Source organism: Marinobacter sp. LQ44, assembly GCF_001447155.2.
Lineage (GTDB): Bacteria > Pseudomonadota > Gammaproteobacteria > Pseudomonadales > Oleiphilaceae > Marinobacter.
In genome coordinates, this window is record NZ_CP014754.1 from 1,655,642 (window position 1) to 1,886,327 (window position 230,686).

Below are 230,686 nucleotides of genomic sequence, written 5' to 3' on the forward strand. Positions count from 1 at the left end.
AGTTGGTGGTTCCCAGGTCGATACCAATAATCTTGCTCATCGAATCACTCCAAATCTTTCTGAATGCTGTCCCAGGGAGGTTTGCCCTGACTGTCGCTGTTTAATCGCTATATTGGCGCTTTAATCGGCTTTTCAAGCCTGCTCGTCGATTTTTGGTGCACCTTCCGCCTTGGCCACAACCACCATGGCGGGACGAACCACGCGACCGTTCAGCAGGTAGCCCTTCTGCACCACGGCAACTACACTGTTCGGCTCGGCATCTGGCGCGGGCACCATAGACATCGCCTCGTGCTGTTGCGGATCGAACGGTTCACCCACCGGGTTCACCTGTTCAACGTTGAATTTCTTGAGGCCGTTCATGAACAGGCCCAAAGTCATTTCCACACCTTCGCGAATGGAGCCAACCAGCTCCCCGGCGTTTTCATGACCTTCAGTACTTTCCACTGCCTTTTCAAGGCTGTCCGCCACCGGAAGGAGCTCTTTCACGAACTTTTCCAGGGCGAACTTGTGGGCCTTTTCCACATCAATTTCGGCACGACGACGCACATTCTGCATCTCAGCCTGGGCTCTCAGCGCCTGGTCCTGATATTCCTGCAACTGCGCCTTCAGCATTTCCAACTCGGAACCTTCTTCAGCTCCGGCGGTTTCTGCTTCGCCCTGCTCTTCTGTGGCGTTTACCGCCTCGTTCAGCTCGTCTACCTGTTCGTTACGCTTATCGTCAGCACTCATGACAACTCCTGATGACTTTCCCTGGGCCCGAGGGCCTGCGGCTAAATGAGCCCCGCCTTGCACAGGCAGGAAAATACGACTTTGCGAACGAATATGGGGCCCGCCCATCAGGTTTCAACCTCAAACGATGCATTCTTTCAGATTTTCACGATTCGATTGTTTGCAAACAGGAAAAACCCTGTATATATTCACAGAAACTGTATAGATCAACAGTGTTCAGACAATTTTCAGAGAGTCTCCAATCCTGAGCGGAGGTTATCGGCATGCTCACACAACTTATGGTCTCCAACTACGCCATCGCTGAACGGGTCGACCTGCATTTCAGCAAAGGCATGACGGCCCTGACCGGTGAAACCGGCGCTGGCAAATCCATTGTTCTGGATGCGCTCAGCCTGGCCATGGGCGGCCGAGCGGATGCCGGTGCCGTGCGCCACGGCGCAAAACGAGCCGATATCACCGCCAGCTTCGACATCTCACGTATTCCGATTGCCCGACAATGGCTGGAAGAACACGAACTGGATGACAAAGACGACTGCATCCTGCGCCGGACCATCAACAAAGATGGTCGTTCAAAAGCCTTTATTAATGGCCAGCCCTGCCCACTCTCCCAACTCAAGGACCTTGGCGGCCTGCTGATGGATATTCACAGCCAGCACCAACATCAGTCACTGCTGCAAAAAGACACTCATCGGAAGCTGCTGGACGAATTCTCCGGCGCCGAAGACCTGGCAGAGCAAACCCGGGATGCCTGGAAAGCCTGGCATAGAACCAGTCAGAAGCTGGAACAGCGGCGCCAGAACGCCGACGAGGCAGAGGCAAAACTGCAACTGCTCCGGTACCAGGCGGAAGAGCTGGACCGGCTTGCCCTGGGCGATGGCGAACAGGAAGCACTTGAACAGGAACAAGCGCAGCTGAGCCAGGCCGATGCGGTACTGCATAGCAGCCATCAGGCTGCCCTGCTGTGCACTGAGGACGAAACCAGTGCCGCCGACCTGGTGCGTCAGGCACTTCAGCAACTGGAGCAACTCCCAGTGGACGTTCCGGCACTGGCTGACACCATCCAGATGCTGACCGAAGCACAGATCCAGATTTCAGAAGCCGGGGACAACCTTCGGCACTTTGTTGAAGACTACGAAGCAGACCCCGCAAGGCTGGCCGAGGTCGAGGAACGCCTGAGCGCCATTTATCAGATGGCTCGAAAGCACCGCATCACACCGGAGGAATTGCCGGAACTGCACCAACGCCTGTCGAACGAACTGGAAGAACTGGACGGCGGCGAAGGCAGCCTCGAGCAGCTTGAGGCAGAGCAGCAAGCCCTGCGCAAACGGTTTGATGAACTGGCCGGGCAATTAACGGCCAAGCGGGAGCAGGCAGCGGCGGAACTGGATCAGCGAATTGCTCAGGAGCTTGCACAGCTGAGCATGCCGGCCGTCCAGTTTGTTACCAAACTGGGCCGCAACAGCAATGACGAACCGCCCCCCCACGGTATGGAAGATATCGAGTTCCTGGTCAGCGCCAACCCGGGGCAACCCGCACGCCCACTGGCCAAGGTGGCCTCCGGGGGCGAACTGTCTCGGATCAGCCTTGCCATTCAGGTAGTGGTCGCCCAGACCTCAACCACCCCTACCCTCGTATTTGATGAAGTGGACGTGGGTATTGGCGGCGGCACAGCCGAGGTGGTCGGGCGTTTACTCCGGTCTCTGGGCAGCAACGGCCAGGTGCTGTGTGTCACTCATTTGCCCCAGGTGGCAGCTCAGTGCCACCAGCACCTGTTCGTCAGCAAATTCACCGAACAGGACGCAACCTATTCACGCATTGAAACGCTGGATGACCAGGGAAGAATCAGCGAAGTGGCAAGAATGCTGGGCGGCGTAGACATGACAGAGCACACCATTGCCCACGCCCGGGAGATGTTCGTTAAGGGTCAGGCGACCCATCACTGAATCCCCCCTCTCGATTCGGAGAGCTGTTGGGGCCGGCGCTTGCTGGCCCTTTTTTTTTGACTTATTTCTTGGAAGAGCCCAAAGGCTTAACGTAGAGGATCAGGCTGTGATCAACGATCTCATAGCCGTGCTCCTTGGCGATCTTCTGCTGGCGCTCTTCGATGATATCATCCACAAACTCGATCACTTCCCCGGTTTGCGTGCATACCATGTGGTCATGGTGATCATCGCCCGCCATTTCGAAGACGGCGTGGCCACCCTCAAAGTTATGGCGCAACACCAGGCCTGCGGCCTCGAACTGAGTCAGTACCCGGTAGACGGTTGCCAGCCCCACGTCATCTCCCTGATCCAGCAGCTTCTTGTAAACATCCTCGGCACTCAGATGGTGCTCTTCGGCGTTCTCCAGAATATTGAAGATTTTGACTCTCGGGAGAGTAACCTTCAAACCGACCTTTCGTAATTCGGCGTTTTCAGATGACATGTTACTATTCACTCTTTGGTGTGCCTTACGGCTTCCGGTATGATGAAGCCGCCGTTCAACGGACTACCCGTTTCACACCTGCTTGATGCAGGCGATTTCAAGATAGAGGATTTCCCCCGGCGATGCAAAAGCTCACCGCTATCGTTCTTATTAGCATTTTATCCTTGTCCGGTTGCGCATTCCCTGGCGTTTACAAAATCAACGTGCAACAGGGGAATATCGTGACCGAAGACGACCTCAAGAGCCTCTCGCAAGGCATGGCCCGCAGTCAGGTTCATGCGGTTCTCGGGTCGCCGCTGATGCTCAATCCGGTGGACCCCTCGCGCGAGTACTATGTGTACACCTTCCAGCGCCGGGGTGGGGATATCCAGGAGCAGCGCATAATCGTCTATTACGAAGGCGACGAGTTCAGCCATTACGACGCACGACTGCTGGAAGAAACGCCCGCTTACTGATTGTTCAGGCTTTCTTTTTGGCCCGGTTCAGCCGGGCCTGCTTGGGATCTATCTTTAGCGGTCGGTATAGTTCAACCCGGTCTCCCTCGCGCAGCTCATGGCCCGCGGGGTCTTTAATGACTTTGCCAAACACGCCCATATCCGTTGCGTCCGGATCGATTTCCGGGAAAATATCCGTTATTCCAGACAGTTTCACGGCCTCGATGGCCGTGGTTCCCTCAGGCACTTCAATCGCCACAATTTGCTGCTTGTCTGGCCGGGCATACGCTACCTCTACCTGCATCAAACCGTCCCTCCCTGATAAATCTGGTCTGCCCGACGGCAAAACGCATCCACCATGGTATTGGCAGCCTGATTGAACACCGGACCAAAAGTCATTCGGGACAGTGAGCCCGAAAACTCAAACTCCAGGGTCAGGATCACCTTACAGGCCTGCTCGTTGAGCGCCTTGAAGTGCCACCGCCCCCGCAGATTTTTCAGTGGACCATCCACCAGGCTCATCTCGATCGCCTCGGGCATCAACAGCTGATTACGCGTGGTCAGGCGATGGCGCACACCGCCCTTGGCAATCTCCAGTGACGCCATGATCTCTGCATCCGTCTGTTCGTGCACCTCTGCCCCGGCGCACCAGGGCAGAAACTCGGGATACCGTGCAATATCATTGACCAGATGGAACATGCGCTCTGCGGAGTGCATGACCAATGCGGTCTTATCAATCTGATGCGCCATGAAAACCGGGATTCCTGCGTTTTTTACAACAAAAGAGCCTGACTGGCCCGCGAAGGCCAACTACACACTATGATAAAGGATATCGTCCCCGTTGGGGGCGTTTTCCGCCGGCTGGCTTTCTGCGCCCTGACCAGACGCGTTACCTTCTGGCCCCGGGCCCTCACTTTGCGGGCTTACGGGCAAACCGTCACCGTCATCGTTTGCCGTCGCAGGCATCGGTTCTTTTGGCGCGTCATCTTGTGCGCACCAAATGGCGGCGCTGCCGTTATCACACAGGTTTGACAACGAGAATACTGTGTATTGTATGCCAATCCAGGCCACCAGAACCGGCAGGACAAGGCGCATAACCCAATACCAGATCTTGCGAATAGCCACCGGGGTGTTACCAAGAATCCTTGCGGCATAGCGCCGGGTCAGGCACCAACCGGCAAAGGTGGCAATCAGCAAGGCCACCAGCGGAATCAGGATGCCGCCCGTCGTCAGCTCCAGCCATCGGAACAGGGTGGCACCGGCAAACCGGTAGTCCGCCCAGAGATTGAAGGAGAATAGCGAACCCAGGCCGGCAGCCCACACGGCAACACCGGCAATAACCGCAGACCACCCTCTGGGTGCGCCAGTCCACTCACGAAACCAGCCCACCACAGGCTCCAACAGCGATATGGCGGTCGCCCACACGATCATGAGCACCAGCAGGAACACCGCCGCAATGATCAACTGACTGTGGGGCAACTGGGCCAGCGTGACCGGCAGGGAGACAAACAACAGCCCGAAGCCTCGCTCACCATCAAGACTGGCACCATCCAGCGCCACCGAGAACATCATCAGCCCCGCCAGGATGGCCACCAGAGTGTCCATCAACACCACCGCCAGCAATGACCGCTTCAACCGGGTATGTGACGTGCTGTAAGCGCCGAAGATCGCCCACACCCCCATCCCAAGGCCGAGGGTATAGAAAGCGTGAAAAAAGGCCGCCTTGACGCTATTTAAATCAACGTTGTCTGGCCGCAGCGCCAGGATGTGTTCAATACCCGAATCCAGCCGCCCATGACTGGCCGACAAGGCAAATAACCCCAGCATCAGCAGCAACGCTGCGGGCACCAGAAATCGCAGCGATCGCTCCAACCCCTTCACAACGCCCTGGGCCGATACCCAGACCACGAGAACCATGAAGAACGCGTGCCAGGCCATAAACTCCCGATGCCCACCCGGCCTGGACACCAGATCCGTCAGGATACCGGTCGCCGCCTCGGGCGTCGCTGCCCTGAAACTGTCTGCTGCCCCAAAGAAGACATAGGCCAGCACGATGCCACCGAACACCGCCGTGAATGACAACACCAGGAACGCGGCAAGCACACTCAAGGGGCCGGCCAGGCGCCACAGCGGCGAACAGCCTGCGTCTTTCACCATGCCGTCCATCGCCAGTACAATGCCATGGCGTGAGTGCCGCCCAAGCACCGCCTCAGTCACCATCAGCGGCAGGGTTACCAGCAGCAGGCAGGCGAGATACAGAAAGATGAACAACCCGCCACCGTGAATACTGGCAAGGTATGGAAACTGCCACAGATTGGCCAGGCCCACGGTAGCGCCCACCGAGGCCCAAAAAAACGTGGATTTTCGGGTAAATGACCCGATGGACGTGTGATACTTGTTCGCCATGGCGATCCCTGACAGTCAAATGCGCCCCATTGTAGCCGAAGGCGGCATCCCGGAACGACTGGATCTACAAGCCCAGCGGTGAAATCGTGACCCGTCTGGCAGCCCTGGGCTACAATGTCCGATTTACCGGCCAACAGTCACCCGGCCGGCACACACATTCTTCCGTTCCCGGACAGGATTCATGAGCAAGAAGAAAGCAAACGGACCAACCAGCAATACCATTGCCCTGAACAAAAAGGCAAAGCACGAATATCATATTGAAGAACGCTTTGAAGCCGGCCTTGCCCTGCTGGGCTGGGAAGTGAAATCACTGCGAGCCGGCAAGGCTCAGCTGGTGGACGCCTACGTACTTCTGAAAAATGGCGAAGCCTGGTTGTTGGGCGCTCATATCACGCCGCTCAACACCGCCTCCACCCATGTGATCGCCGATCCGACCCGTACCCGCAAATTGCTGCTGCACGCAAAGGAAATTGCCAAGATCATCGGCCAGGTCAACCAGGCCGGGCATACCTGCATACCGCTCGCCCTGTACTGGAAAGGCAATAAAGTGAAATGCGAAATTGCCCTGGTGAAAGGCAAGAAGCTGTTCGACAAGCGTGCCACCGAAAAAGAGCGTGACTGGAACCGCCAGAAACAGAGAATCATGCGCGAGGCCAATACCTGAGCCTCGCTGGCACTGTCGCTTTTACCGCCTCTTTCCCGGCCTCGGAATCCCTCCTATACTCAGGTGTTCACACCTGCTCCGTCCCCACAGGCAGTACCTGGAGCCCCTGTTAGTTGGCAAACAGCAAAGGGAGGGCTTATGTCATCTGAACGGACTGCAATGACGTCAGTCGACCGATCCTGGCTGCGTATGGACACCCCGGAGAATCCCATGATGATCTCCGCGGTGCTGATGTTTGAGCAACCGATTCCGATCAAACGGCTAAAACGCACACTCGAAGAACGATTTCTGAGATTCAGGCGATTTCGCCAACGGGTGGTTGAGAAGGGCGACAAATGCTACTGGGAAGACGATCCCAACTTTGATCTCGACAACCACCTGCACCGCATTGCACTGCCAGGACAAGCCAGCAAGAAAGAGCTGCAGGAACTGGCCAGCGATTTCAACAGCACGGCACTCGACTTTCGCCGACCACTCTGGCAAATCCACTACATCGATAACTTCAACGGCGGCTGCGCCCTGCTGATCCGCATTCACCACTGTATTGCCGATGGCATTTCACTGGTTCGGGTTCTGCTATCGCTCACCGACCGGACACCAGAACCAAAACTGGAACGCATCGCCAAGAAAGTCGCCATTCCCAAACCCCAGGGCAACGCTGCCACGCGGTTTTTGCACCGTTTGGTGGACAGCAGCCAGGCCGGCTGGCAACAGGCGCAACTGTTCCTGGATTCCGTTCGGCAAGAGCCCAATTACACCCTGAAACTGGCGCGGACCGCCGGCGGCATCGCCATGGACCTGGCGAAACTCGGGCTGGCCCCGTTTGAGCCGAAAACCAGCCTGAAGAGCCAGTTGGTAGGCCGCAAGAAAGTGGCCTGGGCGGAGCCCCTGGCCCTGGATGACGTAAAACACTGCGCCAGGACCCTGGGTGGAACGGTCAACGACGTATTGCTGTGCGCCGCCACCGGGGCCCTGAGCCGGCACTTTACCGAACACAAGCAAACCATACCCGATTGCGGTATTCGCGTTGCAGTGCCGTTCAACCTTCGGCCCCTGGACCAACCCATAGAATCATTGGGCAACCAGTTTGGCCTGGTTCTGGTATGCCTGCCCGTGGAAGTCCATGACCCGTTGATGTGCTTCCGCCAGGTGCAGGAAAACATGAACAGGCTCAAACAGTCCTACCAGGCTCAGGTAACCTACAGCCTGTTGGACCTGTTTGGCCGGGGCCCGGATATTCTTGAGCGTCGGGCCCTGGACCTGCTCAGTAACAAGGCCTCTGCAGTACTGACCAACGTGCCCGGCCCACGGCATCCGGTTTACCTGGCCGGCAGCAAACTGGTGCAACCCATGTTCTGGGTGCCCCAGAGCGGCAACATCGGCATTGGCATGAGCATTTTCAGTTACGCCGACACCGTCCAGTTCGGCATCACCGTCGACAAGGGCATACAGGCCGACCCGCAAGCAGTAATGAACTACTTCCGGGACAGCTTCCAGCACCTGTACGACGCGGCCATGTCTCACGCCCATGGCCTGCACATTGCACAGGCCTCGTGAACAGGATAAGTACAAATAGTGACAAACAAGCCTTGAAGTCCGGCAAACCGGACACATATACTGATCATAAGGGGACGACATGGCTTCGACGCTGGTGGCGAACCCTTGGGTGCATGTCGAGATGGCAGCCAATCTCGTTAATCCAAAGCTGCAACGCAATAGTCGCAAACGACGAAAACTACGCACTGGCGGCCTAAGGGCCTGCCAGTCGTCCTGGCCGGGATGCCTATAACCCGGTAGCAACATCCCAGGACGTCATCGCTAATAGGCTGCTCCTTTAACCAGAGCTCACTGGCTAAAGGCTAAGATTTAAAGAGCTCGCCTCTTGCACCCTGGCCTTCGGGTCGCTTGAGGTTAAATCAATAGAAGGACACTAAGCATGTAGATCTCAAGGCCTAGTGCTGGCGGACGCGGGTTCAATTCCCGCCGTCTCCACCAACTTCCAAGAGAAAGGCCCCTGATTTCAGGGGCTTTTTTTCGTTTTCACACCCCCGCCCCTTGCCAACCCTTCACCAATCCGTCATGCAATCCTCGCTCATTCCCGTTATGGTCGTGTCATTCCAAGCCACACAACCAACGCTATGAACCAACCCAACGACCCAGACAACCTGCAGGAACTCATCGCCCGTATCCGCGACCACACACGCGAGATGGACGAGGTGTCCGTGGGTGACTTGCTGTCAGCTGCAGGCGAGCGTTCTTTTGGTCCGGTGGTGCTGGTTGCCGGGCTTATCACACTGGCGCCGTTGATTGGCGATATTCCGGGTGTTCCCACGCTGCTGGGGCTTCTGGTACTGCTAACGCTGGGGCAGTTGCTGTTTCAGCGGGAGAGCATCTGGATTCCAGCGCGGCTTTCAGAACGGCGGATATCACGGGACAAACTGTTCGAGGGGCTGGACTGGATGGATAGGCCCGCACGCAAGCTGGATGACTGGACTCGCCGGCGGCTGAGCTTCCTGGTGCGCGGCCCAGGGCAGCTGGCCATGGCAGTGGTGTGCATGTTGGTGTCGCTGGCCATGCCGCTAATGGAATTCATCCCGTTCAGTGCCAATGGCGCCGGGCTGGCGCTGATGGCGTTCGGGCTGTCGATTATTGCCCGGGACGGCCTTCTCGCTCTGCTGGCACTGGCCTTCACTGGCGGTACCGCCTGGTTTGTGCTGACCAATCTGCCCGTTTGAAACGGCGTCCGTCGGCCCTCTGTCGTGATCACCAGCTTGTCACCAATTGATACAATTACCCTCACCTGCCCGTGCTGGGAAAACTGCTACTATAAAGACAGGTTATCGTTTGGCGCTCCAACTCGGGAGCATTTTTGTCTGTAAGGATGCATGCATGTCCAGCAAAGCGAAGCAGTCCCAGAAACTCCTGCTGTTCCGCCTTTTCGGATCGCGCCTTTTTGGTCTGGGTACGCTCAAGATTCGGGAAATCCTGCCCTTTCAACGGCTGACCAAGTTGCCCCATAGTCATCACGCCGTCATTGGCACCGCTACGTTCCGGGGGTCGGCGGTTCCGGTTATTGATATGTCGGCTGCGGTTGGTTATCCGGCACTGACAAAAGAGGAGCAGGCCAAGGGCTCCATTATCGTGACCGACATTCAGCGCCAGGAGATCGGCTTTCTGGTGCGCAGCGTTCAGCAGATTATCGAGACCGACTGGAAAAGCGTGATGCCGCCACCCAAGGCTCTGGGTACCAATGCCTTCATCACGGGCCTGCTGGATGTGGAAGGCGACATCATTCAGCTTTTGGATGTGGAGCTGCTGCTGGCGAAGGTGTACCCAGAGTCCCTGGACACCGGCGATGTGGCGCTGTCAGACATTCAGAGCGAAACCCTGCGGTCCCTGAACATTCTGCTGGTGGATGATTCACAGGTCGCGCGCAAGCAGCTCAGCGATGTGTTGGACAGCAAAGACATCACCTACCATGTGACCGCTAATGGTGACGATGCCCTGCAGGTGCTGCTCAGTCAGGATGAGCGAGGTACTCCAATCGACATTCTGGTCAGCGATATCGAAATGCCGGGGCTGGATGGCTATGAACTGACGTTCAATGTTCGCGACAATAACGCCCTCAAACAGCCATACATTATTTTGCACACGTCCCTGAACAGCGAGATGAGCCTGAGCTACGCCAATCAGGTGGGTGCCAACGAAGCACTCACCAAGTTTGACGCCGAGGAGTTATTGCAGGCGATGCTCAGAGGAGCTGAGCAAGCCAGTTAAGGCCGAATGTCTTCGATGAAGGCTTCGGCATCGGCCCGCATTTCCGCGAGTTTTTCGTTCAGCTCTTCCTGATATCGGTTGAGTGTTTCCCGGCTGAGCCGGCTGAAGCGCTCAGCGGTTTCCGCAACAGTGCGGCTGGCGTTGGCCAGGGCCTCCATGGTGGGCTCGCTCAATTCGTCTGCCTGGCGCCTGAGGTCCCGCGCGGTCTGCTCCATGATGGCGCGGTCTTCGGCGGGTTCAGGTTGACCATCTTCCAGTGCCTCGTCCAGCGAATGCTCAAGGGCGCGCATGGACTCCTGCAACCGCCGGGCGAAATCCTCCATCGCGCTCTCAGCCCTTCGGCTCATCTCGTCAGAGTAGGTTTCCAGGTCTCTGGCCAACTGCTCCATCTTCTCTTCAAGCTCGCTGCTTGACGAAGAGAAGGTCGCACTGAGCCTCTGCCCCAGCCGGCTCAGCTCACCCATGATGTTACTGAATGGGGACGGGTTCAGTATGGCCTCCCCTGTGCGCTGGTAATCGACAAGCCACTGGTCCTGCTGCCGCACCAGATAGGTGGTCAGCTCAAGACGTTCTCCGCCGGAGCGCTCCTCCGCCGGCAGGCGGGTAACGATGGTTGCTTCACGCTCATCGATAACAACCCTGCCAAAGGAGGGAACGGCATTGGCCCAGCTTCGCTGGTAGCCGTCAACGTCGCGGGGGTCGTCCAGGGTGGAGAATCTCACCACGTCACCTGCGTCGTTATCAGCCATGGCCTGCCAAAAGGCCGCTGCCACTTCCTGAGGTGTTTCAGGTTTGCTGCAGCCGATTATCGCCAACGCAACGAACACCATTAATAACCCACGAACACCAAGACGAATCATTCATCAGTACCTTGTATACAATACTTTCTCGCATCATACCCACGTCAGAGTCGACAGGTCAGTTCCGCCAGCTCCTCATCAAACACTCGCCGATTTTCGCTGTAATCCACCGGCACATCCACCAGGTGGACACCGCCCTCGGCCAGCGCACTTTTCAAGGTAGAGCGTAGGTCCTCTGTCCGGGTTATGCGGTGTCCTTTGGCGCCGTACGACTGGGCATAGGTGACAAAGTCCGGATTGCGGTAATCCAGACCATAATCGGCATAGCCTTCCTGGCCCTGCTTCCACTTGATCATGCCATAGGCACTGTCATTGATAATCAGCACCACCAGGTTCAGTTTGAGGCGGACAGCAGTCTCCAGCTCCTGGCTGTTCATCATGAAGCCACCGTCCCCACAGATGGCCATCACTTTCAGGTGCGGGTACAGCATAGCGGCCATCATGCCGCTGGGCAGGCCGGCCCCCATGGATGCCAGGGCGTTGTCCAACAGCACAGTGTTGTTATCGTAGGCCGGGTAGTTGCGGGCAAACCACAGTTTGTACATGCCGTTATCGAGGGTGATGATGCCGTCGTCGGGCATCACCTGGCGCACATCGTGGACGATCCGCTGAGGAATCACCGGGAACCGGTCATCTTCCGCCCGCTCCTGCAAATGCGCATCCACGGCCTTTTTGACCTCCATCAGGCCGGAGAAGTCATGGTTCGCGCACTGGCCACAGTGCTCGGCCAGATACTCGACGCTGTTAGCGATATCACCGACCACTTCATGCTGGGGAAAGTAAACCGGATCAACATCCGCGCCACTGAAATTCACGTGGATAACTTTCTTGCCACCCGGGGTCATGAAAAATGGCGGTTTTTCCACCACATCGTGGCCCACATTGATCACCAGGTCAGCCCGGTCTATCGCGCAGTGCACAAAGTCACCGGCCGACAGCGCCGCGTTGCCCAGGTATCCGGGGTGACGTTCGTCGACCACACCCTTGCCCATTTGGGTGGTGAAAAAGGGAATACCGGTTACGTTCACCAGGTGCAGCAAGGCCTGGGACACCCGTTTCCGGTTGGCGCCAGCGCCGATCATGATCAGTGGATGCCTGGCCTCGCGCAGCATATCGCAGGCCATTTCCAGGCTCTTCCGGCTGGCTGAGGGCCGGCGGGCGTCACTGGGCTGGAAAATGTGGGTGTCGCGGGCCGGTTGCTCCGCGGCGATGTCCTCGGGCAACTCGAGATGAACCGCTCCCGGGCGCTCTTCCGAGGCCAAACGAAAGGCCTCCCGAACTTTCGCCGGAATGGTATTGGCATTGCTGATTTGCCGGGTGTATTTGGTCAGGGGACGCATCAAGTCCACCACGTCCAGAATCTGGAACAGGCCCTGTTTCGAGGATTTGATCGGCTTCTGCCCGGAGATCATCATCATCGGCATGCCACCCAGCTGGGCGTATGCAGCAGCGGTCACAAGGTTTGTGGCGCCAGGGCCAAGTGTGGACAGACAAACGCCCACCTGGCCAGTGAGTCGCCCATAGGTGGCCGCCATAAAGCCCGCAGCTTGCTCATGGCGGTTGAGCACCAGTTCGATGCTGGAGTTCCTGAGGGCATCCAGAAAGGCCAGATTTTCTTCACCGGGTACAGCAAAAATGTACTTAACGCCCTCGTTTTCCAAAGCGCGGATGAACAATTCGGCACCGTTACCACCCGTTCGTTGCTCTTCAGCCATGCTCGCCCTCGTGGTCCGTGAGTTTCTGGATCAATCGGTTATCGGTGGTTCCGCCTGCAGGGTGTCTGCCGGTACCCGGTCTGCCCCCCAGCTGCGGTACACTCCGTCAATTACGCGACCAAGCTCATCATCGTTCACTTCGGCAGGCTCGCCGCGCTCCAGCGGATCATAATGGAAGATGTACAAACGCGAAGTGAACTGTTCAAACGGCAGTGAAGATTCACCGAAACGTTCACCGAAGCCAGAGGTACTGACCTGCACACCGTCGCCCCAGTTCTGGCCGCTGTCGTTGTTTGGGTTGAAGAAATACACCCGCATCTCACCGTCCGGGTCCAGGGCGACCCGGAGAACGGTAATCGCATGCCAGCCAATGAAGCGGGCAGCACTGTCGGTAACCGCGATACCGGCCGGCTGCGGGTGTATCAGTGGCTGGTTGCCGTTGTAATACGGGTGGTAGCTGGCATAGAAGTGGCGGATAAAGCCTTCCAGGTCGGTCAGGTTGCCGGTGGCCACGTCCACATTGATGGCAAACCCTCTGCCGGCGGACCAGCCATGAAACTCGGGGTTGACCCATTTGTGTGGATCGCCCTCGCGGTCGGCACACAGCCGACCCATTTCAGCGTAGATCCGGTCCAGATGCGGCACCACAATCAGGGAGACAGGATCGAGGTCTAAGGTCACTTCTGCGGCCAGTCCGCCGGCACTGCGTGCCGAAGACACTGGGCGCCCCTCGAAATGCATGACAATTTCATCGTCTCGGGCGGCCCAGGTAACCATTTGCAGAAGGTAATCAGGATCGTTGTAGGCCCACATAGACAAGGCCCGGGCAGACTGACAGGTAGGGTTATTACCCTGTCCTACCCCCATCGGCTGGCCCAGCATGTTCAATACGCCCTGAATCAGCCAGGCTAAAGGGTTGGGCTGATAGCCGTAAGCAAACTGCAAACGCTCAATCGCTCGCGGGCACAGCGTCAGACGCACCTGGCGCCATAATGCCGGTGCCACCGGGGGCTGATAGAGTATCCCCCGCTCAAGCAACAAGGCCAGGCCATAGAGGCCCTGGGCAGTTTCTGGGAACAGGGATTCCTGGATCAGCGTGTGCACCAGATCCCGGTAACACAACAGACAGTCGCGCCCCGTACTGGACAGCCCCAACGCCTCGCTCAGCAGGGAATCCTTGCCCTCCAGAACATGGCGGATAAAAACGGCGTGGTAGGGAGAAACCAATCCCGTATCGTGCATTGAACGGGCAAACCCGGTCGCTTCGTTCTGCAAGGCAGCTCCATCCATGGAATCCAGACGCTGCTGGTAGATCGCAATGCCTGGGTCTTCGCCACAGGCCCGCGTTGGCCCGTACAAGCTGGAAATCAGTCGGTCTGCCCCTCGGCCGGCCGTACCGAGATCAACCGTCGGATCGGCCCGGCAAATGGCAATCTGGGTAATCATCCTTCGCACATCACTGACACGGATCGGCCGCTGCTCCAGTATGCGCCAGATTTCCTCAATCAGGCTGTCGATCACGTGCTCGTAACCGATGTGCCGGGCCACATACTGGACCAGTTCCTGTGCAATGATCGCCAGTTTGCCTTGCTCTCGCTCGGCTTCGCCGGTCATGCCGAACAGCAACCCCAGGTTAATGGCCAGCACCTGGGTCAGGTAATGATGCGCCTGCTCAGCTGACACGCTGGGGTGTTGGTATTCGCCGCGCGCCACAGCCAACAGGCGCAGCTCACTCAGCGCCTCGATCACCACGGTATCGGCGTTCGGACTTTGCAAGGAGTAGACGGTCAGGGAGGGCAGGAGAATGGATGGGTCGGCCCAATCGGTGCCCACAAAAACACCTGCCTCTTCCAATGATCGGGCACGAGCTCCGATTTCCTCACAACCACCGGGCTGGAGCAAGATTCGTCGGGCAAGATCAAACACTTTCGGGAGCTTGCCGGCCTTTGCAAAGGGCCGGCTCTCCGCCAGAGCTACAATGGATTCATCCAGTTTGTGCACCAGCTTGTCAATACTGACCGTTGGCGCCTGGCCGGCCGGTTGGTGATCGCTCAAACGAGTTTCCTCAGGGCCTGCATCAAACCCTTTCTGTTAATGCATACCTGGATTATACATAGAAATCGAGCTCTTCCTGATGTTTGAGAAGATCCCGAAGAACATAGGGATCCTCCCCGAAGAAATACACCAAGCCCCAATGAGTACCAAACGCTGTCCTCTTGGTTACGGTTTCCTCCACTGGCGGCGTCAGTTCATGGGATTCAAAGTAATCGTGGTTTTCGGTCTCTTCCGGGATCTCCAGACGACTGACCACACGACGGCGCGGGTACACCCCAAAACAGCCGGCATAGCCCTTGGCGTCTACCACCTCTTTCGGGAAGAAAGACTTGATTTCCTCTTCGGTGGTTTTCGGATCAAACGCCAGGATCAGGCCCTGATAGGCATTGAAGCCGTAAGCACGCTCAAGCAACTCAAACACCTTGAAGCCCGGCGGACGATACGCTACCTCACCGAAATACATGGTGCCGTCGCTGGTGACAAAATACTCGGGATGAACAAAGCCGAAATCGATATCAAAGGTTTTGATCAGCTTCTCAATTTCCGAGGTGATCTGTGCCCGGTATTTTTCCAAGTCCGGAGTGGCCGGAACGAAGACGGAATAACCGAGGGTGACGTATTCGGAAATATTGAGGAAACAGATCTTGCCATTATGGATCCAGGCCTCCACCGCAAACTCCCAGCCGTCCAGGTGGGATTCCATTAACACCGGAAATTCTTCATCAGGAATCGTGTCCACTTCATCCGGTGTGCGGATAACCCGATGGCCCAGGCAGCCGGCCTTGTCGAAGGCCTTGAGGTGGATCGGGTCGTTGGGATCGCCGTCCAGTTTCAGAAGGGTCTGGTTGACTCGTTTCAGGAAACGGACCACATCCTCCCGATCGTGGGCCTCCTCAAAGATACCAACACGAATGCCACCAAGCTGGGCCCGACGTTTCATCAGGGCCTTGTCGCGCAGCAGCATGGCCTGCCCGAAGAGCCGAGGATTCGCCATCAATACCGAGTTGATAGCACCGGCCCATTCTACCGTTTCCTCAAACAGGGGGATGGCAACATCCACCCCCATGTCTTTGAGCGTCTGGGCGATCTCAAACGAGCGATCGTTGAGGCGTTCGAAGTTCCAGGGGACATACGGAATATTGTGTTCCGTGCAATAGGCTTCTGCCCAATCCGGCGCCACCACCACGTAGCGGCGATCGAATTTGTCGGCCGCTTCCACAGCATTCAGGCTCCAGCCAAGCAAGGCAACGTACCCTTTGTCGGGATTGTAGTTCTGTTCAGTCACAGCGCTTCTCCTCGTCAGGGTTGTCCTTCTACACTGAACCGATTGACTGCAAACTGCAACTTTTTGGACCCTTGCTGCCTGAACGAAAAACGGGCACTGGCTTATCGCACAGTGCCCGCAGAGCCACGAACCAATTTAGCAGAAGTGCCGGCTCAGCCCAGTTTCAGGGTAGACAGGGTTCGCTCCCGTACCCGATTGAGCAGTTGCTCGTCGTTCACCAGAGATTGTCCGTAGGAGGGGACCAGTTCCTTCATTCGTTCCAGCCACTGCTGCGACTTCATGTTCTCCGGGAAACACCGCTCAAGTACATTCAGCATGGCGTTGGCCGCTGTTGATGCACCAGGGGAAGCACCCAGCAGTGCCGCCAGCGTGCCATCTTTGGCAGCCACAATCTCAGTACCGAACTCAAGCTTGCCTCCGCCTTCCGGGGTTTGCTTGATGATTTGCACCCGCTGGCCCGCCATCTGCAGCCGCCAGTCTTCTTCGCGGGCATCCGGGAAGAAGTTACGCAGCGACTCTACCCGGTCGGTGTGAGACTGGAACACTTCACCAATCAGATAACGGGTCAGATCCATGTTGCTCTTGCTGACCGACAGCATTGGCCGCAGGTTAGTGGCGCGCACAGAACCGAACAGGTCAAACACCGAGCCCTGCTTCAGGAAACGGGTGGTAAAGCCTGCAAAGGGCCCGAACAGCAGTGCCGGCTCGCCGTTAATGATTCGGGTGTCCAGATGTGGCACCGACATAGGCGGTGCACCGATCGGCGCCTTGCCGTATACCTTGGAGTTGTGCGCTTGCACGATATCCGGCTTCTGGCACACCAGCCACTGACCACTCACCGGGAAGCCGCCGTAACCGCGCGCTTCATCAATGCCGGATTTTTGTAACAGCGGCAGGGCACCGCCACCGGCCCCCAGGAACACGAAACCGGCCTCCAGCTTGGTCAGCTCACCGGTTTTCTGGTTCTTCACCCGCAGCTTCCAGCGGCCATTGTCCCGCTGGTCGATGTAATGCACCGGGCTGCTGAGCATCAACTCAAAGTTGGGCTGGGTTTCCAGCCACGCGACCATGCTACGGGTCAGGGAACCGAAATCCACATCAGAGCCATGCTTGATGCGGGTTGCAGCCACACGTTGCATCGGGTCGCGATGTTTGACCACCAGCGGCATCCACTCGGCCAGGTCGTTCGGGCTCTCGGTGTATTCCATCTCCCGGAACAGGTGATGGGCTTTCAGGCGCTCGAACCGGCGCTTGAGGAAAGCGACGTCTTTCTCACCCCAGACAAAGCTCTGGTGTGGCGTGCGGTTAATAAACGTAGAAGGCTCTGGCAGAATGCCCTGCTCTACCAGGTACGACCAGAACTGCAGCGACACCTCAAACTGCGCATTGATTTGCAGAGCTCTGGCAATTTCAACGTCGCCATCGTCGGTTTCGGGGGTGTAGTTGAGTTCACAGTAGCCGGCGTGGCCGGTACCTGCGTTATTCCATCCGTCTGTGCTTTCATGGGCAACGTGGTCTAAACGCTCCACCATGACGATATCCAGTGACGGGTCCAGCTGCCTGAGCATCATGCCGAGGGTTGCGCTCATGACGCCCCCACCGACCAGCACTACGTCTGCCTGTCTAACGGCCATTGGTTTTCACCCTAGCTAGTGTTGAGCCTGTTGCCACTCCACGATCAGCGAAAGCGGCCTGTCGGAAGCCAGCGGGGCGCGAGGTAGACGGCGCTGCTGTGTGCCTCCGGTCTGAAATTGGGCGCATTATCCCGATTTTTGCCGGAATAATAAATTGCGATTGTCAATCGATGTGTGTCGGACTAACTATTATGGTTTGCCACGATTTTCGCGCGTTTTGTTAACAATATCAGCGCCACTTTAGTCTGATACCCTTTTCCTGATAGTGCGGATCAGTGCCGGAATCAAAAAGTTCGTCTCCGTCGGGGCTGACTTGAAACCTTGACTTGAGGTATCTTGTGCGCCACCTACTCCGCCGGCCGCCCAGTGCGGAGTTACACCACATTCTGATTGAGGTCTGTTCTATGTTGATTGCAATCGGTGCCATTCTTGCCGGTCTTGTCTTGCTGGTCTGGAGCGCTGACAAATTTGTTGAGGGCGCGGCAGCCACCGCCAAGCATCTGGGCATGCCGTCACTGCTGATTGGCATGGTGATTATCGGCTTCGGCACCTCGGCACCGGAGCTGGCAGTATCCGCCATGGCTGCCGCAGATGGCAATCCCGGGCTGGCACTGGGCAACGGCTACGGCTCCAACATTACCAATATTGCCCTGATCGTCGGTCTGACAGCACTCATTGCCCCCATCGCCATGCACTCCCAGGTTATTCGCAAGGAGCTGCCGCTTCTGGTGGTGTTAACCCTGATCGCCGGGGCGCAATTAATTGATGGTGAATTAACAAGATTGGATGGCTGGGTGTTGCTGGGAGTCTTCGCCGCCGTGATGGGATGGTCGATTTATCAGGGCATCAAAAACAAAGACGACCCGCTGGGCAGCGCGGCCGATGCCGAACTCATCGAACACCCAATGCCCATGAAAAGTGCCGTGATCTGGCTAATTATCGGTTTAATTCTTTTGATTGTCAGCTCCCGCCTGCTGGTCTGGGGTGCGGTCACCATTGCCCAGAGCCTTGGCGTTAGTGACCTGATTATCGGCTTGACCATCGTGGCTATCGGCACGTCGCTACCGGAACTGGCCTCGGCCATTGCCGCCGTTCGCAAAAACGAGCATGACCTGATTCTGGGCAACATCCTTGGCTCGGGTATTTTCAACACCCTGGCCGTGGTTGGCCTGGCTGCTGCGATTCAGCCGTTGTCTGTGGGTCCGGAAGTGTTGTATCGGGACTGGACCCTGATGCTTGCGCTGACTGTTGGCTTGCTGCTAATGGGCTTCGGCCTGACCGGCTGGCGCAAGCTGGTCTCGAGAGTGGATGGCGCGTTGCTGGTCACAGTGTATCTCGCTTACACCGGCTACCTTTTCTACACCGTCGTTGCCGCCAGCACGGGCGGTTAATCGGCAGAGAGCCCCCTCTATTCAGGCTCTCCGTCACCCAGCAGTTGTTCAAGGCTCTGGCGCACCTCCGCCATAATCTGCGCCAGGTCTTCCTTGCTTTTACCCGCCGTATCAATCGGCGAGCCAACCCGGACATCGACCGGCTGGCCGAGATTGATCTGAACGCTCCGGGCCGGCAAAACCTGGTGAATGCCACGAATGGCCACCGGTACAATGACCGCCTCGGTATCCAGTGCCAGGTGAAAACAGCCTTTCTTGAACGGCAACAGTGTGCCATCGGAGGAGCGGGTGCCCTCTGGAGCCGCCCAGAGCACAATACCGTTTTCCATCATCTGCTTTGCCCGCTCCAGGTCCCGGACGGCGCGGATACGATTAGACCGGTCGATCGAGGGAAACTCTGCTGCCGCCATCGCCTGCCCCAGCAGGGGAATCCGGAACAGTTCCTTTTTGGCAAGCATCCGGATGGAGCCAGGCAAAGACACAAAACTCACCGGAATATCATAGTGGCTGGCATGGGTACTCATAATGATGTAGCGACGCCCGTCATTGAAGTCCGGAACCTCGCCCCGCACCGTCAGGCTTGCCCGAACCAGCTTCAGCAGCGCGGCAGACCACTCCCGGCAGTATTTGTCGACAATCGGCCGATTCAAACGACCAAACAACGCCCTCAGTAGCACCAGCAAGGAGTAGATGGCGGTAAGCCCGACCGAGCCCAATACAACAGCGGCTCGTCTTAGCAGCGTCGCAGACTCCGTCAGGGGGCTCAAGTTCAATCGTTTCATGCACACATCCTTCCGCTATGAGCCGGGCCACGATGGGACCGATGTAACTGGACCGAATTATAGCGGTTCGACCGCCCTCTGAATAACGGCCAAACGTATTGCTCAACTCTTGACCATAGACTATAAGTAATAAAGTTATAACCTGCCCATACGGGCAGTACACCGTCCAACGACAATCCCAACAAGGAGACGGAACATGAAACAGCAGCAAGCCCTTGCACGGGGGCCCAACGATCCTGGGTTGGAAAACCCGACACGCCGAAACCTTCTGGTGGGTAGTGCCGGTGCCATGGCGGCGGTCAGCCTGCTGGGTATAACGCCCCTGGCCAAAGCCAGTGAGCCGAAATCACTCCCCGACTACGCCGCCTGGAAGGATCGCACTGCGCTGATCGTTCACAGTGCCAACACCATGGAAACCGAGAGGGGTGCCATTGGCAATGGTGTGATCACCGCCAGCGACCGGTTGTTTGTGCGCAACAACCTTCCAGCGCCACCCTCATCCATCACCGACAATGCCGATGCCTGGGAGGTTCGCATTGAGGGTGTTCGTAATCCGCGCACCCTCACCGTAGGCGAACTCAAAACCATGGGCGTCACCACAGTAGCCTCCGTACTCCAGTGTTCCGGCAACGGGCGCGCCTTCTTCCCGCACGGCGCAGGCGGAACACAGTGGAAAACCGGCGCGGCGGGTTGCGTGATGTGGACCGGCGCTCCCCTGAAAAACGTGGTTGAAGAGCTTGGCGGTATGGCCGATGGTGTCCGATACATCACCGGCACAGGCGGCGAATCCCTGCCCGATGGCCTGGACCCCAAGAGCATCATGGTGGAACGTTCGGTGCCCACAAGGGCCCTGGACACTGCACTTCTGGCCTGGGAAATGAATGATACGCCGCTGACGCACACTCATGGCGGGCCATTACGGCTGGTGGTACCCGGGTATTACGGCGTGAACAATGTGAAGTATGTGAAGAACATTGCCTTCACCGAAAACCAGACCGACGCCAAGATCCAGGCCTCAGGCTACCGGGTTCGGGAGGTTGGCAAACCCGGTTCTCCGGATCAGCCCTCCATGTGGGAGATGAACGTCAAATCCTGGGTGACCGCCCCCCTGGCAACAGGCCGCAGCGGTCGCAACATGATTTACGGCGTGGCGTTCGGCGGTGTGACCGCACTGGAAAAGGTTGAAGTGTCTTTAGACGGCGGCAAAAGTTGGAAACAGGCCCGATTCCTGGGGCCTGATCTGGGCCCTTATGCCTGGAGACCATTTGTCATGGCCACTGAACTGAAACCGGGGGAGCACCGCATTGTCAGCCGAGCCACCGATGCCGAAGGCAACAGCCAGCCCGAGGGCCGAGTTGATAATGAACGTGGCTATGGCCATAACGGCTGGAGTGACCACGGAGTAACGGTCACCGTCAGTTGAACCATGACAGGGCGAGTGGTGGAGCCCCACTCGCCTTGGCTAAAACGGAAACAACAAGATGCGAAAAATTGCAGTACTCGCAGCCCTGGCCGGACTGAGCCCCTGGGCAATGGCCGACAATACAGACCTGGGCAAGGAAGTCTTCACTCAGACAGCACAACCCTCCTGCACCATCTGCCATGCTCTCGCCGATGCTGGCTCGTCCGGTGCCATCGGTCCTGACCTGGACGAACTGAGACCAAGCCGAGAACAGATCGTCAATGCGGTGGTAGGCGGAGTCGGTGTTATGCCGGCATTCGAAGATTCACTGTCTTCCGAACAGATTGAGGCTCTGGCCGACTACATCCTGTCGGTTACGTCTGACCAGTAAACTCATAGGGGCCTTAGCCCCCTTGAGTTTCAACCCTGTTCCTCAAACACCATGGCAATGGAGTTCAGACAATACCGCTGACCGGTGGGCGCCGGACCGTCCGGGAACACGTGCCCGAGATGACTGTCGCAGCGGGGGCAGCGGATCTCGGTGCGACTCATACCCAGGCTATGATCTTCAAGGTACCGGATATGCTCCGGGTCGAATGGCTGAAAGAAGCTTGGCCAGCCGGTTCCGGAATCGAATTTGGCGTCCGAGCTGAACAACGGGAGATCACACAGCCGGCACAGATAAACCCCGGCTTTCTTGTTGTCCAGCAAAGTGCCACAGAACGGATGCTCGGTACCATGATCCAGCAGTACCCGTTTCTCCTCAGCAGTCAATCCCGCTGCTTTATCGTCCACCTCTGCTTTGCTCAGGGGGGTCAGGTCATAGCCTTTTGCCGATACCGTCATTAGGGAACTCCTCAGGCCAGGTCAGGATCATCGTCACTGAATTCGGGTTTCAAATGGTCTGGCCAAGTGCTGACCAGCTTGGCCATCTTGGGTGCTGCCACCGCCAGAATGTAGGGCTGCCTGGGATTACGAGCTGCAAAATTCTGATGGTATGCCTCCGCAGGGTAGAACGCGGTGAGCGGCTCCAGTCGGGTAACAATCGGATCGGAATACACGCCGGCGGCATCAAGCTGGCGAATGTAGGCCTCGGCCACCTGCCTCTGATCATCCGTTTCGTAGAACACCGCTGAGCGATACTGGCTCCCAATGTCGTTACCCTGACGGTTCAGTTGGGTGGGGTCGTGAACCACCGAAAAGAACACTCTCAGCAACTCACCAAAGCTGACCTTCGCCGGGTCGTAGCGAACATCCACCACCTCCGCATGGCCAGTGGTCCCACTGCAGACAGCCTCATAGTTGGCCGCTTCGGCCGCACCGCCGGCGTATCCGGATTCCACACGAATGACACCGTCAATCGCCACCAAAACCGCTTCAACACACCAGAAGCAACCTCCAGCCAGAACCACCCGGGATTCACCCGCGGGCTCGTGCAGGTCTTTCTCAGGTGCCGGAAACCGGCTACGAGGCACGGTCAGTCCTGGAATGTTGCATGCATCACTCATCAGATTGCTCCAGTGGGTTCAGTTTATTCGATTGTGGCGGTTCTGGTTCGGAATTCCAAACGGGGAGTTCACGATTTTATACGTACGGGTGTTACAAAAAGACCGCTCCGATTAGCGCACTGGCAGGTGCCAGCAGCCATACCGGCACCCGAAGGATGACCAGTGCCAGCCAGAACACCAGTGCCAGGGCGAAATAGCCGGCGCCGTGAATGGCCGACGTCCAGACCGGGTCGTACAACGCTGCAAGGAGCAAGCCCACCACCCCGGCGTTGACGCCCGCCAGTGCCGCTCGTGCTTTCTCGTGCTCACGCAACCACTGCCACAACGGTAGACCGGCGAACACCAACAGGGTTCCAGGCAGAAACACCGCAACCACTGCAATCAGAACGCCCGCGATGCCGCCCTCGGCACCCCCGAGAAACGCAGAGAAACTGAACAGCGGCCCCGGAACCGCCTGCGCGACACCATAGCCAGCCAGGAAGGTATCGGCCGACATATTACCGGAGACCACAAACCCCTCCTGGAGCCATGGCAACACCACGTGACCGCCGCCAAACACCAGGGCGCCGGCGCGATAAAGCTCCGCGCCAATCCAGGCCAGGGATCCCGTTACCTGGGGAACAAAGGAGAGTGCCAGCAACACCAAAAACAGCAGGGCAAACATTCCCGGCTTTCGCGATTGCAGAGGCACCTGCAAGGATTCTTGTTTATTTGCCGAGGGCAAGCCCAATGCCGTTCCCGCAACGGCCGCCAACGCCAGAACCAGTACCTGCATCCACACGGCACCGGCCAGCAGCAGAACAGCCGCCACCAGCATGGCGATCACCATGCGTGGCCGGTCCGGGCACAGCGACTGCCCCATCTGCCAGACGGCTTGTGCCACCACCGCCACCACAAAAAGCTTCAGGCCGCTGACCCAGCCACCCTCGCCCAGGTCCGGCCAGAGCGTGAGCCCAAAGGCAAACAGCGCCATGACCAATACCGAGGGCAAAGTAAAACCCACCCAGGCCGCCAGCGCGCCACCATAATGCCCCCACAGGAAACCGATGGTCAGCCCCACCTGGCTGGACGCGGGGCCCGGTAACAGCTGGCAAAGGGCCACCACCTCACCGTAAGCGCTGTCTGACAGCCACTTACGTCGCTTGACAAACTCATCATGAAAATACGCCAGGTGAGCCGCCGGGCCACCAAAAGACGTCAGCCCCAGCCGCAGAAAGATCAGGAATACCTGCCAACTGCCTATTCGTACCGGCTTGTCGGATTCAGTCATTACTCGTTGTCTCTCCTGGATGTGGGTGGATCAGTAAAACATGAACATTGTGTCTATCCGGTTGCACTACCCCGCTGACCATCCATAATGAGTGAAGGAATCAAACATAAGATTCCGCTCGGCATCAGGACGATTCACATGACCGCAAGGGTTCGCGCACCAGAAGATCAGAACGAACTTCTCCAGTACCGACTCAGCCTTAGGCTTGGCCCGGTGCATGCCCGCCAGCGACTGGGCATCGAACAGGAAGCCGAGGCCCGCGTGTTCGGGCGCGATCGTCGCTCGTTCCACCTTGAGAACGTCGCCAACGCACCAAGGCTGATTCAGTTTTGCCTGCAAGCCGTTGGTTTGTTTGGCCGGGCCCAGGACAACAGCCGCAAGCTGACCACTGCCCGGAACACCTTTACCCTGCCCGATTTACCGGAGGCATTCGAGGGGTTTCGCATCCTGCACCTGACCGACCTTCACGTTGACATGGATGAACAAAACCTGAACGCAGTGATCGATCAGATCACGCCTCTGGACTATGACCTGTGTGTGCTCACCGGCGATTACCGGAAGCTCACCTGGGGGCCGATTGACGCAGCCCTTGAGGGCATGGCCCGCCTGCGCCAGGCTATCCGGGGCGATACCTACGCGGTACTGGGCAACCACGACAGCGTACGCATGGTACCTGCCCTTGAAGACATGGGCTATCGGCTGCTGATGAACGAAATGGCACCCATTGCCCGTGGAGCAAGCAAGCTCTACCTGTCCGGAGTGGACGATGCCCATTACTACAAGGTTCACAACCTGCACCGGGCCGGCGATGATATTCCCCCCGGCGGCATCAGCCTGCTGCTAAGCCACACGCCCGAGATCTGGCGGGAAGCTGCCCATGCCGGATACGACGTGTTTCTGTGCGGACACACCCACGGCGGGCAACTTTGCCTGCCCGGGGGCATTCCGGTCACCCTCGACTCCGACTGCCCTCGCCGGCTTGGCCGCGGTTTCTGGCAGGTTAACGGCATGCAAGGCTATACCTCGCCAGGCGCTGGTACGTCTGTTCTGAATGTCCGCCTGAACTGCCCACCGGAGGTTACCTTGCACACCTTGTCCCGGGGGCCCGAATAGCTTCCTCAATGGGGCTGTTTGCGGATACCCAGACGATAAAGCACCGGAGAGAACAGCATATTGCTCAGCGCAAACAGCAGCGCCACGGCAACCGCTTCCCACAACGGCAAGGATAACCAGAGCCACGCCATAGCCATGGGCAGCAAGGCTTCAGGCAACTGGTCCAGCCATAATGCCCGGGCACTGGACTTGAGCCCCATCCGACGTTTGACAAAACTGCTGACAAGGTCCCCCAGCAGGGCCAGCAAACCGAACAACGCGCCAAACAACCAGCCCAGCCCCACCCAGGCCGAAAACAACAGACAAGACATGGTGCCCGCGACCAATCCTCGCCAGGTCTTGCTTGGGCCTAGCACCGGGCGACCATCCCGCCAAACCCGACCGCCATCCACAGGCCGGTTGCCGGTCTGATGCAACAGCCTGGCCACGACCACCGGCGAGCCATTGGCCAGAACCAGCATGACAAACAGCTCCAGGGACAGCAGCAAGAATGACTCCTCCGGTCTTGCCCGCTCAGGTCAACCCTCCACGGGTGAGCTTGAGTGGATCCATCAGTTTTTCCAGGTGTTGACGGCTGAGGCCGCTGCGCTCCTCGGCCACATCAATCACCGGCCGACCGGTGCGGTAGGCTTCCTTGGCGATATCCGCCGCCAGGGTATAGCCAATCTCTGGATTCAAGGCCGTCACCAGTACCGGATTACGCCCGACACCGGCATTCAGATTATCAGCGTTCACCGTAAAGCCGTTCATCGCTTTGTCTGCGAGGATAGCGGAGGCCCCGGTTAACAGGCCGATCATGTCCAGCAGGTTGCCCCCCACCAGAGGCAGCATCACATTGAGCTGAAAATTTCCGGACTGGCCGGCAATGGCCACCGCATTGTCCAACCCCATCACCTGGGCGCCCACCATGGCAACCGACTCAGGAATAACCGGGTTCACCTTGCCCGGCATGATGCTACTGCCAGGCTGCAATGCCGGCAGGCTGATTTCTGCCAGCCCGTGAATCGGACCGCTGTTCATCCAGCGCAGATCGTTGGCAATTTTGGTGAGCACCACCGCCACACCCCGCAGCTGGCCTGACAGGGCGACAGGCGCATCGACAGCGCTTTGACCAACAAATTTGTGCTCCATGGAACGGAACGGGTAGCCGGTGTTGCTGCGCAGGAACTTGATAAACTGACCAGCGAATTCAGACGCCGCATTAACGCCGGTACCCACCGCGGTGCCACCCTGGGGCACATCCGCCAGTTCATCCATTGCCTGCTCAAGACGTTTCTCAGCCAGGGCCAGCTGTTCCCGCCAGGTCCGTAATTCCTGGCCCAGGGTCACCGGCATGGCGTCCATCAGGTGAGTACGACCGGTTTTGACCTGGGCATTCAGTTCCGCTTCCCGCTCGTAAATGACACCCCGAAGGTGCGACAGGGCTGGCAGCAATTGCTCTTTTACGGCCAAAAGCGAACTGACGTGGATAGCCGTTGGTATCACATCGTTGGAGCTCTGGCTCATATTAACGTGATCATTAGGGTGGACATCGACACCCTGATTCCGGGCAATGGCCGCAATCACTTCGTTTACATTCATGTTGGTGCTGGTGCCGGAGCCGGTCTGATACCGATCCACCGGAAACTGGTCTGCGTGTTCGCCCTGGATCAGTTGATCACAGGCGTCGGCAATAGCGTCTCGTAAACCGGCATCCAGCAACCCCAGCGACGCGTTGGCCTGGGCTGCCGCCCACTTGATCTGCGCCACCGCCACAATGAACCGGGCCGGCATCGGCTGACCACTGACCGGAAAGTTATCGATGGCCCTTTGGGTTTGCGCGCCCCACAGGGCATTCGCGGGTACCTTGACTTCACCCAGGCTGTCTTTTTCCGTTCTGAACTCACTCATTGCGTCCTCCTTTTTGCTTGCCAGACGGGACACTAAGCCCCTCGGTCCTGCGATCTTAGCCTGACATGGTCGCAAATGCCGGTCACTTGCTCAAAATTGAGAATCAGTGTGTGGACGGTGTTGGTGTAGGTATCATGCAGATGAAATTTGGTACGGGCATGCTCGGTGTGGCTCATGACGGTCTCCTGAATCAAGGACTGGTTCAGGAATAAGTGTAGTCGTAAAGCGCAAGCCCGTGGGGTCAGGTTGACGGGGCGGCAAGACTGGCCAGCAACGCCCGCAAACGGTTGGGCTTGACGGGTTTGTTAAGGATGGGAAGATACTGGGCCCTGAGCAGCGTGCGCACTTCATCACTGCGATCAGCAGTGATGATGGCCGCAGGAACATCATGGTCAAGTGCACGGCGAACGGCGTAGACAGCCTCACAACCGGTCGCGTTATTGTCCAGGTGGAAATCCGCCAGAATCACGTCCGGGACCAGGCCCTCACTCAGCATGTCCAGAGCACTGGATTCGCCGTCGGCCGGAAACACCTCACAACCCCAACCTTCGAGCAACGCGGCCATGCTTTCAAGCACCGCGGGCTCGTTGTCGACCACCAACACCGCCAGTCCGTCAAAGTTTCCGTGGGTGGCACCTCCGGCTGGAGATTGGCTTCGCCGGGCCTCATTTACCCGGTGTTCAAGCGGGATCGACACCTCAAATCTCGAACCTCGGCCGGGCCGTGAGTTCACCCGGATTCCGTAACCCAGAACCCGCACCATGCGCTCCACAATGGCCAGTCCCAATCCGACGCCTTGGCGACCGCCGGTGCCCTGGGGCAGTAGCTGGTGAAACTCAGTGAAAATATCCTGCAGCTTGTGGGCCTCGATCCCCACACCGGTGTCCCAGATTTCAATGGCCAGCCGATCCCGACGTTGCCTGACAGAGAGCATTACGCCGCCCTCACGGGTATAGCGGAAGGCATTACTCAACAGGTTACGGACAATCCGTGCCAGCATTCGGGGGTCGGTCCGAAGTGATACCGATGGCACCCGGAGCCGGAACTGCAATCCGGCATTGGTAGCCACCGCCTCAAATTCTTCGCCCAACCCTTTCAGCATGGCAGCCAGATTGAGACAGGTCAGATCCGGCTTCATTGCCTGCTGGTCGAGTTTGGAAATATCCAACAAATCGGCCAACAAATCCTCGGCACCTTCCAGGGCCCGGTGCACCTGATGCACCATCCGGTTTTCCGCCTCGGGTAACTGACTGTCCTGCAGGGCCGAAATCATCAGCCTGGCAGCATTCAGGGGTTGCAGCAGGTCATGACTGGCCGCCGCAAGATACTTGTCTTTACTGCGATTGGCTTCTTTGGCGGCGTTCACCGCCACTTTCAACTCCTGCTCAACCTTTTCCCGCTCCTCAATCTGATAACGCAGGTCCACGTTGACGTTTTGCAACGCCTCGGTGCGTTCCTCCACGCGTTTTTCCAGTTCGGCGTTCAGCTGCTCAAGTTTCTGCCGGGCCTGCACCCGCTCGGTAATGTCGGCAACGAAGGTTTCCACCACTTCCGGCCCAAGATCCGGCCGGCGGAGCATGGTTAGTGCCACATACACGGGGGTCTGGTCTGCTCGCCGAAGACGGGTCTCGCGAGCGCTCAGGCTGCCATGGTCGAGCAGTTCCTGGCGAAGCTGATCAAACTCTGCGGCGCTGCAGAACAGCTGCTCCCTGAGTCGAATCACTTTTTTCTGCAATTGCTCCGGGTTGTCATAGCCGCAGATTCGGGCCATGGCAGGATTGCAGGCCAGAAAACCACCACGCAGGTTGGCCTGGAAGATGCCGTGCAGAGCGTTCTCAAACAGCCATTTGTAGCGGTTGCGCTCCTGCTCCAGTTCCTCCAGGCGCTCCTGCAACGCGGGGTAATAGCTTTTTCGGGCTGACTGGCTGCTGAGCCCCAACAGATCGCCGATGTCGTAACCGGTGCTGGTTGGGTCAGAGGGCTTCTTCATAGACCACCTGAACATCCCGAAGTGACGACTTCCTTGGGTTGGTCAGTATGCAGGGGTCCTTCAATGCATAGCCGGAAAGGTAGGGAATATCAGAGGTGGTGACGCCGAGCTCCTTGAGCCGCGCCTCCAGGCCAACGGTCTTCTTGAGTTCAATAATGCGGGTCATCAACCGTGCCTTGACCTGTGCCCCGTTCATACCCCGGGTATCAATCGCCATGGCCTCAGCAACCCGGCGGAACCGGTCCTCGGCGGAAGGGAAATTATAGGCCACCACATGCTCCAGCAGCAGTGCATTACAGAGGCCATGGGGCAGATCCAGAAAACCGCCCAGGCTGTGGGACATCGCATGGACAGCCCCCAGAATGGCATTGGAGAAGGCCAGCCCCGCCTGCATGGACGCCAGCATGATCTGCTCTCGCAACACCGGGTTTGACGGGTTTGCCACCAGCGCTTCCAGGTTGCCGTTGATCAGTCGTATCGCTTCCAGTGCATGGGTATCGGTCAAAGGCCCGCTGCCGGTAGAAACAAAAGCCTCGATGGCGTGCACCAGTGCATCCACCCCGGTACAAGCGGTGAGGTAGGCGTCCATGGTTTCAGTGACTTCCGGGTCGATCAGCGAGACGTCCGGCACCACCGCTTTGCTGATGATGGAAAACTTGAAGCGCCGATTGGGGTCCAAAATGATGGCAAACTGCGAGACGTCTGCTGACGTTCCGGCGGTGGTGGGAATCAGGATCAGTGGTGGCGAAGGATTACGGATGGTATCCACACCCTCAAATTCCAGGATGCTGCGGCCATGGCTGGCCACAATGCCGATACCCTTGGCGCAATCCATGGGGCTGCCGCCGCCGATCGCCACGATGACATCGCATTCGCTGGCCCGGTAGAGCTCGGCACCGGCCATCACCTCATCTACTTTGGGATTGGGCGACACCGCTGTAAACGTGGTACAGCGCAACCCCGCCTCAATCAAAAGGGTTTCAACTTCGGCAACCCAGCCAGCGGCGACAACCCCAGGGTCAGACACCAGGAATACATGGCGGGCACCAAAATTACTGGCAAAGTTAGCAACCGACCGGCGAGAACCGGCGCCAAAGACGATCTCTGGAGAAACAAACTTGCGCAGCGCGGAAATATCGTAGCTCATGACGCTCAGGGATAACCGTTTTGTTGTTATAGGAGTAGTCGAGAGTTTAACTCAGTTTGTGCGCTGGTTCATTGTCCTTTTGGCGTATCTTGGGGTCGTCTGGGGCCAGGCTTCCATAGAACCGGTACAGCGATTCTAGCATGTGCGCCTGATTATCTGCCCTCTGAAACCCGTGGCCTTCATCCTCATACCAGTGCAGTTCCACCGGCTGGCCCCGGGCCTGAAGCGCGGCTACCATGCGCCGGGTTTGCTCAGGCACCACAACGGCATCTTTCCCGCCCTGAAAAAAAATCGCTGGGCAGCGTATCCGGTCAGCGTGCAGCGCCGGCGTACGTGCCTGCCAGCGGGCATAATGTGATTGCGGATCTCCCAGCAGCCAGTCCAGGTAACCGGATTCAAACCGGTGGGTAGCAGTACGAAGGTGCCGTGGATCGGTCACGCCAAACAGGCTGCCAACGGCTTTGAAGCGGTCAGTCTGCACCGCCGCCATCAGTGCCGTATAGCCTCCGGAGCTTCGGCCCTGAATGAATACATTGTTGGCGCAGACCAGCCCTTGTGCCGTCAGATAATCCGCGCAGCGCACCATGTCCAGTACATCCGCTTCGCCCCACCGGCCGGCCAGACGAAGACGAAAATCCCGACCCGCACCGGTGCTGCCGGTGTAATTCACCTCCGCTACGGCAAAGCCCCGCTGACACCAGAACTGAACCTGGGGGTTGTAGACCGCATAGGCGGCTGACGTGGGGCCGCCGTGGGCGATCAGGATGACCGGTGGTGCCGCGGTGGGTGCTGATACTGGAGGGTATAGAAACCCTTGAACCGAGGGCGTGTCGGGCGTTTCCGCATCCGCTACAAAAGCGACGGGCACCACCGGCACCATGATTGAACGATCCGGCACTTGCCCGCCAGCCAGAATGGTTGCCGAGCCGGAGTCCGCACACACTTTCAGAACCGCATCGTGCCGCTCTGCAGCCCGCCCTACGCACACAAGGCCGTCGGCTGACGGAGTCAGATCCCGGAAATCCGTCCAGCCCTCAGCCACTCTCTGACTCTGGCCGGCCCGTTCCAGCCAAAGCTCACCGATACCCTGACGGTATTGCACTCTGGCCCAACCACTCTCACGCAACGGGCAACTATGCCGCTCACCCAGTTGCCATGGGGCGTTGGCGTGATCGAGCATGGGCGCCGTGCTTTTCAGCCACTGGTCGCGGCCACCCTTGCGCGTTACCTGCCAGGGCTGCCACCAGCCCTCATGGTCGGATATGACCCACAGATGCTCACCGGCAAACTGCGGTTGCTGAACCGAGCCGGAAACCGGCGGGGGCTGCCCTGACGCACCTGCAATATTACCGTCAGCAGTGACCGTTGCCTGCCAGAGCGTTGACTGCAACCAGGGCATATCCGGCAGTTGCCAGCTGCACCAGGCCATGCGAATACCGTCCTGGCTGACCTCCGGCGCGCCGTAGAAGTCCAGCCCCTGGTGTAACACCCGGACTTGCCCCGTGGCCTCGAGAGCCATCAACGCCTGTTGTTGATGCCGTTCACGCACCGCCAACACCCGGTCATGTTGCGGATCTGCCACCAGGCCTCCCCAGGTATTGTCAGCGTCCGAAACCAGCAAGGTTCGTTTACCCGTTATACGGTCCAGCTGCCAGACCCGTTGGTCATCCGCCACCCAGATCACTCGCCCCGGCAGTACCGCATAGGCGCCACCCCCGTAGCCATTCAGGCGACTCCTGATACTGCCCGGGCCGGTGTTGACCTGGCAAATACCAGAGTGATCGGCTTGCCAGAGGGCAACAGAACCGGTTTCAGGATGGGAGGCAAGCCAGAAAATGGTGTCGCCGCACACTCTCAATTGGGTGTATTGGGAGAAACCAGCGCAGGCGTCCAGCGCGGAAATCGGCTCAGCCACGGTAAAGCAGTTTGGAGTTCCGGGCATTGCGGTATATCAGGTCATCCAGCCCCGCCGTGGCGTGATCAGCGGCGGTGCGGGCCGCCAGAATCCGATCATGGTGAGGTGATTTGGCGCAGACCGGGTCGGCGTTATCAGCATTACCGGTCAGCAAATAGGCCTGGCACCGGCAGCCGCCAAAATCCTTGTCTTTTTCATCGCAGGAGCGGCAGGGTTCGGGCATCCAGCTGTCACCGCGGTAATGGTTGAAGCCGGGGCTGTGATACCAGATGTCGTTCAGGGACTGGGTTTGCACGTTGGGAAAATCGATCGGCAACAGCCGGGCGCTGTGGCAAGGCAAAGCGGTGCCATCGGGTGCCACGGTCAGGAACAGGTTGCCCCAGCCATTCATGCAGGCCTTCGGGCGCTCCTCGTAGTAGTCCGGGGTGACGAAGATCACCTTCATGGGGCAGCCACGGTTACGGAGATCGTGCCGGTAGTCATTTACCTCCTGTTCTGCCTGGACCAGCTGGGCTTTGGAGGGCATCAACCCTTCCCGATTTTTGAATGCCCAGCCATAGTACTGGCAGGTGGCCAACTCCACGTAATCGGCATCCAGGTTTTCACACAGGGCCAGAATGTCGTTCATCTGGTGAATGTTATGGCGGTGGATCACAAAGTTGAGCACCATCGGGTAGCCGGCGGCCTTGACCGCCCTGGCCATAGCCAGTTTCTGGTCGAAGGCTTTGCGAGAGCCGGCCACGGCATTGTTCAGTTCAGGGTCTGAAGCCTGAAAGCTGACCTGAATGTGGTCCAGCCCCGCCTCGGCAAACGCCTGCACCTTCGCTTCAGTCAGCCCGATGCCGGAGGTAATCAGATTGGTGTAATACCCCAGCTCCCGCGCTCCGGCGATCAGCTCCGGCAGATCCTGCCGCACCAGCGGCTCGCCGCCTGAGAAGCCCAATTGGGCCGCACCCATAGCCCGCCCCTGGCGCAACACATCCAGCCACTGCTCGGTGCTGAGTTCGTGCTCCTGGCTGGCGTAATCCAGCGGATTGGAACAATAAGGGCATTGAAGCGGGCAGCGGTAGGTCAGCTCCGCCAACAACCAAAGGGGTGGCCCGACCTGCCCTGCGGCTACCGTCATGACAGTTCGATCCACTGTTGCTGAACGGCTTCTGCCAGAAATGCCTCCACATCGGCCGCCAGCGGACCTGCATCCGGGAACTGCTGTTCCAGGGACTGGATAATCTCGTTTGCCGGGCGAACGCCATCCACTTCCGCCAGGATGGCGCCGGCGCTGCCGTTGAGCTTGACCATACCTTCCGGATACAACAACACATGGCTTTCCTGAACCGGTTCCCATTGGAACCGGAAACCACGGCGGAGTTTGGGTATTTTCTCCAGGGTCATGGTAACGCTCCTTACAGGCCCCGATGCCAGACCGGCTGATCGGTGACCGTATGGTACGGCGGTGTGTGATGAACGTAAGCCATGGTCAGGGCATCCAGCAACGACCAGAGAATGTCCAGTTTGAACTGCAGAATGTCGAACGCCCGCTGCTGTTGGCCCGCGGTAACAAAATGGTCCAGGGTAATGGCCAGGCCGTGCTCCACGTCCCGTCTGGCCTCCGATAGGCGTTTGCGGAAATAACGGTAGCCATTCTCCTCAATCCACGGGTAATGCTGCGGCCAGCTGTCGAGCCGCGACTGGTGGATTTCCGGCGCAAAAAGCTCGGTCAGTGACGAGCAGGCCGCCTCTTGCCAGGTTGCCCGGCGCGCAAAGTTGAAATAAGCATCGACCGCAAAACGCACACCCGGGAGAACATGGCGTTCATCAATCACTTCTTCCCGGCTCAAGCCAACGGCCTCAGCCAGCGTCAACCAGGCCTCGATACCGCCCACATCCCCCTCATGGCCATCGTGGTCCAGAATGCGCTGCAGCCACAGGCGTCGCACCGAGGCATCCGGGCAGTTCGACATGATGGCGGCATCCTTCTGTGGAATCCGCACCTGGTAGTAGTATCGATTGGCGACCCACCCACGGATCTGTTCCGGCGTGCACTGGCCGCTGTACATGGCTCGATGATAAGGGTGGTGAATATGGTAGTAGGCGCCTTTATCTCTGAGGGCCTGTTCGAAATCCTGCCGGTTCATGGCGGTGTTGGCTTTGGCGTTCATGGTTGCCCCGTCAGTTCAAAATGCATTCCGTCCCGGGCGACTTCGATGCCATGGGCCGTGAGCTCTGCCCGTTCCGGCGAGTCTTCGTCGAGTATCGGATTGGTATTGTTGATGTGGATCAGCACCTTGCGCCGCGCCGGCATGCCGTCCAGCAACTCGATCATGCCACCGGTGCCAGACTGGGCGAGATGCCCCATGGCCTGGCCGGTTTTGGTACCCACTTCCTGACGAATCATCTCGTCGTCGTGCCAGACCGTGCCATCTACCAGAAGCAAGTCCGCCCGCTGCATCCAGCCGCGAATGCGGGCATCGGGCTGCCCCAGGCCGGGCGCATAGAGCATGGTCTGCCCGGTGCGGGTGTCTCGGATAAAGAGGCCGATATTGTCACCCGGATGAGGATTATCCCGGCGCGGGGAGTATGGCGGGGCGTTACTGAGCAACGGAATGGCCGTCAATTCAAGGGACGGCGCACAGGGCAGGCTGAAGGGCTGCTGCTCATCGGCCGGGATCTCTCGCCAGTTCAGCCCGCCGTTCCAATGGCTCAGCATGGTGAACAGCGGGAAGCCGGAACTGAGATCATCGTGCACCTGCCGCGTGCACCACACATCCATCGGCAGCCCCTCGCGAAGGGACAATAGCCCGGTAGTGTGGTCCACCTGGCTGTCCATCAGAACCACCGCAGAGATGCCAGTATCCCGCAGTGCCCGCGCCGGCTGCATGGCCGGGAAAGCCGCTAGTTGGGCACGAATATCTGGTGAAGCGTTAAACAGAATCCAGCGTTCGCCATCCTCGGAGATAGCAATGGACGACTGGGTGCGAGCGGTCGCATTCAGCGTACCGGCGCGAAAGCCGGCACAGTTGCGGCAGTTGCAGTTCCATTGGGGAAAACCGCCGCCGGCGGCCGAGCCCAGAATATGCAGGTGCATCAGCAGATCTCCCGAGCGGGAACGACCAGCCGCAGGGCTGGCCGGCCAGGGCTCACCGGTTGGCGAAGTACATGGTGACTTCAAAACCGATCCGCAGGTCTTCGTAAGCTGGCTTGGTCCACATGATGCTCACCTCTTGTCGTGATTATTAGTGCGTTGCATGTTGGTGCGAACGGGCTTTTGCCAGATGCACACCTTCATCGTAATCACAGACGCTGGCACCCCATATGGTACTTTGGAACTGTTTTCCGCCGGCTGAAAGTAGCAGTGGTTTGCCCCCGAGGTTGAATTGAGTCCAGCCCCCAACGGCCTAGCATGGGAGAAGAACAAGAATAACCTCAGGAGACCACCATGGCCGGGCGCTTTCTGCTCTCGCTACTGCTTTGTTGTCTGGCTGCAACACCCCTGCGGGCAGAACTTTCCGACGACACCCGGCAGATCATCCAGGAACTGTTTCCCTCGGCCACCATTATCGAAGAGCAACTGGCGGATTTCCCGGTGTATCCGGTTTACCAGCTCCAGGAACTGCTGGGTTACGCCTACGTTTCAACAGACTTCAGCAAATTGCCGGGCTTCGCCGGCAAGCCGATTACCATGATGATCGGCCTCGATACACGGGGTCGTTTCACCGGCGTGCGGGTACTGCACCACCACGAGCCGGTATTCCTTCATGGCCTGGGGGAGGAATCGCTCTACGAGTTTGTCGATCAATACGAGGGGCGCGCACTGACGGAGCAGATTGTGGTGAGTTCCTCGGGCCGTTCGGGCCGGACCTCCTCCGGCAATGTGGTGTACTTTGATGGCGTCAGCAAGGCCACGGTGTCGGTTCTGATCATCAACGATTCGGTGCTGTCCTCGGCCCTACAGGTGGCCCGCAACAAGCTTGAGGGCTTCGCCCAGGCTGCCCCCACCCGGGCCCGCCAGGACCTTTACGAACCGCTTACCTGGGAGCAACTATTGGAACGGGGTTACGTGACACGTCTGGAGGTCACGGCCGAGGAGGTGGAACAGCGACTGGGCCGCCCGCTGTCGGATTATCCTGGCAACCTTGAGCCCGATGACGGCGAGGCTTTCTCGGAACTCTATCTGGCCTATATGAACTCCCCTATGGTTGGACGCAACCTGCTGGGAGAGGAGCGATACCGGGCCTTCCGGGAGCGCCTCGGCGACAACGGCAAAGTAATGCTGGTGCTGTCGCGGGGCCGTTATCCCCACGTTGGCGATAACTTTGTGCCGGGCAGCACCCCCGACCGATTTGGTCTGAGCCAGAATCAGCTGTCTGTTGAGATGCGAGACCTGAACTGGCTGGAAAACGGCCAAAGCTTCGCCGCTGCCGGTATGCCGGAGATGACGGCGGTCAACCTGTTCCGGGTGGGCGGTAACGCCGGCTTTAATCCTGGGGCTGAGTCCACTCTGACGCTGAATGCCGTGTTGGCCCGCAACCATCTGGTGGTGGACACCGCCCGTTTCGAGCTGCCGGTAGCCTTCCCGGAAGAGCTGTTTGAGACCGTAGACATTGCTGCCGGACCGACGCAGCACCGGGCGCCCATGTGGATTGGGCTCTGGAAGGAACGCTGGTGGCAAATCACCTTACTGGTGCTAAGCCTCACGGTACTGACGATTTTCTTTGCCCGCCAGAAAACCCTGACCCGGCATCCGAAGCTGGTTCACCGGTTCCGCTGGGGCTTCCTGTTCTTCACCCTGTTCTTTATCGGCTTCTACGCCCAGGGCCAGTTGTCGGTGGTGAATATCTACACCTTACTGCTGGCCATCAAGGATGGTTTCAGCCTGAACATGTTCCTGCTGGACCCGGTGATCTTTATCCTCTGGACCTACACGTTCGTCACCCTTTTCATCTGGGGTCGGGGGGTGTTCTGTGGCTGGCTGTGCCCGTTTGGCGTGCTGCAGGAGATGGCCTCCTGGCTGGGCCAGAAACTCCGGTTCCGGCAGATCAAGGTACCGGAGCGCTGGCACCGGAAGCTGATTCTGATCAAGTACCCGGTGCTGCTGGCCATCGTTATTGCTTCGTTTTATTCGCTGACGCTGGCGGAACAGCTATCTGAAGTGGAACCCTTCAAAACCAGCATCACGTTGTTCTTCGTGCGCTACTGGCCGTTTGTGGTCTATGCGGTGGCACTGCTGGCGGTGGGTATGTTTATCCACAAGTTTTACTGCCGTTACCTGTGCCCCCTGGGGGCAGGCCTGGCGGTATTGGGCAAGTTCCGGATTTTCAGCTGGCTGGAGCGGGTTGACCGTTGCGGACAGCCCTGCCAGCACTGCAAGAATGCCTGTGGCATCAACGCCATTCGCAAGGATGGCCGGATCGATTATGACGAGTGTATCCAGTGCCTGGAGTGCGTGGTGATTCTCCGCGACCAGAACCAGTGCGTGGATGCCATTGTCCGCAACAAGCAGCAACAAAAGCAGGCACGGATTCTGGCCACGGACGCGGCCGGGGCCTGAATCAGCCCGCTACGGGAATAACGATACGACCGCGGATCTTGCCGTCCATGAGACGGCTGGCCGCATCGATGGCATCATCGAAGGCCACTTCGGTGATCATACTGTCGAGCAGCTCCGGGGACAGGTCCTCGGCCAGTCGTTTCCACGCGTAAAGGCGGTCTGCTTTCGGGGCCATCACACTGTCGATGCCACACAGGGTCACGCCGCGCAGGATGAACGGTGCCACGGTGGACGGGAAGTCCATGCCGGCGGCCAAGCCGCAGGCCGCGACCACACCCTGGTATTTCATACCGGCGCAGACATTCGCCAGCACCTGGCCACCAGCCACATCGATGGCCCCGGCCCAGGTCTCGCGGGCGAGGGGTTTACCCGGTTCACTCAGCTCAGCGCGATCCATAATCTGCTTGGCGCCCAGCGACTTCAGATAAGCTTCTTCTTCCTTTCGGCCGGTCACCGCGGTCACGGAATAACCCAGCTTGGCCAGAATGGCGACGGCCACACTGCCAACACCACCGGTGGCACCAGTCACCAGAATATCGCCAGACCCAGGCTTCACGCCGTGCTTCTCCAGGGCGATGACACACAGCATGGCGGTGTAACCGGCGGTACCAATGGCCATGGCCTGACGAGCCGTGAACGGAGCTTGTAAGGGGATCAGCCAGTCGCCGGACAACCGGGCTTTCTGGGCCAAGCCGCCCCAGTGTTTCTCACCCACACCCCAGCCGTTCAGCACCACTTCGTCTCCGGCCTTGAAGTCGGGATTGGACGATTCAGTAACCACACCGGCCAGATCAATACCCGGCACCATCGGATAGGTCTTGGCAATGGGCGCACGGCCGGTAATGGCCAGAGCGTCCTTGTAGTTCAGGGTGCTGTATACCACATCCACAGTCACGTCGCCTTCCGGCAACTGCGCTTCATCTATGGACTTCAGGGACACCTGCTGGTCGCCCCGGCTGCCTTCGATCAGAATACCTTTGAACATATGCCCTCCTCCAATCAGCGGCCAAAGTAAACGCCAGAGCGCCGGCGGTCAGCCTCAGCCAAAAATATAATTTACGAAGTCTCCCTCACTGTAGCGTAAACGGCTGTAAAAATAGAGGAATAAAAAAGGCCCTGGGAAGGGCCTAAGGAGAGTGTAGAAGATCCCGCGCTCCCGAAGGAGCTACCTGACAAATGCCAGGCCAACAATGTGCACCGTCCCTGTGCGGTCACACGAAACGGGACCCGTGTGGATGGGCCCCAACTGCCACTTGCAGATCAGAAGAACCCGAGTGGGTTGGTGTCATAGCTGGTCAACATGCACTTGGTCTGCTGGTAATGCTCCAGCGCCATCTTGTGGGTTTCACGGCCAACACCGGACTTCTTGTAACCACCGAACGCGGCATGGGCCGGGTACGCGTGGTAACAGTTCATCCATACCCGACCGGCCTGAATGTTGCGGCCCATCCGGTAAGCAAGATTAGTGTCGCGGGTCCAGACGCCGGCACCCAGGCCAAACTCGGTGTCGTTGGCGATGGCCAAGGCTTCTTCCTCAGTCTTGAAGGTGGTGACACCCACCACCGGGCCGAAGATTTCTTCCTGGAACACACGCATCTTGTTGTCGCCCTTGAACAGGGTCGGCTGGATGTAGAAGCCGTTGTTGAATTCACCTTCCAGATGCTCACGGTCACCACCGGTCAGCACAACCGCGCCTTCCTGACGGCCAATCTCCATGTACGACATGATCTTGTCGAACTGTTCCTTGGACGCCTGGGCACCCACCTGAACGTCGGTATCCAGCGGGTTGCCACGCTTGATGGCCTTGGTGCGCTCAACCACTTTCTGCATAAATTCTTCGAACATGTCTTCCTGAACCAGCGCCCGTGACGGGCAGGTGCAGACTTCGCCCTGGTTGAAGAACGCCAGCACCAGACCTTCCACGCACTTGTCGATGAACTCCGGCTCAGCCTTCATCACGTCAGAGAAGTAAATGTTCGGTGACTTGCCACCCAGCTCAACGGTAGACGGGATAATGTTTTCAGCCGCGCACTTGAGGATGTGGGAGCCCACCGGGGTGGAGCCAGTAAAGGCGATCTTGGCAATGCGCTTGCTGGTGGCCAGAGCCTGGCCGGCTTCAATACCGTAGCCGTTAACAATGTTGAGCACGCCCGGCGGCAGCAGGTCGCCGATGACTTCCATCAGTACCAGAATGCTGGCAGGGGTCTGCTCGGCGGGCTTCAGCACCGTGCAGTTACCGGCCGCCAGGCACGGGCCCAGCTTCCAGGCCGCCATCAGCAGCGGGAAGTTCCAGGGGATAATCTGGCCAACCACACCCAGCGGCTCGTGGAAATGATAAGCCACGGTGTTGTGGTCGATTTCGCCCATATGGCCTTCCTGGGCACGCAGGCAGCCGGCGAAGTAACGGAAGTGGTCCGCCGCCAGGGGAATATCGGCGTTCAGGGTTTCGCGAACGGCCTTGCCGTTGTCCCAGGTTTCCGCCACCGCGAGCTTCTCGAGATTGGCTTCAATGCGGTCAGCAATTTTCAGCAGGATGTTGGAACGCTCGGTGGGAGACGTCTTGCCCCAGGCCGGCGCTGCTTTGTGGGCGGCGTCCAGCGCCAGCTCGATGTCTTCAGCGGTCGAGCGCGGGATCTCACAGAAAGCCTCGCCAGTGACCGGCGTTATGTTCTCAAAATACTGGCCCTTAACCGGCGCTACCCATTCACCGCCAATGTAGTTCTCATAGCGGGATTTAAAAGAAACAACGGAGCCGTCCTTTCCTGGTTGTGCGTAGATCATGATATCGACCTCTTTGTTGTGTTTGTCGCATGGCAACGCGGCCTTTCGCGTTTACTCATTCAATGTAGACCCCATGCCGGATTCCGTGAATGCGTCGTTGGGGGCGAAAAACTCGTTCCTTGGTAGTAGACGCTTTGAGCAGCTATGCTGAAAAAGCAAAAAGGGCTGCCCGAAGGCAGCCCAAAGGTCGATCAGTCAAGACAACTTACTTGCCAGCCACCCGGTCTTTCGGCAGTTTGAAAGTCCAGACCATGCCGCCCTGGTTAAAGTCTCTGACCACCTTGGCCACTTCACCCCCCCAAAGCGGAACCGCACCACCCCAACCGGAGGCGACGGAGACGAATTGCTCGCCGTCCATCTCCCAGGTCACCGGGGTACCAACCACCCCGGAACCGGTGTTGAACTTCCAGAGCTCTTCGCCGGTTTTGGCGTCAAAGGCTTTCAGGAAACCTTCCGGTGTGCCGGTGAACACCAGGCCACCGGCGGTCGTCATTACGCCACCCCACAGTGGAGCCGGGTTGTTCTGGCGCCAGACTTCTTTACCGGTTTTCGGGTCCATGGCACGCAGCACGCCGATAAAGTCATCGTTAGCCGGCTTGATGGTGAAGCCTGCCCCCAGATAAGCAGCGCCTTTCTTGTAGGACACGGGCTCGTTCCAGATGTCCATGGACCACTCGTTGGAAGGCACATAGAACAGTTCGGTATCCGGGCTGTAAGCCATTGGCATCCAGTTCTTGCCGCCCAGGAAGGCCGGGAAGGCGACAACGGTTTCACCCTTTTCCCCATCCAGGTCCGCCGGGTTACCCGGGCGACCGCCTTCTTTCAGGATCGGGCGACCGGTTTTCGGGTCAAGGCCGGTTGCCCAACTGATGGTGTCGACAAACGGGAAACCGCGAATGAACGAGCCATCCTCACGGTTGAGCACGTAGAAAAACCCGTTACGGTCCGCGGTGGCTGCCGCTTTGATGGTTTTTCCTTTTTCTTTCAGATCAAAGGAAATCAGCTCATTAACACCATCGTAATCCCAGCCATCATTTGGGGTAGTCTGGAAATGCCACTTGATGCTGCCGTCGTTCGGATCGATCGCAACCCGAGACGCGGAGTACAGGTTATCCCCAGGGCGCAGGTGCGAGTTCCAGGGAGCCGGGTTACCGGTACCGAAGAACAGGGTATCGGTTTCCGGATCGTAGGTGCCGCCCAGCCACGTTGCCGCGCCGCCGGTCTTCCACATGTCACCAGGCCAGGTCTTGCCTGCCTCGCCACCGGAAATACCGTTCTCGACTTTCTTGCCATCCTTGTAGACGTAGCCCATGTGGCCCTCAACCGTCGGGCGGGTCCAAAGCAAATCACCGGTGTTGGCGTCATAGGCTTCAACCTTACCCACGATACCGAACTCCCCCCCAGACACGCCGGTAATCAACTTGCCGTTGACCACGATGGGCGCAGCTGTGATGGCATAGCCTTCCTGGTAATCGGCAACCTTCTTGATCCAGACCACCTTACCGGTGTCTTTATTGAGCGCGACCAGCTTGGCATCCAGAGTACCGAAGTAAACCTTGTCACCATATATGGCAGCGCCCCGGTTGATCACGTCACAGCAGGGCATAATGCCGTCGGGCAGGCGGGCATCGTACTGCCACAGTTCTTCACCGGTGCGAGCGTCTACTGCCCACATGCGGGAGTAGGAACCGGTCACGTACATTACGCCATCTTTGATCAGCGGTTGCGATTCCTGGCCACGCTGTTTCTCTCCACCGAAGGAGAACGCCCACGCTGGCTGGAGATATTTAACGTTTTTGGTGTTCAGGGTTTTCATAGGGCTGTAGCGCTGGCCCTGATAGCCCATGCCGTAGGTAACGATACTGTCGATGCTTTGATGGTCGTTCAGCAGGTCTTGGTCGGTGACCGCGTGGGCCCCGAAGGAAACGGCTAATGCAAGGGCACTGGCCGCAAAGGTCTTGCCGATCGCGATTGATCTCATGGTTGCGTTCTCCAATTCTCTTGTTTTCAGATTCGATAGCGAACCGGGAACTTTTCCCGCCTCTCTACCCATTCTTGTTGGCCCCCGCATTTACAACAATTAACCCCACGCACAGGTTTTCTCATCACTTGGTAGTAAGACTCCGCCAGAAACGAAAAAGCCCGCACTGGGGCGGGCTGGATTCGGTCCACAAAGGCTACTCGGCTTCTTCCGGCCCGAGAATCGCGTCATAGTATCCAGGGCGGCTAAAGGAGAGCCCATGCCGCTGATACAGCTGGGCCACTTCGCCATTGCGGATCATTCGGTCCACAGCGCCTTCAACGGCGTATCCCAGGGCACGATGGGTGTGCCGTATGGCGATGCCGACATCCCAAACCGGTTTACTGATACCAGGAAAGCCGTTGCTGGCCTTTTTGAAGGGACGGTCCGGATAAGACTTCAGACTGTGTTCCAGCTCCGCGCGCATGCCCATGACGGCGCTGACCTCACCGCTTGCCATCGCCTCGAACGCCTTGGCGACGGTCATGTAGTGATGCACCTGATCGCGCATGCGACCGCCAAAAGAGGAGGTCATGTAGGTGGCCGGCAGGGTATCGATCTCCACTCCGATCGGGTGGTACTGGAATTTGGCGACAGTATTGATTTCATCCAACTTGTCGGCATCGAACACAATCTGCCAACGCTCCTGCTGATAAGGCGCCACAAACACCACCTGCTCATTGATCATCTCGCCGGTTGAGTCGCGCATGTACTTGAACACACTGTCATGGGGGACCCGCATCATGATGTCGGCCACGCGTGTTTTGGACAGGTAATGACCTTTCCAGATGTGGTTGCGAAGATCGTCCCCCAGGTTTTCATCTGGAATGATCCAGTAGGGCCGGAATTCCACCCCCAGTGCCTCGGCGATCTGACGACCGAGATCCGCATCCACGCCTTTCGCTTCACCATTTTCCTCGTAGGAGTAAGGCGGAAAGTCCTTGTACATGCCGACGTTCAGAAAGCCCGAATCCTGGATAATATCCAGGGTGCGATCCGGAATGAGCAGGCGCGGCTGCTGCCCGTAGGCCATTGCCGCCAGCATCGTAAACACTACAAGTAATACACGAAACGCAGTTTTCATCACTCACCCTCCTGACGACGAATCATCACCAAACCGGATTACTCCGGCTTGGGCAGCGATTCAACGTAGGTGCGAATGGCCCAGATCGCAGTCTGATCCAGGTTGTCCTTGAAGGAGGGCATACCGCGGCCGGTGCCGTTGGTCACCCGACCAATAAAATATTCGTCGTCCCACTCTTCCAATTCACGAAGATCCGGTGTCAGGCCGCCGGACATGGCCTCAATGCCATGGCACACGGCACAGTTACCGGCATAGCCACTGCGCCCGACTTTGATCGCCTCTTCGTTGAGTGAGCCATGTTCGTTGCCCTCACGGAACGGATTTTCCGCGCGCAGCTCCTTGCCCAGGTCGGGCAAGGCACCGGTATCAACCGGTTGCGGTGTCACATCCCCGTGAGACCAGGCGGAGGAAGCGCCAACAGACAAAGTGGCAACGAGCAGGGTTCGAATGAAAACGTGTGTCAGCATGGTTAGACCACCTCTTGTTTTGAATCACGATGGCTGGCGCTGTTTTTGTGTGACGTCAACCAGCAGCTTTCCACAAGTATGGTGAGGCCGTGCTAGCGATAGAATGCCACTTTCGCTTTCAGACACTAGTTCCTTAGTAGTAAACGCTGAGAGTCAACGCCAAAGCATGAGTTTCCGCATTACCCATATAGAACGCCCGGTTTTTCATGATGATGGCCGTACCTTGGGAACTTTTCCCGAATCCTGTTGGTTTCATCCCATTGATCCGATGCTTTTTTCCGTCGCCACAGCGTCCCCCCAAGCCAATACTCGTGGCGTCGATGCCTTGAGCAAGACGATGGGTACAACAAAAAACAAGGGGAAAGACAATGAACTTCAAGACACGCAAGCGCCCGCTACTGCGGGGGATAGGACTGGCTCTGGCCCTCGGATCAGCGGTAGGTCTCGCCAGCCAGGCAAATGCTGGAAACGTAACCTGGGAAGATATCGCCAATGATGCACAAACAACCGAGAACGTGCTGGGCTACGGCATAGGCCCCAAGGCCCAACGATACAGCCCGATGACCACCATCAACCGGGACAACGTGGAACGACTGGTTCCGGCCTGGTCATTTTCGTTTGGCGATGAAAAACAACGGGGGCAGGAATCCCAGGCACTGGTTCATGACGGTGTTATCTATGTAACCGGCTCCTACTCTCGCATGTGGGCCCTGGATGCAAAAACCGGAAAACGGCTATGGGAATACAGTCACCGGCTGCCAGAAGGCATTCGCCCCTGTTGCGATGTGGTCAACCGTGGCGCTGCCATTTTTGGTGATAAAGTATTCTTCGGTACTCTGGATGCGGGCATTGTTGCCCTGAACAAGGATACCGGTAAGGTCGTCTGGCGAAAGAAATTCGGTGACCACGAAGCCGGCTACACCATGACCGGCGCACCCACGCTCGCGAAGGATCAGAAGACCGGTAAAGTTTTGCTGATTCACGGATCCTCAGGTGATGAATTTGGCGTTGTAGGCAAGCTGTTTGCCCGAGACCCGGATACCGGCGAAGAAATCTGGATGCGCCCGTTCGTCGAGGGCCATTATGGCCGTCTCAACGGTAAAAAAAGCACGCCAACCGGTGATCCTCGCGCGCCCAGTTGGCCCGACGACGCCTCCCGTGACACCGGTAAGGTTGAAGCCTGGAGTCATGGCGGTGGAGCCCCCTGGCAAAGCGCCAGCTTCGACGCGGAGACCAACACCATCATCATCGGTGCCGGCAATCCCGCACCCTGGAACACCTGGGCCCGCACATCACCGGGTGGCAATCCTCAGGATTATGACAACCTCTATACGTCAGGACAGGTTGGCGTAGACCCCACAACAGGTGAGGTGAAGTGGTTCTATCAACACACACCGAACGATGCCTGGGATTTTTCCGGTAATAACGAGCTTGTGCTGTTTGAGTACACAGATGACGGGCGTGAGGTAAAAGCCACCGCGCACGCTGACCGCAATGGCTTTTTCTACGTGGTCGACCGCACGAACGGCAAGCTCGAGAAAGCGTTCCCATTTGTTGACAATATTACCTGGGCCAGCCACATCGACCTGGAGACAGGCCGCCCCGTGGAAAGAAAAGGCCAGCGCCCACCACCCGTCCCGAAGGGTGAAACCCGTGGCGAATCCATCGAAGTCTCTCCGCCCTTCCTGGGTGGCAAAAACTGGAATCCTATGGCTTACAGTCAGGACACCGGGCTGTTCTACATACCCGCCAACCACTGGAAAGAAGATTACTGGACCGAAGAAGTTACCTACAAGAAAGGGGCTGCCTATCTGGGACAAGGCTTTCGAATCAAGCGAATGTATGACGACCACGTAGGCATCCTTCGAGCCATGAACCCACTCACCGGCGAGATCGAATGGGAACACAAAGAGCGGTTGCCACTTTGGGCCGGCGTTCTGACCACCAAAGGCGGCCTTGTGTTCACAGGCACTGGAGACGGCTACCTGAAGGCATTCGATGCCAAGACCGGTGAGGAACTTTGGAAATTCCAGACCGGCTCGGGAATCATCTCTTCGCCGATCACCTGGGAGATGGATGGCGAGCAATACATAGGCATCGCCTCCGGCTACGGCGGTGCAGTTCCGCTTTGGGGCGGCGATATGGCCGAACTGACCAAACCTGTCTCCCAGGGAGGTTCGTTCTGGGTATTCAAGATGCCCTCCTGGGCACAGGCCTCCCGCTAACGTTCCTCCGGACTGGGCCTGGCAGTTCGCCGGGCCCTTTTTTCTGCCTATGAGTCAGAGGTGAAATCATGAAACCTGTTATTACCGCCTCATTGTTACTGTTCACCGCATCGGCACTGGCCAGTGACTATATGGCCGATATGGATCAAATCCCCGTCATCAACGGCTGCAAGCTGGAACGCAAAGCTAGTTGCGCCGGCGCTGACCTGCAGGGGGCGGATCTGTCCAATATGGACCTTCACTCAGCCAACTTGCGCGGTGCCAACCTGTCTGGCGCAAATATCAGCCATACCAGCCTCCGAGGTGCCAACCTTGATGGGGCGAATCTCGACAATGTTACCGGCTATCGACTCCAGGCCTACCGGGCCAGCATGAGGGGCGCGTCACTGAAGAATGCCCAGTTACAGGGTATACAGGGCGAGTATCTGTTCGCCCAGGGAGCAGACTTCAGTGAGGCAGACCTGACCGGAGCCAACTTCGACTTCTCGCGTTTTTCCGGTGCCACTCTGGTGAACGCCACTATGCCCTTCAGCAGCTTCGAGATCTCCTGGATGCCAAAGGCAAATCTGGAGGGCGCCAACCTGAGGGGAGCAAACCTTCAGGAAGCGAAGCTGGGGCTGGCCAACCTGGCTGATGCCGACCTGACCGGAACCCGCATTCACTACGCCACGTTCGAGGGAACCCATATGGAGGGCTGCACAGCCTGCCCCTTTGACTGGTGAACCAGGGCGGGCTCAGACCCGCCTTGCTTCCTCCAGCTGACCATAGCGAACAAGGCCAGCATCCACCGCCAGATGAATCAGCTCCACTGACGAGGAAACCTGAAGCTTGCTCTTCAGGCCCGCCAAGTGGTTAGACACTGTCTTGTTGCTGACGCACAATCGACCAGCGATACCTGAAACACTCTCACCCCGGGCATACATCAGAAGAACCTCCATTTCCCTTTGGGTCATATCCCTGAGCCGATGATCTACCGGCCGCTCCTGGTTCATTGCCAGACGGGTCGCAATCGGATGCTCGATGTAGGGCTGGCCAGCAGCGACCCGTTTCACCGCTTCAGCCAACTCCTCCGGGGCGCAGCTTTTTGAGACAAACCCCAAACCGCCAATATCCAGAGCCTGCCTGACCATGGGCAGCTCATCGTGCATGGTGAAGAAAAGAATGGCCGCCCCACGCCAGCGCTGTCGCAGTCGGCGACCAACCTCCAAACCAGAGATATCGGGAAGCCCCATATCTAGTAACACCACATTTGGCCGCAACCATCCATAGCAAGCGACCGCATCCTCGCCGTTGTCGACTTCGGTGATCGCCACCGCAGGCAGCATTGAACGCAGGAGATTCGCAATCCCCTGGCGAACGACCTGGTGATCATCCACAATCATGAGCTTCACAGGATGCTCCCCGGGATTGGGCACAGTCGGGAAAGCGGGACGGCAAGCCGGATTCGGGTGCCCTCGCCCATTCGACTGAAGAACTTTACTTCACCACCCAGGCATCTGGCTCGCTCACGCATGGACCGCACACCCAGGCCGGCGTTGTCGGGCAGACAATCGTTTCCGACGCCATCATCACGTACCTCAATGCTCAGTTCCGTGGCGTTAAGGGCTACCGCCAATGTCGCGCAGGATGCATTGGCATGACGGGATACGTTGTTCAAGGCCTCCTGGAGAAACCGGTACAGGTGTGTCTGTTGCTCACCGGTAAATTCTGGCAGGCGGTCGTCCATCGCAAGGCGACACTCCAGGCCGCTAAGCTGTTGCCATTGTTCGGTCAGATGCCGGATTGCGCTGCCCAGACCCAACTGCTCCATCACCAGCGGATGCAAATCCTGGAGCAGGTGACGGAAATGCCTCTGGATGGTCTCACAGTTTTCCGCCAGGTCACTGGCCTGTTTCTTCTGCCGATCGTTCAGGCCGGAATCGTAGAGCAGGCTTCGCGCCTGGGCACGGATACCCGTCAGGTATTGCCCCAGGTCGTCATGGAGTACGCGGGCGATATGTTCACGCTCCCGGTCCTGCAACCGAAGCAGTTCGTTGAGCAGTCGACTGACGGTCTGCTGTTCCACCTGAAGCGCCTCGGCCATGGTATTGAAACGGCAAACCAGGGAGTCCAGTTCTTGTTCTTGCTGACGCGGTAGCCGGGAAGTGAGTTGACCCGCCGAGATTGCCCCCATGGCTTCAGAGAGGCTGGCGAGGGTACGCATGCCGCGCCTGACCATAACAAACAGCGCGAGGAAGCACAGGCAGGTACCAATCGCGTAGGCACCGGAAACCAGCAGGAACCCTTCCCAGATTTCCTCAACCTCATCGGCGGGATCAACCTGCCAGCCATTAATCACTGGCCGGTGGAGTTCTCTGGCAATCAGTGCTGAGAACCAGGCCGGCACATCCCTGCTTAGGCCAGAACCTGTATCACCCGCCGGCGTCAGGTGACGCATGCCGCTAACGACAGATTCCGGGAGATCGTCGGGGCTTTCCAAACTCTGTGCAAGCCCGGCAACACCGTCAAGTTCCCGCTGGACATCATGGCGGGCCTGCTGGATATAAAACAGCGCTCCGAGCAGATAGATGAGCAGAAAAACCGCCAGCATCAATAGAGATATCTTCCGATATACCGTCATTGTTTTTATCCATTGCGGGTAAACAGCCTGTCCACCCTCATGCTAAACCCGCCAGCTTTAACCGGAATAGTTCTTTAGTACTGGCACTTTCCTACTTTCTGAATATTTCACCGGCATTGCCCCTTCTCTAAGCTGGAATTACAACAATAAACCGGAGAATCCAATGTCTTTGTTATCCAGGACAGCGGCAGCCACCCTGCTCACTATGCTCAGCGCAGCTCCTCTCCACGCGGAGGCGCTCGACGTTCGCATCGGCTACCTGCAGTGGGTGCCAGACAAAGGCCCCGTGTTATCCAATATCATTCCAGAGCCCGAGGATGCGGGCCTGCGAGGAGCCGAGCTGGGACTGGCTGACAACCAGACCACCGGACGCTTTCTGGGGCAGAACTATAAGCTGGAAAGTGAAGTGGTGGATTCCCATGAGGAAGCCTTGGGAGCATTTGAGCTGATGCAAACCAGCGGCACCCAACTGTTCGTGGTTAACGCCCCCGCACAGACTGTCCAGGCGATCATGGGCATGGCCAGCGAAAATGCACTGATTTTCAACGCTGGAGCAAAAGACGACCAACTGCGCACCGACCAGTGCCATCCAAATCTTCTACACACCGTGCCCAGCTACGCCATGCTCACCGACTCGCTGGGCCAGTGGCTGAATATGCGGCGCTGGAACGACCTATTCCTGATTACTGGCCCGACCGAGGAAGACAAAGCCTGGGCCGATGCGTTTCGCCGGTCCGCCAAGCGCTTTGGCCTGAAGATTGTCCAGGACAAACCCTGGACCTTCGACGCCGACCTGCGCCGCACCGCCGCCAAGGAACTGCCCGCATTCACCCAGGCCCGCAACTATGATGCCGTGGTCGTGGCCGACGTGCGTGGCGATTTCGGCGAATACGTTCCCTTCAATACCTGGCTGCCGAGGCCGGTGGTCGGCACCCAGGGCATGGTGCCGGTTACCTGGCACCGGGTGGTTGAAGCCTGGGGCGCAGCGCAGCTTCAGAACCGGTTCCGGGCCCTGGCCGAGCGCGACATGAATGGCGACGACTACGCTGCCTGGGCCGCTGTCCGTTCAATTGGCACGGCGGTCACCGATCTGAAAGTGGCCGACGCCAACGAGATTCGCGACTTCCTGTTTACCGACAAGTTCCAACTGGCCGCCTTCAAGGGCCGCAGCTTGAGCTTTAGGGACTGGAATGGGCAGTTACGCCAGCCGATTCCGCTGGTTCACCCCAGAAGCCTGGTGGCTCAGGCCCCCTTCGAGGGCTTTCTGCATCCCAATACCGAAATGGACACCCTCGGGTTCGACAAACCCGAGAGCCAGTGTCGCATCAACGGCTGACCCTGCGCGGCGCCAACCTGAAAACAAGAAGGAGTAACACCATGAAATCAATATTCAAGAAAGCCGCACTGGCAGCCATGATCGGGCTCTCTGGGCCAGCAATGGCCAGCCTGGCCTATGTATCCAACGAGAAAGACAACACCCTTTCGGTCATCGATACCAAAACCCACGAAGTTATTGAAACCATTGATGTGGGTGCTCGCCCAAGGGGCATTCTGCTGTCCAAGGACTTCACCAAGCTCTATATCTGCGCCAGTGACGACGACACGGTGCAGGTGCTGGACCTGGCCACCCGGAAGATCATCGACACCCTGCCCTCCGGCGAGGACCCAGAGCAGTTTGCCCTGCATCCGAACAACCGGCATCTATACATCGCCAATGAGGACGATGCCATCGTGACGGTGGTAGACGTACAAACCAAGGACGTGCTGGCGCAGATTGATGTGGGCATCGAACCAGAGGGTATGGCGGTCAGCCCGGACGGTAAATGGGCGGTCAACACCAGTGAAACCACCAGCATGTTGCACTGGATCAACACCGAGACCTTTGAGATCGAGAAGAACGTGGTCGTTGGCCAGCGCCCCCGCCATGTGGAGTTCACCAAAGACAGCAAGATTGCCTGGGCCTCCGCAGAAATTGGCGGCACCGTGCACATCTTTGATGTCGACACCATCGAAGAGATCAAGCAGATTGATTTCAAGATCCGCGGCGTACCCCAGGACCGCGTTCAGCCGGTTGGCATTCAGCTGACCTCTGACGGCAAGTACGCCTTTGTGGCCTTGGGGCCGTCCAACCACGTCGCCGTGGTGGATGCCCAGACCTATGAGGTTCTGGACTATCTGCTGGTCGGTTCCCGGGTATGGCAGCTGGCACTGGATAAGGATGAGAAGTTCCTTTACACCACCAACGGTGTCTCTGGCGATGTCTCTGTGATTGATGTAGACGAGCTCAAGGTCATCAAGTCTATCAAGGTGGGCCGCTACCCCTGGGGTGTGGTGATTGATCCGACTTCATGACCATTGAAGCCCGGGACATCAGCTTCCACTACGGAGACAAAGCGGTTCTGAAGGAGGTCAGCTTCGCGCTGAGCTCTGGCCGTTTCCATGCACTTCTGGGCCCAAACGGGGCAGGTAAATCCACCCTGTTTGGCTTGCTCACCCGGCTACTGGCCTTGCAGCAGGGCGATGTCTTGCTGGGCGGCCAGTCGCTCAGAAAACAGCCCGCAGAGGCGATGCGGAAGATCGGCGTGGTGTTCCAGCAGAATGCCCTGGATCTGGACTTGTCCGTTCGCCAGAATCTGCACTACCACGCCGCGCTGCATGGCCTGTCCCGCAAAGAAGCCCGGGCCCGTGGTGACCGGGAGCTGACCCGGTTCAATCTGCTCGACCGGGCCGACGACGCGGTTCGCCAGCTCAATGGGGGGCACCGGCGGCGGGTGGAAATTGCGCGTGCACTGCTTCATCAACCCTCCCTGTTACTTCTGGATGAGCCCACCGTAGGCCTCGATGTCGCCAGCCGGCGGGCACTCAACGAACACGTTCGGACCCTGTGCGAGCAAGACGGGCTGACCGTACTCTGGGCCACGCACCTGATTGAAGAGGTTCAGGAGCAAGACAAGGTGTTGATTCTGCACCAGGGCCGCTTGCTGGCAAACGGCACGGGACAGGTGATCTGCGAGGAGCAAGGCGCACAGAATCTGGCAGACACGTTCCACAAACTGACCGGAGCCGGCTGATATGAAAGCCATCGATTATTGGCACTGTTTTATGGGCATCCAGACCCGGGAATGGCTCAGGTTCTGGCAGCAACGCACTCGCTTTGCCAGTGCGCTGGTGCGGCCCCTGCTCTGGCTGGTGGTATTCGCCGCCGGGTTCCGGGCGGTTCTGGGCATTTCCATTATCCCCCCGTACCAGACCTACATCACTTATGAAACCTACATCGTGCCCGGACTGTGCGGCATGATTATCCTGTTCAACAGTATGCAGGGGGCCCTGTCGATGGTGTATGACCGGGAACTGGGCAGCATGCGGGTGCTGTTGATGAGCCCCCTGCCCAGGCCATTTCTGCTGATTACCAAACTGCTGGCCATGGGTTTTGTGTCAGTGGCCCAGGTTTATGTTTTTCTGCTGATCGCATGGCTGGTTGGCGTAGAGCCACCCCGATGGGGGTACCTGGCGATTCTGCCCGCATTGATCCTCACCAGCCTGATGCTGGGCGCACTGGGATTGCTGATAGCCACCTGGATAAAACAACTGGAGAACTTCGCGGGGGTGATGAACTTTGTCATTTTCCCGATGTTCTTTATGTCTTCGGCCCTGTATCCGCTGTGGCGCATGAACGAAGCCAGCCCGTGGCTTTACTGGATCTGCCAGTTCAATCCGTTTACCCACGCAGTTGAAGCGATCCGGTTTTCACTCTACCTGGAATGGAACCCTCTGGCCGTCGGCATAACCGCCGGCGTGACCATCGTACTTTCGCTGTTCGCTACCGCGGGTTTTCGCCCCCAGCGGACGAAAATCCTGGGGAGCAAGCCCGCCTGATCCGGTCGAGTGTCAGGAGCCCACTCTATCCAGCCTCCTCAGCTGCTCCAACAACTCGCGAACGGCTCCCGACTCCACCACCCGGTCGTCCCATTGCAACCTTGCCGGCTTACCATCGAGGTACCAGAGCCGGTTTGCCAGTAACTCTGCATCACCGCTGTCGTGGGTCACACAGATCATGGCCATATCCGGGTTTGCGTCCAATATGCCGGCAATCAGCTGTTTCAGATCTCCCGCCATGATCGGGTCGAGCGAGGCAAAGGGCTCGTCCAGCAGCAAAAGATCCGGCTTGACTGCCAGACAGCGGGCCAAAGCAGCACGGCGCGCCATCCCCAGTGAAAGCTGATCCGGCAGGTAATGGCCATAACCGGCCAGACCAACCTGTCGCAACAGGTGCTCAGCCTCCTCATCGCTCGCGCCCACCAGCCGGAGGTTGGCTTTCAGGCTTCGCCAGGGCAACAGCCGATGCTCCTGAAACAGGTACCCGACTCGCAGTGTTTCACGACCAACCACCGCACCGGCCGGCATTGAGTTATCCAGGCCGGCGATGGCATTGATCAGCGTGGTCTTACCGATGCCAGACGGCCCCAGCAAGCAGATGCGGTCGCCACGCTTGATGGTGGCAAAAACTTCGCCCAGCACGGGCTGTGCATAGTCTCGACCGCGTATTCTCAGCTCAAGCATGGGCCTGCTCCGGCTGTCGCCAGCGATTAGCCCGCCTTTCCACAGGCTGTAACAGCCCCAGTTCAATCAACTGCACAACGGCGATAAACGCCAGGCTGTAGGCCAGAATGGCGGCAACGTCGAACACCTGGAACGCCAGGTGCAGCTGAAAACCAATACCGCTGGAACGCCCCAGCAGTTCAACCACCAGAACGATTTTCCAGATCAGTGAAAGCCCTCCCCGGGTGGCCGCCATCAGATAAGGAAAGAGCTGCGGCACCCACACCTCACGGAGCCGCTGCCAGCGGGTAAATCCGTACACGGTAGCCATCTGTTCCAGCCGGTAGTCCAGGCTGCGTGCACCTTCTCGGACTGTGACGGCAACGTTCGGGATCTTGTTGATAACAACCGCCATCACCGCGGCCGCTTCCACCAGCCCGAACCAGACATACATCAGTATGATCGTGACCAGCGCAGGCAGGTTCAGAAGCAACACCAGCATGGGATCAAACAGTGCGTTGGCGGTGCGCGACCGACCCATCACAATGCCGATACACGTACCCAGCAGCATCGCCAGGGTAAACGCCACCGCGACCCGTGCCAGCGTGGCGCCCAGATGGAACCAGAGTTGACCGCCCCGCGCTTCCTTCATCAAGGTTTCCAGCACCTGCAATGGTCCGGGTAGCAGCGGGGACTCCAGGTGCCAGGCAAACAGTCCCCAGCACACAATAAACAGCGGCAGTACCAACCAGTAGCTCCAGAATGGCGGGTGACCTGTCTGGCTGCTCACGGCGGGCTCCGGTAGAACAGGGCTTCGGGCATCAGGGCCTCGGTATCAGCGCCTGTAAGCACCAGCAGCCGCTGGAGATCGCCACGGCGCTGCTCGGTCAGCGGCGCCGGGGTGCCCGCCACAAAGCCATCCCGCAGGGCTTCGAACACGGCCTCTGTGGACTGCCCCATCAGAGGCCTTAACCGCTGCCAGTGCGATGGTTCACCGGCCAGCTCGGCTTTTGCCTGTTGCAGCGAACGGGCAAAGCGTTCAATCAACCCGGCATGCTGTTGCGCCCATTCTGAGGGAAAGACATAACCCAGTACCGGCAGGTTTGGGTCCAGGTCCAGAGCCCTGAGCAGGTCCGCCATCCCGAAAGCCGAACGCCAGCCGCCCTCGCCTCTGAGCCGGGCAGAGAAGTGCCAGTAGGTGACGATGGCATCAACCTGCTCACGCTTTAGCGCCTGGTTCAGTAGTGGCGGGGCGGCGAACTGCACCCGGGCATCTTGAGCCAGATCGATACCCTGTCGCTCTGCCACCTTGGTCAACAGCACCCAGCCCTTGCTGTCCGGCCCGCCGGCTACGCCGATGCGTTTGCCTGCCAGGTCAGCCACCGAGCGAATCGCAGACGCCTCCGGCACGACGATATCCCCGATCTGGCTTGAGAACGGCACATACAGGTAGGGGGTGCCAGCTTGGAATCGAGACTGCGCCCAGAGCAAATCGGCCACCGCGCCATGCACGGAACCACTGGTGACTGCCAGCCGTGACGCCGGCAAATTCGCCACCAGTTTCAGATCAAGCCGATAGCCGTTCTTCTGGTCCAGCTTTCTGTGTTGCAGATGATCCAGCTCCCAGTGGGCGGTACCGAACTGAAGCACGCTGATGCTGAGAACGGGCAAGCCTGCCGGTTCCTGCGAATAGCCGTTGTCCGGTGTTACCAGAAAAACCACGGCAAACACCAGGCTGAGTGCGCGAAAGCCCCGTGAGAACCACCCCTTGAGGCCCGGGTGTACGGCTTGAGTTATTCTTGTGTGATGCTTCATGCCATCACGATACGAAGCCCTCAGCCCTTCAAGAATAGTACTTTGGTGCCTGTTTTTTGGTGCGATGGTCGCATTCAACCCAAGTCCAATATGGCGTGTAATGAAAACATCACAATAATAAACAGAAGGTGATCGCACCCATGCAGACACCTTCTGCACAGGAGGCCGCCATGTTAACCGAGCTTGATGCCGCACTCTCGTCGGAAAAACGCTATGATGAATCCGACACCACTCCCGAAGACGACAATAAACAGGCAGAAACATCCATGGAGCCGGCGTATAAGATTCTGATTGCTGACGACCACCCCCTGTTCCGGGAAGCGATCAGCAGTGTGATCGCCTCAGGATTCCAGCGCAGTGAGATTATCGAAACCGATGATCTGGACAGCGCTCTGGAAATCACCCGCGAAAACGACGACCTCGACCTCATCCTGCTGGATCTGAACATGCCAGGTATGCACGGCCTGAACGGCCTGATCACCCTGCGCAACGAGGCGCCGACCATCCCGGTGGTGATCGTTTCCGCCGAGGAAGACAAACAGGTGGTTCTGCAGGCGATCACTTACGGCGCGGTGGGTTTCATCACCAAATCCTCGCCCCGGGCCCAGATGACCGAAGCCATCCAGCAGATCCTGAATGGCAACGTATACCTGCCCTCCGATATCATTCGCACCGGCAAGGAAAGTAACAGCCGCAGAGCCCGGCACGAGGACAACCCCATTTCCCCGGAACTGCTCAACTCCCTGACCCGTCGCCAGTTACTTGTGCTGGAAAGAATGTCCAAAGGCGAGTCCAACAAGCAGATCGCCTACAACCTGAACATTGCAGAAACCACCGTAAAAGCCCACGTTTCGGCCATTCTGAGGAAACTCGGTGTGCACAACCGGGTGCAGGCCATTCTGTCGGCCAGTGATGTGGATTTCAGCCAGTACCTGAAGCGTTGACCAGTCTTGAGGGGCTCAGCCCCTCAAGACATGATTGAGCACCGATCTTAATTTCAGCGGCTTGACCGGCTTGTTCATCAGCAAATACCCCAGCTCGCGGATGTGCTGTTTCAGCTCGTTGGTGTAATTGGCCGTGATCATCAATACCGGCGCCGGCTGACTGCGCCGGCCATTGATCTGGGCAACCGCATCCACACCGTTCTCATCGTTATCCAGATGGTAATCCGCCAGGATCAGGTCCACCGGTGCACTGGCGATATCCACTTTGGCGTCCAGATCAGGCACAGAGACGGCGGTCACCACCCTGCAATCCCAACCCTCCAGCAGGGTTTTCATCCCCTCACAGATGGCCAGATCGTTGTCGATAACCCACACCCTGGCGCCGGACATGCCGTGATCCACTTCGACCTTCTGGATGTCCGTGGTCGCCGCCGGCAAGGGCTGCAACTGCCCCAGCGGCACCCGCACGCTGAACACCGAGCCTTTGCCCTCAGTCGACGCCACAGATACTTCATGCCCAAGCATGCGGGATATCTTGTCGACGATCGCCAGCCCCAGGCCAAGCCCCTTGTCGGCCTGAGAGCCACTGGGGCGAATACGTTTGAATTCCTGGAAGATCTCGGTCAGCTTGTCTTCGGGAATACCCGGGCCGGTGTCCCAAACCTGCAGCAACACGTGATCATGCCGGCGGCGAACACCGAGCAGGATGCGCCCCTGACCGGTATAACGGATCGCGTTGGTCAGGAAGTTTCTCAGGATTCTGGCCAACAGCTGGGAGTCCGACTGCACCACCGCCGACGATGGCACGAAATCCAGCCGCAGCCCCTCTGCCAAAGCCATCTGACGGAATTCCCGGGCGATGTTGTTGAGCAGATCCCGCAGATCAAAGGCGGTCACGTCCGGTTTGATCACCCCGGCGTCGAGCTTGGAAATGTCCACCAGCGTGCCCAGCAGGTTCTCAACGTCATCCAGCGAGGTGCTGACCGAGCGCACCAGGCCCTCGGCTCTGGGGCCGAAGCTTTGCTCCTGCAAGGCGCTGGTGAACAGACGGGCAGCATTGAGCGGCTGCAGCAGATCGTGACTGACGGCGGCCAGAAACTTGGTTTTCGACAGATTGGCCCGCTCAGCCTCCAGTTTGGCCTCCCTGAGGCGCGCCTCAACCGCTGCACGCTCGGAGATCTCCTGACGAAGCTGGGCGTTGAGGCCGGTCAGTGCCGCTGTGCGCTCCCGTACCCGCTTCTCCAGGTTGTCATAGGCCTGCTCCAGCGCCAGCGCGGTTTTTCGGCGATCGGTAATATCACGAATCAGCACGAAGAAGCCGACCACTTCGCCATTGTCATCAACGTTGGGCACATACGATCTGAGCATGTACCGCTGCTCACCCCGAACACCGGTTTCGTCAAACTCGAAGGTCACGCTGTGGCCGTCCATGACCTCCAGAATCTGGGGTAGCAGCCGCTGGTAAAATTCAGGCTCGTGCACCTCGTCCAGGCGCATACCCAGGGGCGACTGCCCGGGCTGGCCATACCAGGCCCGGTAAACCTTGTTGCAGAACTGCACGGTCAGATCAGCGCCCACGTATGCAATCAATGCCGGCACGTGATCTGTCACCACGCGAATCCAACGCTCGCTTTCTTCCAGCGCCTTGATACGGCGCGCCATTTCGCTGTTCTTGACGTCAGTAATGTCGGAATACAGCACCACAAGCCCGCCTTCCCGCGTGGGCCTTTCGGTCATCTGCACCCAGCGACCGTTGGACAGCAGGAACACCGTGCCCTCGGCATCTTCGTGGCTGTGCTCTTCCACGACCAAGCCGGAGCTCAGCGCTTTCGATTTCACCTGGTCGATCGGGGTGCCCGCTGCCGGCACCGGCACACCGGCATGGCGCCAGTAACTCCGGAAACGGCTATTGGTCTGAATGAGACAGTGGTTATGGTCGAACAGCACGAAACCATCGGCAATGCTCTCAATGGCATCGTTCAGGCGTTGGCGCGAGGTCTCCGCCTCTTCCCGGGCACGAATCAAGGCTTTGTTACTGACCTTCAGTTCTTCCATGGTCAGATTCAGGGCTTCCGTGCGCTCACGGACCTGCTCGGCCAGTATCACCGAGTGCTCGAATGCCGCGTAGGGCTCCGGCTTGTGGGCCGAGCCAGACTCCACCCGAACAATCAGGGCGTCCCGGATGTCACGCAGGCGCCGGTTCTCGGCTTCCAGTTCCGCAATACGCTGGTCTTTGGCGGACTCACCGGAAGATTCGGGGAGATCAGGTAATGAACTCAGGCCGGCCAATGACCACCCCCGTAAAGGTCTGATTGATGTGCATACCGTTGAATTGCTCCCCGTAGGTGTTAAATCCCACCACACGGTGCGCTTTAAGAAATTCGGAAACCGCGTCACTTTGGCCGGTCAGCTCTGCTTCGAGCCGCCGTAAAAAGCAGTCGCACCCCAGTGTCACCAGCGGTGTGCCGACCACCCGCTCGGAGGCTTCAATCTGGGTTCGTACACTGTCCAGGAGCGAACCCGGCGCCATGGCGGTCATCACAATGCCAGTCTCCACTGCGCAATAGAACGTGAGACTGCGATCAGGATTGACTCTCTGGATAGAGCGAACGAAATAGTTCCCGCCCACTCGAACGCCTAGGGGCCGCAGGGCAAACACCTTGCGGTCCAGTTGCTCCGGCGACACCCCGACCATCCGCGCATAAACGTCGGCCGCAGGCTCTGCATTCAACTCATAGACGGTTCTGCTTTGCGGGCAGGCCCGGGTAACCACCAGCTTTTCATCCAGCGGCTCCATGTGGTGGGTGGAAAACACGCGAAAATCCAGCGGTGTATTCACCAGCATGACGGTGGCCGCCCCGCAGTGAAATTCACCATCGTAATAAACGTGGGTATCGGCCAGGCGTTCATCATCCCCCGCGGAACCGCCAAACTGAGGGATGGTGCCCAAAGCTGCATTGAGGGTCGCCAGCACCAACTCTTCCCGACTGGAAAGCCCGTCCAGCAAGGTAATGGCGAAAGTATTACCCTTGACCGGCGCCAGGTTGGCATCCCGGCAGGTGGCCAGCATCTGGTCAATGACACCCTGGGCGTCCTGCAAGGTGAATCGGTCCAGCTGCCGAATCAAAGCACAATCGATAGCGAAGTAGCGGGCATCAAAACCGATAGCGCTGATGCAGCCCCGGTCGTATCCCTGCTCGGTAATTTCACCGGCCGAGGTGCAACCGTGTACGCGCACACCAGAGAAAGCTCTCTGCAGAGCGGGACCCAGTGTCTGCAGGTCATACTCAACAGAGCAGAAAAACAGCACGCAACCCAGGTTGTCGTGCACAAGCTGTTCGGCAAGTTCAGCGGCGGCCAGCTCTGGCTTGCGGACGCTGGAACTGGCGACTCGCACTGCGGGTAACTGCCTGACTGGCGTCATCGGTAGCCTGCTCGGAATACGGGAATCTGATACCGATTCTACGCCTCCTGAACCACCAGCCAATGCGACTTCAGTGCACTTTGTCGGCGCGCCAAATCTTCCGTAAGTCATTGATTATATTCCCCTTGAATCAATGTCCGGTGACGCAGCCAGGTTTTGGCAAGAGCAAACCGGCACTTTAGTCTGAGACGGCCATCGCAGGCGCACCGGCTTCCTGCCGGCTACCTGCAAGGCCATAGACAGGAGCGAAGCTCCTCAGAACATCACAACGGCACCCAGTGCCAGAGTGTTGGCGTCTGCGGCTTTCACACCGGTAGACTTGGTTTCCTGCTCGAACATGTTGTATTCGGCCACCAGCTTGAAGTTGCTGTTGACGTCATGGAACACGGCCACAGAGGTGTTCTCGGTCTCGAAATTGCCCTGATCGGAATCGGTTTCACCGTAAGACAGCACAAAGCGGTTCGCCCCCAGGGTGTAGGAAGCCTGAACCAGGTAGCCATCGGCGTCTTCTTCAGAGGCCAGAGCCCCATCCGCAATCAGAAGCGGCACATCGCCTTTTGAAGTGAAGCCTGAAGCCGTCAGGGACAGACCGGCCACAGCCGCTTTCACACCATAGCCAACGCCCTGACTGTCGATCTTGGTAGTGGCGTTTTCGGAGCTCTGATGACGACCGTTCACCCAACCCGTCAAGGCCACGCCGTTCAGGTCCGCGCTGTAGGTGACTTCCGCCTCAAAACGCGGGGCAGACTGCTCAGACTGGGCGCCCGGCGTGGTGTTGGCAGGCTCAAAAATACCCGCTGCAACGTTCAGGCCACCCATGTCCGGTGTGCGATAGGTGATCTGGGCGGAAGGGTTCGGGTAAGGATAACCAGTGCGGATATTGCCGAAAGACACGCCTGTGGCTGCACCCGGAGAACCAAAACCCATCAGGATCTCATCCAGGAAGATATTTGAACGGGCGTACAGGCCAAAGTCTTTACCAATCAGGACCTGACCAAAACTGCCATCCACCGTTGCATAAAGTTGACGCACATCGATTGCGGTGTCGGTCGGCGAATCCAGGCTGTCGTTGATGGTGCTCCAGAACGATGAACGGCCACCCAGTGTCAGGTCGCCCATCTCCTTACTGAAATTGAAGCCGATGGTGTTCGGCAAAAAACCCATCTTGACGTCGGAATTGCGCACGTCAGCAACTTTGTCATCACGGTTCACGTAAAACGCATTGAAGTAGCCATCCACCGAAAAGCTGGTGCCGTCCTCGTTGTACAGTTCAATGGCTGCATTGGCTCCGGCACTGGCTCCCATGGCCGCCATCATGGCAATGGCCAACCCTGACTTTCTGAAGTTGTTGTTTTTCATACATCCCCCGGTTGTTTTTTGGAAATCTGGGATAAGAGGACCGGTTATCCGATCGCTCCAGGCGAGGTCTGACGCCTGATTTCCATGGTCGGTGATGCAACAACAGGGGGGAATGCTTCCAGCGAGCAGGTTTTCTGCTCATTTGGGAGGCATTTGAAACGAAACTTTGGAAGTACGACTACGTGGAAAGACCACCCGGGAACTGGTCCAGTTCAGACAAGCAGTCATCAAGAAACTCATGGGGGTTGGCCAGAATGGCCTCGTCCGCCACCACACCAAACTGCACCTGACCGGCGTAACTGACAATACTCACACCCAACCCGATATCGCCGGCCTGGGGCACCCAGAACATCTGTTCGGTGATGGCACAACCGGCCAGGTAACGGGTCTCCGGCGTACCAGGTACATTGGACACCACCGCAGAGGCCTTGCGGAAAAACAGGTCAGCCAGTGGTTTGCGCCCCACCTCCGGCAACAGCGCGGCGCTGGCCGTCAGCCCCCAGGCAATACCCGGCTGCCAGCTCTTCTTGAGCTTGCGGGTTTCATGCTTGATGCGGAACAGCCGTTCCAGGGCACTGGCACCATCCACCGGCATGGGCACGAACACCGTGCCAAAGCAGTTGCCGGGCTCGCCGTCCTCCGGCCGAACCCCCTCCGGCATCCGGGACCGGATATCCACGGGCACAGCCGCATGCATGACCGCATCGTCCAACTGTTCTGGTGACATCCCCAGCCGTGGGCGCACAGCAGCCGCCACACAGGCCAGTAACACATCGTTGATCGTAGTATGAGTGGCCGATGCGACTGCACGAAAACGGTCAAGCGCCAACGGTTCAGACCACCGACAGCTACGCCGGCCCAGCAATGGCCGCCGCAACTCAGAGGGCGTATCGGCCGGTTCCACCAGAAACTCGCTGAGCTCATGCACCATTCGGGCACTGGCCTCCAGTGCCCGCCCGGCGTGCCCCGCCCCTTTGGTGGGGCCATCATCCGGTATCGCGCCGGAAACCTGGCCTGCCTGGGCAGCCATATTTCCCAGCCATTGCCTGGCGTAGGTTGTCCACCGTTCCAGCTGCGGCAACTCGGCGGCGCCATAGATGGCCGGGTACTGCCGGGGCGACGGCGGGCATAGTGTTGAGAAAATGCCCAGCAGGGACAGGCCGTCGGCGTAACAATGATGCAGGCGCAGCAGCAAGGCCGCACCATCCTGGGCGTTGGGCGCCAGCCAGAACTTCCAGCCCGGGCGATACCGCGGCAGCGGCTCGTTCAGCCGCGCCGACACCCAGTCCTGCAACTGATGCTGATCAAACCGGTCTATCACCACATCAAGGTGATGGGAGACGGAAAACGTGGGGTCTTTCTGCCAGTACCAGGCCGGCGCTTTCCAGACCGGGCGGCAGAGAAAACGCTCCCAGGCGGTCCAGTACACCTCCAGAAATTCCCGGAACCGGCCGGCCGTCAAGCCGTCAACCCGGAGCATAATGGTAATGGTCATGGGGTTTTCCGGCCGTTCCAAAGCCAGCCAGGCCGAATCCGAAGGCAGCATGAGATGCGATTGCTCCTGGTTCAAACCTGATAGTCCCCGATGAATAACGTGCCCGATAAGTAAAAAGCCAATCCCGCATTGTGCCAGAGTCCTTTACGGGGCTCCATCACCGTGCGTCGCCCACAGCGTTACAAAAAATTACCTGCAAGTAACCCTCCGGTTCTATACTGGTTATATGTAATGATGCAATGGTTATAGAGAAGGACCACGATGCTGCGCGATTGGCTACAGATCTCCGGAAATCCCGGCGGTAGTGCCACTAACTCGCCCAGCCAAACGCGGTACAAATGAGAGACCGGCACAACCAAAACCAATAACAGTCCATTGCAATGCCGGGGGAGATGAATCATGAAAGCCAGTCATGTTCGCAAACTGATCAAGCCTATCGAGAGCGCCTATTCAGAAATGTTCTCAGGCCGGGTTTACCGTGTTGGTAAAGGCGCCGTATCGGTGCGGAATCATAGCGGCGCTGCGGAACATACCGTCATCGGCGTCCACGGCTTTCTGGAAAATCACTGTTACTTCACCCAGGCCTATGACGGCCCGACCACCGAACTGATTCTTCTCACCTGCAGCAACTACCATATTCCGGTAAACGGTGTCACGCCGGAGAACCCGGGCTGGGAAGTGCCCATCAAACACCTGGAAGGTACCATTGAGTATGATGCCTGTGTTCTGAATCAGGCACTGCAAAACCTGCCCAGCACCCGCAATATCCGGATCCACGGCCACTCCAGGGGTGGTGCGGTGATTCTTGAAGCCATCAAGCAGTGGCCAGAGCTGTACGAAGATGTCGAAATTGTGCTGGAAGCGCCAGTGCTGCCCCAGGGCAAACTGCACGCCCTGGTGACCACCCTGCTGGAGCCGGTCAGCCACGGCATGTGGCCCTGGCTGATCCGTCTGATCAACAGCGCGCCGCAATCCGCCTATGGCCAGACATTCTTTGGCAAGATGAACCCGAGAAAACGGCAGCTGCTGAACAAATTGTTCTATGCCACCAAGGATCATCTGACCATCGTGCGCAACATTGAAAATATCATGGAGTGGATGGTCCGCACAGACACCTCGGTGTACCAGCATGTGCGCCATGGCACGTTCCTGATACCTGCGACGGATCGCATCCTGGATCGCAATGCCATGCTGGCCAGTGCCCGTACCAGCCCGACCAACATGCGCATCATCGAAACCGAAGCCCCCAGCCACTTCATCACGCTGGACAGCAAGGAATGGGTACCCGGTCTGGAAACTCTGCCTGTTGCCGCCGAGGGCTGAACCTTAACAGGTGCAGCCCGGTTTCCGCTTCGCTAAACTGAGCGCCTTTTTCTGAGGCCATGCCTCTTGTCGCCGGTTTTATTGGAGCCCCTGCATGTATCGTGAGCGCCTGGTCACAACGGACGTGAATTCAGAAAACGCCCACCGGCTTAAACGCCTGCTACTGGAATACCACGACTTTCGCCAGCTCAAGTCAGCCCACCCCCTGCTGGAAGACACCCGCCGCATCGCCGACTGGCAAGCGGAACGGCTGAAAGCCACGCACCAGGACCTTTACCAGAACCCCGGCTATCACACTGGCCTGGAATTCTTGCTGACAGACCTTTACGCCCCTGCTGGCATGACCCAACGGGACGATAACATCGACCGGGTCTTCCCGAAGATGGTGAAGTGGCTACCAGACCACCTCTTGGGCACCTTTGCCGGGCTGGTTGAACTGAACCTGGTCACCCAGAGCCTGGATCTTGAACTGGCACAATGGTTTGACCGGCACAACCTGAGTACCAACTCAATCACCACCAGCGACTATTGCGACGCTTATCGGGCCAGCGGCCAGTTGAGCATCCGCAGCCGGCAACTGGAACTGGTGGCCGACACTGGCCAGCAGTTGGACCGCTACGTGCGCAACCGCACCCTGGGCTGGCTGCTGTCGATGAGCCGGGGGCCGGCGGAAATGGCCGAGCTGGGCGATCTGCACAGTTTCCTGCACCGGGGCTACAGCGCATTCCGGAAGATGGAGGATGTCGACGTGCTGATTGAACGGCTGATCGGCCGGGAAAGACAGGTGATGGAGAACATTCTGGCCGGCCACCCGGAACCCTTCTCGGTACCGGGCAACCTGTAAACGGGCTCAGGCTGTGAGAATCTGGTCCAGTTGCGAGTGAATTTCCTGCTCGATACGGGATTTGAACGGGCGCAGCATCAGCCCCAGTTCCAGGCGGATGTGCAAATCACTGTCAGAGAGGTTCAGGTGGCCTTTCACCCCACTGCGCTTGAACGTGAGCAGGTCGCCCTCCCACTGGTAATTGACGTCGAACTGCTTCGACAGATCTTTCGCCAGGGTTTCTGCCGCTTCACGGGCGTGGGCTTTGTCCAGGGAGTGGGCGCGATGAATATCAATGACAGACATGGATCAGTTTTCTCGGTTGTTTGGAGACAGATTTACAGTGTAAGTCGGCAATAAACTTGTAGCCAACCCCTCAAAGGTTAGAATACCAACCTGAGATTCTGACAGGACCAACACCCATGAGCGAGCAGCAAACACCGGGCACCCCCGGCAACGGCCAGGACGACGTAACCCACTTCGGGTTCCGCAATGTACCCAAGAGCCAGAAAGCCAGCCAGGTGGCCGAGGTTTTCCACAGCGTGGCCGGCAAATACGACCTCATGAACGATTTGATGTCCATGGGCATCCACCGGCTTTGGAAGCGTTTCACCATTGAGCTCAGCGGTGTTCGCCAGGGCCATCAGGTACTGGATATTGCCGGTGGCACCGGCGATCTGACCATGAAATTTTCTGACCTGGTCGGCCCCACCGGCAAGGTGGTGCTGGCCGACATCAATGCCTCCATGCTGCAGGTGGGCCGCAGCCGGCTGACAGACCGGGGCTGCGCAGGCAACATCGAGTATGTGCAGGCCGATGCCGAGCACCTGCCGTTCCCGGACAACAGCTTCCAGGCCGTGTCCATTGCCTTCGGCCTTCGTAACGTCACCGACAAGGATCAAGCCCTGCGTGACATGGCCCGGGTACTGAAGCCCGGCGGCAAGCTGATGGTGCTGGAATTCTCCAAGCCCACCAATCCGCTGCTGAGCAAAGCCTACGACACCTATTCCTTTACCGCCCTGCCCCTGATGGGCCAGCTGATTGCCGGCGACAGTGAAAGCTACAAGTACCTGGCCGAGTCCATCCGCATGCACCCGGACCAGGACACCCTGAAAGGTATGATGGAACAGGCCGGTCTGGTGAACTGCAAGTACTACAACATGACCGGTGGCATTGTCGCCCTGCACGTGGGAATCAAACCCTGATGTTCCCCGGCCCGACCCTTTTGTCCGCTGCCAGCGCCATTGTAGAGATCGCGCTGAACCGGGCATTGGAGCTGGACACAGCGGGCCGGCAGTCCCTGCTGGACGCCCTGACCGGGCCGGCACAATTCAACATCAGCGCACCGGTCCCGTTGACCTGGACCCTGGAGCGTGTGGGCGAACGGGTTCAGGTGCGCAGTCAGCCCGCCGATGCCCCCGAGTTGGTCATTACCGGCCGCCCCATGGCCTTTGTTGCCCTCGCCCTGGGCGATGATCAGGTGTTTGCGGACAATCGGCTGGGCGTGCAGGGCAATACCGCCCTGGCCCACCAACTGCAACGTGCCCTGAACCAGCTGGAACCGGACTGGGAAGCAGCCATGGCCCGACACCTTGGCGACCTTCCGGCACATTTTCTGGGCAAGCGCATCCGCAGTGCTGTGCAGTGGAGCCGGCATGCTGCGAATGCCATGAACGCCAATCTGGAAGAGTACCTGCACGAAGAGAGCCGGGCCCTGCCCGGCCGCAGAGAGCTGGAGGCCACCTTCCAGGACATTGACCAGCTCAACCTGCGTACTGAACGCCTGGAAGCCCGGCTGACGCAGCTGGAAAGTTCCGGTAGCGACAACGATACGGAGACCCTGTGACCCGCCTGCAACGCCTGTTCCGAATTGCCTGGGTATTCTGCCGCTACCGGCTGGACACGTTTCTGCCCCTGGCGGAACTGCCCACGCCGCTGAAGATCTTCTTCCTGCTGGCGCCCTGGCACCTGTTCCCCCAGCCCAAACTGAGCCGCGGCGACCGCCTGCGACTGGCGCTGGAGGAACTGGGGCCGGTGTTTGTCAAATTCGGCCAGATTCTCTCCACCCGGCGGGACCTGCTGCCCGACGACATGGCTGAATCCCTGAAACAACTGCAGGATCGGGTGCCGCCGTTCCCCAGCGACCAGGCCCGGGAGATCATCGAGAAATCCCTGGGCGCGCCGGTGTCGGAGCTGTTCGCCGAGTTCAGCCCGGACCCGATGGCCTCGGCCTCCGTGGCCCAGGTACACGCCGCCACCCTGCCCAATGGCCAGAGAGTGGTGGTCAAGGTGCTGCGCCCGGGTATCGACAAGGTGATCCGCCAGGACCTTGGCCTGATGTACCTGATGGCCGGCCTGCTGGAAAAATACTGGTCTGAAGGCAAACGCCTGCACCCGGTAGACGTAGTGGCCGATTACGACGCCACCATCCACGATGAGCTGGACCTGCAGCGCGAAGCCGCCAATGCCAGCCAGTTGCGCCGCAACTTCGACAACTCACCGCTGATCTACATTCCGTTCATCGACTGGGACTATACCCGCAAATCCGTGCTGGTGATGGAGCGCATTCACGGCATACCCATTGCCGACGTAGACAGCCTGAAAGCGGCCGGCGTCAATATGAAAGTGCTGGCCGAAAAAGGCGTGGAGATCTTCTTCACCCAGGTGTTCCGGGACAGCTTCTTTCACGCCGACATGCACCCGGGCAACATCTTTGTCGACGTCTCCAACCCGGCTGACCCGAAGTACATCGCCATCGATTTCGGCATTGTGGGCACCCTGGCGCCAGACGACCAGAGCTACCTGGCCCGTAACCTGCTGGCCTTCTTCCGCCGGGATTACCGCCAGGTGGCCCAGCTGCACATACAGTCCGGCTGGGTGCCGCCGGACACCCGGGTGAATGAATTCGAGGCGGCCATCCGTACCGTGTGCGAGCCAATCTTCGAACGACCACTGAAAGACATCTCCTTCGGCCACTTCCTTCTGCGGTTGTTCCAGACCGCCCGCCGTTTCAATATGGAAGTGCAGCCGCAGCTGGTACTGCTGCAGAAAACCCTGCTGAACGTCGAGGGCCTGGGCCGCCAGCTGTACCCGGACCTGGACCTGTGGAGCACCGCCCAGCCGTTCCTGGAGAAGTGGATGCGCCAGCGCATCGGCCCCGCCGGGCTGATCAAATCGCTGCAAACGCACCTGCCGGCGTGGCTTGAACAGTCGCCAGAGATGCCGCAACTGGTTCATGATGCGCTATTACAGCTTCGAAGCAGCGGCCCCACGGAAGAACAGAATCGGGCTACGCTTGAGTTAATGAAAGAGCAGCAACAGCGCAGCGACCGCCGGTGGCGCCGGGGTTTCATTGCCGCCGCACTCGCCGCCGCAGCCCTGGCGGGCACTCAGGAGCAGGCCACGCAGCTGGTGGCCAATGCGCCACTTTGGAGCTGGGCCTTGCTCGCCCTTGCCGGCGCGGTCATGCTCCGGGGCAGCCGTTAAACGAATGGATTTATCAGGATTCACAAAAATGCAAGATTCCCCCGCTAACGTCGTACAGCCTGACTGGCTCAACGAGATTCGCTGGACAGAAGACGGCCTGGTACCGGCCATCGCCCAGGATGCCGACAACGGCGACATCCTGATGATGGCGTGGATGAATGCCGAGTCACTGAAGCTGACCGTTGAGGAAGGCCAGGCGGTGTACTGGTCCCGATCCCGGGGCAAGCTCTGGCGTAAGGGCGAAAGCTCCGGACACCAGCAGGTACTCCGGGATATCCGGCTCGACTGCGATGCCGACGTCATTTTGCTGAAAGTGGAACAAAAAGGCGGTATTGCCTGCCATACTGGTCGGCGAAGCTGTTTTTACCGGACCCTGAAAGACGGCCAATGGGTCAGCGCCGAGCCGGTGCTGAAAGACCCGAACGCCATCTACGGCAGTGATTGAGGAGCAGAGACCGTGAGTGATGTACTGGAACGCCTGGCCCAGGTCCTGGAAGCCCGCAAGGAAGCCGACCCGGAAACCTCCTACGTGGCCAGCCTGCACGCCAAGGGGCTGAACAAGATTCTGGAGAAGGTGGGCGAAGAGTGCACCGAAACACTGCTGGCCGCCAAAGACGCCGAACACTCCGGGAACACCCGGGATGTGGTGTACGAAACGGCCGATCTGTGGTTCCACAGCATGGTGATGCTCTCCCGGCTTGGGCTCGGCCCAAAAGATGTGATTGATGAACTGGCCAGTCGTTTCGACCTGTCAGGCCTTGAAGAGAAAGCGTCGCGGAACTCGTAAAGAGGTACCCCTAACGGGGATTTCCGGGAACGGTCGCCGTTGGCGTACAATGTCATGGAACAGCAACAATTGAACGAGGAACCCTCATGGGTATCAGCATCTGGCAACTTTTAATCGTACTCGGCATCGTCATCCTGTTGTTCGGAACCAAGAAACTGCGCAACATCGGCAGTGATCTGGGCGGCGCGATTCGTGGCTTCAAGAAATCCATGAGCGACGAAGAGGAAAAATCCGCCGATCAGAGCACGCTGGAAGGCCAGCAGGCTGAGAAAACTGAGGCCCCGGCCGAAGAGAAGCCCCGGGAAAAGCAAAGCTGAGTACCGCCTGAATGTTCGACATTGGCTTCATTGAGCTGCTGATCTGCGGCATCATCGCGCTGCTTGTACTTGGGCCTGAGCGCCTGCCTACCGCTGCCCGGGCTGCGGGCCGGTGGATTGGCGGCGCGCGGCGCATGGTGGGCCAGTTCACCTCGGAACTGGATCGCCAGCTCAAGGCAGAAGAGCTGCGGGAAGAGCTCCGCAAGGCCGGTGACGTCGGCCTGGACGACATGGAGAAAACCGTCCGCGGCGCCCTCGATGAAGCCAAGAAATACGAACACATGATCCTGCCAGACAGCGAGACCCGAAAACCGCGGCCCGCACCGGCAACCCGCAGGCTTGCCGGCGAGGAAGGCACGAATCAGTCCACCGCCGAGTCTCCGCAACCCGCTCCGCAAGGCGACAACGCCGATCAGGAAGCCAGCGGTGAGGCCAGCAGCACGACACCAGAGCGGCCATCGGATAATCGTTCATGAGCGACCCAGGCAGTAACCCGATACCTCCTGAACAACAGGAGATGCCCCTGATCGAGCACCTGCTCGAATTGCGCAACCGGCTCCTGAAAATGGTGCTGGCCGTGATTGTGTGTTTTGCCTTTATCTACCCGTTCGCCAACGACCTTTACCTCTGGCTGTCGTTACCACTGCGCGAGCTGCTACCGGTGGGCCAGACCATGATCGCCACCGACATCACCTCGCCTTTCTTTGCGCCCCTGAAACTGGCCCTGGTGCTGGCGGTATTTGCCGCCATCCCGGTGATCCTGTATCAGCTATGGAGCTTCGTAGCGCCGGGCCTGTATGCCCATGAAAAACGCCTGGCGTTTCCCCTGCTGTTTACCTCAGTCATCTTGTTCTATGCCGGCGCGGCCTTTGCCTATTACGTGGTATTCCCTCTGGTCTTCGGATTCTTTACCGCCATTGGGCCCGAGGGCATTATCGAGCTGCCTGACATCAGCAGTTACCTGAACTTCGTTCTGAAAATGTTCTTTGCCTTCGGCGTGGCCTTCGAGATTCCCATTGCCACCGTACTCCTGATCCTCACAGGTGCCACTACACCCCAGGATCTGGCCGCAAAACGCCCCTACGTGGTGGTGGCCTGCTTTATCATCGGCATGCTGCTGACCCCGCCCGACATTATTTCCCAGACCCTGCTGGCGGTGCCCATGTGGATTCTGTTCGAATTCGGCATCCTGTTCGGGCGCCTGGCATACCGACGTGTCGATGACGCCTCTGAGGGCGAGTCCGACTCCGCATGAATCTGGCGCTGCTGTTCGACGAAGACTTCACCGGCACAGACCGGGTGCTGCTCCGCGGTCGCCGCCTTGAACACCTGAGGACCGTACTCAAAGCCAGTACCGGCCACCAGATTCCGGTCGGCCGGGCCAACGGCGCCATGGGCACCGGTGAGATTCTGACCCTGACAGACTCCGAAGCGGAGCTGAAAGTAACGCTCAGCCAACGCCCACCACAGCCCCTGCCACTGACCCTGATCCTGGCCATGCCACGGCCAAAGATGTTCCGCCGCGTGCTGCAGACCTGCTCGTCACTGGGGGTGAAAGATATCTGGCTGATTAACAGCTACAAGGTGGAAAAAAGCTTCTGGCAAACTCCGTGGCTGTCAGACGACAACCTGAAGGAAAACCTGACACTGGGCCTTGAGCAGGCTAAAGATACGGTGATGCCACAGGTGCATATCCGCAAGCTGTTCAAACCCTTTGTGGAAGACGAACTACCGGCCCTGCTGGCAAATAAAATCGCACTGGTGGCGCATCCCGGCACCACCGCACCCTGCCCCGTTCACCTGAACGAGCCGGCAGCCTTGTGCATCGGCCCTGAGGGTGGTTTTACCGATTATGAAGTGGGCAAACTGGAAGAGGCCGGGTGCCAGGGTGTGCATCTGGGGCCCCGCATTCTGCGGGTGGAAACGGCCGTGCCAGTGCTGATCAGCCGGCTGTTTGACGCCTGCAGCTGAGCTGGCCGCAAAGCCGTCACTTATTCAGTGATACCCATGGCTTCTGCCGCCACCCGATTCTTCAGCACGGGCAACTGGTTAAGCCAGCGCATACCGGTATTCCGTAACCAGCGAACCGGCAGCTCGTCCCGGGCAAACAGCTGCTTGAAACCTTCCATCGCCGCCATCATGGTGAGATTTTCCCCTTTCCGGCGCCGCTGATAGCGGGCCAGCACCAGGGCATCGTCCGGGGCCAGGTTGCGGGCTTTTGCCCGAGCCAACTCTTCCAGCAGGGCCCGCACATCGCCATAGCCCAGGTTGGCACCCTGGCCTGCCAGCGGGTGAATGGTGTGGGCGGCATCCCCTACCAGTGCCAGGCCGTCGGTAACATAGTCCTTGGCGTGGCGCTGGCGCAGCGGGAAGGCAAAACGCCCGGAAACCTCCAGTACCTCACCCAGTTGCTGCTCAATGGCAACGCCCAACGCCTGCCGAAACGCCTCGGTGTCCAGCGCCATCAGGCGTTTGGCTTCCAGCGTATCCTGAGACCAGACAATCGAGCAGAAATGGTCATCGCCGGCTTCGTTCAGTAGCGGCAAAAAGGCCAACGGCCCGGTTGGCGAAAAGCGCTGCCAAGCAGTATAGCGGTGCGACTGGCTGGTGCGGACCGTGCACACAATAGCCTGCTGGTCGTAATCCCATTCCCGCGTCGCCAGGCCGCTCCATTGCCGCAAGCGAGACAAGGCGCCGTCGGCTCCGACCACAAGGCGGGCATTCAGGCGCCGACCATCTTCCAGCTCGACACCGTCACGGCCATGCCAGGCCTTCACCCGGACGCCGTCAAACAGGGTAACGCCACTGTCGGCCAGCTCTTCAAACAGCGCGCGCACAATGTTCCGGTTCTCAACAATGGTGCCCAGTGAACTGGCGTGCAGCTCCGCTGCATCAAAATGGATACGCCCGGTGCCGTCACCATCCCACACCGTCATCTGGCGGTAGCCACAGTGGCGACTGTCCTGGACCCGCTGCCAGGCGCCCAGTTCAGCCAGCAGGCGCTGGCTGGCCAGGGAGATAGCGCTGACTCTGGGCTCAAAGTCGTTCACATCCGTTGCCGGGGCCGCCGGTGCGACCAGCTCTGCTACCGTGGCACCTTCAATCAACCCGACCTGCCAACCCTGGCGGGACAGCCCCAGGGCCAGTGCTGAGCCAATCATGCCTCCACCCACAATTAGGATATCCATCTGCGAATTGCCGGAATCACTGGTCATTGCGGGCAGGCTCCTTCGAACAATCGGCACGGGAAACAACGGGTTTACGGCCACCGGTGCCCATGGCTTTGCGGGCAAACCAGCGCTTGGCGCCGGGCACCAGATCCAGGCCTACCAGGCCCGCGTCCCGGGCTGCCGCCAGAGGTGGCAATGATTGCCCGAACACACGAATCAGGGAATCCGAAAACTGCACGGTTTGCTGCCAGTCCTGCCGGTGCAGGCGCTGGTACTCTCCCAGAATCGACAGATCGCCCAAAGGCGTGCCTTCGTCCACCGCCCGCAGGAACTGCTCCACCAGGGTCATCAGCCCACGCAGGGCCAGGTTAAACCCCTGCCCGGCGACCGGGTGCAGCGCGTGGGCCGCGTTACCCACCAGGGCAACGCCCGGGCGCACGGCCTCATCCACCGTGGTCAGTTTCAGCGGGTAGTGATGGCACTCGCCTATCCGGGTAAAGCGCCCCAGGCGCCAGCCAAAGCGTTCCTGCAAGGCCTGGCATCGCTGGTCATCGGACAGTGCCAGCACCTGCTCCAGCGCACTGTCGGTGAGGGTCCACACCAGGGCGGACTGGTTTTCCGCCGTCACCGGCGAGCCATGGGGCAGCAAGGCCATAGGGCCCGCCTCGGTGAAGCGTTCAAAAGCGGTAAACCCGTGTGCGTCACTGGTAGAGACGTTGGCAATCAGGGCGTTCTGACCGTAGTCTTCGGTGCGGGTCACAAACCCCAGCTGTTCCCGCAGGCCAGAGCGGCCGCCATCAGCCACCACCAGGCACTGCCCGGTCAGACTGTATTGCTCGTCACCCTTGCGAATCTCGACACGAACACCACCAGGCATCGGCGTCATACCGGTGACTTCCGCCGGCGCCTGCCAGCTCACGGGGGTGTCCAGCAGCGCCCGCATCAGGCTCAGGCCCATCCAGCGGTTATCGGCAACATAGCCCAGGGCGGCCTGACCATGATCCTGCGCATGCAAACGGGTTGCGCCAAATCGCCCCCGGTCCGACACGTGGATGTGGTGGATTGGCGTGGCATGTTCCGCCAGTACCTGCCACAGCCCAAGGTTTTCGAAGATCAGCCGCGAGCCCCAGGCCAACGCCGTGGAGCGTGCGTCGTAACTGGGCTGGTAGTCTTCGGGCAAGGCATCCGGCGACAGTGGAAAGGTTTCAACTACCGTTACCCGTAACTCCGGCACCACGCGCGCCAGCGCCAGCGCCAGAGTGGCCCCGGCCAGGCCGCCACCGGCAATGATCAGATCGGTATCGGTGCGGGTGTCTGTCACTGTGTCAGTCCGCCATCAGCGCTTCAATCTCGGCAATGGTCTTCGGAACATCGCCAGTGAGAACCCGGCAACCTTCCTTGGTGACCACCACATCGTCTTCAATGCGAATGCCAATGCCTCGCCATTTGGCGTCTACATTGGCATTGTCCGGCGCGATGTAAAGCCCGGGCTCCACCGTCAACGCCATGCCCGGTTCCAGTTCGCGCCAGGCATCACCCACCTTATAGTCGCCCACATCGTGCACATCCAGGCCCAACCAGTGACCGGTCCGGTGCATAAAGAAGGGCTTGTAGGCCTCGCTGGCGATGGCGTCATCGAGCGAACCAGAGAGCAGCCCCAGGTCAATCAACCCCTGGGTAAGCACTTTCAGTGCCGCCTCGTGAGGATGGTTCCAGTGATTGCCTGGCCGCACGGCGTCAATTGCCGCGTACTGGGCCGCCAGCACCACTTCGTACAGGGCTTTCTGCTCCGAACTGAAACGGCCGCTGACCGGGAAGGTACGGGTGATATCCGAGGCGTAGCATTCCAGCTCGCAGCCGGCATCAATCAACACCAGATCGCCCTCTTTCAGGGGCGAGCTGTTTTCGATGTAATGCAGGATGCAACCGTTGGCACCGCCACCCACGATGGAAGGATACGCCGTTGAACGGGCACCGTGTTCCATGAAGGTATGGATCAGCTCGGCTTCCAGGTTGTATTCGTAACCGCCCCGGCGTGCCCGCTTCATGGCACGGCAATGGGCTTCGGCGCTGATCTGTCCGGCCTTGGCCATCACTTTCACTTCAGCGGCGCTTTTGTACAACCGCATGTCATGCAGCAGGTGTTCCAGGGCCACGAACTCGCCGGGAGGATGGGCGCCTGCGCGCACCTTGCTGCGGATAACCTTGACCCAGTCCATCACCCGGTTATCGAAGGCGTGATCCTTGCCCAGCGGGTAATAGACCCGGCTGCGGCCTTCAATCATTCCGGGCAGGATGTCGTCGATGTCGGAAATCGGAAAGGCATCGTCCATACCGAAGCGCTCAATGGCGCCCTCCGGCCCCACCAGGAAACCGTCCCACAGTTCTTTCTCCGGGTTCCGCTCTTTGCAAAACAGCACGGTTTCACCGTGCTCACGGCCGGGAATCAGAGCCAGCACGGCTTCGGGCTCACCGAAGCCAGTCAGATACTGGAAATCGCTGTCCTGGCGGAACGGATGCAACACATCCCGGTTTCTGACCCGTTCCGGGGCCGCCGGCAGAATCGCGATGCTGTCTGGCGCCATCCGGTCCATCAACTTGCGCCGGCGCTCAGCAAACTCTTTAACGGAAATCATTGAGGTCATGATGTCTCCAGGTCAATGCAGGGTCGGGGTGTTGGCCGGTTTTTCCGGTTCGTTGAACTCGGTAAACACTGCCAGCGCACCCAGCCGGATGTATTCGGTAATCTCCAGCAACTGCTGCTCGCTTTCTTCATCCGATTCTTCATCTTCCGACAACTGGCTGATGGCCACCATGTCTTCAATCAGCTCGCGAATCTCATCCGGGGCCTGCCCCAGGGATGCTCCGGCTGCCAGTGCCATGCCTTCCAGGAAACCCCGAACCCAGGCCACCAGTGCCTCAAGGCGCTGATCAAGGGCGTAATCATCATCCGGCAGTAACGGGTGAAAACTGAGGTCTGACGACTGCAACTGCGCGAGCGCCGTCTGGTAGGCACCGTTCATAAATGGCGCCAGATCTCCTGACTCTTCCATGGCCTGGGTGCCAAGCCCCATCTGTTCACAAACCATGGCCAGCCATTCGTCTTCCTGAATACGGGAACCCGCCGCCAATCGACCACACAACGCACCATGCAGCTCAGAGGGGTGGCTGAACGCCTTGTGTGAGGTGTAAACATTGGCCCAGCGTTCAAATTCAGCGGCGCGGGCAGCACCTGTGCTATCGGTGTCAGACATGAAACCCCGTGTTCCTGTGTCAGGGGAGCCTGGCCGTTCTACCAGCCGGGTTCCGTATACATTTGAGCAAGCCTCTATCCTAGCATTCCGGCAGACAAGTGGCACTTCCGGGTACCGGCAGGCTTGCTTTTGCACTGGCAAAAATCAAAAATGTTATAACGTATCAAAGCTGCGAGAGGTACCAACCATGTTTTACCCACGCGCATCCGCACGTTTTGCAACCCTGCTGCTATCACTCAGCCTGGCCGCATGGCCGGTTCTAGCCTCCGACAACCCGGGCGCACACCAGCATGGGCACGCCGATCTGCAAATGGCGATTGATAACGAGCGCGTAGATCTGCTGCTTCTGTCACCCGCCTACAACCTGATCGGCTTCGAGCACAAGCCCCGCACTGATGAACAGCAACAACGGGTGAACGACACCGAACAATGGGCCAGTGAAACTGCCATGATCAATACCGTGGCGGGCAACTGCACCCTGGTCTCCAGCGCCATGCACGTGGGCTGGAGTGAAGCGAAAGGCGACGGCCACAAGCATGACAATGGTCACACCCATAGCCATAGCCATAGTCACAATCATGACCACGACCATGACCACGACTCCGGTCACGCAGACATCGAAGTTACCCAGACGCTCAACTGCCCGAATCTATCGGAGTCCGCTCAGTTCGAAACCGGCCTGATGGCCCGCTTCCCTGAACTCCAACACCTGAACGTGCAGTGGGTCGGCCCACTGGGACAAGGCGCCACACGTCTGTCACCGGGTAACATCCAGTTCCGGCTGACCCGGTAGTAGCCCGGTGAACTACTCGCTGTAGGGTTTGACCGACGTCGCTACCAGCGAGTAGGAGGACGTACCGAGATCATTCTCGGTACGTTCGATGACCAATTCGCCTTCTATCCACACCGGGTCATACAAAGCCCGGAGCGTGAATCCTTCTTCATATTTGACGTGAATAATCTGGTTCGGTGGTGGCGGAGGCACATGAATGCAGGCGCCGTAGTAGGGGACCAGGAAGAACTCGAGGATACGCATGTCGTTGGTGACTTTCAGGGGCACGACAAAACCCGGAACCCGGCCTTCAACGTTACCCATCTCCGGAACAACCCGGCCGGTCATGATTTCATCCGGCAACAGGGCGGGGCCGTCTCCTTCGTGTTCAATTTCCGGCATACTCTCCAGCAACGCCAGATCCTCGGCCGGCATCAGTTCCAGCCAGTCGATCTCCCGCGGCTCTGCCAGGGCAATGGATGAAACCATCAGCAGTATCATCGGTCCAAGCCGCGCAAGCAGGTTCCGGGTTTGCAAGGTATCGAACATGTACAACCACTCCCCATGGGGTCAACCGTGTAACGGACGCCATCATACAACGGCAAAGACAATACGGATATGAGCACCGAGACAGTAAGAAACCAATCCGGTTCCAGTATACCGGAACCTGCGATCGTGACACGCCAACTGGCCTTTCGATGGCCCGGCCAGACAACCGCCACGGCCTTTCCCGATATCCGGCTTGTCCAGGGAGAGCATCTGTTCCTGCATGGCCCCAGCGGCACCGGCAAGAGTACTCTGCTGGGATTACTGGCGGGTATGCTGGCCCCGGAGTCTGGCACCATCGAACTTCTGGGGCAGCCGGTGTCCAGGCTGAAGGCCGGCACTCGCGACCGGTTCCGGGCAAATCACATGGGCGTGATCTTCCAGCAGTTCAACCTGGTGCCTTACCTGAGCGCGCTGGCCAACGTGACCCTGCCCTGCCGCCTGTCTGCGGTGCGCCGCACCCGCACCAGCCCAGACCCCGAGACATCGGCAGCGGACCTGCTCAGGCAGTTGGCGATCCCGGACGACCACTGGCACAAAGGCGTGACCGAACTCTCCGTTGGCCAGCAACAGCGGGTGGCGGCTGCCCGGGCACTGATTGGCGCGCCGGAAATCATCCTGGCTGATGAGCCAACCTCGGCACTGGATGCAGACAACCGGGACCGTTTTCTGGACCTGCTACTGGCGTTGGCTGAACAGCGGCGCAGCTCGGTTATCTTTGTCAGCCATGACCGCGCGCTGGCCAGCCACTTCCATCACCAAGTGGCTTTGGGAGCGACCCCATGAGCAAAGTAAAACTTGCCCTCTCCCTCGCTACCGCCAGCCTCTGGTATCGCCGCCGAGTGCTTGCTCTGGTCTGCCTGACACTGACTCTGAGCGTATCTCTGCTGCTGGGCATCCAGTACCTGCGCACCGAAATCCGCCAGTCTTTCACCAGCACCATCAGCGGAACCGACCTGATTGTCGGTGCCCGCAGCGGACAGCTCAACCTGCTGCTGTACACGGTGTTTCATATTGGTGATGCCACCAACAACATCCGCTGGTCCAGCTTCCAGAAGCTAGAGCAGGATCGCCGAATTGATTGGGCCATCCCCATTTCACTGGGGGACAGCTATCGTGGCTATCGGGTGGTCGCCACCAACGACCAGTTTCTGGCCCGGCTCCAGTTCGGCAACAACCAGTCTCTGGAACTGGCCCAAGGCGAGTGGTTTGACGACCTGTTCGACGTGGTCCTCGGCGCCGGTGTTGCCAGGCAACTCGACCATCACCTCAACGATGAGATCGTGTTGTCTCACGGGGGCGGTCGTACCAGCTTCTCCAATCACACCGACCTGCCCTTCAGGATATCCGGCGTACTTGCCCCAACCGGCACACCAGTGGACCAGGCGGTTTTTATTAGCCTGGAGGCCATGGAAGCGATTCATGTAGGCTGGGAATCCGGTGTTGCCATCCCTGGCCGGGGGCTGTCCGCGGACCGAGCCAGGGCCCGGGACTTTACACCAGACTCCATCACGGCGGCCTTTGTCGGCCTGAGTCAGCCCATCCTCACGTTTCAGGTACAACGGGAACTGAACCAGTCCCGGGACGAGCCGTTATCCGCCATTCTCCCCGGTGTCGCGCTGAGCGAGCTCTGGCGCATGATGGGGCAATTTGAAAAAGCGCTGCTCGGCATCAGCGCCTTCGTGGTTGTTACCAGCCTGGTCGGCCTGGTGGCCGTCCTGTTGACCCTGCAGGCCCAGCGCCAACGCGAAGTGGCGGTTTTAAGGGCCACAGGCGCATCCCCGGCGCTGATCGCATCACTTTACAGTTTTGAGTGCGTAGTATTGGCCCTCACCGCCTGCCTGCTCGCCCTGATTGTCGGGGCTGGCGCAATTGCCGGTCTGAGCCCCTGGCTGCTGGAGCAGTTCGGCATTCAGATCAGCCTGCGCCCGCTGAAACAGGACGAGTGGCTATTGCTGGCAGCCGTTCCTGTGTCGGCCATGCTGGTATCACTGGTGCCGGCCACCAGCACCTGGCGAAAGAGCCGGAAACAGGGCTTTGGTGCCGCCAATACAGAATGAACTTGCGCCGAAGGTGATGGCCATCACGGGAATCCGCGCCATGACAATGCGTTAAATTGACCGGTCTGGCGTCGGCACTTATAGTTACTCACACTTACATCACCGTTGTTGGGCACGTCATGGAACAGTCCGAAGTACAGGCATTAGCGGACAAGCTGGACAAGCTGATTGAACGCTGCGAAAAGCTGGAGAAGGATAACGCCGTGTTGCGCGAGCTGCAGGACGACTGGAATCGGGAACGAGCCCAGCTAATGCACAAGAACGATCTTGCCAAAAACAAGATTGAAGCCATGATAGGCCGCCTGAGGGCGCTGGAGCACCACTGATGTCAAAGTCATCAACCACCGTTGAAGTCAGAATACTCGACAAGGAATACCTGGTGGCTTGCCCGCAGGAAGAGCAAGAGGCGTTGCTTCGTGCGGCCCGGCATCTGGACAACAAAATGCGGGAAATCCGCTCCAGTGGCAAAGTGTTCGGAACCGAGCGCATTGCCGTGATGGCCGCGCTGAACATTACCCACGAACTGCTGGAGCGCGACACCATGTCTCACGCAACCAGCAATTTGCTCAGAGCCATGGACAACCGGCTGGATGAAGCCCTCGGAGAATCGTCCGGAGATTGATTTCAGAAAGATTCCGGGAAATGGGGTTGCAATCGGCCCCGACCCTGCCCGTATAATGGGATCAACTTCCTGGGCTGTTCGCTGGTCGGGTACGTCCTCGAGCCGATGCGCACTACCCAGGTGGCCACTTCAGGGCATTGTGAGCACGTCCCCCAAGGGGGAAAGCCTAATATGTCACAGCGGCCACCGACCTTGAACTTTGGGTTCAAGGGCTACATCCGATAACGGCAGCCCGGGAAGCTTTATTTTGAGTCATTTCCACTCCCCCCAACCGTTTGAATCCCATCCGGACACCCTGTCCAGGACCGAGCTCCGCAGGCACCTCAGGCAAAAACGCCGAGCCTTATCCTTCGAGCAGCAACAGCAAGCCTCGGAACGACTGGCACTGAACCTTCTGAAGCACCCCGACCTTTACCGTGCCAAACATATTGGCATCTATCTGCCCAATGATGGCGAGATCGACCCAAGCCTTTTCATCGATCTGGGCCGGCGCAAGGGCATTCGGTTTTACCTGCCAATTCTGCACCCGGTGTATCCGGGCAAACTGGTGTTCAGCCCGTATTTTGACGGCGTTGAACTGACCGCCAATCGGTTTGGTATTCCGGAGCCGGCGTTTCCGCGCTCAAGGCGCAGACCGGCCTGGGCACTGGATGCGGTACTGTTTCCGCTGGTAGGTTTTGATGAGCAGGGGGGAAGGCTCGGCATGGGCGGTGGGTTCTATGACCGCACGTTCGCCTTCAGCCGGATAAGGCCGGCCATGGCGCCCAAGCTGATAGGGCTGGCCCACGATTTTCAGAAAGTCCGTGAATTACCGATAGAATCCTGGGATGTGCCCCTGCACGGCGTGGTTACGGAGCAGCGCTGTTACCGGTTCAGACCCTGATTGGCAGACTGGATAAACCCGACCGCTGGCGCAGCCGCTCGGTCGGCACGTTTGTCTTCTGAGGCCTGGATGGAAGTGAAGCCGGTAATGACAAGGCCGACAGCAAAGATGAGCACGATGGCGCGGATGATGTCAGGCTTGTTACCCATTACGTATTTCCCGTTTTTTCTTTGAGTTAATTAGTTGGAAAATCAGCTAGCTATTCTCGGGTCCGAGAATTAGACGAAAGACTAACACGTAACTTCAATTTTACAATTTTTGACTCGTTACAGTTATGTAAGGGTTTTTGGTGCTAGCAGGCCGAATCGATCCTGGGTCCCCGAATCAGGGGGTGGATGGGCTTTCCGAAACACGCTCCTTCGGCACATCCATGTGACGCTTGGGCTCCGCCATCCATGGCTCCGCACAGTTTCGTAAAGCCCATCCACCCCCTGATTCTGCTTGGGTGATTTGGCCCGATTTCTAACGTTCGCTTGCGCTTCCGTTTCCCGCGCCCAGGAACAGCCGGTAGGCTTCGTTATCGGTCATGTTTTCGTAACGGAAACCCACCTTCTCCAGCATCTTTTCGAAATCGGGGATTTCCGCTTCGTTGACCTGCGCTCCCAGCAGCACGCGGCTGTAGGCGGCGCCGTGGTTTCGGTAGTGGAACAGGGAGATGTTCCAGCGGGTGCCGAGGGACATCAGGAATTTCAGCAGGGCGCCCGGGCGTTCGGGGAATTCGAACTGGTACACCACTTCGTTATCCACCGATGGCGCATGGCCGCCGACCATGTGGCGGATGTGTTGTTTGGCCAGGTCGCTGTCGGTGAGGTCGATCACAGAGTAGCCGTTTTCGCGGAGTTCCTGTACCAGGTCTTCCCGGCCGTGGCCGCCGGCCTGGATCTGGATACCGACGAAGATGGTGGCGTCGTCAGAGTCCGAATAGCGGTAGTTGAATTCGGTGATGCTGCGCTTGTGCAAGGCGTTGATAAAGGTCTTGAAGGCACCCGGGCGTTCCGGGATGGTGACCGCCAGGATGGCCTCGCGCTTCTCACCGATTTCGGTGCGCTCTGAAATGTAACGCAAACGGTCGAAATTCATGTTGGCGCCACTGAGCGTGGCGATCAGGTTTTCGTTTTCGATCTGCTCACGCTCGATGTATTTCTTGATGCCGGCAACACCTAAAGCCCCAGCGGGCTCGGCGATGGAGCGGGTGTCTTCGAACACATCCTTAATGGCTGCGCAGATTTCGTCGGTGGAAACGGTGATCACTTCGTCCACGTAATCTTTGCAGATTTCCCAAGGGTATTTGCCAATCTGCTTGACCGCCACACCGTCGGCAAAGATGCCCACTTCGTCCAGGACCACCCGCTCACCGGCCGCGAGCGCTGCTTGCAAGCAGTTGGAATCTTCGGGTTCAACACCGATTACCTTGATCTCCGGGCGAAGGTATTTGATGTAGGCGGCCATACCGGCAATCAGGCCACCGCCGCCCACGCAGATAAAGATGGCGTGGATGGGCTGGCTGAACTGCCACATGATTTCCATGGCCACCGTGCCCTGCCCGGCGATGACGTCCGGGTCATCGTAGGGCGGGATGTAGGTATAGCCGTGTTTCTTGATCAGCTCCTGGGCATGGGCCGCGGCTTCATCAAAAGCATCGCCTTTGAGCACTACCCGGGCACCGTGGTCCCTCACCGAGCGCACTTTGATCTCCGGGGTGGTCTGGGGCATCACGATCACTGCCTTGATACCCAACTTCTTGGCCGCCAACGCCACGCCCTGGGCATGGTTGCCAGCGGAGGCACAAATCACCCCTTTGGCTTTCTGCTCTTCAGAGAGCTGGGCAATCCGGTTGTAGGCGCCGCGAATCTTGAAGGAAAACACCGGCTGAAGGTCTTCACGCTTGAGCAGAATATTGTTGCCAAAGCGCTTGGAGAGGCTACGGGCTTCAGTCAGGGGTGTTTCGATGGCGACGTCATAGACCCGCGCATCGAGAATCTTCTTGATGTAGCGTTGCGGCATGATGGTTCCGGTTGCTGGTGATTGGCTTGGAAAAACCTACAGTGTAGAAACTTTGCACGGCAGCCGTCTATAAGCAGAGACACTGGGCGCGTATAATGCGTGAAAAATCATCTTTTTTCTCCCGGAGCTCACCATGACGCAGGACGAACTCAAACAAGCCGTTGCCAAAGCAGCCGTGGACTACATTGCCCCGAAACTGGAACGCAGCAGCATTGTCGGCGTGGGCACTGGCAGCACCGCCAACTTTTTTATCGACTTCCTGGCCCAGTACAAAGATGAATTCGACGGCGCCGTGGCAAGCTCCGAAGCCACCGCAGAACGCCTGAAAAAGCACGGTATTGAAGTCTATGACCTGAACAGCGTCAGTGAGATGGAGTTTTATGTCGACGGTGCCGACGAAACCAACGCCAACCTGGAGCTGATCAAAGGCGGCGGCGCCGCGCTGACCCGGGAGAAAATCGTAGCGGCTGTCGCCAAAACCTTCATTTGCATCGCTGATGGCTCGAAAATGGTGGACATCCTTGGCGACTTCCCGCTGCCGGTGGAAGTCATCCCCATGGCACGCAGCCATGTCGGCCGGGAAATCGTGAAGCTCGGCGGTGATCCCGTGTACCGTGACGGTGTTACCACCGACAACGGCAACATCATCATCGACGTCCACAACCTGGATATCTCCCGCCCGATCCAGATGGAAGAAAAACTGAACAACATCGTGGGCGTGGTCACCAACGGTCTGTTCGCCCGCCGCCCGGCCGACCTGTTGCTGCTGGGCACCAGCGAGGGCGTGAAGAGCATCCGCCGTAACGGCGCCTGACAGGTTACGGACTGCCTCCAGAAAGCTGGCCAACCGGGCCAGCTTTTTTTGTACCCGGCGAAATGCAAACCAAGCGCTTGCTTGGTGACGGAGATTGCGCGACACTCGTCCCATCGAAAAAACAAGTACACCGGGAGCGAATCCGTGTCTGACTACTTCAACGAAACCCACGAGCAGGTGCGCCAGACCGCGCGCAAATTCATCGAAACCCACGTACGCCCTTACATAGACGACTGGGAAGAAGCCGGCGAATTCCCCCGGGAAATCTACCAGCTCGCAGGCGACGCAGGGCTTCTGGGCATTGGCTTCCCTGAGGCTCTGGGCGGCATCGCTGAGGGCGACATTTTTATGAAAGTGGCGGTTTCCGAAGAACTGATGCGTTCCACCTCCGGTGGCTTTGTGGCCAGCATCGGCTCCCTGGACATCGGCCTGCCGCCGGTGGCCAAGTGGGCTAAAAAAGAGATTCGGGAGCAGATCGTGCCTCCCGTTCTGCGCGGTGAAAAAATTGCCGCCCTGGCCGTCACCGAACCCGGTGGCGGCTCCGACGTGGCGAACCTGAAGACCCGGGCGGTAAAAGATGGTGATCACTACATCGTCAACGGCAGCAAAACGTTCATCACCAGCGGCACCCGCGCCGATCACTACACGGTGGCTGTGCGCACCGGGGGCGAAGGCCACGCCGGCATCAGCCTGCTGCTGATCGATCACGACATGCCTGGCTTCTCCACCGGCAAGAAACTCAAAAAAATGGGCTGGTGGGCGAGCGACACTGCCGAGCTGTTCTTTGAAGACTGCCGGGTGCCTGCAGACCGCCTGATCGGCGCCGAAAACGCCGGCTTTATCGCCATCATGAGTAACTTCCTGGCCGAACGCCTGAGTCTGTCCATCATGGCCTACATGACCGCTCAACTGGCCTACGAGGCTGCCCTGGACTACACCAAACAACGCCAGGCCTTCGGCCGCAACATCGCCGGCTTCCAGGTCATCCGCCATAAGCTGGTGGACATGGCGACGCAGATCGACATCGCCCGGGAATACACCTACCGCTGCGCTGCGTTGATGCAAGCCGGCAAGAACCCGATCAAACAGGTGGCAATGGCGAAGAATTTCTCTGTGGACGTGTGCGAAAAGGTTACCCGCGAAGCGGTACAGCTGTTCGGTGGCATGGGCTATATGAGGGAATCCGTGGTAGAGCGGCTGTATCGGGATGCCAAGCTTCTGTCTATTGGCGGCGGCACTACGGAAATCATGAAAGAGCTGATTGCCAAACAGATCAGGCTTTAACTAGTGGAGTTAGGGCGTCGGTGAGGAGGGCCTTCCCAAAACGCTTGAGTGCCGGGAGCTCCTGCAAAGGTTCGGACGACCATCAGGCAGCACTTTCCGAAAACGTGGAGCGCCATGGATGGCGCGACCGAGCCCTACAGGGATGTATTCACGGGCGTTTTTCGGAAAGTGCTGCCTGATGGTTGTATACACCACAGTCAACGACCAAGGTTTAGTTTCGAATGGCAAGAGACTTCCGTATAATTGCGCCCACTTTTTAAACGCAGTTAAACGCACCTCAACGTAGCAGGAAGGATCGCACATGCAATTCGACAACATCCCCGCTGGCAAGAACCCGCCAGAAGACATCTACGTAGCCATCGAGATTCCGGCTAACAGCTCCCCGGTCAAGTACGAGCTGGACAAAGACATGGGCGCCCTGCTGGTTGACCGGTTCATGGCCACCCCCATGTTCTACCCGGCCAACTACGGCTTCATCCCCCACACCCTGGCTGATGACGGCGATCCCATCGATGTGCTGGTTGTTACCCCGTACCCCATTCAGGCTGGCTGCGTGATTCGCTGTCGCCCGGTAGGCGTGCTGAACATGGAAGACGAAGCCGGTGGTGATGCCAAGCTGGTTGCGGTGCCGCACGACAAGCTGACCACCACCTACCACGATGTTAAAGAGATCGACGACCTGCCGGAGCTGCTGCGCAACCAGATCCGTCACTTCTTCGAAAACTACAAGACGCTGGAGCCCGGCAAGTGGGTGAAGGTACAGGGCTGGGGCAACGCCTCCGAAGCCAAAAAAGCCATTGAAGACGCGGTTAACGCCTACAAAGGCTGATCGCACTTCAGGCACAAAAAAGCCGGGCAGTCATCACAACTGCCCGGCTTTTTTGTGCGCGAGATCTGGTCTCTTAACCCCTGGACAGCAGATCCCGCATATCACTGATGGCCGCGTTCGCCCGCGACAGATAGGCCGCCATGGTGAGTGAGTGATTCGCCAGCACCCCGAAGCCGCTGCCGTTCAGAATCACCGGGCTCCACATGGGCTGTTGCGTGCCCTCAAGCTCAATAATGATCTGCTTCACGCTGGCCATGGCATTTTTGTCCTGCAATACCTTGCGGAAATCCACCTCAATGGCCTTGAAGATGTGCAGCAATGCCCAGGCGCTGCCCCGGGCCTCATAGAACACGTCATCAATTTTGGTCCAGGGCGTTTTCACGTCATCACCACCGGTGTCTTCCGCCAGCGGATCATCCGGGTTGAGGTTCGCCAGGGCTTCCGAAACCGAGGCTTTCCCGACACTCTCGCTGAGCGTTCGTGACAGGCTGCCCAACCGGGTTTCAAGGTCTGCCAGCCAGTTATTGAGGTTGTCAGCACGGGCAAAAAACTGAGCGTTGGGCTGCTCCGGATGAGACAGCCGGTCCAGGTATCGTTTCAGCGCATTAATGCCCCGACGGTACTCCCGCTCCGTGGAAGGAATGGCCCAGCTACCGCTGTCAAAATGAAACTGCGGCTCGGCGATGATCAGGTCCGCGTCTTCAGCAGACTGGCTCTGAGAACGGCTGATGTCCTTACGCATGGCTCTGGACAGATCCCGCAACTGCACCAGCACACCAAACTCCCAGTTGGGCATGTTGTCCATCCACAACCCGGGCGGGAAGATATCGTTGGAAATGTAGCCACCGGGTTTGTCCAGCAAGGTTTCGGCAATCTTGATCATCGTGGCCGTGGTGGCAAAACCGGTCACCGGCTCCCGGCCCATGTCACTGGCGAGAGCACGGGTGTGCTCTCGCACAGAAAAGGTATCTGGCTCACTGCTCCAGTACATACCGAGAATGGTGGTTACTAGCAGATATACCAACAGGATTGCCAGAACAAACTTGCCAATGACACCGTTGCCTCCGGTGTAATCCTGAATGTCGTCTTTCTTGTCCCTGAAGTACTGTGTGATTTTGCCCGGCATAAGGCTGCAAGTCTCCCGTCAGTTGTCAATCAGCGGCAAATGGCCTGCCAAGATGGTATCCCATGGCTCCATCAATACCCAGTTTACAGAGTACCGAGTATTCTGCTGCCGTTTCCACTCCTGTCGCAAAAACCTTCACGCCCCGGCTGCGCGCAATGGCCAGCACGGACTCCAGCCAGAAACGATTTTCATCATGGCTGTCCAGGTTATGGATGAAGCTGTTATCGATACGCATGGCCCGGAACGGCAGATTCTTCAGGTAGCTGAACGGCACGCCCCCCACCCCGAAACGATCCACCAGAACCGGCACCCCGAGCCGGACGAGCTCTCGAACCAGTGTGCTGACATCCTTGCGGTGATGGTGAATGGTCTGCTCGGCCACACCAACCCAAAGACGACTAACCAGAGGCCCTGCCTGCCCAAGACTCGCCAGCAAATCACTCCGGAACTCCGGGTCAGCAACAGACGCACTCCCCAGGGATACCGCCAGGCGCTCCCCTGGATGGCTCGCCAGGCGCTCCAGAACCCGCTCGATCAGCAGCCGGTCAATGTCCTTGATTAGCCCAAGGCGCTCGGCCACAGGTACAAACAAACCTGCCTTGAGAACCCCTTCAGGACTGTTGATACGGGAAAACACCTGATAGTGAACCACCGACTGTTCAACGCCCTGCACCATGGGCTGTAACCACAGCGACAAACTGCGGTCACGTATCGCCTGGCTGATGATAGCCCGCCAGGTTTCCATGTTGTGGTGATTCTCCGGGCCCGTTTCGGCCACCCAGCAGCAGGATTCATCCCGCTGTTGGGCTGCCACCAGGGCTTCGTCAGCCGCCGCCAGCAGGTCCCGGCTGCCCAGCCCTTCTGCGGTCACCGCAAGGCCAGCGTGCACGATGGTATCCATCGGTGCGGCATGATCCGCATAAAGCCCGTCAAGTTCCGCCACCAGTTCTTCCGCCCACACACGGACATCTGCCGCGGATGCGCCCGGCAGGAAAACCGCGAATTCAGCCCCCGTCCTGCGCCCGGCGAAAGATTCAGCATGCCGCTTCACAAAGCGCCGCAGACAGCCGGCAACCTGCTTCAGGAGCAGGTCACCCTCGCTGCGGCCATAGGCCCTGTTGTAGTCAACGAAAACGCCGAGCTGGATCATAATCAGCACGCCCGGGGCAGCCTTTTCCTCGGATTCAAGCTCAGCCCGCAGTCGCTGATCAAAGGCACTCCGACTGGCCAAGCCGGTCACGGGATCTTCGTTGTTCACCTTGCGCAAATGCTGGATCAGCTTGCCTTGCCCCTCAAACAACTGGCCGAGGTCATCCGCCATCTGATTCATGGCTTCGGTAACCTGGTTCAGTTCCCGGGTTGACTTGATGTCGACCCGTTTCCGAAAATCCCGCTGCCCCAAAGCCTTGGCCTGAGCTTCCAACGCTTTCAGCGGGCTCAGTATTCGCCCCAGCAACAGGTGCAGGACGACCAGACCGGCACCGCCGATGGCCAGCACGCCCACCAACAGTCCCACGGTAATGCGCCAGAGATCGTCGTAAGCCCGGCCCGGATGACTGACCACACGAACCTTGCCCAGACGGCTCCAGCCACGCACGACTTCGGCCTCAGCCATTGGCCGCGGCAGGGAGGCCAAACGGATAAACCAGCCAGGGGCGGCAGTACCCTGAAGCGGCATTCTTCTGCCCGCAATCAGGCTATCACTGTGATCAAGGTATTCCACGGACAAGTACCGGCCACTGTCGAACACGGCATCAAGCAGCGACGCAGCTGCCACCGGATCTGAGCCATCAATGGCGTTCGACAAGGATAAGCCCGTGGCCGTGGCGCCGTCCCGGGCATGGTCACCGAGCTGATCGGCTACGTAGCCCCGAAAATAGCCGAAACTGGTGATGAACGACGCCGTGAGAATGAGCACCAGCAAGCCACCGGTAAACACCAGTAATAGCCCCTGAAGCGTAATCACGCCGTGCTGCTGATCTCTCTTTCCAAGCATCCCCGCCATAGCTGCTGGGGCTCCGGTCCGATAATTGGTTTGATAAGTGTCTGTGACCTGTACCGCGGAGTTGACAAACATTTACATAGCGCAACCTACGCCGACAACATTAAACACTATAGACTCTGCAAAAGGACTAAGGTTAAAAAGTTAGTCCTGCCGGATCGGACCATCAAAAAATGAAAACAGACAGGCCGGAGCACAATGAACGACGAAAGCCAGAAAGAAAAACTCAGGCAGCATTTCGCCCGCCGTGTGACCACCCAGGCCAGGGTGGTTCTGGATACCTGGCAGAAGATTCGCGAAGACAGGGATCAAGCCGCGGTTTACCGCGATGAGCTGGTCTCGGCAACGGACAAGCTGGTCCGCTATGCCAAGCGGTTCGAAATGGAAAGCCATGCGGCCGCTGCGGAGCACATCCTGGGACTGCTTGAGCACTGGCACCAGAGCTCCCCCCTTGTGGATGACCAGGCACGGCAACTGGAAGATGCCACCGAGACTCTGCGCCATTGCACCCAACGCCGTACCGACCAGGAAACCACCGACACGCCCCAGCAGTACCGGCGCACACCGGTCTACATTGCGCTGTCCAACGGTGAAATGGCCGCTCGCCTGATCCGCCAGCTGGAATTTTTCGGGTTCCGGGCCTCCGCGTTCAGCAGTGCCTCTGACCTGATTGAGGCCTGCGCCCTGAGCAAGCCGGAAACCATCCTCATGGATGTCAACTTTGGCGGCGACACCAACAGTGGTATTGCCACTGTAGAGCAGCTACAGGAGCAGCACGACACGCCCATACCGATCATCTTCATGAGCGATGAAGACGGCAGCATTGAAACCCGCCTGCGAGCATCCCGGTGTGGTGGCGAGGAATTTTTCTACCCGGCGGTGGACCCCGGCCAGTTGATCGAAAAGATCGAAACCTACACCCATGGCAATACGGTCGAGCCCTACAAGGTGCTGGTTCTGGATGACTCCCGGGCCCAGGCCAAATACATGGAAACGGTGTTGAAGAAAGCGGGCATGACCGCCCACATCATCACCGATCCGATGCAGATTATTCACGCCCTGGAAGAGTTTTCGCCGGAAATCATCATTCTGGACATGTACATGCCCGGCTGCACCGGCATGGAGATCGCCCGGGTGATCCGTCAGCAGGATCGCTTCCACAGCGTTCCCATCATTTACCTGTCCGCGGAAGAAGACGTCAGCAAGCAGCTGCACGCTATGAGCCTGGGGGGCGACGACTTCCTGACCAAGCCCATCGACCCCAAGCACCTGATTGCCACCCTGCACAACCGTGGCCGCCGGGCCCGGTCATTGCTGGCACTGATGATTCGCGACAGCCTCACCGGCCTGTATAACCACACCCATACCCTGCATCTGCTGGAGCAGGAAATCGTGCGGGCCCGGCAGAAAGACCAACCCCTGTGTTTCGCAATGCTCGACATCGATTACTTCAAAAAGGTTAACGACACCTTTGGCCACCCCATTGGCGACCGGGTACTGCGAAGCCTGTCGATGTTTCTAAAGCAGCGACTGCGAAAAACAGATCACATCGGGCGTTATGGTGGTGAGGAGTTTGCGATCATTCTGCCCAACACACGGCACGGTGACGCCCGCAACGTGTTGAATGAAATCCGCGAGCGCTTCTCCGAGCTGGTACAGCCGGCCGGCGACCGGGAATTCAACGTCACCTTCAGTTGCGGCATCTCCGCCTGGCAGGGTGACAGCGCCCAGTCCCTGTGCGAGCGCGCAGACCGAGCGCTTTACACGTCCAAGGAACACGGGCGTAATTGCGTTTCCCTGGCAGAATCCTGATCACTTCGGGCCGGGCGCCGCGCCCGGCCCCATGAAACCAATGTCGAATACCGGCATGGCTCACCTTCATCGACAATGATTGTCATCAACGAAATGTCATCGCGCTTACAGCGATTGCTGTGTAACCTTTTTAAGACCAATGTACGACAGGCAAGATTGTCAAAAAGTGTTGATCTGAGGCTAACAAGTACGCACCATTGAGGTAACGTGCCGTTATCTTCGGCGATCCTGTAAAACACCAAGGCAGACAGAACCATGTCGACCATACTTGTGCTCCATGGCCCCAACCTGAACATGCTCGGCACCCGGGAGCCCGAGGTTTATGGTTATGAAACACTGGCCGATATTGACGACCGCTTGCACGAGAAAGCGGCCGAGCAAGGCCACCACCTGCTGCATTTGCAATCCAATGCAGAGTACGAATTGATTGAACGAGTACATGAGGCCCGGGGTGAGGGCGTGGATTTTATCATTATCAATCCTGCCGCCTTTACCCATACCAGTGTCGCCCTGCGGGACGCCATGCTGGCCTCCGGCATACCCTTTATAGAAGTGCATTTATCAAATGTGCATGCGCGGGAACCTTTCCGCCATCACTCCTATTTTTCAGATATCGCCGAAGGGGTTATCTGCGGGCTGGGCAGCCAGGGCTACGACCTTGCCCTGCAGGCTGCACTGCAACGAATTCACCGATAGACCAGAGACAACGGGACTGGAACAGTTATGGATATTCGTAAAATCAAGAAACTGATTGAACTGCTCGAGGAGTCAGACGTCGAGGAGCTGGAGATTCACGAGGGTGACGATTCAGTTCGTATATCGCGCCGTCGGGAACAGGCCTCCGGTGGCCATTACGTGAGCCACTACTCAGCACCCGCGCCCCAGGCTCCGGCACCGACCCCAGCACCCGAGGCAGCGCCGGCTGAACAAACCTCTGCACCAGCCGCCATCAATGGCCATACAGTGAAATCTCCGATGGTGGGCACCTTCTACCGCTCACCGTCCCCGAGCGCTGCAGCGTTTGTCGAAGTTGGCCAGAAGGTAAACGTTGGTGATGTCATCTGCATTGTGGAAGCCATGAAGATGATGAACCAGATCGAAGCCGACAAGGCCGGTACCGTTACCGAAATTCTGGTCGAAAATGGCCAGCCGGTTGAGTTTGACCAGCCCCTGGTCGTCATTTCCTGAATTCGGTGATTGTTAACCATGGCCATGTTAGAAAAAGTTCTGATCGCAAACCGCGGTGAAATCGCCCTGCGAATCCTCCGCGCCTGCAAAGAGCTGGGCATCAAGACGGTAGCCGTGCACTCACAGGTCGATCGCGACCTTATGCACGTTCGTCTCGCCGACGAAACCGTCTGCATCGGTCCCAACAGCGCGACGGAAAGCTACCTGAACATCCCGACCATCATCAGCGCTGCAGAAGTAACGGACTCCGTAGGCATTCACCCGGGTTACGGCTTCCTGGCTGAAAACGCCGACTTTGCTGAGCAGGTCGAGAAAAGCGGCTTTCGCTTTATCGGACCAAGAGCGGAAACCATCCGCCTGATGGGCAACAAGGTATCCGCCATTGAAGCCATGAAGAAGGCCGGCGTACCCACCGTGCCCGGCTCTGACGGTCCGCTGACGGACGACGACGAGCGCACCCTCCAGGTGGCTCGCCAGATCGGCTACCCGGTAATGATCAAGGCCGCTTCCGGTGGTGGTGGTCGTGGCATGCAGGTGGTGCATTCCGAGGCTGCATTGCTGAAGGCAGTACAAATCACCCAGAGCGAAGCCAAGAACGCTTTTGGCGACCCAACGGTCTATCTGGAAAAGTTCCTGGAAACACCGCGCCACGTGGAGATTCAGGTGCTCGCGGACATGCACGGCAACGTGATTCACCTGGGCGACCGGGACTGCTCCATGCAGCGCCGGAACCAGAAAGTCATCGAGGAAGCCCCGGCCCCGAATGTTGACCCGGTATCCCGGGAACGCACGCTCAAGGCCTGCGTCGACGCCTGTAAGGAAATCGGCTACGTGGGTGCCGGCACCTTTGAGTTCCTGTACCAGGACGGCGAGTTCTATTTCATCGAGATGAACACCCGGGTACAGGTTGAGCACCCGGTCTCCGAGATGGTGACCGGCGTGGACATTGTTCGTGAACAGCTGCGCATTGCCAGCGGACTGCCGCTGCAATACAGCCAGGACGAAATCCACATCTCCGGCCATGCCATCGAGTGCCGGATCAACGCCGAAGATCCGCAAACCTTCGTGCCAAGCCCCGGCAAGGTCAAGCACTTCCATGCGCCGGGCGGCAATGGCATTCGTGTCGACTCCCACCTGTACAGCGGCTACACCGTACCGCCGTACTACGATTCCCTGGTGGCCAAACTGATCACCTGGGGCGACGACCGGGAGATTGCCCGCCGGCGCATGAAGAATGCGCTGGACGAAATGCTGGTCGAGGGCATCAAGACTAACCAACCCCTGCATCGAAAACTGGTACGCGATGGTGGCTTTAAACAGGTAGACTTCACCATCCACTACCTTGAGAAACTGATGCGGGATTAACCATGCCCTGGATACAACTCCAGATTCCAGCTGATCCGGACACCGCGGATCAGCTGGAAGACCTGTTAATGGAAATGGGCGCAGACGCCGTTTCCATGGAAGATGCAGCCGACCAGCCCCTGTACGAACCCGATCCGGGCACCACACCCCTTTGGAGCCAGACCACGGTTACCGGCCTGTTCCAGTCTGACCGCAACACCGAGCAACTGTTGGCGGATATCCGCGACGCCTGGCATCAGCAAACCCAGCAGTCCCTGCCCGAAATCGACGTTACCCTGGTAGAAGACAAAGACTGGGAACGGGCCTGGATGGACGACTTCCATCCCCTGCGGTTCGGTGAACGCCTGTGGATTGTCCCCAGCTGGCACGAAGCGCCAGATCCGGAGGCCGCCAATCTGCTGCTGGACCCGGGCCTGGCCTTCGGCACCGGCACCCACCCGACCACTGCCCTGTGCCTGGAATGGCTCGACGGCCAGGATGTCGCGGGCAAACAAGTTACGGACTACGGCTGCGGTTCCGGCATCCTGGGCCTGGCCGCACTGCTACTCGGCGCGGACCATGTGATTGGCGTGGATACTGATCCGCAGGCGCTGGAAGCCAGCCGGGACAATGCCCGTCGGAACGGCGTGGAAGACAACCGCCTGGATCTCTACCTGCCCGGCAAGGATCCGAACACCCGAGCCGACATTATGCTGGCCAATATCCTGGCCCAACCGCTCATCGGCCTGGCTCCGAGACTGGCGGAACTGACCAGGCCCGGCGGGGATCTGGTATTGTCCGGCATCCTGTTCAATCAGGCCCGGGAGGTGATGGACGCCTACGAGCCCTGGTTCACCATGGACGAGCCGGAACAGAAAGAAGACTGGATACGCCTCACAGGACGACGCAAGGACGGATGACGAGCCCGGGCTTTACGACTAAACTGCCTCCTTTGTAGTGACCGATGTAGTGATAGATCAATGATCGAGAATCGATCTATCCGCGATCAAGCTTTCAGGAACGAAGCATGACCCAAAGCAGCCTGCAGACTCAGTGCCCTAATTGCGAAACCCGTTTCCGGGTGACTGACGAACAACTCAGTATCGCCGGGGGAAAAGTCCGTTGTGGCAGCTGCCTGAAAGTTTTCAACGCCATTGAGCACCAGGTCGTCAAATCCACCGGCAGCGCTGCGCCAGCCGCCACAGGTGGCAAAGCAGCAGGGGAAACCCCTCCTCCGCCCGCAGACACCCACGCAGGGCACGATGAAGAAGACTTTATCTTTGCCGACAACCCGGAAGAAGATGCCACAGAAGGCCGTTATGCCGGCAGCAAGCTGACGTTTTCCGATGACGAACTGAGCGACAGTTTCCGCTCGTTTGATGAACCGGAAGAGTCCGGCTACCACGATGACGACCTGACCCCGGAAAAGCAGGACGTTGACGAAAGCTGGGCGGAAGCCATGCTGGCGGACGATCAACCGGCTCGGGCGCCGAAAGCACCGGCCGAACCTGAACCACAAGCGCCAGAACCGGAAAACAAACCTGAGCCGGATCTGCAGCTGACACCCCCGGATTCGCCAGCATCCGAGGCACCTGACGCCGCCGACAGCGAAGAAACACCCGAGCCGCCAGCGCCAGGCAAAAGCAAGTCAGCCAGCCCGGCAACCGCTCCCGAAGAGCTTACGCTTGCGGCAACCGATGACGACCGGCCTGCGGCCCCGAAAGAACCGGCACGCAGGGCTGATCAAACGCCCGACACCCTGTATCGGGACCTGCGCCGCGACCCGGTATCGGTTGGCCAGGGCCGCACTCGCCTGAGAACCGCCCTGTGGACGCTCGTCGTTGTGGCCTTGCTGGGCGCGCTGGTTGCCCAGGTAACCTGGTTCCAGTTTGATCGGCTGTCTGCCATTCCCCAGCTCCGACCATTCTACGAGAAAGGCTGTGAACTGGCGGGCTGCCAGCTGAAACCGCTGATCAACGTAGAAGCCATCCAAAGCAGGAAACTGGTCGTCCGGACCGACCCGGACAACCGCACCCAGCTGATCGTCGACGCTGTCATCATTAACCGGGCCACCTTCGAACAGCCGTTCCCGGCCATCGCCCTGACCTTTTCCAACCTCAACGGCGATGTGGTTGCGCAAAGCACCTTTACACCGGCGGAATATCTTGCCGGTGAAGCGGAATCTCTCGGCGCCATGCCCTCTGAGACACCGGTACGGATTGCGATCAGCATCCGCGATCCGGGCCGCGACGCGGTCAATTACAACCTGAGCTTCCGGCCCTGGACACCCTGATGAGGGGCCGGAGCTACAGTTGACAGCGCAAAAGTCAACCAAAAAGCACGAAAAATAATCAATTTTTTCAGCACTTTTCCCCTTCAATCAGACCCCCTCCGGCGGTATCATTACCGCCCTTCGGAGACTGAAGCGGTCATAATTTAACCAGCCGCTTCTGGCCGAATCTTGCTTAACTCGCTCTGACACGGACTCAGATCATGCTGCCGACGGCAAAAATCGGGCCGTATACCCTGCCCAACCCATTGATAGTTGCACCCATGGCCGGTGTAACCGATCGACCCTTCCGGCAGCTTTGCCGGCGGATGGGAGCGGGCCTGGCAGTATCAGAAATGGTCATAGCAGACAGCAAACTCTGGCATACGCGGAAATCCCAGACTCGCCTGAACCATCAGGGCGAACCGGAACCCCGGTCTGTTCAGATTGCCGGTGGCGATCCGGACATGCTGGCCGATGCGGCGCGGCAGAATGCCGCCTTCGGGGCCCAGATTATTGATATCAACATGGGCTGCCCTGCCAAGAAGGTCTGCAACAAGGCGGCAGGCTCCGCCCTGATGAAAGACGAAAAGCTGGTCAGGGCCATTCTGGAAGCGGTGGCCAGCGCCGTGGACATTCCGGTCACGCTGAAAATGCGCACCGGTTGGGATCAGGACAACCGGAACGCGCCGGTGATTGCAAGAATGGCCGAAGACGCAGGCATCCAGGCCATCGCGGTTCACGGTCGCACCCGTGCAGACAAATACAACGGCGACGCGGAATACGACACCATCGCAGAGGTGAAGGCCAGCGTCGGCATTCCAGTCTTTGCCAACGGCGACATCACCACGCCGGAGAAAGCCCGGCAAGTGCTGACGCACACCGGCGCAGATGGATTGCTGATCGGCCGTGGAGCACAGGGGCGGCCCTGGATCTTCCGGGAGATCCTGCACTACCTGGAAACCGGTGAACACCTGCCAGAACCACCCCTGAATGAGGTGGAGAAGATCCTGTCAGAGCACCTGGCAGAGCTGCACGGCTTTTATGGCGAGAAAATGGGCGTGCGAATCGCCAGAAAACACGTGGGCTGGTACCTGCAGTCCCACGACCAGAGCAAACAGTTCCGCAAACGCTTCAACGCCATCGACGATGCGCTGGAGCAGAAAGACAGCATCGAACAGTATTTTTCAGGCTTACGAAATGGAGAGGTATTCGCAGCATGACCGCTGAGACTTTGGCAAACGACACCCTGAGCACACCGGCAAACGATGATCTGCATCAGTTGCACACGGTAAACAACAGCGGCAACACCGTCACCCTGCGTGACAGCGTGGAAGTGGCCCTGAAGAACTACTTCGCGCAGCTGGATGGCGCGCCGGTTTCCGACGTCTACCAGCTGGTGTTGTCGGAAGTAGAGGCCCCGCTGCTGGAGCAGGTGATGAAATACACCCGCAACAACCAGACCAAGGCTTCGACCATGCTCGGCCTGAATCGCGGCACCCTGCGCAAGAAACTCAAGCAGTACGGTCTGCTATAATCAGACTTGTCCCTGAAGGGCCTCCCGGATGCGTTCGCGAGGCCCTTGTTCTTTATATCCAGGCTATCCCCGGCTTATCTGAACAGCGAAGAAAGTGACCCATGGCAAACCAGGCTAACACCCCCGTCCGTCGCGCCCTGATCAGCGTGAGTGATAAAACCGGCATCGTCGATTTTGGCCGTGCCCTGACTGAACGCGGCGTTGAGCTGCTCTCCACTGGCGGCACCTTCCGCCTGCTCAAGGAAAACAACGTACCGGTCACTGAAGTGTCCGACTACACCGGTTTCCCGGAAATGATGGACGGCCGGGTAAAAACCCTGCACCCGAAGATCCACGGTGGCATTCTGGGCCGTCGCGGCACCGATGATGCCATCATGGGCGAGCACGGCATTAACCCCATCGACATGGTGGTGGTAAACCTGTATCCGTTTGAAGACACCGTAGCCAACCCCGACTGCGATCTGGCCACCGCCATTGAGAACATCGACATCGGCGGCCCCACCATGGTCCGTGCTGCGGCCAAGAACCACAACGATGTCGCCATCGTAGTCAACGCTTCCGACTACAGCCGGGTACTGAAAGAGCTCGACAACAACGATGGCCAGCTCAGTTACAACACACGCTTCGACCTGGCGGTAAAGGCCTTCGAACACACCGCCGGTTACGACGGTGCCATCGCCAACTACCTGGGTGGCCGCACCCCGGACAACGACAACGCCGATTTCCCCCGCACCTTCAACGCCCAGTTCGTGAAGGTCCAGGATATGCGCTACGGTGAAAACCCGCACCAGCGTGCTGCTTTCTATGCCGAACGCAACCCGAAGGAGGCCTGCATCGCCACCGCCAAACAGCTGCAGGGCAAGGAACTGAGCTACAACAACGTAGCCGACACCGACGCCGCCCTGGAGTGCGTCAAGCCCTTCGCCGATCCGGCCTGCGTCATCGTCAAGCACGCCAACCCCTGTGGCGTAGCCATCGGTACCGATATACTTCAGGCCTATGACCTGGCTTTCGCCACCGACCCCACTTCGGCGTTCGGCGGCATCATCGCCTTTAACCGGGAACTGGATGCGCCGACGGCTAAAGCCATCGTGGACCGTCAGTTCGTGGAAGTGATCATTGCCCCGAGCGTAGCGCCGGAAGCGGTTGAGATTGTCGCTGCCAAGAAGAACGTACGCCTGCTGGCCTGTGGTGAGTTCGACGGCGAGCGCGCCCAGACCATGGACTACAAGCGCGTGACCGGTGGCCTGCTGGTGCAGGACCGTGACCTGGGCATGGTCGCCATGGAAGACGTGAAAGTCGTCACCGAGCGCCAGCCCTCCGAGCAGGAACTGAACGACCTGCTGTTCGCCTGGGAAGTGGCCAAGTACGTGAAATCCAACGCCATCGTGTACGCCAAGGCCGGCCGCACCATCGGCGTGGGCGCAGGCCAGATGAGCCGCGTTTACAGCGCCAAGATTGCCGGCATCAAGGCCGCCGACGAAGGCCTGGAAGTGAAGGGGTCCGTCATGGCATCGGATGCTTTCTTCCCGTTCCGGGACGGCATCGACGCCGCTGCGGCGGCCGGCATTACCGCTGTCATCCAGCCGGGCGGCTCCATGCGCGACCAGGAAGTGATTGACGCTGCCAACGAACACGGCATCGCCATGGTCTTCACCGGCATGCGCCATTTCCGTCACTGATCAAAGAATTCAGGAGCAACACATGAACATTCTGGTTATTGGCAGTGGCGGGCGCGAACACGCCCTGGCCTGGAAAGCCGCGCAATCCCCCCTGGCAGACAAAGTCTTCGTAGCGCCCGGTAACGCCGGCACCGCCCGGGAACCGAACCTGGACAACGTCGACCTGGACGTGATGGACCTGGACGGCTTGGCCAACTTCGCCGAGCAGAACAATGTGGGCCTGACCATCGTCGGCCCGGAAGCCCCGCTGGTGGCCGGCGTGGTGGACAAGTTTGAAGCACGGGGCCTGCGCATTTTCGGGCCGAGCGCCGGCGCGGCCCAGTTGGAAGGCTCCAAGGCCTTCACCAAGGACTTCCTGGCCCGCCAGAAGATCCCGACCGCCGACTACGCCAACTTCACTGACGTCGATGAGGCCCTCGCCTACGTGCGGGAAAAAGGCGCACCGATTGTGGTCAAAGCCGACGGCCTGGCCGCCGGTAAAGGCGTGATTGTCGCCATGACCCTGGCCGAAGCCGAAGATGCCATCCGCGACATGCTCGCAGGCAACGCCTTTGGCGATGCCGGCAGCCGCGTAGTGGTGGAAGAATTCCTGGACGGCGAAGAAGCCTCTTTCATCGTGATGGTCGACGGCAAGAACGTGCTGGCCATGGCCACCTCCCAGGATCACAAGCGGGTGGGCGACGGCGACACCGGCCCCAACACCGGCGGCATGGGTGCCTACTCTCCGGCCCCGGTGGTTACAGCTGATGTACACCAGCGCATCATGGACGAGGTGATCTACCCCACCGTCAACGGCATGGCCGCTGAAGGTCACCCTTACAAGGGTTTCCTGTACGCCGGTCTGATGATCGACACCAATGGCGCTCCCAAGGTGATCGAGTTCAACTGCCGGTTCGGTGACCCGGAAACCCAGCCGATCATGCTGCGCATGAAGTCGGACCTGGTGGAACTGTGCCAGGCCGCCGTGGATGGCAAACTGGACCAGTGCGATTCCGAGTGGGACGACCGCGCCTCTGTAGGCATTGTGCTGGCGGCCGGCGGTTATCCTGCCGACTACAGCAAGGGAGACGTGATCTCTGGCCTGCCGGAAGGTGAAACCGAAGGCGAGAAAGTCTTCCACGCCGGTACCAAGCTGAGTGGTGACGATGTGGTGACTGCCGGTGGCCGGGTGCTGTGCGCCACCGCTTTGGGCAACACGGTGACCGAAGCCCAGCAGCGTGCTTACCAGCTGGCGAAGACCATCAGCTGGAACGGCATGTTCTACCGGAACGACATTGCCTACCGGGCCATTGCCCGGGAACAGTAGAGCTGCCTGCTAGCGAATCACAACCCGGCCCCGCGCCGGGTTTTTTTATGGTCGAAAGCCAATAGGAACCCCAAATCTACATCATAATAATTACTTGTTGTTAACGCTTATCATTTGTATAATTGCAACACTTATTCAATAACACCTGCACAGGATGCGATTATGCAACAACGTTTTAACCGCCGTTTTATCGTAGCCGCCATCATGGCCGCCTCCCTTCCTGCCGTGGCCCAGGAGCACACATTGAAGGAGCTGGTCATCATCGGGGACGAGACCTCAGCCGCCAGCCTGCCGGGCTCAGCCCATGTGGTAACAAACGAAGACCTGGAAACCATGAAGTACACGGACGTGCACCGAGTGGTAAAGGAAGTGCCTGGCGTTTATCTGCTTGAAGAGGAAGGCTACGGCCTACGCCCTAACATCGGTATTCGTGGCTCCGGTTCCGGCAAATCCGGCAAGGTTACCCTGATGGAAGACGGCGTGCTGATGGCCCCGGCTCCCTACTCTGGCCCAGCCGCCTACTACTTCCCGTCCTTCGGCCGCATGAACGGCGTTGAAGTGCTGAAAGGACCAGACCTGCTCCGTTACGGCCCGGCCACCGTTGGCGGCGCCATTAACCTGCGCTCCACGCCGATTCCGACCACGACCGGCGGTCGGGTAACGGCGGAAATTGCCGAAGATAACGGCAAACGCATCCACGCCTGGTATGGCGCCAACAGCGAACAGGCCGGATGGCTGATCGAAACTCACCAGCAAGAAAGTGACGGCTTCAAGGACATCCGCCAGTCAGACCGCGACGCCGGCTTCGACAAGCAGGATTATGTCGCCAAGCTCCGTCTGAACACACGCCCGGACGCCGACATCTACCATCAGCTCGACCTGAAAGTGGATTACAGCGAAGAGCTGAGCCTGGAAACCTACCTCGGCCTGACCGACGCGGACTTCAATGCCAACCCGGACCAGCGCTACTTCGCGTCTGAGCGGGATAACATGGATACCCAGCGCACCGGTTTCATGGCCCGGCACCTGGTGGATTTCAATAACGATGTGACCCTGACCACCACCGCCTACCGCAATGAGTTCAAACGCAACTGGTACAAAGCGGCGGGGCTGAACTCCCTGATCAATGCTGCCAATGGTGGTGACGCCCTGGCCCAGCAGCAACTTCGCGGTGAGGCCGACCTGGCCGGCATAGAGATCAAGAACAACGCACGTGAATACGAATCACAGGGCATCGATTTTGTGGCGGATTGGGGCCTTGATCTGGCAAGCATGCGCCACGACCTTACCTTTGGCCTGCGCTACCACGAAGATGAAGTAGACCGCCTGCAGCCGGTAGACACCTTCGACCAGGTGATCGTGAACGGTAGACCGGTTCTGCAATATGTTTCCACAACCTCGGGCACCGGCATCAATGGCGGCAACAACGCCATTGAAAAAGCAGAAGCCTGGAGCACCTACATTGCAGACCGCGTTACCGTCAATGATCGCCTCACCGTCACCGGCCTGCTCAGGTACGAGGATATTGAAACCAGTCGTGTACGCTATCAGCAAGAAGCCCGCACCGATGTGCAGGACCGCGCCTCAAACAGCACTGGTGAACTTCTGCCAGGTCTTGGCGCAACCTACAAACTGGATGGCGGCGTAACGCTCCTGGCCGGAATTCATCGGGGTATGGCTCCGGCTGGTGCAGGTAGCACCGACGTGGACCCTGAACTCAGCACCAACTATGAGCTTGGCGCCCGGATTCAGCGCGGCGCTGGTCGCTACGAGCTGATCGGTTTCTACAGTGACTATGAAAACACGGTCCAGAACTGCTCCGTGGCTACCCCTTGCGCTGGCGGCCAGGACTTCGGTTCGGTCAGTCAGGGTGAAGCCCGCATTCAGGGCATTGAAGCCCTGGCAGGCTACGAGTTCGCTCTGACCAACGGCCTGTCTGTTCCGGTTGAAGCCACCTGGACCTACACCGATGCCGAGGTCACCAAAGACAGCGATTCCGGTAACGTTCTGAAGGGCGACAACCTTGTTTACCTGCCAGAGAACGTCCTGAACCTGCGTACCGGACTGCGCGCCGGGAATCAGTGGGACGCCTACCTGAACGTGTCATACGTCGACGAGATGTGTATCGACAACACCTGCGATCGCAGCGGCACCGACAACACCTTCAGAAAGACCGAGTCTCTCACTGTAGTTGATCTTTCCGGCAGCTACCGCGTTGCCGAAGGCGCCCGCGTCTTTGCCAAGCTCGATAACGTGTTCGATACCCAGAAAATCATCGCTCGCTCACCGGAAGGCGCCCGGCCGAATCTGCCGCGTACGGCATCCCTGGGCATTACCGTCGATTTCTGATCGACGTCTCCACACAAATGGCTGACGGACCAGCCTGACTCAGGAAAACTTCAGCCCGGCCATTGACCGGGCTTTTTTCTGGGGTAGTGTTAGCGTTCAAAACGACCACCATGAAAAGGAGTTCTCCGTGCCGCGCTCTGCTCTTAACCTCGTCCTCTTGCTTGTAACCACACTACTGATAAGCGCCTGCTCGAAACAGAGCATCTACGACCGCGCCATTGGCTGGGAGCGTTCCAGCGCTGGCCTTGAGCCGGCCGAAGTCACGATTGGCGAGCTGGACATTACCTACCTGCGCAGCAAAGAGGCTGTAGAAGGTGACACCCTTGTCCTGATACACGGCTTCGGCGCCAACAAAGATAACTGGACGCGGCTGGCCAAGGAGTTCAAGGGCGAATTCAACGTCTACGCCATCGACCTGCCCGGCCATGGCGACAGCAGCAAGCCCCTGGACATCGGCTACCGGTTTGAAGACCAGGTGAGCTACCTGAATCAGATCCTGGCGGAACTGGGCGTACGGCAGTTCCATATGATGGGTAACTCCATGGGCGGCGCGATCACCGCGCTCTATGCAGCCACTCACCCGGAGCAGATTCAGACCGCAGTGCTGTTCGACCCCGCCGGTATCTTTGAGTATGAAAGCGAACTGGTAGATCGGGTGCTGGATGGTGACAACCCGCTGATCCCGAAGAAGAAAGGTGATTTTGACAAGCTTCTGGACTTCGCTCTCGAAAAGCGCCCCTTCGTACCCTGGCCGATTTTTGATGTGATGGAAGAAAAAGCCATCGCCAACCGGGAAGTGAACGAGGTTATCTTTGCCGCCATTCGCGACACCGGATTTGAGCCAGACTTCCGCGACGCCATTACCCGGATCGAAGCTCCGGTACTGGTGGTCTGGGGTAAGCTGGACAGGGTAATCGACTACCGCAACGCCGATGTGTTCGTTGACGCCATCCCCAATGCACGCAAAGTGCTCCTGGACGATATTGGCCATGCGCCCATGGTTGAAACGCCGGCAGAATCTGCCCGGCTATTCCGGGAATTCCTGGCCGACAACGTCAAATAGCGCAGGTCCGGAACCCGGTAAACACATCGCTGCGAAACGGCAGGTAAGCCTGCCGGTAGGTGCCTCGAATCAGGTTGGATGACGTGGCACAGCTGCCACCCTTGGTGACCTTATGGGTGGCAAACTGCAAGGTGGACATAAACGGGTACATGTCCACCTTGAAACCGTCATAGGGCAAGAAGTCGTTGGTGGTCCACTCCCACACCGCACCGATCATCTGCCGGCAACCCGACCGGCTGGCCCCGGCGGGATAGTCGAACACCGGATTCCGGGCCATGGTGCGGCCGTCCAAATCCGCCCTTGAACTGTCCGGGGCGTCATTGCCCCAGGGATAACGGCGGAACGGTTCCCCGGGCTTGTTGCCCAGCGCTGCCACTTCCCATTCATACTCCGTCGGCAACCGACGCCCCGCCCACTTGCAGTACGCCTCCGCTTCCCAATAGGTCACATGGGTAACCGGCGCATCCGGCTCCAGGGCCAGCCACTGGTCGAACACCCGCTCTTGCCACTGGCCGTCATGCCAGCGCCAGTACAACGGGTGCCGGGGTACATGCATCAGGGGTTCCGTTACACCGTACACCAGGCTGACATCCTGCTCAGACTCCAGCCATTTCCTGCCACCGAACGACCACAACTCCGGCCGCTGGTAACCGCAATCGTCCACAAACGCCTGAAACTCCCGATTGCTCACCAGCGTACGACTGATGGCGAACGTCGGTAGTTCAATCTCGAAGCGGGGTTTCTCGGCATCAAAGGCAAAGTCTTCGGTGGCGAACTGCTCTGACTCGCCAGGCATACCAATTACCCAGCGCCCGGCAGGGATTTCCGCATCCTCGGCGATCGCCTCGCCCGGGGATGGCCGGTCAGCCTTGAAGTCCACAGGCGCCGGATACCCCACCGTCTGCCGGCACCAGATCAGCGATTCGATATGCATATTCTGGTGGTAAATCGCGTAGCGGTAGAGATACAGCTCCCGCTCGGTCAACTCACGGCTCTTGATGCGCTCTGCAACCCGATCGTAAATGGCATTGAAGTACGTGAGCGTTTCCTCACGGCCGGGAAACAAATCCCGGCGCCAGCGATCTTTGTGGTCAACATGGAAGGAATCCCACAGGTCATCCATAGCTGGATCATAACTGGGCGAGCCATCCAGCAGGTTGAACACGAAGACCTCGTAGAAGAACGCAGAATGCCCCATTTCCCAGAGCGGAGGGTTCACACCAGGATGGTAGGGAACATCGAGTTGCTGCTCCGGCAGCGTGCAGATCAGTTGCTCCGTGCGTGATCTGGCCAGTTCCAACTCATCTAATAGCTGTAACTTTTTCACTTGAGCAACCATGTGCCGCAACTCCGGAGTCTAAATACGTTTGCCGTCTGGCTCGGTGGTATGAGCAGGTGGGGAAGGCCTTTCCAAAACACGCTGTGAATACATCCCTGTACGCTCTGCTCCGCCATCCATGGCTCCGCAAGGTTTTGGAAAGGCCTTCCCCACCTGCTCTTCGTATCTTCTGCCTGTCCGAAAGAATAACAAAGAAAAAACCGCCGAGGGCAAAACCCACGGCGGTTCAGTAGCTATCATTACGATAGGTGACAGAAATCAGGCCACCTCAGGCATCCTTCTTGCGGTTACGCCGCCAGTCGGCCAGATCTTCGATCAGCTTGTAGAACAAGGGAACGAAGAACAGCGCCAGGGTACTGGCCGCCAGCATACCGCCCACCACTACGGTACCGATTTCCTGACGGGAAACCGCACCCGCACCGGTACTGAAGGCCAGCGGCATGGAGCCCACGATGAACGTCAGTGCCGTCATCATAATGGCCCGGAAACGCTGGCGTGCAGCCGTGCTGGCAGCATCAAAGGAACTCATGCCACTTTTCCGGTTCTGGGCGGCAAATTCCACAATCAGAATGGCGTTCTTCGCAGCCAGGCCAATCAGCACCAACAAACCCACCTGGAAGTAGATATCGTTGGGGAAGCCCCGTAACAAAGACGCCAGCGCAGCACCGAATACACCGAACGGCACAGCGGTCGCTACCGCCACCGGCAAGCCCCAGCGTTCGTACTGGGCGGCCAGGATCAGGAATACCAGCAACAGGCCCATGCCGAAGGCAAGAGTGCCGGAGTCCGCAGAATCCTGCAGCTGGTAGGCTTCACCGGTCCAGCCCAGCAGGGTGTTACGATCAAACTGTTCCGACGCCACCGCCTGCAGGGCCGCCAGGGCGTCACCGGTGGTGAAGCCCGGCGACGGGTCTGCCAGCAGTTTGGCGGCCGGATACACGTTGAACCTGTTCAGGATATCGGGGCCGCTGACCCGCTCCAGTTCCACCAGGGAACTCAGCGGAATCATCTCGCCATAGTTGGAGCGCACAAACACCCGGCGCAGGTCGTCCGGATGGCTACGGAACTCACCTTCTGACTGAAGGTTTACCTGCCAGTTACGGCCCTGCAGGGTAAAGTCGTTCACGTACAGGCCACCGAAGGTGCTCTGCATGGTGGTGAAGATCTGGTCAATCGGAACCCCGGCAGCCTGGGCTTTTTCCCGATCCACGTTGGCCTTGTAACGGGGAATGCCGGTATCCAGGGTCACCCGCACATTCTGCAATTCCGGCCGCGCGTTGGCGGCCTGGGTGAACTGGTCTGCCATGGCCTTGATCTCAGCCGGGGTGCGGCCACCACGGGCCTGAATATAGCCTTCCACACCACCGGTGGTGGACAAGCCCTGAATCGGAGGCGGGGTAAAGGCAATCACAAACGCTTCCGGCATCCCAAAGCCAATGCCCATGATCTTGTTGGCGATGTCGGCCGCCTTCTGGCCCTCGCCTTCCCGCTCTGCCCAGTCTTCCAGTGTCACGAAGGCCACACCACTGTTGGTCCGCAGAGCGCTGGAGATGATGTCGAAACCGGCAAAGGACACCACGTCTTTCACTTCCGGCAGTTGCATCATCTGCTCAACCAGCTGGTCGCGAGTGTCCGCCGTCCGGCTCAGGGCCGAGGTGGGGGGCAGCGAGTAGGCCGCTAACACAAACCCCTGGTCTTCCTGGGGCACCAGGCCAGAGGGCATTTTGTTCAGCAGGAAGGCGGTGCCGCCAAGCATCGCGGCAAACAGAAGCACGCCAATCACCGCATGGCGCAGCAACCAGTCCACCACGGCAGAGAAGCCGTTAGTGAGTTTGTCGAAGCCGGCGTCAAACCAGCGGAATACTGCCAACTGTTTGCCTTCGTGGCCGAGCAACAAAGCACACATCGCCGGTGTCAGGGTCAGCGCCACGATGCCGGATATCACCACCGACACCGCGATGGTTATCGCAAACTGTCGGTACAGCTCACCGCTGAGCCCGCCCAGGAAGGCCACCGGGGCAAACACCGCCACCAATACCAGAGTGGAAGACACCACCGCGCCGGACACCTGCTGAATGGTCAGAACCGCCGCATTGTAGGAAGACAAGCCCTGCTCTTTCATCAGGCGCTCGGCGTTTTCCATGATGATGATGGCGTTATCCACCACTACCCCGATCGCCAGTATCAAGCCGAACAGGGTCAGCAAGTTGACCGAGAACCCCAGTGCCTGCATGCCGGCAAAGGTGCCAATCAAAGACACCGGGATGGCAATCAGCGGTATCAGGGTAGCGTTGAAATGCTGCAGGAACAGGAAGGTCACCAGCACCACCAGCAACACCGCCACAATGAAGGTGGAGATCACCTCCTGGATCGAGATATCAATGAACCGGGTGGTGTCGTAGGGCACGTTGTATTCCAGGCCCTCCGGGAAGCGGTCTGCAATTTCTTCCATGGCCGCGTTCACGGCATCAGCAGCGTCCAGGGCATTGGCACCGGGCTGCAGGTACACCCCCATGGGCACGGTGGCACCACCATTGTAGACCGCTGCGAAGTCGTAGTTCTGGGCGCCCAGCTCGATTCTGGCCACGTCTTTCAGGCGCAGGGAGGCACCCTGATCATCACTACGCAGGATCACCTCACCGAACTCTTCAGGGCTGGTCAGCCGGCCCGGGGCTGACACGCTGAAGGTGAACGCCTGCCCTTCGGGCGCTGGTTCCGCCCCGATCCGACCCGCCGCAAACTGGGCGTTCTGGGCGCGCAAGGCAATGGCTACATCGTTGGGAGTCAGCTCGTACTGGGCGAGTTTGTCCGGCCTCAGCCACACCCGCATGGAATAATCCTGGGCCCCGAACAGGGAGGCATCGCCAATACCGGGCAACCGCACTAACTCATCCAGCACGTTCAGCAAGGCATAGTTGGAGATCTCCACCACATCCATGGTGTTATCCGGAGAAGACAGGGTAATCACTTGCAGGATGGAGGTGGAACGGGCTTCCACTTTCAACCCCTGGTTACGGACGGACTGGGGCAGGCGAGCCAGCGCCTGCTGTACCCGGTTATTGACGTTGATGGTGGCCTGGTCAGGATCGGTGCCAATCTCAAACGAGACCGTCACCCGGAAGCTGCCGGAATCTGTGGCGCTGGATTCCAGGTAGATCATGTTGTCCACGCCGTTGATTTCCTGCTCCAGCGGCGCCACCACTGAATCCGAAATCACGTCCGCGCTGGCACCCGGGAACCGGCCGTCCACCACCACCTGGGGCGGAACTACGTTTGGATACTGTTCTACGGGCAGCCCAATCAGTGCCAGAAGACCACCAAGCGTGATGATGATGGAAACGACCGATGCGAAGATCGGCCGGTCGATGAAGGTCCGCAGCATCAGTCTGAGCCTCCCTCATCATCGGTATTGGTGACGTTTACCGTTGCGCCATCGCGCAGGTTAACCAGGCCGCTGACGATGTAACGATCACCTTCTTCCAGGCCGCTGAGAATGATCTGGCGACCGCTACTCACCGGGCCAAGCTCTACCCGACGTGCCTTTGCGGTGCTGTCATCGTCAACCACATAGACCACCGGCCCGTTCGGCCCCTGAGTCACCGCTCTTTCCGGAATTGCGATGGCATCTTCGAAGCTCTGCAACTCAACCCGAACCCGTACAAACTGGCCGGGCACGATCACATTCTCCGGGTTACCAAAGACCGCGCGGGCCGATACTGTACCGGTACGCGGGTCCAGCGTGGAGGCGGTAAAGTCGATCTGCCCATCCAGCTCATATTCCTGGCCGTCGGCCAGTATCAGACGGGCGGCCACTTCCTGATCGCCGGCACCGCGCATCCCCTCGCGGGCAGCCCGGCGAATGTTGGCGTCGTTCTCAGGCAGGGCAAAGCGCACATGGATCGGGTCCAGCTGGACAATCGTGGTCAGCAGGGTACCGGAGCTGATCAGACTGCCTTCGGGAAAATCTTCCAGGCTGGTGACACCGCTGACCGGCGCGGTTACCGAGGTATAACCAAGGTCCAGCTCCGCCTGGGCGACGCCGGCATTGGCCACCGCCAGATTGGCCTGGGCCAGCTCCAGTGCGGACTGGGCAGCATCCCGGTCCCGTTCACTCACCGCGTTGCGCTGGAACAGTGATGAAATCCGGTTCCACTCCCGTTCAGCCTGGCGCCGGTCGGCCTCGGCCACCTGGCGCTGAGCCTGGGCCCGTTGCAAGGCCGCTTCCGCAGGCTTGCGATCGATCCGGAACAGCGGGTCGCCTTCCTGTACCATCTGGCCTTCTTCGTACAGACGCTCTTCCAGAATACCCTGAATCCGCGCCCGCACTTCCACCTCACGGGCACCCCGAGCGCGGCCGGCATAATCTTGGCGCACACTGATGTTTTCGGCCACGGCTCGCTCAACCACCACGGCTGCTGGCGGCATACCGCCGCCCTGCTGACTGCCTGCGCCGTCGTTACTGCAACCAGACAGAATGAACAGGCATGACAAACCTGCAACCAAAAAGCCATTGCGAGCCATCGGCCGGTGAACGTTATCAATGCGCATGGCGCGGTCTCCTGAAAACCGGTTTAAAGACATAAGGCGAGCCGGGATGGAATAGCGGGCCCGGGATAATACATAACGTTAATAGGGCGCTAAAATACATCCATTCATGTATGTATGTAAACTGATTTCCTTTATACTTCGGTTTTTTCCCATCAGATGACTGCGATTAATCATGGCCCGAAAAACAAAAGCCGAAGCCGAAGCCACCCGGGAAGCCATTCTCGATGCGGCGGAATGCGTCTTTATGGACAAGGGCGTTGCCAAAACCTCGCTGGAAGAAATCGCCCGCAAGGCCGGCGTTACCCGAGGCGCGGTGTACTGGCATTTCCGCAACAAGGCGGACATCCTCGACGCTATGCTTGAGCGAGTGCGAGCGCCTCTGGGTGAGATGATGGATGAAACTGCGGAAGCGGATCAGGGGCTTGAGAGCCTGAAAAACCTGTGCATTGTCGCACTTCGCAAACTGGCCCAGGACACCCGCTACTTTCGCGTTTACATGATTCTGTTCCATCGCAATGAATCCGACCAGGCCATTGCCAAACACCGGGAGCTGGCCCGGGAAGCCACAGAATTTGTCACGGAAATCCTGGGACGCCCGGAAAACCGGATAAAGCTACACCCGGAACTAACGCCCGCCCAGGCCGCCTACTTGCTGCATACACAAATGCTGGGACTGTTTTTTGACTGGCTGGCCGATCCAGAGCAATGGCCGCTGGCTGACGTGGCGCCTACCTTTGTAGAGGCTTACTTCCGGGGCCTATTGGCCGAACGCTAGTCATCCCCAGACCCAAAGTATCATCGGCACTCCGACAACCGTCACGAGCACCGACAACGGCAAGCCAAGGCGCCAATAATCCCCGAAACGATAACCCGCAGGCTCCATAACCAGGGCATTGGACTGATGCCCGATCGGGGTAAGGAAGGCACAGGAAGCGCCTACGGCCACCGCCATCAAAACGGCATCCGATGCCAATCCAAGTTGGCTGGACACCCCGAGGGCTATCGGGGCGACCAGTATGGCCGCCGCCGCGTTGTTGACCACGTTCGACAACAACATGGTGCCCACCAGGATGATGGTCAAGGCGACCCAGGCGGCCTGCCCCTGGGCAACCGTCAGGATCTGCTCCGCTATCAACGCAGCACCACCCGTGGTTTCAAGGGCCTGCCCTACGGGAATCATTGCGGCGAGCAGCACGATCACCGGCCAGTCGATGGCTCGGTAGGCATCGCCGGCATCCATCAACTGCACAAGCACCATGGCCACCGCACAGGCCACCAGCGCCACGGGCGGTGTCAGCAGGCCAGAGAGGATGATCGCGATGGCGGCGAGGAACACCCCGCCGGCCAGCCAGAGATTTTTCTCCCGGCCGAGGGTCAAGCCCCGCTCCGCCAGCGGCAGGCAACCCAGGGTTTGCAGTGTCGATAACAAATTGTCTTCATAGCCCTGCACCAGCAGGATATCTCCGGAACGGAATCGGATGTCTGCCAGGCGCCGCTTTAATCGATGCCCCTGCCGGGCAATGGCCACCACGTTCAAACCGTAGCGTTCTCTCAGGTTCAGTCGGTTGGCGGAACGCCCGATTAAACGCGACGATGGTGAAATCACGGCTTCCGTCAGTCGAACGTCCCCGGCTGCCACCTGCTCTTCGGTGCCCTCTCGGGATGTCATTGGCTCCGACTCTTTCCCTTCTTCATCCTCGTCGTTCACCGCATTGGCAAGTGCCAGCCCGGTTTGCTCGACAAACTCCTGCAGACTCTCGGTGTCGGCTTCCACCAACAGCACATCGCCGCACTTCAGCACGTTGAAGGTTGATGGTGCTGGCGAGACCTCCTCTCCCCGAATCAATGCCAGTGCCACCAGGCTCTTCTCGGTGCCGCCCGAGGTAAGCAGGTTGTGCAGTGTGCCACCGGCAAAGGGCGACTCTTCCGGCACCTTCAGTTCAGTAACATACTCACCAACGCTGAACAGTTTGTCGCCACCAGCCGGGTCGTCGCGCTTGGGTGTCAGACGCCAGCCAATCACACCGATGAACACGATGCCGACAGCGGTAATGGCCAGCCCAACAGGCGCAAAATCAAACAGGCCGAAAGAGCCCGCTTCGCGATAACTGGCAATAATGATATTGGGGGGTGTACCAATCAGGGTAATGGTGCCTCCTAGCAAAGAGCCGAAGGCAAGTGGCATCAGCAGCAAAGACGGAGAGCGCCCGGACTGCCGCGACATCCAGATCGCCACGGGCATCAACAGCGCAAGCGCACCCACGTTATTGATAAAGCCGGAACACAAGGCCACCACCAGAGTCAGGGTGATGACCTGCAGAACGGCGTTACGTCCAACCTTACCAAGCAATCGGGCGACTGCATCCACAACACCACCGTTGACCAGCCCCTGGCTGATCACCAATACAGCGGCTACGGTAATCACCGCGGGGTGACCAAATCCCGCGAACAACTGGTCGGGGGCAACCAGGCCGGAGACAGCAACCGCCAGCAAGGCGAGCATGGCTACGATATCGAAGCGCAGGCGGTTCCAGATAAACAGGGCAAGGGTTGTGCCCAGAATCAGAAACACCGTCCATTGATCAGATAGCATGGAGCCACTCCACTCTTCGGCCAGACATGTCAGCTTTCCTTACAGAGCTCTTGTCAGTGCGCCCCACACCCATCTCCAACTCGCTGTATTGTCAACGCCCCGGAGAACTGGTGCAGAATCTGCTTGCCTGGTTGTCAGGGATTCCGCCTGCATGACAAAGCTCATCAGCAGGTCACAGGGCCGTGGTCGACTATAGCAGTTTCCGCATTCGCTCCCCCAAGATTCCCAACAGAAGCAGTCGGTTGTTCAGTCACTTTGCAGGAGCAAGGTTATGGAACAGAAACGACCGCTCGTCTGGTTGTCGGCGGATTCAGGCGAAAACACGGTACCGTCATCACTCACATCCCAGTGGGCGATTGTACCGGTTGATATCAATACCCAATCCCTGGCCATTTTGCCGCACTGGCGGGGGCTGGCGGTGGGTGTGTGTGTTGTTGCCGATCTCGAGCTTGCCGGGTTACCGTTGTTCGCGCCCTGGCTGGAGGCTTTACCGGTATCGTCCTGGCTCGCCCTGGTTCGGCGCGAGCAGCTGCAACACCCGGCGGTGCGCCAACTGATTCGGGAATTCTGCCAGGATTACCACACCCTTCCCATCGCCCCCTACCGCCTGTCCGACAGCCTTGGCCACATGTGGGGCATGTCGAAACTGACCGAAGCATTGGCCAGTTCCGACCATGCCAGTGATTATCAACAGTACGCGCTGGAGGGCCCCTCCAGCGCCATTCGCATGGCCCGCAGCCTGGTTCGCAAGTTCTCCATCACCAACGAGCCGTTGCTGATCTACGGCGCCAGCGGCACCGGCAAAGAGGCGGCGGCACGCTTCGCCCACGAGCATTCCGATCGGCGCACGCAGGCCCTGGTCAATGTAAACTGCGCCGCCCTGCCCGCTTCATTAACCCAGAGCGAGCTGTTCGGACACGAACGGGGGGCCTTTACCCACGCCTTGAACAAGCGCATGGGCCGGATCGCTGCAGCCGATGGCGGCACCCTGGTCCTCACCGGCGCCGATGAACTAAGCCTGGAACAGCAATCAGCGATCCTGCGATTCCTTCAGGACGGTATCATTGAGCCTGTCGGCGCCAGTCGCCCGATAAAGGTCAACGTCCGCATCATCGCAACCTGCAGCGTGCCCTTGGAAAAGAGGGTGGAACAGGGGCTGTTTCGATCCGATGTGTTCTACCGGCTGGGCAATCTGAGCGTGACATTGCCTACCTTGAAAGAACGCCTCGAGGACATTCCATTCCTGGCCCGCCGAGCGCTGGATGCCTGCGATGGAAGCCAATATCAGATCGGAAGCGACACCCTGGTAACTCTGGCTCGCCATAGCTGGCCGGGCAACCTCCGAGAATTGCAGAATCGAATCCGCCAGGCGGTGCTGATGACTAAGTCACTGCATATTACGCCCGAAGATCTGGGGCTGGAGCCAACCGGCGCCCCTGCCCAACCAGACCGGTTCACCCTTGAGGCGTTCCGAGCCAGGGCTGAGGAGCAGGCTATCTCCACCAGCCTGTCGCTTACCCACCAGAACGTTTCCGCCGCCGCTCGCCTACTGAAGATTTCCCGGGTGTCGTTTTACCGGCTACTCGAAAAGCACAACCTGCAGCTCCCTTCCAGCATCAACCTGAACCCCGGCAGAGGGCAAGGAGACCGAACATGAAACCACTGACCCCGATAGCGTTAGCCGCAGCCCTGGCAAGCACAGCCAATGCCGCGCCACCTGAACCAGACGCCAGGCCCAGAACAACCACGGATGCCGCCCAACAACAGGCCGTTCAGGATACCGCAACGGACATCGCCTCAATCACTGCAGATCGGGGCATAGTGACCCGGCCCGGCCGCTTCACCATCGAGCCCTCGTTCTCCCACGCCCACAGTAACGCCACTCGGGTTGCGGTGGAGGGCTACACCATCATTCCCGCGTTGCTGATTGGCCTGATCAACATCTCCGAGATTCAGCGGGACATTTTCGTCAGCGCCGTGTCCCTGAAGTATGGGTTCACCAGCCGGTTTGAGGGCAGCGTTCGGGTGCCATACCTGAGTATCCGGGAGGATCTTCGGGAAAGAGAGATTTTCCAGGGTACGCCGGTAGACACCCTGCGAGAATCGTCCGGTGAAGGACTTGGCGATGTTGAACTGGCCGTGCGTTACCAGCTCAACGACGGCCTCGATGGCTGGCCCTATCTGATCGGAGTGTTCCGAGCCAAAGCCCCGACCGGCGACGGCCCTTACGACGTCAAACAACGGGTGCTCACCGACAACAGCGGCAACCCCATCGGCATCGAACTGGCAGAACGGCCGACAGGATCCGGCTTCTGGTCGGTAGAGCCTGGCCTATCTTTCATCTACCCCACAGACCCCGCGGTGCTGTTTGGCAACCTGAGCTACGTGTGGACAATCAAGGAGGAGCAGGGCTTTGAAAACGGGGGGACCGTCGATCCGGGAGATGTGGTCCGTTTCGGATTCGGTATGGGCTTTGCGTTTAACGAACGGACGTCTTTCAGCCTCGGCTACGACCACTCGGTGATTCGTAAAACCACCTTTGAACACAACAACGATCTGTTCGCCGCCAATTTTGATCGTATTCAGGTAGGTTCACTGTCCTTCGGCCTGTCTCATCGGCTATCACCAGCAACCACCCTGAGCCTGACAGTCGCCGTTGGCGTTACCGATAACGCACCTAACAGTGAAATCACACTGAAACTGCCGATCAACCTTTAACCGGCAATCAGGGCAGGATCAGAGGCAGGCCGGAGTCTCTGGGCAGGCGATAGGCGCCACCCAGGTTGTTGAGTTCAATATTCAGCTGCCGGGTGTTCTGAATGACCGTGCTGTTGAGGCTGTTCTGGATCACAGTCATCCAGCCCCCATTACCCGCCGCGCCAGACACCAGCTCCAGCCCCTGCAAGCCGGGGACGTTCGCGGACAGCACGGTTTCCATCTGGCTACTCCAGGCATTGGACACCGGGCGATTCAGGTCGGGAATCTGCAGTCTGTTGACCACCAGGGTATCCCCATTGACCGCCACCACCTGCTCTAGGCCAATGGCAATCTCCAGATTATCCAGCACAAATCCGCCCCGTAATTCGGCCAGTTCGTTGTCGCTGAGTGGAGGTGCTGACACCCGCATGTCGGACCAGGCGAGCGGTGCCACCAGCAGAAAAACCATGGATAGACCGGTACCCTTTGTCATGATCTCACCACTCCTGTGCGCTGGGCCAATAGGGCAAGGTATGGCCAACACCCGGCCCCTTGAGACCTTTGAACAGCGGTGCCCGGGCCAGTCCAGGCCATTGGCCGTCTGCCAGGAAGCTGGACCGCCCCTGGTCCAGATGGCTACGAATCACGAACGCTGAGCCATCCCAGCTTTGCTCGAATTCAGCCCAACTGTAGGCCTTCAAACCCCGGGCGGGGTCTGCCACCAACACCTCGCGCTCACTTATGCCCCGGATAACCACAAAATGCCGGTAGCCCCCCAGGGTAACAAGGGCAATCACCGGCACACGTACCTGTTCTCGCAGTCCACTCAGGGGCAGCCGGAATCCGTCGGCCTGATACCCCTCCGCTTCCAGGTAGCGCTTCATATCGAGCATGGAGAAACCTTCCCGACGAACCTTGTCTTCATCGGCGATGGCCAGCATCCCGATGAACACCTCCTGTTCATTGACCGGGTGGTCATAGTGAAACGACAACAAGGTGGCCAGCGCTGCAGAGCCACAGCTGAAATCGTACTGTTGCCGGAAGACATCCTGGTATCGCTGGTCCAGAAAACTGCTGACACTAACCTGCACATCGCCCCCGGGGCCGGGAACCAACACAGTTCCGGCAAAAGCCGAAGGCCACAGCAGGGTCGCCAGAACACCCGTCACCAGCTGTCGTATTCCCGCCATGGCCCGCCTCCGGTTTCAATGGTTGATGAGTATGTTGATCTGGGTACTGTCCTGGATGACGACCTGATTACCACTGTTCTGAATCACCGTGGCAACGCCGTTCATATTGTCGAAGGCGTGGTCGCTGATCCGGTTGTCGCCGGTAATCACCGGGCCGGACAGTACGTTGCCACTGACCAGACCATTCTGCTGGGTTTCATTCAGCTGCCATTGCATGGAGATGCCCTGGCGACCGCTGGCGGAATCCAGCTGTTCGGCACTCAGTGGTTCTACATCGGGCCAGTCACCCGCGTTCGCCGTTATGGCAAACAGGCTGCCCAGTACCAGTAAAAGCGTGACGCACCTTGTCATGACACATCTCCCGACAACACAGGGCTGCCCGGTTCAACACCCGGAGCAGCCCTGATTGCCTCAGTTGGTGCCACCACCCGCGTTGAGGTTGGACATCACACTGACGTTGGCCTGAGTCACGCTGCCCACGCCCGCGTTCTGGGCGAAGGCTCCGACACCAGTGAAGTTAGCGGAGCCACCGGAAATCTCATTGGAGGCCCGGGTATCCACATAGGAGCTTTCACCGTTAGCACTGCCGTAGGTGACGTTGGTCCCCGATACAGAGCCATTGAGCTCGGCATCGTTCATGAACACTTCCAGGGACAGATTCAGCGTGGTGGTGCTGTTATCTGAATTGTCGCTGCTGTCGGTGTTGTAGGAATCAGTGGCGTTGGTGGAGTTATCGGAACTGTCACTGTTGCCACTGTCAGCAATTTTGAACGAATCGCTGATGTTAGTGCTGTTGTCGGAATTGTCAGAGTTATCGGAGTTATCCGAATTGTCTGAATGATCCGAGTTATCGGTGTTACCGCTGTCGGCGATCTTGAAGGAATCGCTCACGTTGGTGCTGTTGTCCGAGTTGTCGCTGTTATCCGAGTTATCGGAGTTGTCTGACATGTCGTTACCACTGTCCGCGACTTTGAACGAGTCGCTGACGTTGGTGCTGTTGTCCGAGTTATCGGAGTTATCTGACATGTCGTTGCCGCTATCCGCGATCTTGAACGAATCGCTGACATTGGTGCTGTTATCCGAATTGTCGGAGTTGTCTGAGTTATCAGACGCATCGGTATTGCCGCTATCGGCAATCTTAAACGCGTCGGCAACATTGGTGCTGTTGTCCGAATTATCCGAGTTATCGGAATTATTGGAGTTATCCGAATTGTTCGAATTATCGGAGTTGTTGGAATTATCCGACATGTTGTTGCCACTGTCGGCAATCTTGAACGAATCAGACACATCGGTGCTGTTGTCTGAATTGTTCGAGTTATCGGAGTTGTCGGTGGAGTTGTCGTTACCGGAATCCGTGTTTCCGGAATAATTGGTGTTGGCAGAGGAATTGTCATTGGCGTTGTTGTTGGGGTCGCCGTCTCCTCCCTGTTGTGCCATAGCGTAACCGGAGATACCCATGCTCATGGCGATGGCAGCTGCTAGCAGACTTTTCTTGGTATTCATGATGTCATTTCCTTTGAGTTTGTTGGCTTTGAGGAATCCGACCCAACCCGCCAGCAACCGGGTAAGCCAAGGTCCAGACCCGCTCATGTATTGGAGCGATTACCGTGCCAACCTTACCAGACAGCTTTTATCTATCTGATTTGTATAGATTTTCAGGAGTGATTCTGCTCGACACCAGAGCGAACACCAGGACGACCTGTTCCATTACTGAAACAGCAGGTTTTAACGACACTTGGACAAACAAAAAAGAAAGGCGGGGAATCAGGCAGATAGCCAAAATCAGACGTGTTAAAAAAAACAAAACCCCGCAAAGCAAAAGCCTTGCGGGGTCTCTGGTAGCTGGCAGGCACCGCGTGCCTGCCGGACAACCGGAACCGGTCGATTAACCGAACTGGTTCATGGTGTTGTCTTTACCACCGGCCTTCAGAGCCGCTTCACCAGCGAAGAACTCTTTGTGGTCATCACCGATGTTGGAACCGGCCATGTCCTGGTGCTTCACAGTGGCGATGCCCTGACGGATTTCCTTGCGCTGAACACCTTCAACGTACGCCAGCATGCCTTCGTCACCGAAGTAGCCCTTGGCCAGGTTGTCGGTAGACAGAGCCGCAGTATGGTACGTCGGCAGGGTGATCAGGTGGTGGAACACACCCGCTTCACGGGACGCATCACGCTGGAAGTTACGGCACCACTCGTCAGCCAGCTGGCCCAGCTCAGTGTTGTCGTACTCGGCGCTCATCAGCTTGGCGCGGTCGTAAGCAGATACATCCTTGCCTTCTTCCTTCATGGCATCGAATACCTGCTGACGGAAGTTCAGGGTCCAGTTGAAGGACGGGCTGTTGTTGTAAACCAGCTTGGCGTCGGGCACTACTTCCTTGATGCGGTTAACCATGGCAGCGATCTGACCAACGTGCGGCTTCTCGGTCTCAATCCACAGCATGTCTGCACCGTTCTGCAGGCTGGTGATACAGTCCAGAACAACACGATCTTCGCCGGAGCCAGGCTTGAAGCAGAACAGGCCAGAGGCCAGACGCTTCGGCTTCAGCAGCTTGCCGTTAGACTTGATCACAACGTCGCCGTTTTCGATCTGGGAAGCGTCTTCGATGTACTCGCCGTCCAGGAAGCTGTTGTACTGGTCACCCAGGTCACCCGGCTCGTTGGTTACAGCGATCTGCTTGGTCAGGCCAGCACCCAGGGAGTCAGTACGGGCAACGATCACGCCGTCGTCCACACCCAGCTCCAGGAACGCCAGACGAACTGCGTTGATCTTGGACAGGAAGTCGGCGTGGGGAACGGTTACTTTACCGTCCTGGTGGCCACACTGCTTCTCGTCGGATACCTGGTTCTCGATCTGGATACAGCAAGCACCGGCTTCGATCATCTGCTTGGCCAGCAGGTAGGTCGCTTCGGCGTTACCGAAACCAGCGTCGATGTCGGCAATGATCGGCACAACGTGAGTTTCGTGATTGTCGATCTGCTTGATCAGCTCAGCCGCCTTGGCGCTGTCGCCGGCGTTTTCAGCTTCTTCCAGGGCACGGAACAGGTGGTTCAGTTCCCATGCGTCAGCCTGGCGCAGGAAGGTGTACAGTTCTTCGATCAGACCAGAAACCGCAGTCTTCTCGTGCATGGACTGGTCAGGCAGCGGGCCGAACTCGGAACGCAGGGCAGCAACCATCCAGCCAGACAGGTACAGGTAACGACGCTTGGTGGTACCGAAGTGCTTCTTGATGGAGATCAGCTTCTGCTGGCCGATGAAACCGTGCCAGCAACCCAGAGACTGGGTGTACTGGGAAGAATCGGCGTCGTAAGCAGCCATGTCTTCGCGCATGATCTTGGCGGTGTACTTGGCGATGTCCAGACCAGTCTTGAATTTGTTCTGGGCGCGCATGCGGGCAGCGTGCTTCGGGTTGATAGCATTCCAGGTCGGGTTCTGCTTCAGGATGGAAGCAATCTGGTCGACGTCTTGTGCGTAGGGCATGGTCTCTATCCTTTCTACGTTAGTGTTCAAAAGGGTCGGAAACGCTGCTGCCAGCAGCCTCCGGAGCCAACCGCCTGCTCATACAACCCGGCAGGGGATGACGTTGGGCGTAACTTTAGTGCTTTCCGATTTATAATTGAAATTTATATGGTGTATTTTCGGCATTTTTCTGGTGAATACCAAAAATGGATAAGCCGGTAGACCAGAGCCGTTCTTGAGCCCGGTCATTTTGGCCACGCTATAACATGCTATGATTCAGCCACTTGATTAATATCACGCCCCGGCGACGACGGGTAACAGAGGTATCCGGTGTTCTACATCCGCGCTTTCGGCCACTCGCTGCTGCACGCACTGAAGAATCTGTTTCCGATTATTGCGGTGGTTGTGTTCTTCCAGTTGGTCGTACTTCAGCAGATGCCGGACAATACACTCAGCATGGCCATTGGCCTGCTGATTGTTGCTGCCGGTGTCGCCCTGTTCCTTCAGGGCCTTGAGCTGTCTATTTTCCCGGTGGGCAAAAGCCTGTCCAACCAGTTTGCCAAGCGGGGGTCGGTACCTATCCTGCTCTCGTTTGGTTTCGCCATGGGTTTCTCCGCCGTGGTGGCAGAGCCCGCCCTGATTGCCGTAGCCCAACAGGCCCAGGAGATCAGCGAAGGCAAGATTGACGCTCTCACCCTCCGGCTTCTGGTCGCCACGTCGGTTGGCGTGGTGATCGCCCTCGGCGTGTTCCGGACCATCTTCGGCTACCCGCTGCACTGGTTCATGATCATCGGTTACATCACCGTGGTCATCGTCACCTGGTTCGCTCCGGAAGAAATTGTCGGGCTGGCCTACGACTCCGGTGGAGTCACCACCAACATTGTTACCGTGCCGCTTATTGCTGCCCTGGGCATCGGCCTGGCCGCTTCCATTCGGGGCCGCAATCCGCTCACCGATGGCTTTGGCCTGGTGGCCCTGGCGGTCATGGTGCCAATGATTACCGTGCAACTTTACGGCATCGTGGTTTACAGCGGCGGCGTATCCGACGAAGCGGGCCCCATGCTCCTGCAGGACGAAGGCGAAGCCATCTCCGGCGCCCTGAAAATGCTGTTGGAGCTGGCGGAGATGTTCCGGGACGTGCTGCCCATCATCCTGACCATTCTGTTCTTCCAGTACATCGTCCTGCGCCGGGGCTTGTCCAATCCGCCGAAGATCCTGTTCGGATTTTTGTTGGTTATTCTGGGCCTGTATGCCTTTGTCGTCGGCCTCAAGATGGGCCTGTTCCCGATTGGCACCAGCATGGCGGAGCAGCTGATTGAGCTCGAGAGGTTCGGCTTCATCTATCTGTTCGCCTTTATGATCGGATTTGCCACCACCATGGCCGAGCCGGCCCTGCTCGCTGTGGGCAAGCAGGCCGAAGAGGCCGCCTCCGGGCGGATCAACGGTAATGCCATTCGCATTCTGGTTGCCCTGGGCGTGGCCGTTGGCATCAGCATCGGGGTGCACCGGATCATTGTTGGCGGCTCCATGCATTACTACATTATGGGTGGCTACACGGTAGTCATCATCCTGACCGCCCTGGCCCCGAAATATATCGTGGCCCTGGCCTACGATCTGGGCGGGGTGACCACCTCCGAGGTGACCGTGCCCCTGGTGACCGCCCTCGGCATTGGCCTGGCCACCAATATCGAGGGCCGGAGTGTGTTGATTGATGGCTTCGGCCTGATTGCTTTCGCTTCTATCTTTCCTATTGTTACGGTGATGCTCTACGCCATTGTCATGCAATGGCTGACAGACCGCAGAGAGGTGCGACCATGAAATTTTCCGTTCTCGTAGCCATTGTTCCGGAAGACCAGGAACAGGAATGCATAGATGCCGCCCGCGATCTGGGCGCCGGCGGCATTACCGTGCTTTCCGGCCGGGGCATCAGCAACACGGCCAAGAAGACCTTCTTTGGCCTGACCTACGACGGCAGCCAGAGTGTGCTGGTGATGGTTCTGGAAAAGGGCCTGTCCTTGCAGATACTCAAATCCATTCAAAAACTTTTGATGCCGGCGGAAAACGATTCCCAGGGACTGGTATTCACCCTGCCGCTGGAACACCTGGGCGGCATTGATATGTCCCAGTTCCAGAAGTTTGAACAGCATCTGAAAGAAAATATCTAAGGAGCACCGGAGATGAAACTGGTCAAAGAGGTCATGGTTACCGACGTGGTTTGTGTTTCCCCCTTCGCCAAGCTGCGGGAAGCCCTGAGCCTGATGAAGAAGCATAATGTGAAATCCCTGGTGGTCGAGAAACAGCACCCAAATGATGCCTACGGCCTGATTACCTACACCAATGTGCTCAAGACCGTTGTTGCCGAAGAAGGTGACATTGACCTGCTGAACGTTTACGACGCCTGCGCTAAGCCGGCAATCTCGGTCGGGAAAAGTCTCGCTGTTCGCCAGGTCGCCAGCCTGATGACCGAACACCGGGTAAAACGCATCCTGGTACTGGAGGACAATGACCTGCTGGGCTTTGTCACCATGGACGACATTATGGCGGTGTTGCTTGAGCAGGTTGAGTAACCGGTCCCCTTACTATGGCTGAACACGCTCTGACACAACTTCTGATGCTACTTGGAGCCACCGTTACGGTGGTTCTTCTTTTTCAGAAATTGAGGATTCCGCCAAGCCTGGCCTATCTCGCCGTTGGGGTAGCATTGGGAGCCAATACGGCTGGGCCCGTTGTATCTGAACATTACATCCGGATTATTGCCGAGTATGGCATCGTCTTTCTTTTGTTCACCATTGGCCTCAGCTATTCCGTGAGCCAGATATACGCATTGAGGCACACCATTCTCAGCCTGGGCACAGCACAGGTTGTCCTGACAACGATTATTGTTGGCCTGGCCGCATGGCTAATCGGCGTTCCGGCCGCTGCCGCCTTCGTTATCGGGGCCGTGTTCGCCCAGTCTTCGAGCACCATCATTATTCGCCAGTTAACCGATCAAAACGAAGCTCAGTCCCGACACGGCAGGCTGGGGATAACCCTATCAGTGTTTCAGGATATTACGGCTGTTCCATTTATCGTCATTATTCCTGTACTGGGAGTGGCAGCGGCCCATCAAATCACTGGCGAACTCGGGCTCGCCCTGCTCAAGGCCGGCATTGCACTTGTGCTGGTACTGATTGTTGGGCGATATCTGCTAAAGCCACTGTTTCATCTGGTAGCGGAGAGACGCTCAGCGGAACTCTTCACACTCACCGTGCTTTTCGTATCGCTACTCGCAGCCTGGACTACAGAAGCATTGGGTTTATCCATGGCCTTTGGCGCGTTTCTTGCGGGGATGATCCTGGCTGACACCGAATTCAAACATCAAGTCGATGCCACCATCCGCCCCTTCAGAGATGTTCTTGTAGGGCTGTTCTTCGTTAGCGTCGGGATGCTTTTTAACCCTGAGGTATTGCTTGAGATCTGGCCAGAGGCACTGGTAGGCGCCAGTTTTCTGATCATTACCAAGCTGCTCATCGTGACAATCATTACCCGCCTATCCGGAATCGATTTAGCAACGGCCTTCCGGACTGGGATTGTGCTCTCGGTGGGTGGTGAGTTCGGGTTTGCCTTGCTGACCATCGGAATAGAGAGCGGAACCATAGGCGGATTAATTGCACAGACAGTTCTTATGTCTGTTCTAATCTCAATGCTTATAAGTCCATTCCTGATGCACCACAGCGACTATTTAGCCAACCGTCTGTTTGTTCAGAAATCCAAAGTGGACAATCAAGAACTGATGGGAACCGGGCAACCATCCGATCTTGGCGACCACGTGATCATTTGCGGATACGGCCGAACCGGGCAAGTGGTGGGCGCCTTTCTGGAAAAGGAGGGCATCCCCTTTCTGGGCCTTGAGCTTGATCCCAGTATCGTTCAGGAAGCGCGCCTCGCCGGCCATGCCGTTTACTGCGCCGATGGTGCTAACAGGGAAGTTCTTGAGAATGCAGGGCTAGCCAGTACTTCGATTTTAATCATCACCCACAATGATCTCGCTTCCTCATTACAGACACTTCGGATAGTTCAATCTATCAGACCAGACCTCAAAACCATCGTACGAACCAATAACGATCGCTTTGAACAGGAGTTGCGAAACGCCGGTGCCACGGAAGTTATACCGGAAACGCTTGAAACCGGCCTGCTGATTGCCTCTCACCTTTTGCTCTCGCTTAAAGTACCGGGAAGGAAGGTAGCCCGCTATCTCGCGGATCAAAGGCGGAAGAGGTACCCGATGCTTAAAGAAATTTTCCGAAGCGACGTCGACACACTTCTGGATGAGAACCCGGATGCCGAGATACTGCACGCAATACGCGTTTTTGAAGGGGATCCCGGAGTCAACAAAACCATTGAGCAGCTTATCGCCCCATACAGCCGAATTGCGGTCTCCGCCCTTGTCAGAAACAACAATCGGGTAAAAGATCCAGAGTCGGATATCCGCCTGACCTCTGACGATGTTTTAGTAGTTCTCGGGCCCCAATCGGAAATTGATAGCCTTCAGCTAGAAATGACCGGTATTGAGCCAACCAGGGGAGCATAAGGCTGGCTCAGTGAAGATTTTATTTGGGCTGTTGACGGAGAAACTCAATGTGCTCCTTCAAGCCAACGGCCTGGGCAACGTCCAACTCAATTGCGATCCCCGTCTCTTTCGATTCATCAAGTTTGCCCGCGGCACAGACAGCATCAAGGACCCGCCGCGAGCGGCTGGCCTCAACCAGGATCAAAACAACACTTCGGGCTCCCATAAACTCGAAACCAAAGAACGTGTAATGAGGCTTGTGACCTCGTCCTTGCGCATTATTGATGATAGTGGCACCCGTTGCACCAGCATCTCGAGCCGCATCAAGCACAATGTCCGTCCGTTCTTGGTCAACGAAAACCATAATCAATTTGAAATCCATGCTGCCTCCTTAATTCCCTTCCAGAACACCGATACTTTACCACCAGCCACCGACTATCCCATTAAAGATGGGACCAAGACTGATCTTGCTCAATTTAAAGCCAACACAACAATCTGATCCCGCTCTGCCAATGCCAACCACTCGCTCCGGGGAGGGTTGAGCTGCAGGTGCCGCCCCAATTCATTCGCCTTTGCCCGATATACGCCAAGCGCGATCTCACCGCCGGCGGCAACAATTTTTTCAAGCAGCTGGAAATCCGCGCTCGCAGGTAACGGGTAATCGTGGGGATCGCGGAACTGAATCTCGGCGCCACCCACAGTAAATAACTCATCCAACACTACCCTGAGTTCGCGACGCAGGGCTACCTGAGCCAGAACGTGGCTCAGGATCATCGGGCTGATCAGCATCTCACTCTGGTGGCCATAGAGCAGCTGGCGGTTGTCGGGATCACTCAACTCCATAATTACCTGCGGGCGCCGGGGTGCCTCGGCCAGAATGTCTTCCAGCTGCAGGTAGCCAACCATGGCCCGGGCATCGGCCTCTTCCCCGGAACCAAGGCGGTCACTGCTCAGTAGCATGACCGTATCATAGCTGGCGGGGTTCAGCTTTCGCAGATCGTCTTCCACCATGTAGTCAGCTTCCAGCAATTGACCGTTGATGGCTTCAAGATCAACGCCATAACGGGCAATTTCCCGCTGGCGTTCTTTTAACGGGGTGGCCGACACCATATCCAGCATGAAATTGCGCCCTTTATAGCTGCTAAACTCAGCCGCCAGGCTGGGTACCCGGCGGTTCCAGCCCAACACCAGCACCCTATGAGCATCCGAACGGCCAGTTGCGTGGGGCTGCGCGGCGCTCCTTGCAATAACTGGCAACGGTTCGGCTTTCGGGTCTGCGCCCGTATGTTCGTAATCACCGGCCAACAGCACCACACGGTCTTCGCGGCGAATCATGGTTTCCGGTGACGCCAGCAAGTTGACGGTCCAACCGCTAGCAGAAGGCTGCAACAAACCAAGTACAATGGCGCGGGGGCGTTGGGCTGCCAGCTCGCCAAGGCTCAACCCTTCTGCGGTTTCACCACCCCTGACAAAAATTTCACTGCCTTCTCCGGCGGTCAGCAGTTCGTTATAAACCTCCGAAAGGTTGGGATGCAGAACGTTCTGCACCATCAACCTGCTGATGGTGACATCGCCCGCAACCACCTCAACCGCTCCCGGATAGGCGCGCTCAATCACCGACAGCTTGCGCATGTCCTGAATTTCAGCCACCACAAATGGCAAAGGCGCATTCAGATGGCGAGCCTGGGCAGCGATGGACAGCAGTGCCTTGACGGTTTCCACATCTGACGTCACCAAGCTTCCGGCATCGTGAACCTGGCTGGGCACAATCACTGCAGCGGCATCCAGGCAGGCTACCCGATGCAAGGCATCTGGCTGAATCGCTGAGCCACTGCGAAGAATCACCTCACGAGCCCTTCGCCCAACGCCGGGCTCGCTCCCCAACTGATGCACCTGTTCGGCACTGGCCTCCTCCGCCAGGACCACCAGCCGTAACTTCTGTGTGTCGTGTTTCTCCAGGAAACGCTCCATCCGCCCGGTTGATCCGAACAGCTCTGCTACCAGTGGCGGCGTTTGCGCTGTCCAGCCAAGCACCACAAAATGGTTTTTGAGCGTGACCGGTGTCAGGCCTCGCTCCAGCTCCTCCATCTTGGCAATCAACCAGCGGGTGAGGATGGCCACCAGGGTACCCATAAACACTACGTAGCCCAGCAAGGTCAGCAACGTGGAGACCACCCGTTGCCAGGTACCCACATCGTCGCCCAGATAACCCGGGTCGGTCAGCCGCAGAAACGCCCACCAGACAGCCGAGCCCGGGTCGTCGAACTCTCCCCCCTGGGGCACCACAAGCATCCCGCCGATCAGCGAAATAAGCCCAATAAAGAAGCCGACAACCAGTAACTGGAATCCTGCCCCTTTGACAAGTTGGCGTTCGACAATGAACTTCAGACGGTCAACAACCCGGAATGGCAACATGGTGGTCCTTTTTGCGAATCGTCAGTGTTGGACATAGGATAGAACAAAGCCTGTCAGGAAGGTGACCTCAATCCATGACAACAACTTCAACTCGAAGCCCTGCCTCCCGTCGGATGATCCTGGCACTGGCAATCACCCTCTCCGGCACCGCAAGCGCCAGCAATGCTCATATCCCGCAACCCTGGAGGTCCGATGCAGTGGTACTGGGCCGGGATGAAGCCTATGACACCGAGCGCTTCCTTCACGAACTGACGTTTGATCACCGTCAGGCGTTACCGACCGCCATGGACAACGGCATCCGCGGTACCGGCGGCAGTGTCAGCAGCCGCCGGCTGTATTTCGACTTCCGCTACCGCCAGGATTTCGGGTTTCGCGATGATCAGAACGGCTTTCTGCTGGACATTCAGCGGGCGGAGGATCTGGACGGTCCCTATCAGCGGCAGTTGGTAGGCTTCCGCCAGAACATTGGCGAGCGCACAGAAGTGTGGCTGCAAGGCGATGTGTTCTCAGACAAGGCGGAATCGGACATTTATCTTAGCGCGCGCCATCACCTCGACAGCCAGAGCTGGCTGCACGCCTCTGTGATACTACCGGATTACTACTTCAACGAAAAAACCGATACCGCCGACCGTTTCGACAAGCAGCCCCGTTCCTATTTCCTGCAGTGGCATCGCCAGGGATCATCTGCCGTGGAAGGCACGACGGTATCGCTCAATCTGTCCCCCGATTCCCGGTTCATCAGCCAGCAGCAGGAGCTGGCCGTCAGTAACGAAACCCAGCGCGGAGCCATCAGCCATCGCCAGCAAACCGGAGACTGGCTGATTGGGTTGCACCTGGAAGGTGAGCGCACACGGCGAGATTACACGCTACAGCGGAGCGATGAAAACAGGGCCACCGGATTCGAGCGGGATCACCTGAAGGCCCGGGGCTCCGCCACCCTGGTGCCGCACCGCCTCTCCCCCACGGTTGGAGTGGCCTGGCTGCAACTGGACGAAACCGGATATTTCGGCCGAGAGCTGAACGATGAGGGACGTATTCGGCGCCGGGAACCCACGGTCTTTGCCGAGATCACCCTGAGCGCCAGCCAGAACACCAGCATCAGCCCGGGCATTTATCTGAGTGCGCCCGAGATCCGGCAAACGTTTGAACAGGAGGAGGAACAACGCCGGCACACCGGCTTTACCGGCAAGCTGGCCGTGCCTATTGAAACCCGACTGAGCGCCAGCAACCAGGCCGTATTAACCCTGAACCCCACCTTCTACCTGCACAAATTCGGGTTTGGCGGCGGCAACCTGCAGTTGCACTGGCCGCTGTAAGCGGATCAAACCATCTGCGGGGCACTGCGGCGGGCACTGAGGGTTTCAAGAGCCGAGGCCAGCGATGGATAAAAACTGCTGACCCCCGGTTCCGGTTTGAGCCCAGCCCGGGCCAGGGCCCTAAGGGGCTGAAACTGAAGGTCAGCGATCATGATTTCGGTACCGTTTTTCCGGCACTGGTCAATCAGTTTGTTCAACGCCGCCAGACCGCCGGCATCCAGCACGGTCACGCCATCCATGTACAACACAAAGCCCCGGGTTTCCCGGGACAGATCCGCAAGCTCACCAAAAACCCGGTCAGCGGCGGCAAAGAACAGCGGGCCGTTGATCTTGAATACCCGCCAGCCTTTCGGCAGCCCGGCCTGCACTACCCGTTTGTTATCGCTGATGTCTGTCACCTTGGTCATCTGAGCCATTTCACGCATGAACAGCACCGCCGCCAACAAGACACCGGTGGTAATGGCAATGACCATATCCAGCGCCACGGTCAGGCCAAAACAGGTAAAAAACACCAGCACATCGCTGCGCGGGGCGGTTTTCAGCAGATGCACGGCCTTGGGGGCCTCGCTCATGTTCCAGGCCACCATGATCAGCAGCGCAGCCATGGCCGGCATGGGCAGGTATGCCAGAATACCGGCCAGCGACACCAGCGCCAGCAACACCACCAGGGCATGCACCATAGCAGCCACCGGTGACTGGGCCCCGGCCCGATAGTTGGCAGCTGAGCGGGCAATGGCGGCGGTGGCGGTAATACCGCCGAAAAACGGCACCACAATGTTGCCGATGCCCTGCCCCATCAGTTCGCTGTTGGCGCTGTGGCGCTTGCCGGTCATGCCATCCAGCACCACGGCACACAGCAAGGATTCAATGGCCCCGAGCATGGCAATGGCAAAGGCCGCCGGCAGCAACTCGCGCACCATATTCCAGGACAGGCCTACCGGCTCGCCCTGGGCATTCAGTTGCTGCCAGGGCCAGGCAAATTCGGGAAGGAAGGGGGGAATGCCGGCACCGGTACTGCCATCGGGCAACAGGTAACTGAACCGGGAACCGATGGTTTCTATCGCAGCCCCATTGGCATTGAACCAGATCGCCAGCAGGCTGCCGATAATCACCGCAGGCAAATGCGGCGGCACCGGCGTTTTCAGCCTGGGCCAGAGCAACATAACCGCCAGGGTAATGGCGGCGATCAGTGTGCTCATGGAATCCAGCGCCGGTAACTGCTGGGCCAGCACCGCCAGCTTGTCCCAGTAATGCTCCGGCATGGTCTCTACCGACAGGCCGAAAAAGTCTTTCACCTGCAGGGTGGCGATCACCACCGCAATACCGCCGGTGAACCCCAGGGTGACGGATTCCGGGATATACTCGATAAAACGGCCCAGGCGCATCACCGCCATAATCACCAGCAACACCCCGGACATCAGCGTGGCCAGCAGCAGGCCACCCAGGCCGTAGCTTTGGGCAATGGGGTACAGAATCACCACGAACGCCGCCGTGGGGCCGGAGATGCTGTACCGGCTGCCGCCAAACAGGGCAATCACAAAGCCGGCGATAAAAGCGGTATACAGGCCATACTGGGGGGCAACGCCACTGGCAATGGCCAGCGCCATGGCCAGGGGGATAGCAATAATGCCGACGGTCACGCCGGCCATCAGGTCTTTCAGGAAGCGGCCGCCGGTATAACGCTCATCCACACAGGCTTCACGGAAGGCGTGGGCAATCCTCAGAGAAAACAGATGAGCGCGGTGCGACATGAGGCACTTCCCGGTTGCGGCTATAGCTTAGTCATTATATGCTCATGACGATTACATTCAATGTTAACCTGATTAACATAAATGAGCACCATGACAATGCCCAAAGAAAACCGTACCGCCCGACTGACACTGCTGATCGACCCCGAGAAAAAGGCCGCCTTCGAGAAACTGTGCAAAGCAGAGGATGTCACTCCGTCACAGAAAGTCCGCCAGTTTATCCGCGAATACGTCGAGCAGAGACTGGGCGAAGACTGGCGCGAACGGCGCACCGACAAACCTGAGTGAGCATTGCCCATGGCCGCACCCAAACGCTTTCGTACCCCTGTGCTGGCGTTCAGCCTGGCGCTGACGACCGGTTGTGCCCAGCTGCCCAAACCGTCCGGCACAGAGCCCGCGCAACCACAAATTCTTTATGACAGCGTACTGTTCGACAGCCAATCAAGCCAGCCAGTCACTATCGACAGTCTGGCCCGCGCACTGGCCAGCACCGATGTGGTGGTGATTGGCGAATATCATGGCCACCAGGCCTCACACCTTCTGCAGGCCCGGTTACAGCAACGGCTTTACCAACAGCGTCCGCGCCAGGTGCTGACCCTGGAGCAGTTCAACCTGGATTATCAGCCGGCGCTGGACAGTTATCTGGCGGGCATGACCGGCGAAACCGAAATGATCGAAGACGCCAATGCCTGGGACAACTACCGGGCTTCTTACCGGCCGCTGGTGGAATTTGCCCGGCGCCATGATCTTCCCGTTGTTGCCGCCAATGCCCCTGCCGATGTGGTCCGCTGTGTGGGCCGCACCGGCCCGGGCTATCTCGAGCGCTTGCCCGCCGACCAGCGGCAAACGCTGCCTGAGCTGCCCTTCCGCGACACGCCCGCCTACCGGGAAAAGTTTGTCGAGGCCATCAGCGGCAGCCACGGCCAGGGCGATCCCTCCATGGCCGAGCGCATGGATAACACCTACAACGCCCAACTACTGCGCGACAACACCATGGCCATGCGCATCCTGCAAGCCCATCAACAACACCCGGACCACCAGATAGTGCACCTGACAGGCACCTTCCACAGTGAGCAGGGGCTGGGCACCGTGGCGTTGCTCAAACAACAGGCGCCGGAGCTTTCCGTGGCGGTGATCAGCCCGGTGTTCTGGCCAGACGAGGAACGACGGGCACCTTTGGCCGGCAACCTCGACAAAGGCGATTACCTGTATCTGATCCAACCCCTGCCACCGGAATTCCGGGACACGGATCGTCGGCAGAATGCCATGCGGGAACGTTTTAGCAGTGGACCAGAGATCCAGTGCATCACAGAATAGGCACGTTGATTCACACAAGGGACTGAACCATGAAAGTTGTTGTTGCCATTATCCTGGGCATAAGCCTTATTCTCTCTGCATCGTTGTTGAAAGAAGGGCTCACCGGCCTGAAAACGTCGGACCGATACGTCACCGTCAAAGGCGTGGCCGAGCGGGAGGTGCAGGCCGATCTGGCACTCTGGCCGATCCGTTTTGTAGCCACGGGTAACACCCTGGAACAAGCCCAGGAAAGAGCACGCAGTAGCCGCGAAGCCATCTATGCGTTTCTGGAGTTACAGGCGATCGACAAAAATGCCGTTGAGCTGCAACGGCTGGATGTCACCGACACCCGCGCCAACCCCTATCAGGGCGAGGGCGAACAGAAGTTCATCATCAACCAGACGTTAATGGTGCGCAGCACCCAGATAGACCGCATTCGCCAGGCGGCCCAGAACGTCAGTGAACTGGTGGATTCCGGCGTACTTCTGACGACGGATTACGGCCCCGGCGGCCCCACTTACCTGTTCAGTGGCCTGAACGACATCAAGCCGGCGATGATCGCCGAAGCCACCGCCTCCGCGCGGGAAGCTGCCCAGCAGTTCGCCCGGGATGCCAACGCCAGTGTTGGCGGTTTGCGCCGGGCCAATCAGGGGGTGTTCCAGATTCTGGCCCGGGACCAGGCACCGGGGATTTCTGAGCAACAGCAGCCGGTGAAAACTGTGCGGGTGGTGTCCACCGTCGACTATTACCTGGAGTAATACCCGGCTACTGGGTTTGCACCATCTCGTCCGTCACCTGATAGTCACCGGCCAGCCAGCGCAGGATCTCGTTGGCGGCCGGGTGATCAAAAGCATCGTAGGTGTGGATCAGTGCCTGCCTCTTTTCGTCACTGATCCGCTCCAGCCCGGCATCCTGCAGCACCAGCAGATCGGTTTGAAGCTGATTGGCAAGGTCTACCCCCAACAGTTCCCGGGCGGCATGATGAAGCGCCTGGCCATACTGATAGTTCGGCCCCTGCCGGTACGATTCCGCGAGGGTGAGCGCGGGTATCGCCGTCAACGCCGGCTGTAATGCCGGATTGATGGCGTGGCCGGCCAGATGTGCTGCATTGTTCGCGGGGCGGCCGGTAAAGGCCCGCAGGTGCAGGTGCCGGGACATCCGGTCGCCATCATTCACCGGGTAGTTATCCCACAGCACCGGTTTGCGGCCCAGGCGATCGCCCACCCGCTTCAGGTGACCCGGTGAAATCTCCCGGGAACAGACTTCCTCTCCGGTCCAGAACACCCGCACGTCTTTTGGCAATTCCGCGCCCAGGGTTTCCAGGTAATCCGCGGGGCGCTCACCAAATACCCGGTCGAGCACCGGATCGTCGGAATAGTAGGTGGGGCACATGCTAATGGTGGTGGCCTTGGTGTTATCCCGAATCCAGCGGACAATCTCGGCCTGGGTTCGAGCCAGCTCCGGCACTTCAGAGCGCATGTCATCAAACAGGATGGCCAGCTCCTGAATCCCCGCCCGGTCTAGCATCCGGAGCTTGGCCGTCAGCGTTTCCCGGGCGGCGTCATCAAACCGGTTGAAAATCTCGAACGGGCTCAGGCCTACCCCGAAACGTACCCCCTCACGGCGGCACAACCGGGCAAAGGATTCCAGCTCTGCCGTCTGGTCTGCCGGGTGGGGTTCCTGCCAGCGACGGCGCAGGTAGGAGTCCGCCTTCGGGGCGTACAGGTAGAAGCTGTAACCATGTGCGGCCAGCGAGGTCATCAGTCGCCCCCGCTCTGCCCAACTCCACATTGGGCCATAGAAACCTTCGATAACACCCAGTTCAACTGTCATGACCTGTTCGCCCCCTGATTACCGCATTCACTCATCGTATCCTCAAGTGTACTCCGGATCGGGCGAATAACCATGAACGAAACGTCAGTGCCCGGCAAGGCAATCGTATACTCCAACGATAGGCGCCCGACAGCCGGCAGGCTAAACTGCTGGCTCGCTCACAACGGAACCCGGCTGATCATGCCTGATGCCCGAAATCGCCTGACTGCCCTGGACGCACTGCGTGGCCTTGCAGCTCTGGGCGTTGTCCTGTTCCATTACCTGCCCTATTACGACCGGCTGTATGACCACTCTTTCAGCAGCCCCGGCTTCCTGGATTTCGGGCGCTACGGTGGGCACTGGCTGTGGCGATTGCCCTGGCCGCTGTCCTGCACTACGGCATCGAGAAGCCAGCCCTGGCTTATTACCGACAATGGCGCGCCAAACGGCCGACGCCGACAGCAGGCACGGTCATTAGGGCGGAGCGCCCTCAAGAGCAATCAGGACGGGGCTGATAGCAGGAAATAAAAAGGTTTTGAGGAACACGAGGCCATGCGCATGGCCAGCCAGATCGGCCGCATGCAGGATGTGCGAGCTTCTCAACACCCGACGACCTTAGACCTATGTCGTACAAAGCCTATTTTTTGCGGTAGAACGACTGCGGTAGTTGCTAATCTGAACTAGACTGTCTGGACGGTGGTGTCCTACCGGGAACCGGGTCCATCGAAAACGACAAATACAATAAAACCAGAGGATAGAAGAGCAATGAAGATCCGTTCTGTTCTTTCCGCGGCTGTGCTGGCTGTGGCAACTACCTTTGCCGCCACTCAGGCGCTCGCACAAGACAAATTCACCCTCAAAATGGCCGAAACCTGGGGCCCTAACTTCCCGATTTTTGGCGACACCACCAAACGCTTTGCTGAAACCGTTGAAAAAATGTCCAACGGCAGGCTGACCGTCCGTATTGATTCCGCCAACAAGCACAAAGCGCCGCTGGGCGTGTTTGACATGGTCAAGGCCGGCCAGTATGACCTGGGCCATTCGGCATCCTATTACTGGAAGGGGAAAGTACCGGAAACCCTGTTTTTCACCAGCATGCCTTTTGGCATGAATGCCATGGAGCAGTATGCCTGGTTCTATCACGGCGGTGGCATGGAACTGATGCAGGAAGTGTATGAGCCCCACAACATGCTGTCGTTCCCCGGCGGTAACACCGGCGTTCAGATGGGCGGCTGGTTCCGCAAGGAAATCAAATCCCTGGACGACCTGAAAGGCCTGAAAATGCGCATTCCGGGCTTCGCTGGTGAGGTGTTTGCGGAGGTTGGCGTTAACCCCACCAACATTGCCCCGGGCGAGCTGTATACAGCCCTTGAGCGTAACACCATCGACGCCGTTGAGTGGGTAGGCCCGGCACTGGATCTGCGTCTTGGCTTCCAGCAGATCGCCGATTACTACTATACCGGCTGGCACGAGCCCGCCACGGAACTGCAGTTCCTGGTGAACAAGCGCGTGTGGGATCGCCTGCCGGCGGATCTGCAGGAGATCATGCGAGTTGCCATGCGCACCGCGTCCTACGACATGCTGGTTCACTCCCAGCACGCCAACGCCGAAGCCTGGGCCAACATCAAAGAGCAGTATCCGAACGTTCAGATCAAGCAGTTCCCGGAAGACATCTTCCAGGCCATGTACGATGCCAACAAGAAGCTGCTGAAGGAAGCTGCCGAGCGCAACGACCTGTCTGCACGGATTGTTGAATCCCAGGAGAACTACCTGCGCCAGAGCCGGGCCTACACAGACATTTCTGAACGGGCGTACCTGAATACCATGGCCGAAGTCGAGTAAACTGAGGTTCAGAAGTAACAGAGCCGGGATCGCTCAACGCAGTGATCCCGGTTTTTTCGTTTCACAGACACGCATCCGCTTTGCGGAGGAAGAAGTTCCATGCACTGGATAATCAAACTCGACAAGAGCCTGGCATGGCTCTCGAAACTGTGCGGCGTGATTGCCTGCCTGGCCATGATCCTGATGGCCGTGAACGTGTTTTACGACGTGGTGTCCCGTTACGTCTTCAACGATGTGTCCATCGCCATGCAGGAAATGGAATGGCACCTTTACTCCGTGGTTTTCCTGCTGGGAATTCCTTACGCACTGCGCACAGACGGCCACGTTCGGGTGGACGTGTTCTATACCCGCTGGAGTAACAAGACCAAAGCCTGGGTAAACATTCTCGGCGCCCTGATTTTTGTCATTCCCTTTGCTTATCTGATCGGCACCTACGGTTACAGCTTCGCCGTCGACGCGTACCAGATGGGCGAAGGCAGTGGTGACCCGGGCGGGCTGCCCCACCGCTGGGTGATCAAAGCGGTGATACCACTGAGTGCTGTATTCATGGCCACCGCCGGCCTGAATATGGTGACCTACGCCATCCGGGTACTGTCGGGCGAGAAAGAATACGTGGGCGAGCATAGCGCGGGGGGCCTGGCATGATCGGCATGATTATGTTCGGCGTGGCCCTGATCATGCTGATGTTCGGTTTCCCCGTGGCCTTTACGTTTGGTGGTGTGGCCCTGGTGTTCGGCATCTATGCCGAGGGCATGGACCTGTTTGCCTTCATGCCGTACCGCATCATGAGTGTGATGCAGAATACGGTACTGATGGCGGTGCCCTTGTTCATATTTATGGGGGTAGTACTGCAACGCACCAAATTGGCTGAGCAACTGCTCACCTCCATGGGTCGTCTGTTTGGCGGTTTGCCGGGTGGCTTGGCTATTTCCACCATTCTTGTGGGCGCGCTGCTGGCCGCTTCGACCGGCGTGGTTGGCGCCAGCGTCGTGGCCATGGGCCTGATATCACTCCCGGTCATGCTCGCGCACAAATACGACAAACGGCTGGCAACCGGCACCATTTGCGCTTCTGGCACTCTGGGCCAGATAGTTCCCCCCTCCATCATTCTGATCATTCTGGGTGATGTACTTGGGCTGCCGGTTGGCGACCTGTTCCGGGCTGCCGTGGGACCTGGCGTGCTTCTTATCGGCCTGTACATCGTTTACATACTTATCCTTACCCGGTTAAAGCCGCAGACCGCACCTGCAATGCCCAAGGATGATGACGGCGTAAGCCGGGGTAAGGAAATCCGGGATGCCCTGCTGGCCATCATTCCGCCACTGGCATTGATCATCGTGGTGCTTGGTTCCATCTTCACCGGCATTGCCACCCCCACCGAATCCTCCGCGCTGGGCGGTATCGGCGCGGTGGTACTGGCGCTGATCTACCGTCAGTTCTCGTTCAAGATGGTCTGGGATGCGGCGAAGGACACGGTCAGCGTTACTGCGATGGTCTTCGCCATTCTGATTGGAGCCACGGCCTTCTCCATGGTGTTCAGTTACACCGGCGGCGACTATCTGCTGGAGGAATGGCTGCTAATGCTGCCGGGCGAGCAGTGGGGCTTCATCATTCTGGCCATGCTGGTCATCCTGATTCTTGGTTTCTTCATCGACTTCGTGGAGATTTCCTTCATCATCGTGCCCATCCTGGCGCCGGTAGCCGAAGCCCTGGGCATTAACATGCTCTGGTTTGCCATTCTGGTGGCCATGAACCTGCAAACCAGTTTCCTGACACCACCCTTCGGGTTCTCACTATTCTACCTTAAGGGGGTGGCACCACCGAATGTCCGAACGATCGATATCTACAAAGGCATTGTGCCATTCATACTGATCCAGATTCTGGTGCTGGCGCTGATCGTCATCTTCCCGGAATGGTTCGGCATGAGCTCCACTTACTGACCTTTTCAGGCAGGGTCGGGTAAGCAACCCGCCCCTGCCTCCTGTCCTTTTTGCACCCAAACCTGACAAACCCTGATCATTTTCTATACTAAGCAAGAAACGCGACTCTCAGTGATGCATTCGGGAAAACGCCGGAGAATTAACGCGAAGGGAGAGAAGTTTCATGGCACAGGGCACAGCTCCAAAGACGGACTATTCTGACAGCAACACCAAAGCGCATGTTCTTAGCCTGCCATTGGAAAACAGTCAGGCTGATCGGGAACCACACAGCTATGAACGCTGGCTGATCGCCAAGTTGATGCGAATGGCCGGCTCACCCGCCATACGCTTCCAGCTATGGAATGGCGAGGTCATCGAGCCAGAGCAAGGGCCGGCCGACTTCACCCTGCACCTGAAGGATCACAAGGCACTCTACTCCCTGGTTGCCAACCCCAACCTCGCCTTCGGCGATCTGTACAGCGCTGGCCGCCTGGAGATCGATGGAGACCTGCCTGATCTGATGGAAAGCCTTTACCGATCAGTCCACGCCGCCCGGCAGAAATGGCCAAAATGGCTGGACGCGCTGTGGCGGAATCATAACCCCAGGGCAACCGGCATTTCCGAGGCCAAGGAAAACATTCATCACCACTACGACCTGGGCAACGAGTTTTACCAACTCTGGCTGGACAACGCAGAAATGCAGTACACCTGTGCCTATTACGAGCACCCCGGTAACACACTGGAGCAGGCACAACTGGCCAAACTGGAGCATGTGTGCCGAAAGCTGCGCCTGACGCCCGGCATGACGGTGGTGGAAGCCGGCTGTGGCTGGGGCGGCCTGGCCCGTTATATGGCGCGCAACTACGGCGTGAAAGTTCACTCCTACAACATATCCCGTGAACAACTGGCATACGCCCAGGCCGAATCTGAACGCCAAGGGCTCGATGGTCTTATTACCTATGTGGAGGACGACTACCGCAACATCACCGGCCAGTACGACGCATTCGTCTCGGTTGGCATGCTGGAGCACGTTGGCAAGGAAAACTACCGAGCCCTGTCGGAGCTGATCAAGCGCAGCCTGAACCCCAACGGCATAGCTCTGCTCCACAGTATCGGGCGCAACCGGCCCATGCTGATGAATGCCTGGATAGAGAAGCGGATCTTTCCCGGCGCCTACCCTCCCAGTATCGGCGAGTTTATGGAAATCTGTGAGCACGGCGACTTCTCGGTGCTGGATGTGGAGAACCTGCGGCTGCACTATGCCCAGACCCTGAGCCACTGGGCGGAGCGCTTCGAGGCCAATGCCGAGCGCGTTACCGAGATGTACGACGAACACTTCACCCGGGCCTGGCGGCTTTATCTGGCGGGCTCGATTGCGGCATTCCGGGCCGGGTCGCTGCAGCTGTTCCAGGTGGTGTTCACCCATGGTGATAACAATCAGTTGCCCCAGAGCCGGCAGGACCTGTATGCCTTCCCAGCAACACCGGAGGGCAGCTGATGGAATACTACGACGCGATTATCGTAGGTGCCGGCCCCGCCGGTTCCACCCTGGCACGCAGTTTGGAGGAGGCCGGGAAGAATGTGCTGGTCATCGACAAAGCCAGCTTCCCCCGGGACAAAACCTGCGCCGGCTGGGTAACGCCTGCCGTTATGGAAAGCCTTGAAATCGACCAAACGGATTACGCCAATGGCCGAACCCTTCAGCCCATTCGTCGTTTCCGCATCGGCATGATGGGGCAGCCTGCCGTCGAGAATGACCACCATAGCATTGTTAGTTATGGCATACGCCGCTGTGAATTCGACGCTTTTCTGCTCGACCGTGTGAACGCTCCGAAACAACTGGCGACACCGGTCAAATCCATCGTCCGGAACAATGGCAACTGGGTGATCAACGAGCAGTGGCAGGCCCCGCTTCTGATCGGCGCCGGGGGGCACTTCTGCCCGGTTGCCAGACTGCTGGGCAACGGCCCGGGCAAACACGAAACGGTAGTCGCCGCCAAGGAAGTGGAGTTTGAGATGACACAGGAACAGGCCGATGCCTGTGAAGCCCGGGGGGATGCCCCGGAGCTCTGGTTCTGCAGGGATCTCAAGGGTTATGCCTGGGTATTCCGTAAAGGTAATTTCCTGAACATTGGCCTGGGGCGGGAAGACAACCACCGGCTAACGGATCACCTGGAGGCATTCGTAGACGATATGAAGCACGACGGGCGAATCCCCGCAGACCTGCCGGGGCGATTCAAAGGCCATGCCTACCTGTTGTACTCCCATGCCGATCGGCCACTGGTAGACGACGGCGTATTGCTGATCGGAGATGCAGCGGGCCTGGCTTACACCCAGAGCGGTGAGGGTATCCGCCCTGCCATTGAATCCGCCTTGATGGCGGCCGAGGTGATTCTTAACGCCACAGATTTTTCTGCCGCCGCGCTACAGCGCTACGGTGAGCGCATTGCGGAACGCTTTGGCAACCGTGCCAGTGAGCAGGCAGCTGGCTGGCAACTGCCGGAATGGCTGAAGCAGCCCGTCGCCAGCACGTTGATGCGTTCGCACTGGTTTACCCGAAAGGTAGTGACGGAGAAATGGTTCCTGCACCAGGATGTTCCAACGCTGAGAGCCACGGGCTGAGACGCAAAAAGCCGGGCCCTTGCGGGGCCCGGCAAAGTGACGCTACATGAACTGGGTACTACATGGAGAAGTTGTGCTCGAAACCGATACCGAAAGTGGTGTCGTCAGTAGCCAGGCCGGTGTTCTTGTCCGCTTCAACCTTGGCAAAGTAACCGAACATCTTGCTGCTCTTGCCAACCTTGTAATCGGCGCCGACGGCCATAAGGGTCAGATCGTCATCAGAAGCATCCATATCGGTCATGCCATACTGGGCTTTCAGCTTCCAGCGATCCAGTTTAACGGCGGCGCTCAGAATATACGTGGTGTCTTCAAAATCCCCACCGTCAAACGCTGAATCCGAGTTTTCAGACTGCTGGAACAGGGCGCCCAGCTCAAAGTTCTCAATGTTCAGCTTGGCAGCAACGTGCAGCGCGTCGACCAGAGTATCGGTGTCACCGAGATCAAACAGGTTGGTTTCGATTTCAGAGTCGTAACCCACTGATGCGTAGAGCATGCCGTTATCGAACACAACAGATGTCGAAAAGCCATCTGCAACGCCATCACGGCGATCAGCGCCAACGGTATCGCCTTCACCTGGAATCATGGCGAGGTTCAAGCTGACCAGATCAGCGATCTTGGGAGAAGAGTACTGGATGATGTTGTTGGCGCGCTCAGAACCACCCACAATCTCGTTGATGTCACCGCGCAGGTCACCAAACTGGTCAATCTTGCCCTGAGAAACCTTGAAAGGGGTATCGAATTTACCCGCTTTCAGCATACCCAGCTGGCTGTGCTTGAAACCACCGAAGATATTGCGCTGGCTGAAGGGACCGCTACCCTCATCAACACTGATCTGATATTCAGCTTGGTAAATAGCGACCACATCGTTAATGTCCAGATCCAGCTCGCCCTTCACACCAAGGCGTGATGCGTTGCTTTCCAGTTCCCACTGATCCTCAGCGCCATTGTCCTGATGCTCATAAGAAACGTTCACTTTACCGTAAACAGTCGGGCCCTTGTCAGCCATCGCCACAGACGGCGCGACAACCATGGAACCGATAGCCAGTGCCAGCAATTGCTTTTTATTTCCTCTCATCTGTTGCCAATCGAGACATCGCCTTAACCAATAAAAATGGCAGAAGGCGAAGTTTGCTTCCGATATAAGCCTACAACTATAAGTAGCCCAAAAGTAAAAAGGTGCCAATACCGATATCTAAATGTACTCATAAGTTATTCCTGAATCCGTGAGACTGGCCCCCTGAAGCGCTTCTAACCCACTGACCTGCATGGCAATATAGCGGATATCGCCATTCACCCAGACAGTGCCATGCCCAACGTCAAGTTCCGCGCCAGTCGCCGCACCCTCACCAGCCATTCCGGGTTGTCGATCATCGGGCAGTGCCTCGAGATCGCCGGCGTCGACAGCATCGACGGCCGCTTCCCCACCACGCTGGGCATGCGCACCAGCGACGTGGTCAAGAGCTACCTGGGCCTGCTGTGTCTGGGCATGAGCGACTATGACGCCATCGAAAACTTCCGCCGCGACAAGCCCTTCCAACAACTGCTGACCCTGCAGAAGGTGCCGAGCACGGCGACGCTGCGACAGCGGCTTGAGAAACTCGCCGCCAACAACCTGCAGGCGCGCACCGCCATCTGGTCCACGACCCTGCTGTCACTGGTCGAGGCACCGATCACCGCCGAGACGACGCACGTCTGCCTGGACATCGACACCTTCGTCATGGACAACAGCAACTCGAAGAAGGAAGGCGTCTCGCGGACCTACCAGAAGGTCGACGGCTACACCCCGATCGCCGCGTATCTGGGCAACGAAGGGTGGTGCTTGGGCCTGGAACTGCGTCCCGGCAAGCAGCACACCATGAAGGAGAGCAACGCCTTCCTGGAGCGGGTGCTGCCCCGCGCCCAAGGCCTGACCGAGCGACCGATCCTGCTGCGTGAGGACAGCGGCTTCGACAGCCAGGCGCACCTGGCGCTTCTCGAACAGCAGCGGCAGGCCTTTGCCGAGGAGGGCCGCCGGCTGGACTACCTCGTCAAATGGAACCCGCGTGGCTCGGCCACGGCCGATCAGGACACCTGGCTGGCCGTGGCGGCGGACTACTGGGAAGAGCTGCGCCCTGGCAAACGCCAGGCGCTGTGGACGCAGACGGTCTCGATCCACGACGACAACAAGATCGAATACGTCGTCAAGCGCGTGATGCGCCTGGTGGAGCGCACCGCCGATCACGATGGCCAGTTGCTGCTCGAACCAGAGGTTGAGTTGGAAGGCTGGTGGACCAGCCTGGACGAGGCGCCGGAGGCGGTGATCAAGCGCTATCAGGCGCATGCCACCCACGAGCAGTTCCATAGCGAGATCAAGACCGATCTTGACCTGGAGCGGCTACCGTCGGGCAAGTTCGCCACCAACGATCTGATCCTGCATCTCGCCCAACTGGCCTACAACATCCTGCGATTGATGGGGCAACTGGGCATGACCGGCGAGCTAAGCCCGGTCCGCCATCCCGCCAAGCGGCGCCGGCTGCGGACGGTGTTGCAGGAATTGGTGCATCGTGCGGCTCTCGTGATTCACAAGGCGCGGCAAATCATCCTCGACTTCGGGCAGGACATCGGGCGCATGACGGTGTTGAACACCCTGCGGAGCCGGCTGCGTTACCCACGAGGGTCGCCATGCTGACTGTCTGCCAGAGAGCATCCCCAGACAGTGCGCGACGGGCGATCGCCGGTCGCCAGGTTGGCCGTGCGCGGCAGGGGCGTAAGCGGAGAAAACCGGGTGATCAGGACCGATCGACGTGGGCATTTCCGACGACATCGGGCTCGCACCTCCACGATATTCGAGTCAAATTCTCAAAAATCTCACGCAGACGATGATAGGGGGAATGTCGGCTGCGGCATCACGGATTCAGGTTATTTTTTCCGACATTTTCAGCCCTGCTTCAGGTTGGCACGCTATAACACCTACTCATGTCTTTGAAGATTCATACGACGCCATGCGCCTTGTTCGCCAAACAGGGAAAATGAACGATGTAAGAAGGCTCAACCGAATCAGTTTTAGCGCCTCCGCGATGAAGTAACAATATCCATTCAACCCTGAAAAACATAAGGATACGGTATGCAAAAGAAGAAGAGTTCGCTCCCTATCATTCACGCTTCCTTAGCAACGCTGTTGATGTCGCTAGCAATCCCGGCACTGGCCCATGAAGGCCTCGCAAACACTTTACCGAGGGATGGCGTCACCATTCAGGATTCCCCAGCAGAGATTGGCATCGAGTTTGGTGGCTTGATGCGCATCACCCAGTTTGAAGTGAAAGGCCCGGACGGCCCCGTTCCTCTTGATGGTCTGCCAGGCAGTGAACAGGTCGATCGCTACTTCGTAAAGCCCAGTGACACTCTTTCGGCTGGGGATTACCAGGTGCGCTGGCGTGGCCTATCGGATGACGGGCACATGATGTCTGACGGTTTTAACTTCTCGGTCGAGCCCTGACCCGTGGCCTGGTGGTTCTCCGTAAATAGCCTCGATGTCTGGACCGTCGCGATGATTCTCGTGGCGGCTGGGGTTTACCTTAGTGCCCTAGTCGCGACGGGGGCCGTGTTGTTTCGTCTAGCGTTTCCCCGACTCCCTGATCACGACCGGAGGCGCGTCGCCCGCATGGGCGTCTTTGCTGCCTGGGCGGGGGTCATTCTGATTCTGTTCCAGTGGCCTTTAGAAGCTGGTTACCTTGGGGGCGGCAATATATCTGCTGCAACCAACCCAATGCTGCTCGGAATCGTGTTTGAGGGTGCGTCCGGGGGCCGGCTAATGCTGGCGGTAGCTGGCTTGCTGCTGGTTCAGGCGATTCAGCTTAATAACTTAGCGCTCTCGAAAACAGCCAACAGCGTGAGCCTAGTAGGCGTTTTATTGGTGATGCTGGCATTCGTGCAGGTGGGGCATACAGTAAACACCCCACGCCTCGTTCTGGCTGGTTTGCTGAGCGTTCACCTGATGGCGGCAGCATTTTGGGTGGCCTCGCTTTGGCCGCTGTTCCATTTAGTAGGACGGGGTCACAACCAGGACAATACCGCCCACATTCTGACCCGTTTCGGGAAAATCGCCATGGGCGGAGTTGGCGTGTTGGTACTGGCGGGTGTTACTTTGGCCACGCTGCTAACGGGCGGTCTCAAGCCACTACTCACCACGGCATACGGACAGTTCTTGATCGGCAAGGTATTGATTGTCGCGGTGCTGCTGTTATTTGCTGCCGCGAACAAGTGGCGGCTTGTGCCGGCCTTTGAGAGCGGCGACGCAACAGCCCCACGACGGTTACAGCGAAGTATTGCGCTGGAGATGGTGCTGGTCGCGGTTATCCTGCTGATCACGGCGGTGCTGACAAGGGTGACATCGCCGAATGGGTGATCGACAGGACAACTGCCTTGGGAAGTTAAGAACCCAGCTTACTAGCTTTTGCATATTCCGGCCCATCGTGAACACCCATTCCGGACGAACGTGAACACCTATTCTGGTTCAACGTGAACAGTCATTCCGGTCGAAGATGAACACTTTCTGGTGATTTTCCGGAATCGGTGTTCACCATGCCGGAATCCGTGTTCACGTTCCCGGAATCGGTGTTCACGTTCAACCAGAATCTTTCTTAACGCATTGTTTATTCAACCGTTTGCTACTCTGGTTCCTTTTTTTGGGGATCAGGGTCATGGCAGCAAAGAGAATTCCAATGCGCAAAATCAGAGAATTGCTTCGCCTGAGGCTGGACGCCGGGCTCTCGATCCGGCAGATCAGCGCCAGCACCAAGACCAGTGTCGGAGCCATCCAGAAGCTCCTGGCCCGGGCCGATACCCTGGAAATCACCTGGCCATTGCCAAAGGACTTGGACGACGGCCGCCTGGCGGCCATGTTCTATCCCGGCTCCGATCCCACCTCGTCCGTCCGCTATCAGCAGCCGGACTGGGCGACAGTCCATCAGGAACTCAAACGCAAAGGCGTGACCAAACAGTTGCTGTGGGAGGAATACACGGCCCAATATCCCAATCGATGCTATAGCTACTCACAGTACTGTGACCGCTTCCGGCACTGGCAGAAGCAGCAAAAGCGCTCCATGCGCCAGATCCACAAGGCCGGTGAAAAATGCTTTATTGACTACTGCGGCCCCACCGTACCGATCATCAACCCGAAAACCGGTGAAATCCGCACGGCTCAGGTGTTCGTCGCCGTGCTAGGTGCCTCCAATTACACCTACGCCGAAGCCACCTGGAGCCAGGGGTTGCAGGACTGGCTGCTGAGTCACGTGCGCACCTTCGAGTACTTCGGCGGTGTTCCGGAAATGGTGATTCCGGATTATGTGCCGGGACACATAATCCGGCTTATGTTCCCTATCCCATTATGTTCCGTTCACTTTGGAAGACCTTGAATCCATAGGGAGGATCCCGTGTAAAAGGACACATAACGACAGATGCCGTTTGGGCGCATGATTTCCTTTCCTACATCCAGAAAGGAGATTGTCATGTTAGAACATTACTTCGTTAAGCCCGATACCATCGATGCGATCCGCGCTTCCTGGATCGCGGAACCGATTGAGCAGTACGTTGCGTGGTTAGCCGGGCACGGATACAGGCCCAGGGTAATCTTGCGGCGAGTCCCACTCCTGAGGCAGTTTGGCGAGTTTGCTCGCGATCATGGTGCCACGCAGTGGAGCGAGCTTCCGACTCATGTCGAGCCTTATGTAAAGCACTGGGTAAAGGTTCACGCCAAGAACGCATACCAGGCAAAGCGATGGGTGGCTAATGATGCTCGTACACCGATCGAGCAATTGCTGTCCCTGATGTTGCCCGATTTCCGCGGAACAGGTCGGAGACGGACCAGTCAAGATCCCTTCCTGGTTCAGGCACCGGGGTTCTTTGTTTATCTGCGTGAAGAACGGGGCCTGCGCGAGCTGTCTCTCCGGCACTATGGCCATTATCTGCATAACCTGGAAGCCTACCTGGCGCGAATCAACCTGCTGCATTTGTCCGAGCTCACTCCAGCCATACTCAGTGCATTTGTGGTGGAGAGCGGTCGCCGATTGAGCCCGCATTCTATGACGGGGCTGTGCAGCTCCTTGCGAGTCTTCCTGCGCTACCTGTACCGCGAGCAGCTGATCAATCGCGATCTCGGCGCTACCGTAGAGTCCCCGCGTCGGTATCAGCTGGCCGATCTCCCGCGTTCGATCTCCTGGGACGACGTCCGGCGCATGCTAGATGTTGTTGATCGGCGCAGTGCTCTGGGCAAGCGCGACTATGCCATTCTACTTTTGCTCGTCACGTATGGACTGCGCGGCCATGAGGTGGCCGGATTGACACTGGAGAATATTGACTGGAAGAGAGAACGCCTGTTGGTGCCGCAGCGCAAGGCGGGACACACCACTGCGTACCCTCTCTCTTCAGTGGTAGGCGAAGCTATTCTCGACTACTTAAAAAATGCACGCCCACACGTCGAGGAGCGAAGGCTGTTTTTCCGGGTTCTGGCGCCCGTCCGACCTGTGACGGCGGTTACTGTGTCCAGCCGCGCGACGCACTACCTGCGCAAAGCGGGTATTAATGTCCGTCGCCCAGGTTCGCACACCTTGCGCCACACTTGCGTACAGCGATTGGTCGATGCCGAGTTCAACTTCAAGGTCATCGGCGATTACGTTGGTCATGCATCGCCAAGTTCCACCCGCATCTATACCAAGGTGGACGTGGAAACCCTGCGCATGGTGGCGCTGGGCCACGAGGAGGTGCTGCCATGACCGCCTCCTTCCACAGCGTACTGGGCAAGGATTTTTCGGCTTACTTGAGTTACAAGCGCGCGCTGGGCCGAAAATTTGATACTGAAGAGCTCGCCTTGCAATTATTCGATCGCTTTTTGGTCGAGGAACGGGTGAGTGATGCGGCGTTAGTGCAACCGGCGTTGATTGAGGCCTTTCTCGCTTCGCGGCCACGCACTCGCCCACGCAGCTATAACCACCTCTTGGGGGTGCTCCGCTGCTTTTTTGCCTGGCAGGTGGCCCAGGAGCGGCTAGCGCATTCTCCGGTTCGTGCTCACCCTCAGCCGGTGACTTCCCAGCTTAAACCCTTCCTGTTCGAACCGGCTCAGGTGGAAGACATCCTGACGTTGGCGTCACAGCTTCCGGACAATTCCCGGGCACCCTGTCGTGGCATGGTCTACCGAACAATCTTCTCGCTGATGTACGGTTTGGGCCTGCGTGTCGGCGAGATTGTGCATCTTCGGTATCGCGACGTCGATTGCCAGCGCAGCCTTCTGGTGATCGACAAGAGCAAGTTTGGCAAGACGCGTTTGGTCCCCTTTGGCCCGCGCATGGCGCAACAGATCGCTGTCTATCTACAGTTTGGCGTTGATCGGTATGGGCCATGGCAGCCGGATGATCCGGTATTTTCTTTCAGCTTTTTCCCAGAGCGCAAGCCAATGCGTATTGAGACGGTCAGTCAGACATTTCACCACTTGATACTGAAGATGGATCCGTACGTGCCACCTGGCGTACGCCAACCTCATCTGCACTGCCTGCGCCATTCCTTCGCGGTCGCAACTCTGCTCCGCTGGTATCGCACCGGCGTGGATCCCAATCAACGGCTCTTTCATCTATCAACCTTCATGGGCCATGCCGACCCGGCATCGACTGCCTGGTATCTGACCATCACCGAAGCACTGCTCCGGGAGGCGAGCCAACGGTTCGAGCGATTCGCCGATCCCCGCAGAGAGGAGGAGCTATCATGACGGATCAATTGGGGCGTCTCGTCTTTGCCTTCGTAGAGGATCACCTTAAATGCCAACGGGGGCTGCGCCCGGCCAGTATCCGAAGTTATAAGGAGAGCCTGCGCCTGTTCTTGCAATTCGCTGCAAAGGATAAGCATTGCCGGATCACCCGCTTGGAACTGGCTGATCTCACTGGCGAGCGAGTGCGCCATTTTTTGCAACACCTTGAACAGGAACGTGGTAATGGGGTTAGAACCCGAAACCAGCGCCTGGCGGCGCTGCATACCTTCTTCGAGTATCTTGCCGGCCGTGAGCCCTGCGTGCTCGGGGAAGCACAGCAAATTGCTTCCATTCCCGTCAAACGCTGGCAACCGGGCGAGACTCTGTATCTCGAACGCGACGAGATTAATGCTCTGTTCGCTGCCTTGCCCACCGACCACCCTCAGGCTCTGCGCGACCAAGCCTTGCTTCGCTTCCTTTATAACACCGGAGCACGCGTACAGGAGGTAGCGGATCTGCGCGCAACGCACCTGGAACTCGGTTCTGAGCCCCGAGTACGGCTGCATGGTAAAGGTGACAAATGGCGTACCTGTCCTTTGTGGACGCGAACGGCGGGTCTGATGCAGGACTTACTGGAGCAAAATCGGCAACGACGCCACTCCAATGACGCTGTCTTCCTAGCCCGCAACAGTGCGCCGCTGACCAGATTTGGTATCTACAAGATCGTGCGGCGTCATACCGTCAAGGTGGTGAAGAAAAGCGCAGATGGCACAGTGCGGCACATCTCACCCCATGTCTTACGCCACACGACGGCCGTGCATTTGCTTGAAGCAGGTGTCGAGGTCAACGTCATCCGCGCCTGGCTTGGACACGTCAGTTTGGAGACCACCAACCGATACGCCGAGATCACCCTCCGAATGAAAGTGGACGCGCTCCGCACCTGTGAGCCTATTTGGGATTCTCCGGCGGAGTCCCACCGAAAGCCAGTATGGCGATCCAATTCCGAGCTGCTGCAATGGCTGGAATCCCTGTGATCGTTATGTGCCCCAGTGCAAGGGGGCCTCCCTATGGTTTCAAGGTCTTCCAAAGTGAACGAAACATAATGGGATAGGGAACATAATCCGGATTATGTGCCGGGACACATAATCCGGAACGACCATCTCCGGAATGCCACCGAAGAACTCAAAGGTACGCACGTGACTGGATAGCCAGTCTCGCAAACTCTGGCTCCAGGTGGCTTCAGCGTAGGTGTAGTTGGAGGCCCCAAGCACCGCCACGAACACCTGAGCGGTGCGTACCTCACCGGTCTGCGGGTTGATGATCGGCACGGTCGGGCCGCAGTAATCCACGAAGCACTTCTCCCCGGCCTTATGGGTCTGGCGCATGGAGCGCTTCTGCTGCTTCAGCCATTGCCGATAACGGTCACAGTACTGGGAGTAGCTGTAACAGCGATTGGGATACTGAGCTGTGTATTCCTCCCACAACAGCTGCTTGGTCATCCCTTTACGCTTGAGTTCCTGATGAACGGTGGCCCAGTCAGGCACCTGGTAGCGAGTCGATGTGGTGGGATCGACACTGGGATAGAACAGGGCCGCAAGGCGGCCATCGTCCAAATCCTCGGGCAACGGCCAGTTGAGGTTCAGGGCATCGGCCCGGGCTAACAGCTTCTGGATGGCCCCGACACTGGTCTTGGTGCTGGCACTGATCTGCCGGATCGAGAGCCCGGCTTCCAGCCTTAGGCGAAGCACCTCTCTGATTTTACGCATTAGAATTCTCTTTGCTGGCACAACTCCGCTCCCCAGAAAAAGGAGTCAGAGTAGCAAACGGTCTAATAAACAATGCGTTAAGAAGGATTCCGGTTGAACGTGAACACCGTTTCCGGGAATGTGAACGCTGATTCCGGCATCGTGAACACCGATTCCGGAAAATCCGGAAAAGTGTTCACCTTCAATCGGAATGACTGTTCACGTTGAACCAGAATCGGTGTTCACGTTCGTCCGGAATGGGTGTTCATGATGGGCCGTAATATGCAATAGGGGGATGCGTGTCTTACGGGCACTTTATCGTTACAAATTAGTAACTTACTAACAAAATTGGCCCCACCTGTCGGTGGCCCGACAGGTCCACCCAGCTTGATGGAAACCTATCAGCCTCTTACAGACCTGACAACGACGCGCAGGAAATTAGTCGTCGATCACATCAATTGACACACAGACAAAAGCCTGACTACACTAAATCTTAATTCAGAATTCTATTCTGCACAGCAAAACAATAACCTCAAAAGAGCGCATACATGATGACAACAAAAAATATCATTTTAATTTCTCTTCTTGCCGGGAGCGCAACCACTGCGTGGGCTGCAGAAAATGTCGATCTGCCAGCCACCATCGGAATGACTGCCTATGGCACCAGCTCAGCAGGTTATAGCCAGATGGCTTCTATCGGCAATCTACTACGCAATGAGTACGGCGTATCACTGCGGATCCTGCCCGGCGAGAACGACGTTTCTCGGATGACACCACTTAAAACCGGGCGCGTACCGGTTTGTTCCTGTGGCATTGCCGCTTATTACGCCGCCGAGGGCGTACTGATGTTCTCCGAGGACAACTGGGGGCCGCAGCCGGTTCGGGTTATTACCACATCCATTGCCAGTTTTGGCCTGAGCATTGCTGTAGCCGGCGATATCGGCGTAGAAACCCCCTATGACCTCAAGGGCAAACGCATTTCCTACATTCGTGGTGACGATGCCCTGAACCTCGGCACCGAAGCCATGCTGGCCTTTGGCGACCTCACCTGGGATGACGTGGAGCGGGTAGACTTCCCGGGATACGGCCGTGCCTTTGACGGCATCGTCGCCAATCAAAGCGATACCGCATTTACCGTTTCTGTCGCCGGCGGCCCACAACAGCTTTCCGCCAGTCCGCGCGGTATATCCTGGCTGGAGCTTGATCCTGAAGACACCGAGGGCTGGGAGCGACTGCGCTCCGTGGCTCCCTATTTCCAACCGCACCTGGTTACTTCCGGCGCCGGCATCAGCAAGGATGAGCCGTGGATTGGTTCCAGCTACCCCTACCCCATCATCATCGCCAACGCCGATGCCGATAAAAAACTGGTGGACGGGCTGATTCGTGTCTTCACCGAGGATTACGACAAGTACAAGGACTCCGCACCGGGCAATGCAGGCTATGCGCTGGAGAACCAGAATCTCAACTGGGTCATCCCACTGCATGATGTGGTCGTCGACTACTACAAGGAAATCGGCCACTGGACGGAAGATATGCAACAACACCAGGACATGCTGGTACAGCGTCAGAATATCCTCCTGGACACCTGGGAGAGCTACACCAAGGCCAACCCGCCTGCCGACAAGGAAGCCTTCAAAAAGGGCTGGATGACGGCGCGGGCAGAAGCACTTCAAGCGGCGGGCATGAATCCGGTATTCCGGTAAAACCTGCTGTCCTGGTTGAAACCTGATTCCGGTGTAAAGACAAGGGGTCTGTTACACCGGAGTTCTTTCAGGAGTCTTACTGCATGTCTGAAACACACAACAGTGAACCGTCGAAAGAAAACGTCAGCGGCATCCGGCGGCTTTCCGGCGGATGGCCATGGGTCCCCAGGGTTGCAACCCTTGTCCTGACACTGCTGACGATTGACTACCTGTTCAATTTGCAGCTGATCAATATTGTTACCAAAGTGGAAAGCCAGTTTTTCTATGTGGTGGTGGCACTTATGCTACCACTGGTTTTTCTGCTTTGGCCAATGTCACGCCACGCTTCCCGGAACAAGGTTCCCTGGTACGACATCATCCTGTTCCTTGCCGCCTCGGTTATCTGCGGGTTCTTTGTCTACAACGCGGAAACTATTCTGGATTACGGCTGGGAATACGCGGCACCACAATACGCCGTAGTGTTCAGCTTCCTGTTCTGGGTTACCGTCATCGAAGCCATTCGTCGGGCCGGCGGCCTGCCGATTGCCATGATTGTCGGTGTCGCCAGCCTGTACCCGATATTTGCAGACAAGCTGCCGGGCCCCATCCAGGGGTTTCCATCCGCCCCCGACCAGACCGCGATCTACATGGCCATGAGTCGAGAAGGCATCATGGGCGTGCCCTTACAAGCCTTTGCCAACATCGTGATCGGCTTCCTTCTGTTTGGCGTCGCCCTGCAGAAAACCGGCGGCGGTCGTTTCTTTATCAACCTGGCCTTCGCATTGCTGGGCCATGTTCGGGGCGGACCGGCCAAGGTTGCGGTTTTCTCCAGCGGCCTCATGGGATCCATGAGCGGCAGCGTAATCACCAATGTGATGACTACCGGAGTGATGTCAATTCCGGCAATGCGCCGAGTCGGCTTCAGCCGTTCCTACGCAGCCGGCGTAGAAGCCTGTGCTTCTACGGGCGGTGTTCTGATGCCACCGGTTATGGGTGCCACCGCGTTCATCATGGCCGCGTTCCTGAATATTCCCTACGGCACCATTGCACTGGCGGCAGTAGTGCCCTCCGTACTGTATTTCCTCGGCCTGTTTATCCAGATTGATGCCTATGCTGCGCGCAACAAACTTCAGGGCCTGCCGGCCAGCGAATTGCCGTCACTCAGGCAGACATTAAAGGAAGGCTGGTACTTCATCTTCGTGTTTGCCCTGCTGATCTGGATGCTGTTCTTCCTGCGACGGGAGGCCACGGCACCATTCTTTGCAACGGTTCTCTTGCTGGTGATCAACCAGGTACTGCCCTACCAGCGCTGGAAGTGGCAAGACGTTAAGGACTTCTTCGCAGAGTCAGGGAAGCTGTTTGCAGAGCTGATCGCAATCCTCACCGGTGTTGGCTTGCTGGTAGGTGCACTGTCGGTTACCGGACTGTCAGGCACTATTGCCAATGACCTGATCTACCTTGCCGGTGGCAACACCCTGGTACTGCTGTTGATGGGAGCACTGACCAGCTTTGTGCTCGGCATCGGCATGACAGTTACAGCTGCCTATATTTTCCTGGCGGTTGCGCTGGCACCGGCCCTGATAAACGGCGGCGGCATGGATCCTCTGGCCGTTCACCTGTTCATCCTTTACTGGGGCATGCTCAGTTTCATCACCCCACCGGTTGCCCTGGGCGCCTTTGCCGCTGCAACGGTTGCCGGCTCCAATGCAATGAAAACCGGTGTGGAAGCCATGCGGCTGGGCAGCGTGATCTACTTTATCCCGTTCCTGTTTGTGCTTAATCCGGCGTTGATCTTCCAAGGCACCTGGAGCGAGATTCTCCTGGTGATTGTACAAGCACTGATCGGGGTAACGTTGATAGCATCGGCCATGCAAGGCTGGCTGATCGGGGTAGGCTCTCTGGCAGCAAGCAAGCTGTTGCAATGGCCAATCCGGCTGGGACTCATTGCCGGTGGCATGATCCTTGCCATCCCCGGTGGCGGACCGGTTCCGCTGACCAATCTGGAATTGTCTCTTATTAGTGCTGCGTTGATCATTCCTGCGGTCGTCGCCGCCGCACTGACGCACAAGAAATACGAAAGAAGGGAAAAGGCCCTGGCCTGAAACCATGTGCCCGGAGGGTGATGCACCCTCCGGGCTATTCATTTACAAAAAGCCGGCAAGTCTCTGGCGCACAATCCCTTCAGCCTCTTCCATGATTCTGCTGACCAGCTCATCGCATGAAGGGATATCATTAATCAACCCAACAACCATGCCACAACTCCAGGCGGCTTCATCCATCTTGCCTTCCTGCAGTACCAGCTTACCCTTTGCGCCTGTGACCAGGTGGCGGATATCGTCAATGGTTTCCTGGTCACCCTTTTCACTCTCAATCCGGATAATTTCCCGCACGGCGGCGTTATCCATCACCCGCTCGGTGTTCTTCAGGTTACGCATGATCAGCCGGGTCTGCAGTTCATTGGCGTCCACAATTGCCTGCTTCACGTTCTCATGAACCGGCGCTTCTTTGGTAGCCAGAAAACGGGTGCCCATATTCATGCCTTCGGCACCCAATGCCATAGCCGCTACCAGGCTCCGGCCATCGGCCATCCCGCCAGATGCAATGAAAGGTATCTTCAGCTCTTCGGCTGCACGAGGCAGCAGGATGAAGTTTGGCACATCATCCTCACCGGGATGTCCGCCGCATTCAAAGCCGTCCACACTGACGGCATCACAACCGATTCGCTCGGCCTTCAAAGCGTGGCGAACAGATGTGCACTTGTGGATAACCTTGATACCCGCAGCCTTCAACTGCGCCATGTACTGTTCAGGACTGCGGCCAGCGGTTTCAACCGCCTTGACACCGCTGCGGATGATGACGTCAATGTACTCGGGATAAGGCGGCGCGTTGAAGGACGGCAGGAAGGTCAGGTTGACGCCGAAGGGTTTATCCGTCATCTGCTGGCAGCGGGCGATTTCACTGGCGAGATGTTCAGGCGTAGGCTGGGTCAGGGCGGTAATCATGCCCAGACCACCGGCATTGGAGACTGCCGATGCCAGTTCGGCAAAGCCTACGTTGTGCATGCCACCCTGTACGATCGGGTGCTCGATTCCAAATAATTCCGTAATTCGTGTTTTCACGGCATCACTCTTTTGTTGTTGATAAACATTTCCGGCCCTTAAACGTGAAGGAGCCGCTGCTGCGGCTCCTTCGTTGTCTTGCGATTACAGCTGCAGCGAACGCACTTCCAGAAACTCCTCAAGCCCCCACTTGCCGAACTCTCGCCCGATACCGGAATGGCCAAAACCACCAAAGGGAGCCAGCGGGTTGAAGCCGCCACCGTTCACCGTCACCTGTCCGGTCCGGAGTTTTGCGGCAAAAGCCTTTGCCTTTTCCCGATCCGCCGACCAAACCGCTCCAGACAGCCCGTAGGCAGTGCCATTGGCGATACGCAAGGCTTCTGCCTCATCGTTGTAGGGAATCACGCACAGCACCGGGCCGAAAATCTCTTCCTGGGCGATTGTGCTGTTCGGGTCTACATTGCCAAACACGGTTGCCTGTACAAAGTAACCCTTGTCCAGGCCTTCCGGCGCGTCCGGGCCGCCGGCTACCAGGGTGGCGCCTTCCGCAACACCGAGCCGGATGTAATCCACTACCCGGTCCCGCTGCTGCGCGGAGGCCAAGGGGCCCAAACGGGTGGCTTCGTCCAGCGGGTTGCCCGGGGTCATTCTGGCCGCGGCTGCAGCCGCCAGCTTGCACGCCTCGTCATGGCGATCGGCGGGCACCAGCAGCCGGGTCAGGGCGGTGCAGGTTTGTCCGGAGTTGAGCAGGCAGTTGCTCACTGTGCCTTTTACTGCGGCTTCCAGGTCAGCGTCCGATAAAACAACCGATGCCGATTTGCCGCCCATTTCCAGCGCAATCCTCTTGAAGTCATCCGCAGCGGCATGGGCAATGGCATGACCGGTGCGGGTGGAGCCGGTGAATGACAGCATGCGCACATCCGGATGCCGGATCAGGGTTTCACCAACGGTTTGCCCGGCCCCGCATACCATGTTGAACACACCCGCCGGCAGGTCGGTTTCATCCAGAATGTCAGCGAGGATAAAGGCTGCCTGCGGCGCAATCTCAGAGGGCTTCAGCACGACGGTGCAGCCGGCAGCAATCGCGGGTACTACCTTCAGAATGATCTGATGCAGCGGGTAGTTCCAGGGAGTAACACAGCCCACCACCCCGACCGGCGCATATTGCACTTCCGAGTTACCAGACTGCTCAACGAACGGAAACTCCGGCAACATATCGGTATAGGTCTTGGTTACAGTTGCTGGCAGGCCAGCCTGGATTGCCGTGGCAAGCTTCAGTGGCATGCCCACTTCCCGGCTGACCGCTTCCGCAATTTCCGGTGCCCTTTGCTTGAGTCCAGCATGCAGCTGGCCAAGCACGTTCACCCTTTGCTCTACAGAACTTTCAGACCAGACCTCAAATGCTGCATGCGCAGCGGCAATTGCCAGCTCCATCTGTCCCGGATCGGACATGGGCACCCGGGCAATCACGTCGCCGGTGGCCGCTTCATGCACATCCGCCATGTCGCCGTTCCAGTCGACCCAGCTACCATTGATGTAGTTCTTGTTCAGAATCTTCATGTTTTTCCCTCAGTCGAAGACAATCACGCCACGCGCGTTCTTGCCGGAGATCATGTCGTCAAAGGCCTGAACAGCTTCATCTATGGAGTAAGTCTGGGTGATCAGCTCATCGAGTTTAAGCTTACCCGCACGGTACAAACCTAGAAGCCGCGGGAAATCGTGTTGCGGCCGGGCTGAACCCAGCCAGCTGCCCTTCAGGGTGCGCTCGTCGGCCGGCAGGGTGAGCGTAGTAATCGAGGTTTTGTCTTTCGGGTCAGCAACGCCCACCACGACGGCGGTACCACCGCGCCCGAGAGACTTATAGGCTTGCTCAACCACGGCACCGGCACCAACACACTCAAAGGCGTAATCCACGCCGCCGGTCAGTTTTCTGATGGCCTTGGCGGCATCGTCCACTTCATTGAGGTCAATCGTGTGGGTGGTACCGAATTCCCGCGCCATGGCGAGCTTTTTCGGGTTGTTGTCCACCGCCACAATCATTTCGGCACCGGCGGTTGCGCAGCCCTGAACGGCGTTCAGGCCAACACCGCCAATACCGAACACCGCAGCCCTGGAACCCGGCTCCAGCCCGGCAGTATTAAATACAGCACCCACACCGGTCATCACGGCACAGCCCACCAATGCGGCGTTCTGTAGTGGCACATCCTCTGCAACCTTCACGCAGTTATCCACATGCAGGGTTGCATACTCCGCCATCACGCCACAGGCGCCGAACACATTCAAGGGCTCGCCCTGGCTGTCGCGGGTTCGAACGGTTCCATCGGGCAGTGTAAACATCGCCTTGCGGGCGTTTTCGCAAAGAACCGGATGGCCACGCACACACTGGCGGCACTTGCCGCACATTGAGATAAACGAACTAACAACGTGGTCGCCTTCACTGAAGCCTTCCACACCCTCGCCAACTTCAACCACCACACCGGCCGCCTCGTGGCCCAGCACCAATGGCGGTGGATACTGAATCTTTCCAGTGGTGGCTGAAAGGTCGCTGTGGCATACGCCGCAGGCGGCAACCTTGATGGTTATCTCGCCCCGTTTTGGTCCGTCCACCGTAATCTGTTCGACCTGTACCGGCTTGCCCCACTCCCGGCAGACCACCGCCTTTGCTTGTCTGTCCATTACCCTGACTCCTGTTGTTTTTGTGTTGATTCAGAGTTGGCGAGGCCGGTCAGAATGCCTCGTCAAACATATCCAGTGCCGTTGAGTCCACCGATTGCAGCAACTCAGCCGTTGCTAGCACGCCCGGCAATTCATACCGGCAAAAATAATCACAGGCGCGTAACTTGCCCTGATAGAAGGACTCAGGCTGATCACCGGCCCCACTGACTCCAGCAAGGGCTTTCAGGGCCTGTCGCAGCCAGAGCCAGCCGACAATTACCTGCCCGAAGGCATCCAGGTAAAGAGTGGCATTGGCCAGTGCTTTTTCCTTATCACCAGAGGCCTTTACTTCATTAATCACCCGGGTAGCTTCAACCATTGCGGCCAGGGACCGTTCAAGCAACCCGGCATTAGAAGCCAGCCGTTCCTGCTTGCGGGCCTCGGCAATAGTGGCTTCGATCCTGCTCACCAGTTCGCAGTAGTAACGGCCATCGGCCATGGAAACCTTGCGACCAAGCAGGTCGATGCCCTGAATACCATGGGTGCCCTCGTGGATCGGGTTAAGCCGGTTATCCCGGTAGAACTGTTCCACCGGATATTCCCGGGTGTAGCCGTAGCCACCATGCACCTGAATTGCCAGACTGTTAGCTTCGAGACAATAACGGGAAGGCCAGGACTTGATCACCGGCGTGAGCAAGTCGAGCAGCCCGGCGGCAAGCTCGCGCTGCTCGCCAGTTTCCGCAAACTTCTTCTCGTCCACCAATACTGCACCCTGCAGACAGAGCGCCAGCCCACCTTCCACATAGGCCTTCTGGGCCAGCAGCATGCGCCGGATATCAGCATGGCGGATCAGAGGCACCTGGGGGCTTTCCGGATCCTTCTCTCCAACCGGACGCCCTTGCTGCCGCTCGCGGGCATACTCAAGCGCATGAAGATAGCCGGTGTAACCCAGCATCACCGAACCCAGACCAACACCAATCCGGGCTTCGTTCATCATGTGGAACATGGCAGCCAGGCCCTGGTGGGGCGAGCCAACCAGATACCCGACCGCCCCCGCTGCCTCACCAAAGTTCAACATGGTAGACGTCGTGCCACGGTATCCCATTTTGTGAATCAGACCAGCCAGGGCGACATCGTTGCGCCCACCCAAAGAGCCATCTTCGTTAACGAGGACCTTCGGCACCAGAAACAGGGAAATTCCTTTTACGCCGGCCGGGGCCCCAGGTAAACGCGCGAGTACCATATGAATGATGTTCTCGCTCAGCTCGTGATCACCACCGGAGATGTAGATCTTGTTACCAAATAACCTATAACTGCCATCTGCCTGTGGCTCTGCTCGAGTGCGCAGATCTCCCAGAGAGGAACCTGCATGGGGCTCGGTCAGGCACATGGTGCCGAAAAAACGCCCCGCCAACATCGGCTCGGCGTAGCGGCTTTTCTGCTCGTCGGAGCCATGGGCGAGAATCAGGTTAGCTGCCGCAATAGTTAGCCCGGCGTAGCCCTGAGTCCCTACGTTGGCTCCTTTGAGCATCCCCACACACATCTGGGCAACCGCACTGGGCAGCTGCATGCCACCGCGCTCGTAGTCCTGACTGGCCGCCATCAGACCAGTACTTTTCAGTACGTCCAGCGCCTTGTGAACTTCCGGCCGCATGTGCACACGGCCATTCTCGAAGGTCGGCTCTTCTTCATCCACCAAGCGAGCATGGGGTGCGAACTCCTCTGCGGCAACTTTCAGCGCCAGGTCCAGCGCCGCCTGCAGCGTTTCACGACTATGGTCCTGATAGCGCTCAAATCTGAGCACCTTCTCTACTTCATGAAGTTCATAAAGCTGGAAAGCCAGGTCCCGGGTACTGACGATTTTCTGCTGCATGACGGCGCTCTCCGTTTATACCACTTCGAACAGGCCGGCTGCGCCCTGACCGCCGCCAATGCACATGGTGACCACCACATATTTGGCACCCCGGCGCTTGCCTTCAATCAGGGCATGGCCGGTAAGGCGGGAACCGCTCACACCATAGGGGTGACCCACAGAAATAGAGCCGCCATTCACGTTGAGTTTTTCCATCGGAATACCCAGACGGTCGCGGCAGTAGACCACCTGGGATGCAAAGGCTTCGTTCAGCTCCCACAGGTCAATGTCGTCCATGGTCAGGCCGTTACGGGCAAGCAGGCGTGGAACAGCAAACACCGGGCCGATGCCCATCTCGTCCGGCTCACAGCCTGCAACAGCAAAGCCACGGAAAATGCCCATGGGCTCGATGTTATGCTTTTCGGCATAGGTGCTGTCCATGACCGTACACACAGAGGCGCCATCAGAAAGCTGGCTGGCGTTTCCCGCGGTAACAAACTGACCCGGGCCACGTACCGCGTCCAGTGAGGCCAACCCTTCCAATGTAGTATTCGGGCGATTGCATTCGTCCCGGTCCAGAGTTACCTGTTTTTCGCTCACTTCACCGGTTTCTTTGTCTTTAACCAGCATAGTGGCGTCAAAAGGCACAATTTCGTCGTCAAACTTGCCGGACTGCTGGGCCGCGGCGGTGCGCTGCTGGGAAATCAGTGCGTACTCATCCTGCGCTTCACGGCTTACGTTGTAACGCTGGGCGACAATATCGGCCGTTTCGATCATCGACAGGTACAGTTCCGGCTTGTTCTTCATCAGCCATTCGTTAGTAGCACGGAAGCCATTAAGTTTGTCGTTCTGAACCAGGGAGATGGACTCTACGCCACCAGCCACGATGGCAGGTACCTTCTCCGACATCACGCGCTGCGCAGCAATAGCAATGGATTGCAGGCCGGAGCTGCAGAACCGGTTAATTGACAGCCCGGCCGTGGTTACCGGGAGCCCGGCACGAATAGCCGCCAGGCGTGCCATGTTCTTGCCCTGACAACCTTCGTGAAAGGTTGCGCCCAGAATGACATCTTCAACGATGGCAGGGTCGATTCCTGCACGCTCAACGGCGTGCTGGATAACGTGCCCGGCCAGATCAACACTGTGCGTGTTGTTCAGGGCACCACGATAGGACTTGCCAAGGCCGGTACGCGCGGTCGAAACGATGACAGCATCAGACATAAGATGAACTCCTTATAATTATAGATCGCTGAACTTGCGGCCTTCCGCCACCAGCTTCTCGAGCAACGGCGCAGGCTTCCACTGCTCGCCACCCACTGTGTTGTTGTAGTTCTTCACTGCCGCCAGAATATTGTCCAGCCCAACCTGATCTGCCCAGAACATGGGGCCGCCACGATACGCGGGGAAACCATATCCGTAGATCCAGACCACATCGATGTCCAGTGACCGGTCGGCAATGCCTTCTTCCAGGATCTTGGCACCTTCGTTGACCATTACATACATGCAACGCTCAAGGATTTCCTGGTCGGTAACCTCCCGGGCTACGATCCCCTGTTCCGCGCGGAAGCTTTCAATCAGCTGTTCCACTTCCGGGTCGACAACCGGCGCGCGGCTACCTTCCTCATATTTGTATACCCCAGCCTGGGTTTTCTGTCCCAGACGACCCTGCTCAACCAGCTTGTCCATCCAACTGGCCGGCACATCTTCACCGGCGTTACGACGCTCTTCACGAATACGATAACCGACATCAATGCCGGCCAGGTCAGACATCGCAAACTGCCCCATCGGGAAGCCGAGGTCGGTCAGTACCTTGTCCACCTGCTGCGGCGAAGCACCCTCGTTTACAAGCGCCATGGCCTCGGCACCGCGTTTATGCAGCATCCGGTTGCCAACAAAGCCGTGACAGTTACCGACCATGACTCCGACTTTGTTAATTTTCTTCGCTACGGCCATCACAGTGGCCTTCACCTCGTCAGACGTCTTGCTGCCACGAACATTTTCCAGCAGCTTCATTACGTTAGCCGGGCTGAAGAAGTGCATACCCACAACGTCTTCCGGGCGTTTGGTAGCAGAGGCAATTTCATCAATGTCGAGGGTGGAGGTGTTGGACGCCAGAATAGCGCCCGGCTTGCACACTTCATCCAGCTTGGCGAAGATCTCTTTCTTGACGGCCATGTTCTCAAAGACGGCTTCAATCACCAGGTCGACGTCGCGGAAGTCATCGTAGCTCAGGCTGGTTTTGATCAGCCCCATGCGCTCTTCCACCTGCTCGGCGGTGAGCTTGCCTTTTCTGGCAGAGTTCTCGTAATTGCGGCGAATGACTGCCATTCCGCGATCCAGGGCTTCCTGCTGAACTTCAACGATGGTGGCCGGAATGCCCACATTGGCAAAGTTCATGGCGATTCCACCACCCATGGTGCCGGCACCGATAATGCCCACACTCTTCACCTCACGCACCGGCGTGTCCTTGGCCAGACCTTTGACCTTGGAAACCTCACGCTCGGCAAAGAACGAATGGACCAGGCCTGCACGCTGCGGTGATTCCATGCACTCTTTAAACAGTTCACGCTCTCGCTTCAGGCCCTCGGCAAACGGCAGGGTGAAAGCGGCTTCTACAGCGTCGACACACTTGAATGGCGAGAACAGGCCGCGGGCCTTTTTGGCCAGGCCAGCACGGAACTGGTCAAAGACATCGCTGCCTTTGTCAGCTTCAACCTTGTCGGCAATATCACGCACCCGGCGTACCGGAGCACCTTCACCTGCCAGTTTCTGCGCATAGGCCAGGCCAACCTGGCGGATATCGTCGCCGGCTTCAACGGCATCAACAATGCCCAGAGCCAGCGCGTCTCTGGCGCCTACGAAGTTGCCAGACGTAATCATTTCCAGTGCCTTCTGGGCACCCACAAGGCGAGGCAGGCGCTGGGTACCGCCAGCACCGGGCAACAGACCAAGCTTTACTTCAGGCAAGCCCACCTTGGCAGACGGCAGGGCAACCCTGTAATGACAACCCAGGGCCGTTTCCAGGCCACCGCCCAGTGCGGTGCCATGAATAGCGGCAACAATGGGCTTGTCGCTTGATTCATAGGCATTGATCACATCGGGGAGGCCCGGCTCCTGCAAAGGTTTGCCAAATTCGCGGATGTCCGCGCCAGCAATGAACGTACGGCCTTCACATACCAGCAGGAGGATATCTGCTTCTGCATCCTTCTGGCCCTGCTCCAGGGCGGAAACCAGACCGGCACGCACAGCATGGCTCAAGGCATTGACCGGCGGGTAGTTTACGGAAATGACACCAACATTCCCTTCACGGGTATAAGCAACAACCTCTGACATAATCTCCCCTCGCCTTTTATGAAATATGGTTTTATCTAGCGAAATCAATTAACGATTTAATACAAGTTTAGCCCTTATTTCAACCACCGTTTCGGTTCAGGCATAAAAAAACCGCAGACTTTCGTCTGCGGTTTTTTTATGCCTTTCTGTCTGATCCGGCCGGCTACCGGCAGCCTGGCCTAGACACCGAGCGATTCAATATCCCGGGCTAACATAGCCAGCTGGTGAGCATAGGAGTCGCGCAACTTGTCGCCAGGCACCAGGTACGACGGCGCCGCACAGGTCAGAACCATCGTAGTGCCATCCTGCAGGTGGATAGGTACACCGGCGGAGTTAATGTTCCGATCCCAGTCTCCCAGCGACAGGCAGAAACCGTGCTCCCGGTAATCTTCCATGGCCTGGTCCAGGCCTTCTTTAATTACCGGCCATTTTTCACCGTACTTCTTCGCCATGGCATCGTCGATCAGCTTGCGGGCCGGGTCGCTGATCGCGCAGTAATAGGCGCGCCCTGCAGAGGTTGTCGACATAGGCAGCTTCAGGCCAATATCCATCCGCAGGAGGGTTGCTTCAGGCGGCAGCCGGTTTTCTACATAAATCATGTGCAAGCGGTCGCGACAAGTCAGACCAACCGACATGTTGGTTTGCCGGGCGAACTCGTCCATGTAGGGCTTGGCCAGCTGACGCACCTTCAGGTTTGATACATAGGCGTAACCCAGAGCCAGCACGCCGGAACTAAGCTGATACTTTTCCAACTGCTGGTTGTAGCCCAGATAACCCAGCTTGGTCAGCGTATAGGTCATGCGCGAAACGGTGGGCTTGGGAAGGCCGGTAATTCTGGCAATGTCCTGGTTGCCGAGTATGACAGACCCCTGACTGAACGCGCGCAGAACATCCAGCCCCCGGGACAATGCCTCCACAAACTTGCGATCCTTACCCGGCTGAACCGGCTCACCATCACCGGATGCCACTTGCAACTCCGGTGAGTTGTCCTGCTGTTTTTTTGCCATAACTTGCCTATTTCCTGAACTGCGTTGCCTGTCACGGATAGCCTGGCGAACCGTGGGCGTGAAAAGTGGACATATTCTAGTCTATGAGAAACTCAAGAACCACAATCTGCCATCAAATTTCATGCCAGATTCGAAACACTGGCATTACCCGATGCCACGAAATAGCCATGACGGAAACCCGGGCAACCTTTACCATAGTATAGCGATACTTTATTCTGCAATGCGGAACCAAGTCATATGCACGACAACAAACCATACTCAGGAGCATGTATGAAGGTACTTTTTGTAGCGGGCGATCCCAAACCAGAGCGCTGGACCGTACCTATCAAACAACTGCTACCAGAAGCAGACATTTATGTCTGGGATCCGGACGGACCGGCGATTAATGCAGACTACGCCATCGTATGGCAGCCCCCGGCGAAGCTGTTCGAGCGTGAAACCCGCCTGAAGGCCGTGTTCAACCTGGGCGCCGGTATCGACGGATTGCTGAAAGTCCCCAACCTGCCGGCAGACCTTACCGTGGTAAGACTGGAAGATGCCGGCATGTCGGTACAGATGGCCGAGCATGTACTGCACCAGATACTGGAAGTCAGCCGGCAGATGGAGCTGTACCGGGATCAGCAACGCCAGCGGCTGTGGAAGATACACCGCCCCATCAGCCGGAAAGAGTGGCCCATCGGCATTATGGGGCTTGGGCACATCGGCAAGCGTGTGGCCAGCACACTGGCAAGCCTCGACTATACGGTAAACGGCTGGGCCAGGAGTGAGCACACAGTAGATGGCGTGCGCACCTTCGCAGGCAACGGGCAACTCGGAGAATTCCTGGGGGCAACCAGGGTGCTGGTTAACACTCTGCCTCTGACCAGCGAAACCGAAAATATCCTTAACTACGACCTCTTCAGCCAACTCCAGCCAGACGCGGTACTGATCAACGTTGGCCGGGGTGAACACCTTGTCGAAGACGATCTGCTTCGTGCCCTGAACGAGGAAAAACTTCAGCGCGCCTCACTGGATGTATTCCGCAAAGAGCCCCTGCCCGTGGGACACCCTTTCTGGGAGCGAACCGACATCACAATCACACCTCACATTTCAGCGCGCACCCTTCGGGATGCGACCCTGGAGCAGATCACCGGTAAAATCCGCGATCACGCCAAGGGTCTGCCTGTCACAGGCATTGTCGACGTCACCCGCGGCTACTGATTCGCCTGCGAATTCTGCCGGTCAACCCAGGACCGGCAGAAGTACCGCAAACACCGCCAGCAATAACAGCAACAGCGGCACCACCAGCAAGACAAAAACACCGTTCCACTGAAAGGCCACTACGTTACGGGAAACCTGACCAAACCGTGACAGCAACATCACCGACGGCCCGAACGGCGACACCATCATTGCCAGTGAGAAACCAATAACCAGGCCAATTGCCACCAGCATCGGGTCAGCCCCGCTAGCCACAAGTTGCGCAAGCATGCCCGACTGCACGCTGAGCACGGTAATCGGAATCACCCCAGCCATGGAGAACAGCGGCATGATCAGCAGCCCTGCGGCTGCAATCAGGTAACTACCCCAGCCGCTCACCACAAGTCCGCTCAACAGATCTGCCGGCACCACAGTGGCAATCGATACCCCAAGCATGGCTGAGCCGGCAAAGATCGCCATTTCGTTGGACATCACCGCCAACTGCCCTACCCCTTCTGCCAATGCCGCCACCGGAGAGCGTTCCTGCAACAACATATAAGACAAAGTGACAGCCGGAACAGCCAACATGGCAGCCACCGACACCTTCACGCCCGCCAAGGCAACCAGCAAAGCCATACAGGCAAACACCACCAGAACCAGAAGCGTCAGTTTGCCCGTTCCTTCTGGCCAGCCGTCGAGCGCAACCCGTTCACTACTGATTTCCCGGAAGCGCTGCCTTTCCAGCACCCAGCCAACCACGATCATCAGTAACGCTGCGACAAAACCAAAAGGCAAAATCGAGGACCAGCTCAGCTGCGGCAGCTCCCGGGTCAGAATGGCCACCGCCACACTGGTGGGTGCCACCAATGGCACCAGGGCAAACCCCCGCAAGGCGCTGATCAGCACGCTCCTGAGCCACTGCAGCCGCGCCGCGCCCTCAATGCCCCGCTCTTTGAGACTGTCCGCCAGGGTGCCGCATAAAAGGCTCATCATCCCGAAGCTGAGTACCGAGGCAATACCGCAGCTCACCGCCGCATACTTTGGGTATAAAAGGGATACCCGACCCCCGAGCAGCACATCGTGGATACGCCTGAGGACTTCAAAGCGGCGCACCAGGCACTGCATCATCCCCAGGCTGCCCAAAAACGCCGAATAGAACGCTGCATCCGACAACGCATCAAGGGCACCGTCCATTCCGAGACGGCCGGTCACAAACAAACCAGCACTAAACGTGAGGGAAAGCAGGAACAACGTCCTTGCATAGACCTGAAGGCGCATCGCGCCCAGAACAAACACCAGGATGAATACCAGCCCGGCAGAGGCGCTAAGGGCTTTGCTCTGCAGACAAATCGCGACAAGCTCCATGACCACGGCACAAGCCAGCAGCCAGCGAAGAGTTCCATTCATAAACCAGTCAGCCACCAATGATGAACAATTCTTGCAATTGAGATAGACCCAGATTAGTCTTTTCCAATATCATTTACAAAACTATATTCCGCAGTTCGGAATTACCTAACCATAATCGATACGGCAATTCTTATGAACGCATACATCTATGATGGCTTGAGAACACCATTTGGGCGGCATGCAGGCGCCCTGGCCAAGGTTCGCCCCGACGACCTGCTGGCCGAGGTCATTCGCGCACTCATTGAGCGCAACGCCTTTGCTCCGGAGAATTATGAAGACGTGATTGCCGGCTGCACCAACCAGGCCGGTGAAGATGCCCGCAACCTGGCGCGGCACGCCGGACTGCTGGCAGGCTTGCCGGTTGAAACCGGTGGCCAGACCGTTAACAGGCTGTGCGGCTCAGGCCTTGCCGCCATCATCGATGCTGCCCGCGCTATCCGTTGTGGCGAAGGCGACCTGTTCGTAGCCGGCGGTGCCGAGAGCATGAGCCGCGCGCCGTTTGTGCTGGCCAAGTCCGAATCACCTTACAGTCGTGAATTCCGCGCCTTTGACAGCACCATTGGTGCCCGCTTCCCGAACCCGCTGATCGAACGCCAGTTCGGCTCGGACACCATGCCGGAAACCGCAGACAACATCGCACGCGAGCTGAATCTGTGCCGACTGGAAGTGGATCGCTTTGCCGCACAAAGCCAGGCCCGCTATGAAGCCGCCCGCCAGGACGGTTTTTTCAAAGACGAGATCCTGCCCATTTCTGTACCTCAGGGCCGCAAACAACCGCCACTGACCGTACAGGACGACGAGCATCCAAGGCCTACATCCAACCTCGAGGCGCTTTCCAATCTTCGCTCGCTGGCTGAAGATGGCGTGGTTACTGCCGGCAACGCCTCCGGCGTGAACGATGGCGCTGCCGCCCTGATTATCGGCTCCGAAGAAGCCGGCAAGCGGGCTGGCATCCAGCCCCGCGCACGTATCGTATCGGCTGCCATCGCCGGCGTTGCGCCCAATGTAATGGGCTACGGCCCGGTTCCGGCAAGCCAGAAAGCCCTGGCCCGGGCAGGCCTGACACTAAAAGACATGGATGTAATCGAGATCAACGAGGCGTTCGCCGCCCAGGTTCTCGGTTGCACCACCAAACTGGGAATCGATCCTTCCGATTCCAGACTCAACCCGAACGGCGGCGCCATCGCCGTGGGGCACCCTCTTGGCGCTTCCGGCGCCCGGATTGCCCTGACGGCGGTACGCCAACTCGAACGTACCGGTGGCCGTTACGCTCTGATCAGCATGTGCATTGGTGTAGGCCAGGGCATTGCTGCTGTAATTGAACGGGTTTCCAACTAACTTTTCAGGAGAACAACAATGGCTTCCGCACCTTGGGACGACCTGCTGAACTTTGAATCACAACTGGACGAAACCGAGCGTCAGGTACGCGACAGCATTCGCAGCTTCTGCGATAACCGTCTGATGCCCGGCATCGTCGAGGCAAACCGCCACGAAAAATTCGACCGCAGCATCTTCACCGAAATGGGTGAACTGGGCATGCTGGGTGCCACCCTGCCGGAAGAGTACGGCGGCCCCGGCCTGAACCACGTGTGCTACGGCCTGATCGCACGGGAAGTTGAGCGGGTCGACTCCGCCTACCGCTCGGCCCTGAGCGTACAGTCTTCACTGGTGATGTACCCGATCTTCTCTTACGGCAAAGAAGAGCTGAAAAAGCGCATTCTGCCGAAACTGGCCTCTGGCGAGTTTGTTGGCTGCTTCGGCCTGACCGAACCCAACCACGGGTCTGACCCCGGCGGCATGGAAACCCGCGCCAAGAAAGTTGACGGCGGCTACCTGCTGAGCGGCTCCAAGACCTGGATCACCAACTCCCCGATTGCCGACGTTTGTGTGGTCTGGGCCAAGCTGGACGGCGTGGTAAACGGCTTTGTGATCGAGCGCGAAGGCGCCAAGGGCCTGGAAACTCCGAAAATTCAGGGCAAATTCTCTCTGCGCGCATCCGACACCGGCTCTATCTTTATGGACGAAGTCTTCGTTCCTGAAGAAAACCGCCTGGAAGTTGAAGGCCTGAAAGGCCCGCTGAGCTGCCTTACCAAGGCTCGCTACGGCATCAGCTGGGGCGCACTGGGTGCTGCGGAATTCTGCTGGCATGCAGCCCGCAACTACACCCTGGAGCGCAAGCAGTTTGGCAAGCCCCTGGCCGCCAACCAGCTGATCCAGAAGAAGCTGGTAGACATGCAGACTGAAATCACCCTCGGCCTGCAGTCTGTGCTGCAGCTGGGCCGCATGATGGATGCCGGCATTGCCACCCCGGATTCCGTTTCCCTTCTGAAGCGTAACAACTGTGGCAAGGCCCTGGACATCGCCCGCGTAGCCCGCGATATGCACGGTGGCAACGGTATCGCTGATGAATACCACGTTATCCGCCACGTTATGAACCTGGAAGCGGTTAACACCTACGAAGGCACCCACGACGTCCACGCCCTGATTCTGGGCCGTGGTCAGACCGGTATTCAGGCCTTCAGCTGATTCCTCCGGAAACAGCACTCCTGAACCCCTCTACGGAGGGGTTTTTTGTGCCCGGCGCCTCGAGTCCTACACTTCTCGCGCGGGCATAAAAAAGCCCCGGTGTGCAGCGCACCCGGGGCAAGCGATGAAATACCTGATATTCGTTTTAACTCAACGGAAATCGCTGATCAAAATGACAGCTTCGCGGAAGCCATAACCTGCTCATACTGCTGACTGCCGCTGCCGGCGATCTCGCCAAAGTCCCAGTAGGCATACTCAAGACCCAGAGTCAGGTTCTTATGAGCGGACCACAGCAGGTTAGCGTGGACTGAGGTGGAGGAGTCGAAATAGCTGAGAGTCCCTGCAGGAGAGAATTCCAGATCGTCCACAATCTCGGTATGGGAAACCGTCAGGTTACTTCTCCAGGTTGAACTCCAGAAGTGACGGTAGGCCGCAGTCACCCCGTAGGTATTCAGCGGCTCAACCTTTCCAGCCGCCTGCTCGGCCCGGTCCACATCCGGGTAGGTGAACAGTCCCATGTAACGGCCAAGCGCTCCATAGCTGTACTGCAGACGCAGGTCATCACGGCCAAACGTAGGAATACGGGCACTCAGAGATACAGCACCGGCTGCCTTGGTGTCCTCCGCAGCATCATCTTCCAGATGGCGCAGCAGGGCCGCAACAGAGTAGATACCGTAGTTGCCGCGAGTCTGATAGCGCGCTACGAGATCCGGATAGGACTGATCGCCATAGGATTCAGAGCCAAAACCATCTTCCGGGTTTTCGAGGGCGACCATCAACTTGCCACCCGGAGCGGACATGTTATAGCGGAGCATCGGCTGTCGGGTATAGATAAAGGCAGCCTGTTTACCTTGGTCCAGAATCTCTGGCAATGCAGCCAGATCGGTAAAGGTTGTGAAGGTCTGGCCAAAATCCCAACCATTCCAGGAGCCATACGCCTGCCGCATGCGCGGATTATAGCTGTTTGAGACAACTTCATTGCCGGGAGCATCAGCCGCGGTGTTGAAATCCATTTCGATGTACGTGGTCAAATCATGGCCGGCAACATCCTCGGTCTTGGTACCAATGCTGATACGAGATTCACGGGCAGAGAAGCCTGTTTTCCAGTCGCTTTCACCTTCATTGGCCGCCTTGGCAAGCGTCCGGGGCAAACCAATGGAGTAACCGTTGCTGATTCCATTACCGTTGGATCCGAAAATCACATCGGCCTTGATGAACCCGCCAAATGAAATCGTGGTGTCACCAATCTTGATGCCTTTGCCATCACGCAACAGATAACGGCTATCGTCCCGCGTTTCAGGGGCAGTCGACACAGCACCTTCCAGCTTTCCTTCCAGAACCTGGATGCGCTCACGCAGCTCTTCCAGCTCTGTGTTGCTCTGCGCCTGGGCAGTTACCGAGCCAAGCATCAGCAGAGGTGCACCCGCCAGGGCTACGGCGCGGACCAGCGGATGGGTGGCAAAACGGGTTGTTGTTGTCATCTTGAAAAACCTCGCATCGGAGTTGGTTAGCGTCTTTATTGTTAAATCTCCGGGACTGGTACAGACCCTACCGCAAAAATTCCGCACAGCGGAATGGTGGGTTATTTGCATTTCATTATGCAGTACCATCTTCCACGACAACGAATATAGATGAAGAATTTTAGATCAACAAGTCCATTTATCTTTTTGCATGTCTACAACGATGCATTTTTTTGACAGTTGATTCCGTTAGCATTGACATCCACCGTTTGGTTGATGGATCATGGAACAATTCTGCTATGCGGTATACATTTTCGCTAAGAGCACGGTGAGGGTTACCTATGAACATGAATTACACAGCCGAGGAATTGGCTTTCCGCGATGAAGTTCGCGCATTTCTGGATGCCAAGCTGCCTGAAGACATCGCAGCCAAGGTGAAAGGCTTTCGCAAGCTGAGCAAGGAAGACCACCAGCGGTGGCAAAAAATTCTCAGCGAGCAAGGCTGGTACGCCACGCACTGGCCGGAACAGTACGGGGGTGTCAGCTGGACACCGGTCCAGAAGCACATCTGGGATGAAGAGTCCTGCCGTTACGGTGTGCCCCGCTCCATTCCCTTCGGCGTAAATATGGTGGCTCCGGTCATCATCAAGTTCGGCTCCGAAGAACAGAAGCAGCAATACCTGCCCCGGATTCTGAGCGGCGAAGACTGGTGGTGTCAGGGTTATTCCGAGCCAGGCGCGGGTTCTGACCTGGCTTCCCTGAAAACACGGGCTGTGCGCGAAGGCGACCATTACATCGTTAATGGCCAGAAGACCTGGACCACGCTGGGCCAGCACGCCAACATGATCTTCTGCCTGGTACGCACCAACACAGAAGTGAAGGCGCAGGAAGGCATCTCATTCCTGCTGATCGACATGAACACCCCGGGTATTACCGTTCGTCCGATCATCACGCTGGACGGTGAGCATGAAGTTAACGAAGTCTTCTTCGAAGACGTGAAGGTTCCCGTCGAGAACCTGGTGGGTGAAGAAGATAAAGGCTGGACCTACGCCAAGTACCTGCTCACCTACGAGCGTACCGGCCTGGCGGGCATCGGCCTGTCCAAGGCAGCACTGACACACCTCAAGCAGCTGGCCAGCCGTCGGGTGAAGAACGGCAAACCCCTGATTCAGGATCCGACCTTCAGCCAACGTATCGCGCAGGTCGAAATCGACCTGATGGCAGCAGCGATCAGCAACCTGAGAATTGTTGCCTCGGTAGAAGGCGGCGGCGTTCCGGGAGCGGAAAGCTCTATGCTGAAAGTGCGCGGCACCGAGATTCGCCAGGCTATCAACGACCTGGCACGCCGGGCGATCGGACCTTACGCCATTCCGTTTGTTGAAGAAGAGATGGACCAGGCCTATGACGGCGAATTCTTGTCTGACCCGGATGCTGCGCCCCTGGCTGCCCATTACTTCAACAACCGCAAGCTGTCTATTTTCGGTGGATCAAACGAGATCCAGAAGAACATCGTTTCGAAAATGATTCTGGGACTTTAAGGAGGCGACCATGGATTTCCGACTCAACGAAGAGCAGCAAATGCTGCAGGACACCGTGGCTCGTCTGGTTCGCGGTGAGTACAGCTTCGAAAAACGGCTGGAATACAGCGAATCAGAGCTTGGCTTCAGTGAAAGTTTCTGGAAGCAACTGGGCGAACTGGGCCTGATGGCGGTGCCATTCCCCGAGGAACTCGGCGGCTTTGGCGGCACCGGTGTTGAAGTTCAAAGCGTGATGACCGAGCTGGGCCGCGGCCTGTGCATCGAGCCGTACCTTCAATCTGTGGTTCTTGGTGGCGGGCTGATTAGTCAGGCCGGCAATGAACAGCAGAAAGAACAGTGGCTGGCGGGCATTGCAACAGGCGAAACCCAGCTTGCCGTTGGCCTGCAGGAGCCCCAGAGCTTCTACAACACCAATGACGTAGAAACCACCGCCGAGAAAACCGACAGCGGCTATGTTCTTAACGGCCGCAAAGCGGTCGTAATCGGTGGTCATAGTGCCAACCTGCTGGTGGTTTCTGCTCGCACCTCTGGCAGCAGCCGTGATGCCTCTGGCATCAGCTTGTTTGTCATCGACGCCAACGCTGATGGCCTGGAACGTCGCAGCTACCCGACTATTGACGGCGCCAAGGGCTGCGACCTGCTCCTGAACAATGTCAAGGTGGGTGCAGACGCTCTGCTGGGAAGCGAAGGCGAAGCGGCCGATGCTATTGAATACCAGGTTGGCCGTGCCATTTCCGCTCTGTGTGGTGAGGCGGTCGGCGTTATGGAAGTCGCCTGTGACCTGACCCTGGACTACCTCAAGCAGCGCAAGCAGTTTGGCGTGCCCATCGGTAAGTTCCAGGTACTTCAGCACCGGATGGCTGACATGATGTCCGAACTGGAGCAGGCTCGTTCAATGGCCATCCTTGCCGCCAGTGTGGCTGATGAGCCTCAGAGCGACGAGCGCCGTCGGGTAATTGCGGCCGCTAAAAACGTAATTAGTCGCAGCGCCCAGTTTATTTCCGAAAAGGGCGTTCAGTCCCACGGAGGTATCGGCATGACCTGGGAATACAACTTTGCCCACTACGCCAAGCGCCTGGTGATGATCAACCACCAGCTGGGCGATGATGACTTCCATCTTGAGCGCTATGCCGCTCTGCTGGAAGCCAACTGATACCAAATCAGTGAACCTTGGGTCTGTCTCCACATCAGTCAGGACCCTCTTTCGGGGTGGCCTATGCCACCCTTTTTTTATGCCCCGAATAACCCTGAGCAACCATTCTCTGCGGAGGAACAATCATGATAAAAAACCATCCGGACGAAATGCAGGCTGATCTGAGAAAGGCCGAGTGGAAAGTAAGGACCGAACTGGCTGCCGCCTATCGGCTGGTGGCCCTTTTTGGCTGGGACGACCTGGTGTTTACCCACCTGTCGGCCCGGGTGCCCGGCCCGGAGCACCACTTTCTGATCAATCCCTATGGATTGCTGTTCCATGAAATGACCGCCTCATCCCTGGTGAAAGTCGACCAGGATGGCGAAGTCGTGGAAGCCGGCGGGCTGCGCAGGGTTAACCCGGCGGGGTTTACCATCCACAGCGCCGTACATATGGGGCGCGAAGATGCCGGAGCCGTCATGCACCTGCATGCAGCAGATGGTGTTGCAGTATCAGCCCACCGTGATGGCCTCCAGCCCCTGAGCCAGACCGCCATGCTGTGCCTTGAGCACCTGAGTTACCACGAATATGAAGGCGTAGCGCTCAACCTTGATGAGAGGGAGCGCCTGATCCGGGATCTGGGTAACAAATCCATGATGATCTTGCGCAACCACGGCATTCTGACCGTGGGCCGCGATGTGCCGGAAACCTTCACTTACCTCTACTTCCTGATGAAGGCCTGCGAGATACAGGTAAAAGCGCAGAGCTGTGGCCCGGTATATATGCCCGCCCAACAGGCTATCGACACCACGGCGGATCAATCAGGCTCACTCGGCAAGGCAGCAAAGCTTACCTGGCCCGCCCTTCTGAGACTGCTTGATGCCAGGTCTCCTGGCTACAACGTTTGAGCCCGTCATCAATCCACTTTCAGGAAGGTTCTATGATTACTGTTGATATTAATGATCTTGAAGCCTATCAGGGCATGCTCATTGGCCACAGCCCCTGGGTAACCGTGAGCCAGGCCATGATAAACGCCTTTGCCGAAGCCACCGGCGACCATCAGTGGATCCATGTGGATGTCGACCGGGCCAGCCGGGAGTCACCCTGGAAGAGCCCGGTAGCCCATGGCTACCTGACGGCGTCACTGATCCCCAAGCTCAACAGCGAAGTCATCAAGGTGACGGGAACTTCAGCCACCATCAACTACGGCTTGAACAAACTCCGCTTTCCCGCAGCCGTCAAGGCTGGGTCAGATATCCGGTCCCGGGTTGAGCTGGTATCAGTGAAGCGGGTGGATGATCACCGCCTGCTGGCTACTTACCAGACAGTGGTGGAAATCAGACATGAAGATAAGCCGGCCTGTGTCCTGGAAAATCTGGCCATGTACGTGGTCTGAGTTTTCCGGTCAGTGCAAAAAGGCGGCAAGCCCTGAGGGTGGGGGGGGAGCCGCCTTCCTAACTTCCAGTGTTGTACAAGCTACTTCTGCCACTCCTGCTCCTGAAGTGCCCGCCACATCAGCTTTCCGGTCGGTGATTTTGGCAACTCATCAACAAATTCAATGATGGTTGGCACCTTGTAGGCCGCCATTTGCTCCTTACACCAACTGATGATGTCATCCTTGGTTGTTGTGCTTTCAGCCTCAGGCGTTAGTACAATACAAGCCTTGACCGTTTCACCACGCTTGGGGTCCGGGGCAGAGATAATGCAGACTTCGTGGATGGATGGGTGACGGTACATCAACCCTTCTACCTCAGACGGCCAGACCTTGAAGCCAGACGCGTTGATCATGCGTTTGACCCGATCCACCATGAAGAAGTAACCATCTTCATCGTAGTAACCCAGATCGCCGGTGCGGAAGAAACGCTTACCATCGATTTCGACGAACGAGGCCTCGGTATCCACGGGTCGATTCCAGTAGCCCAGAGTGACCTGAGGCCCGCAGGAAACGATCTCGCCGGTTTCTCCCACGCCTTTTTCTTCAAGTGTGTCGACATCGATAATCCGGCTGTCAACATCAAATACCGGAATCCCCAGGCATTGCGGTTTAGGGTTGTTACCGGGGTTGATGTGGGTAGCTGCCATGGTTTCAGACAAACCGTATCCTTCGATGTAATCAAGGCCTGTCAGCTTTTTGAGCTTTTCCGCCACCGCAACAGGCATCGCGGCACCACCACCCCCGATCATGTTCAGGCTGCTGATGTCGTAGCTACCCAGCTCCGGGTTTGACAGAAAATCCACCGCCATAGTGACGATATTGGTCCAGCCGGTGACCTTGTAACGCTCAATCAAACGTGCCGCTGTGGTTCTGTCCCAACGGGTCATGATGACAGAAGTGGCACCGCAGAATATGGGACCGTTCATGGAGCCAGTCATGCCGGTTACGTGGAAGAACGGCAGCGTGGATAGCTGAACACTATCCGGAGTGGACAGATTCCAGAATACCCGGTGCACGGCTGTCGCCATCACCGACCGGTGAGTGTGCATGCAGCCCTTGGGTGCCCCGGTGGTACCGGAGCTGTACGGAATAACGGCAAGGTCATCCGGGCCGGCAGTATGTTCACCGGGCTTGTGTCCGGCTTCCAGGGCCGCCTCCCAGGTAACCACTCCCGGTATATCCCTGGACCACGCGGGCGCAGCAACTTCAGCCGGCAACGTCAGGTCGGTTTCCGGATTAATGTAGGTGTTGTAAGACGCAACAATCACTTGTTCCAGGTTGGTCTCACCAATCAACGGCGCGATGAAGCCCGCCAGTTCCTGGCCCGCCATGCACACCGTGGAGCCAGTATCCGAAATATAGTGCTCAAGCTCCGCCGCGCGGTTCATGGGATTCACAGGAATAACCACGGCGTCGGCCCGCAGGATGGCATAGTAGGAGATCACATACTGCGGGGAGTTCTGCATATAAAGCAGGACCCGATCACCCTTCTTGACCCCCTGGGCCTGCAGGTAACCTGCCATAGTATCGACTTCTCGCTTAAGCCGGGCATAGGTCATGGGCGCATCGTAGAAAACGATGGCATTGTGGTCCGGATAACGCAGTGCCGAGACATCCAGGTTGGTGTACAGACTGGTTTTCGGCAGGGTCATGGTTTTGGGCAGATCTTTCGGCCAAACCTTGTAGTGGCGTGTAAACATATTCTTGTTCTCCCCCTGGGTTAATTCAGTCAACCGCTTGAGCGGACAAATCAAAATAATCAACAGCCCCGGGCAAGGGCTCGTCATGGCGTAACGGTGAAATGGCAACGGCTTTTTCACGAAGTACGGTCACATCCGCATCCGGCGCCACAATGTGGCGTGAGCTCCGGTCAAAACCAAGCCACCAGTAAGGCAGGCTGCGCGCATCACGGCCAGCGACCAGTGTTGGCTTCTGGATAGAGCCGTTGGACTGCCGACACCATCGGGCTGCGGTAATATCGGCCGCTTCACAGGCTGGAAAGTTCACATTCCACGCCAGAACCTGGCCGGGGTGGTAAAGCCTGCGAATGACCGCTTCAGCAAAGGTTTCCACCGGCGACCAGCGGACGTCGTCCCGGTTCAGGTAAGCCTGGCTCAGCGCAATGGCCGGAATGTTCATGTGGTGGGCACTCAGTACCGCTCCAACGGTACCCGAGTACTGGACCGAATCACTGATGTTCGCTCCGCAATTCACACCGGAGAGCACCAGGTCTGGCGGTGTTTCCCCGAACCACTCGGCCAGGGAATACAACACACAATCGGCCGGTGTGCCTGACACCGAATAACGATTAGCCCCAACCTGATAAACCCGTAACGGACTGTGAATGGATATGCTCTGGCCAGCTCCGCTGCGATCATGTTCCGGAGCCACAACCCAAACCTCATCGGCCAACCGCCGGGCAATGGCTTCAAGGATAGCGATACCCGGCGCATTGATGCCGTCATCGTTGGTAATCAGAATTCGATTGGCAATCTTTCCCTGCATCATCGCTTCTCCGCTCATGGCTTCCGGCCTTCACAAGCAATCTGCCAGCCGATATCCGCCAGCAGGCTGGCACGCTTGCCAACTTCCAGCGCATTGGCGTTGGCAGCATTGCCATCCAGGGCCCGCTTGTAAACGCCCTGAAGAATGGCCGCCAGCCGGAATAACGAGAACGACAGGAACACGTGCCAGTCATCGATGCCGTCCCGGCCGGTTTTCACGCAGTACCGGGCAATGGTTTCCTGCTCGCTTGGTATACCAAGCTCCTGCAGATCTTCACCATTCAGGCCTCGCATACCGGGCATGTCAGCAGGCAGGTGGTATGGCAGGCAGTAATAGGCGAGGTCTGCCAAAGGATGCCCGAGAGTCGACAGTTCCCAATCCAGAATCGCGATTACGTCCGGGCGGTCCGGTGCCAGCATCAGGTTGCCAAACCGGTAGTCACCGTGGGCAATCGAAGTCTCATCCCTGGCCGGGAGGTTCTCCGGCAACCAGGCCATCAGCTTGTCCATAGCCGGCAGGTCATCCGTCCGGGATGCGAGATATTGCTTGCTCCAGCGAGCCACCTGGCGGGACACATAGCCCTCCGGACGGCCGTAATCTGCCAGTCCAATAGCGTTGACATCCACAGAGTGCAAAGCTGCCAGCGTGTCGATAGCTGAGTGATGAGCCCTCATTCGCTCTTCACGCTCCAGCTCTTTGAGTGCTGAATGGGAGTGAATCCTGCCTTCCAGAAAATCCATCACGTAGAAGGGAGTGCCAATGACCTCACTGTCTTCACACAGTACGCGAGCATTGGGTACCGGAACGGACGTGTGTTCAGCGAGCGCGCGCATAACGCGGTATTCCCGCTCCACCATGTGAGCCGAAGGCAGCGTCTTTCCCGGGGGCTTCTTCCGCAGTACATAACGCCTGTTGCCGGTATCCAGCAGAAAGGTAGGGTTGGATTGCCCGCCCTGAAACTGCTTCACGTCCATCTGGTTACCGAAGTCCGGCAATGCCTGCTGAAGCCAGTTGAGCAGGCGGGCTTCATCGAATTTGTGGGCTGGCAGAACCGCTACCAGCTCTGGAGTCATGCTCATGATTATCTCTTGTCGTTATGTTCTGACTACCCCTGGCGCCAGACAGGTGCCCGGCGGCAGGGGTGTTCCGGTTTCCCGGTATCAGCAGATGGTTTCACCACCGTCGGCAACAATCACCTGCCCGGTAATGTAGGCACTGGCCGGGGTCGCCAGGAAAACAGCCAGGCCGGCAATATCGATCGGATCACCGATGCGCCGAAGCGGGGTTTTGTCTTCTGCCCGCTTTACGCGAACCGGGTCTTCCCAAAGCGCTTTGGCAAAATCGGTCTTGATCAGGCCCGGCGCAATGCTGTTTACACGGATACCCTTCGGCCCCCACTCAACGGCCAGGTTGCGCGCCAGGGCAGCTTCTGCCGCCTTGGACACACCGTAAGTGCCGATAGTGGTGTTGCCGCGAATACCGGCAATACTGGACAGCAGCACCACAGAACCTGAGCCTTTTTCGGCCATCTGTGGCAGCACCATATTGGTGAGCCAGAAGGTTCCCTTGACGTTGGTGTCCATGATCTTGTCCCAGGCATCGTCGGTCATTTCCGCGGTCGGACCATACACCGGGTTGGTCGCGGCGTTGCAAACCAGAACGTCGATGGTGCCCCAGGCTTCGTTAGTTTTGTCGACCAGGTTTTGCAGGTCCTCCTTCTTGCCGACGTGGCAAGCGATGGCCATGGCATCAAAGCCCTGGGCCCGCATTTCACTGGCTACCTGTTCACAGGCTTCCGCCTTACGGCTGGAGATCACAACCCGGGCACCACAACGGGCCATTTCTTCGGCAATGGCCCGGCCAATGCCCTTGGTGGAGCCTGTGATAACAGCCACTTTCCCGGTCATATCAAATAATGGATTAGTCATTTCCGAATCCTTATTACTCTGGGTAACAGCTGTTTCAGCGGTATTGACGCAGTTCAAGCTTGGCTACGGAATCCAGGTGAACCTCATCCGGGCCATCGGCCAGGCGCAGGGTACGGACCTTGGCCCAGGCAGATGCCAGGAAGGTGTCCTGGCTAACACCGGCACCACCGTGCACCTGAATTGCACGATCGATAACTTTCAGGGCCATGCTCGGGGCAATCACCTTGATCATGGCGATTTCCTGGCGGGCCACTTTGTTGCCAACGGTGTCCATCATATGGGCCGCCTTGAGGGTCATCAGGCGAGCCTGCTCGATGTCGATGCGACTGCGGGCAATGTCTTTCCGGATGGAATCAAATTCGGACAGCGGGCGACCAAAGGCCTCACGGGCATTCGCGCGCTTGCACATAAGTTCAAGGGCACGCTCGGCGACACCGATGGTGCGCATGCAATGGTGGATACGGCCCGGCCCGAGGCGACCCTGAGCAATTTCAAAGCCGCGACCTTCACCCAGCAGGATATTGCTGACCGGCACCCGCACGTTGTCGTAGTGAATCTCGGCGTGGCCGTGCGGCGCATGGTCATAACCGAATACCGTCAGCGGGCGAATCATTTTCACCCCGGGTGCATCCAGTGGCACCAGAATCATCGACTGCTGCTGGTGCTTGGGAGCGCTGGGATCGGTTTTGCCCATAACGATGGCAATCTTGCTGGTGGTGGTCATGGCACCTGAAGACCACCACTTACGACCGCTGATAACGTACTCGTCACCTTCACGACGGATCTCGCAAGCAATGTTGGTTGCGTCAGAGGAAGCGACGTCCGGCTCGGTCATGGAAAAGCAGGAACGGATTTTTCCATCCAGAAGCGGCTTCAGCCACTGTTCCTGCTGCTCCTCGTTTCCGTAACGTGCAATGGTTTCCATGTTGCCGGTGTCCGGCGCGGAGCAGTTGAATACTTCAGGAGCCATCTCGGATCGGCCCATAATCTCGCACAGATGCGCGTACTCGAAGTTTGTCAGCCCGGCACCCAGGTCACTCTCTGGCAGGAACAGGTTCCACAGCCCGGCAGCCTTGGCCTTATCTTTCAGCTCTTCAATGATCGGAACCGGTGCCCAGCGGTTTTCTGCGGTTGCCACCTGATGGTGATGCTTCTCTTCATTCGGGTAGATGTAGGCATTCATGAACTCGGTTAATTCGGCCTGCAGTTTCTTGGCCTTGTCAGACAGCTCGAACATATCCGCTTCCTCTTTGTTCAGTTATTTGCGACCGCCACTAACGCCGGCAATCGCGTTAGCAGGCATTCAGACGGGAACGCCTTCAGGTTTCTCACTACCAGAACGTATCCGGAAAGTACCCTCACCGATTGCAAGCAAATTGCCCTGCTCGTCGTGAACTTCACCGGTACTGTTAAAGATCCGGCTTCCACCCGCGCGCTTACGACCGGTCACCCGGATTACGCCCCCGGTGCACTGCCCGGTAAACGTGGTGGTCAGCGAAAGCGTAATAGCCTTGCGCATGCGCCCGGGATAGGGGCAGTAAGTGCCGGCCTCGGCCATGGCAATATCCAGCAAGGAGGTAAGTACTCCGCCATGGATCACACCACCCAGATTCAGGTGATCGGCCTGGATTTCCAGCTCGATCACGGCCTCGCCCTCTTCCCACGACACCTGCCGGTAGCCCAACATGTTGTGAAAACCCGGCAAGTCTTTGCCACCGGTAATGTGCAGACTACTGTTGCTCATCAGACTTTCATTCCAGGCAGGTTGAGGGACGCGGTGTTCCCGCCATCAACGGCCAGGGCCTGGCCGGTAATGTAACTTGCGTCGTCACTGGCGAGAAAAAGGATGGCGGCAGCAATTTCTGCAGGGTCGCCATAACGGCGGAGTTCACAACGGGAGCCAAGTTTGTGGGCTTTTTCGTGTGCCCGGGCATAGTCAAAGACTTTCTGGGTCATACCGGTTTCAACCAGCCCCGGACAAACAGCGTTTACCCGCACGTTGTCCATCCCCAGGTCACAGGCTGCGGTCATGGTCAGATTGATCACGCCGGCCTTTGATGCGCTGTAGGCATTGCCTCCAGCCCCCGAACGAATACCAGCAACCGATGCAGTATTGACAATGCTGCCCTTCTTGCGGGCCTGCATGTGAGGTGCAACGTGCTTTATCGTCAGCATGGTTCCCAGCAGGTTTACAGCGAGCACTTTCTCCCACTCGTCACGACTGTTCTCGGTGACCGGCGGATGGGCTCCGGAAATACTGGCGATACCGGCGATATTGCACAGCACATCAATCTGGCCAAAGGTCTTCATGGTTTCGGCTACCAGGGCAGTTACCGCAGCCTCATCAGCAACATCTGCCACCCGACGCAGCACAGATACACCATCAGCCATCTGATTCTCGGTTTCGAGCAAGCCGCCCTCGGCGACATCAACAAGCACAACGGATGCCCCTTCGCGACCCAGCCTGAGTGCGGTTGCCCGCCCGATACCACTTCCGGCCCCGGTGACGATTACCACTCGCTGATCAAATCGCCCCATGAAATTCTCCCCGCTAACATGATTTATTTTTGTGTGTTCTATTTTGCTTTCCAGATAATTTGTCACGCGCAACGGTTATGAGTCAATATAATTGGAAGTTAATTTCATCTAGCAAAACTACAACATCAAAGGATGACAAAATGAAAACGCAATTTGACGAAATGCCCGTATACGCTCCCACTGACTCCGGCGAAGCCATGGAGGCCATCGGTTTTCGTATTCAGGCCTTTGCCAGCGGACAAGGCGACAAGACCGCGATCATCGACGAAAAGGGAGCGCTCAGCTGGGCCGGTCTGCTGCATGAGGTCAACCGCATTGCCAACAGGCTGCGACAAACCGGCCTTAAAAAAGGCGACTGCGTTGCGGCCTTGTCGGAAAACAGCAGGGAAATGGTGGCCCTCTATCTGGGAACCCTGGTGGCGGGTGGCTGCATGGTGCCGCTTTCCGGTATGGCCAGCGGCGAATCCCTGGCTCTGATGATTCGTGACTGCGGCTCCAGGTTCCTGTTCGTTTCCCGTAAAAACCTCGATATCTGGGCCGAAGCCAGCCCCAGGGCCGGCCTGAATCACGATGAGGTGATCGGGCTGGACAACGATGCTGCCGGACAGCATTTAAAGGACTGGCTGGGCTCGATTCCCGCCGAGCCAGACCCGGCGCCGGTAACACTGAACGATCCGTTCAACATCATTTACAGTTCAGGCACGACCGGAACTCCCAAGGGCATACTCCACGACTACCGGTTCCGCCAGCGGCAAATGGTCAGGATGAGCCGGTTCGGGCTCAACGGTGAAGCCGTTAACCTTGTATCGACACCAATGTACTCCAACACCACCCTGGTATCGGTGCTACCGACCATTTTCTATGGCGGCACCCTCGTGCTGATGGCCAAGTTTGATGCCCGTCGCTTCCTTGAACTGGCAGAACAGCACAAAGTCACCCACGCCATGCTGGTGCCCGTGCAGTTTGAGCGCATATTGGCGGTTCCGGACTTCGACCAGTTTGACCTTTCAAGCTTCAAGCTCAAGCTCTGTACCAGTGCGCCGCTCCGGGCCCATGTGATCGCCGAAACCATGAAACGCTGGCCAGGCAATATCCGGGAGGTCTATGGCCTCACAGAAGGCGGGATTTCCACCAGCCTCGACTGCGCTGCCTACCCGGACAAATGGGATACCGTCGGAGTGCCCACCGAAGGGGCTGAAGTAAGGGTGGTCAGCGAAGATGGCAAGGAGCTGCCTCAGGGTGAGATCGGCGAGATTGTCGGGCGCGCGATTTCCATGATGCGGGGTTACGTAAACCGCCCGGAGCAGACCAGGGAGATGCTGTGGCAAAGCCCCGATGGACTTGCCTTTTATCGCAGCGGCGATATGGGCCGCATTGACGAAGACGGCTTTGTTCATATTCTCGACCGCAGGAAAGACATGATTATTTCCGGCGGTTTCAACATCTACGCCGTAGACCTGGAAAAAGTCGTCCTCAGCCATCCTGCGGTATCCGATGCTGCGGTTATCGGCATACCCAGCAGCCAATGGGGCGAAACTCCCCTCGCTCTGGTGGTAAAGAAATCCGGATGCCAGGAAACAGAAGAGGAAATCCGGGACTGGGCCAACCAGCATCTGGGCAAGACCCAGCGCCTCAGTGCCGTAGAGTTCCGGCAGGAACTGCCTCGCTCTACCATTGGCAAGGTCTTGAAGCGGGAGCTAAGAACGCCTTACTGGGATAACAGCGCCGGTTAACGGCGCTGCATGCGACTCAAAGCATTACGGCAGTCGTCGGAACGCAAGCGCTCACTGAACACACCGCGCTCCCGCTCCAATGCCTGCTGCACCTGGTCGCGCCATGGCGCCTTCATTAAACGCTTGCTGGCCCGCAATGCGTCTCGGGGCTTTTCTCCCAGCCTGCCCGCCAGGGCCAGGGCCGAATCCACAGCCCGTCCATCATCTACCACGCGGCTTACCAGGCCACACTCACCGGCCTGGGTGCCATCCAGGGTTTCACCAAGCAACAGCAATTCAGCAGCCATCCGGGAGCCAAGGTGCAATGGCATGGTCACAGTTGAAGCAGCCTCCGGCACCAACCCCAAATCGACAAAGGCAGTTTTGAACCTGGCCGAGCGCCCCGCAAATACGCTGTCGCAATGGAGCAACATAGTGGTGCCAATACCAATCGCCAACCCTTCCACCGCCGCTATCACCGGAGTATCACACGCCATCAATTCTTCAATGAATGCAAGGCCGGCAGAGGGTTTCGGGTTTTCGTCCGTAGCCCGCGCCCGGAAATCATCAAGATCGTTGCCGGCGGTAAACACACCTTCAGCACCCGAGATGACGATGGCATGCACATGCTGGTCAGAACTTGCCTCCCGCACATAACCTGCCAGCTGCTCATACATGTTTCGGTTCAGGGCGTTCTTTTTGTCCGGACGATCTATGACAAGATGGATCGTTTTTTCTTGGCTATATTTCTTGATCATGTACATCTCCTGGGTGTCGCCCTCCCCCTCTGAAACAGGAGAAAAACGTCCTATTGCAAATGGCAAATCTTGTGATAAAGTCGAACAACAAAAGTTCACGGTGCAGTCTTATATTCTGCACTGCGAAACACGAGCAATGCAACTATAACAAATACTGGAGCAAACTTATGAGCTTCCTTGCCACATTCAGAAAAAACCTTACTACCTATGCATCCGCGTTAACACTGGGTGTATCTGCTGTTATCGCCAGCGCACCTGTATACGCTGAAAAAACCTACACCTGGAAGGTTCAGTCCCACTGGCCAGGCTCCAGCAGCTCCTACCAGGACAGCCTTGGTCGACTGAAGGATGTGATCGAAGAACGCTCTGAAGGCCGGATCAAGCTCCAGCTGTTTGAAGCAGGCGCTATGTTCAAGGCCACAGAAACCTTCAATGCCGTGAGTCGTGGCATTCTGGAAATGGGTACGATTTCTCCCGGTTATGCCCAGGACAAGATGACTCTGGCCGGAATTGCTTCTGGCCTGCCCTTCGCATTCCGAAACGTTTGGGAAGCCGCCTACTTCCACCAGAACATGGGCTTCGAACAAATGCTGCGGGATGAAGCCGCCAAGTCTGGCGTTTACTGGGCAACCGACAAGGTTTACCCGACCGAAATGGTTACCAGCAAACCCATCAACAGCTGGGAAGACTTCACGGGGCTGAAAATCCGTTCCTCCGGTGCGCTTCAGAAGTTCCTGACCGAGGCCGGTGCTTCCGCTTCCTATATCCCGGGCAGTGAACTGTACACCGCACTGGATTCCGGCATTGTAGACGGCGCCCACTGGGGTGCTGCCCAGGGTGCTGCGAGCATGGGCCTGTATGATGTTGCCAAATACCACGTTCAGCCTGCGCTGAACATCGCCGGCACTGATGTCATCATCGTCAGCCAGAAGGCCTTGGACAAACTTCCGGAAGACCTGCAGCAGGTGGTGAAACAGGCTCTGGATGAGCAATTCTGGATCCGCACCAACCAGTATCTGTACAAAGAGCGTATCGCCCTTGCCAAAGCCGTTGCTGATCAAGGTGTTGAAGTAAACGTGATGCCTGAAGATGTTCAGCAGAAGCTTGCCCAGACAGCCCAGGGCATGTGGGATGAAGAAGCCAAGCGCAGCGATGAGGCCAAGAAGGCTCTGAGCCTGCTCAAGCAGTTCCTTGGCGAACTTGGCTACCTCTGATCTTAAACGCAACACCACAGGCCCCGATTAACCCCCGGGGCCTGTTTTCTCAGTTCACACCCAAGTCCCCCGGAGAGTGCCATGAGCGTAGTCAGCGCATTCATGAAAGGCGTCACCAGGCTCAACGAGTACGTTGGCCGATGTATAGCCCTGATCGTCTTTCCCATGTTTGTCTTTCTGATACTTGAAGTAGCTCTGCGCTATTTTTTCAATTCACCTTCGGTGTGGACAAATGAACTGACACAGCTGCTGTTCGGTGTATACGCAGTAATGTCTGGCGGATACATCATGGCCCACCGCGGGCACGTGAATGTCGATCTGCTGCACTCGACGCTGAAGCTGAGAGCCCAGGGCTTTGTCGACATTTTCACCTCCATTCTGTTTTTCATTTTCATGCTGGCACTGGTCTGGTTCAGCTTTGACATGGCATCTGAGTCATTCGAAAGCCGGGAAACCTCCTTTTCTGCCTGGAACCCGCCTATCTGGCCAGCCAAGGGAGCCATCTTTGTTGCCTCTGTTTTGATGCTGCTGCAAGGCATTGTGAGGTTGCTGGAGGATATCGCCATCGCATTTAACCTGAGCTATTACGACCCCGCCGAGCGGAAAAGCCATTCTGAAGAAGGAGAAGCATAATGAGCATTGAAGTCATGACGCTTCTTTTCTTTGGTTCGCTGCTGTTTTTCCTGTTACTTGGCCTGCCACTGGCATTCGTGCTGGGTGGTGTGTCTGTTGTTTTTCTTTATTTCACCTGGGGCTTTGACTCCTTCTACATGGTGGTTTCCCAGATCTGGGGCACCATGGAAAGCTTTACATTGGTGGCCATACCTCTGTTTGTATTTATGGCGATGATTCTCGAACGCACAGGCGTTGCGCGAGACTTGTACCGCATGATGTATCTCTGGTTCGGTGGCCTCCGGGGCGGCCTGGCCATCGGTACTCTGGGCATTTGTGCGGTATTTGCAGCCATGGTGGGCATCAGCGGTGCAGCCGTGGTCGCTATGGGTGCGATCGCACTCCCATCCATGCTGTCCCGGGGTTACGACAAGCAGATGGCACTCGGGGTTATAAATACCGGTGGCGGCTGGGGCGTTCTGATCCCGCCAAGCATCCTGATGATTCTGTACGCCCTGATAACGGGAGTATCCGTAGGCAAGATGTTTGCCGCAGGTGTTATGCCCGGCATCATGCTGATGATTCTTACCACGCTCTACATCATTATCCGCTGCACCCTGCAACCGGACCTGGCACCGGCGCTTCCTAAAGACGACCGGGCATCCTGGCCTGAAAAGTTCCGCGCCCTGCGCTCTGTTCTCCTGCCGATCAGTGTGGTGGGAATGGTACTGGGCTCCATCATGGGCGGACTCACTACACCCACAGAAGCCGCAGCCATGGGTGTCCTCGGTGCGCTGATTTCAGCAGCGGTCTACGGCGAGTTCAAATGGTCAGTACTGAATGAAGCCGCGATCCGCACCCTCAAGCTGACTGGCTTGACCATGTGGATCCTGTTTTCGGCCCACGCATTCAGCTCTGCCTATCAAAGCATGGGAGCCCAGGCCCTGATTGAAAGCATTATGGCCATGATCCCGGGTGGAGCCTGGGGAACTATTATTGCCATGATGGTCATCATCTTCTTCCTGGGGATGGTTCTGGACCCTGTCGGCATTATGATGATCACTCTGCCGGTATTTATTCCGATTATCACGGCATTAGGGTTTGACCCAATCTGGTTCGGCATTCTGTTCGTGATCAACATGGAGATCGGTTACAAGACACCACCCTTTGGTTTCAACCTGTTCTACCTGAAAGGTGTAGTGCCTCCGTCGGTCACAATGAACGATATCTACAAGTCGATCATTCCGTTTGTACTGGTAGAAATCGTTGGGATCATACTGATTATGATCTTCCCGGAGATCGCAACCTGGTTGCCGGAATTACTCTTCTGAGATATCAAGAAGGCCTGAACGACCTCAGGCCTTCTTGCTTTTATTAATTGCAAATCGACCTGTCAGAGTCGCTCACAAGCAAAGGAACTTATTTGCCCGCTCCAATCCAGGGGTCTTCAAGTTGCCCTGCTCGCTGCAGCCAGTTCATAGACCGATGAACCCGCAGGCTGAGATTGGCGGGGCAGCCGCCTCGCTCATCGCGGTGGCACTGCTTGAGAGTGTCATAATTCATGGTTCGGTCTATCCGTTCATACAGTCCTGGTTTTCGGTTTCAATCCTTCACATATTCCCAAATCAGCTTCAACGCTTCTTCCATATGCTCAACCCGGTGGCTGCCACCCTCAAAGCTATAAACCGGAAAATAATCCCCAAGCGCCCCGACGGTGTCATTCCACGGAAGCAGTTCATCCCCTGATCCAGCAGCAACAGCCCGCTGCCCCAGCGGGTGAAAGAATAGTAGCCAGAAACCACTTCGTCTGTCAGTTGATAGGCCTACCCTGATGATCGACATCCGGGCCTATCCAGGACGTGAAAGTGTGGGCAGAATCCGTCACAGGATTGATGGCGACAACCGGAATACCGGCTTCGGCTCACAGAATGCCCGCCAGCCATCTTCCCATCGACGTCCCAACCAGAAGATCCGGATTCACTTGCATCAGCTTAGCCAAGCTCTCTTCGATAACGTCTTCCGATCCTTGGGCTAATCAATGTCGTTATGAGGACACGACATACGCATTAGCTTGATGACGATATCTTGCTGTGTTCTTGAGCTCATAGTTTAGCCGGCCGTTGGTGCTGAAGAGTGCCCACCTTTTTGCTAGGTAGTACTGACACCATCGGGAATTACGGCTGGCTTCCGGGCTAAAAGAACGTGTCGAACTCAAGCAGCATAACTATGGAGTGGGCGCCCCAGCGATTGGCAGAGGTACAAACACAAGCTACGGTCGCAAAGCGGACATTCGAGTAAGACGAATAGCGCTTGCAGTATGCGCGCCCATGGAATGGAACCGAAGGCGCAATGAAATGGGCTTCGTCGCGCCTGCGCTTAATGGGTTCTACCCCGTTACTGTGGACATTCCTAAAAAGAGGCCTGACACGCTGCTCACAGGCTCGGCGTGCCTCCGAACAACAGGTAATAAGCGATGCCCAGTAGCGAACTGACTAAGATCACCGGCAACATGCCCACCTTGAAGCGTAACATGGCAATAAAGGCGGCCAGTGCAAGCACCACACTGGCGATCTGAATACTGCCCCATGTCGGCACCATTAACTGCATGCCAAAGGTCCGAACCGTATCTACTTCGGCGAAAGCGACATGCACCGCGAACCAGATAGCCAGGTTCAGCATCACGCCCACAACGGCGGCGGTGACCGCCGATAACGCAGCACTCACCGCCTGGTTCCCGCGCAGCCTTTCTACATAGGGTGCGCCCAGGAATATCCACAGAAAACAGGGAACAAAGGTCACCCAGGTAGCCAGAATCGATGCAAGAATGCCCGCTGTAAAAGGATCGAGGGGGCCTGCGTCACGGAAAGCGCCCATGAAGCCCACGAACTGTACTACCTGAATCAAGGGGCCGGGCGTGGTCTCTGCCATGCCCAAACCATCCAGCATTTCCCCTGGCGCAAGCCAGCCATAGTTCTGTACGGCCTCCTGTGCCATATAAGCCAATACTGAATAAGCACCACCGAAGGTGACGACGGCCAGCTTGCTGAAGAAAAGCCCTATCTGGGTGAAGACATCGTCAAAGCCCAGCGATACAGCCAATACAACTAGCGGTGTGAACCACAGCGGTAGCCAGACCGCGAGTACCTTGAGCGCCCGCTTGCGCGTTGCCTTGGTATGATGTGCGGCACCGCCATCCATCATGGTGTCGATCGCCCGTTCACCATCCTCGGGCGTGTCATGTCCCTTGATGACCACGAATCGTTCCGGGTCCATGTACCGCCCCAGCAGGCCAATAACGGCAGCAGTCAGGATCACTACCGGGAACGGGACAGCGAACAAAAAGATGGCAATGAAAGCAAGGGCCGCCAAGATGTACATATAGGCATTCTTGAGCGCGCGCTTACCGATCCGGATGACGGCCTGAATCACGATCGCCAACACCGCCGCTTTAATCCCGAAGAAAAGCGCCTGCACCAGGGTTGCATCCTGAAAGCCCGCATAAAGCACGCTCAACACCAGGATGCTCAAAAAACCCGGCAACACAAACAGTCCGCCGGCCACGAGCCCACCCTTGACGCCATGCAGCAGCCAGCCGATATAAGTAGCCAGTTGTTGGGCTTCCGGCCCGGGCAGTACCATGCAGTAGTTCAGGGCGTGCAGAAACCGGCTTTCGCTGACCCATCGCTTTTCATCCACCAGAATACGATGCATGACGGCGATTTGGCCGGCAGGACCGCCGAAACTCAGCATTGCAATCCGTAGCCAGACGCGCACCGCTTCCCCAAACGTAATCTCATGACCAAACTCGTTGCGATCGCCACCCGATGGCACGGTGTCTTGTTGGGTTCTGTGGGCTGTATCGGTGGAGTGGGACGACTCCGGCATGCTTACTTCCCCTTCGTATAGGTTGTGTACAAACTGTCGAACACCTGATTGGCAGCCAGTAACAGCTGATCATCGTTATGATGAGACTCGCGAAAGCCCATCAATACGCATTCAACTCCAGTGGCCGCCGGTGGCTGATGGCCGCCAACATCGAGGTAATGCACCAGTTCCGCGATCCGCTGCAGTGCCACCTGGCGCAGGCCAAAGCTCGCCAGTAACGTTTCAAAGGTGACCTTGTCAGCTACATGGGTGAAGGCCGCTCCATCGAAATCAAAACCCAGCGCGTGATCAGGGCAATCAGCTGGAGAGCTTAACCATAGAAAATTCGCTTCCGGATCGATGAATCGCTTAATCAACCAGGCGCTGGCCAGGCGGTCCACCCACGGTCGGCGACGAGTTGCCCATACCCTTCCCAGGTAGTCGGCACGGTTGAGGAGAGCGACCGTGCCTGAAACAGGTAGCGGCTCATCAGGCGACAGCACCCGATTTGCGTCGGTTTCCAGTTCCTGCAACGCCCGATCGACCCGTTCACGGGCAGCACCTGGAAAAAAATCAATCTGTGACACGCGCGTGAAGCGCTTACGCAGTTTCCGGGTCTCCCTAATAACCTCCATGGCCGATTCTGGCAGCAGCGTTGCCCGTAGTTCTGCGATGTCCGAGTGCAAGGCCTCATAGTCGTCCGCACGATCGAATAAAGCGGGGAATTCATGAGCATCCGGGCCGTCAGTGGGTACAACATGGGCGACACCGCCGGCTTCACGCACGTCATGGGCCACAGCCTCCAACTTCTCGACGTGATCGGGGTGAGCTGGCAGTAAATAGACGCCGTCGCGAAGTGAAGCCGCGCCCCATGCCTTAATAGAGCGCCAGGCCCGCATACGCACCGTCGCATTTTCTGTAGGAAGTGACAGAATCAGTAGAAGCCATGACATTCTGTAGAATCTACTACGTGTTTGTAGCAATCACAACACTTTTATGGCTGAACGGTTGTGATGGCCACCTGACTACAGTAGCATTCTCATATATCCCCCCACGGGGGATAGGTTAAAAGCTGGTTTTGACCCCAGACTTACCAAATCATCAGCCACGCTAGGAACACTGTGATGCACCACGAACGACTCGATCATTGGCAACATAAGCATGTCTTTGGCCAGGATCGGAAGCGCCCCGGAGAAATCCGAACGCTCATCGTGGTGGCCTAACGCTGGCGATGATGGTCTGGGAAATCCTGGCCGGGATCGTTTATGGCTCGATGGCCTTGCTGGCCGATGGGCTGCACATGGGGTCGCACGCGGTGGCCCTTGGTATTGCCGCCTTCGCCTATGCATACGCCAGGAAAAACGCAGGCAACGCCCGATTCTCTTTCGGGACGGGGAAGGTCAATGCGCTGGGCGGCTTTACCGGAGCCATTCTGCTGGCTGTCTTTGCGCTCTACATGGTCATCGAGAGTGTTGGGCGTTTTATCCAGCCCGTCCCCATTTCTTTCGATGGGGCCATATTTGTGGCCATCATAGGCCTGGTGGTCAACGGGGTGTCAGCGTGGATACTGGGGGATGCAGGTCATGACCATGGTCACAGTCACGGGCATAATCACGGTCACCACCATCATCACCATGACCACAACCGACGGGCCGCTTACCTGCATGTGCTTGCAGATGCGTTGACGTCAGTCCTTGCCATTGTTGCCCTTCTGGCGGGTAAATATGCCGGGTGGAACTGGATGGACCCGATGATGGGGATTATCGGTGCGATTCTGGTAACCCGTTGGTCCTGGCAACTTTTAAGAGACACCTCAAAAATCCTTCTCGACGAGCAACATCAGGACATGGAGGACGCTGTTAAAGAGGCCGTCGAAGACGACGATGCCAAAGTCAGTGATCTGCATGTGTGGGCAATAGGCCCAAACATTCATGCCGCTATTGTCTCAGTCGTCTCGCATCAGCCCGAGTCGCCCGCAGTTTATAAGGAGCGCATTCAGGCACACTGCCAGTCCCTGGTCCACGTGACGGTGGAACCTCTTCGCTGTGATTAACGGAGAGAACGCAAATTAGAGAGTAACGAGATCAAAGATAACGGGCGATTGCTTTGAACTCGTCGACGCGCCGCTGCTGCTCCGGCTCCAGCGGTCCGATGGCATCGTCCAGGCAGTGTTCAATGTGGTCCTGTACCAAGACGCGCTTGGCCTGCTGGATGGCCTTTTCCACAGCGTGAAGCTGCTGTGCCAGCTCCAGGCAGGGCTTCCCCTGATCCATCATGCCAATCACGCTTTCAAGATGGCCGTTGGCCCGCTTCAGGCGTTTGATGATATTCGGATGCGATTGATGCGTGTGATCATTTATCATGTTTAATTCCTATCCCCCGTGGGGGGATGGTATCCTCTTGCTTCGTTGAAATCCAACCACCGACTCGACCATTGAGACTGATGATTTCGGCCCTCCATCAAAGAAAACTGCTTCCGACGCTCGTCATGCTGTTCGCATTGGCGGGCCTGTCGCTGTCGGTGATTGGCGAGTCATTCTCTCACGGTGTGGCCAACTTGGCAGGCGATTGGGAATCGCAGCCTGACGGCCACCCAGGCAGTTATGGTGCGCATGGACACACCCACGATTTTGACGAAGAGCCAGAGACATCCTCAGTGCATCATGATGCTGGCAATCATACTCACGAGACCGTGGACCAGCTCAGGGTTCCGTTTGTTTCCCAAAGCCTGACCGTTCTCCGGCAGCCCGTGCCCTTTGCCGGAGGTTCTCCCCGCAGTTTGCGCTATCGGCTTGAACGCCCTCCAAAAGCCTCTATTCCCGCTTGATTCTTGCCGCTTACGTGGCCCGAGAAAACAAATTCAATTGGAGTCTTTATGTTGTCAAGCTTGCTTGGCGGTTGCCGTGGTGTGCCCTCAACGGGCACAGGCAGTCGTCTGTTCTGGACATTTCTGACCCTGGGCTTTCTGGGTATGAGTACCGATGTGCTTGCCCACGCAGTCGCTCAGGGCGACAGGGGCTACATCCAGGAAATTACCGGGATAAACCTTATTGCGTTCATCTATCTGGGGGCCAAACACATGGTCACCGGCTATGACCACCTGCTGTTCCTGCTGGGTGTCATTTTCTTTCTTTACCAAATGAAGCACATCGCGATCTACGTGAGCCTGTTTGCCCTGGGGCATTCCACCACAATGCTGCTGGGGGTGTACTTCAATGTGGGCATCAACAGCTACATCATTGATGCGATTATCGGCCTGTCCATCGTCTATAAGGCACTGGACAACATCGGTGCCTACCAGCGGTGGTTTGGCTTCCAGCCCAACACCAAGGCCGCCACGTTGATTTTCGGGTTCTTCCATGGTTTCGGCCTGTCCACCAAGATCATCGAATACGACATCTCGCCGGACGGCCTGATTCCGAACCTCCTCGCCTTCAACGTGGGCGTGGAAATCGGACAGTTGATCGCCCTGGCCATGATCCTGATTGCCATCAGCTTCTGGCGTAAAACCGACGGCTTTTTCCGCCACGCCTATACAGCCAACGTTGCCATGATGAGTGCAGGTTTCCTGCTCTTTGGCTATCAGCTCACGGGTTACTTTGTCGCCTGATTCTGGAGATTTGCTATGTACAACACCGATATACCCAACCGTGAAGAACTGCCCAGCACTGCCAAACTTATTCGATCAACCATCATCGCAGCTATTGTGGCGCTGATTCTGCTGGTGACCGTGGTCATGCCCGCCGAGTACGCCCTGGACCCGACCGGTGCCGGCAGATTGCTGGGGTTGACCGAAATGGGCGAAATCAAGGAACAACTGGCTGATGAAGCTGCCGCTGACGAGGAGGCACAGATGGTTGCCGTGCAATCCTCAAGCGATCAGCAGGAAACCGAAGCAGTACAGCCTGAAGCCGAAGAACCCGCTCAGGAAGCTGCCCCAGAGCCAGAACCAGAACCAGAACCTGCGGCCGTGCAAGAACAACAAGCATCAGAACCAGCACCTGCAGAAACACAATGGCAGGACGAAGTGCGAGTGGTTCTTACGCCTGGCGAAGGTACTGAGTTTAAGCTCACCATGGAAGAAGGTGCTGTGGCTCGCTTCTCTTGGGTATCCGAGGGTGGCCCAATCAACTTTGATACCCATGGCGATGGAGGCGGCCAGTCAATTTCATACGAGAAAGGCCGGGGCGTACCGGAAGACGAAGGCCAACTGGAAGCCGCTTTTACCGGCAACCATGGCTGGTTCTTCAGAAACCGGAATGACAATGACATTACTCTCGTCCTTCGTACCGGTGGAGACTACGGACAACTGAAGAAAATGCTTTGATCACGCAGGCATAAATTGCAATTTTTTTTGGAGCCGGTCAGACAATGGCCGGCTGCGAGAAGAAGCGAAGGTTCATGAAATGGAGCAAAACCAGAGGTTATGAATCAGCTCATGAATGTCATGCATACAGCAATTAATTAGGCTACTGAAATACCGCGTTATTCATAATTTTCCATATCATCGGTGATCGCCGGGTCGGAATAGTTATTCCACTTTATCGTTAGTGCATCCGATTAAGCGGTACCAGCCTTCAAAATTGAATCGAAAGCCGATTCGAAGCTGAGAGCTGCAAATGTCCGCTTTTGTTTAGGTGCTTCGGTCGCAAAGCGAACATTCGGATTTGGGGATAACTCCCGGCTCACTCGCTGCCTCCACGCCTATTCCAGACAGATTCGCGCCGTGCATTTCGTCGTTGACGTATGGCTACACAATAAAAATATGGCGAAAGCGCCTCATTTTTCGTAACACTTCCACGAATTCGGTAATAATTTAATCCGCGTCGTTACCACCGAAACAAAAATGTCACACCGCTGACACATTTCAGGACGACTCTATTACTGTATGGAATTTAGTCAGCCTCGCATCGAAAACATTCCGCGCATGAAGCTTCATGCAGCAGGGGAGGCCAGAAATGGACGAAATAACTCCGAGAGCCCTCACTGCATCAGAGATTGAGTACATGGGTGAGCTACTGGAAGATCTCACCAATCTTCGAGATAGCCTTTGCTCTATAGCTGCCCACCCCCCATTTAGCCTCAACGAACTCGACTCTGGCTATCGTATAAGCGCCGAAAACCTTCTGCATTACCTCGCGTTGCGCCGACAGGATATCCGACTGCTCCAGCAGCGCCTTGTTACGCTTGGATTTTCCTCATTGGGTCGTTCGGAATCCTGCGTACTGCCGACACTAGACATCATCATCCGCACACTTTCCTTACTACTCGGACAGCCACCAAAAGCAGATTGCGGCGAAACCTCCACGATCACGATTCAGGATGGCCCCCTGTTACTGCTGCAGCATTCGAAAGAACTACTTGGGGCCACGCCCGAAGCTAGAAATGTACGGATCATGGTCACCATGCCAACGGAATCGGCACAAGATCCCTCAATCATTCGCGATTTGCTGAAAGCCGGGATGAATTGCATGCGCATAAATTGCGCCCATGATGACCCAGAAACCTGGCTGGAGATGATCAATAATCTGCAAACTGCAAAAGAGGAGTTCGGACAGAGTTGTCAGGTTTTTATGGATTTGGGTGGGCCGAAGATACGCACGGGTGAGATCGAACCCGGACCGCACGTTGTGCATGTACACCCCAAACGTAATGAATACGGAATCACCGTTTTCCCTGCGCGCATACTGCTGGTGCCGGAGGGAAGTTCAGCACCGGAAATTAGCGATAACCAGACTGTTTTCGGTGTTCCAAAGAGTTTTCTACAAAAGCTCAAGAGATTTGATGAGATCCGGCTCCTTGATGCACGCCACAAGCCCCGGAAATGGACCGTTGTTGAAGTTAGCGACTTTGGATGCCGGGTTGAGAGCATCAAAACCTGTTACGTAGTGCCCGGAACGCCCCTTCAGCTGAAAGAAAAACAACGCCCGAAAATCACAGCCAAGATTACCAGTGTCCCCAAGCAACCCGGGTTTATAGTCCTCCGCCAAGGCGATTGTCTTGTAGTTACGGCCGACTCGAATGCCGGACATTCCAAGCATTTAGACACCCAGGGAAATCTTGTTACTCCCGCTACGATAAGCTGCACGATGCCCGAGGTCGTTTCTCAAGTTCATCCGGGCGAGAGCGTCTGGTTTGATGACGGGAAAATTGGTGGTGTCATTGAAAAAGTAGAGACAGACCGATTCTGGGTAAAAATCCAACACGCTCGTCCAGAAGGCAGCAAACTTAGAGCCGGTAAAGGCATGAACCTTCCGGATAGCCAGCTTAACGTCAGCTCTCTGACGCCGACCGACATCAGCCACCTGACATTCATCGCTAAGCATGCAGATGCCGTCCAGATGTCATTTGTAAACTCCGCACATGACGTCACATTGCTTGACGAAGCACTGTCCCGGGTAAAGGGGGATCACTTAGGCATCGTCCTCAAGATCGAAACCCGAAGAGGATTTGAGAATTTGCCCTCTATGCTGCTGACCGCTATGCGCCGACCCAAGGTGGGCGTCATGATTGCAAGGGGCGATCTTGCTGTTGAGTGTGGATATGAGCGACTGGCAGAAGTCCAGGAAGAGATATTGTCAGTGTGTGAAGCCGCCCATGTACCCGTTATCTGGGCGACTCAAGTACTAGAAAACCTGGCTCAGAAAGGCATGCCCTCTCGCGCAGAGATTTCAGATGCAGTCATGGCGCACCGTGCAGAGTGCGTCATGCTGAACAAAGGGCCGCACGTTATCGAAGCGCTTGGTGTGCTCGACAGCATTCTCAAGCGCATGGAACAGCATCAAACCAAAAAACGGGCACTACTCAGGGCACTGAGATTGGCCCAGAACGGACGGTAACAAGTGGATACCGATGAAGGATTGCTAGCCAGCTATCTAAAACGGAAGTTGTCTGCCCATGAAGCGGTCGAGACCATTTCAGGCTGCAGAAACCTGATTCTCGGAATGAGCGCCGCGCAACCGCCGGCATTGATGGCAGCCACTGCAGATGCCCTCAGAGATCGATTGATTGGTCCGTTAAACGTCTATTATCTGCATGGTACGGAACATCTTCAGCAAACTCTTTTAGCTCCAGATCTCATTGATCTCGTAACACCCCGTCCACTCTTTCTAAGCCATTCAGACAGGGCTGCCATTGCACAATCTCACTCTACAAACTGGATTGAATTCGTACCCGCAATGCTTCACCAGGCCGGCCGCCTGCTGACAGAGCACATAGATCCGGAATGTTTTTTTGTGACCGTATCGCCGATGGATCGCCATGGATATTTCAGCCTCGGCACCAACGCTGATTACGGTGCGTCGGTGATCCGAAAAGCAAGGAAAGTCATTGTCGAGGTCAACCGGTATATGCCTCGAACCTTTGGTGAATGTTCCGTCCATATTTCAGAAATAGACCACATCGTTGAGCACGATCAACCGCTGGTAGAGGCAATCCCCAAGGCGCCCACAGAGGTCGATAGAAAGATTGCGCAGCAGATCATCGAACGGATTAACGATGGGGACACCTTACAGATCGGAGTGGGCGGGGTGCCAAATGCCGTGCTTTCAGGCTTGAATCAGCATAAAGACCTGGGGCTACACAGCGAACTGTTTTCCCCGGCAATGGTTCCCCTGATTCAGACTGGGGTCTTGAATGGTCGACGCAAGACATGGATGCAACACAAGCACGTTTTCACCTTCGCTCTCGGAGACCGTGCGCTCTACGAGTTCCTTGACGATAACCCTGCTATCGTTGGATACCCTGCGTCCTGGGTAAACAATCCAGACATCATTCGGCTTAACGACAACATGGTGTCTGTAAATTCAGCACTCGAAATAGATCTGACTGGCCAGATCAATTCTGAACAAATTGGCGATCGCCCCTTTTCAGGCACCGGTGGCCAACTCGATTTTGTTCGTGGTGCTTACGCTGCAAGAAACGGCCGCTCTTTCATTGCATTAAGGTCAACCGCTCAATCGGGCTCTGTCAGCCGTATCGTCCCGCGTCTACTCAGCGGTGCCGTCACAGACCCCCGGAATGATGTGCAATTCGTAGTGACGGAATATGGCTGTGTTAACCTCAAAGGCCTTTCTATTCCTCAAAGAGCCAAGGCTCTCATACAACTTGCATGCCCCGAATTTCGCGAGCAACTTGAGCGAGAGGCAACATCACTTGGATGGATATAGGCACTATAGATCGGACCACTGAAATCAGAGCGCTGGATAATACCAAGCTAGTTGTTTAGAACGGCCTCAATCGCCCGGTAATCATCATATGTCACGAGGTTTATTCCCACCGCTCGCTGAGTATTCAGGTATTCCGAGAGCATTGGCGAAGGCGTTGTCAGTAGATTAATTACCCGGCTCCGAACGTCCTCGCAAATTCCACTGCGGAATACAAAAGGGTCATAGTGTAACGGTACCGAACGCCAGAGAACCGTTAGGGTGTCCTCTGCAATCATGCCGCGCCTGAGCGCTTCATCTGCTCTTGAGCTGGAGACAAAGGCAGCCTCCGCCTTGTTGTCCAGCAACGCCATCAATGCCTTGTCATGGCTACCCGCGTATATGTTGGCTCCAAAGAAATCGGAGAATGGCTCGCCGATCGTGGTTGCAAACTCGTTTTTGGGAATGAGAGCCCCTGATGTACTGGAAGGATCAGTCAGCAGTATCCTGGCATTTCTCAGGCCCTCAATGCTGTTTATCCCCGCTGCCGTTGGAACTACCAGTAACGAATAATAGAAACTCCCCTCGGGTGTAAAGAGCCCGGCCTCGGTGGTTAAAGAAGCGAAGGCATCCAGCCCCGGGTCTGTTCGATGAGCGATAACATAGGATGCCGGCCCCATAACGGCCAGGTCGACACCGCCCGAAAGTACGCCATCCATCACACTCTCGTAAGACGTAGCTCTGACCAGCTCTACCGGCATTCCAAGCCCCTGTTCCAGAAGAGCTATCAATGATTGATATTCAGAGGCCTGCTGGTCGATATCTTTTTTTGGGATCATCGTGAAGGTCAATCTGTTCATGTTGCAGTTTTTGACCTCTCGGACGGCTCCCGAACTATAAAACGATGCAAAGGCGAGCGATGCGAACGCGAGAATTAACGTCAGCAACCTCATGCTCTTGCTTCCTCTTCTGCGAAGGTTCTCAGGAACTCAGGAATCTTCTCCGCTGGCATCGGGCGCCCCAGGTGATAGCCCTGTGCAATGTCACAGCCGGCGACTTTCAGGTGAACCAGCTGCTCACGGGTTTCCACGCCCTCGGCCACCACTTTGAGCGCCATGCGCTTGGCCAGAATAATGGTAGAGGACACGATCGGACTGTCATCATGGCTGTTTGAGATGCGGTTAATCAGGCTTCGGTCAATCTTGAGCTTGTCTACCGGTACCGCCTCCAGGTGGGCGAACCCCGCGTAACCGGTGCCGAAATCGTCAAGACTGAGGCGGATACCTGCCGCCTTGAGGCAATGCAGGCTCTCAACTGCCCGGCCTTCCAGCATAGCAGTTTCCGTGATTTCCAGTTCCAGCAAGTCGGTGGTCAAACCGTAGTCCGCCAACGTCGCCAGAACGTCTTTGCAGAAACCCGGCTGAGCAAGCTGTATCGGAGAAACATTGACTGCGACTGGCTTCGAAATCCCATGTTTCTGTTGCCAGTCGGATATCTGGGCACAGGCCAGTCGAACCACTTCCATGCCCAGGGCCACGACAAAGCCGGTTTTCTCGGCCACCGGAATAAATCGGTCTGGATACAGCAGGCCGAAGCCCGGATGTTGCCATCGCACCAGAGCCTCGTAGCCAATAATTTCCATAGTCTCCAGGCAAACCTGGGGTTGGTAATGCAGAACAAACTCCCGGTTTCTGAGGGCCTCCACAAAGGCTTGTTCCAGGTGAAATTCTTCCACATCACTCACATTCAGTGACTGGTCGAAAAAGCGATACTGGCCACGACCGGCTTTCTTGGCCGAATACATAGCGGCATCAGCACATTTGGTCAGTTCATCAATACTCTGGCCGTCCCGAGGGCTGATAGCGATACCAATGCTGGGACTGGTATTCAGCTCTGTTCCTTCCAACATGTAGGGGGCGGACAAATGCGCGGTTAAAGCTGCGGCCCACTGCTCGATGTCGGCCTCACTGCGATCACCCGCCAACAGCACCACAAATTCATCACCGCCGAAACGAGCGGCAATGTCACCTTTGCCCAGCATGCGTTGAATGCGACCGGCGACGGCCTGCAGCAGCAGGTCACCGATGTGGTGGCCCAGGGAATCATTAATGGATTTAAAGCGATCCAGATCGATAAACAGCATGGTTGACAGCTTTCGCTGTCGACGCTGTTCCAGTACCAGCGAATCTGCCACATCCAAAAACTGGCGCCGGTTGAACAGACCACTGAGATGATCAATCGAAGCGGCACGGCTACTGCGGGCATGCTCGGTTTCAAGGCGCTCAATCAGTTGCTGGTTGTTCCGCTCGGACAACCGCAATGCCTCCAACACTCTTTGCTGTCCGGTCAAACTCCGGATCAGCCAGAACACAATACCGAAAACCAGTAAGGTCATTACGCTGTTGGCAATCAGTTGCTTATTCTGGGCAGGCGTCAGCGGCGCAAAGATCTCGTAGTAAGGCTGGGCCACACTGACTGTAAAACCATTCGCTGGACGGGTCACGAAAACATATTGGTATTGCTCGCCCGCCAACTCCACCGTGGCTTCACCGGTCACAACACGGCCTTCAGCCGCAATCTGCACTTTCGGCACCTGAGGCCCTCCAACCACAATGCCGCTTTCATTGGCCCGCATCCACTCATCCCCCCTGGAATCCAAAATCTGAATAAAGCCCGAGCCCAGCTCAACATTCTGTAGAAGCCCAGCCAGGTAGGCGATGTCCAGCTCAATCAAGATCAATCTTGAGGAACGGGACAAATCTGCCAGTCTGAGCGGAACCAGGAATGGCAATCGCCAGGCAGGCTCTTGTGGCACGTAAGCCGGATCCGCAACTCGTTCGGGAAGCACAGGCACAAATCCAGCTCCGGCAAAGTGGTCTTCAGTTCCAGACAACCAACTACCAAGGTTTGAGCGTGCCGAACCCAGATGGCTGGTGTAAATCAGTTCTCCCGACAGATTGTAAACACTGAGCCGGTTGAACACGGGATCTTCTGCCAGAAGCGTCAAGAGCCTGGTCTCTGCTTCTTGATGCGCGATGACATCGTCATTCACCAGGCTACCCATGGCCTTGGCTCGATCAGTCATCTGCTTGAGGCTCTCCGACACAATCAATGCCAGATTGCGGTTCTCGGAGAGTCTTGCATTGAGGGTTTCCGCCCTCGTTGCAGATGCCTGCCAAAGGAATAACACCCATAGGAACAAAACGATAACAACCCCGAGTGCCAGCATGGTTAGCTGAACGCTATTCAGGGGAGTATCAGATTTCGCTGTCATCAAGCTAGAACCTGGAGAAAAGGGATAGGTAAACGTCAGCCTCTCCAGTGGCCGGATAAATCCTGTGAGTCGGGTGAGGCATTTCGCCACCAAAACCCATACCCCTCAAAGGCTAGCGGTCAAGTATGGCAGCTACATGACAGGCCAGATTCGTTAACGGGTTCACACATATGACACAGGAACTTCATTTCTCAATGTTAAGTGTATGGCTCCCATCCATAACGGAGCAGCAGTAATGTCCGGTCAATCATCCCTTCTGGTAGAAAAGCTCTGGCGCCTTAAACGCCGCATCGACAAAGGCCAATGCCCCGGTGTCGACTTTATTCATCTGAACGTCCTGCTTAGAGAGCCTGCTTATCGGGCCGATGTTCTCAGGCGGGTAGAAACAAACGGCTCACCCGAGCTCCAGGCGCTTGCCCGGGAAATTATGGCAAACGATCCTGGTGAGCCGCTAATGGCGAAGTCTCCAACAGAAACATTGACGAAAAAGCAGACTAAAAAGGAGAAACAACGTGGTTGGCTGACTCGCAATGGTATCGTCGTGATTCCGATATCTGCGGCCTTCGTCGCAGCAATTGCCGGTTTCACTGCGTTTGAGAACCGTGCGGTCCGGGTCACTGACGATATTGTCTATGATACCGTTTGGCAGAGTGGCCGCCGTTACATTCTGGATGATGTTATCTACGTGGATAGCGCCAGGCTCACCATTGAACCGGGCGTAACCATCGAAGGTGAACGCGGTTCTGCTCTGATCGTCACCAAAGACAGCCGACTCTTCGCCCGGGGAACCCGGGAACAGCCCGTCGTGTTCACCAGCCACCAACCCGAGGGCCAGAGAACCCGAGGCGACTGGGGCGGCCTGGTTCTGCTCGGCAAAGCGCCGGTTAATCAGCCCGCCGCAGCCATAGAAGGTGTACCGGAGGCGGATCTACGTGGCCAGTTTGGTGGTACCGACCACAGCCACAGTTGTGGCGTACTGCAATTTACCCGCATCGAATTCGCCGGCTTTGAGGTGTACAAAGACAACGAGCTGAATGGTCTTACGCTGGGTGGTTGCGGCTCAGACACCATTGTCGAAAACGTGCAGGTACATCGCGCGCTGGACGATGGCATTGAGATGTTCGGTGGTACCGTAGACCTGAAAAACATTCTGATAACCGGCGCCGCTGATGACAGCATCGATTGGGACTGGGGTTGGACAGGTAACGTCCAGTTCGCGGTCATCCAGCAATACGGGGATGTGGGCGACAATGGCTTTGAGGGTGACAGCAATGGGTCTGATCACAACGCCACGCCCCGGTCAGAGCCCACCTTCTACAATGTCACGATGTACGGCGCCGGCCGCTCGGCCAAACAGCACCGTGCCATGGTTCTGCGAGAAGGTTCCGGTGGCCATTTCCACAACATGATCATCGACAGCTTTGCCATCGAGGCACTTGATACCAGGGATGAGGTCCGGTCTTTGGTGGCCATGGACAAGCTGACATTCAGCCACAACCTTATCTCCAACAATGGCCGCCTCGGCAATCTGGCAACCGAACCAGAGGCTGACGATGATGATTTTGGCTTCCAGGAGGACGTGTGGATTCAGGACCCGACCAACCGCAATCATCAGCTGGCGGAAAGTGGCTTGCAGCCAACCGTGACAAGCACGACTTCACCAAATTTCCGCTCCAGAGGCCTCATTCGGAATATGGAAGCAACACGGCCACCCAAGTCGGAGTTTTTCGACGAATCTGCGGACTACCTGGGCGCTATTAATCCTCGCTCCAGTGACACCTGGCTGGATGGCTGGACCGCGTTTCCGGAGTCATAAAGCAAAGTCGTCCGTGCGTCTATGGTTAGCCAAGGTATAGCCTGCCCTAAAATCGTCAGAAATGTGGACGAGATAGTAGCAGGGCGAGCGTGGGCTGAGCGGTACAAGGACTCCCGGTTCTGCCTCTGCAATGGTTGTCACAAAAATATCATCAAATAAGCTTACCGTGGCAACCGGCGAGTCTGTTCAAGTCTGGAGCCGCAAAACGCGCAGCGAACTCGGCGGACGGGCACATCCAGCCAGACACGATATTGGAATAGGTCTAGTTCGCAAACCAGCGATGAACCATAAAAAAGCCCTACACGGAGGCAGGGCTTCTTTACGTATAGCTAGCAACAAAGTATCCGGACTCTTACCGGATACGGCGCGCTATATGGCAGTTTATGCCGCTTTCTTGAGCTTCTTTTTCAAGCTCTTCAGCTTGCCTTCCTGCTTGGCGATCTTCGCCTTACGGGCTTTGATTTCTTTTTTCAGGCTGGTTACTTTCTTCGTAGTTTTCTTGGCCATGATTCACTCCTGGTGTGTGATTGCTCGATTACCGCCCTCAGTCGTCCTTATGGGTTCGCACGAAGTTGCGTATGAACTTTCGTACCTCTCTGGCGGCACTGGTATCCAGCTCTTCACACAATGAAATGAATTCATCGCGCTCTGCACTGTTGATCCGAATCAGTAGCTGAGAGTCTTTTTTCCCTGCCTTTTTCTTGCGTGGCTTCAACTGCTTTTCGGAAATACTATCGGCTGCCATGGGTCATCCACTCACTGAGAACACTTTTAGTATATACACTGTATATAGAAAAGATAGACTCAGGCGCCCAAGTTGTCGCAGTCAGATGTCGTGTTGCTTTCGAAAGCTGTTGATCTCTTCCACGACTTTGCGGGCGACTGTGTAGTGATCCAGGCGATCAAAAAGCCTTCTAAGAATTTCCTTTTCTTTGTCGTCGACTACGCCGTCTTCCAAAGCTAATCGCTCGATCATGGCGAGCTCTTTCTCGTCTATGGTGTCGTCGTTGGCGAAGACCACCAGGAAGGAATACCCCACCAGTTCTTTTGCCCGTGATTTCTCTGTCATAACGTCACCCTATCTGATGCATCATAAATGCCCAGCAGGCAACGCCAAGAGCATTTCCAGGTATCGCCTGGCTGCATATTCGCTTTCCGATTGATACAGCGGTTCCTCACCAGGTATGCGCACCTCGTATCGAAACGGCCGGCAAAAGCCGCTCGGCTCTTTGAAGCTTAGCTCAAGAAGTTCAACCGGTAGTTCTTCACAGGACCAGCAACAACGAATTTCAACGGCTTGGATAGCCTTACTCATACCAGACACATATGCCCCCAGGTGGATCAGTTGCACTACAAAAGCAACAGAGGGCTCATCCTGAGCAGTACACGCGGATTGCGTTCCGCCTCATCTAGGCGATGACAGAATTAAAGCAAGGTGATGTTGCGGTGGCGTGACGGGGATAAAAAAACCGAGCCCCGGGACAGGGACTCGGCAAACAATCATGATCCTAATCCTGATTGGCCGACAATCGTAACCTTCAGCTGTTTCAATTTCATTTCAGGAGAACAGGGTTCATTCACCAATCCTGTTTCTGCTTGAGGAGCTCATTGTTGTAGGGACCAATGGTTTCAAGCAAAACGGATGATCTTGAGAACTGGCCTCGACCCCAGGCAATGTCATTTTGCCATTCGTCCTTCAACGCCGATTCAATGGTCCACTGCTTCAGGGATGAATAAACAAGCCGCGCCTGAGCCGTAACACGGCTTTCTGTCAGGTTCTGGAATGGGAAGAATTCAAACTTGTCGCACTGAACCAGAAGGGTCGTCTCAAGAGTACCCGCTGCCAAAAACGACGCATCATAGAGTAGCTGGAAAATGATGGACTCTTTCACTGTGCCCAATGGAGAGCAGGAAAAGGCGTTGAGACGGACGGACAGGGAACACTGGCTATCTTCCAGTTCAATGTGCGGCCTAATCCATGGGCCTACGAACGTAGATCTGTGAAACGCCAATAGGGCTCGGTAGTGGTCCTCTCTGGGGTTCATTTCATTAACCTCAGATCGGGACTGTCAACGTCCTTTTGAACAGACCTTGGGGGAGAAAAAACGCCGGGGTTGAACCCCCGGCAATGCGAGAGCACCTGGTACTTATCGTACTTCAGGAACCCTCACTATAGGGTTCTAACGTTACAAACGAATTTCAGGCTACGTTCCCTAAGAGACCTTGCGCCTTTCCCTCATGACCTTCCAGTCAATGACGTTTCCCGCAGAGTCGAAATGGACATAGCCAGCATAACCATCCGATTCTTCCCAGGTTTTGATAAAGCCAACAACCTCGCCGTTCTCTGTGCACATTTCGTAGGACGTTTTACTAGGGTCTATCTGGCGCGATTCATCGACTTCAGGCTCGACCTCCCGGAGTATCTGGTCTTTTTTGAGAGACAAGGTGGTTTCAATCCAATCGGAACTCATGGGGCACCTCTTTACTGGGTAAGGGACAGCACTTATCTGGCTGTTTATTCTATGCTCAATTTAATCGGCTATTTTGATGTGTCTCAAGTTGATTTTGGTCTTAAAAATTGATCTGAAATAGCCTGCATTCGGTTGCCTAGTAGCCCAGATAACCGTAGCCGACCGTATCCCGATATTTTTCAATGTGTCGTACGTTGATTGCTCGGACAACGCCTTCTGCTTCAAGCTCACTGAAGCACGCATTGAATGCATCACGGTGTTCTTTTTTACGAAACGAGGCTCTATAGGGCGTCGGGGCAAAAATCGGAATGAACATCACTTTCTGGTGCAAATCAGCCTTATCCGCATAGGTTCGGTCCGCGCGCAAACGGTGGTTAATCTCCGCAAAGATAAGACCATCCGCAAGCACCACATCCACGCGATTCAGAAAGAGCATTCGCGAGTGGATGCGCTGGTCTGCAAACTCGGAATATGAGGCAAAAGACTCAATGTGAGATTCAATACCCAGCAATTGGGACGCACCGGCAAAGGAAACAACACGCAGCCCTTTTAAATAGCGAAGATGGTAAGGCTTGATGTTCGTGGACTCCAAAACGGCGGCGCCATTCTGATAATACACGTAGGGAGTGCTTTCAAAACTTGGCGTGTCCATATCGGGAGGCACGGTCATTACCGCATCGCCCAGCCCCTCATGAGTGAAATTCCGGAGGTGCCGTTTGAAGGGGTAGAAATGAAAGTGAACATCTATGTCACATCGATCCATGACTGCAGCGAATATCTCGATATCGCGCCCAGCCGGCCCCTGTTCTGATGTTGCCGGGAGGTAGGGAGCTAGTACGAGAAGTGGCTCTGGCTCTGATGCTGCATTGGCCTGAGTGGCCAAAGTGCCAATAGCGAACGCCAGAAGTAACCATTTCATTTAGATGCCACGTGATTATCGAGAAACTACAACTACTTCCCTGCACCTAAACTCAAGGTTACCGCTAATTCCATTTTCAGAATCACGATATTACTACATTAGTGTTTCAGCTCTGTGACAGTGACGCGCTCGCCTTGTTTACCACACTGATGAATACCTGGCTGGTCACGGTTCTTATCGATTCGTTCCGCAAATCGCCGGCCCCAACGTGTCCACAAAGTGTCAGCCGTGTTTAGCGTAGAGACTCTGGAAGAAAGCCCTGTTTCGAATGTTCGCTTTTGTTTAACAGCGGGAACAAGCGCCACCACATCCCGTAAGCAACGGTCAAAACCAACCTTTCTACAATGCCCAAGAAACTGACAGCGTCCCAAAGCTGAAGTTGTCTTTATGACGCTCGTCTTCACTGGTTGAGGCACGCAGTGTGACCGAGGCCAGCAGGTGATCCCACTGCCAGGCAGCGCCCAGACCAAGCTGACCAATCAGCGGCCCTTCGTCAAAACGATAAGCCCCGGCATTGTCGTCGATGTAGGAATAGCCTACAGACTCCACGCCCAGCCCCACATATACTGACCAGCTACTGCCTGAATCCTTGAACGAGCCCGGCAAAGCGATGGTTGAGGATGTACCAGCGTAGTCCGGCACAAAGTTTATAGGAAGGTGTCTGCCAAGCTGCCAGACCAACCCGGTTTTAGCGGAGGTCCGAAAACTCGACAGTAGTCCGGATCCAACCACCGACACACGCTGTTCAATGTTGCCGCCCTGCCCGAGTTGCAGGAGTTTTCGGCCATGCGCAGCCTGAATGCCACCCACCACATCGGTTCCAAGCTGACTCCCCCACCCTTGCGGCTTGTCGCTTCCCGTGGCTTTGTGCACCCATTTCTGAACCGACTCGGCACCGCTTTCGGGCCCAATAACACCAATGTGAGCACCAAAGCCGGTAATCGTATCGGCGTTCCAGCTCCATAGTGTGCCGCTGAGCGACAGGTGGCCGGCATAGGGAATGTCGTCGAACTGCGGACCTTTAACGGTAATATCTTCAGGCGTAACCATGAATTGCCGCAAACTCAGGCTTACCGCCTGCTTTGAATCGACAGTTCCAATACCTGGCAGAAAGCGCAGCTCATCACGCAGAACCCGGGCAAATCTTGCCGACTTTCCATCGCTCTCATCAGCGGTGTCCGTCAAATACGAAAAGCGTACCCCGTTTGTATAGCCGCGATCGGTTCCGGTAAGCAGGTCGTTATCCCAGGACAGGTTAACAACTTCTGCCCTGAGACTGGCGGGCAAAACACTAATAACGAAGAGCAACAGGAAGGCATATTCGCAGCGACGACTCAAATCCAGTCTCTCCGGTTAATACTATGAGTTAACGAGCATGGCCTACTGTCGAGTCATACCTGTTACAACGGCCACTCAATCCAGATGTGGAGACTAAGTCGCTTTCCCTTGCTTTTCTAGTTCCCTCCCATCGACGCAGTCAGCTCTTACGGATTAACGTGCCGCCAGACTAGGTAAGAACACCCGATTACTTTGAAAGTTCAGCTGTAGTCAATCGACTTTACAGGCACCGGTTCTTTGCTGTCAGGTAAGCCTGAATTACTAAACTTTATTCTAATCGCCCCAAGTGTCAGCCAGGTGGTTAGCCGAACATCCCCCGTCATTCCCAATGACCTGTGATGCGGCCAACCCTTGACTATTAACGAGTGCCGATGGGTGATACTCTCTCGCAAAATATAGCTTTCTACAGGCGGACTTTCGGACTACCCCGCTCGACTACTGTCCAATTTCGGACAGTTAAAACCAGACATTTTTTCTGAGCTTGAAGTTCGCATAGTAAACTGCAAAACTAGAAATTAAGCAGTTGGGGCAGCGGTCATTCTGTCCAGTTAAAGCCATCTCTAACCTGACAAGTGTGTGCCCAAACTTGGGATAAATCGTGTAACTAGCGGTGTTAAAAGAACTTTTCGCGAGCTTCCGCCCGACCTGCAAGTTACTGACGAACAACGATTTAGACCCACCGACCTCACTCCAAACCGACCCCAATCGGCGCCCTCCGGAGGCAGAGGTCAGAGGTTCGAATCCTCTCGGGCGCGCCATGAATATCAAGGACTTGCGTGAAAGCGCAGGTCCTTTTTTTTGGCTTGTGCCCAAATGGTGCCCTGACAGTGCCCGGCATTTTTTCACAGATTAGCTTCCGACCTTTTTCGCGACCTTTGCCATACTTGCCCTTCTAGAGGGTTTGGGCACAGTTTCCCGCCGCCCCTGGAACCTATCTCGTTACCATGGCCTCTTGAACAGACGAGCAAAATCCGCAAACATCGTACAAACAATCTCTCAGTGCACGCTAGGCGACTCATAGAGAAGGAGTCGACACATTCCGGTTCAGTCCCCGTGGAAAAATCTAACAAGTTTATTGGCAAGAAGATCGCTGGTTACAGGTATCTACATACCTCCGCGCTTTCTGAACTTGACGACGAAAGCCGTAGCGCTGTGCGCAAAGCCGAGGCCAGGATTACTCCAGAAGCCCAGTACAATGTCATTAAAATCCGAGAAAGTGCTGCCGAAATATCTTTCCTGAATTATCCAACTTTTTTTGAGGAAGCTTTCCCGACTCTCGAACAATCATGGAAAGTTAACCTCGATACAGGGCAGTGCCGATACAGAGTTTATTCAGAATCGAATAATCCCCCCATCCTTCACCGCAAAGAACTTCTGCTGCCATCCTCTCACCCAGATTTTCAACGGTTTTTGGAGCTGACCAAAGAGGCTGAGAGTATCGGTTTATTCGACGATACGACCAGAATAGGCTTTCTACAGGACTGGAACCGTCTCTTGAAGCTAAAAGGCTATGAGGTTTCCGAGCACGCCCTGGTGCCTATAGCCAATGAAACTACAGAGAACCTGTCAGCCATCGAAAGCGGGTCAGAAATTCACCGACATTTAACTGCCCTCACTCGAACGCAACTATCGGCACCTATGCAAAGCCTTGCGCGATATGGCTATCTTGATCAGACGAGGTCAGTCTTTGACTACGGGTGCGGCAAGGGCAACGATGTTCAGCTCCTAAAAGATAGCAATATAAACGTAGCTGGATGGGATCCTTATTATTCTCCCAGTGCAGAAAAGAAAACAGCAGACATCGTCAACCTAGGGTTTGTCATCAATGTTATTGAAGTGCCGGAGGAACGTCACCTCGTCCTGACCAACGCTTATGAACTTGCGTCAGAAATCTTGGTCGTATCTGCGATGCTGGAGAACGCAAATGCTCGGGGTGGTCTGCCTTTCAGGGATGGTGTGCGCACCTCACGAAACACTTTCCAAAAGTATTTTTCACAAGGCGAACTGGCAATTTACATTGAATCAGTACTCAGAACAGAGCCTGTTCCGATAGCCCCGGGGATTTTTTACGCTTTCAAGACGGATGCAGCTAAGGCTGACTTCCTGGCTAGAAAAAGCGTTAAACGAAGCCGCCCTCGACCACTTCGAGCGAAGAGACCGCTCAGCAGCCAGGAACCTGAGCGCCGGGCACCGGCTAGTCTACGGAAGTATGAAAACAACAAGGATATTTTAGAAAAGTTGTGGAGCACTTGGCTAGATTTTGGCAGAAAACCCAGGCCAAGCGAGATCGAAAACCTCCATGACATTCGGAGATTTCTGGGCTCCTACCCTGCCGCATTGAGAATTCTTGAGACCATCAAGAATGAGGAGGGAGCGGTAGCATTAGCGAGGGCTGAGCAGGCTCGCAAGGACGATCTGATTGTTCAGTTTGCCGAACTACGATTCTTCCGGAGCTCACCCCCACGCCCTATGCCTAACAAGCTCAAGGAAGATGTCAGACATTTTTTTGGGACCCTAGCGAATGCCCAAACAATCGGAGAAGATCATCTCGTTCGAGTATTGGATAAGAGCGCAATACTGTCTGCTTGTATCGAAGCCTCTGAGCAGGGCTTGGGGTGGCTGCATGACGAACACTCACTTCAACTACACACTGAGTTAATACCAAGATTGCCCCCAGTCCTCCGAATTTACATCACATGTGCATCTAGCCTATTCGGAGACCCAAGTTCTGCCGATCTAGTCAAAATCCACATCCGTTCCGGGAAGCTTTCCCTCATGAGTTACGACGACTTCTTCGGAAAGGCCATTCCGAAAATGCTCGTTCGCACCAAGATCAATTTGAGAAATCAGCGGATCGATGTTTACCAATACGGTGATGAGTTTGCCCCTCCCAACCTCTTTCTGAAGAGCAGGTATATGCATGAGGATCAAGAAAACTATGCCGAACAATTGCGTTTTGATGAAGCGCTTGAACAACTGGGAGTTGGCGATTTTAGCAACTTCGGCCCTCCTGACAGAGATTTTCAGAACACGCTGCGCGACAAGAGATGGGCAATAGAAGGACATAGCCTGACAAGAAGTACCGACATCCCGAACCTCGATCATCCCTGCGGTCAATACTTCAAATATCGCGACCTGATTGAATGCGGCGAAACGCAGAAGTCGCTCAAGATCGAGAATCACCCGCTCCAACCAGAGACTTACACCGCCCTCCTCGACCTAGCCAACAATCTTATCGATCCGATAGTGGACTATTTCGGCATGATCAAGCTCACTTATGGCTTTTGCTCGTCAGAACTGAGCAAAAATATACGGCGTAGGATCGCTCCGAAACTAGATCAGCACGCATCCCATGAACTGAACAGGTTAGGCAACCCCATCTGCATGCGAGGGGGCGCGGCAGTAGACTTTATCGTCGAAGATGAGGACATGTTCGAGGTCAGTCAATGGATCGCAGAAAATCTCAAATTCGATAGGATGTATTTCTATGGTCAAGACCGGCCAATTCACGTAAGTTTCAGCGAGACACCGGCCAAGCAGGTAACGGTGCTGAAGCGAAGCTCTGCCAACAAACGACTAATCCCAAGATCCTACTCTCTCAACGATTTCATTAACTTAGATAACTCTCTAATCTGAAGCCTCGCCCTGGCCACGTTGACCCGGAAGTTTATTTTGGGTAAATTAACTTCCATTCCAACTTTTAACTTCCACCCCCGGAGACCCTCATGGCCGAGTTCTCCCACACCTTCCCGGCAGCGAGAGGCGTTCAGTCTGGACGGCCTTGTTACGTGGCTATGTGCCCGTTACGACTAATACCAAAAATTTTTATCTTCGATGGGCAAGAGGTTCCACCAGAACTTAGAGCTCAACGAGTATTAAATCGAACCCGAATACCAGACATCGTTAGCTATTTGCTCGACAACCCAACAGACTATACGCTCTCGGGAATCACAGCGTCTGTAGATGGTCAGGTCTCGTTTGAACCTAGTACCGACACAGGTATGGCCCAAAATCTGGGACTACTGTCGATCCCTATGGATGCCAAGATCCTCATCAACGACGGTCAGCACCGCCGTGAAGCAATCGTTCAGGCAATCGAACAGAATCCAGAACTCGGCTACGACAACATCCCTGTGCTGTTTTTCATTGATGAGGGTCTGAAGCGCAGCCAGCAAATGTTCGCGGATCTTAACAAGCATGCTGTCCGGCCAAGCGACTCTATCAGCACGCTCTATGACCACCGGGATCATTTATCCGAACTAGCCCGAGTTGTTGCTCGCGAGGTGAAGGTATTCTCCCGGCTGACGGAAATGGAGAGGTCCAGCATATCCAACCGAAGCAGCAAACTTTTTACATTGTCGGCTATAAAGAACGCCTCAAAAGCTCTGCTAATGAAAGGAAAGACTGACCTAATTAGCGAGGACGAGCAGCAGTTGGCAATTGAATATTGGAATGAAATTGCCGCCAACATGAGAGATTGGCAACTCGCTCTGGAAAAGAAAGTGGCGACCTGCGAGCTCCGTGAGCAATACGTTCATGCTCACGGCGTCATGCTCCAGGCCATGGGCCAAATAGGCGCCGACCTTTTATTCAAGCCAAAGTCTCAGTGGAGCCGGATACTGCAAGGTCTTCAAAACATTGATTGGGCACGAGCTAACAATGAGTGGGAAGGTCGAGCAATGCATCACGGTCGCATTAGCAAGGCTCGCAGTAGCGTCGCCCTCACGGGCAATTACATCAAACAGCAATTAGGTGTTCCACTCACCCCTTCTGAGCAGGAATACGAGGAGTCGCTTAAGCCATGACTGCGCAGGAACAATTCGTTTTCCCGGATCATCTATCCATGATTCAGGAGTTTTCTCTTGGCAATCGCCCTCTAGTAGACCTCGTTCGCGAAATTCAGAACATATATTGCTCTGACGACCGACCCTGGATTATTGGCTTCAGTGGGGGGAAAGACTCTACTTGCGTTCTTTCCCTGATCTACATGGCATTGCTACAGCTCCCGGCCGAAAAGCGAGCCAAACATGTTTATGTGGTCTCATCTGACACCTTGGTTGAGACACCTGTCGTCGTCGACATGATCAAACGAGTAATCAAGCTCATTAATGAGGCAGCGCCGAAAGAGGGCCTACCAATAAGTGCACACAGTGTTGTGCCAAAAACAGATCAAACCTTTTGGGTGAATTTGCTCGGTCGTGGTTATCCTGCGCCAAATCAGACGTTCCGCTGGTGCACGGAACGGATGAAGATAGACCCTGTGAGCGAGTTTATACTCGATAAGGTCGCCAAATTTGGTGAGGCCGTTGTAGTGTTAGGCTCTCGTAGCCAGGAGAGCGCGTCTCGCGCCCAGGTGATTGCAAAACACAAAATAGACGGTTCAGCACTAAGCCGCCATAGCTCTCTTCCAAACGCTTACACCTACATGCCAATTGAAAGCTGGTCAGCGGATGAAGTTTGGATGTATCTGATGAGCGCCCCATGCCCCTGGGGTGGATCTAACCAGGAGTTGCTCGAACTATACAAAGGGTCAAACCAGGGTGAATGCCCGCTGGTGATCGATAAAAGTACGCCCTCGTGCGGGAACAGCCGCTTTGGGTGCTGGACATGCACAGTTGTGACAGCCGACAAAGCGCTGCATGGCCTTATCGAGTCCGGGGCCGATTGGATGAAGCCTTTGTTGGCGTTCAGGAACAAACTGTACATGTCCCGCCAACCAGAGAACTCTGAGGAGTATCGCAACTTCCGCCGCAGAACAGGAAGGGTCTCTTACAACTCGGGCGACATCAGTGATGATAGTGTGCGAGAAGTTCGTCATATCCCGGGCCCCTATTGGCTGTCCAAGCGCCAAAAATTCCTGCGTGAATTGCTCACTATTGAGAAGGGGATTAACGAGAGTGGTGAGTCTATCGAACTGATTACTCGCCCCGAGTTACACATGATAAGAAGAGAATGGCTACGCGACCCAAATGAGCCGGACTGGGAAGACTCTCTGCCGCGGATTTACAGAGAGGTCTACGGAGAGGACCTTGATTGGGTAGAGGATGATGCCGGCGCATTCACACGAGCAGATTCCGAAACACTTGAGAGGCTCGCAGAAAAATACGGTGTTCCATCAGCGCTTGTTCGCAAGATGCTGGAAGCAGAACTTCAAGTATCGGGTCTAGGCAAGCGGAGGGGCATACTGAACAGCCTGGAAAGTATCCTCCAAAGAGATTGGGAAGATCTCGACGCGATCAATGAGCGCAACCATTCCTTTCGTAAGCGTGGCAAATCGTACGTTGAGGAAGTGAAAGACGAATTTTCAGAGTTTTTGAACTAATGCTTATTAAAGAGCTTACGCTTACCGACTTTCGAGTCTACGAAGGGAAAAACTCCTTCAACCTCACGCCCGAAAAGCGTGCGGGTAAAACACGGCCCATCATTCTTTTTGGCGGTTTAAATGGCGCGGGTAAAACAAGCCTCCTTTTGGGCGTAAGGTTGGCACTCTACGGACGTTTGTGTCTGGGCAGTGCAGTTTCCCAAAAACGCTATGATGAGTTTCTGCTCGACGCAATCCATCACTCAAGAGAGACTGGTCGTTCTGCCAACTCTTCGTCTGTTGAGCTCAAATTCACTTACGCAAAGCTCGGAACGGAAAGCCAGTACCACGTTAAGCGTGAATGGGAACGAAAGGGCAAAGGCGTTAAAGAAACACTCACTATCTTGGAAAATGATACGCCTGTTAAAGGTCTCAGCTACGAGCAAGCTCAGAACTTTCTCAACGAACTGATACCTGCAGGTGTATCCGACTTATTCTTTTTTGACGGTGAGAAAATCGCCCAACTAGCCGATGATTCTGGAGGAATAGCCCTCGAACAGTCTATTAAGAAATTACTCGGGCTCGACGTCGTTGAGCGGCTCTCCGGCGATCTCACCGTTCTTAACCGGAATCTGGCCAAGCGATCGTCAGCTCAGGAAATGCAGGCACAAATCGACGCTGAGCAGTCCAAACTGATGCACTGCCGGAAACAAGCTGAGATCATCCGCCAAGACATCTCAACCATCCTCGCTCAGCGCGCTGAGTTACAAGAGCGCGCGAAAAGGCTCCAGAAAGATATCGATGATCGAGGGGGACATTTCTCCACATCCCGGGCTCAGCTCGAAGCCAAGCTGAATCAGCTCCATAGCGAGCGAGATAGCTTAACATCCGAAATTAATGGCCTTATATCCGACGCGGCACCCATCGCCTTGGCAGAAGACTTTTGCCGAAGAACTAAAGAGCAGATTGAGCAAGACCTCCAGCTTCAGGGGCTTTTGCAGGAATACAGAATCCACAACGAATACCGAACACACCTGGAAGACGCTCTCGATTCAAAGCTGGCACCCGATTCTTTGGCTATCGTGCTCGCTGAGATAGATAAACTGGGCAACCCCTATCAAGACCTCGAATCCCAGACTTTGATTCACGACTTAACGCCCTCTCAAGCAGGGAAAATATACTCAGCATTCGAGGACGCCAGTAGACAACGGCAGGATGTGATTAAGTTGTTTGATGCTCTAGAGTGCATCGAAGCGGAACTCGATGAAATTGGAGCCTCTCTGGCGCGCGCTCCGGACGATTCTTTGATTGCCTCTGATTTCGAGAACTTGCAGCAGCTACAGCAAAAACTTGGCAGGTTAGATGCTGAAATCGAGTCAGCGCGGGCGAAAGGAAAAGACGCAGCTAATGAAGCCGTCGAAATAGCCCGCCGGCTTGACCGACTGTACGAAACTGCTGCGAAGCTGAGCGACCAAAAGAGAGTTATCGACTACGTCAACAACGCCAATGGCTTGCTCGCGGACTATGTCGACCAGACAGCGACTGCCAAGGTTCGAGACCTTGAAGTCCAGTTCACCGAGTGCTTTGCCAAACTTACTCGTAAAGAGGACATGGACCTACAAATTCGGATCAACCCCAAGACCTTCCGCGTAGAACTATTGACCGGTAACGGGCGGACAATAGCGAAAGACGAGCTTTCAGCTGGTGAAAAACAGATATTTGCAATTGCTGTTCTTGAGGCACTTGCAAAAACCTCCGGACGCCAGTTGCCTATGATCGTCGATACTCCATTAGGGAGGCTAGACTCCGAGCACAGAACCAAGCTGATAGAAGGCTATTTCCCTATCGCAAGCCACCAGATGATTGTGCTCTCTACAGACACTGAGGTGGATGAATCATTCTATTCTGATCTCGCACCCGACATATCCCGGGCCTATAAGCTCGAATATGATTCAAAAGCCGGCGCGACTCGCGTCCGTGAAGGTTATTTTTGGCACCAAAAGGAGGCGAGCTGAGATGTTTCCCACCCGCATTCAGTTGAGTAAAAAAACCTGGGATAGGCTGCAATTCCTGCAAACAAAAACACGCCTTACGCCTAATGTGCTTGCACGCACAGCTATTGCATTAGCGCTACGCGATACACGTACGGCAACGATAAATGACACCAGACCAGAGCAGGTCCACGTTATCAATCGTGACGTTCTGTTTGGTGATCAAGAAAAGGTATATGAAGTATTAATCCAGCAGTTCTGCTCGGAACAAAAGGTCGAGGCCGACTATCAAAGCATAATTCGATCTTTAATCGATAGCGGATTGCATAAAATGGGGCACGTAAAGAAACTTTTAGACCTGAAAACTTTTTTTATGGCAGATACTAAAGGATAAACTTGGCTTGGACGCTTCCTAACGTTCAAGCCTCTGAGTTCCCACTTGCAAAGGTGAGTCGTATCAACGACCTTTTTTGCAGATAATGCAAAACTGGTCTGCGAGTCCCAGGGGGTAGTACTGCTCTTCCGCCGCAAACAACTTCATTGAAAGCGATTGTTGCGCATGGAAGTTATGAAAAACGTAGATCTTGGGCTCCTGGCCTGCTGAAATATCGGAAATGTTTCCATCAAACATCACGACAGCAGCTATATGCCTAAAGTCTCTCCTTCCAAGAAAATAGTCCGTAGGAATGCTTCCTCGCCCTGGACGTATGATTGAATTATGAATAACAAAAGCCTGATTTCCCGTCTCCTTATTAAAATCCCATAGAATGAGCTCTCGCCCTACGCCGTAAAAGTAAGCGCCCATAAATTAGCACCTACATTCGGTTATCAAGATTGCCCACACTGATTTCCTCGTCAACATCAGGAGGAATCAGCATGACACACGCCGAACGCAAGCGTCTCTGGCAGCAACATATCGAAGACTGGCAGGCGTCCGGTTTGTCCGGCATGGCCTACTGCCAGCAGCAGTCACTGACCTATTGTCGCTTTGTTTACTGGCGCAAAAAGCTGGCTGAGCCGGAGACCGTGATTGCGGAGCGCCCGGCTGGGCTCTCTGGCTTTGCCAAGGTGGCGGCGTTGCCTGGCCCGAAATCGTCGGAAGGCTTAACCGTGTCGTTGCCCGGTGGTGTCTCGATCACCGGGCTGCACGCCGGTAATGTGGAGTTACTCGGTGCCGTGCTGAGGCAACTGTAATGCGCCATCGGTACCTTCGCCCCTCCTGGGATCTGCCAGAGATTTACTTGTATCGTCAGCCGATTGATTTCCGCAAGCAGGCCAACGGATTGGCACTGATTGTCGAGCAGGAGTTAGGCCATAATCCGTTCTCCGGCGCGCTTTTCGCCTTCACCAACCGGCAGCGCAACAAGATCAAGTGCCTGATGTGGGAAGACAACGGCTTCGTGCTCTACTACAAGTCTTTGGCTGAAGAAAAATTCAAATGGCCGGGCCCAGAGGATGAGCTGATGTCGCTGAACGGCGAGCAGATCAATTGGTTGCTGGACGGCTACGACATCACCCTGCTTAAGGGCCATAAAACTCTGTATTATGAGAGTGTTGGATAGCACTTTTTAAGTGTGTCAGGGCGTTGTTTTTGCTATAATTTCAGCATGAAAACAACGCCTGATAACACCTCCAAAACACCCGATTTCAGCGGTCTCTCCACCGCTGAAATGCTGGCTGTTATCAGCGATATGCAAGAACAACTGGCCGCAAAAGAAGCCGAGCTTCAGCAGCGCGACCAAGCGGCCAAAGCACGTGAAAGCTACATCGCCATTCTCGAAGAGTTGCTGCGCTACAAAAAGATCCAGCAATTCGCAGCCAGCAGCGAAAAGCAGCCCAGCCAGATCACTCTATTCGACGAAGCCGAACTGGAAGTCGGGATTGACGAGCTACGCGATGAGTTGCCTGAGGATGTTGAAGAGGCCGAGGCACCGCCGCGTTCCCGCAAACGCCGTCAACGTGGCTTCTCCGACACGCTCTTGCGTGAGCGTATTGAGCTGACCCTTAGTGACGAAGAGAAAGCCGGAGCCAGCAAGACCTTCTTCACCAAGGTGAAAGAAGAGCTGGAGTACATTCCCGCACAGTTGAAGGTGCTGGAATACTGGCAGGAAAAAGCCGTCTTCGAGCAGGGTGGCCAGGAGCATATTGTGGCTGCACCGCGCTCAGCCCACCCACTGGGCAAATGCATTGCGACCCCGTCACTGCTGGCTTACCTGATTACCTCCAAATACGCCGACGGCCTGCCCTTGTACCGCCAGGAGCAAATGCTCAAGCGCCTGGGACACGAAGTCAGCCGAACCAGCATGGCGCACTGGATCATCCGCCTGAACGACGTGTTCAAACCGCTGATGACCCTGATGCGGGAAACCCAGAATGGCAGTGATTACCTGCAAGCTGATGAAACCCGGATTCAGGTGCTCAAAGAAGACGGCAAGAAAGCCCAATCGGATAAATGGATGTGGGTGACCCGGGGCGGCCCGCCCGGAAAGCCCTCGGTTCTGTTCGAGTACGATCCCTCTCGCGGTGGCCAGGTACCGGTGCGCCTGCTGGATGACTTCCAGGGCATCCTGCAAGCCGATGGCTACTCCGGCTATGGACAGGTATGCCGCGAGAACAAGCTGACCCGCATCGGTTGTTGGGATCATGCCCGGCGCAAGTTCGTGGACGCGTCCCGGGCAGCGCCAGCCATGGGCAAAAAAGGCCCGCCCTCAAAAGCCGACGTGGCCCTGAGCCACATCCGGAAACTGTACGCCGTCGAGAAAGCCGCGAACGAACTGAGTGACGCCGAGCGCTATCGGGTGCGTCAGGAAAAAAGCCTGCCGCTGCTGAACACCTTCAAGGCTTGGCTGGAGAAAAACGCCAGCAAGGTGCTGAAAGGCTCGCTCACCCGCAAGGCGATGGACTATACCCTGAGTCAGTGGGGTACCCTGACGGGGTATTGTGAACGCGGCGATTTACAGATCAGCAACGTGCTGGCCGAAAACGCCATCCGGCCCTTCGCCGTCGGTCGTAAGGCCTGGCTGTTCGCCGATACCACCCAAGGCGCGAATGCCAGTGCCACCTGTTACTCGCTGATCGAAACGGCCAAGGCGAACAACCTGGAGCCCTCCGCTTACATCCACCATGTGCTGAAGCACATTGCCGAAGCGGATACCCTCGAAAAACTGGAAACATTGTTGCCCTGGAATGCTGAGTTGCCAGCTTCAAAAAAAGTGGCTCAGTACGATTAGGGCAAGTGGGTCGGTTTATTGGCGCTTACCCGTAAAAAGCTTTGCGCCCAATCTCCCCAATATCAAAATTCTCTACCTTACGAACTTGATTTACATCGATCACGATGACACAGTGTTCGCCCGGTAGAACAAGTCCTTCAACCATACGGCTGGCGAAGCGACTAGCTTTATGTACAAAACTCTGCGTCACCCTCGCCTTGATTAAATCTAGCTCCCACTCCAGTTCGGCTCGATTTACTCGTGGCACTTTCCCTAACTCCGAAACCTTACCGGCAGCCAAGTCCTCTCCATTCAGCGTCCGGCGCTGCACCACCTCCATCTCGGAGCCTCTTTCCCCGGCCTTTGGAGACACAACCTCAAATTGTATTCTCCGGCCTCTCCAGTAAATCTCTGAATCTGAACATCCCGCCCCACGGTGAATAGGTGAAAGACTCCTTTTCTCAAGGTAATGCCAGAAAAGTATCTCTGACCAGCTTTCCTCGAAATGTCCTTTCATCTGCATCTGGTTAACATAGGCTTGATCAACTTCAGCACTATTGCGGAAGGAGTTCCAGGCCTTATCGAATGTCTGTCGAAGACGTAAATCCCTTGGCTCCCCTTTCTGATACGCCTCCGATATTCGAACGAATACCGGGGACAGTGCAGTTCGCTCGACCCCAGACCTAAGAGAGTAAGGATCTACCTGTTCTTGTTTTCTAACCAAACAATTACCTTACCAACTGGAAGTTGTTATACATGGACACCAAATTAAACCTGTTGACCCTCTGAAAATTCGGCTCTTAGCTCTTTAATTTTACGAAACTGTTTGGGATCCCGAACGTCCTCTTGAATCATGTCGAGTAAAAGATTCTCAGCTAACTTCACATTCTTCGGAATCATTTGTTTTGCAATAGGATCCCATAAAATGTGATGCCAATCTTCATGCAATAAGTCTAAATTCGACTCCAAAAGCGCTCCTATCGAATATATGATTGAATGACCTTTTTGGGTTAGAAACTGTGTGGCGCGGGCAAATGCTCGCTGACCAACGGGCCTGAAAAGCAGATTATTAACCGCTTCGTTACGATAGGTATAAGGGAGAGCACCACGATCTATAAAAACTTCTTTAAGCTCATCGCTCATCTCGAAAAGATTAGAAAAATAATCACAACAGAACTGATAGTGTTCGTTCAACTCTCGCTCGGTCGGCCTAGCATTTTCGAAAATTCTTTTTCCCTCTGCTTCATGTAGGTCTTTGACCAACTCATAAAGGCCAACGATACTGGTAAACGCCCTAGACTCTCTCTTATTTAACGCCGAATTCGAAGAGAAAGACACAAGATCATCACTATCTGAAAAAAGGCTAAACTCGTCCACAAGTTTTCTAGTTACTATCGCGAAGCCATTGTCTTCATCAAGAGCAATTGTTGCCGCTGTGGACACTGCCTTTGCTTTCTTATTAACTGTGGTGAACAGCCTACGAGTTCTCAGTTTTCCCTGCTCGGAGGACTCGTCATGCCCAACGAAAATTGCACAGATGTTCTCGATTTCTAGGTCTTCGCGATTCTCGGCCTCCTCAAGCGCTTTTTTGATGCCGGCGACACGATGCTGACCATCTATTGCAAATAACTTCTCTTCACCGCTAAAAGATAGAACTCCTATCTTCCCACTCAAATCTTCTTTCTGTTCTTCGGTAGCCTGTATATCCGGTGTATTGTAGTTAACTTCTATAGGAGCCCAGTTCGGGTCTCCATCATAAACACCAACAATAACAGCACCTAGAAACCTCTGATCATTACTTGATATGTAATCAGCTATCTCTCCTGCGTGCTTTTCGATCGCCTCCCGCTGAATCCATTCTGATAGTTTTTTGCTCTTATGGATCTCATCAGGGGCCTTGATAAGGCTTGCAACATTATTAAAAGATAATGAGCAAACGTAATAAATCCAGTCACCCACTCTAGACTTTAAGGCTGGCAATAAAATTCTGTCACTCATCAAAATGCCCTCTGAGCAGCGTTTATCTCACCACCAAATGTTGAATTGAAGGGAGGAATTAATGCTTGAATCATTGTATCTTCAACATTCTCAGCTTCTGCAACTGATTCTGTAACAGTGAAATAGTATTTCAAATGGCCATCCCAAAGATTGATCATTTTGTTAACTTTTTGCCGCCGCGTACGGCGCGGTGAAAGATTTAGCTCATTGATATATGCCCGGATACGTTCACGTAACCTTTTGGCTTTTCCAACATAAAAAACTGTACTAGCAGGTGACAGACCAAATAAGTTTGGTTCCACCACAAACACATATACTCCGGGCTCGTCGGGAAGCGCCCTAAGATCGTCAGGAGGAAAATCTATAACTGACCACTCACAGTTAATCTCGCGACCAAAATCCCAAGCACGAGGAAAGCAAGTTACCCTAACCTCATGCTTTTTAAGCAGAGTTGAGAACTCACCATTATCCCATTCTTCGTCAGTAAAAATATTTGCCATTGAGATTGTTCTTAAAAATACAGGTCTTTTTAGAAATCTGCCCTTAAAAGCGCCCAACTTCTACTAAATTTACAACCGCAGCTACTCCAATTGCCAAAATGCCAGATCTCTGATTTTATTTACATTCTTCTTCCCGTCTACGCAGAGACTATAGTGCTTATCAAGCTTTCTAATCTGCGCCATAAAATACTCCTCGTCTTGCTTACTCTGCGTATTAAATATGGCCTTGATCTCCTGAGATTTGATAGTAGTCACCTGATGAATAACCCAGGATAAAATCAAGGTGGAGTAGTCGTTATCGCCGGTTTTGAAATGTGTAAGTTCCTGGGTCGACAAAATAGTGCCAACGCCAAATTCACGACCTTCTTTCATTATTTTTCTTAAACTCGGGAAGTCTTGAGACATAAAATTGTCCGCTTCATCGACCAGGATCATTTTAGAGATCTGTCGAAAATCCCCTTCGAGTTTTGAGCTACCTTGCTGGTGCATCTGTGTATAAAAAAGATCTAACGTCAGTGCGACGACGAGGTTCTGAATAGTGCGATCGTACCCAGAAAGGTTGATGACCGTGACACCATCTACCAAGTCATAGAGTGACTGAGTCTTGCTCGTGTCCGGCTCAAAGATTTCGTAGGCGGATAGTACTTCGAGAGCTGCGTATAAGGAGTCGTGCTCTATCTTCTCCTGCTCCTGAAATGCTGCCCAGACATCTTCCAGAGTTGGAGCGGGCCGACTCCAAGTGCTTTCATCATTCGAATAAATACCAGCAGCTTCATAGGCGTCCCGGATCACCGTTCGCAATTTGCTTTGCTGCTTTACGCCAAGGTTATAAGACTTTGTCATCGACGAAATGAACTGACCAGCAACATGCACCGGTAGCTTCTTCTTGTCTCCAAACAAGGCAAACGGGTTGAAAGGCAAGCAGTCAAGTTCGAAAACCTTGGCATTAGTCGCCTGTACAAAATCGTCTTTAACGTAGTCAGCCTTGTAGTCGAAGATCAGTATCCCTATTGGGGCTCCGTCAACGTTATGATTCTGATTCCGAACAAGCTGAGTAATCAGTGACTTAGTGAATTGGGTCTTCCCTGTGCCCATCGTGCCAATAATTCCGGTATTCGTATTGAAGAGCTTTTCGGTATTCGTAGGCTCCCAATAGACTACCTCACCGCTTTGAACATCCTTGCCAAACTCTACCCTGAGCGGCTCGGCAGGTGCCACAGGTTCGGAATCGCCCACTTTCTCTTCAGAAGTATCATCAGCCGCAGCGGGGAAGACACCGCTATCATGTTTTGAAAATGGGTACACGACCGTTTCCGCCTTAGTGGGGGTAGGCTTCTTAGCTTCATCCTTTTTCGTGCCTGCAAGTTGTTGCTCAGTGAAAGGCTGCAGAAAATACTCTTTGGGCACATGAAGGAGTGATGAGTTGTCGATTTTCGCTCTAAGGTCTTGGTAAGGGGTCCTTACTAGCTCATCCAGTAACCCCATCGGTATTTCAGCCTGAAGAACTTCTTCAGCTATCTCATACTTCTCTTCAAAACAGGACTCATTGTTGATGTGAGCTACTACCATTGCACCGGGATAATTCGGGAGCTGACCGATCCCATACAGGCCTTCTAACCACTCTTCGCGATGGTTTAAGAAATCCTCGAAATGGTTATCCTCGAAAACTCGATACAACTGATACTTCTCGATTTGCAGAAGCACTTGGCGAATGAATAGCCCGCGATAGAGACGCGACGCAAGCGTGTCCGGTCCCAAGAGGTCTTCTTCCATGTATCGTTTCAACTCAACCGCCTGCTCTCTCGCCTTGGAGAAATCAGGGCGGCCCCCAGCTTTTACCTCCACAGGTAGGAGGTAGAGTTGTCCTTCCTTAAAACCTGCGAACAAGATATCGTCAGAGATTGCACCTTTTTTGATCTTGCGATTGTGGCGCGAGAAATCACTATCGGTCATCGCAAGTCCAATATTGCCGGCCACTCTGATCATTTCAGCGACAGAGATAGGAATCCAGGTGATATCTGACTGGGCCAAAAGGGTACTAACGATTTTATAGGCGCCGATAATGCCTTCTTTCGCAATCTTTTCTTTCGAGTGGTCGGTAATCAGTCTGAGCAGCCATTCACCATTGAACGCATTGAACTCTCGAATCAATTCATTGCCAGCATTGCCCAAGACGTTCTTATAAAGGTCAACTTGCTTGGTGACGGTGATCGCGTCATAACCCGACGAACTGGTGTATTGGTCGGAGTAGTGAATCAGAATCACGCCTTCGGTGGCTTCAAAGAACTTCAGCGTGACCTTTGGATCTATGATGGTCGTCCACACTGAACTATCGTATGAGCGCTCCAGCAAGGACATAAACTCCTGACTCACTGCGAGGCTCGTGGCCGAATGATCATGATAGACATCGTTCTTGGACTGAGAGGGGCGCCAAAGCGTTCCTATTAACTTAGCCAGCTTCAAGTGCGGTAAAGAGCCGTAATCGACACCTTTCAGGCCAAAAGCCGTGAAGTATCGGTCACCCTCGCTCCTCGAAGACTCACCTGACAACAGTCCAGCGCAGGCAACACCCGAAACGTGCTCATCAATATTGTTGTCCACAGCTTCCACTTTCTGATCATTTTTGAAGAATGTCAGATGAGCATAAGCTTGCTTTTCCACTTGGTTGTGCTGAAACTTGCTGAACGTTAGCCTGGTTCGTAGTAAATCGATTACCGCATCGGCATTGCGACGTGCGGCCCCCTTATCGAGCCCGTACCGTTCCTTAATTTCGTCATACATCCCCATCTCAGCGAAAACATCAAACTCAGTCTCGACCAACTTCTCGTCATAGAGATTGACGTGTATGTGACGACCGCCGAGCAAGTTCGCCTGATAGTAGGACACCAGCCCTCTGAATAACTCTGAGTTTTCTGCGTTGTTGACAGAGTTTATTAACAGAGGGGCGTCATCGACCTGGCGGAATAGCTGCTCAAATGTAGACGTGAACTCCTCGATTTTGTGCTTTACAAGATTTATCACAAAATCAAAGCTTGTATCCTGATGTGGCACTATCTCCAACCAGAGGGGGTTCTCTAGCACAGCCTGTGTATAGCTGTAACGATTGTCTCTGTCGAAAAGGTGAGGGAGTAATCCCCGTGCGTTTAATCGTCCTTTCGTAACGTCTGGTAATTCGCGAAAGCTACGCGCTTCACCATCTTCGACGATTTCTTCAACCAAACTCAGATAGTAGGCCATAACCAGCGGATGGAACGGAGTAAAAAATCGACGCTCCTCCACTGTTGCCAGCCCAATGCGAATCACCAGCCGTTCAGAGCTATCGAGCGGCTTCCCCTTCTTAATTTTGTCCAAATACTCAACGCAAGCAAGAACATACTCTTTACCTAGGGCAACAAGTTCAGGCCCCCAGCTAGCCAGCGAGGGCAACGTCTTACGCTCTTGAAAGTAAGAAACAAGGGCGGCATAGGCTTGATATATTCTGTCGTCGGCGAGCGAAAGGTTTGAAAGTGGAATTCCTTTGCGTCGATCATTGTCCCATTCGATGCACTCTTCATTAACGAAGGCTGACTCTGCCTGGAGCAAGGCTTTTCGGAAGAATACTGGCTCCGATTCTTGGCTATCGAAGACGACGGTCTCTTTCCCTGGCCGATACACACCATTGAAGTCATCGTCTTTAAAAAGCCTAGCAAACCGACTTGGATCAAAAATTACTGGTAGCCGGAGTGCTTCTTTGCTCGGTTCCCCTTCAACGAGTACAAAGAGAGACCTGCCCCCATTCGTCAGGGTGAAATTAACTTCGTCAGACTCATCGTAGAGCTGCTCGAAATCGATCTTTCCCACTGAATTTACGTCAATTGTTTCACCGCTGTCGGATAACACGGTCTCGGCGATGACGTCAGGATTAACGTCAAGGCAATGTTGGTCTGCCTGGAGTACGAGTGCTCTTCTCTTTCTATCGATGAGAAAGCGATTCTCAAAGGCAGAAAGATAAAAGCTCCCCTGTTGCACTACCAGGCAATGAAAGCTGTATTTTTCGTTCGAAGAATCTCGATTGAGTCTCAGACTAAAAAACTCTGGTTCACCACTACATGGTCCGGAGATAGTGAAGGTCGACTTGTCGCCTCTAAAAGAGAAATCAATGTCAATGACGTCAGACATAGCTCTTGGCGTAACCAAAAGCTCCTTTTTTTCTAATCGCTGACCAACGAACTTGATCTTGAAGCTGAACAGGTCCTGACCACTCGGAACCTCAATAATCAGATGCTTATCTCGCCTACCCGCCGAGGTGTCTTTCTTATCTCTTACGTCGATTTCGCAGCCATTAACCTCGATTCCCTCATAATCGAGAGTCAGCTTTTTCTGAAGCTCCTCTTCGTCTCGAAACTCTTGGTAGTTGAGCTCGGTCCAGGGAACTTCGGCTCCTTCTCCAAAATGTTCTTGTATAAATTTTGATCCAAACTTTGTCAGCTTGTCTTCCAAGTCATTCGGGAAATGCTCAACGGCAAACTCAATCTCTTCCCTTAGCTGGCGATTCGACTCCAGTCGGCGCGCTACCTGCTTCTCGTTCGAATTGCTTAACACCTGAGGATCGTTGAACAGCCCTAGCTCTTGGAATCGCAGGTCTCCGTCTAGCAATGCATCATGGAGGTGTCGAAATCCGAATACACTGGAGCCTTCTTCCGTGATTATCCGGGCTTGGTGCTCTAAGAGACACCGGGAAGCAACTTGATTCTGAAGCCCACCAGATATCATGAGATCCAGCTCATTTTTTGTTTGATTAGGCGACCAAACACCGTCGCCTTGGGCCAGGTCGAACGCACTATTAATCAAAGTATCAAGAAGGCTGTTATGTACGATTAGCAAAGCGCACCCCTCGAAAGGGGGCATCTCAGCTGCCACAGTATCCCGAAGGTTTGATATGTAGTTTTCCGTGTAGCAACCATTCTGAATATCAGGCTGCTCCAAATGCCCGGTAACCAACAAACGCACATCATTAATCTGGAGATATGATAGTTCGTGCTCACCATAACGTAGTCGACCATCACACTGTTCTAACAACTCCGAAACAAGACGTATTGTGTTGTCTGGGTCTGGTGATTTGAACTGATACCGGGCGCCCGCTTCTATCCGGGACTGAAGCCAACCACGTAGATTACTTACCAAGAAGGCTTCAAAGTGTTTTTCGGACATAAACCGCATCTCCGCTATCGCTCATTCGCTCGACGTTACCAATTCGCTCCAAAAACCTGATGATCGCTTGCTCTGACTGTCTGTCGAACCAGACCCCACGTTTTCTAAACTCCTGAAGCAGCTCTTGGAACTGAATCTGCTTTCTGCTGCCGATAGCCAGGTTTGTGAGAAGGAGTAGATAATCTTGAGAAATTGTCAGCACTCTTCCTGAGCGCCCCCTCACCTGGACAAAGTGTGGTGCAATTTCATTCTCAAATGCGTTCACAAATTTATTGTTTACAGCGTGTTGGTTCGTACCTTTTGTCCCAAAAATTTCCTTGGCAGTTCTACTGAGTATCTCAATCAGTTCTTTCGTTGATTGAGGATATTCTTCAAGAGGTGGAAATTTTCTTTTTTCTCGATATTTTTCGCAGAACCTTATCAGCGATCTATTAACGCTATTACGCTGCAACGCATCCATCTCGTTTATATCTAAAAAAATCTTCCAAAGAGGAAATTTTATCGCTTTCTTATTCTTCGGTTGATTCAGATATTCAAGCATAGAAAGAACCGGGAATAGGTCGAAAGCTTTCGTCCTCAGGTGACGAAAAGCTTCTCTAACCTGATTCCGCTCTAAGCTAGCCTTCTCGGTATCAAGAATGAAGAAAAGTGGTTTACTAGCAGGCCGCTCCGTCCAACCATTGATGTTCAATGCCAACTGGGAGCTATATAAAAAGGTATAAAGGCTAAAAAATGCTCTAAGGTTGTCTAAGAAATATCCGGGATGTTCCAAAAGAAAGCCAAGATCCTGGGAAAAGAGTTCTGACATAAATGGTAAATAAGGCCTCTCAACGGGATCCTCATTACAATCAGTCAATTGCTGTTGGAACGCTTCAACAAGTTCTTGCTCTAAGAAATTCACTTCACTGCTGAGTTTCGGAAATCTTCGATTCGAGTCACGAATGAAGCCGATAAAAACTTGCGCAACGTGTTTATTAGTAGATGCCTCAGCCTGAGCTGCTTTGGCGATTAGAAATTCCGGCGAAACTTTAAACAAACCTGCCGCGTCATTATCGAAATACATCTTTTCAATAAGAGGGAAAATTTCTTGGTCCGTTAGCTTATACTGTAAGCGACCATAAACTGAGGACTTAAAACTCTCTAACGTTGAGCCTTTCTCAAGCCGCTTTTGAAACGCCACCGTCAAAATGTTTCCAGCTATTGCTTCAAAATCAAGGCCAGACGACTGAGACCGAAATGGCAGAAAATGATTAACGAAGTTTTTGTTCTGAATTTCTTGTTCATCCAGCGCAAACAAGTTATCGGAAATACTCACTCGACACCTCCGACAACGATCTCACTGTCTTCAATTTCATTCGTAAGATAAACGTGTTGTCTACCATCCGAAAGCATCAGCTTGTTTGAACGAATGACGACTTTTATTACGTCGTCGACGATCTCCTCCAAAATCACAATCGTATTCTTATCGTGCTTATTCGGCCTGTACCCATCATTTATTTTAGAAACCAGCTCAAGAAAACTAAGGTTTACATTAAACGTTTGAAGTGGTTCATCACCAACCTTAAGGCAAACCGGAAACTCGTGGATATTTGCCATCTCTTCATTTTCAATTCTTTTGAGGTCAGGCTTAATATCGGCAACTGCCGAAATAAAGATGCCGTTTCTGGAGCACAAAAATAAATGCTGTTTTGCAGTTAATGACGGATCCAACCTGTTTCCAAATCGAACCAGTGCATATACAAGCTCATCCTTATAGAAACTTCTCAGCTTTTGACGCTCCTCAGCACTTCCATCATAGCTTTTATGTAAACGCCAAATCTCAATGTATCTGTCGTAAAGCGGCTGTTCAAAATCCTTTTTGAAACGTTGATGAAAGTTATTTCCAATGGCGATATCTTGAAACAGGTAAAAAAATCGTAACCAACCAGCCGACTCAATGTCGACTATGCCTAGGGCTTCCTGCACTGAATTCTGGAACTCATCGAAAGCCTCTTCTCTGATACCTAGAGGATGCTGAATGAGGAACTGATCAATACTTCGAGACCTAATCGTACATGGGTCAAAATGACTGATAACGTCACTCAAGTCATTGTGACCAACCACAAATAGATTGTTGAAAAGCAAGCTGGGGCCGCAAATCAAATGGTGAACGAAATCGAGCAAAGCCCGCGCAGAAAGAAATTGATCAAACTTTAATCTAGCAGAAAGAAGCAAGTGGACTATTCGATCACGCACCTGCTCGTGTTTGAGTAACTCATAGTTCAGAGTCAGAGTGCTGGGCTTCGTTCGCACCGCATCCAGATATGCAAGATGTAGCGGATTTTTTTCATTGGAGGCAACTACGCGCGAAAACAATTCACTGATAAAGCTCGATCCGGTCTTTCCGTCCTCAATACTGAATTTCGGATACTGTTCAAAGTTAAGGAACTTGTATGAGACTGAAATTTCGTCCCCACTTTGGAGGTAGGATTCAATGGCACTCCTGATGTTTTCGTGGCGGGGATGTCCTTGAGATGCAAAGTTAAATAGCATCCCGACATTTATTCCAATGACCAGCGGCTTGTCCGACTCACGGTGCTCGTCAAAGAGCTGGTCTAACGCTTCAATTGCATCTTGATCGGGTTTAAACGCATGAGTAGCATCTAGGTGAAACCTGATTCTGTCTGAGTAGGTCTCGTAATAGCGTTTTAGAATTTCAGACTTTCCGTCACCGGAAGAGCCACACAAGAAGATGACACTTTCTGACGAAAGGTTCGAATTCAGAAGATCTCTGAAGTCTTTCTCAATCCTCGTTTCGACGTAGAGGTACTCTTTTAGTTCGTCTTGCTCTTTTTGTCCCGCCCCCAGCGTTGTAACCGCTTGAGCTGACGACCGAGCCAGGGTGTCAAGCAACCGTTTGAACTGCACGCTATGTCCTTAACCGTCCGGTGGTACCGCGAGTGATTATAATTTTTAGAAAAACGACCAAAGGTCATTGAGACTACCATAGCGAGATTTCACGAGGGAAGCTAGAACCTCACCCCCTGGAGGGGAGGTATAGAAAGGTGGGAAAAGTTAATAAACTCAACAATTAAACGTTCGTTCTGATGTACCCGCAGCGTTGGCTGGCGTCGAACATCCAGCTCTTGGTGACTCTTGCACCAATGGTGAAATTTACAAGATTTCCTTCCGATGGTTCTCAATCACCATCTTCTGGCTCTTCAACGTGCTGTGCCACTTCTTGCAGCTCCACTCCAAAGTAGATGCAAAGCTTGTCCAGGATTTCTGTCGTCGTGTTATAGCCACGCTGGTTCGCAATTTTGGATAGCGTCGTCCTGTGGATTCCAGTCTCCTTCGAAACCTCATCCAGCGTAACCCTTCGATTTTCTTGAAATCCTTTCTCTGCGATTAGTTCTTTTAGACGAAATCTGATCATGGTCGGCAGGCCTTTGAGTGTGTAGCGATGATACCTCATAAGACGCAAACCCGCATCCAATGATGATTAAAACCTACAAAAGACTGTTGACAGCGTCGAAAATAGGCTTAATATGTAGCTTGTACGCTACAAAGAAAGCCTAGGAGAAACATATGAACACTACCGAATACCTGACCACCGAAGAGCTTGCAGAACGGATTCGCTATGAAGCCCGGACGATTCGCGAGCGCCTGAAAGACTCCGTGCTCCTCGAAGGCGTTCATTACATTCGGCCGTTTGGCGGCCGGAAAATTCTTTACATGTGGGAGCCCATCCAGCGAGATATGGCGCTGCACTCCGGCCACCACTCACTTTCTATTCCTATGGCCAACGGAGGACGTATGCATGGCTAGCATTCGAGTACGCGAAGCAACACAGAAGCTGTTTTTCGATTTCCATTTTCGAGGTAAGCGCTGCCGAGAGCAGACCGCTCTTGATAACACGCCCGCAAACCGGAAAAAACTCCAGGCGATTCTCAAACGAATCGAAGCGGAAATCACACTGGGCACTTTCGAGTACCACAAATATTTCCCAAACAGCCCCAAAGCCCAGGAGTTCACGAGGCAAGCAGAGCTCCGGCGTTCTCGCGAAGCTCACGACACGCCGTTGTTCAGTGAGTTTTGTGAAACCTGGATGGATGAGATGCGGGTGCAGTGGCGAAAGTCGCACATCACCACCATCGAAGGCACTCTGAAGAATTACCTGATCCCGGAGTTTGGGGAGAAGGAGGTTGGCCACATCACCAGGCAGGAAATTCTTTCGTTCCGGGCGTCCCTCGCCAAAGTTCAGACCCGGAGCAAAAAGCCACTTTCCGCCAGCCGTATCAACCGCATCATGACGCCTTTGCGCATGATTCTGGGAGAGGCAGCCAACCGATTTGAGTTTACCTCACCCTTTCAGGGGATCAAATCACTGAAGGTGCCGCGGTCCGATGTGGAGCCGTTTTCGCTGGAGGAAGTTCGGCTGATTCTCGCCACGGTTCGGGCGGACTTCAGGAACTACTACACCGTTCGCTTCTTTACCGGTCTTCGGACCGGTGAGATCGACGGGCTGCAGTGGGATTGCGTCGACTTTCAACGCCGGCAGATTCTGGTTCGCCAGGCACTGGTGAATGGCGAGATCGAGCAGACCAAAACCGACGGCAGCTACCGGCACATTGAAATGCCTCAACTGGTCTACGACGCCCTGAAGGATCAGCGCAAGGCCACCGGCAACAACACTTTTGTGTTCTGTAATGGCGCAGGCAATCCGCTTGAGCACAACAACGTCACCAAGCGGGTGTGGTACCCCCTGCTCAGCCATCTGGGCCTACGAAAGCGCCGGCCGTACCAGACCCGCCACACTGCCGCCACGTTGTGGCTGGCCGCTGGCGAGAACCCGGAATGGATTGCCCGGCAGATGGGGCACACTACGACCGAAATGCTGTTCCGGGTTTATAGCCGGTATGTGCCGAACCTGACCCGTCGGGATGGTTCTGCGTTTGAGCGGCTGTTGATCAATGAGTTCGAGGCCAAGGTAACACCGGAAGAGGAGGCAGCAAGCGATGAGGTCTGAGCTGATGTTATTGGCGGCCATGCCGTTGAACCGTCTGATACCTGCCGAACGGCGCACCGTTCGTAATCTGGCTAGCAGCCTGTGTGTGGCCATGGGCATCCTGCAAGAGGGCTGTCATCTGGTGGCCATCCTTGGTCTGGGAGGAGAACGCACCAACCAGGAGGCGATGGAAACCTGGGTGTACTGCGAACTCGTTAAGCAGAATCTGGAAGCGGGCCGTGACTCTCTTCCAATGCTGATCAACCGGCTTCAGGAACTGGAGCATGAATGGAGGACATACTAATGGCCAATCCGGCGATTGACACTGCGGGCCTTCATCTAGCCTTTTGGAGGGATCAGTTTACGGTTCTCGGAGTGCATCCGTTCCAGTCAGCTCGCACTCAGAAAACCATTTATCAACTAACCCTGCACTGTCGCGGACGACAGGTGATGGCTTATCTCGCGCAGGCTCAGGCAGTTCAGACTGGCGTACCGGTATTAGGCAACCGAGTGACCGCCAGCCTGAAGCTGCTGAGATTTCCTTCGGGAGGCCGCCTGATCGTGGAGTCGTTAGATCTTTCCTCCAACACTCAATAGCGTGAACATCTTAGCCAGGGACGGCGCCCTTCTCACTTTCATCATCCAGCGTGTCAGCATCAAAGCTCCCGTCTCGGAAACTCTCAGGCACTGCGTCGTACAGCACACACCCGGTGAACACCACAAACCGAATGGTGGGCCAAAGGTATTTGCCAAGCTTGTGCGGGGCTTTCCAATCAAAGCTGACATTGCCATGCTTAGGGATTCTTATGTCCTCGGCCGGCCGGATAATGATGGCGTTTTGCGCAACACCCAAGCTCTGTCCCCAGAACTTTAAAGCTGCTTTTCTGTTCTCTTCTTTGACCGTCAGCGTAATAGTAGCCCTTGCTCCGAGGCGAAACTTCTTCATCAGAGCCATAAAGGCAATCTGCCTTGACCTTCCCAGGGGCCGG

The 230,686-nt window shown here is 56.5% G+C and carries 207 protein-coding genes, 2 other RNA genes and 3 pseudogenes (2 of these 212 cut by a window edge); 109 read left to right on the plus strand and 103 right to left on the minus strand.

The features are described from left to right. Both dnaK and grpE read right to left on the minus strand, forming a co-directional pair. A protein-coding gene (gene dnaK / locus ASQ50_RS07765) for a molecular chaperone DnaK (RefSeq protein ID WP_058092539.1) crosses the window boundary here: on the minus strand, positions 1-40 show its 5' portion. Its footprint begins 1,886 nt before the window's first position; only the first 40 of its 1,926 coding nucleotides appear in the window; its start codon is at positions 38-40; the stop codon falls past the left edge of the window. Between the two features lie 92 nt (positions 41-132). After that, positions 133-729, minus strand: coding sequence for a nucleotide exchange factor GrpE (gene grpE, locus ASQ50_RS07770; RefSeq protein WP_058092538.1), 597 nt, complete (start codon positions 727-729; stop codon positions 133-135). A 263-nt stretch (positions 730-992) separates the two neighbouring features. On the opposite strand from grpE, the gene recN reads away from it, so the two are divergent. Continuing rightward, the gene (gene recN / locus ASQ50_RS07775) at positions 993-2,672 is read left to right on the plus strand and encodes a DNA repair protein RecN (protein WP_058092537.1); all 1,680 of its coding nucleotides are present in this window, start codon (positions 993-995) and stop codon (positions 2,670-2,672) included. A gap of 61 nt (positions 2,673-2,733) precedes the next feature. Here the strand turns inward: recN and fur are convergent, their stop codons facing one another. Then, positions 2,734-3,153: a ferric iron uptake transcriptional regulator gene (gene fur, locus ASQ50_RS07780; protein ID WP_058092536.1), complete on the minus strand. Its 420-nt coding sequence runs from the start codon at positions 3,151-3,153 to the stop codon at positions 2,734-2,736. A 122-nt stretch (positions 3,154-3,275) separates the two neighbouring features. Here fur and ASQ50_RS07785 point away from each other — a divergent pair, with 122 nt between their 5' ends. Next, positions 3,276-3,608: an outer membrane protein assembly factor BamE gene (locus ASQ50_RS07785; RefSeq protein ID WP_058092535.1), complete on the plus strand. Its 333-nt coding sequence runs from the start codon at positions 3,276-3,278 to the stop codon at positions 3,606-3,608. Positions 3,609-3,612: 4 nt separating this feature from the next. On the opposite strand, the gene ASQ50_RS07790 is transcribed toward ASQ50_RS07785, so the two are convergent. From ASQ50_RS07790 to ASQ50_RS07800, 3 genes are read right to left on the minus strand one after another with little or no spacing between them, the layout of a single operon-like run. Next, complete coding sequence (locus tag ASQ50_RS07790) at positions 3,613-3,891, minus strand: RnfH family protein (RefSeq protein ID WP_058092534.1); 279 nt, start codon at positions 3,889-3,891, stop codon at positions 3,613-3,615. Continuing rightward, positions 3,891-4,337 (minus strand): type II toxin-antitoxin system RatA family toxin, encoded by a 447-nt coding sequence (locus ASQ50_RS07795; RefSeq protein ID WP_058092533.1) that lies wholly within the window; start codon positions 4,335-4,337, stop codon positions 3,891-3,893. The genes ASQ50_RS07790 and ASQ50_RS07795 overlap by 1 nt, the downstream gene beginning before the upstream one ends. 60 nt (positions 4,338-4,397) lie before the next feature. Then, a complete protein-coding gene (locus ASQ50_RS07800) occupies positions 4,398-5,993 on the minus strand; it encodes a sodium-dependent transporter (protein WP_058092532.1) in 1,596 nt (531 codons plus the stop codon). 181 nt (positions 5,994-6,174) lie between these two features. On the opposite strand from ASQ50_RS07800, the gene smpB reads away from it, so the two are divergent. From smpB to ASQ50_RS07825, 5 genes are all read left to right on the plus strand, one after another. Beyond that, entirely contained in the window at positions 6,175-6,657 is a 483-nt protein-coding gene (gene smpB, locus ASQ50_RS07805) for an SsrA-binding protein SmpB (RefSeq protein WP_058092531.1), read from the plus strand. Between the two features lie 138 nt (positions 6,658-6,795). After that, positions 6,796-8,214 carry a wax ester/triacylglycerol synthase family O-acyltransferase gene (locus ASQ50_RS07810; protein WP_058092530.1) on the plus strand — a complete coding sequence of 473 codons (1,419 nt, stop codon included), beginning with the start codon at positions 6,796-6,798 and terminating at the stop codon, positions 8,212-8,214. A gap of 70 nt (positions 8,215-8,284) precedes the next feature. Further along, positions 8,285-8,652, plus strand: a transfer-messenger RNA (tmRNA) gene (gene ssrA / locus ASQ50_RS07815). A gap of 143 nt (positions 8,653-8,795) precedes the next feature. Then, positions 8,796-9,392 carry an exopolysaccharide biosynthesis protein gene (locus ASQ50_RS07820; protein ID WP_058092529.1) on the plus strand — a complete coding sequence of 199 codons (597 nt, stop codon included), beginning with the start codon at positions 8,796-8,798 and terminating at the stop codon, positions 9,390-9,392. Positions 9,393-9,546: 154 nt separating this feature from the next. Next, positions 9,547-10,434: a chemotaxis protein gene (locus ASQ50_RS07825; protein WP_058092528.1), complete on the plus strand. Its 888-nt coding sequence runs from the start codon at positions 9,547-9,549 to the stop codon at positions 10,432-10,434. Here ASQ50_RS07825 and ASQ50_RS07830 read toward each other — a convergent pair. The 5 genes from ASQ50_RS07830 to mqo form a co-directional block, all read right to left on the minus strand. Beyond that, the gene (locus tag ASQ50_RS07830) at positions 10,431-11,294 is read right to left on the minus strand and encodes a hypothetical protein (protein ID WP_058092527.1); all 864 of its coding nucleotides are present in this window, start codon (positions 11,292-11,294) and stop codon (positions 10,431-10,433) included. The two genes, ASQ50_RS07825 and ASQ50_RS07830, sit on opposite strands and share 4 nt — an antisense overlap. Positions 11,295-11,338: 44 nt before the next feature. Beyond that, entirely contained in the window at positions 11,339-13,009 is a 1,671-nt protein-coding gene (locus ASQ50_RS07835) for an acetolactate synthase large subunit (protein ID WP_058092526.1), read from the minus strand. A gap of 30 nt (positions 13,010-13,039) precedes the next feature. After that, the gene (locus ASQ50_RS07840) at positions 13,040-15,064 is read right to left on the minus strand and encodes a hypothetical protein (protein ID WP_058092525.1); all 2,025 of its coding nucleotides are present in this window, start codon (positions 15,062-15,064) and stop codon (positions 13,040-13,042) included. Positions 15,065-15,116: 52 nt separating this feature from the next. Next, entirely contained in the window at positions 15,117-16,349 is a 1,233-nt protein-coding gene (locus tag ASQ50_RS07845; protein WP_058092524.1) for an ATP-grasp domain-containing protein, read from the minus strand. 152 nt (positions 16,350-16,501) lie between these two features. After that, the gene (mqo, locus tag ASQ50_RS07850; protein WP_058092523.1) at positions 16,502-17,983 is read right to left on the minus strand and encodes a malate dehydrogenase (quinone); all 1,482 of its coding nucleotides are present in this window, start codon (positions 17,981-17,983) and stop codon (positions 16,502-16,504) included. 404 nt (positions 17,984-18,387) lie between these two features. Between mqo and ASQ50_RS07855 the strand changes: the two genes are divergently transcribed. Further along, positions 18,388-19,374 carry a calcium/sodium antiporter gene (locus ASQ50_RS07855; protein ID WP_197492725.1) on the plus strand — a complete coding sequence of 329 codons (987 nt, stop codon included), beginning with the start codon at positions 18,388-18,390 and terminating at the stop codon, positions 19,372-19,374. A gap of 17 nt (positions 19,375-19,391) precedes the next feature. On the opposite strand, the gene ASQ50_RS07860 is transcribed toward ASQ50_RS07855, so the two are convergent. Further along, positions 19,392-20,156: a lysophospholipid acyltransferase family protein gene (locus tag ASQ50_RS07860; RefSeq protein ID WP_058092522.1), complete on the minus strand. Its 765-nt coding sequence runs from the start codon at positions 20,154-20,156 to the stop codon at positions 19,392-19,394. A gap of 196 nt (positions 20,157-20,352) precedes the next feature. Between ASQ50_RS07860 and ASQ50_RS07865 the strand changes: the two genes are divergently transcribed. Continuing rightward, the gene (locus tag ASQ50_RS07865) at positions 20,353-21,579 is read left to right on the plus strand and encodes a sulfite oxidase (RefSeq protein WP_058092521.1); all 1,227 of its coding nucleotides are present in this window, start codon (positions 20,353-20,355) and stop codon (positions 21,577-21,579) included. Positions 21,580-21,637: 58 nt separating this feature from the next. Further along, the gene (locus ASQ50_RS07870; protein ID WP_058092520.1) at positions 21,638-21,949 is read left to right on the plus strand and encodes a c-type cytochrome; all 312 of its coding nucleotides are present in this window, start codon (positions 21,638-21,640) and stop codon (positions 21,947-21,949) included. Positions 21,950-21,978: 29 nt separating this feature from the next. Here ASQ50_RS07870 and msrB read toward each other — a convergent pair whose 3' ends face one another. The 3 genes from msrB to chrA (ASQ50_RS07885) form a co-directional block, all read right to left on the minus strand. Then, the gene (msrB, locus tag ASQ50_RS07875) at positions 21,979-22,404 is read right to left on the minus strand and encodes a peptide-methionine (R)-S-oxide reductase MsrB (protein WP_058092519.1); all 426 of its coding nucleotides are present in this window, start codon (positions 22,402-22,404) and stop codon (positions 21,979-21,981) included. Between the two features lie 11 nt (positions 22,405-22,415). Beyond that, positions 22,416-23,066, minus strand: coding sequence for a peptide-methionine (S)-S-oxide reductase MsrA (msrA, locus tag ASQ50_RS07880; protein WP_058092518.1), 651 nt, complete (start codon positions 23,064-23,066; stop codon positions 22,416-22,418). A 91-nt stretch (positions 23,067-23,157) separates the two neighbouring features. Beyond that, positions 23,158-24,336: a chromate efflux transporter gene (gene chrA / locus ASQ50_RS07885; protein ID WP_058092517.1), complete on the minus strand. Its 1,179-nt coding sequence runs from the start codon at positions 24,334-24,336 to the stop codon at positions 23,158-23,160. Positions 24,337-24,474: 138 nt separating this feature from the next. On the opposite strand from chrA (ASQ50_RS07885), the gene ASQ50_RS07890 reads away from it, so the two are divergent. After that, positions 24,475-25,449: a metallophosphoesterase gene (locus tag ASQ50_RS07890; RefSeq protein WP_058092516.1), complete on the plus strand. Its 975-nt coding sequence runs from the start codon at positions 24,475-24,477 to the stop codon at positions 25,447-25,449. 5 nt (positions 25,450-25,454) lie between these two features. Here the strand turns inward: ASQ50_RS07890 and ASQ50_RS07895 are convergent, their stop codons facing one another. From ASQ50_RS07895 to pqqA, 10 genes are all read right to left on the minus strand, one after another. Next, the gene (locus tag ASQ50_RS07895; RefSeq protein ID WP_058092515.1) at positions 25,455-25,937 is read right to left on the minus strand and encodes a CDP-archaeol synthase; all 483 of its coding nucleotides are present in this window, start codon (positions 25,935-25,937) and stop codon (positions 25,455-25,457) included. 25 nt (positions 25,938-25,962) lie between these two features. Continuing rightward, complete coding sequence (locus ASQ50_RS07900; protein WP_058092514.1) at positions 25,963-27,339, minus strand: class II fumarate hydratase; 1,377 nt, start codon at positions 27,337-27,339, stop codon at positions 25,963-25,965. A 241-nt stretch (positions 27,340-27,580) separates the two neighbouring features. After that, positions 27,581-29,329: a NahK/ErcS family hybrid sensor histidine kinase/response regulator gene (locus ASQ50_RS07905; RefSeq protein ID WP_058092513.1), complete on the minus strand. Its 1,749-nt coding sequence runs from the start codon at positions 29,327-29,329 to the stop codon at positions 27,581-27,583. Continuing rightward, positions 29,313-30,476, minus strand: coding sequence for an alcohol dehydrogenase-like regulatory protein ErcA (gene ercA / locus ASQ50_RS07910; protein WP_058092512.1), 1,164 nt, complete (start codon positions 30,474-30,476; stop codon positions 29,313-29,315). The genes ASQ50_RS07905 and ercA overlap by 17 nt, the downstream gene beginning before the upstream one ends. Positions 30,477-30,522: 46 nt before the next feature. Beyond that, entirely contained in the window at positions 30,523-32,418 is a 1,896-nt protein-coding gene (locus tag ASQ50_RS07915; RefSeq protein ID WP_082888455.1) for an alpha/beta hydrolase family protein, read from the minus strand. Continuing rightward, entirely contained in the window at positions 32,384-33,517 is a 1,134-nt protein-coding gene (gene pqqE, locus ASQ50_RS07920) for a pyrroloquinoline quinone biosynthesis protein PqqE (protein WP_058092511.1), read from the minus strand. Before pqqE ends, ASQ50_RS07915 begins: the two co-directional genes overlap by 35 nt. Further along, complete coding sequence (gene pqqD / locus ASQ50_RS07925; protein ID WP_058092510.1) at positions 33,514-33,783, minus strand: pyrroloquinoline quinone biosynthesis peptide chaperone PqqD; 270 nt, start codon at positions 33,781-33,783, stop codon at positions 33,514-33,516. Before pqqD ends, pqqE begins: the two co-directional genes overlap by 4 nt. An 11-nt stretch (positions 33,784-33,794) precedes the next feature. Beyond that, a complete protein-coding gene (gene pqqC, locus ASQ50_RS07930) occupies positions 33,795-34,550 on the minus strand; it encodes a pyrroloquinoline-quinone synthase PqqC (protein WP_058092509.1) in 756 nt (251 codons plus the stop codon). After that, the gene (pqqB, locus tag ASQ50_RS07935; protein WP_058092508.1) at positions 34,547-35,476 is read right to left on the minus strand and encodes a pyrroloquinoline quinone biosynthesis protein PqqB; all 930 of its coding nucleotides are present in this window, start codon (positions 35,474-35,476) and stop codon (positions 34,547-34,549) included. The genes pqqC and pqqB overlap by 4 nt, the downstream gene beginning before the upstream one ends. Positions 35,477-35,528: 52 nt before the next feature. Beyond that, complete coding sequence (pqqA, locus tag ASQ50_RS07940) at positions 35,529-35,600, minus strand: pyrroloquinoline quinone precursor peptide PqqA (protein ID WP_007153157.1); 72 nt, start codon at positions 35,598-35,600, stop codon at positions 35,529-35,531. Between the two features lie 227 nt (positions 35,601-35,827). Here pqqA and ASQ50_RS07945 point away from each other — a divergent pair, with 227 nt between their 5' ends. Then, entirely contained in the window at positions 35,828-37,939 is a 2,112-nt protein-coding gene (locus ASQ50_RS07945; RefSeq protein WP_058092507.1) for a NosR/NirI family protein, read from the plus strand. 1 nt (position 37,940) lies between these two features. Here ASQ50_RS07945 and ASQ50_RS07950 read toward each other — a convergent pair whose 3' ends face one another. From ASQ50_RS07950 to pedF, 5 genes are all read right to left on the minus strand, one after another. Continuing rightward, on the minus strand, positions 37,941-38,924 hold the full coding sequence (locus tag ASQ50_RS07950; RefSeq protein WP_058092506.1) for an MDR family oxidoreductase: 984 nt from the start codon (positions 38,922-38,924) through the stop codon (positions 37,941-37,943). Between the two features lie 275 nt (positions 38,925-39,199). After that, complete coding sequence (locus ASQ50_RS07955) at positions 39,200-40,720, minus strand: aldehyde dehydrogenase family protein (protein ID WP_058092505.1); 1,521 nt, start codon at positions 40,718-40,720, stop codon at positions 39,200-39,202. A 205-nt stretch (positions 40,721-40,925) separates the two neighbouring features. Continuing rightward, positions 40,926-42,701, minus strand: a complete 1,776-nt coding sequence (locus ASQ50_RS07960; RefSeq protein WP_058092504.1) for a PQQ-dependent methanol/ethanol family dehydrogenase — start codon at positions 42,699-42,701, stop codon at positions 40,926-40,928. 196 nt (positions 42,702-42,897) lie between these two features. Beyond that, positions 42,898-43,824, minus strand: coding sequence for a substrate-binding periplasmic protein (locus tag ASQ50_RS07965; RefSeq protein ID WP_058092503.1), 927 nt, complete (start codon positions 43,822-43,824; stop codon positions 42,898-42,900). Between the two features lie 38 nt (positions 43,825-43,862). Further along, the gene (gene pedF / locus ASQ50_RS07970; RefSeq protein WP_058092502.1) at positions 43,863-44,291 is read right to left on the minus strand and encodes a cytochrome c-550 PedF; all 429 of its coding nucleotides are present in this window, start codon (positions 44,289-44,291) and stop codon (positions 43,863-43,865) included. Positions 44,292-44,659: 368 nt separating this feature from the next. On the opposite strand from pedF, the gene ASQ50_RS07975 reads away from it, so the two are divergent. Continuing rightward, complete coding sequence (locus ASQ50_RS07975) at positions 44,660-46,516, plus strand: methanol/ethanol family PQQ-dependent dehydrogenase (protein WP_058092501.1); 1,857 nt, start codon at positions 44,660-44,662, stop codon at positions 46,514-46,516. Positions 46,517-46,584: 68 nt separating this feature from the next. Next, a complete protein-coding gene (locus ASQ50_RS07980) occupies positions 46,585-47,238 on the plus strand; it encodes a pentapeptide repeat-containing protein (protein ID WP_058092500.1) in 654 nt (217 codons plus the stop codon). A gap of 12 nt (positions 47,239-47,250) precedes the next feature. Here the strand turns inward: ASQ50_RS07980 and ASQ50_RS07985 are convergent, their stop codons facing one another. Together ASQ50_RS07985 and ASQ50_RS07990 are read right to left on the minus strand one after the other, a co-directional pair. Beyond that, the gene (locus ASQ50_RS07985) at positions 47,251-47,907 is read right to left on the minus strand and encodes a response regulator transcription factor (RefSeq protein ID WP_058092499.1); all 657 of its coding nucleotides are present in this window, start codon (positions 47,905-47,907) and stop codon (positions 47,251-47,253) included. Further along, positions 47,904-49,136, minus strand: a complete 1,233-nt coding sequence (locus ASQ50_RS07990) for a sensor histidine kinase (protein WP_058092498.1) — start codon at positions 49,134-49,136, stop codon at positions 47,904-47,906. The genes ASQ50_RS07985 and ASQ50_RS07990 overlap by 4 nt, the downstream gene beginning before the upstream one ends. Positions 49,137-49,299: 163 nt before the next feature. Here ASQ50_RS07990 and ASQ50_RS07995 point away from each other — a divergent pair, with 163 nt between their 5' ends. The 4 genes from ASQ50_RS07995 to ASQ50_RS08010 are packed head-to-tail and all read left to right on the plus strand — an operon-like array spanning position 49,300 to position 53,012. After that, the gene (locus ASQ50_RS07995; protein WP_058092497.1) at positions 49,300-50,472 is read left to right on the plus strand and encodes an ABC transporter substrate-binding protein; all 1,173 of its coding nucleotides are present in this window, start codon (positions 49,300-49,302) and stop codon (positions 50,470-50,472) included. Positions 50,473-50,513: 41 nt separating this feature from the next. After that, positions 50,514-51,488, plus strand: a complete 975-nt coding sequence (locus ASQ50_RS08000; RefSeq protein ID WP_058092496.1) for a YVTN family beta-propeller repeat protein — start codon at positions 50,514-50,516, stop codon at positions 51,486-51,488. Next, positions 51,485-52,207 carry an ABC transporter ATP-binding protein gene (locus tag ASQ50_RS08005; RefSeq protein WP_058092495.1) on the plus strand — a complete coding sequence of 241 codons (723 nt, stop codon included), beginning with the start codon at positions 51,485-51,487 and terminating at the stop codon, positions 52,205-52,207. The genes ASQ50_RS08000 and ASQ50_RS08005 overlap by 4 nt, the downstream gene beginning before the upstream one ends. A 1-nt stretch (position 52,208) precedes the next feature. Further along, positions 52,209-53,012, plus strand: coding sequence for an ABC transporter permease (locus ASQ50_RS08010; RefSeq protein ID WP_058092494.1), 804 nt, complete (start codon positions 52,209-52,211; stop codon positions 53,010-53,012). A gap of 12 nt (positions 53,013-53,024) precedes the next feature. Here the strand turns inward: ASQ50_RS08010 and ASQ50_RS08015 are convergent, their stop codons facing one another. The 3 genes from ASQ50_RS08015 to ASQ50_RS08025 are packed head-to-tail and all read right to left on the minus strand — an operon-like array spanning position 53,025 to position 55,490. After that, on the minus strand, positions 53,025-53,696 hold the full coding sequence (locus tag ASQ50_RS08015) for an ATP-binding cassette domain-containing protein (RefSeq protein WP_058092493.1): 672 nt from the start codon (positions 53,694-53,696) through the stop codon (positions 53,025-53,027). Then, a complete protein-coding gene (locus tag ASQ50_RS08020) occupies positions 53,689-54,465 on the minus strand; it encodes an ABC transporter permease (protein ID WP_058092492.1) in 777 nt (258 codons plus the stop codon). The genes ASQ50_RS08015 and ASQ50_RS08020 overlap by 8 nt, the downstream gene beginning before the upstream one ends. After that, positions 54,462-55,490, minus strand: a complete 1,029-nt coding sequence (locus ASQ50_RS08025) for an ABC transporter substrate-binding protein (RefSeq protein ID WP_082888456.1) — start codon at positions 55,488-55,490, stop codon at positions 54,462-54,464. The genes ASQ50_RS08020 and ASQ50_RS08025 overlap by 4 nt, the downstream gene beginning before the upstream one ends. Before the next feature lie 266 nt (positions 55,491-55,756). Here ASQ50_RS08025 and ASQ50_RS08030 point away from each other — a divergent pair, with 266 nt between their 5' ends. Further along, on the plus strand, positions 55,757-56,434 hold the full coding sequence (locus ASQ50_RS08030) for a response regulator transcription factor (RefSeq protein ID WP_058092578.1): 678 nt from the start codon (positions 55,757-55,759) through the stop codon (positions 56,432-56,434). A 15-nt stretch (positions 56,435-56,449) separates the two neighbouring features. On the opposite strand, the gene ASQ50_RS08035 is transcribed toward ASQ50_RS08030, so the two are convergent. The 4 genes from ASQ50_RS08035 to ASQ50_RS08050 all read right to left on the minus strand — a co-directional run bounded on the left by ASQ50_RS08035 (position 56,450) and on the right by ASQ50_RS08050 (position 62,763). Continuing rightward, positions 56,450-58,714 (minus strand): NahK/ErcS family hybrid sensor histidine kinase/response regulator, encoded by a 2,265-nt coding sequence (locus tag ASQ50_RS08035; protein ID WP_058092577.1) that lies wholly within the window; start codon positions 58,712-58,714, stop codon positions 56,450-56,452. Next, positions 58,698-59,858 (minus strand): nitric oxide-sensing protein NosP, encoded by a 1,161-nt coding sequence (gene nosP, locus ASQ50_RS08040; RefSeq protein ID WP_058092490.1) that lies wholly within the window; start codon positions 59,856-59,858, stop codon positions 58,698-58,700. Before nosP ends, ASQ50_RS08035 begins: the two co-directional genes overlap by 17 nt. Before the next feature lie 255 nt (positions 59,859-60,113). After that, on the minus strand, positions 60,114-61,217 hold the full coding sequence (locus ASQ50_RS08045) for a porin (protein WP_058092489.1): 1,104 nt from the start codon (positions 61,215-61,217) through the stop codon (positions 60,114-60,116). Between the two features lie 178 nt (positions 61,218-61,395). Then, positions 61,396-62,763: a WS/DGAT domain-containing protein gene (locus ASQ50_RS08050; RefSeq protein WP_058092488.1), complete on the minus strand. Its 1,368-nt coding sequence runs from the start codon at positions 62,761-62,763 to the stop codon at positions 61,396-61,398. A 348-nt stretch (positions 62,764-63,111) separates the two neighbouring features. On the opposite strand from ASQ50_RS08050, the gene ASQ50_RS08055 reads away from it, so the two are divergent. Both ASQ50_RS08055 and ASQ50_RS08060 read left to right on the plus strand, forming a co-directional pair. After that, positions 63,112-64,035 carry an alpha/beta hydrolase gene (locus tag ASQ50_RS08055; protein ID WP_058092487.1) on the plus strand — a complete coding sequence of 308 codons (924 nt, stop codon included), beginning with the start codon at positions 63,112-63,114 and terminating at the stop codon, positions 64,033-64,035. 94 nt (positions 64,036-64,129) lie between these two features. After that, entirely contained in the window at positions 64,130-64,879 is a 750-nt protein-coding gene (locus ASQ50_RS08060; protein WP_058092486.1) for an FFLEELY motif protein, read from the plus strand. A gap of 6 nt (positions 64,880-64,885) precedes the next feature. Here the strand turns inward: ASQ50_RS08060 and ASQ50_RS08065 are convergent, their stop codons facing one another. After that, positions 64,886-65,164 carry a polyhydroxyalkanoic acid system family protein gene (locus tag ASQ50_RS08065; protein ID WP_058092485.1) on the minus strand — a complete coding sequence of 93 codons (279 nt, stop codon included), beginning with the start codon at positions 65,162-65,164 and terminating at the stop codon, positions 64,886-64,888. A 116-nt stretch (positions 65,165-65,280) separates the two neighbouring features. Between ASQ50_RS08065 and ubiE the strand changes: the two genes are divergently transcribed. The 9 genes from ubiE to ASQ50_RS08110 all read left to right on the plus strand — a co-directional run bounded on the left by ubiE (position 65,281) and on the right by ASQ50_RS08110 (position 71,419). After that, the gene (gene ubiE, locus ASQ50_RS08070) at positions 65,281-66,063 is read left to right on the plus strand and encodes a bifunctional demethylmenaquinone methyltransferase/2-methoxy-6-polyprenyl-1,4-benzoquinol methylase UbiE (protein WP_058092484.1); all 783 of its coding nucleotides are present in this window, start codon (positions 65,281-65,283) and stop codon (positions 66,061-66,063) included. Then, positions 66,063-66,704, plus strand: coding sequence for an SCP2 domain-containing protein (locus tag ASQ50_RS08075; RefSeq protein WP_058092483.1), 642 nt, complete (start codon positions 66,063-66,065; stop codon positions 66,702-66,704). Before ubiE ends, ASQ50_RS08075 begins: the two co-directional genes overlap by 1 nt. Then, positions 66,701-68,344, plus strand: a complete 1,644-nt coding sequence (gene ubiB / locus ASQ50_RS08080) for a ubiquinone biosynthesis regulatory protein kinase UbiB (RefSeq protein WP_058092482.1) — start codon at positions 66,701-66,703, stop codon at positions 68,342-68,344. The genes ASQ50_RS08075 and ubiB overlap by 4 nt, the downstream gene beginning before the upstream one ends. A 28-nt stretch (positions 68,345-68,372) precedes the next feature. Beyond that, complete coding sequence (gene hisI, locus ASQ50_RS08085) at positions 68,373-68,789, plus strand: phosphoribosyl-AMP cyclohydrolase (RefSeq protein WP_058092481.1); 417 nt, start codon at positions 68,373-68,375, stop codon at positions 68,787-68,789. Positions 68,790-68,801: 12 nt separating this feature from the next. Beyond that, complete coding sequence (locus ASQ50_RS08090) at positions 68,802-69,131, plus strand: phosphoribosyl-ATP diphosphatase (protein WP_058092480.1); 330 nt, start codon at positions 68,802-68,804, stop codon at positions 69,129-69,131. 86 nt (positions 69,132-69,217) lie between these two features. After that, a complete protein-coding gene (gene tatA, locus ASQ50_RS08095) occupies positions 69,218-69,448 on the plus strand; it encodes a Sec-independent protein translocase subunit TatA (protein WP_058092479.1) in 231 nt (76 codons plus the stop codon). Positions 69,449-69,459: 11 nt separating this feature from the next. Continuing rightward, on the plus strand, positions 69,460-69,924 hold the full coding sequence (gene tatB / locus ASQ50_RS08100; RefSeq protein WP_058092478.1) for a Sec-independent protein translocase protein TatB: 465 nt from the start codon (positions 69,460-69,462) through the stop codon (positions 69,922-69,924). Further along, positions 69,921-70,703, plus strand: a complete 783-nt coding sequence (tatC, locus tag ASQ50_RS08105) for a twin-arginine translocase subunit TatC (protein ID WP_058092477.1) — start codon at positions 69,921-69,923, stop codon at positions 70,701-70,703. The genes tatB and tatC overlap by 4 nt, the downstream gene beginning before the upstream one ends. Beyond that, entirely contained in the window at positions 70,700-71,419 is a 720-nt protein-coding gene (locus tag ASQ50_RS08110) for a 16S rRNA (uracil(1498)-N(3))-methyltransferase (RefSeq protein ID WP_058092476.1), read from the plus strand. The genes tatC and ASQ50_RS08110 overlap by 4 nt, the downstream gene beginning before the upstream one ends. A 20-nt stretch (positions 71,420-71,439) precedes the next feature. On the opposite strand, the gene ASQ50_RS08115 is transcribed toward ASQ50_RS08110, so the two are convergent. Genes ASQ50_RS08115 through ASQ50_RS08130 form a run of 4 tightly spaced genes read right to left on the minus strand, consistent with a single transcriptional unit; the run spans position 71,440 to position 75,872 of the window. Further along, entirely contained in the window at positions 71,440-72,663 is a 1,224-nt protein-coding gene (locus ASQ50_RS08115; RefSeq protein WP_058092475.1) for an FAD-dependent monooxygenase, read from the minus strand. After that, the gene (gene ubiH, locus ASQ50_RS08120; RefSeq protein ID WP_058092474.1) at positions 72,653-73,939 is read right to left on the minus strand and encodes a 2-octaprenyl-6-methoxyphenyl hydroxylase; all 1,287 of its coding nucleotides are present in this window, start codon (positions 73,937-73,939) and stop codon (positions 72,653-72,655) included. The genes ASQ50_RS08115 and ubiH overlap by 11 nt, the downstream gene beginning before the upstream one ends. Positions 73,940-73,943: 4 nt before the next feature. Beyond that, positions 73,944-75,263, minus strand: a complete 1,320-nt coding sequence (gene pepP / locus ASQ50_RS08125; protein ID WP_058092473.1) for a Xaa-Pro aminopeptidase — start codon at positions 75,261-75,263, stop codon at positions 73,944-73,946. Between the two features lie 12 nt (positions 75,264-75,275). Continuing rightward, positions 75,276-75,872 (minus strand): UPF0149 family protein, encoded by a 597-nt coding sequence (locus ASQ50_RS08130; RefSeq protein ID WP_058092472.1) that lies wholly within the window; start codon positions 75,870-75,872, stop codon positions 75,276-75,278. 187 nt (positions 75,873-76,059) lie between these two features. Between ASQ50_RS08130 and ASQ50_RS08135 the strand changes: the two genes are divergently transcribed. Continuing rightward, positions 76,060-76,665, plus strand: a complete 606-nt coding sequence (locus tag ASQ50_RS08135) for a ZrgA family zinc uptake protein (protein ID WP_058092471.1) — start codon at positions 76,060-76,062, stop codon at positions 76,663-76,665. A 12-nt stretch (positions 76,666-76,677) separates the two neighbouring features. Here the strand turns inward: ASQ50_RS08135 and ASQ50_RS08140 are convergent, their stop codons facing one another. Next, positions 76,678-77,193 (minus strand): DUF3299 domain-containing protein, encoded by a 516-nt coding sequence (locus ASQ50_RS08140; protein WP_058092470.1) that lies wholly within the window; start codon positions 77,191-77,193, stop codon positions 76,678-76,680. A gap of 69 nt (positions 77,194-77,262) precedes the next feature. Here ASQ50_RS08140 and ASQ50_RS08145 point away from each other — a divergent pair, with 69 nt between their 5' ends. From ASQ50_RS08145 to ASQ50_RS08170, 6 genes are all read left to right on the plus strand, one after another. Next, positions 77,263-77,976 (plus strand): ATP-binding cassette domain-containing protein, encoded by a 714-nt coding sequence (locus ASQ50_RS08145; protein WP_058092469.1) that lies wholly within the window; start codon positions 77,263-77,265, stop codon positions 77,974-77,976. Further along, positions 77,973-79,250 (plus strand): ABC transporter permease, encoded by a 1,278-nt coding sequence (locus tag ASQ50_RS08150; protein ID WP_058092468.1) that lies wholly within the window; start codon positions 77,973-77,975, stop codon positions 79,248-79,250. Before ASQ50_RS08145 ends, ASQ50_RS08150 begins: the two co-directional genes overlap by 4 nt. 119 nt (positions 79,251-79,369) lie before the next feature. Then, the gene (locus tag ASQ50_RS08155) at positions 79,370-79,576 is read left to right on the plus strand and encodes a TIGR02449 family protein (RefSeq protein WP_058092576.1); all 207 of its coding nucleotides are present in this window, start codon (positions 79,370-79,372) and stop codon (positions 79,574-79,576) included. Next, positions 79,576-79,872, plus strand: a complete 297-nt coding sequence (locus ASQ50_RS08160) for a cell division protein ZapA (protein WP_058092467.1) — start codon at positions 79,576-79,578, stop codon at positions 79,870-79,872. The genes ASQ50_RS08155 and ASQ50_RS08160 overlap by 1 nt, the downstream gene beginning before the upstream one ends. Before the next feature lie 63 nt (positions 79,873-79,935). Next, a non-coding RNA gene (gene ssrS, locus ASQ50_RS08165) (6S RNA) lies at positions 79,936-80,115 on the plus strand. A 4-nt stretch (positions 80,116-80,119) separates the two neighbouring features. Further along, the gene (locus ASQ50_RS08170; protein ID WP_058092466.1) at positions 80,120-80,755 is read left to right on the plus strand and encodes a 5-formyltetrahydrofolate cyclo-ligase; all 636 of its coding nucleotides are present in this window, start codon (positions 80,120-80,122) and stop codon (positions 80,753-80,755) included. On the opposite strand, the gene ASQ50_RS21200 is transcribed toward ASQ50_RS08170, so the two are convergent. Both ASQ50_RS21200 and ilvA read right to left on the minus strand, forming a co-directional pair. Next, a complete protein-coding gene (locus ASQ50_RS21200) occupies positions 80,737-80,904 on the minus strand; it encodes a hypothetical protein (RefSeq protein ID WP_167392875.1) in 168 nt (55 codons plus the stop codon). The genes ASQ50_RS08170 and ASQ50_RS21200 overlap by 19 nt on opposite strands. Positions 80,905-81,217: 313 nt before the next feature. Then, a complete protein-coding gene (gene ilvA / locus ASQ50_RS08175) occupies positions 81,218-82,759 on the minus strand; it encodes a threonine ammonia-lyase, biosynthetic (RefSeq protein ID WP_058092465.1) in 1,542 nt (513 codons plus the stop codon). Between the two features lie 133 nt (positions 82,760-82,892). On the opposite strand from ilvA, the gene rpiA reads away from it, so the two are divergent. The 3 genes from rpiA (at position 82,893) to ppa (ending at position 85,686) form a co-directional block, all read left to right on the plus strand. Continuing rightward, positions 82,893-83,573 carry a ribose-5-phosphate isomerase RpiA gene (gene rpiA, locus ASQ50_RS08180; protein ID WP_058092464.1) on the plus strand — a complete coding sequence of 227 codons (681 nt, stop codon included), beginning with the start codon at positions 82,893-82,895 and terminating at the stop codon, positions 83,571-83,573. A gap of 144 nt (positions 83,574-83,717) precedes the next feature. Next, positions 83,718-84,857 carry an acyl-CoA dehydrogenase family protein gene (locus ASQ50_RS08185; protein ID WP_058092463.1) on the plus strand — a complete coding sequence of 380 codons (1,140 nt, stop codon included), beginning with the start codon at positions 83,718-83,720 and terminating at the stop codon, positions 84,855-84,857. Between the two features lie 301 nt (positions 84,858-85,158). Beyond that, positions 85,159-85,686 (plus strand): inorganic diphosphatase, encoded by a 528-nt coding sequence (ppa, locus tag ASQ50_RS08190; RefSeq protein ID WP_058092462.1) that lies wholly within the window; start codon positions 85,159-85,161, stop codon positions 85,684-85,686. A gap of 73 nt (positions 85,687-85,759) precedes the next feature. On the opposite strand, the gene ASQ50_RS08195 is transcribed toward ppa, so the two are convergent. Both ASQ50_RS08195 and ASQ50_RS08200 read right to left on the minus strand, forming a co-directional pair. Next, positions 85,760-86,812 (minus strand): DUF2333 family protein, encoded by a 1,053-nt coding sequence (locus ASQ50_RS08195; RefSeq protein WP_058092461.1) that lies wholly within the window; start codon positions 86,810-86,812, stop codon positions 85,760-85,762. Positions 86,813-86,837: 25 nt separating this feature from the next. Then, positions 86,838-88,817: an EAL domain-containing protein gene (locus ASQ50_RS08200; protein WP_058092460.1), complete on the minus strand. Its 1,980-nt coding sequence runs from the start codon at positions 88,815-88,817 to the stop codon at positions 86,838-86,840. Between the two features lie 195 nt (positions 88,818-89,012). On the opposite strand from ASQ50_RS08200, the gene ASQ50_RS08205 reads away from it, so the two are divergent. The 12 genes from ASQ50_RS08205 to ASQ50_RS08260 all read left to right on the plus strand — a co-directional run bounded on the left by ASQ50_RS08205 (position 89,013) and on the right by ASQ50_RS08260 (position 103,364). Continuing rightward, on the plus strand, positions 89,013-90,626 hold the full coding sequence (locus tag ASQ50_RS08205; RefSeq protein WP_058092459.1) for a diguanylate cyclase: 1,614 nt from the start codon (positions 89,013-89,015) through the stop codon (positions 90,624-90,626). Between the two features lie 255 nt (positions 90,627-90,881). Continuing rightward, positions 90,882-91,322, plus strand: a complete 441-nt coding sequence (gene aroQ, locus ASQ50_RS08210) for a type II 3-dehydroquinate dehydratase (protein WP_058092458.1) — start codon at positions 90,882-90,884, stop codon at positions 91,320-91,322. 27 nt (positions 91,323-91,349) lie between these two features. Beyond that, positions 91,350-91,814, plus strand: a complete 465-nt coding sequence (accB, locus tag ASQ50_RS08215) for an acetyl-CoA carboxylase biotin carboxyl carrier protein (protein WP_058092457.1) — start codon at positions 91,350-91,352, stop codon at positions 91,812-91,814. Positions 91,815-91,832: 18 nt separating this feature from the next. After that, the gene (gene accC / locus ASQ50_RS08220) at positions 91,833-93,179 is read left to right on the plus strand and encodes an acetyl-CoA carboxylase biotin carboxylase subunit (RefSeq protein WP_058092456.1); all 1,347 of its coding nucleotides are present in this window, start codon (positions 91,833-91,835) and stop codon (positions 93,177-93,179) included. A 2-nt stretch (positions 93,180-93,181) separates the two neighbouring features. Beyond that, complete coding sequence (prmA, locus tag ASQ50_RS08225) at positions 93,182-94,078, plus strand: 50S ribosomal protein L11 methyltransferase (protein ID WP_058092455.1); 897 nt, start codon at positions 93,182-93,184, stop codon at positions 94,076-94,078. Between the two features lie 107 nt (positions 94,079-94,185). Next, positions 94,186-95,451 (plus strand): DUF3426 domain-containing protein, encoded by a 1,266-nt coding sequence (locus ASQ50_RS08230; RefSeq protein WP_058092454.1) that lies wholly within the window; start codon positions 94,186-94,188, stop codon positions 95,449-95,451. Between the two features lie 200 nt (positions 95,452-95,651). Beyond that, positions 95,652-96,650 carry a tRNA dihydrouridine synthase DusB gene (dusB, locus tag ASQ50_RS08235; RefSeq protein ID WP_058092453.1) on the plus strand — a complete coding sequence of 333 codons (999 nt, stop codon included), beginning with the start codon at positions 95,652-95,654 and terminating at the stop codon, positions 96,648-96,650. Further along, complete coding sequence (gene fis / locus ASQ50_RS08240; protein ID WP_058092452.1) at positions 96,647-96,964, plus strand: DNA-binding transcriptional regulator Fis; 318 nt, start codon at positions 96,647-96,649, stop codon at positions 96,962-96,964. Before dusB ends, fis begins: the two co-directional genes overlap by 4 nt. A gap of 101 nt (positions 96,965-97,065) precedes the next feature. Further along, positions 97,066-98,646, plus strand: a complete 1,581-nt coding sequence (gene purH, locus ASQ50_RS08245) for a bifunctional phosphoribosylaminoimidazolecarboxamide formyltransferase/IMP cyclohydrolase (RefSeq protein WP_058092451.1) — start codon at positions 97,066-97,068, stop codon at positions 98,644-98,646. Positions 98,647-98,668: 22 nt separating this feature from the next. Beyond that, entirely contained in the window at positions 98,669-99,952 is a 1,284-nt protein-coding gene (gene purD / locus ASQ50_RS08250) for a phosphoribosylamine--glycine ligase (RefSeq protein ID WP_058092450.1), read from the plus strand. Positions 99,953-100,114: 162 nt separating this feature from the next. Then, entirely contained in the window at positions 100,115-102,301 is a 2,187-nt protein-coding gene (locus ASQ50_RS08255; RefSeq protein WP_058092449.1) for a TonB-dependent receptor family protein, read from the plus strand. Positions 102,302-102,428: 127 nt separating this feature from the next. After that, positions 102,429-103,364 (plus strand): alpha/beta fold hydrolase, encoded by a 936-nt coding sequence (locus tag ASQ50_RS08260; protein WP_058092448.1) that lies wholly within the window; start codon positions 102,429-102,431, stop codon positions 103,362-103,364. On the opposite strand, the gene senA is transcribed toward ASQ50_RS08260, so the two are convergent. The 3 genes from senA to ASQ50_RS08275 form a co-directional block, all read right to left on the minus strand. Beyond that, on the minus strand, positions 103,357-104,703 hold the full coding sequence (gene senA, locus ASQ50_RS08265; RefSeq protein WP_068351451.1) for a selenoneine synthase SenA: 1,347 nt from the start codon (positions 104,701-104,703) through the stop codon (positions 103,357-103,359). The two genes, ASQ50_RS08260 and senA, sit on opposite strands and share 8 nt — an antisense overlap. 268 nt (positions 104,704-104,971) lie before the next feature. Beyond that, the gene (locus ASQ50_RS08270; RefSeq protein WP_058092447.1) at positions 104,972-108,085 is read right to left on the minus strand and encodes an efflux RND transporter permease subunit; all 3,114 of its coding nucleotides are present in this window, start codon (positions 108,083-108,085) and stop codon (positions 104,972-104,974) included. Beyond that, the gene (locus tag ASQ50_RS08275; RefSeq protein ID WP_058092446.1) at positions 108,085-109,251 is read right to left on the minus strand and encodes an efflux RND transporter periplasmic adaptor subunit; all 1,167 of its coding nucleotides are present in this window, start codon (positions 109,249-109,251) and stop codon (positions 108,085-108,087) included. The genes ASQ50_RS08270 and ASQ50_RS08275 overlap by 1 nt, the downstream gene beginning before the upstream one ends. Positions 109,252-109,423: 172 nt before the next feature. On the opposite strand from ASQ50_RS08275, the gene ASQ50_RS21730 reads away from it, so the two are divergent. After that, positions 109,424-110,026 (plus strand): TetR family transcriptional regulator, encoded by a 603-nt coding sequence (locus ASQ50_RS21730; RefSeq protein ID WP_058092445.1) that lies wholly within the window; start codon positions 109,424-109,426, stop codon positions 110,024-110,026. Here ASQ50_RS21730 and ASQ50_RS08285 read toward each other — a convergent pair whose 3' ends face one another. Beyond that, positions 110,027-111,844, minus strand: a complete 1,818-nt coding sequence (locus ASQ50_RS08285) for an SLC13 family permease (RefSeq protein WP_058092444.1) — start codon at positions 111,842-111,844, stop codon at positions 110,027-110,029. Between the two features lie 271 nt (positions 111,845-112,115). Here ASQ50_RS08285 and ASQ50_RS08290 point away from each other — a divergent pair, with 271 nt between their 5' ends. Together ASQ50_RS08290 and ASQ50_RS08295 are read left to right on the plus strand one after the other, a co-directional pair. Further along, positions 112,116-113,501, plus strand: a complete 1,386-nt coding sequence (locus ASQ50_RS08290) for a sigma-54-dependent transcriptional regulator (RefSeq protein WP_058092443.1) — start codon at positions 112,116-112,118, stop codon at positions 113,499-113,501. Further along, entirely contained in the window at positions 113,498-114,562 is a 1,065-nt protein-coding gene (locus tag ASQ50_RS08295; RefSeq protein WP_058092442.1) for a transporter, read from the plus strand. Before ASQ50_RS08290 ends, ASQ50_RS08295 begins: the two co-directional genes overlap by 4 nt. A 7-nt stretch (positions 114,563-114,569) precedes the next feature. On the opposite strand, the gene ASQ50_RS08300 is transcribed toward ASQ50_RS08295, so the two are convergent. From ASQ50_RS08300 to ASQ50_RS08320, 5 genes are all read right to left on the minus strand, one after another. Further along, positions 114,570-115,034, minus strand: a complete 465-nt coding sequence (locus tag ASQ50_RS08300; RefSeq protein ID WP_058092441.1) for a hypothetical protein — start codon at positions 115,032-115,034, stop codon at positions 114,570-114,572. Positions 115,035-115,038: 4 nt separating this feature from the next. Further along, positions 115,039-115,731: a C39 family peptidase gene (locus ASQ50_RS08305; RefSeq protein WP_058092440.1), complete on the minus strand. Its 693-nt coding sequence runs from the start codon at positions 115,729-115,731 to the stop codon at positions 115,039-115,041. A 15-nt stretch (positions 115,732-115,746) separates the two neighbouring features. Beyond that, complete coding sequence (locus ASQ50_RS08310; protein ID WP_058092439.1) at positions 115,747-116,082, minus strand: hypothetical protein; 336 nt, start codon at positions 116,080-116,082, stop codon at positions 115,747-115,749. A gap of 60 nt (positions 116,083-116,142) precedes the next feature. Then, positions 116,143-117,234, minus strand: coding sequence for a hypothetical protein (locus ASQ50_RS08315; protein WP_058092438.1), 1,092 nt, complete (start codon positions 117,232-117,234; stop codon positions 116,143-116,145). A gap of 382 nt (positions 117,235-117,616) precedes the next feature. Continuing rightward, positions 117,617-119,209 (minus strand): isocitrate lyase, encoded by a 1,593-nt coding sequence (locus ASQ50_RS08320; protein WP_058092437.1) that lies wholly within the window; start codon positions 119,207-119,209, stop codon positions 117,617-117,619. 309 nt (positions 119,210-119,518) lie between these two features. On the opposite strand from ASQ50_RS08320, the gene ASQ50_RS08325 reads away from it, so the two are divergent. From ASQ50_RS08325 to ASQ50_RS08340, 4 genes are read left to right on the plus strand one after another with little or no spacing between them, the layout of a single operon-like run. Further along, the gene (locus ASQ50_RS08325) at positions 119,519-121,006 is read left to right on the plus strand and encodes a DUF1538 domain-containing protein (protein ID WP_058092436.1); all 1,488 of its coding nucleotides are present in this window, start codon (positions 119,519-119,521) and stop codon (positions 121,004-121,006) included. Beyond that, positions 121,003-121,353, plus strand: a complete 351-nt coding sequence (locus tag ASQ50_RS08330; protein WP_058092435.1) for a hypothetical protein — start codon at positions 121,003-121,005, stop codon at positions 121,351-121,353. The genes ASQ50_RS08325 and ASQ50_RS08330 overlap by 4 nt, the downstream gene beginning before the upstream one ends. A 12-nt stretch (positions 121,354-121,365) precedes the next feature. After that, the gene (locus ASQ50_RS08335; RefSeq protein ID WP_058092434.1) at positions 121,366-121,755 is read left to right on the plus strand and encodes a CBS domain-containing protein; all 390 of its coding nucleotides are present in this window, start codon (positions 121,366-121,368) and stop codon (positions 121,753-121,755) included. 14 nt (positions 121,756-121,769) lie between these two features. Next, positions 121,770-123,758, plus strand: a complete 1,989-nt coding sequence (locus ASQ50_RS08340) for a cation:proton antiporter (protein ID WP_058092433.1) — start codon at positions 121,770-121,772, stop codon at positions 123,756-123,758. A gap of 19 nt (positions 123,759-123,777) precedes the next feature. On the opposite strand, the gene ASQ50_RS08345 is transcribed toward ASQ50_RS08340, so the two are convergent. Next, complete coding sequence (locus ASQ50_RS08345) at positions 123,778-124,119, minus strand: P-II family nitrogen regulator (RefSeq protein ID WP_058092432.1); 342 nt, start codon at positions 124,117-124,119, stop codon at positions 123,778-123,780. Positions 124,120-124,208: 89 nt separating this feature from the next. Next, complete coding sequence (locus ASQ50_RS08350) at positions 124,209-126,152, minus strand: CASTOR/POLLUX-related putative ion channel (RefSeq protein WP_058092431.1); 1,944 nt, start codon at positions 126,150-126,152, stop codon at positions 124,209-124,211. Positions 126,153-126,226: 74 nt separating this feature from the next. Here ASQ50_RS08350 and ASQ50_RS08355 point away from each other — a divergent pair, with 74 nt between their 5' ends. Beyond that, a complete protein-coding gene (locus ASQ50_RS08355) occupies positions 126,227-127,468 on the plus strand; it encodes a hypothetical protein (RefSeq protein WP_156509987.1) in 1,242 nt (413 codons plus the stop codon). 5 nt (positions 127,469-127,473) lie between these two features. Here the strand turns inward: ASQ50_RS08355 and dauA are convergent, their stop codons facing one another. After that, positions 127,474-129,219, minus strand: a complete 1,746-nt coding sequence (dauA, locus tag ASQ50_RS08360) for a C4-dicarboxylic acid transporter DauA (RefSeq protein ID WP_058092429.1) — start codon at positions 129,217-129,219, stop codon at positions 127,474-127,476. A gap of 81 nt (positions 129,220-129,300) precedes the next feature. On the opposite strand from dauA, the gene ASQ50_RS08365 reads away from it, so the two are divergent. Genes ASQ50_RS08365 through ASQ50_RS08375 form a run of 3 tightly spaced genes read left to right on the plus strand, consistent with a single transcriptional unit; the run spans position 129,301 to position 131,270 of the window. Beyond that, positions 129,301-129,504, plus strand: a complete 204-nt coding sequence (locus ASQ50_RS08365; protein ID WP_227513283.1) for a ribbon-helix-helix domain-containing protein — start codon at positions 129,301-129,303, stop codon at positions 129,502-129,504. Positions 129,505-129,513: 9 nt separating this feature from the next. After that, entirely contained in the window at positions 129,514-130,533 is a 1,020-nt protein-coding gene (locus ASQ50_RS08370; protein WP_082888458.1) for a ChaN family lipoprotein, read from the plus strand. 29 nt (positions 130,534-130,562) lie between these two features. After that, complete coding sequence (locus ASQ50_RS08375; RefSeq protein ID WP_058092427.1) at positions 130,563-131,270, plus strand: SIMPL domain-containing protein; 708 nt, start codon at positions 130,563-130,565, stop codon at positions 131,268-131,270. A 7-nt stretch (positions 131,271-131,277) separates the two neighbouring features. On the opposite strand, the gene ASQ50_RS08380 is transcribed toward ASQ50_RS08375, so the two are convergent. Then, the gene (locus ASQ50_RS08380) at positions 131,278-132,345 is read right to left on the minus strand and encodes a beta-N-acetylglucosaminidase domain-containing protein (RefSeq protein ID WP_058092426.1); all 1,068 of its coding nucleotides are present in this window, start codon (positions 132,343-132,345) and stop codon (positions 131,278-131,280) included. A 72-nt stretch (positions 132,346-132,417) separates the two neighbouring features. Between ASQ50_RS08380 and ASQ50_RS21410 the strand changes: the two genes are divergently transcribed. The 6 genes from ASQ50_RS21410 (at position 132,418) to ASQ50_RS08410 (ending at position 138,707) form a co-directional block, all read left to right on the plus strand. After that, entirely contained in the window at positions 132,418-132,852 is a 435-nt protein-coding gene (locus ASQ50_RS21410; RefSeq protein WP_058092425.1) for a hypothetical protein, read from the plus strand. A 237-nt stretch (positions 132,853-133,089) separates the two neighbouring features. Then, a complete protein-coding gene (locus ASQ50_RS08390; protein WP_058092424.1) occupies positions 133,090-134,166 on the plus strand; it encodes a TRAP transporter substrate-binding protein in 1,077 nt (358 codons plus the stop codon). Between the two features lie 99 nt (positions 134,167-134,265). Continuing rightward, positions 134,266-134,811, plus strand: coding sequence for a TRAP transporter small permease subunit (locus ASQ50_RS08395; protein WP_058092423.1), 546 nt, complete (start codon positions 134,266-134,268; stop codon positions 134,809-134,811). Next, a complete protein-coding gene (locus tag ASQ50_RS08400) occupies positions 134,808-136,106 on the plus strand; it encodes a TRAP transporter large permease (RefSeq protein ID WP_058092422.1) in 1,299 nt (432 codons plus the stop codon). The genes ASQ50_RS08395 and ASQ50_RS08400 overlap by 4 nt, the downstream gene beginning before the upstream one ends. Before the next feature lie 163 nt (positions 136,107-136,269). Further along, the gene (locus ASQ50_RS08405; RefSeq protein WP_058092421.1) at positions 136,270-137,583 is read left to right on the plus strand and encodes an SAM-dependent methyltransferase; all 1,314 of its coding nucleotides are present in this window, start codon (positions 136,270-136,272) and stop codon (positions 137,581-137,583) included. Then, a complete protein-coding gene (locus tag ASQ50_RS08410) occupies positions 137,583-138,707 on the plus strand; it encodes an NAD(P)/FAD-dependent oxidoreductase (protein WP_058092420.1) in 1,125 nt (374 codons plus the stop codon). Before ASQ50_RS08405 ends, ASQ50_RS08410 begins: the two co-directional genes overlap by 1 nt. A gap of 58 nt (positions 138,708-138,765) precedes the next feature. Here ASQ50_RS08410 and ASQ50_RS08415 read toward each other — a convergent pair whose 3' ends face one another. Continuing rightward, entirely contained in the window at positions 138,766-139,782 is a 1,017-nt protein-coding gene (locus ASQ50_RS08415; protein ID WP_082888459.1) for a porin, read from the minus strand. Between the two features lie 231 nt (positions 139,783-140,013). Here ASQ50_RS08415 and ASQ50_RS08420 point away from each other — a divergent pair, with 231 nt between their 5' ends. The 8 genes and pseudogenes from ASQ50_RS08420 to ASQ50_RS08455 all read left to right on the plus strand — a co-directional run bounded on the left by ASQ50_RS08420 (position 140,014) and on the right by ASQ50_RS08455 (position 147,455). After that, positions 140,014-141,375 (plus strand): IS1380 family transposase, encoded by a 1,362-nt coding sequence (locus tag ASQ50_RS08420; RefSeq protein WP_058092419.1) that lies wholly within the window; start codon positions 140,014-140,016, stop codon positions 141,373-141,375. A gap of 115 nt (positions 141,376-141,490) precedes the next feature. After that, positions 141,491-141,772, plus strand: a complete 282-nt coding sequence (locus ASQ50_RS08425) for a hypothetical protein (RefSeq protein WP_058092418.1) — start codon at positions 141,491-141,493, stop codon at positions 141,770-141,772. A 38-nt stretch (positions 141,773-141,810) separates the two neighbouring features. Continuing rightward, on the plus strand, positions 141,811-142,182 hold the full coding sequence (locus ASQ50_RS08430) for a copper resistance protein CopC (RefSeq protein WP_058092417.1): 372 nt from the start codon (positions 141,811-141,813) through the stop codon (positions 142,180-142,182). A gap of 165 nt (positions 142,183-142,347) precedes the next feature. Next, on the plus strand, positions 142,348-143,091 hold the full coding sequence (locus ASQ50_RS08435) for a copper resistance D family protein (RefSeq protein ID WP_197492726.1): 744 nt from the start codon (positions 142,348-142,350) through the stop codon (positions 143,089-143,091). A 295-nt stretch (positions 143,092-143,386) separates the two neighbouring features. Then, positions 143,387-144,028 (plus strand): annotated as a pseudogene (gene istA, locus ASQ50_RS08440) (IS21 family transposase); the annotation flags it as partial. Positions 144,029-144,193: 165 nt separating this feature from the next. Continuing rightward, positions 144,194-145,456, plus strand: a complete 1,263-nt coding sequence (locus ASQ50_RS08445; protein WP_068351350.1) for a site-specific integrase — start codon at positions 144,194-144,196, stop codon at positions 145,454-145,456. Next, positions 145,453-146,442 (plus strand): tyrosine-type recombinase/integrase, encoded by a 990-nt coding sequence (locus ASQ50_RS08450; protein ID WP_058092802.1) that lies wholly within the window; start codon positions 145,453-145,455, stop codon positions 146,440-146,442. Before ASQ50_RS08445 ends, ASQ50_RS08450 begins: the two co-directional genes overlap by 4 nt. Beyond that, positions 146,439-147,455 carry a tyrosine-type recombinase/integrase gene (locus ASQ50_RS08455; RefSeq protein WP_058092803.1) on the plus strand — a complete coding sequence of 339 codons (1,017 nt, stop codon included), beginning with the start codon at positions 146,439-146,441 and terminating at the stop codon, positions 147,453-147,455. Before ASQ50_RS08450 ends, ASQ50_RS08455 begins: the two co-directional genes overlap by 4 nt. A 111-nt stretch (positions 147,456-147,566) precedes the next feature. Here ASQ50_RS08455 and istA (ASQ50_RS08460) read toward each other — a convergent pair. Further along, positions 147,567-148,208: pseudogene (istA, locus tag ASQ50_RS08460) on the minus strand (IS21 family transposase); the annotation flags it as partial. 506 nt (positions 148,209-148,714) lie between these two features. On the opposite strand from istA (ASQ50_RS08460), the gene ASQ50_RS08465 reads away from it, so the two are divergent. Beyond that, positions 148,715-149,869, plus strand: a complete 1,155-nt coding sequence (locus tag ASQ50_RS08465) for a TAXI family TRAP transporter solute-binding subunit (protein ID WP_058091199.1) — start codon at positions 148,715-148,717, stop codon at positions 149,867-149,869. 83 nt (positions 149,870-149,952) lie between these two features. Continuing rightward, positions 149,953-151,950, plus strand: coding sequence for a TRAP transporter permease (locus ASQ50_RS08470; protein WP_058091200.1), 1,998 nt, complete (start codon positions 149,953-149,955; stop codon positions 151,948-151,950). 42 nt (positions 151,951-151,992) lie between these two features. On the opposite strand, the gene ASQ50_RS08475 is transcribed toward ASQ50_RS08470, so the two are convergent. The 7 genes from ASQ50_RS08475 to ASQ50_RS08505 all read right to left on the minus strand — a co-directional run bounded on the left by ASQ50_RS08475 (position 151,993) and on the right by ASQ50_RS08505 (position 161,754). Further along, on the minus strand, positions 151,993-152,967 hold the full coding sequence (locus ASQ50_RS08475; protein ID WP_058091201.1) for an NAD(P)H-dependent flavin oxidoreductase: 975 nt from the start codon (positions 152,965-152,967) through the stop codon (positions 151,993-151,995). 84 nt (positions 152,968-153,051) lie between these two features. After that, positions 153,052-154,467 (minus strand): aldehyde dehydrogenase family protein, encoded by a 1,416-nt coding sequence (locus ASQ50_RS08480; RefSeq protein WP_058091202.1) that lies wholly within the window; start codon positions 154,465-154,467, stop codon positions 153,052-153,054. Between the two features lie 9 nt (positions 154,468-154,476). Continuing rightward, positions 154,477-155,583, minus strand: a complete 1,107-nt coding sequence (locus ASQ50_RS08485; protein WP_058091203.1) for a zinc-binding dehydrogenase — start codon at positions 155,581-155,583, stop codon at positions 154,477-154,479. A gap of 49 nt (positions 155,584-155,632) precedes the next feature. Then, positions 155,633-157,435 (minus strand): acyl-CoA dehydrogenase, encoded by a 1,803-nt coding sequence (locus tag ASQ50_RS08490; protein WP_058091204.1) that lies wholly within the window; start codon positions 157,433-157,435, stop codon positions 155,633-155,635. Between the two features lie 15 nt (positions 157,436-157,450). Further along, positions 157,451-158,635, minus strand: coding sequence for an acetyl-CoA C-acyltransferase (locus ASQ50_RS08495; RefSeq protein ID WP_058091205.1), 1,185 nt, complete (start codon positions 158,633-158,635; stop codon positions 157,451-157,453). Positions 158,636-158,653: 18 nt separating this feature from the next. Next, complete coding sequence (locus tag ASQ50_RS08500) at positions 158,654-160,747, minus strand: 3-hydroxyacyl-CoA dehydrogenase NAD-binding domain-containing protein (protein WP_058091206.1); 2,094 nt, start codon at positions 160,745-160,747, stop codon at positions 158,654-158,656. A gap of 179 nt (positions 160,748-160,926) precedes the next feature. Further along, positions 160,927-161,754 carry an IclR family transcriptional regulator gene (locus tag ASQ50_RS08505; protein ID WP_058091207.1) on the minus strand — a complete coding sequence of 276 codons (828 nt, stop codon included), beginning with the start codon at positions 161,752-161,754 and terminating at the stop codon, positions 160,927-160,929. A gap of 270 nt (positions 161,755-162,024) precedes the next feature. Between ASQ50_RS08505 and ASQ50_RS08510 the strand changes: the two genes are divergently transcribed. Continuing rightward, entirely contained in the window at positions 162,025-162,954 is a 930-nt protein-coding gene (locus ASQ50_RS08510; RefSeq protein WP_058091208.1) for a 2-hydroxyacid dehydrogenase, read from the plus strand. A gap of 21 nt (positions 162,955-162,975) precedes the next feature. On the opposite strand, the gene ASQ50_RS08515 is transcribed toward ASQ50_RS08510, so the two are convergent. Further along, a complete protein-coding gene (locus tag ASQ50_RS08515; RefSeq protein ID WP_058091234.1) occupies positions 162,976-164,337 on the minus strand; it encodes a hypothetical protein in 1,362 nt (453 codons plus the stop codon). Positions 164,338-164,469: 132 nt separating this feature from the next. On the opposite strand from ASQ50_RS08515, the gene ASQ50_RS08520 reads away from it, so the two are divergent. Together ASQ50_RS08520 and ASQ50_RS08525 are read left to right on the plus strand one after the other, a co-directional pair. Further along, positions 164,470-165,675, plus strand: a complete 1,206-nt coding sequence (locus ASQ50_RS08520; protein WP_058091209.1) for a 3-oxoadipyl-CoA thiolase — start codon at positions 164,470-164,472, stop codon at positions 165,673-165,675. A gap of 18 nt (positions 165,676-165,693) precedes the next feature. Then, on the plus strand, positions 165,694-166,863 hold the full coding sequence (locus ASQ50_RS08525) for an acyl-CoA dehydrogenase (protein WP_023008965.1): 1,170 nt from the start codon (positions 165,694-165,696) through the stop codon (positions 166,861-166,863). A gap of 167 nt (positions 166,864-167,030) precedes the next feature. Here ASQ50_RS08525 and ASQ50_RS08530 read toward each other — a convergent pair whose 3' ends face one another. Next, entirely contained in the window at positions 167,031-168,344 is a 1,314-nt protein-coding gene (locus tag ASQ50_RS08530) for a DcaP family trimeric outer membrane transporter (protein WP_227513284.1), read from the minus strand. A gap of 320 nt (positions 168,345-168,664) precedes the next feature. On the opposite strand from ASQ50_RS08530, the gene ASQ50_RS08535 reads away from it, so the two are divergent. From ASQ50_RS08535 to ASQ50_RS08550, 4 genes are all read left to right on the plus strand, one after another. Continuing rightward, entirely contained in the window at positions 168,665-169,861 is a 1,197-nt protein-coding gene (locus ASQ50_RS08535; protein WP_023008963.1) for an acyl-CoA dehydrogenase family protein, read from the plus strand. A 10-nt stretch (positions 169,862-169,871) separates the two neighbouring features. After that, entirely contained in the window at positions 169,872-171,014 is a 1,143-nt protein-coding gene (locus ASQ50_RS08540) for an acyl-CoA dehydrogenase family protein (protein ID WP_058091210.1), read from the plus strand. Between the two features lie 125 nt (positions 171,015-171,139). Then, entirely contained in the window at positions 171,140-171,901 is a 762-nt protein-coding gene (locus ASQ50_RS08545; RefSeq protein ID WP_058091211.1) for a class II aldolase/adducin family protein, read from the plus strand. A 32-nt stretch (positions 171,902-171,933) separates the two neighbouring features. Continuing rightward, positions 171,934-172,389, plus strand: a complete 456-nt coding sequence (locus ASQ50_RS08550; protein WP_058091212.1) for a MaoC family dehydratase — start codon at positions 171,934-171,936, stop codon at positions 172,387-172,389. 80 nt (positions 172,390-172,469) lie between these two features. Here the strand turns inward: ASQ50_RS08550 and ASQ50_RS08555 are convergent, their stop codons facing one another. The 7 genes from ASQ50_RS08555 to ASQ50_RS08585 all read right to left on the minus strand — a co-directional run bounded on the left by ASQ50_RS08555 (position 172,470) and on the right by ASQ50_RS08585 (position 179,399). Next, the gene (locus ASQ50_RS08555; protein ID WP_058091213.1) at positions 172,470-174,128 is read right to left on the minus strand and encodes a long-chain fatty acid--CoA ligase; all 1,659 of its coding nucleotides are present in this window, start codon (positions 174,126-174,128) and stop codon (positions 172,470-172,472) included. Positions 174,129-174,153: 25 nt separating this feature from the next. Continuing rightward, a complete protein-coding gene (surE, locus tag ASQ50_RS08560) occupies positions 174,154-174,933 on the minus strand; it encodes a 5'/3'-nucleotidase SurE (RefSeq protein ID WP_058091236.1) in 780 nt (259 codons plus the stop codon). A 14-nt stretch (positions 174,934-174,947) separates the two neighbouring features. Beyond that, on the minus strand, positions 174,948-176,012 hold the full coding sequence (locus ASQ50_RS08565) for a phosphotransferase (RefSeq protein WP_058091214.1): 1,065 nt from the start codon (positions 176,010-176,012) through the stop codon (positions 174,948-174,950). Positions 176,013-176,093: 81 nt separating this feature from the next. Then, positions 176,094-176,861: an SDR family NAD(P)-dependent oxidoreductase gene (locus ASQ50_RS08570; RefSeq protein ID WP_031210154.1), complete on the minus strand. Its 768-nt coding sequence runs from the start codon at positions 176,859-176,861 to the stop codon at positions 176,094-176,096. A 34-nt stretch (positions 176,862-176,895) separates the two neighbouring features. Then, positions 176,896-178,098, minus strand: coding sequence for an acyl-CoA dehydrogenase family protein (locus ASQ50_RS08575; protein ID WP_058091215.1), 1,203 nt, complete (start codon positions 178,096-178,098; stop codon positions 176,896-176,898). Positions 178,099-178,164: 66 nt separating this feature from the next. Beyond that, positions 178,165-178,605 carry a PaaI family thioesterase gene (locus ASQ50_RS08580; RefSeq protein WP_058091216.1) on the minus strand — a complete coding sequence of 147 codons (441 nt, stop codon included), beginning with the start codon at positions 178,603-178,605 and terminating at the stop codon, positions 178,165-178,167. Continuing rightward, positions 178,605-179,399: an SDR family NAD(P)-dependent oxidoreductase gene (locus tag ASQ50_RS08585; protein ID WP_058091217.1), complete on the minus strand. Its 795-nt coding sequence runs from the start codon at positions 179,397-179,399 to the stop codon at positions 178,605-178,607. Before ASQ50_RS08585 ends, ASQ50_RS08580 begins: the two co-directional genes overlap by 1 nt. Before the next feature lie 140 nt (positions 179,400-179,539). Here ASQ50_RS08585 and ASQ50_RS08590 point away from each other — a divergent pair, with 140 nt between their 5' ends. After that, entirely contained in the window at positions 179,540-181,132 is a 1,593-nt protein-coding gene (locus ASQ50_RS08590; protein WP_058091218.1) for a class I adenylate-forming enzyme family protein, read from the plus strand. Here the strand turns inward: ASQ50_RS08590 and ASQ50_RS08595 are convergent. Further along, positions 181,129-181,869, minus strand: a complete 741-nt coding sequence (locus tag ASQ50_RS08595) for an enoyl-CoA hydratase/isomerase family protein (protein ID WP_058091219.1) — start codon at positions 181,867-181,869, stop codon at positions 181,129-181,131. The genes ASQ50_RS08590 and ASQ50_RS08595 overlap by 4 nt on opposite strands. A gap of 167 nt (positions 181,870-182,036) precedes the next feature. Between ASQ50_RS08595 and dctP the strand changes: the two genes are divergently transcribed. From dctP to ASQ50_RS08610, 3 genes are all read left to right on the plus strand, one after another. Then, positions 182,037-183,083: a TRAP transporter substrate-binding protein DctP gene (gene dctP / locus ASQ50_RS08600; RefSeq protein WP_058091220.1), complete on the plus strand. Its 1,047-nt coding sequence runs from the start codon at positions 182,037-182,039 to the stop codon at positions 183,081-183,083. Positions 183,084-183,164: 81 nt separating this feature from the next. Further along, positions 183,165-183,716 carry a TRAP transporter small permease subunit gene (locus ASQ50_RS08605; protein ID WP_023008944.1) on the plus strand — a complete coding sequence of 184 codons (552 nt, stop codon included), beginning with the start codon at positions 183,165-183,167 and terminating at the stop codon, positions 183,714-183,716. Next, entirely contained in the window at positions 183,716-185,026 is a 1,311-nt protein-coding gene (locus ASQ50_RS08610) for a TRAP transporter large permease (RefSeq protein WP_058091221.1), read from the plus strand. Before ASQ50_RS08605 ends, ASQ50_RS08610 begins: the two co-directional genes overlap by 1 nt. Positions 185,027-185,114: 88 nt before the next feature. Here ASQ50_RS08610 and ASQ50_RS20985 read toward each other — a convergent pair whose 3' ends face one another. The 4 genes from ASQ50_RS20985 to ASQ50_RS08625 all read right to left on the minus strand — a co-directional run bounded on the left by ASQ50_RS20985 (position 185,115) and on the right by ASQ50_RS08625 (position 188,512). Next, positions 185,115-185,258 (minus strand): hypothetical protein, encoded by a 144-nt coding sequence (locus ASQ50_RS20985; protein ID WP_156509988.1) that lies wholly within the window; start codon positions 185,256-185,258, stop codon positions 185,115-185,117. A 39-nt stretch (positions 185,259-185,297) separates the two neighbouring features. Then, positions 185,298-185,537 (minus strand): hypothetical protein, encoded by a 240-nt coding sequence (locus ASQ50_RS20990; protein ID WP_156509989.1) that lies wholly within the window; start codon positions 185,535-185,537, stop codon positions 185,298-185,300. Positions 185,538-186,128: 591 nt separating this feature from the next. Next, positions 186,129-187,580: a chromate efflux transporter gene (gene chrA, locus ASQ50_RS08620; RefSeq protein ID WP_011786631.1), complete on the minus strand. Its 1,452-nt coding sequence runs from the start codon at positions 187,578-187,580 to the stop codon at positions 186,129-186,131. A 2-nt stretch (positions 187,581-187,582) separates the two neighbouring features. Continuing rightward, positions 187,583-188,512 carry a chromate resistance protein ChrB domain-containing protein gene (locus ASQ50_RS08625; RefSeq protein WP_058091223.1) on the minus strand — a complete coding sequence of 310 codons (930 nt, stop codon included), beginning with the start codon at positions 188,510-188,512 and terminating at the stop codon, positions 187,583-187,585. A 171-nt stretch (positions 188,513-188,683) separates the two neighbouring features. Here ASQ50_RS08625 and dmeF point away from each other — a divergent pair. Then, positions 188,684-189,612: pseudogene (dmeF, locus tag ASQ50_RS08630) on the plus strand (CDF family Co(II)/Ni(II) efflux transporter DmeF). 31 nt (positions 189,613-189,643) lie between these two features. Here dmeF and ASQ50_RS08635 read toward each other — a convergent pair. Then, entirely contained in the window at positions 189,644-189,922 is a 279-nt protein-coding gene (locus tag ASQ50_RS08635) for a metal-sensing transcriptional repressor (protein ID WP_011786634.1), read from the minus strand. A 125-nt stretch (positions 189,923-190,047) separates the two neighbouring features. Between ASQ50_RS08635 and ASQ50_RS08640 the strand changes: the two genes are divergently transcribed. The 5 genes from ASQ50_RS08640 (at position 190,048) to ASQ50_RS08660 (ending at position 195,727) form a co-directional block, all read left to right on the plus strand. Beyond that, on the plus strand, positions 190,048-190,386 hold the full coding sequence (locus ASQ50_RS08640; protein WP_223268878.1) for a hypothetical protein: 339 nt from the start codon (positions 190,048-190,050) through the stop codon (positions 190,384-190,386). Between the two features lie 144 nt (positions 190,387-190,530). Then, positions 190,531-191,169 (plus strand): HupE/UreJ family protein, encoded by a 639-nt coding sequence (locus tag ASQ50_RS08645; RefSeq protein ID WP_223268881.1) that lies wholly within the window; start codon positions 190,531-190,533, stop codon positions 191,167-191,169. 15 nt (positions 191,170-191,184) lie between these two features. Beyond that, positions 191,185-191,886 (plus strand): hypothetical protein, encoded by a 702-nt coding sequence (locus tag ASQ50_RS08650; protein ID WP_011786637.1) that lies wholly within the window; start codon positions 191,185-191,187, stop codon positions 191,884-191,886. A 631-nt stretch (positions 191,887-192,517) separates the two neighbouring features. Next, positions 192,518-194,398, plus strand: a complete 1,881-nt coding sequence (locus tag ASQ50_RS08655; protein WP_031210217.1) for a pyruvate kinase — start codon at positions 192,518-192,520, stop codon at positions 194,396-194,398. A gap of 3 nt (positions 194,399-194,401) precedes the next feature. Then, positions 194,402-195,727, plus strand: a complete 1,326-nt coding sequence (locus ASQ50_RS08660; protein WP_023009178.1) for an acetyl-CoA hydrolase/transferase family protein — start codon at positions 194,402-194,404, stop codon at positions 195,725-195,727. A 47-nt stretch (positions 195,728-195,774) separates the two neighbouring features. Here the strand turns inward: ASQ50_RS08660 and ASQ50_RS08665 are convergent, their stop codons facing one another. Both ASQ50_RS08665 and ASQ50_RS08670 read right to left on the minus strand, forming a co-directional pair. Beyond that, complete coding sequence (locus ASQ50_RS08665) at positions 195,775-196,656, minus strand: phosphate/phosphite/phosphonate ABC transporter substrate-binding protein (protein ID WP_058091224.1); 882 nt, start codon at positions 196,654-196,656, stop codon at positions 195,775-195,777. After that, a complete protein-coding gene (locus ASQ50_RS08670) occupies positions 196,653-198,977 on the minus strand; it encodes a putative bifunctional diguanylate cyclase/phosphodiesterase (protein WP_058091225.1) in 2,325 nt (774 codons plus the stop codon). The genes ASQ50_RS08665 and ASQ50_RS08670 overlap by 4 nt, the downstream gene beginning before the upstream one ends. A gap of 235 nt (positions 198,978-199,212) precedes the next feature. On the opposite strand from ASQ50_RS08670, the gene ASQ50_RS08675 reads away from it, so the two are divergent. Next, a complete protein-coding gene (locus ASQ50_RS08675) occupies positions 199,213-200,793 on the plus strand; it encodes a hypothetical protein (RefSeq protein ID WP_023009175.1) in 1,581 nt (526 codons plus the stop codon). 381 nt (positions 200,794-201,174) lie between these two features. Here ASQ50_RS08675 and ASQ50_RS21625 read toward each other — a convergent pair whose 3' ends face one another. From ASQ50_RS21625 to ASQ50_RS08690, 4 genes are all read right to left on the minus strand, one after another. Further along, positions 201,175-201,300 (minus strand): hypothetical protein, encoded by a 126-nt coding sequence (locus ASQ50_RS21625; RefSeq protein ID WP_022991524.1) that lies wholly within the window; start codon positions 201,298-201,300, stop codon positions 201,175-201,177. 37 nt (positions 201,301-201,337) lie between these two features. After that, positions 201,338-201,538 carry a hypothetical protein gene (locus ASQ50_RS08680; RefSeq protein WP_011786676.1) on the minus strand — a complete coding sequence of 67 codons (201 nt, stop codon included), beginning with the start codon at positions 201,536-201,538 and terminating at the stop codon, positions 201,338-201,340. Between the two features lie 81 nt (positions 201,539-201,619). Continuing rightward, positions 201,620-201,862, minus strand: coding sequence for a hypothetical protein (locus tag ASQ50_RS08685; protein ID WP_011786677.1), 243 nt, complete (start codon positions 201,860-201,862; stop codon positions 201,620-201,622). A 508-nt stretch (positions 201,863-202,370) separates the two neighbouring features. After that, entirely contained in the window at positions 202,371-202,685 is a 315-nt protein-coding gene (locus ASQ50_RS08690) for a hypothetical protein (RefSeq protein WP_141067130.1), read from the minus strand. 384 nt (positions 202,686-203,069) lie between these two features. Between ASQ50_RS08690 and ASQ50_RS20995 the strand changes: the two genes are divergently transcribed. Then, positions 203,070-203,375: a hypothetical protein gene (locus ASQ50_RS20995; RefSeq protein WP_156509990.1), complete on the plus strand. Its 306-nt coding sequence runs from the start codon at positions 203,070-203,072 to the stop codon at positions 203,373-203,375. 25 nt (positions 203,376-203,400) lie between these two features. Here ASQ50_RS20995 and ASQ50_RS08700 read toward each other — a convergent pair whose 3' ends face one another. Then, positions 203,401-204,183, minus strand: a complete 783-nt coding sequence (locus ASQ50_RS08700; protein ID WP_068351453.1) for a transporter substrate-binding domain-containing protein — start codon at positions 204,181-204,183, stop codon at positions 203,401-203,403. Positions 204,184-204,522: 339 nt separating this feature from the next. Continuing rightward, the gene (locus ASQ50_RS08705; protein WP_058091227.1) at positions 204,523-205,521 is read right to left on the minus strand and encodes a lipid A deacylase LpxR family protein; all 999 of its coding nucleotides are present in this window, start codon (positions 205,519-205,521) and stop codon (positions 204,523-204,525) included. Between the two features lie 1,053 nt (positions 205,522-206,574). On the opposite strand from ASQ50_RS08705, the gene ASQ50_RS08710 reads away from it, so the two are divergent. The 5 genes from ASQ50_RS08710 to ASQ50_RS08730 all read left to right on the plus strand — a co-directional run bounded on the left by ASQ50_RS08710 (position 206,575) and on the right by ASQ50_RS08730 (position 214,207). Then, positions 206,575-209,157: a DNA phosphorothioation-associated putative methyltransferase gene (locus ASQ50_RS08710; RefSeq protein ID WP_058091228.1), complete on the plus strand. Its 2,583-nt coding sequence runs from the start codon at positions 206,575-206,577 to the stop codon at positions 209,155-209,157. 89 nt (positions 209,158-209,246) lie between these two features. Then, a complete protein-coding gene (dndB, locus tag ASQ50_RS08715) occupies positions 209,247-210,326 on the plus strand; it encodes a DNA sulfur modification protein DndB (protein WP_058091229.1) in 1,080 nt (359 codons plus the stop codon). Then, positions 210,323-211,843, plus strand: coding sequence for a DNA phosphorothioation system sulfurtransferase DndC (dndC, locus tag ASQ50_RS08720; protein WP_058091230.1), 1,521 nt, complete (start codon positions 210,323-210,325; stop codon positions 211,841-211,843). The genes dndB and dndC overlap by 4 nt, the downstream gene beginning before the upstream one ends. Further along, the gene (gene dndD / locus ASQ50_RS08725) at positions 211,843-213,837 is read left to right on the plus strand and encodes a DNA sulfur modification protein DndD (RefSeq protein ID WP_058091231.1); all 1,995 of its coding nucleotides are present in this window, start codon (positions 211,843-211,845) and stop codon (positions 213,835-213,837) included. The genes dndC and dndD overlap by 1 nt, the downstream gene beginning before the upstream one ends. 1 nt (position 213,838) lies before the next feature. Further along, positions 213,839-214,207 (plus strand): DndE family protein, encoded by a 369-nt coding sequence (locus ASQ50_RS08730; protein ID WP_058091232.1) that lies wholly within the window; start codon positions 213,839-213,841, stop codon positions 214,205-214,207. A gap of 63 nt (positions 214,208-214,270) precedes the next feature. Here the strand turns inward: ASQ50_RS08730 and ASQ50_RS08735 are convergent, their stop codons facing one another. Next, positions 214,271-214,618: a hypothetical protein gene (locus ASQ50_RS08735; RefSeq protein WP_058091233.1), complete on the minus strand. Its 348-nt coding sequence runs from the start codon at positions 214,616-214,618 to the stop codon at positions 214,271-214,273. 71 nt (positions 214,619-214,689) lie between these two features. On the opposite strand from ASQ50_RS08735, the gene tnpA reads away from it, so the two are divergent. Genes tnpA through tnpC form a run of 3 tightly spaced genes read left to right on the plus strand, consistent with a single transcriptional unit; the run spans position 214,690 to position 217,043 of the window. Beyond that, positions 214,690-215,007, plus strand: coding sequence for an IS66 family insertion sequence element accessory protein TnpA (gene tnpA, locus ASQ50_RS08740; RefSeq protein WP_058092800.1), 318 nt, complete (start codon positions 214,690-214,692; stop codon positions 215,005-215,007). Next, positions 215,007-215,375: an IS66 family insertion sequence element accessory protein TnpB gene (gene tnpB, locus ASQ50_RS08745; RefSeq protein WP_058092799.1), complete on the plus strand. Its 369-nt coding sequence runs from the start codon at positions 215,007-215,009 to the stop codon at positions 215,373-215,375. Before tnpA ends, tnpB begins: the two co-directional genes overlap by 1 nt. A 45-nt stretch (positions 215,376-215,420) precedes the next feature. Then, on the plus strand, positions 215,421-217,043 hold the full coding sequence (tnpC, locus tag ASQ50_RS08750; RefSeq protein WP_058092798.1) for an IS66 family transposase: 1,623 nt from the start codon (positions 215,421-215,423) through the stop codon (positions 217,041-217,043). Between the two features lie 25 nt (positions 217,044-217,068). Here the strand turns inward: tnpC and ASQ50_RS21000 are convergent, their stop codons facing one another. The 7 genes from ASQ50_RS21000 to ASQ50_RS08780 all read right to left on the minus strand — a co-directional run bounded on the left by ASQ50_RS21000 (position 217,069) and on the right by ASQ50_RS08780 (position 228,125). Next, positions 217,069-217,362, minus strand: coding sequence for a hypothetical protein (locus ASQ50_RS21000; RefSeq protein ID WP_156509991.1), 294 nt, complete (start codon positions 217,360-217,362; stop codon positions 217,069-217,071). Between the two features lie 428 nt (positions 217,363-217,790). Beyond that, a complete protein-coding gene (locus ASQ50_RS08760; protein ID WP_058091265.1) occupies positions 217,791-219,020 on the minus strand; it encodes a DGQHR domain-containing protein in 1,230 nt (409 codons plus the stop codon). Continuing rightward, complete coding sequence (locus ASQ50_RS21005) at positions 219,020-219,520, minus strand: nucleotide excision repair endonuclease (protein ID WP_058091264.1); 501 nt, start codon at positions 219,518-219,520, stop codon at positions 219,020-219,022. The genes ASQ50_RS08760 and ASQ50_RS21005 overlap by 1 nt, the downstream gene beginning before the upstream one ends. 81 nt (positions 219,521-219,601) lie before the next feature. Next, the gene (gene dptH / locus ASQ50_RS08765; protein WP_058091263.1) at positions 219,602-224,710 is read right to left on the minus strand and encodes a DNA phosphorothioation-dependent restriction protein DptH; all 5,109 of its coding nucleotides are present in this window, start codon (positions 224,708-224,710) and stop codon (positions 219,602-219,604) included. Then, positions 224,691-226,025, minus strand: a complete 1,335-nt coding sequence (gene dptG / locus ASQ50_RS08770; protein ID WP_058091262.1) for a DNA phosphorothioation-dependent restriction protein DptG — start codon at positions 226,023-226,025, stop codon at positions 224,691-224,693. Before dptG ends, dptH begins: the two co-directional genes overlap by 20 nt. Next, entirely contained in the window at positions 226,022-227,617 is a 1,596-nt protein-coding gene (gene dptF, locus ASQ50_RS08775) for a DNA phosphorothioation-dependent restriction protein DptF (RefSeq protein ID WP_058091261.1), read from the minus strand. Before dptF ends, dptG begins: the two co-directional genes overlap by 4 nt. Positions 227,618-227,888: 271 nt before the next feature. Beyond that, positions 227,889-228,125 (minus strand): helix-turn-helix domain-containing protein, encoded by a 237-nt coding sequence (locus ASQ50_RS08780; RefSeq protein WP_022993304.1) that lies wholly within the window; start codon positions 228,123-228,125, stop codon positions 227,889-227,891. 152 nt (positions 228,126-228,277) lie between these two features. On the opposite strand from ASQ50_RS08780, the gene ASQ50_RS08785 reads away from it, so the two are divergent. The 3 genes from ASQ50_RS08785 to ASQ50_RS08795 are packed head-to-tail and all read left to right on the plus strand — an operon-like array spanning position 228,278 to position 230,001. Further along, entirely contained in the window at positions 228,278-228,517 is a 240-nt protein-coding gene (locus ASQ50_RS08785; protein ID WP_058091260.1) for a hypothetical protein, read from the plus strand. Continuing rightward, positions 228,510-229,718: an Arm DNA-binding domain-containing protein gene (locus ASQ50_RS08790; protein ID WP_058091259.1), complete on the plus strand. Its 1,209-nt coding sequence runs from the start codon at positions 228,510-228,512 to the stop codon at positions 229,716-229,718. Before ASQ50_RS08785 ends, ASQ50_RS08790 begins: the two co-directional genes overlap by 8 nt. Beyond that, positions 229,708-230,001, plus strand: a complete 294-nt coding sequence (locus ASQ50_RS08795) for a hypothetical protein (RefSeq protein WP_035232409.1) — start codon at positions 229,708-229,710, stop codon at positions 229,999-230,001. The genes ASQ50_RS08790 and ASQ50_RS08795 overlap by 11 nt, the downstream gene beginning before the upstream one ends. A 303-nt stretch (positions 230,002-230,304) precedes the next feature. Here the strand turns inward: ASQ50_RS08795 and ASQ50_RS08805 are convergent, their stop codons facing one another. Continuing rightward, positions 230,305-230,686, minus strand: the end of a protein-coding gene (locus ASQ50_RS08805; RefSeq protein ID WP_156509992.1) for a hypothetical protein. The gene runs 2,891 nt beyond the window's last position; the window shows 382 of its 3,273 coding nt (coding positions 2,892-3,273); its start codon lies off the right edge, out of view; the stop codon is at positions 230,305-230,307.

Excerpts from the sequence above, each read along its gene's own strand:
- pqqC (WP_058092509.1), bottom strand. The coding sequence starts at position 34,550 with ATGAACGCCAAAGCCAACACCGCCATGAACCGGCAGGATTTCGAACAG.
- ASQ50_RS08355 (WP_156509987.1), top strand. The coding sequence starts at position 126,227 with ATGACAACAACTTCAACTCGAAGCCCTGCCTCCCGTCGGATGATCCTG.
- purH (WP_058092451.1), top strand. The coding sequence starts at position 97,066 with ATGGCAAACCAGGCTAACACCCCCGTCCGTCGCGCCCTGATCAGCGTG.
- tnpB (WP_058092799.1), top strand. The coding sequence starts at position 215,007 with ATGCGCCATCGGTACCTTCGCCCCTCCTGGGATCTGCCAGAGATTTAC.
- ASQ50_RS08790 (WP_058091259.1), top strand. The coding sequence starts at position 228,510 with ATGGCTAGCATTCGAGTACGCGAAGCAACACAGAAGCTGTTTTTCGAT.
- ASQ50_RS08160 (WP_058092467.1), top strand. The coding sequence starts at position 79,576 with ATGTCAAAGTCATCAACCACCGTTGAAGTCAGAATACTCGACAAGGAA.
- ASQ50_RS07785 (WP_058092535.1), top strand. The coding sequence starts at position 3,276 with ATGCAAAAGCTCACCGCTATCGTTCTTATTAGCATTTTATCCTTGTCC.
- ASQ50_RS08435 (WP_197492726.1), top strand. The coding sequence starts at position 142,348 with ATGGGCGTCTTTGCTGCCTGGGCGGGGGTCATTCTGATTCTGTTCCAG.
- ASQ50_RS08635 (WP_011786634.1), bottom strand. The coding sequence starts at position 189,922 with ATGATAAATGATCACACGCATCAATCGCATCCGAATATCATCAAACGC.
- accC (WP_058092456.1), top strand. The coding sequence starts at position 91,833 with ATGGCCATGTTAGAAAAAGTTCTGATCGCAAACCGCGGTGAAATCGCC.
- ASQ50_RS08305 (WP_058092440.1), bottom strand. The coding sequence starts at position 115,731 with ATGGCGGGAATACGACAGCTGGTGACGGGTGTTCTGGCGACCCTGCTG.
- ASQ50_RS08065 (WP_058092485.1), bottom strand. The coding sequence starts at position 65,164 with ATGTCTGTCATTGATATTCATCGCGCCCACTCCCTGGACAAAGCCCAC.
- ASQ50_RS08055 (WP_058092487.1), top strand. The coding sequence starts at position 63,112 with ATGAAAGCCAGTCATGTTCGCAAACTGATCAAGCCTATCGAGAGCGCC.
- ASQ50_RS08030 (WP_058092578.1), top strand. The coding sequence starts at position 55,757 with ATGGAGCCGGCGTATAAGATTCTGATTGCTGACGACCACCCCCTGTTC.
- recN (WP_058092537.1), top strand. The coding sequence starts at position 993 with ATGCTCACACAACTTATGGTCTCCAACTACGCCATCGCTGAACGGGTC.
- ASQ50_RS07865 (WP_058092521.1), top strand. The coding sequence starts at position 20,353 with ATGAAACAGCAGCAAGCCCTTGCACGGGGGCCCAACGATCCTGGGTTG.
- ASQ50_RS07810 (WP_058092530.1), top strand. The coding sequence starts at position 6,796 with ATGTCATCTGAACGGACTGCAATGACGTCAGTCGACCGATCCTGGCTG.
- ASQ50_RS07975 (WP_058092501.1), top strand. The coding sequence starts at position 44,660 with ATGAACTTCAAGACACGCAAGCGCCCGCTACTGCGGGGGATAGGACTG.
- ASQ50_RS08535 (WP_023008963.1), top strand. The coding sequence starts at position 168,665 with ATGAACATGAATTACACAGCCGAGGAATTGGCTTTCCGCGATGAAGTT.
- ppa (WP_058092462.1), top strand. The coding sequence starts at position 85,159 with ATGCAATTCGACAACATCCCCGCTGGCAAGAACCCGCCAGAAGACATC.
- pqqD (WP_058092510.1), bottom strand. The coding sequence starts at position 33,783 with ATGACCCTGGAGAAAATACCCAAACTCCGCCGTGGTTTCCGGTTCCAA.
- ASQ50_RS08000 (WP_058092496.1), top strand. The coding sequence starts at position 50,514 with ATGAAATCAATATTCAAGAAAGCCGCACTGGCAGCCATGATCGGGCTC.
- ASQ50_RS08395 (WP_058092423.1), top strand. The coding sequence starts at position 134,266 with ATGCACTGGATAATCAAACTCGACAAGAGCCTGGCATGGCTCTCGAAA.
- ubiE (WP_058092484.1), top strand. The coding sequence starts at position 65,281 with ATGAGCGAGCAGCAAACACCGGGCACCCCCGGCAACGGCCAGGACGAC.
- ASQ50_RS08595 (WP_058091219.1), bottom strand. The coding sequence starts at position 181,869 with ATGATCAAGAAATATAGCCAAGAAAAAACGATCCATCTTGTCATAGAT.
- ASQ50_RS08420 (WP_058092419.1), top strand. The coding sequence starts at position 140,014 with ATGCCCAACGTCAAGTTCCGCGCCAGTCGCCGCACCCTCACCAGCCAT.
- dauA (WP_058092429.1), bottom strand. The coding sequence starts at position 129,219 with ATGTCGCACCGCGCTCATCTGTTTTCTCTGAGGATTGCCCACGCCTTC.
- ASQ50_RS21730 (WP_058092445.1), top strand. The coding sequence starts at position 109,424 with ATGGCCCGAAAAACAAAAGCCGAAGCCGAAGCCACCCGGGAAGCCATT.
- ASQ50_RS08550 (WP_058091212.1), top strand. The coding sequence starts at position 171,934 with ATGATTACTGTTGATATTAATGATCTTGAAGCCTATCAGGGCATGCTC.
- ASQ50_RS08585 (WP_058091217.1), bottom strand. The coding sequence starts at position 179,399 with ATGGGGCGATTTGATCAGCGAGTGGTAATCGTCACCGGGGCCGGAAGT.
- ASQ50_RS20985 (WP_156509988.1), bottom strand. The coding sequence starts at position 185,258 with ATGAATTATGACACTCTCAAGCAGTGCCACCGCGATGAGCGAGGCGGC.
- ASQ50_RS08520 (WP_058091209.1), top strand. The coding sequence starts at position 164,470 with ATGAACGCATACATCTATGATGGCTTGAGAACACCATTTGGGCGGCAT.
- ASQ50_RS08540 (WP_058091210.1), top strand. The coding sequence starts at position 169,872 with ATGGATTTCCGACTCAACGAAGAGCAGCAAATGCTGCAGGACACCGTG.
- ASQ50_RS07945 (WP_058092507.1), top strand. The coding sequence starts at position 35,828 with ATGGCCGGGCGCTTTCTGCTCTCGCTACTGCTTTGTTGTCTGGCTGCA.
- ASQ50_RS08335 (WP_058092434.1), top strand. The coding sequence starts at position 121,366 with ATGAAACTGGTCAAAGAGGTCATGGTTACCGACGTGGTTTGTGTTTCC.
- ASQ50_RS08315 (WP_058092438.1), bottom strand. The coding sequence starts at position 117,234 with ATGAATACCAAGAAAAGTCTGCTAGCAGCTGCCATCGCCATGAGCATG.
- ASQ50_RS08145 (WP_058092469.1), top strand. The coding sequence starts at position 77,263 with ATGAGCACCGAGACAGTAAGAAACCAATCCGGTTCCAGTATACCGGAA.
- ASQ50_RS08565 (WP_058091214.1), bottom strand. The coding sequence starts at position 176,012 with ATGAGCATGACTCCAGAGCTGGTAGCGGTTCTGCCAGCCCACAAATTC.
- ASQ50_RS08390 (WP_058092424.1), top strand. The coding sequence starts at position 133,090 with ATGAAGATCCGTTCTGTTCTTTCCGCGGCTGTGCTGGCTGTGGCAACT.
- ASQ50_RS08505 (WP_058091207.1), bottom strand. The coding sequence starts at position 161,754 with ATGGCAAAAAAACAGCAGGACAACTCACCGGAGTTGCAAGTGGCATCC.
- dptH (WP_058091263.1), bottom strand. The coding sequence starts at position 224,710 with ATGTCCGAAAAACACTTTGAAGCCTTCTTGGTAAGTAATCTACGTGGT.
- ASQ50_RS07790 (WP_058092534.1), bottom strand. The coding sequence starts at position 3,891 with ATGCAGGTAGAGGTAGCGTATGCCCGGCCAGACAAGCAGCAAATTGTG.
- tnpA (WP_058092800.1), top strand. The coding sequence starts at position 214,690 with ATGACACACGCCGAACGCAAGCGTCTCTGGCAGCAACATATCGAAGAC.
- surE (WP_058091236.1), bottom strand. The coding sequence starts at position 174,933 with ATGCAGGGAAAGATTGCCAATCGAATTCTGATTACCAACGATGACGGC.
- ASQ50_RS08140 (WP_058092470.1), bottom strand. The coding sequence starts at position 77,193 with ATGTTCGATACCTTGCAAACCCGGAACCTGCTTGCGCGGCTTGGACCG.
- ASQ50_RS07870 (WP_058092520.1), top strand. The coding sequence starts at position 21,638 with ATGCGAAAAATTGCAGTACTCGCAGCCCTGGCCGGACTGAGCCCCTGG.
- ASQ50_RS08370 (WP_082888458.1), top strand. The coding sequence starts at position 129,514 with ATGGCCGCACCCAAACGCTTTCGTACCCCTGTGCTGGCGTTCAGCCTG.
- ASQ50_RS08380 (WP_058092426.1), bottom strand. The coding sequence starts at position 132,345 with ATGACAGTTGAACTGGGTGTTATCGAAGGTTTCTATGGCCCAATGTGG.
- ASQ50_RS08230 (WP_058092454.1), top strand. The coding sequence starts at position 94,186 with ATGACCCAAAGCAGCCTGCAGACTCAGTGCCCTAATTGCGAAACCCGT.
- tatC (WP_058092477.1), top strand. The coding sequence starts at position 69,921 with ATGAGCGACCCAGGCAGTAACCCGATACCTCCTGAACAACAGGAGATG.
- ASQ50_RS08580 (WP_058091216.1), bottom strand. The coding sequence starts at position 178,605 with ATGAGCAACAGTAGTCTGCACATTACCGGTGGCAAAGACTTGCCGGGT.
- ASQ50_RS07955 (WP_058092505.1), bottom strand. The coding sequence starts at position 40,720 with ATGATCTACGCACAACCAGGAAAGGACGGCTCCGTTGTTTCTTTTAAA.
- ASQ50_RS07825 (WP_058092528.1), top strand. The coding sequence starts at position 9,547 with ATGTCCAGCAAAGCGAAGCAGTCCCAGAAACTCCTGCTGTTCCGCCTT.
- ASQ50_RS08445 (WP_068351350.1), top strand. The coding sequence starts at position 144,194 with ATGTTAGAACATTACTTCGTTAAGCCCGATACCATCGATGCGATCCGC.
- dctP (WP_058091220.1), top strand. The coding sequence starts at position 182,037 with ATGAGCTTCCTTGCCACATTCAGAAAAAACCTTACTACCTATGCATCC.
- ASQ50_RS08345 (WP_058092432.1), bottom strand. The coding sequence starts at position 124,119 with ATGGATTTCAAATTGATTATGGTTTTCGTTGACCAAGAACGGACGGAC.
- ASQ50_RS08130 (WP_058092472.1), bottom strand. The coding sequence starts at position 75,872 with ATGTCTGACACCGATAGCACAGGTGCTGCCCGCGCCGCTGAATTTGAA.
- ASQ50_RS08330 (WP_058092435.1), top strand. The coding sequence starts at position 121,003 with ATGAAATTTTCCGTTCTCGTAGCCATTGTTCCGGAAGACCAGGAACAG.
- ASQ50_RS20990 (WP_156509989.1), bottom strand. The coding sequence starts at position 185,537 with ATGTCGATCATCAGGGTAGGCCTATCAACTGACAGACGAAGTGGTTTC.
- ASQ50_RS08340 (WP_058092433.1), top strand. The coding sequence starts at position 121,770 with ATGGCTGAACACGCTCTGACACAACTTCTGATGCTACTTGGAGCCACC.
- ASQ50_RS08195 (WP_058092461.1), bottom strand. The coding sequence starts at position 86,812 with ATGCCGGGCAAAATCACACAGTACTTCAGGGACAAGAAAGACGACATT.
- ilvA (WP_058092465.1), bottom strand. The coding sequence starts at position 82,759 with ATGCCGCAACGCTACATCAAGAAGATTCTCGATGCGCGGGTCTATGAC.
- ASQ50_RS08110 (WP_058092476.1), top strand. The coding sequence starts at position 70,700 with ATGAATCTGGCGCTGCTGTTCGACGAAGACTTCACCGGCACAGACCGG.
- ASQ50_RS08665 (WP_058091224.1), bottom strand. The coding sequence starts at position 196,656 with ATGAGGTTGCTGACGTTAATTCTCGCGTTCGCATCGCTCGCCTTTGCA.
- ASQ50_RS08155 (WP_058092576.1), top strand. The coding sequence starts at position 79,370 with ATGGAACAGTCCGAAGTACAGGCATTAGCGGACAAGCTGGACAAGCTG.
- ASQ50_RS08510 (WP_058091208.1), top strand. The coding sequence starts at position 162,025 with ATGAAGGTACTTTTTGTAGCGGGCGATCCCAAACCAGAGCGCTGGACC.
- ASQ50_RS08400 (WP_058092422.1), top strand. The coding sequence starts at position 134,808 with ATGATCGGCATGATTATGTTCGGCGTGGCCCTGATCATGCTGATGTTC.
- ASQ50_RS08735 (WP_058091233.1), bottom strand. The coding sequence starts at position 214,618 with ATGGGCGCTTACTTTTACGGCGTAGGGCGAGAGCTCATTCTATGGGAT.
- ASQ50_RS08490 (WP_058091204.1), bottom strand. The coding sequence starts at position 157,435 with ATGCAGCAGAAAATCGTCAGTACCCGGGACCTGGCTTTCCAGCTTTAT.
- ASQ50_RS08485 (WP_058091203.1), bottom strand. The coding sequence starts at position 155,583 with ATGGACAGACAAGCAAAGGCGGTGGTCTGCCGGGAGTGGGGCAAGCCG.
- ASQ50_RS08365 (WP_227513283.1), top strand. The coding sequence starts at position 129,301 with ATGAGCACCATGACAATGCCCAAAGAAAACCGTACCGCCCGACTGACA.
- grpE (WP_058092538.1), bottom strand. The coding sequence starts at position 729 with ATGAGTGCTGACGATAAGCGTAACGAACAGGTAGACGAGCTGAACGAG.
- ASQ50_RS08760 (WP_058091265.1), bottom strand. The coding sequence starts at position 219,020 with ATGAGTGACAGAATTTTATTGCCAGCCTTAAAGTCTAGAGTGGGTGAC.
- ASQ50_RS07830 (WP_058092527.1), bottom strand. The coding sequence starts at position 11,294 with ATGATTCGTCTTGGTGTTCGTGGGTTATTAATGGTGTTCGTTGCGTTG.
- ASQ50_RS08455 (WP_058092803.1), top strand. The coding sequence starts at position 146,439 with ATGACGGATCAATTGGGGCGTCTCGTCTTTGCCTTCGTAGAGGATCAC.
- ASQ50_RS08010 (WP_058092494.1), top strand. The coding sequence starts at position 52,209 with ATGAAAGCCATCGATTATTGGCACTGTTTTATGGGCATCCAGACCCGG.
- ASQ50_RS08525 (WP_023008965.1), top strand. The coding sequence starts at position 165,694 with ATGGCTTCCGCACCTTGGGACGACCTGCTGAACTTTGAATCACAACTG.
- dndD (WP_058091231.1), top strand. The coding sequence starts at position 211,843 with ATGCTTATTAAAGAGCTTACGCTTACCGACTTTCGAGTCTACGAAGGG.
- ASQ50_RS08415 (WP_082888459.1), bottom strand. The coding sequence starts at position 139,782 with ATGAGAGGAAATAAAAAGCAATTGCTGGCACTGGCTATCGGTTCCATG.
- tatB (WP_058092478.1), top strand. The coding sequence starts at position 69,460 with ATGTTCGACATTGGCTTCATTGAGCTGCTGATCTGCGGCATCATCGCG.
- ASQ50_RS07960 (WP_058092504.1), bottom strand. The coding sequence starts at position 42,701 with ATGAGATCAATCGCGATCGGCAAGACCTTTGCGGCCAGTGCCCTTGCA.
- ASQ50_RS08480 (WP_058091202.1), bottom strand. The coding sequence starts at position 154,467 with ATGAAGATTCTGAACAAGAACTACATCAATGGTAGCTGGGTCGACTGG.
- ASQ50_RS07820 (WP_058092529.1), top strand. The coding sequence starts at position 8,796 with ATGAACCAACCCAACGACCCAGACAACCTGCAGGAACTCATCGCCCGT.
- ercA (WP_058092512.1), bottom strand. The coding sequence starts at position 30,476 with ATGAGCTACGATATTTCCGCGCTGCGCAAGTTTGTTTCTCCAGAGATC.
- ASQ50_RS07980 (WP_058092500.1), top strand. The coding sequence starts at position 46,585 with ATGAAACCTGTTATTACCGCCTCATTGTTACTGTTCACCGCATCGGCA.
- aroQ (WP_058092458.1), top strand. The coding sequence starts at position 90,882 with ATGTCGACCATACTTGTGCTCCATGGCCCCAACCTGAACATGCTCGGC.
- ASQ50_RS08275 (WP_058092446.1), bottom strand. The coding sequence starts at position 109,251 with ATGCGCATTGATAACGTTCACCGGCCGATGGCTCGCAATGGCTTTTTG.
- ASQ50_RS08300 (WP_058092441.1), bottom strand. The coding sequence starts at position 115,034 with ATGACAAAGGGTACCGGTCTATCCATGGTTTTTCTGCTGGTGGCACCG.
- pqqB (WP_058092508.1), bottom strand. The coding sequence starts at position 35,476 with ATGCACCTGCATATTCTGGGCTCGGCCGCCGGCGGCGGTTTTCCCCAA.
- ASQ50_RS21625 (WP_022991524.1), bottom strand. The coding sequence starts at position 201,300 with ATGGCCAAGAAAACTACGAAGAAAGTAACCAGCCTGAAAAAAGAAATC.
- ASQ50_RS08730 (WP_058091232.1), top strand. The coding sequence starts at position 213,839 with ATGTTTCCCACCCGCATTCAGTTGAGTAAAAAAACCTGGGATAGGCTG.
- ASQ50_RS07835 (WP_058092526.1), bottom strand. The coding sequence starts at position 13,009 with ATGGCTGAAGAGCAACGAACGGGTGGTAACGGTGCCGAATTGTTCATC.
- ASQ50_RS21200 (WP_167392875.1), bottom strand. The coding sequence starts at position 80,904 with ATGGGTAACAAGCCTGACATCATCCGCGCCATCGTGCTCATCTTTGCT.
- ASQ50_RS20995 (WP_156509990.1), top strand. The coding sequence starts at position 203,070 with ATGGACATAGCCAGCATAACCATCCGATTCTTCCCAGGTTTTGATAAA.
- ASQ50_RS08645 (WP_223268881.1), top strand. The coding sequence starts at position 190,531 with ATGAGTACCGATGTGCTTGCCCACGCAGTCGCTCAGGGCGACAGGGGC.
- ASQ50_RS08515 (WP_058091234.1), bottom strand. The coding sequence starts at position 164,337 with ATGAATGGAACTCTTCGCTGGCTGCTGGCTTGTGCCGTGGTCATGGAG.
- prmA (WP_058092455.1), top strand. The coding sequence starts at position 93,182 with ATGCCCTGGATACAACTCCAGATTCCAGCTGATCCGGACACCGCGGAT.
- ASQ50_RS08680 (WP_011786676.1), bottom strand. The coding sequence starts at position 201,538 with ATGGCAGCCGATAGTATTTCCGAAAAGCAGTTGAAGCCACGCAAGAAA.
- hisI (WP_058092481.1), top strand. The coding sequence starts at position 68,373 with ATGCAAGATTCCCCCGCTAACGTCGTACAGCCTGACTGGCTCAACGAG.
- ASQ50_RS08200 (WP_058092460.1), bottom strand. The coding sequence starts at position 88,817 with ATGGCGGGGATGCTTGGAAAGAGAGATCAGCAGCACGGCGTGATTACG.
- pqqE (WP_058092511.1), bottom strand. The coding sequence starts at position 33,517 with ATGACGGTAGCCGCAGGGCAGGTCGGGCCACCCCTTTGGTTGTTGGCG.
- ASQ50_RS08015 (WP_058092493.1), bottom strand. The coding sequence starts at position 53,696 with ATGCTTGAGCTGAGAATACGCGGTCGAGACTATGCACAGCCCGTGCTG.
- fis (WP_058092452.1), top strand. The coding sequence starts at position 96,647 with ATGACCGCTGAGACTTTGGCAAACGACACCCTGAGCACACCGGCAAAC.
- ASQ50_RS08575 (WP_058091215.1), bottom strand. The coding sequence starts at position 178,098 with ATGTTCGAGCTGTCTGACAAGGCCAAGAAACTGCAGGCCGAATTAACC.
- ASQ50_RS08450 (WP_058092802.1), top strand. The coding sequence starts at position 145,453 with ATGACCGCCTCCTTCCACAGCGTACTGGGCAAGGATTTTTCGGCTTAC.
- ASQ50_RS08410 (WP_058092420.1), top strand. The coding sequence starts at position 137,583 with ATGGAATACTACGACGCGATTATCGTAGGTGCCGGCCCCGCCGGTTCC.
- ASQ50_RS07905 (WP_058092513.1), bottom strand. The coding sequence starts at position 29,329 with ATGAAGAAGCCCTCTGACCCAACCAGCACCGGTTACGACATCGGCGAT.
- ASQ50_RS07900 (WP_058092514.1), bottom strand. The coding sequence starts at position 27,339 with ATGAGTGAGTTCAGAACGGAAAAAGACAGCCTGGGTGAAGTCAAGGTA.
- ASQ50_RS08785 (WP_058091260.1), top strand. The coding sequence starts at position 228,278 with ATGAACACTACCGAATACCTGACCACCGAAGAGCTTGCAGAACGGATT.
- ASQ50_RS07995 (WP_058092497.1), top strand. The coding sequence starts at position 49,300 with ATGTCTTTGTTATCCAGGACAGCGGCAGCCACCCTGCTCACTATGCTC.
- tnpC (WP_058092798.1), top strand. The coding sequence starts at position 215,421 with ATGAAAACAACGCCTGATAACACCTCCAAAACACCCGATTTCAGCGGT.
- ASQ50_RS07795 (WP_058092533.1), bottom strand. The coding sequence starts at position 4,337 with ATGGCGCATCAGATTGATAAGACCGCATTGGTCATGCACTCCGCAGAG.
- ASQ50_RS07890 (WP_058092516.1), top strand. The coding sequence starts at position 24,475 with ATGACCGCAAGGGTTCGCGCACCAGAAGATCAGAACGAACTTCTCCAG.
- chrA (WP_011786631.1), bottom strand. The coding sequence starts at position 187,580 with ATGCCGGAGTCGTCCCACTCCACCGATACAGCCCACAGAACCCAACAA.
- ASQ50_RS08430 (WP_058092417.1), top strand. The coding sequence starts at position 141,811 with ATGCAAAAGAAGAAGAGTTCGCTCCCTATCATTCACGCTTCCTTAGCA.
- ASQ50_RS08060 (WP_058092486.1), top strand. The coding sequence starts at position 64,130 with ATGTATCGTGAGCGCCTGGTCACAACGGACGTGAATTCAGAAAACGCC.
- dndB (WP_058091229.1), top strand. The coding sequence starts at position 209,247 with ATGGCCGAGTTCTCCCACACCTTCCCGGCAGCGAGAGGCGTTCAGTCT.
- ASQ50_RS08025 (WP_082888456.1), bottom strand. The coding sequence starts at position 55,490 with ATGAAGCATCACACAAGAATAACTCAAGCCGTACACCCGGGCCTCAAG.
- ASQ50_RS08570 (WP_031210154.1), bottom strand. The coding sequence starts at position 176,861 with ATGACTAATCCATTATTTGATATGACCGGGAAAGTGGCTGTTATCACA.
- mqo (WP_058092523.1), bottom strand. The coding sequence starts at position 17,983 with ATGGCCGTTAGACAGGCAGACGTAGTGCTGGTCGGTGGGGGCGTCATG.
- ASQ50_RS21005 (WP_058091264.1), bottom strand. The coding sequence starts at position 219,520 with ATGGCAAATATTTTTACTGACGAAGAATGGGATAATGGTGAGTTCTCA.
- ASQ50_RS08495 (WP_058091205.1), bottom strand. The coding sequence starts at position 158,635 with ATGTCTGATGCTGTCATCGTTTCGACCGCGCGTACCGGCCTTGGCAAG.
- ASQ50_RS08610 (WP_058091221.1), top strand. The coding sequence starts at position 183,716 with ATGAGCATTGAAGTCATGACGCTTCTTTTCTTTGGTTCGCTGCTGTTT.
- msrA (WP_058092518.1), bottom strand. The coding sequence starts at position 23,066 with ATGAGTGATGCATGCAACATTCCAGGACTGACCGTGCCTCGTAGCCGG.
- ASQ50_RS08555 (WP_058091213.1), bottom strand. The coding sequence starts at position 174,128 with ATGTTTACACGCCACTACAAGGTTTGGCCGAAAGATCTGCCCAAAACC.
- chrA (WP_058092517.1), bottom strand. The coding sequence starts at position 24,336 with ATGACTGAATCCGACAAGCCGGTACGAATAGGCAGTTGGCAGGTATTC.
- ASQ50_RS08675 (WP_023009175.1), top strand. The coding sequence starts at position 199,213 with ATGTCCGGTCAATCATCCCTTCTGGTAGAAAAGCTCTGGCGCCTTAAA.
- ASQ50_RS08795 (WP_035232409.1), top strand. The coding sequence starts at position 229,708 with ATGAGGTCTGAGCTGATGTTATTGGCGGCCATGCCGTTGAACCGTCTG.
- fur (WP_058092536.1), bottom strand. The coding sequence starts at position 3,153 with ATGTCATCTGAAAACGCCGAATTACGAAAGGTCGGTTTGAAGGTTACT.
- ASQ50_RS08295 (WP_058092442.1), top strand. The coding sequence starts at position 113,498 with ATGAAACCACTGACCCCGATAGCGTTAGCCGCAGCCCTGGCAAGCACA.
- ASQ50_RS08625 (WP_058091223.1), bottom strand. The coding sequence starts at position 188,512 with ATGTCATGGCTTCTACTGATTCTGTCACTTCCTACAGAAAATGCGACG.
- purD (WP_058092450.1), top strand. The coding sequence starts at position 98,669 with ATGAACATTCTGGTTATTGGCAGTGGCGGGCGCGAACACGCCCTGGCC.
- ASQ50_RS08685 (WP_011786677.1), bottom strand. The coding sequence starts at position 201,862 with ATGACAGAGAAATCACGGGCAAAAGAACTGGTGGGGTATTCCTTCCTG.
- ASQ50_RS08780 (WP_022993304.1), bottom strand. The coding sequence starts at position 228,125 with ATGATCAGATTTCGTCTAAAAGAACTAATCGCAGAGAAAGGATTTCAA.
- ASQ50_RS08045 (WP_058092489.1), bottom strand. The coding sequence starts at position 61,217 with ATGAAAAACAACAACTTCAGAAAGTCAGGGTTGGCCATTGCCATGATG.
- pepP (WP_058092473.1), bottom strand. The coding sequence starts at position 75,263 with ATGACCTCAATGATTTCCGTTAAAGAGTTTGCTGAGCGCCGGCGCAAG.
- ASQ50_RS08470 (WP_058091200.1), top strand. The coding sequence starts at position 149,953 with ATGTCTGAAACACACAACAGTGAACCGTCGAAAGAAAACGTCAGCGGC.
- ASQ50_RS07965 (WP_058092503.1), bottom strand. The coding sequence starts at position 43,824 with ATGAAAACTGCGTTTCGTGTATTACTTGTAGTGTTTACGATGCTGGCG.
- ASQ50_RS08545 (WP_058091211.1), top strand. The coding sequence starts at position 171,140 with ATGATAAAAAACCATCCGGACGAAATGCAGGCTGATCTGAGAAAGGCC.
- ASQ50_RS08465 (WP_058091199.1), top strand. The coding sequence starts at position 148,715 with ATGATGACAACAAAAAATATCATTTTAATTTCTCTTCTTGCCGGGAGC.
- dndC (WP_058091230.1), top strand. The coding sequence starts at position 210,323 with ATGACTGCGCAGGAACAATTCGTTTTCCCGGATCATCTATCCATGATT.
- ASQ50_RS08005 (WP_058092495.1), top strand. The coding sequence starts at position 51,485 with ATGACCATTGAAGCCCGGGACATCAGCTTCCACTACGGAGACAAAGCG.
- ASQ50_RS08255 (WP_058092449.1), top strand. The coding sequence starts at position 100,115 with ATGCAACAACGTTTTAACCGCCGTTTTATCGTAGCCGCCATCATGGCC.
- nosP (WP_058092490.1), bottom strand. The coding sequence starts at position 59,858 with ATGACGCCAGTCAGGCAGTTACCCGCAGTGCGAGTCGCCAGTTCCAGC.
- ASQ50_RS08655 (WP_031210217.1), top strand. The coding sequence starts at position 192,518 with ATGGACGAAATAACTCCGAGAGCCCTCACTGCATCAGAGATTGAGTAC.
- ASQ50_RS08050 (WP_058092488.1), bottom strand. The coding sequence starts at position 62,763 with ATGCTGCCTTCGGATTCGGCCTGGCTGGCTTTGGAACGGCCGGAAAAC.
- accB (WP_058092457.1), top strand. The coding sequence starts at position 91,350 with ATGGATATTCGTAAAATCAAGAAACTGATTGAACTGCTCGAGGAGTCA.
- ASQ50_RS08670 (WP_058091225.1), bottom strand. The coding sequence starts at position 198,977 with ATGACAGCGAAATCTGATACTCCCCTGAATAGCGTTCAGCTAACCATG.
- senA (WP_068351451.1), bottom strand. The coding sequence starts at position 104,703 with ATGGTTGCTCAAGTGAAAAAGTTACAGCTATTAGATGAGTTGGAACTG.
- ASQ50_RS21000 (WP_156509991.1), bottom strand. The coding sequence starts at position 217,362 with ATGGAGGTGGTGCAGCGCCGGACGCTGAATGGAGAGGACTTGGCTGCC.
- ASQ50_RS08075 (WP_058092483.1), top strand. The coding sequence starts at position 66,063 with ATGTTCCCCGGCCCGACCCTTTTGTCCGCTGCCAGCGCCATTGTAGAG.
- ASQ50_RS08350 (WP_058092431.1), bottom strand. The coding sequence starts at position 126,152 with ATGTTGCCATTCCGGGTTGTTGACCGTCTGAAGTTCATTGTCGAACGC.
- tatA (WP_058092479.1), top strand. The coding sequence starts at position 69,218 with ATGGGTATCAGCATCTGGCAACTTTTAATCGTACTCGGCATCGTCATC.
- ASQ50_RS08700 (WP_068351453.1), bottom strand. The coding sequence starts at position 204,183 with ATGAAATGGTTACTTCTGGCGTTCGCTATTGGCACTTTGGCCACTCAG.
- ASQ50_RS08290 (WP_058092443.1), top strand. The coding sequence starts at position 112,116 with ATGGAACAGAAACGACCGCTCGTCTGGTTGTCGGCGGATTCAGGCGAA.
- ASQ50_RS08650 (WP_011786637.1), top strand. The coding sequence starts at position 191,185 with ATGTACAACACCGATATACCCAACCGTGAAGAACTGCCCAGCACTGCC.
- rpiA (WP_058092464.1), top strand. The coding sequence starts at position 82,893 with ATGACGCAGGACGAACTCAAACAAGCCGTTGCCAAAGCAGCCGTGGAC.
- ASQ50_RS07800 (WP_058092532.1), bottom strand. The coding sequence starts at position 5,993 with ATGGCGAACAAGTATCACACGTCCATCGGGTCATTTACCCGAAAATCC.
- ASQ50_RS08285 (WP_058092444.1), bottom strand. The coding sequence starts at position 111,844 with ATGCTATCTGATCAATGGACGGTGTTTCTGATTCTGGGCACAACCCTT.
- ASQ50_RS08375 (WP_058092427.1), top strand. The coding sequence starts at position 130,563 with ATGAAAGTTGTTGTTGCCATTATCCTGGGCATAAGCCTTATTCTCTCT.
- ASQ50_RS08590 (WP_058091218.1), top strand. The coding sequence starts at position 179,540 with ATGAAAACGCAATTTGACGAAATGCCCGTATACGCTCCCACTGACTCC.
- ASQ50_RS08405 (WP_058092421.1), top strand. The coding sequence starts at position 136,270 with ATGGCACAGGGCACAGCTCCAAAGACGGACTATTCTGACAGCAACACC.
- ASQ50_RS07915 (WP_082888455.1), bottom strand. The coding sequence starts at position 32,418 with ATGCCCGGAACTCCAAACTGCTTTACCGTGGCTGAGCCGATTTCCGCG.
- ASQ50_RS08205 (WP_058092459.1), top strand. The coding sequence starts at position 89,013 with ATGAACGACGAAAGCCAGAAAGAAAAACTCAGGCAGCATTTCGCCCGC.
- ASQ50_RS08115 (WP_058092475.1), bottom strand. The coding sequence starts at position 72,663 with ATGACCAGTGATTCCGGCAATTCGCAGATGGATATCCTAATTGTGGGT.
- ASQ50_RS08310 (WP_058092439.1), bottom strand. The coding sequence starts at position 116,082 with ATGACAAGGTGCGTCACGCTTTTACTGGTACTGGGCAGCCTGTTTGCC.
- ASQ50_RS08530 (WP_227513284.1), bottom strand. The coding sequence starts at position 168,344 with ATGACAACAACAACCCGTTTTGCCACCCATCCGCTGGTCCGCGCCGTA.
- ASQ50_RS08135 (WP_058092471.1), top strand. The coding sequence starts at position 76,060 with ATGTTTTACCCACGCGCATCCGCACGTTTTGCAACCCTGCTGCTATCA.
- ASQ50_RS21410 (WP_058092425.1), top strand. The coding sequence starts at position 132,418 with ATGAACGAAACGTCAGTGCCCGGCAAGGCAATCGTATACTCCAACGAT.
- ASQ50_RS08640 (WP_223268878.1), top strand. The coding sequence starts at position 190,048 with ATGCTGTTCGCATTGGCGGGCCTGTCGCTGTCGGTGATTGGCGAGTCA.
- ASQ50_RS07855 (WP_197492725.1), top strand. The coding sequence starts at position 18,388 with ATGTTGATTGCAATCGGTGCCATTCTTGCCGGTCTTGTCTTGCTGGTC.
- ASQ50_RS08500 (WP_058091206.1), bottom strand. The coding sequence starts at position 160,747 with ATGTCAGAGGTTGTTGCTTATACCCGTGAAGGGAATGTTGGTGTCATT.
- dusB (WP_058092453.1), top strand. The coding sequence starts at position 95,652 with ATGCTGCCGACGGCAAAAATCGGGCCGTATACCCTGCCCAACCCATTG.
- ASQ50_RS08270 (WP_058092447.1), bottom strand. The coding sequence starts at position 108,085 with ATGCTGCGGACCTTCATCGACCGGCCGATCTTCGCATCGGTCGTTTCC.
- pedF (WP_058092502.1), bottom strand. The coding sequence starts at position 44,291 with ATGCTGACACACGTTTTCATTCGAACCCTGCTCGTTGCCACTTTGTCT.
- ASQ50_RS08150 (WP_058092468.1), top strand. The coding sequence starts at position 77,973 with ATGAGCAAAGTAAAACTTGCCCTCTCCCTCGCTACCGCCAGCCTCTGG.
- ASQ50_RS08605 (WP_023008944.1), top strand. The coding sequence starts at position 183,165 with ATGAGCGTAGTCAGCGCATTCATGAAAGGCGTCACCAGGCTCAACGAG.
- ASQ50_RS08320 (WP_058092437.1), bottom strand. The coding sequence starts at position 119,209 with ATGCCCTACGCACAAGACGTCGACCAGATTGCTTCCATCCTGAAGCAG.
- smpB (WP_058092531.1), top strand. The coding sequence starts at position 6,175 with ATGAGCAAGAAGAAAGCAAACGGACCAACCAGCAATACCATTGCCCTG.
- msrB (WP_058092519.1), bottom strand. The coding sequence starts at position 22,404 with ATGACGGTATCGGCAAAAGGCTATGACCTGACCCCCCTGAGCAAAGCA.
- ASQ50_RS07990 (WP_058092498.1), bottom strand. The coding sequence starts at position 49,136 with ATGACGGTATATCGGAAGATATCTCTATTGATGCTGGCGGTTTTTCTG.
- ASQ50_RS07860 (WP_058092522.1), bottom strand. The coding sequence starts at position 20,156 with ATGAAACGATTGAACTTGAGCCCCCTGACGGAGTCTGCGACGCTGCTA.
- ASQ50_RS07950 (WP_058092506.1), bottom strand. The coding sequence starts at position 38,924 with ATGTTCAAAGGTATTCTGATCGAAGGCAGCCGGGGCGACCAGCAGGTG.